Source organism: Flavobacterium sp. Sd200, from assembly GCF_009826935.1.
Lineage (GTDB): Bacteria > Bacteroidota > Bacteroidia > Flavobacteriales > Flavobacteriaceae > Flavobacterium.
This window is the reverse complement of record NZ_WUMN01000003.1, coordinates 57,672-288,357: the sequence shown is the minus strand read 5'-3', so window position 1 is coordinate 288,357 and position 230,686 is coordinate 57,672. Positions and strand designations below refer to the sequence as shown.

182 protein-coding genes and 5 tRNA genes (1 of these 187 running past the window's edge) are annotated in these 230,686 nt (G+C 40.5%); 83 read left to right on the top strand and 104 right to left on the bottom strand.

What is annotated here, in order from left to right; translation table 11 throughout:
* Window positions 1–26 precede the first annotated feature (26 nt).
* The 5 genes from GR160_RS10510 (at window position 27) to GR160_RS10490 (ending at window position 6,078) form a co-directional block, all read left to right on the top strand.
* Complete coding sequence (locus tag GR160_RS10510; protein ID WP_160749825.1) at window positions 27–1,430, top strand: sugar porter family MFS transporter; 1,404 nt, start codon at window positions 27–29, stop codon at window positions 1,428–1,430.
* The gene (locus GR160_RS10505) at window positions 1,339–2,913 is read left to right on the top strand and encodes a glycoside hydrolase family 32 protein (RefSeq protein ID WP_160749824.1); all 1,575 of its coding nucleotides are present in this window, start codon (window positions 1,339–1,341) and stop codon (window positions 2,911–2,913) included. The genes GR160_RS10510 and GR160_RS10505 overlap by 92 nt, the downstream gene beginning before the upstream one ends.
* A 16-nt stretch (window positions 2,914–2,929) precedes the next feature.
* Window positions 2,930–3,811 carry a carbohydrate kinase family protein gene (locus GR160_RS10500; RefSeq protein ID WP_370519213.1) on the top strand — a complete coding sequence of 294 codons (882 nt, stop codon included), beginning with the start codon at window positions 2,930–2,932 and terminating at the stop codon, window positions 3,809–3,811.
* A gap of 645 nt (window positions 3,812–4,456) precedes the next feature.
* Window positions 4,457–5,068: a DUF6088 family protein gene (locus GR160_RS10495; RefSeq protein ID WP_160749822.1), complete on the top strand. Its 612-nt coding sequence runs from the start codon at window positions 4,457–4,459 to the stop codon at window positions 5,066–5,068.
* A gap of 5 nt (window positions 5,069–5,073) precedes the next feature.
* A complete protein-coding gene (locus GR160_RS10490; protein ID WP_160749821.1) occupies window positions 5,074–6,078 on the top strand; it encodes a nucleotidyl transferase AbiEii/AbiGii toxin family protein in 1,005 nt (334 codons plus the stop codon).
* 131 nt (window positions 6,079–6,209) lie between these two features.
* On the opposite strand, the gene GR160_RS10485 is transcribed toward GR160_RS10490, so the two are convergent.
* Window positions 6,210–6,395 (bottom strand): hypothetical protein, encoded by a 186-nt coding sequence (locus GR160_RS10485; RefSeq protein WP_160749820.1) that lies wholly within the window; start codon window positions 6,393–6,395, stop codon window positions 6,210–6,212.
* A gap of 353 nt (window positions 6,396–6,748) precedes the next feature.
* On the opposite strand from GR160_RS10485, the gene GR160_RS10480 reads away from it, so the two are divergent.
* The 3 genes from GR160_RS10480 (at window position 6,749) to GR160_RS10470 (ending at window position 9,822) form a co-directional block, all read left to right on the top strand.
* Window positions 6,749–7,645, top strand: coding sequence for a DUF2971 domain-containing protein (locus GR160_RS10480; protein WP_160749819.1), 897 nt, complete (start codon window positions 6,749–6,751; stop codon window positions 7,643–7,645).
* A gap of 728 nt (window positions 7,646–8,373) precedes the next feature.
* Window positions 8,374–9,114, top strand: a complete 741-nt coding sequence (locus GR160_RS10475) for a DUF3667 domain-containing protein (RefSeq protein WP_160749818.1) — start codon at window positions 8,374–8,376, stop codon at window positions 9,112–9,114.
* Between the two features lie 216 nt (window positions 9,115–9,330).
* Window positions 9,331–9,822 carry a hypothetical protein gene (locus GR160_RS10470; protein WP_160749817.1) on the top strand — a complete coding sequence of 164 codons (492 nt, stop codon included), beginning with the start codon at window positions 9,331–9,333 and terminating at the stop codon, window positions 9,820–9,822.
* 8 nt (window positions 9,823–9,830) lie between these two features.
* Here GR160_RS10470 and GR160_RS10465 read toward each other — a convergent pair whose 3' ends face one another.
* Both GR160_RS10465 and GR160_RS10460 read right to left on the bottom strand, forming a co-directional pair.
* Complete coding sequence (locus tag GR160_RS10465) at window positions 9,831–10,751, bottom strand: AraC family transcriptional regulator (protein WP_160749816.1); 921 nt, start codon at window positions 10,749–10,751, stop codon at window positions 9,831–9,833.
* A 74-nt stretch (window positions 10,752–10,825) separates the two neighbouring features.
* Complete coding sequence (locus GR160_RS10460) at window positions 10,826–11,668, bottom strand: SDR family NAD(P)-dependent oxidoreductase (RefSeq protein ID WP_160749815.1); 843 nt, start codon at window positions 11,666–11,668, stop codon at window positions 10,826–10,828.
* A gap of 243 nt (window positions 11,669–11,911) precedes the next feature.
* Between GR160_RS10460 and GR160_RS10455 the strand changes: the two genes are divergently transcribed.
* Window positions 11,912–12,895: an SDR family NAD(P)-dependent oxidoreductase gene (locus tag GR160_RS10455; protein WP_160749814.1), complete on the top strand. Its 984-nt coding sequence runs from the start codon at window positions 11,912–11,914 to the stop codon at window positions 12,893–12,895.
* Here the strand turns inward: GR160_RS10455 and GR160_RS19570 are convergent.
* From GR160_RS19570 to proS, 5 genes are all read right to left on the bottom strand, one after another.
* Window positions 12,879–13,607, bottom strand: a complete 729-nt coding sequence (locus GR160_RS19570) for a CPBP family intramembrane glutamic endopeptidase (RefSeq protein ID WP_160749813.1) — start codon at window positions 13,605–13,607, stop codon at window positions 12,879–12,881. The genes GR160_RS10455 and GR160_RS19570 overlap by 17 nt on opposite strands.
* A 117-nt stretch (window positions 13,608–13,724) precedes the next feature.
* Complete coding sequence (rpsT, locus tag GR160_RS10445) at window positions 13,725–13,979, bottom strand: 30S ribosomal protein S20 (protein WP_160749812.1); 255 nt, start codon at window positions 13,977–13,979, stop codon at window positions 13,725–13,727.
* 36 nt (window positions 13,980–14,015) lie between these two features.
* A tRNA-Glu gene (locus tag GR160_RS10440) sits at window positions 14,016–14,087 on the bottom strand.
* Window positions 14,088–14,134: 47 nt separating this feature from the next.
* Window positions 14,135–14,206 (bottom strand) — tRNA-Glu (locus tag GR160_RS10435).
* Window positions 14,207–14,295: 89 nt separating this feature from the next.
* A complete protein-coding gene (gene proS / locus GR160_RS10430) occupies window positions 14,296–15,771 on the bottom strand; it encodes a proline--tRNA ligase (RefSeq protein WP_160749811.1) in 1,476 nt (491 codons plus the stop codon).
* Between the two features lie 100 nt (window positions 15,772–15,871).
* Here proS and GR160_RS10425 point away from each other — a divergent pair, with 100 nt between their 5' ends.
* The 4 genes from GR160_RS10425 (at window position 15,872) to GR160_RS10410 (ending at window position 20,552) form a co-directional block, all read left to right on the top strand.
* Window positions 15,872–16,987: a hypothetical protein gene (locus GR160_RS10425; protein WP_160749810.1), complete on the top strand. Its 1,116-nt coding sequence runs from the start codon at window positions 15,872–15,874 to the stop codon at window positions 16,985–16,987.
* Window positions 16,988–17,057: 70 nt separating this feature from the next.
* A complete protein-coding gene (locus GR160_RS10420) occupies window positions 17,058–18,551 on the top strand; it encodes an OmpP1/FadL family transporter (RefSeq protein WP_160749809.1) in 1,494 nt (497 codons plus the stop codon).
* Between the two features lie 202 nt (window positions 18,552–18,753).
* Window positions 18,754–20,082: a 30S ribosomal protein S12 methylthiotransferase RimO gene (gene rimO / locus GR160_RS10415; protein ID WP_160749808.1), complete on the top strand. Its 1,329-nt coding sequence runs from the start codon at window positions 18,754–18,756 to the stop codon at window positions 20,080–20,082.
* A 68-nt stretch (window positions 20,083–20,150) separates the two neighbouring features.
* The gene (locus GR160_RS10410; protein WP_160749807.1) at window positions 20,151–20,552 is read left to right on the top strand and encodes a hypothetical protein; all 402 of its coding nucleotides are present in this window, start codon (window positions 20,151–20,153) and stop codon (window positions 20,550–20,552) included.
* Window positions 20,553–20,640: 88 nt separating this feature from the next.
* Here GR160_RS10410 and GR160_RS10405 read toward each other — a convergent pair whose 3' ends face one another.
* Window positions 20,641–22,920 carry a radical SAM protein gene (locus tag GR160_RS10405; protein ID WP_160749806.1) on the bottom strand — a complete coding sequence of 760 codons (2,280 nt, stop codon included), beginning with the start codon at window positions 22,918–22,920 and terminating at the stop codon, window positions 20,641–20,643.
* 188 nt (window positions 22,921–23,108) lie between these two features.
* Between GR160_RS10405 and GR160_RS10400 the strand changes: the two genes are divergently transcribed.
* The 5 genes from GR160_RS10400 to GR160_RS10385 all read left to right on the top strand — a co-directional run bounded on the left by GR160_RS10400 (window position 23,109) and on the right by GR160_RS10385 (window position 26,516).
* Window positions 23,109–23,549 carry a hypothetical protein gene (locus GR160_RS10400; protein ID WP_202390762.1) on the top strand — a complete coding sequence of 147 codons (441 nt, stop codon included), beginning with the start codon at window positions 23,109–23,111 and terminating at the stop codon, window positions 23,547–23,549.
* Window positions 23,550–23,551: 2 nt separating this feature from the next.
* Window positions 23,552–23,713, top strand: a complete 162-nt coding sequence (locus GR160_RS19315) for a hypothetical protein (RefSeq protein WP_202390761.1) — start codon at window positions 23,552–23,554, stop codon at window positions 23,711–23,713.
* A gap of 79 nt (window positions 23,714–23,792) precedes the next feature.
* Complete coding sequence (gene bshC / locus GR160_RS10395) at window positions 23,793–25,382, top strand: bacillithiol biosynthesis cysteine-adding enzyme BshC (protein WP_160749805.1); 1,590 nt, start codon at window positions 23,793–23,795, stop codon at window positions 25,380–25,382.
* Between the two features lie 96 nt (window positions 25,383–25,478).
* Window positions 25,479–25,898, top strand: coding sequence for a nucleoside-diphosphate kinase (locus tag GR160_RS10390; protein WP_160749804.1), 420 nt, complete (start codon window positions 25,479–25,481; stop codon window positions 25,896–25,898).
* Between the two features lie 141 nt (window positions 25,899–26,039).
* A complete protein-coding gene (locus GR160_RS10385; RefSeq protein WP_160749803.1) occupies window positions 26,040–26,516 on the top strand; it encodes a VOC family protein in 477 nt (158 codons plus the stop codon).
* An 85-nt stretch (window positions 26,517–26,601) separates the two neighbouring features.
* On the opposite strand, the gene GR160_RS10380 is transcribed toward GR160_RS10385, so the two are convergent.
* From GR160_RS10380 to GR160_RS10360, 5 genes are all read right to left on the bottom strand, one after another.
* The gene (locus tag GR160_RS10380) at window positions 26,602–34,626 is read right to left on the bottom strand and encodes a GEVED domain-containing protein (RefSeq protein ID WP_160749802.1); all 8,025 of its coding nucleotides are present in this window, start codon (window positions 34,624–34,626) and stop codon (window positions 26,602–26,604) included.
* 513 nt (window positions 34,627–35,139) lie between these two features.
* Window positions 35,140–44,175 carry a GEVED domain-containing protein gene (locus GR160_RS10375; protein WP_237421206.1) on the bottom strand — a complete coding sequence of 3,012 codons (9,036 nt, stop codon included), beginning with the start codon at window positions 44,173–44,175 and terminating at the stop codon, window positions 35,140–35,142.
* Between the two features lie 370 nt (window positions 44,176–44,545).
* Window positions 44,546–47,758 (bottom strand): T9SS sorting signal type C domain-containing protein, encoded by a 3,213-nt coding sequence (locus tag GR160_RS10370; protein ID WP_160749800.1) that lies wholly within the window; start codon window positions 47,756–47,758, stop codon window positions 44,546–44,548.
* Between the two features lie 231 nt (window positions 47,759–47,989).
* Window positions 47,990–48,481, bottom strand: a complete 492-nt coding sequence (gene ribH, locus GR160_RS10365; protein ID WP_160749799.1) for a 6,7-dimethyl-8-ribityllumazine synthase — start codon at window positions 48,479–48,481, stop codon at window positions 47,990–47,992.
* A complete protein-coding gene (locus tag GR160_RS10360; protein ID WP_160749798.1) occupies window positions 48,481–49,275 on the bottom strand; it encodes a tetratricopeptide repeat protein in 795 nt (264 codons plus the stop codon). The genes ribH and GR160_RS10360 overlap by 1 nt, the downstream gene beginning before the upstream one ends.
* A 142-nt stretch (window positions 49,276–49,417) precedes the next feature.
* Between GR160_RS10360 and GR160_RS10355 the strand changes: the two genes are divergently transcribed.
* The 11 genes from GR160_RS10355 to GR160_RS10305 all read left to right on the top strand — a co-directional run bounded on the left by GR160_RS10355 (window position 49,418) and on the right by GR160_RS10305 (window position 59,636).
* The gene (locus GR160_RS10355) at window positions 49,418–50,497 is read left to right on the top strand and encodes a DNA replication/repair protein RecF (RefSeq protein ID WP_160749797.1); all 1,080 of its coding nucleotides are present in this window, start codon (window positions 49,418–49,420) and stop codon (window positions 50,495–50,497) included.
* Window positions 50,498–50,553: 56 nt separating this feature from the next.
* Window positions 50,554–51,225: a DUF2461 domain-containing protein gene (locus tag GR160_RS10350; protein ID WP_160749796.1), complete on the top strand. Its 672-nt coding sequence runs from the start codon at window positions 50,554–50,556 to the stop codon at window positions 51,223–51,225.
* 44 nt (window positions 51,226–51,269) lie between these two features.
* Window positions 51,270–52,283, top strand: a complete 1,014-nt coding sequence (gene murB / locus GR160_RS10345) for a UDP-N-acetylmuramate dehydrogenase (RefSeq protein WP_160749795.1) — start codon at window positions 51,270–51,272, stop codon at window positions 52,281–52,283.
* A gap of 257 nt (window positions 52,284–52,540) precedes the next feature.
* Entirely contained in the window at window positions 52,541–53,206 is a 666-nt protein-coding gene (locus GR160_RS10340; RefSeq protein WP_160749794.1) for a hypothetical protein, read from the top strand.
* Window positions 53,206–54,669 (top strand): LytTR family transcriptional regulator DNA-binding domain-containing protein, encoded by a 1,464-nt coding sequence (locus GR160_RS10335; RefSeq protein ID WP_160749793.1) that lies wholly within the window; start codon window positions 53,206–53,208, stop codon window positions 54,667–54,669. Before GR160_RS10340 ends, GR160_RS10335 begins: the two co-directional genes overlap by 1 nt.
* 103 nt (window positions 54,670–54,772) lie before the next feature.
* Complete coding sequence (locus GR160_RS19415; protein ID WP_160749792.1) at window positions 54,773–55,876, top strand: glycosyltransferase; 1,104 nt, start codon at window positions 54,773–54,775, stop codon at window positions 55,874–55,876.
* Entirely contained in the window at window positions 55,867–56,430 is a 564-nt protein-coding gene (locus GR160_RS10325; RefSeq protein WP_237421205.1) for an RNA polymerase sigma factor, read from the top strand. Before GR160_RS19415 ends, GR160_RS10325 begins: the two co-directional genes overlap by 10 nt.
* A gap of 210 nt (window positions 56,431–56,640) precedes the next feature.
* Window positions 56,641–57,486, top strand: coding sequence for an energy transducer TonB (locus GR160_RS10320; protein ID WP_160749790.1), 846 nt, complete (start codon window positions 56,641–56,643; stop codon window positions 57,484–57,486).
* A gap of 128 nt (window positions 57,487–57,614) precedes the next feature.
* Complete coding sequence (lipA, locus tag GR160_RS10315; protein WP_160749789.1) at window positions 57,615–58,505, top strand: lipoyl synthase; 891 nt, start codon at window positions 57,615–57,617, stop codon at window positions 58,503–58,505.
* 133 nt (window positions 58,506–58,638) lie between these two features.
* Window positions 58,639–59,085 (top strand): DUF1493 family protein, encoded by a 447-nt coding sequence (locus GR160_RS10310; RefSeq protein WP_160749788.1) that lies wholly within the window; start codon window positions 58,639–58,641, stop codon window positions 59,083–59,085.
* Window positions 59,086–59,093: 8 nt separating this feature from the next.
* On the top strand, window positions 59,094–59,636 hold the full coding sequence (locus GR160_RS10305; RefSeq protein WP_160749787.1) for a GNAT family N-acetyltransferase: 543 nt from the start codon (window positions 59,094–59,096) through the stop codon (window positions 59,634–59,636).
* A gap of 6 nt (window positions 59,637–59,642) precedes the next feature.
* Here GR160_RS10305 and GR160_RS10300 read toward each other — a convergent pair whose 3' ends face one another.
* From GR160_RS10300 to radC, 3 genes are read right to left on the bottom strand one after another with little or no spacing between them, the layout of a single operon-like run.
* A complete protein-coding gene (locus GR160_RS10300; RefSeq protein WP_160749786.1) occupies window positions 59,643–60,602 on the bottom strand; it encodes a S41 family peptidase in 960 nt (319 codons plus the stop codon).
* 11 nt (window positions 60,603–60,613) lie between these two features.
* Window positions 60,614–61,048: a cytochrome c oxidase assembly factor Coa1 family protein gene (locus GR160_RS10295; RefSeq protein ID WP_160749785.1), complete on the bottom strand. Its 435-nt coding sequence runs from the start codon at window positions 61,046–61,048 to the stop codon at window positions 60,614–60,616.
* Between the two features lie 15 nt (window positions 61,049–61,063).
* Entirely contained in the window at window positions 61,064–61,762 is a 699-nt protein-coding gene (gene radC, locus GR160_RS10290) for a DNA repair protein RadC (RefSeq protein ID WP_160749784.1), read from the bottom strand.
* Between the two features lie 96 nt (window positions 61,763–61,858).
* Here radC and GR160_RS10285 point away from each other — a divergent pair, with 96 nt between their 5' ends.
* Window positions 61,859–62,443 carry a DUF1287 domain-containing protein gene (locus GR160_RS10285; RefSeq protein ID WP_160749783.1) on the top strand — a complete coding sequence of 195 codons (585 nt, stop codon included), beginning with the start codon at window positions 61,859–61,861 and terminating at the stop codon, window positions 62,441–62,443.
* Window positions 62,444–62,711: 268 nt separating this feature from the next.
* The gene (locus GR160_RS10280) at window positions 62,712–64,205 is read left to right on the top strand and encodes a T9SS type A sorting domain-containing protein (protein WP_160749782.1); all 1,494 of its coding nucleotides are present in this window, start codon (window positions 62,712–62,714) and stop codon (window positions 64,203–64,205) included.
* 63 nt (window positions 64,206–64,268) lie between these two features.
* Here the strand turns inward: GR160_RS10280 and murC are convergent, their stop codons facing one another.
* Window positions 64,269–65,627, bottom strand: coding sequence for a UDP-N-acetylmuramate--L-alanine ligase (murC, locus tag GR160_RS10275; RefSeq protein WP_160749781.1), 1,359 nt, complete (start codon window positions 65,625–65,627; stop codon window positions 64,269–64,271).
* Between the two features lie 234 nt (window positions 65,628–65,861).
* Here murC and GR160_RS10270 point away from each other — a divergent pair, with 234 nt between their 5' ends.
* Window positions 65,862–72,353, top strand: coding sequence for an MG2 domain-containing protein (locus GR160_RS10270; RefSeq protein WP_160749780.1), 6,492 nt, complete (start codon window positions 65,862–65,864; stop codon window positions 72,351–72,353).
* 18 nt (window positions 72,354–72,371) lie between these two features.
* Here the strand turns inward: GR160_RS10270 and GR160_RS10265 are convergent, their stop codons facing one another.
* The 4 genes from GR160_RS10265 to GR160_RS10245 all read right to left on the bottom strand — a co-directional run bounded on the left by GR160_RS10265 (window position 72,372) and on the right by GR160_RS10245 (window position 77,899).
* Window positions 72,372–74,342, bottom strand: a complete 1,971-nt coding sequence (locus tag GR160_RS10265) for an LTA synthase family protein (protein ID WP_160749779.1) — start codon at window positions 74,340–74,342, stop codon at window positions 72,372–72,374.
* A gap of 233 nt (window positions 74,343–74,575) precedes the next feature.
* On the bottom strand, window positions 74,576–75,862 hold the full coding sequence (hemL, locus tag GR160_RS10260; protein ID WP_160749778.1) for a glutamate-1-semialdehyde 2,1-aminomutase: 1,287 nt from the start codon (window positions 75,860–75,862) through the stop codon (window positions 74,576–74,578).
* A 10-nt stretch (window positions 75,863–75,872) separates the two neighbouring features.
* Window positions 75,873–77,003 (bottom strand): glucosaminidase domain-containing protein, encoded by a 1,131-nt coding sequence (locus tag GR160_RS19410; RefSeq protein WP_237421204.1) that lies wholly within the window; start codon window positions 77,001–77,003, stop codon window positions 75,873–75,875.
* Between the two features lie 2 nt (window positions 77,004–77,005).
* Window positions 77,006–77,899: a 1-aminocyclopropane-1-carboxylate deaminase/D-cysteine desulfhydrase gene (locus GR160_RS10245; protein WP_160749777.1), complete on the bottom strand. Its 894-nt coding sequence runs from the start codon at window positions 77,897–77,899 to the stop codon at window positions 77,006–77,008.
* A gap of 130 nt (window positions 77,900–78,029) precedes the next feature.
* Between GR160_RS10245 and GR160_RS10240 the strand changes: the two genes are divergently transcribed.
* Complete coding sequence (locus GR160_RS10240) at window positions 78,030–80,408, top strand: GAF domain-containing protein (protein WP_237421203.1); 2,379 nt, start codon at window positions 78,030–78,032, stop codon at window positions 80,406–80,408.
* Window positions 80,409–80,471: 63 nt separating this feature from the next.
* On the opposite strand, the gene GR160_RS10235 is transcribed toward GR160_RS10240, so the two are convergent.
* The 36 genes from GR160_RS10235 to rpsL form a co-directional block, all read right to left on the bottom strand.
* Window positions 80,472–82,619, bottom strand: coding sequence for a T9SS type A sorting domain-containing protein (locus tag GR160_RS10235; protein WP_160749776.1), 2,148 nt, complete (start codon window positions 82,617–82,619; stop codon window positions 80,472–80,474).
* 140 nt (window positions 82,620–82,759) lie between these two features.
* Window positions 82,760–84,055, bottom strand: coding sequence for a phosphopyruvate hydratase (gene eno / locus GR160_RS10230; protein ID WP_160749775.1), 1,296 nt, complete (start codon window positions 84,053–84,055; stop codon window positions 82,760–82,762).
* A 30-nt stretch (window positions 84,056–84,085) separates the two neighbouring features.
* Window positions 84,086–85,201 carry a glutamine-hydrolyzing carbamoyl-phosphate synthase small subunit gene (gene carA / locus GR160_RS10225; RefSeq protein WP_160749774.1) on the bottom strand — a complete coding sequence of 372 codons (1,116 nt, stop codon included), beginning with the start codon at window positions 85,199–85,201 and terminating at the stop codon, window positions 84,086–84,088.
* Between the two features lie 174 nt (window positions 85,202–85,375).
* The gene (rplQ, locus tag GR160_RS10220; RefSeq protein ID WP_160749773.1) at window positions 85,376–85,882 is read right to left on the bottom strand and encodes a 50S ribosomal protein L17; all 507 of its coding nucleotides are present in this window, start codon (window positions 85,880–85,882) and stop codon (window positions 85,376–85,378) included.
* A 38-nt stretch (window positions 85,883–85,920) separates the two neighbouring features.
* Window positions 85,921–86,913 (bottom strand): DNA-directed RNA polymerase subunit alpha, encoded by a 993-nt coding sequence (locus tag GR160_RS10215; RefSeq protein ID WP_160750090.1) that lies wholly within the window; start codon window positions 86,911–86,913, stop codon window positions 85,921–85,923.
* A gap of 21 nt (window positions 86,914–86,934) precedes the next feature.
* A complete protein-coding gene (gene rpsD / locus GR160_RS10210) occupies window positions 86,935–87,540 on the bottom strand; it encodes a 30S ribosomal protein S4 (protein WP_160749772.1) in 606 nt (201 codons plus the stop codon).
* 81 nt (window positions 87,541–87,621) lie between these two features.
* Window positions 87,622–88,005, bottom strand: coding sequence for a 30S ribosomal protein S11 (gene rpsK / locus GR160_RS10205; protein ID WP_160749771.1), 384 nt, complete (start codon window positions 88,003–88,005; stop codon window positions 87,622–87,624).
* A gap of 8 nt (window positions 88,006–88,013) precedes the next feature.
* Window positions 88,014–88,388 (bottom strand): 30S ribosomal protein S13, encoded by a 375-nt coding sequence (gene rpsM / locus GR160_RS10200; RefSeq protein WP_160749770.1) that lies wholly within the window; start codon window positions 88,386–88,388, stop codon window positions 88,014–88,016.
* Window positions 88,389–88,390: 2 nt separating this feature from the next.
* A complete protein-coding gene (ykgO, locus tag GR160_RS10195; RefSeq protein ID WP_013305171.1) occupies window positions 88,391–88,507 on the bottom strand; it encodes a type B 50S ribosomal protein L36 in 117 nt (38 codons plus the stop codon).
* 10 nt (window positions 88,508–88,517) lie between these two features.
* On the bottom strand, window positions 88,518–88,733 hold the full coding sequence (infA, locus tag GR160_RS10190; protein ID WP_026714631.1) for a translation initiation factor IF-1: 216 nt from the start codon (window positions 88,731–88,733) through the stop codon (window positions 88,518–88,520).
* A 4-nt stretch (window positions 88,734–88,737) separates the two neighbouring features.
* Window positions 88,738–90,081 carry a preprotein translocase subunit SecY gene (gene secY / locus GR160_RS10185; protein WP_160749769.1) on the bottom strand — a complete coding sequence of 448 codons (1,344 nt, stop codon included), beginning with the start codon at window positions 90,079–90,081 and terminating at the stop codon, window positions 88,738–88,740.
* Window positions 90,082–90,095: 14 nt separating this feature from the next.
* Window positions 90,096–90,548, bottom strand: a complete 453-nt coding sequence (gene rplO / locus GR160_RS10180; RefSeq protein ID WP_160749768.1) for a 50S ribosomal protein L15 — start codon at window positions 90,546–90,548, stop codon at window positions 90,096–90,098.
* A 13-nt stretch (window positions 90,549–90,561) separates the two neighbouring features.
* Entirely contained in the window at window positions 90,562–90,744 is a 183-nt protein-coding gene (gene rpmD, locus GR160_RS10175; protein ID WP_026990854.1) for a 50S ribosomal protein L30, read from the bottom strand.
* Between the two features lie 13 nt (window positions 90,745–90,757).
* Window positions 90,758–91,282 (bottom strand): 30S ribosomal protein S5, encoded by a 525-nt coding sequence (gene rpsE / locus GR160_RS10170; protein ID WP_160749767.1) that lies wholly within the window; start codon window positions 91,280–91,282, stop codon window positions 90,758–90,760.
* A gap of 8 nt (window positions 91,283–91,290) precedes the next feature.
* Window positions 91,291–91,641, bottom strand: coding sequence for a 50S ribosomal protein L18 (gene rplR, locus GR160_RS10165; protein WP_160749766.1), 351 nt, complete (start codon window positions 91,639–91,641; stop codon window positions 91,291–91,293).
* 11 nt (window positions 91,642–91,652) lie between these two features.
* The gene (rplF, locus tag GR160_RS10160; protein WP_160749765.1) at window positions 91,653–92,195 is read right to left on the bottom strand and encodes a 50S ribosomal protein L6; all 543 of its coding nucleotides are present in this window, start codon (window positions 92,193–92,195) and stop codon (window positions 91,653–91,655) included.
* Window positions 92,196–92,211: 16 nt separating this feature from the next.
* Window positions 92,212–92,610, bottom strand: coding sequence for a 30S ribosomal protein S8 (gene rpsH / locus GR160_RS10155; RefSeq protein ID WP_160749764.1), 399 nt, complete (start codon window positions 92,608–92,610; stop codon window positions 92,212–92,214).
* A gap of 21 nt (window positions 92,611–92,631) precedes the next feature.
* Window positions 92,632–92,901, bottom strand: a complete 270-nt coding sequence (rpsN, locus tag GR160_RS10150; protein ID WP_160749763.1) for a 30S ribosomal protein S14 — start codon at window positions 92,899–92,901, stop codon at window positions 92,632–92,634.
* A gap of 3 nt (window positions 92,902–92,904) precedes the next feature.
* A complete protein-coding gene (gene rplE / locus GR160_RS10145; RefSeq protein ID WP_160749762.1) occupies window positions 92,905–93,456 on the bottom strand; it encodes a 50S ribosomal protein L5 in 552 nt (183 codons plus the stop codon).
* Window positions 93,457–93,458: 2 nt separating this feature from the next.
* Window positions 93,459–93,773 carry a 50S ribosomal protein L24 gene (rplX, locus tag GR160_RS10140; protein WP_160749761.1) on the bottom strand — a complete coding sequence of 105 codons (315 nt, stop codon included), beginning with the start codon at window positions 93,771–93,773 and terminating at the stop codon, window positions 93,459–93,461.
* A 12-nt stretch (window positions 93,774–93,785) separates the two neighbouring features.
* A complete protein-coding gene (rplN, locus tag GR160_RS10135) occupies window positions 93,786–94,154 on the bottom strand; it encodes a 50S ribosomal protein L14 (RefSeq protein WP_007803649.1) in 369 nt (122 codons plus the stop codon).
* A gap of 2 nt (window positions 94,155–94,156) precedes the next feature.
* Window positions 94,157–94,414: a 30S ribosomal protein S17 gene (rpsQ, locus tag GR160_RS10130; RefSeq protein WP_160749760.1), complete on the bottom strand. Its 258-nt coding sequence runs from the start codon at window positions 94,412–94,414 to the stop codon at window positions 94,157–94,159.
* Window positions 94,415–94,431: 17 nt separating this feature from the next.
* The gene (gene rpmC / locus GR160_RS10125; RefSeq protein WP_160749759.1) at window positions 94,432–94,623 is read right to left on the bottom strand and encodes a 50S ribosomal protein L29; all 192 of its coding nucleotides are present in this window, start codon (window positions 94,621–94,623) and stop codon (window positions 94,432–94,434) included.
* A 12-nt stretch (window positions 94,624–94,635) separates the two neighbouring features.
* On the bottom strand, window positions 94,636–95,055 hold the full coding sequence (gene rplP, locus GR160_RS10120) for a 50S ribosomal protein L16 (protein WP_054407931.1): 420 nt from the start codon (window positions 95,053–95,055) through the stop codon (window positions 94,636–94,638).
* 19 nt (window positions 95,056–95,074) lie between these two features.
* Window positions 95,075–95,824 carry a 30S ribosomal protein S3 gene (gene rpsC, locus GR160_RS10115; protein ID WP_160749758.1) on the bottom strand — a complete coding sequence of 250 codons (750 nt, stop codon included), beginning with the start codon at window positions 95,822–95,824 and terminating at the stop codon, window positions 95,075–95,077.
* Window positions 95,825–95,830: 6 nt separating this feature from the next.
* Window positions 95,831–96,247: a 50S ribosomal protein L22 gene (gene rplV, locus GR160_RS10110; protein ID WP_160749757.1), complete on the bottom strand. Its 417-nt coding sequence runs from the start codon at window positions 96,245–96,247 to the stop codon at window positions 95,831–95,833.
* Window positions 96,248–96,252: 5 nt separating this feature from the next.
* Entirely contained in the window at window positions 96,253–96,531 is a 279-nt protein-coding gene (rpsS, locus tag GR160_RS10105) for a 30S ribosomal protein S19 (protein WP_020213638.1), read from the bottom strand.
* Between the two features lie 10 nt (window positions 96,532–96,541).
* Window positions 96,542–97,366 carry a 50S ribosomal protein L2 gene (rplB, locus tag GR160_RS10100; protein ID WP_160749756.1) on the bottom strand — a complete coding sequence of 275 codons (825 nt, stop codon included), beginning with the start codon at window positions 97,364–97,366 and terminating at the stop codon, window positions 96,542–96,544.
* Between the two features lie 6 nt (window positions 97,367–97,372).
* Complete coding sequence (gene rplW, locus GR160_RS10095; protein ID WP_160749755.1) at window positions 97,373–97,663, bottom strand: 50S ribosomal protein L23; 291 nt, start codon at window positions 97,661–97,663, stop codon at window positions 97,373–97,375.
* A 7-nt stretch (window positions 97,664–97,670) separates the two neighbouring features.
* Window positions 97,671–98,300 (bottom strand): 50S ribosomal protein L4, encoded by a 630-nt coding sequence (gene rplD, locus GR160_RS10090; RefSeq protein ID WP_160749754.1) that lies wholly within the window; start codon window positions 98,298–98,300, stop codon window positions 97,671–97,673.
* Window positions 98,300–98,917, bottom strand: a complete 618-nt coding sequence (gene rplC, locus GR160_RS10085) for a 50S ribosomal protein L3 (protein ID WP_160749753.1) — start codon at window positions 98,915–98,917, stop codon at window positions 98,300–98,302. Before rplC ends, rplD begins: the two co-directional genes overlap by 1 nt.
* Before the next feature lie 235 nt (window positions 98,918–99,152).
* Window positions 99,153–100,088, bottom strand: a complete 936-nt coding sequence (locus GR160_RS10080) for a hypothetical protein (RefSeq protein WP_160749752.1) — start codon at window positions 100,086–100,088, stop codon at window positions 99,153–99,155.
* Window positions 100,089–100,215: 127 nt separating this feature from the next.
* Window positions 100,216–100,521 (bottom strand): 30S ribosomal protein S10, encoded by a 306-nt coding sequence (gene rpsJ, locus GR160_RS10075; RefSeq protein ID WP_160749751.1) that lies wholly within the window; start codon window positions 100,519–100,521, stop codon window positions 100,216–100,218.
* Window positions 100,522–100,532: 11 nt separating this feature from the next.
* Window positions 100,533–102,668: an elongation factor G gene (gene fusA, locus GR160_RS10070; protein ID WP_160749750.1), complete on the bottom strand. Its 2,136-nt coding sequence runs from the start codon at window positions 102,666–102,668 to the stop codon at window positions 100,533–100,535.
* A gap of 20 nt (window positions 102,669–102,688) precedes the next feature.
* Window positions 102,689–103,165, bottom strand: a complete 477-nt coding sequence (gene rpsG, locus GR160_RS10065; protein ID WP_160749749.1) for a 30S ribosomal protein S7 — start codon at window positions 103,163–103,165, stop codon at window positions 102,689–102,691.
* A 26-nt stretch (window positions 103,166–103,191) separates the two neighbouring features.
* A complete protein-coding gene (rpsL, locus tag GR160_RS10060; protein ID WP_160750089.1) occupies window positions 103,192–103,605 on the bottom strand; it encodes a 30S ribosomal protein S12 in 414 nt (137 codons plus the stop codon).
* A gap of 180 nt (window positions 103,606–103,785) precedes the next feature.
* Here rpsL and GR160_RS10055 point away from each other — a divergent pair, with 180 nt between their 5' ends.
* From GR160_RS10055 to GR160_RS10035, 5 genes are all read left to right on the top strand, one after another.
* A complete protein-coding gene (locus tag GR160_RS10055; RefSeq protein ID WP_202390760.1) occupies window positions 103,786–105,450 on the top strand; it encodes a hypothetical protein in 1,665 nt (554 codons plus the stop codon).
* 135 nt (window positions 105,451–105,585) lie between these two features.
* The gene (locus GR160_RS10050; RefSeq protein ID WP_160749748.1) at window positions 105,586–108,810 is read left to right on the top strand and encodes a SusC/RagA family TonB-linked outer membrane protein; all 3,225 of its coding nucleotides are present in this window, start codon (window positions 105,586–105,588) and stop codon (window positions 108,808–108,810) included.
* Window positions 108,810–110,243, top strand: a complete 1,434-nt coding sequence (locus GR160_RS10045) for a SusD/RagB family nutrient-binding outer membrane lipoprotein (RefSeq protein ID WP_160749747.1) — start codon at window positions 108,810–108,812, stop codon at window positions 110,241–110,243. The genes GR160_RS10050 and GR160_RS10045 overlap by 1 nt, the downstream gene beginning before the upstream one ends.
* Window positions 110,244–110,307: 64 nt before the next feature.
* Window positions 110,308–111,042, top strand: a complete 735-nt coding sequence (gene rlmB, locus GR160_RS10040) for a 23S rRNA (guanosine(2251)-2'-O)-methyltransferase RlmB (RefSeq protein WP_160749746.1) — start codon at window positions 110,308–110,310, stop codon at window positions 111,040–111,042.
* Window positions 111,043–111,137: 95 nt separating this feature from the next.
* The gene (locus GR160_RS10035; RefSeq protein ID WP_160749745.1) at window positions 111,138–112,313 is read left to right on the top strand and encodes an erythromycin esterase family protein; all 1,176 of its coding nucleotides are present in this window, start codon (window positions 111,138–111,140) and stop codon (window positions 112,311–112,313) included.
* 113 nt (window positions 112,314–112,426) lie between these two features.
* Here GR160_RS10035 and GR160_RS10030 read toward each other — a convergent pair whose 3' ends face one another.
* The 3 genes from GR160_RS10030 to GR160_RS10020 all read right to left on the bottom strand — a co-directional run bounded on the left by GR160_RS10030 (window position 112,427) and on the right by GR160_RS10020 (window position 115,090).
* Window positions 112,427–113,242, bottom strand: coding sequence for a purine-nucleoside phosphorylase (locus GR160_RS10030; RefSeq protein ID WP_160749744.1), 816 nt, complete (start codon window positions 113,240–113,242; stop codon window positions 112,427–112,429).
* Between the two features lie 280 nt (window positions 113,243–113,522).
* Window positions 113,523–114,545: a tetraacyldisaccharide 4'-kinase gene (gene lpxK / locus GR160_RS10025; protein ID WP_160749743.1), complete on the bottom strand. Its 1,023-nt coding sequence runs from the start codon at window positions 114,543–114,545 to the stop codon at window positions 113,523–113,525.
* Between the two features lie 110 nt (window positions 114,546–114,655).
* Complete coding sequence (locus GR160_RS10020) at window positions 114,656–115,090, bottom strand: lipocalin family protein (RefSeq protein WP_160749742.1); 435 nt, start codon at window positions 115,088–115,090, stop codon at window positions 114,656–114,658.
* A gap of 370 nt (window positions 115,091–115,460) precedes the next feature.
* Between GR160_RS10020 and GR160_RS10015 the strand changes: the two genes are divergently transcribed.
* The 22 genes from GR160_RS10015 to GR160_RS09910 all read left to right on the top strand — a co-directional run bounded on the left by GR160_RS10015 (window position 115,461) and on the right by GR160_RS09910 (window position 135,268).
* The gene (locus GR160_RS10015; RefSeq protein ID WP_160749741.1) at window positions 115,461–115,922 is read left to right on the top strand and encodes a hypothetical protein; all 462 of its coding nucleotides are present in this window, start codon (window positions 115,461–115,463) and stop codon (window positions 115,920–115,922) included.
* Window positions 115,923–116,003: 81 nt separating this feature from the next.
* The gene (locus GR160_RS10010; RefSeq protein WP_160749740.1) at window positions 116,004–117,098 is read left to right on the top strand and encodes a Nif3-like dinuclear metal center hexameric protein; all 1,095 of its coding nucleotides are present in this window, start codon (window positions 116,004–116,006) and stop codon (window positions 117,096–117,098) included.
* A 128-nt stretch (window positions 117,099–117,226) separates the two neighbouring features.
* A complete protein-coding gene (locus tag GR160_RS10005; protein ID WP_160749739.1) occupies window positions 117,227–118,006 on the top strand; it encodes a zinc ribbon domain-containing protein in 780 nt (259 codons plus the stop codon).
* Between the two features lie 42 nt (window positions 118,007–118,048).
* Entirely contained in the window at window positions 118,049–118,897 is an 849-nt protein-coding gene (locus tag GR160_RS10000) for an alpha/beta hydrolase (protein WP_160749738.1), read from the top strand.
* A gap of 272 nt (window positions 118,898–119,169) precedes the next feature.
* The gene (locus GR160_RS09995; protein ID WP_160749737.1) at window positions 119,170–119,442 is read left to right on the top strand and encodes a DUF2805 domain-containing protein; all 273 of its coding nucleotides are present in this window, start codon (window positions 119,170–119,172) and stop codon (window positions 119,440–119,442) included.
* Window positions 119,443–119,615: 173 nt separating this feature from the next.
* The gene (idi, locus tag GR160_RS09990; RefSeq protein WP_160749736.1) at window positions 119,616–120,143 is read left to right on the top strand and encodes an isopentenyl-diphosphate Delta-isomerase; all 528 of its coding nucleotides are present in this window, start codon (window positions 119,616–119,618) and stop codon (window positions 120,141–120,143) included.
* Between the two features lie 65 nt (window positions 120,144–120,208).
* Window positions 120,209–120,619, top strand: coding sequence for a 6-carboxytetrahydropterin synthase (locus GR160_RS09985; RefSeq protein WP_160749735.1), 411 nt, complete (start codon window positions 120,209–120,211; stop codon window positions 120,617–120,619).
* 14 nt (window positions 120,620–120,633) lie between these two features.
* A complete protein-coding gene (locus GR160_RS09980; protein WP_160749734.1) occupies window positions 120,634–121,602 on the top strand; it encodes a type I phosphomannose isomerase catalytic subunit in 969 nt (322 codons plus the stop codon).
* A gap of 56 nt (window positions 121,603–121,658) precedes the next feature.
* A complete protein-coding gene (locus tag GR160_RS09975; RefSeq protein ID WP_160749733.1) occupies window positions 121,659–121,925 on the top strand; it encodes a hypothetical protein in 267 nt (88 codons plus the stop codon).
* Between the two features lie 81 nt (window positions 121,926–122,006).
* A tRNA-Thr gene (locus GR160_RS09970) sits at window positions 122,007–122,080 on the top strand.
* A 139-nt stretch (window positions 122,081–122,219) separates the two neighbouring features.
* Window positions 122,220–122,293 (top strand) — tRNA-Thr (locus tag GR160_RS09965).
* Between the two features lie 1,044 nt (window positions 122,294–123,337).
* On the top strand, window positions 123,338–123,835 hold the full coding sequence (locus GR160_RS19565) for a Clp protease N-terminal domain-containing protein (protein WP_160749732.1): 498 nt from the start codon (window positions 123,338–123,340) through the stop codon (window positions 123,833–123,835).
* A gap of 128 nt (window positions 123,836–123,963) precedes the next feature.
* Window positions 123,964–124,245 carry a DUF2089 domain-containing protein gene (locus GR160_RS09955; RefSeq protein ID WP_160749731.1) on the top strand — a complete coding sequence of 94 codons (282 nt, stop codon included), beginning with the start codon at window positions 123,964–123,966 and terminating at the stop codon, window positions 124,243–124,245.
* Window positions 124,246–124,256: 11 nt separating this feature from the next.
* The gene (locus tag GR160_RS09950; protein WP_160749730.1) at window positions 124,257–124,829 is read left to right on the top strand and encodes a YIP1 family protein; all 573 of its coding nucleotides are present in this window, start codon (window positions 124,257–124,259) and stop codon (window positions 124,827–124,829) included.
* Window positions 124,830–124,840: 11 nt separating this feature from the next.
* Window positions 124,841–126,235 carry a S9 family peptidase gene (locus GR160_RS09945; protein ID WP_160749729.1) on the top strand — a complete coding sequence of 465 codons (1,395 nt, stop codon included), beginning with the start codon at window positions 124,841–124,843 and terminating at the stop codon, window positions 126,233–126,235.
* Window positions 126,236–126,241: 6 nt separating this feature from the next.
* Window positions 126,242–126,649 (top strand): PH domain-containing protein, encoded by a 408-nt coding sequence (locus GR160_RS09940; protein ID WP_160749728.1) that lies wholly within the window; start codon window positions 126,242–126,244, stop codon window positions 126,647–126,649.
* 6 nt (window positions 126,650–126,655) lie between these two features.
* Entirely contained in the window at window positions 126,656–127,075 is a 420-nt protein-coding gene (locus tag GR160_RS09935) for a PH domain-containing protein (protein WP_160749727.1), read from the top strand.
* 413 nt (window positions 127,076–127,488) lie between these two features.
* The gene (locus GR160_RS09930; RefSeq protein ID WP_160749726.1) at window positions 127,489–129,324 is read left to right on the top strand and encodes a peptidase M61; all 1,836 of its coding nucleotides are present in this window, start codon (window positions 127,489–127,491) and stop codon (window positions 129,322–129,324) included.
* A gap of 146 nt (window positions 129,325–129,470) precedes the next feature.
* Window positions 129,471–131,366 carry a T9SS type A sorting domain-containing protein gene (locus tag GR160_RS09925; RefSeq protein ID WP_160749725.1) on the top strand — a complete coding sequence of 632 codons (1,896 nt, stop codon included), beginning with the start codon at window positions 129,471–129,473 and terminating at the stop codon, window positions 131,364–131,366.
* Window positions 131,367–131,422: 56 nt separating this feature from the next.
* A complete protein-coding gene (locus GR160_RS09920; protein WP_160749724.1) occupies window positions 131,423–133,306 on the top strand; it encodes a T9SS type A sorting domain-containing protein in 1,884 nt (627 codons plus the stop codon).
* Window positions 133,307–133,615: 309 nt separating this feature from the next.
* Window positions 133,616–134,404, top strand: coding sequence for a T9SS type A sorting domain-containing protein (locus GR160_RS19560; protein WP_160749723.1), 789 nt, complete (start codon window positions 133,616–133,618; stop codon window positions 134,402–134,404).
* Between the two features lie 135 nt (window positions 134,405–134,539).
* Window positions 134,540–135,268, top strand: a complete 729-nt coding sequence (locus tag GR160_RS09910) for a DUF4369 domain-containing protein (protein ID WP_160749722.1) — start codon at window positions 134,540–134,542, stop codon at window positions 135,266–135,268.
* A 100-nt stretch (window positions 135,269–135,368) separates the two neighbouring features.
* Here the strand turns inward: GR160_RS09910 and pruA are convergent, their stop codons facing one another.
* From pruA to rsmG, 9 genes are all read right to left on the bottom strand, one after another.
* The gene (pruA, locus tag GR160_RS09905; protein WP_160749721.1) at window positions 135,369–136,994 is read right to left on the bottom strand and encodes an L-glutamate gamma-semialdehyde dehydrogenase; all 1,626 of its coding nucleotides are present in this window, start codon (window positions 136,992–136,994) and stop codon (window positions 135,369–135,371) included.
* An 833-nt stretch (window positions 136,995–137,827) separates the two neighbouring features.
* The gene (locus GR160_RS09900) at window positions 137,828–139,132 is read right to left on the bottom strand and encodes an AarF/ABC1/UbiB kinase family protein (RefSeq protein ID WP_160749720.1); all 1,305 of its coding nucleotides are present in this window, start codon (window positions 139,130–139,132) and stop codon (window positions 137,828–137,830) included.
* Window positions 139,129–139,809 (bottom strand): TetR family transcriptional regulator C-terminal domain-containing protein, encoded by a 681-nt coding sequence (locus GR160_RS09895; RefSeq protein ID WP_160749719.1) that lies wholly within the window; start codon window positions 139,807–139,809, stop codon window positions 139,129–139,131. Before GR160_RS09895 ends, GR160_RS09900 begins: the two co-directional genes overlap by 4 nt.
* A 717-nt stretch (window positions 139,810–140,526) precedes the next feature.
* Complete coding sequence (gene apaG / locus GR160_RS09890; protein ID WP_160749718.1) at window positions 140,527–140,913, bottom strand: Co2+/Mg2+ efflux protein ApaG; 387 nt, start codon at window positions 140,911–140,913, stop codon at window positions 140,527–140,529.
* A gap of 103 nt (window positions 140,914–141,016) precedes the next feature.
* Entirely contained in the window at window positions 141,017–142,279 is a 1,263-nt protein-coding gene (locus GR160_RS09885; RefSeq protein WP_160749717.1) for a DUF5103 domain-containing protein, read from the bottom strand.
* A gap of 147 nt (window positions 142,280–142,426) precedes the next feature.
* Window positions 142,427–143,191 carry a class I SAM-dependent methyltransferase gene (locus GR160_RS09880; RefSeq protein ID WP_160749716.1) on the bottom strand — a complete coding sequence of 255 codons (765 nt, stop codon included), beginning with the start codon at window positions 143,189–143,191 and terminating at the stop codon, window positions 142,427–142,429.
* 54 nt (window positions 143,192–143,245) lie between these two features.
* Window positions 143,246–143,617: a GxxExxY protein gene (locus GR160_RS09875; protein WP_160749715.1), complete on the bottom strand. Its 372-nt coding sequence runs from the start codon at window positions 143,615–143,617 to the stop codon at window positions 143,246–143,248.
* A gap of 81 nt (window positions 143,618–143,698) precedes the next feature.
* Complete coding sequence (gene map / locus GR160_RS09870) at window positions 143,699–144,517, bottom strand: type I methionyl aminopeptidase (protein ID WP_160749714.1); 819 nt, start codon at window positions 144,515–144,517, stop codon at window positions 143,699–143,701.
* Window positions 144,518–144,640: 123 nt separating this feature from the next.
* Entirely contained in the window at window positions 144,641–145,270 is a 630-nt protein-coding gene (gene rsmG, locus GR160_RS09865; RefSeq protein WP_160749713.1) for a 16S rRNA (guanine(527)-N(7))-methyltransferase RsmG, read from the bottom strand.
* A gap of 112 nt (window positions 145,271–145,382) precedes the next feature.
* On the opposite strand from rsmG, the gene GR160_RS09860 reads away from it, so the two are divergent.
* Window positions 145,383–146,480 (top strand): acyl-CoA desaturase, encoded by a 1,098-nt coding sequence (locus tag GR160_RS09860; RefSeq protein WP_160749712.1) that lies wholly within the window; start codon window positions 145,383–145,385, stop codon window positions 146,478–146,480.
* Between the two features lie 985 nt (window positions 146,481–147,465).
* Window positions 147,466–148,653, top strand: coding sequence for a pyridoxal phosphate-dependent aminotransferase (locus tag GR160_RS09855; protein ID WP_160749711.1), 1,188 nt, complete (start codon window positions 147,466–147,468; stop codon window positions 148,651–148,653).
* A gap of 72 nt (window positions 148,654–148,725) precedes the next feature.
* On the opposite strand, the gene GR160_RS09850 is transcribed toward GR160_RS09855, so the two are convergent.
* Together GR160_RS09850 and GR160_RS09845 are read right to left on the bottom strand one after the other, a co-directional pair.
* Window positions 148,726–152,076: a T9SS type B sorting domain-containing protein gene (locus GR160_RS09850; protein ID WP_160749710.1), complete on the bottom strand. Its 3,351-nt coding sequence runs from the start codon at window positions 152,074–152,076 to the stop codon at window positions 148,726–148,728.
* Window positions 152,077–152,108: 32 nt separating this feature from the next.
* Window positions 152,109–153,965: a T9SS type B sorting domain-containing protein gene (locus GR160_RS09845; RefSeq protein WP_160749709.1), complete on the bottom strand. Its 1,857-nt coding sequence runs from the start codon at window positions 153,963–153,965 to the stop codon at window positions 152,109–152,111.
* Window positions 153,966–154,224: 259 nt separating this feature from the next.
* On the opposite strand from GR160_RS09845, the gene GR160_RS09840 reads away from it, so the two are divergent.
* The 3 genes from GR160_RS09840 (at window position 154,225) to GR160_RS09830 (ending at window position 157,556) form a co-directional block, all read left to right on the top strand.
* Window positions 154,225–155,304, top strand: a complete 1,080-nt coding sequence (locus GR160_RS09840) for a sensor histidine kinase (RefSeq protein ID WP_160749708.1) — start codon at window positions 154,225–154,227, stop codon at window positions 155,302–155,304.
* Window positions 155,301–155,981: a LytTR family DNA-binding domain-containing protein gene (locus tag GR160_RS09835; RefSeq protein WP_160749707.1), complete on the top strand. Its 681-nt coding sequence runs from the start codon at window positions 155,301–155,303 to the stop codon at window positions 155,979–155,981. The genes GR160_RS09840 and GR160_RS09835 overlap by 4 nt, the downstream gene beginning before the upstream one ends.
* Before the next feature lie 159 nt (window positions 155,982–156,140).
* On the top strand, window positions 156,141–157,556 hold the full coding sequence (locus GR160_RS09830; RefSeq protein ID WP_160749706.1) for a T9SS type A sorting domain-containing protein: 1,416 nt from the start codon (window positions 156,141–156,143) through the stop codon (window positions 157,554–157,556).
* A gap of 345 nt (window positions 157,557–157,901) precedes the next feature.
* On the opposite strand, the gene GR160_RS09825 is transcribed toward GR160_RS09830, so the two are convergent.
* From GR160_RS09825 to GR160_RS09785, 9 genes are all read right to left on the bottom strand, one after another.
* The gene (locus GR160_RS09825) at window positions 157,902–159,143 is read right to left on the bottom strand and encodes a sulfate adenylyltransferase subunit 1 (RefSeq protein ID WP_160749705.1); all 1,242 of its coding nucleotides are present in this window, start codon (window positions 159,141–159,143) and stop codon (window positions 157,902–157,904) included.
* Between the two features lie 2 nt (window positions 159,144–159,145).
* Window positions 159,146–160,057, bottom strand: a complete 912-nt coding sequence (gene cysD / locus GR160_RS09820) for a sulfate adenylyltransferase subunit CysD (RefSeq protein WP_160749704.1) — start codon at window positions 160,055–160,057, stop codon at window positions 159,146–159,148.
* A 1-nt stretch (window position 160,058) separates the two neighbouring features.
* Complete coding sequence (locus GR160_RS09815; RefSeq protein ID WP_160749703.1) at window positions 160,059–160,775, bottom strand: phosphoadenylyl-sulfate reductase; 717 nt, start codon at window positions 160,773–160,775, stop codon at window positions 160,059–160,061.
* A gap of 483 nt (window positions 160,776–161,258) precedes the next feature.
* The gene (locus GR160_RS09810) at window positions 161,259–161,672 is read right to left on the bottom strand and encodes an Rrf2 family transcriptional regulator (RefSeq protein WP_160749702.1); all 414 of its coding nucleotides are present in this window, start codon (window positions 161,670–161,672) and stop codon (window positions 161,259–161,261) included.
* Window position 161,673: 1 nt separating this feature from the next.
* A complete protein-coding gene (gene ctlX / locus GR160_RS09805) occupies window positions 161,674–162,606 on the bottom strand; it encodes a citrulline utilization hydrolase CtlX (RefSeq protein ID WP_160749701.1) in 933 nt (310 codons plus the stop codon).
* A gap of 18 nt (window positions 162,607–162,624) precedes the next feature.
* Entirely contained in the window at window positions 162,625–163,539 is a 915-nt protein-coding gene (locus tag GR160_RS09800) for a dimethylarginine dimethylaminohydrolase family protein (RefSeq protein ID WP_160749700.1), read from the bottom strand.
* Between the two features lie 70 nt (window positions 163,540–163,609).
* The gene (locus tag GR160_RS09795; protein WP_160749699.1) at window positions 163,610–164,485 is read right to left on the bottom strand and encodes a hypothetical protein; all 876 of its coding nucleotides are present in this window, start codon (window positions 164,483–164,485) and stop codon (window positions 163,610–163,612) included.
* A 125-nt stretch (window positions 164,486–164,610) separates the two neighbouring features.
* Window positions 164,611–166,143 (bottom strand): CocE/NonD family hydrolase, encoded by a 1,533-nt coding sequence (locus GR160_RS09790; RefSeq protein WP_160749698.1) that lies wholly within the window; start codon window positions 166,141–166,143, stop codon window positions 164,611–164,613.
* Window positions 166,144–166,481: 338 nt separating this feature from the next.
* Window positions 166,482–167,765 carry a citrate synthase gene (locus GR160_RS09785; RefSeq protein WP_160749697.1) on the bottom strand — a complete coding sequence of 428 codons (1,284 nt, stop codon included), beginning with the start codon at window positions 167,763–167,765 and terminating at the stop codon, window positions 166,482–166,484.
* Window positions 167,766–168,020: 255 nt separating this feature from the next.
* Between GR160_RS09785 and GR160_RS09780 the strand changes: the two genes are divergently transcribed.
* Both GR160_RS09780 and GR160_RS09775 read left to right on the top strand, forming a co-directional pair.
* Window positions 168,021–168,575, top strand: coding sequence for a CinA family protein (locus GR160_RS09780; protein ID WP_160749696.1), 555 nt, complete (start codon window positions 168,021–168,023; stop codon window positions 168,573–168,575).
* Between the two features lie 114 nt (window positions 168,576–168,689).
* A complete protein-coding gene (locus tag GR160_RS09775; protein WP_160749695.1) occupies window positions 168,690–170,936 on the top strand; it encodes a patatin-like phospholipase family protein in 2,247 nt (748 codons plus the stop codon).
* 150 nt (window positions 170,937–171,086) lie between these two features.
* Here the strand turns inward: GR160_RS09775 and GR160_RS09770 are convergent, their stop codons facing one another.
* The 5 genes from GR160_RS09770 to GR160_RS09750 form a co-directional block, all read right to left on the bottom strand.
* Window positions 171,087–173,057: a glycoside hydrolase family 127 protein gene (locus GR160_RS09770; protein WP_160749694.1), complete on the bottom strand. Its 1,971-nt coding sequence runs from the start codon at window positions 173,055–173,057 to the stop codon at window positions 171,087–171,089.
* A gap of 148 nt (window positions 173,058–173,205) precedes the next feature.
* Window positions 173,206–174,156, bottom strand: a complete 951-nt coding sequence (locus GR160_RS09765; protein ID WP_160749693.1) for an IPT/TIG domain-containing protein — start codon at window positions 174,154–174,156, stop codon at window positions 173,206–173,208.
* 60 nt (window positions 174,157–174,216) lie between these two features.
* Window positions 174,217–175,833, bottom strand: coding sequence for an arabinan endo-1,5-alpha-L-arabinosidase (locus tag GR160_RS09760; RefSeq protein WP_160749692.1), 1,617 nt, complete (start codon window positions 175,831–175,833; stop codon window positions 174,217–174,219).
* Window positions 175,834–176,081: 248 nt separating this feature from the next.
* Window positions 176,082–177,713 (bottom strand): RagB/SusD family nutrient uptake outer membrane protein, encoded by a 1,632-nt coding sequence (locus GR160_RS09755; protein WP_202390759.1) that lies wholly within the window; start codon window positions 177,711–177,713, stop codon window positions 176,082–176,084.
* Window positions 177,714–177,729: 16 nt separating this feature from the next.
* A complete protein-coding gene (locus GR160_RS09750; protein ID WP_202390758.1) occupies window positions 177,730–180,687 on the bottom strand; it encodes a SusC/RagA family TonB-linked outer membrane protein in 2,958 nt (985 codons plus the stop codon).
* A gap of 300 nt (window positions 180,688–180,987) precedes the next feature.
* On the opposite strand from GR160_RS09750, the gene GR160_RS09745 reads away from it, so the two are divergent.
* The 8 genes from GR160_RS09745 (at window position 180,988) to GR160_RS09710 (ending at window position 200,180) form a co-directional block, all read left to right on the top strand.
* Window positions 180,988–184,146, top strand: a complete 3,159-nt coding sequence (locus GR160_RS09745; RefSeq protein ID WP_160749690.1) for a two-component regulator propeller domain-containing protein — start codon at window positions 180,988–180,990, stop codon at window positions 184,144–184,146.
* Between the two features lie 2 nt (window positions 184,147–184,148).
* On the top strand, window positions 184,149–184,907 hold the full coding sequence (locus tag GR160_RS09740) for a DNA-binding response regulator (protein WP_160749689.1): 759 nt from the start codon (window positions 184,149–184,151) through the stop codon (window positions 184,905–184,907).
* A 90-nt stretch (window positions 184,908–184,997) separates the two neighbouring features.
* Window positions 184,998–186,848 carry a cytochrome-c peroxidase gene (locus GR160_RS09735; protein WP_160749688.1) on the top strand — a complete coding sequence of 617 codons (1,851 nt, stop codon included), beginning with the start codon at window positions 184,998–185,000 and terminating at the stop codon, window positions 186,846–186,848.
* Window positions 186,849–186,851: 3 nt separating this feature from the next.
* A complete protein-coding gene (locus tag GR160_RS09730; RefSeq protein ID WP_160749687.1) occupies window positions 186,852–188,804 on the top strand; it encodes a cytochrome-c peroxidase in 1,953 nt (650 codons plus the stop codon).
* A 643-nt stretch (window positions 188,805–189,447) separates the two neighbouring features.
* On the top strand, window positions 189,448–197,571 hold the full coding sequence (locus tag GR160_RS09725; RefSeq protein ID WP_160749686.1) for a LamG-like jellyroll fold domain-containing protein: 8,124 nt from the start codon (window positions 189,448–189,450) through the stop codon (window positions 197,569–197,571).
* A 64-nt stretch (window positions 197,572–197,635) separates the two neighbouring features.
* Window positions 197,636–197,815: a hypothetical protein gene (locus GR160_RS09720; RefSeq protein WP_160749685.1), complete on the top strand. Its 180-nt coding sequence runs from the start codon at window positions 197,636–197,638 to the stop codon at window positions 197,813–197,815.
* A 16-nt stretch (window positions 197,816–197,831) separates the two neighbouring features.
* Complete coding sequence (locus GR160_RS09715) at window positions 197,832–198,734, top strand: leucine-rich repeat domain-containing protein (RefSeq protein ID WP_160749684.1); 903 nt, start codon at window positions 197,832–197,834, stop codon at window positions 198,732–198,734.
* Window positions 198,735–198,836: 102 nt separating this feature from the next.
* Complete coding sequence (locus GR160_RS09710) at window positions 198,837–200,180, top strand: serine hydrolase (RefSeq protein WP_160749683.1); 1,344 nt, start codon at window positions 198,837–198,839, stop codon at window positions 200,178–200,180.
* A gap of 20 nt (window positions 200,181–200,200) precedes the next feature.
* Here the strand turns inward: GR160_RS09710 and GR160_RS09705 are convergent, their stop codons facing one another.
* The 5 genes from GR160_RS09705 to GR160_RS09685 all read right to left on the bottom strand — a co-directional run bounded on the left by GR160_RS09705 (window position 200,201) and on the right by GR160_RS09685 (window position 205,266).
* On the bottom strand, window positions 200,201–201,886 hold the full coding sequence (locus tag GR160_RS09705) for a S41 family peptidase (RefSeq protein WP_160749682.1): 1,686 nt from the start codon (window positions 201,884–201,886) through the stop codon (window positions 200,201–200,203).
* 248 nt (window positions 201,887–202,134) lie between these two features.
* Window positions 202,135–202,222, bottom strand: a tRNA-Ser gene (locus tag GR160_RS09700).
* Window positions 202,223–202,278: 56 nt separating this feature from the next.
* Window positions 202,279–203,304 carry an asparaginase gene (locus tag GR160_RS09695; RefSeq protein ID WP_202390757.1) on the bottom strand — a complete coding sequence of 342 codons (1,026 nt, stop codon included), beginning with the start codon at window positions 203,302–203,304 and terminating at the stop codon, window positions 202,279–202,281.
* Window positions 203,297–204,430, bottom strand: a complete 1,134-nt coding sequence (locus tag GR160_RS09690; protein WP_160749681.1) for a 1-acyl-sn-glycerol-3-phosphate acyltransferase — start codon at window positions 204,428–204,430, stop codon at window positions 203,297–203,299. The genes GR160_RS09695 and GR160_RS09690 overlap by 8 nt, the downstream gene beginning before the upstream one ends.
* A gap of 68 nt (window positions 204,431–204,498) precedes the next feature.
* Window positions 204,499–205,266 carry a TatD family hydrolase gene (locus tag GR160_RS09685; RefSeq protein WP_160749680.1) on the bottom strand — a complete coding sequence of 256 codons (768 nt, stop codon included), beginning with the start codon at window positions 205,264–205,266 and terminating at the stop codon, window positions 204,499–204,501.
* An 85-nt stretch (window positions 205,267–205,351) separates the two neighbouring features.
* Between GR160_RS09685 and GR160_RS09680 the strand changes: the two genes are divergently transcribed.
* A complete protein-coding gene (locus GR160_RS09680) occupies window positions 205,352–205,789 on the top strand; it encodes a retropepsin-like aspartic protease (RefSeq protein WP_160749679.1) in 438 nt (145 codons plus the stop codon).
* A 64-nt stretch (window positions 205,790–205,853) separates the two neighbouring features.
* On the top strand, window positions 205,854–207,248 hold the full coding sequence (locus GR160_RS09675; RefSeq protein WP_160749678.1) for a T9SS type A sorting domain-containing protein: 1,395 nt from the start codon (window positions 205,854–205,856) through the stop codon (window positions 207,246–207,248).
* Window positions 207,249–207,331: 83 nt separating this feature from the next.
* On the opposite strand, the gene GR160_RS09670 is transcribed toward GR160_RS09675, so the two are convergent.
* From GR160_RS09670 to GR160_RS09630, 9 genes are all read right to left on the bottom strand, one after another.
* Window positions 207,332–208,492, bottom strand: coding sequence for a PepSY domain-containing protein (locus GR160_RS09670; RefSeq protein WP_160749677.1), 1,161 nt, complete (start codon window positions 208,490–208,492; stop codon window positions 207,332–207,334).
* A gap of 12 nt (window positions 208,493–208,504) precedes the next feature.
* Entirely contained in the window at window positions 208,505–209,239 is a 735-nt protein-coding gene (locus GR160_RS09665; RefSeq protein ID WP_160749676.1) for a DUF4198 domain-containing protein, read from the bottom strand.
* A 51-nt stretch (window positions 209,240–209,290) separates the two neighbouring features.
* Window positions 209,291–211,735 carry a TonB-dependent receptor gene (locus tag GR160_RS09660; RefSeq protein WP_237421202.1) on the bottom strand — a complete coding sequence of 815 codons (2,445 nt, stop codon included), beginning with the start codon at window positions 211,733–211,735 and terminating at the stop codon, window positions 209,291–209,293.
* A gap of 285 nt (window positions 211,736–212,020) precedes the next feature.
* Window positions 212,021–215,194 carry an efflux RND transporter permease subunit gene (locus GR160_RS09655; RefSeq protein ID WP_160749675.1) on the bottom strand — a complete coding sequence of 1,058 codons (3,174 nt, stop codon included), beginning with the start codon at window positions 215,192–215,194 and terminating at the stop codon, window positions 212,021–212,023.
* Between the two features lie 98 nt (window positions 215,195–215,292).
* Entirely contained in the window at window positions 215,293–216,351 is a 1,059-nt protein-coding gene (locus GR160_RS09650; RefSeq protein WP_160749674.1) for an efflux RND transporter periplasmic adaptor subunit, read from the bottom strand.
* 6 nt (window positions 216,352–216,357) lie between these two features.
* Window positions 216,358–217,680, bottom strand: coding sequence for a TolC family protein (locus GR160_RS09645; RefSeq protein ID WP_160750084.1), 1,323 nt, complete (start codon window positions 217,678–217,680; stop codon window positions 216,358–216,360).
* 87 nt (window positions 217,681–217,767) lie between these two features.
* Window positions 217,768–218,364: a TetR/AcrR family transcriptional regulator gene (locus GR160_RS09640; RefSeq protein ID WP_160749673.1), complete on the bottom strand. Its 597-nt coding sequence runs from the start codon at window positions 218,362–218,364 to the stop codon at window positions 217,768–217,770.
* Between the two features lie 78 nt (window positions 218,365–218,442).
* Complete coding sequence (locus tag GR160_RS09635; RefSeq protein ID WP_160749672.1) at window positions 218,443–219,057, bottom strand: TetR/AcrR family transcriptional regulator; 615 nt, start codon at window positions 219,055–219,057, stop codon at window positions 218,443–218,445.
* Between the two features lie 125 nt (window positions 219,058–219,182).
* The gene (locus GR160_RS09630) at window positions 219,183–220,190 is read right to left on the bottom strand and encodes a family 43 glycosylhydrolase (RefSeq protein ID WP_160749671.1); all 1,008 of its coding nucleotides are present in this window, start codon (window positions 220,188–220,190) and stop codon (window positions 219,183–219,185) included.
* A 156-nt stretch (window positions 220,191–220,346) separates the two neighbouring features.
* On the opposite strand from GR160_RS09630, the gene GR160_RS09625 reads away from it, so the two are divergent.
* The 3 genes from GR160_RS09625 to GR160_RS09615 all read left to right on the top strand — a co-directional run bounded on the left by GR160_RS09625 (window position 220,347) and on the right by GR160_RS09615 (window position 222,275).
* Window positions 220,347–221,321 (top strand): polyprenyl synthetase family protein, encoded by a 975-nt coding sequence (locus GR160_RS09625; RefSeq protein WP_160749670.1) that lies wholly within the window; start codon window positions 220,347–220,349, stop codon window positions 221,319–221,321.
* Window positions 221,321–221,671 carry a hypothetical protein gene (locus GR160_RS09620; RefSeq protein WP_160749669.1) on the top strand — a complete coding sequence of 117 codons (351 nt, stop codon included), beginning with the start codon at window positions 221,321–221,323 and terminating at the stop codon, window positions 221,669–221,671. The genes GR160_RS09625 and GR160_RS09620 overlap by 1 nt, the downstream gene beginning before the upstream one ends.
* A gap of 151 nt (window positions 221,672–221,822) precedes the next feature.
* Window positions 221,823–222,275, top strand: coding sequence for a hypothetical protein (locus tag GR160_RS09615; RefSeq protein WP_160749668.1), 453 nt, complete (start codon window positions 221,823–221,825; stop codon window positions 222,273–222,275).
* Window positions 222,276–222,396: 121 nt separating this feature from the next.
* Here the strand turns inward: GR160_RS09615 and GR160_RS09610 are convergent, their stop codons facing one another.
* Window positions 222,397–222,912 (bottom strand): hypothetical protein, encoded by a 516-nt coding sequence (locus GR160_RS09610; protein ID WP_237421201.1) that lies wholly within the window; start codon window positions 222,910–222,912, stop codon window positions 222,397–222,399.
* A 148-nt stretch (window positions 222,913–223,060) separates the two neighbouring features.
* On the opposite strand from GR160_RS09610, the gene GR160_RS09605 reads away from it, so the two are divergent.
* Both GR160_RS09605 and odhB read left to right on the top strand, forming a co-directional pair.
* Entirely contained in the window at window positions 223,061–225,865 is a 2,805-nt protein-coding gene (locus tag GR160_RS09605) for a 2-oxoglutarate dehydrogenase E1 component (protein ID WP_160749666.1), read from the top strand.
* A 51-nt stretch (window positions 225,866–225,916) separates the two neighbouring features.
* On the top strand, window positions 225,917–227,155 hold the full coding sequence (gene odhB, locus GR160_RS09600; RefSeq protein WP_160749665.1) for a 2-oxoglutarate dehydrogenase complex dihydrolipoyllysine-residue succinyltransferase: 1,239 nt from the start codon (window positions 225,917–225,919) through the stop codon (window positions 227,153–227,155).
* A 91-nt stretch (window positions 227,156–227,246) separates the two neighbouring features.
* Here odhB and GR160_RS09595 read toward each other — a convergent pair whose 3' ends face one another.
* The 3 genes from GR160_RS09595 to GR160_RS09585 form a co-directional block, all read right to left on the bottom strand.
* Window positions 227,247–228,332, bottom strand: a complete 1,086-nt coding sequence (locus GR160_RS09595; protein ID WP_160749664.1) for a type I restriction endonuclease — start codon at window positions 228,330–228,332, stop codon at window positions 227,247–227,249.
* 222 nt (window positions 228,333–228,554) lie between these two features.
* Window positions 228,555–228,902: a toxin-antitoxin system YwqK family antitoxin gene (locus GR160_RS09590; protein ID WP_160749663.1), complete on the bottom strand. Its 348-nt coding sequence runs from the start codon at window positions 228,900–228,902 to the stop codon at window positions 228,555–228,557.
* Between the two features lie 166 nt (window positions 228,903–229,068).
* Entirely contained in the window at window positions 229,069–230,064 is a 996-nt protein-coding gene (locus GR160_RS09585) for a TlpA disulfide reductase family protein (RefSeq protein WP_160749662.1), read from the bottom strand.
* Window positions 230,065–230,254: 190 nt separating this feature from the next.
* On the opposite strand from GR160_RS09585, the gene aspS reads away from it, so the two are divergent.
* On the top strand, window positions 230,255–230,686 hold the start of the coding sequence (aspS, locus tag GR160_RS09580) for an aspartate--tRNA ligase (protein ID WP_160749661.1). Its footprint extends 1,314 nt past the window's final position; only the first 432 of its 1,746 coding nucleotides appear in the window; it begins with the start codon at window positions 230,255–230,257; its stop codon lies beyond the right edge, outside the window.

Here is a 230,686-nt window from a genome sequence, read left to right as displayed (position 1 = left end):
ACTTTAGCGACAATAAATGAACCCAAATGAACAAAATTTTTACATGTTCCCTAATAGCGACTGTGCCGGGCTTCATCTTCGGATTTGATACAATTTTAATTTCCGGGGCTGACCGTCAGTTGCGTGACCTTTGGCAGTCTTCGGCTATAGTACATACCTCTTTGGTGATGTCCACGGCTTTATGGGGGATTGTTGTCGGTGCCCTTTTCGGCAGCCTGCTTTTAAATAGCATAGGCAGGAAGAGAACACTGACATGGATCGGGGTTTTATTTGTACTTTCGGCATTAGGATCTCTTTTATCGAAGGATCCGTATACTTTCAGTCTGTTTAGATTCATAGGTGGCTTAGGGATTGGGGCATCGACCCTTGCCACACCATCCTACATATCTGAAATTGCTCCCGCTCGTATACGTGGACGCAATACCGGCTTATATCAATTGAATATTGTAATCGGAATACTTGCGGCTTTCCTTGTTTCAGCGGTACTTGAAAACAGCGCCCCCGAAACATGGCGCTGGATGCTCGGCATGCAGACGCTAATGGCACTATCCTTTACAGCGGCAACCTTGTTACTCCCTGAAAGTCCTAAGTGGCTTTTCGTGATGCAAAGGGATGCTGAAGCGCAGCAGGCATTGGAATCGTTGCGAAGTAGTGAACTGAGTGAGGAGGCTAACAGTGAACAACTTGAACGCATGGGCAGCTATGAGACCATTTTTATGAAAAAGTACAAATACAGGGTACTGCTTGCCTTCTTTATAGCCTTCTTCAATCAGCTTTCAGGTATTAATGTACTGTTGTATTATGCCGGCGACTTGTTTGAAAGCGCAGGTGTAGGAGAAAACGCAACTTTCCTTAAAGTAGCGATTGGCATCGTAAATCTCATCTTTACAGTGATCGGCTTATTTTTAATCGATAAGGTTGGTCGAAGGCCGCTACTGCTATTGGGCTCAGTAGGTTACATTACAAGTTTTGGATGTGCCGCGGTAGCTTTTTATTCGGGATGGGGGAATGCAGTACTCTATATCTGTCTTGCAGTATTTATGGCATCACATGCTATTGGGCAGGGTCTGGTAATATGGGTATTTATTGCAGAATTGTTTCCCGTAAATGTTCGGGCTTCCGGACTGGCTTTGGGAAGCTCAGTGCACTGGATACTCGCTGCGGTAATTCCTTCAGCGCTTCCGCTAATCGTAAACGGTGTCTCCCCCCAAACCGTGTTGCTGTCTTTTATCGGTATAATGGCCTTTCAGCTCATTTTCGTAATATTTGCAGTGCCGGAGACTAAAGGGAGGACATTCTACAGGGCTAAAACAAACCATAATAATAAACACTTTCAAAATGATAAATATAAAAAAACTGCTACCCCTGGCACTGAGTTGTATCTTCCTTCAGCCGGCAGCACTACAGGCGCAACAGCAACAAAGCGCTGAGGAAATTCAATATAGGCCTAACTTTCACTTTACACCAAAAGCAAACTGGATGAATGACCCAAATGGCCTTTTTTATTCAGAGGGCATTTACCATCTCTATTTTCAGTATTGGCCCTATGGAAATGTTTGGGGGCCTATGCATTGGGGACATGCTACCAGTAAGGACCTTATAAAGTGGGAAGAGCAACCTATAGCATTATATCCTGACCGGTTTGGCTACATATTTTCAGGCAGTGCTACTGTTGACCTTAAAAATACTTCCGGATTTGGGGACGGCAAAACGGCTCCTGTTGTCGCAATATTTACCTATTGTGACCCTAGCTTAGAAAAAGCGGGAAAGGATGCCCAAAGCCAGGGTATAGCATACTCATTGGATAATGGATTTACCTGGTCAAAGTACGATGAGGGTAATCCCGTAATCAAAAGTCCAGGCATTAAAGATTTCAGGGATCCTAAAGTTACCTGGGACAGCGAGCATAACCAATGGGTGTTAGTACTTGCGGCGCAGGATAAGGCGCAATTCTACAGTTCTGATAACCTGAAGGACTGGAAGTACCTCTCTGATTTCGGAGTGGGTATCGGAGCGCACGGTGGTGTATGGGAATGCCCGGACTTGTTTCAGCTTAAAGTAGAAGGCTCTAACGAAACCAAATGGGTACTGTTGCAAAGCCTGAACCCCGGAGGTGCAAACGGCGGTTCAGGGACACAATATTTTATAGGTAATTTTGATGGAAAGACCTTCAGCCTTGACAAATCATTTGAAGATAAGATAATAAACGGAAAGGCAGCCTGGCTGGACTACGGCCGCGATAATTATGCCGGGGTTACCTGGAACAACGTTCCTGACTCAGAGGGCAGGAAGATAATGATTGGCTGGATGAGCAACTGGGATTATGCTACCGTAGTGCCAACTCAGGGATGGCGAAGCAGCATGACAGTGCCCAGAGAATTAAAACTGCAAAAATTTAACGGCAGCTACAGGCTACTCACAGCACCTGTAAAAGCAATTGAGAACTATAGTTCAAATACACTTGTTAAAGAAAAGATTAAGGTAAAGGATATTGTAACCCTTGCTACGGGCGAAACAATAGATTTTACTGCTGTTGATATACAGGCAGAACTTAGAAACCTCAAGTCAGGGATCTACAGTTTTGTACTTTCCAATGCGGCGGGCGAAAAACTTACTTTTGGATTGGACAACAAGGGGCAATTCTTATTTATTGACAGAACAGTAGCGGGGAAAAAATCATTTTCAGAAAAATTTGCCAACACGGTAACCAAAGCTGTCCTGGACAAAGTCCAAAAAGAAGGGAATTTCAGGGTGTTGTTAGATAAGACTTCCATCGAAATTTTTTATAACGACGGTGAAACGGTACTAACTGAAATCTTTTTTACATCCAAACCTTTTGACAAGCTTACCATTACAGGGCCCGGTGGGGAAATAAAAAAAATAAAATTTAACCAATTAAAGTTCAATAAATAAAATGGCTAAAAATATCGTGTGCTTCGGCGAAGTGCTATGGGATCAATTCCCAACTGGAAAAAAAATAGGAGGTGCCCCGCTAAATGTAGCATTACGTTTAAAAACATTAGGTTGTGAGGCATCAATGATTAGCAGTGTTGGCCATGATGCTAACGGAACTGAAATTATCAGCCTTATAAGGAGACTGGGTCTCGACACAAGGAGCATCAGTATCATAGATAATTATCCTACAGGTGTAGTACAGGTTGCCGTCAATGAAAGAGGGTCAGCCAGCTACACTATTGCTTATCCGGCAGCATGGGATAAAATCGAGTTAAATGATTATACAAAAGAACTGGTTGCCAATGCGGACGCACTGATATTTGGAAGCCTTGTGTGCAGGGATGAAGTAAGCCGCCAAGCCTTGAATCAACTTTTAGATTCTGATGTATATAAAGTTTTTGATGTCAATCTAAGGAACCCGCATTACACAACGCCAGTACTTGAAACATTGATGAATAAAGCCGATTTTATAAAATTCAATGATGAAGAGCTTTTGGAAATTTCGGCCAGCCTCGGATCGACCTTTACCACTTTAGAGGAAAATATCAAATTTATTTCTGAAAAAACAGCAACCAATGCCTTGTGTGTAACTAAAGGCAAACATGGGGCCATTTTGCTTTGGGACGGTCAATTGATTTACAGCGGTGGGTATCCGGCTACGGTGGCAGACACTGTAGGTGCAGGTGATTCTTTCTTAGCAGCATTAATTGCCGGGTTGCTTAAAGGTAGTAACCCGCAATATAGCCTCAACTTCGCATGTGCCACTGGTGCATTAGTAGCGGAACAACCGGGTGCAAATCCTGAAATATCCTATGCGAAGGTAGAGCAAATGATAGCCAGTACTAGTAGCATCTAACATTTTGCACAATTTTAAAAAGGCTTCGGGTTATTCTATAACCTGAAGCTTTTTATTTTAAATCATTGTTTACGTATCTGGAAAAGAACAAATTATTCAGTGAACAATAATAATTTTGACAAATAAAGAATCATCAATTATATATAAAATATATAGAGAACTTTTTTAAAAAATATATTTGAAATCTTGTTGATTCCCAGAAAACCTTATATCTAAAACTTTAGTATTTCTATTAAATCTTGTTGTAATATTTCTATTAAATCGTGTTGTAATATTTCTATTAAATCTTGCTTGATAATAATTATAGAGTGTTTTTTTCATCTTAAACGATAGTAAAAATTGAATAGTTTGAAATCCAATAGTCCTGCGTTCATAGATGATTGCTCTTTACTTAAAAATAATTATAACTACAGTAAGGGTCATACGGAAGACTAGTCTTCCGTATGACCCTTACTAGGTTTTAGCCATCGGGCATCCCTTTAAAGGGATGCCCGATGGCATAGTATTGTAACCCTCAAGCGCCGCCTCGCTTGAGCCCTAAGTTACAGTTTTTTAACTAAAAAAGCAAGTAGTGAAAAGAAGAGGGAAATTTTATTTTCTGTCGCAAATATTTACTAAATTTGCGACAAGATTAAAGCTAATAATATGACTGAAAGCATTGAAAATAAGATCTTAGCAAAGATAAAAAAAAACCGAAGAGGCCGGATTTTTTTTGTCGATGACTTCATTGCCGTAGCCATGGCTAAGACCGTTAACAAGACACTGGAACGACTGGCAACTAAAGGAGAGCTTACCCGAATTGCAAGAGGCATCTATACACGTCCGGAAATGAGCAAGCTCTTAGGCCAGCCATTGACCCCTTCAACGGAGGTTATCGCTAAGGCCATTGCCAAAAGGGACAGGGCACGCATCCTTCCCACAGGTACCTACGCCCTTAACATGCTCGGGCTATCAACCCAGGTTCCCATGAACGTAGTATACCTGACCGATGGTGCTGCCCGGAAAATACAACTGGGAAAACGCAGTATCCTGTTTAAGAAAACCACCCCGAAAAACCTCGCTGTGGAAGGGGAACTCACCGGGCTTGCCATACAGGCACTGCGCGTACTGGAAAAAGATAAAGTGACCCCCGAACAGGAAGCAAAAATTATCGAATTCCTCAAAAAAGAAAAACCTGAAGTCCTGGAGCGTGACATCGCATTAGCACCGGAATGGATACGACAGATCATGAGAAAAGCACTTCCTGAAAAACCTTAACCACTATGCAGCACTGGTTACAACTTACCGACAAGGAAAAAGCAGAAGTATATACTGAAATTGCCGCACGCACCGGGATGACACCGCAAGCAGTGGAAAAGGACTGGTGGGTTACCACCACCCTTAACCTGATGTTTTCCAGCACACTCTCGGCGCACCTTGTTTTCAAGGGAGGGACTTCCCTGAGCAAGGCCTGGGACCTGATTGAGCGCTTTTCAGAAGATATAGACCTGGCTCTGGACCGCAAATACTTGGGCTTTGAAGGGCCTATGACTCCAACACAGGTCAAAAAACTACGAAAGGCCTCTTACAAATACATATCTGAGGTATTCTTTCCTGAACTGATATCGATTTTTGAGCAAAACGGCATCCCCGTTGAGCTAAAGCTAAGGGAAAGCAAAGACAGCGATCAGGATCCGCTGGTTATAGAAATATATTATCCCCATGTCTTTGAGTATAATGAGTATATTGAACCCCGCGTGCTTGTTGAGATTGGGAGTCGCTCCCTACGTGAACCTTTTAGCCATCGTAGCATTTCAAGCCTTGTAGCAAAACATTTTCCGGAACTTCCTTTTGCAGACACCCCTTTTGAGATAGCGACCGTAAACCCTGAAAGAACACTTTTAGAGAAAATCTTCCTGCTGCACGAAGAGTTTCAAAAGCCATCAGAGAATATCCGGGTAGAGCGCCTGAGCAGGCATCTCTATGACGTCGACCGGCTAATTACGAACTATGGGCCACACATATTGGAAAACAAGGTACTATATCAGGAAATCGTAGCACACAGGCGCACAATTACGGCGATAAGGGGAATAGATTATGACAGGCATAAACCGGAATTCATTAACTGCATACCGCCCGAGGCGATCATCGCCAAATGGAAAAGAGATTATACCGTGATGCAGGAGCAAATGATATTTGGGGCAAGCCATTCCTTTGAGGACCTGGTACAGAATATCATTAGTTTCCGGGCACAGATAAATGGTCTTGATTGGAATCTGGAAGACTAATATTAAACCGATTATGATCAAAATGCCCTTGCAGGCCGCATTGCCCTAGCAGCGGGATGTCCAAATAATTGAGCCTCACAATTTCTAATTGTGGTGCGAAAAGATAATCTAATGAAATTATCCGGCAAAAATCAAGGCCTCCCATTGGATGGCTTGCTGCCGCTTTTGAAAGCCCTGATTAATTTCCTTATTTCGTCCATAGCATACCTTGTGCGGTCTCTCGGGCAATACATTAATATTAGCAGCAGCAGCAGCATCGGTATAAAAAGTACCAAACCTACAGCAATGATTTTGGGCAGGTTTAAATATTCCAACATAACTTTTAATTTATTCATTTCACTATTAGGCAATATCATTTGATTCCAACTCAACAGTTCTATAATTTCTAATTTTGCAGCAATTAAGAACAGTTACATTTATTTCGGTGTAACATGAAAAAGGGTTACAGCCAGCGAAAATATCTAAGACCTGAAAAATAAAATAGGACAGGTTTTTTGAGATTTTAAAAAATTGATTTACAGATACTTAAACAAAAACCCCTTTCCAATTTAACTTTACCACAAATGAAATGCTATCAGAAATTTATTTTAAGACATGAAAAAATCACAATAAAAAGCACTGTTGCGACACTGAAAGTCATGGTATCTTTACACACCTAAATATTACGTAATTGAAAAATTGGCAGAATAAATATTGGGAAATGATGCTTGTTGAAAACTTTGATGCTGCGATTCCGTTGAAGCTCAAGAATTTTCCGGGATCTTTCTATAAATACAGGGCACTTTCCGAAAGAACTATTGACATCCTGGAAAATAATTATATATGGCTTGCGGAAATTGCAAGCCTTAATGACCCTTTCGAATGCTCAATACAGTTTGACAACAACGAATGTTTAAGGAAATACTACGGTTCCCGAGACTTTCGAGACTTGTTTGTTCAAATCACAGGGAAAAAACTCTCAGAGACGGAAATCAGGCGACTTGCTAAGAGCCAAAGGCCATATGAAGACTACATAGAGATTTGTACCGGCAAGAACATACCCCTAAATCTATCGCCGGAACAACAACTCGCAAAAGTGCAGGACAGATGGTCAGAAATTGTATCAGAAACCAACCGCAAGCTTCGGATTTGCAGCTTTAGCCTAAATAACGATTCGCTACTGTTATGGAGTCATTATGCCCAGGAGCATAAAGGTATATGTATTGAATACGACTTACTGGACAATGATATTGCCAGGACATTTGCCCAGCCTGTCATCTACAGCCCTAAGGTGCCTAAAATTGGGATTTTTGAGGAATATAATACGATGCAGATGATTGCCTCAAGCATGATCAAATCAAAAGAATGGGAATATGAACAAGAATGGCGGATAACGATTTTTAAGCAATCAGAAAATTTTCCGCAAAAATTGCAGGTACCAAAACCGGTTGCCATCTACTTGGGAACACGGTTTGAGGCAAACAGTGAGGATTTGAAGGAGAAATTATATCGATTCGCAGCCATGAACAATGTACCCATGTACCGAATGAAAAAGCACCCGCAGGAATTTAGGCTTACAAAAGGATAACCTGTAGTTATGTGTTGCAGATCTATAGTTGTGCTTGATGGTGATTAATAAGAAAGAGATTACCTCTAATGACCATACGTTAAAATTATCATGTGATTATAATATTGATTACATTTGTATGGAATTATAGTATCGAAAAAGGGTCGTTAAACGACTGTGGTGAATGTCTAAAATAACCGATTTCATCAGTTAAGTGCCGGAAATAAAATGTAGTGCTCACTCTGCGTATAACTGATTGATTTCTTGATGTTTAGTTTTAAATTATCAGACCATTTGCAGCGTTCACGCCTTTCGTGGCACTTTTAAAATTGAAGTTGGAATAGCCAGGTTTTACTGGGCTTTCAGAAATAAGTTCGAATCCCATCGTGGTCACAATAAAAGCAGTAAGTCTGAGAATTAAATTCTCAGACTTTTTTTATGATTTAAAATTTCCATAAGAGTCAATATCAGTAATTAATTCTGTTAGGATTTCCGCAAATACTTTAAATCAGGAAATTTGATTTTAGAAGAATCCACAGCACATACACTCAACTCAGCCCACTTTTTATATATTAAATTTGTAGTAAAAATATTAATTATATATTTGTCTTTAATCTGTAATACAGTAGTGAGAGCCATCCTTATTTGGGCAGACAGCCGCTATTATAAAAACATAAGGCAACGGCCAATACAAATACCGCAAAGGCTCACAAAAGAATATAAATTGACTATACGTTTTTAACTGACTAATGACAACCAACTGTTTAAATTGTAATGAAGTAATTTCTGGGAAATTTTGTAATAATTGCAGCCAGGCAACATCCACACACAGATTTTCGCTATATCATGTTTTTCAACACGATTTTATTCACGGAATTTTTCACTTTGACAAAGGCTTTTTCTACACAATAAAGGAACTATTTACCCGACCTGGACACAGTATCAGAGAATATGTACAAGGAAAAAGAGTAAAACACTTTAATTATTTTTCAACCATAATTCTTTTAATAACAATAGGCTATTTTCTGAGAAAGTGGGCAAAATTTGATGCCTCTGTTTTTTATGAGGATAAAACAGCAATAGAAGGCGTTTTAAAAGTATTAAAACATTATTCAAAAATTACAGTTTTTCTGCACATACCCATTATTTCTCTTGTCAGTTATTTAGTTTTCAAAAAGAGTAAGCAAAATTATACCGAGAACTTAGTCCTTAATTTATACTTGTTGTGCGGAACATTAGCAATCAGTTTTATACTAATAATCTGTATGATTTTTAGTGATAATATAGATTTTCTTTTTTACGTAAACCATTTTCTTACTGCGCTCACCTTTTTGTATGTAATAATTTTCTATTACCAATACTTCTCGGTCTTTGATTTTAAAAAGCACCAACTAATCATCAGGGTTGTTATTGTTTCCATTTTATACTTACTGACAAAACAAATAATAAACAACATTTTAAATATAATTGGACTTAAATACTTCAATTAATAGAAAGCAAAGATGCCACCCTTAATTACTTTCTTAAACATATAATGAGACATAAACTTCTGTTCGATTAAGATTGTTTTTGAGAGAATAGTATCAAAACATAAAAGCTCTGCAATTGCAGAGCTTTTTCTTTATAATTAAGCACTAAGATACACGCATATTCTTTTATATTAGATACAATAATAATAACCCGTCTTATAAACTTATTTTGAAAATATGCATTTAAAAATAGCTGCCAAACCATTTTCGCTATCAGGGAAAAAACTAATTTTTGTTGATGATAAGGAGCTATATTCCGCCATAACAGACAGTATTGCAGGGCAGGAATGTGTAAAATTAATTGATAAAAAAGACAACATCGTCCTGTCAGTAATTATACGCGAATTAACATTATTACAGGACAGCTATAAAGTTCGCTTTTTGAATCGTGAAAATATCCCGATTCATTTTAATCGAATTGAAAGATGGAAACCACATTACAAAGCCAACTATCATGATAACACCTATACAGTAAAAGAAAATGAATATAATATATATATTATTTCAAAAAATGGAACTGAAATAGGACGTTATGCAAAACACCAAAGTACTTTCCTGAGTAACGAAGATATTTTTATAATAGATGACAATATTGCAGACTTAGAACTTGTAGTTTCTCTATGTTTAATAATCCATGAGAAAGAATCTGACAGGAGAAATCCTGATTAAAAAACAACCTAATTAAAACTCTTCCTAAACTCTCCCGGCGAAAGGCTTGTTTTGGTTTTAAACAGCTTACTGAACGACTGCGGGTGTTCAAATCCCAGGCTATAGGCTATTTCGCTAACCGACAAACTTGTTACCGCTAACTGCTCTTTAGCTTTTTCTATCAGCTTGTTGTGTATGTGCTGTTGTGCGTTTTGACCTGTAAGCGAGCGCAGCATATCGCTAAGATAGCTGGGCGATATATGCAATCTGCCTGCAAGATACTGTACAGTAGGTATGCCTGCGTTTAACGATTGTTCATTGCCAAAATATTCGTCTAAAATTTCTTCAAGGTTTTGAAGCAGGTCGTTGCTCACTGCTTTACGCGTAATAAACTGGCGGCGGTAAAAACGGTTGGCATAATTGAGCAGCAATTCTATTTGAGAGATAATAACATCCTGGCTAAAATCGTCAAGGCGACTGTTGAGCTCTTCTTCAATAATACTGAAAATGGAAATTATCGTAGCCTTTTCCTTATCTGATAAGTGCAGTGACTCATTGGCCGAATAGGAGAAAAAGCCATACTGCTTTATTTTTTTTGCCAGCGGATAGGACAATAAAAAATCAGGATGTATAAGCAATGTATATTGCGAACACACACCACCATGGTTTTCATCATTGCCAATTACCTGGCCGGGCGCAGCAAAAAGCAGTCCGCCTTCATCAAAATCATAATAATGCTGCCCATATTTTATACGCCCGCTTAAACGCGGCTTGTAGGATATTTTATAAAAATGGAGCACATGCGACTGCGGAACATAACGCTCTACAACCTGCGTACTTTCGGCACCCAGTATGGTTATAAGCGGATGCACAGGTTCCGGCAACCCAAACGCACGGGCCGCCTCTGTAAGCGATGTAAAATTATGCGGCTGATTTTCTTCTTTTTTCATATCAGGAAAATTTATATAAAGATAACCGATAATCTGCAGACTACCGGCTACCCTATTGCAATTGGTTTAATTTCTTATCCCTGTGCAGCCACAGCAACCGCTTCCCACGCTTCCCACTCAGCCATGCGGCTGGCATATTCGCCTTTTACCCAAGCCAGGTTATTACTGCCCAGCGACAGTCGTAACGGAGGATTTTCGGCATCTACCGCAGCAAACAGCCCTTGTGGGGTTGCATCAGGGTTTCCGCGTTCAAGGTTCTGCAAGCGTTGGAAAAAGTTAGCCTTAAAATCGTTGTAAACATCCATGCCCGGCGCAAACTTAAGCGACTCCTGACTGCCAAACTCGGTAGCATAAGCACCCGGCTCAATTATGGTTACTTTTATACCAAAATCTTTAACCTCTAACGAAAGGCTTTCATGTATAGCTTCAAATGCCCATTTAGATGATGCATAGTAGCCAATAACAGGAAGTGTTACATGCCCCAAATTGCTCGAAGTTCCAAGTATATGGCCATAGCCCTGCTCCCTCAGCAAAGGCAATGCAGCCTGTATTACAGCAAGCGTTCCAAAAACATTCGTATCATACATAGCCTTAACATCATCGGCGCTGGCTTCTTCTATAGTACCTACAAGCGAGTAACCTGCATTGTTCAACACTATATCAAGTCTGCCAAAGTGCGCATGAGCTTTTTCTACAGCTTCTTTTGCCTGGGTGGCGTTAGTAACATCAAGCTCCAAAGTAAGCACACGGTCTCCAAACTGTTCGTTAAGCACCGCTATACTTTCCAGCTTGCGGGCCGTTGCAGCTACTTTATCGCCACGTTTTAAAGCAGCCTCTGCCCATACACGGCCAAACCCGCGCGAAGCTCCTGTTATAAACCAAACTTTTGTACCGTCTGTTGTTTTTTGATCTGACATAATTTATATGTTTTAAATTGATGATACAAAGTTCGGGATGCAATGCGCAGCGCAAGTAGCCTAATTGGGTGGGAACGTAGTCTAATTGAGAAAAAATGCTCTCAGAACATTAAAGCTTAATAAACGAATGTTCAATTGAATAAAGTTTTCTTAAATATAGTATAGCAAAAAGCTTTTCATAGTAATTTGTATGGAAGTTTAGCCTAAAGCCTATGTTAATCATGTTTTTAATATAAAAGAATTATGAAAAATACAGAACAAATTAAGGACAGTTTAAAGGAAAAGACAGTAGTAATTACCGGCGCAAGCAGCGGAGTGGGCCGTGCTGCTGCCGAAGTTTTTGCAGCACAGGGCGCAAATATTGTTGTGGTAGCGAGAGGGCAAAAAGGTATTGATGAAACAGTAGAAGCGTGCAGAAACCTAAATGTTACTGCAATTGGAGTTCCTGCCGATATGTCTTTAGAAGAAGATGTTGAAAGAGTAGCCACAGAGGCGTTGAAAATTAATGGCAGGATTGATATTTGGATAAATAATGCAGGTGTTATGGCCAGTGGTAAATTTGAAGAGATCCCAATGGAAATTCATGAGCAGGTAATTAAAACCAATTTGTTTGGCTACATGCACGGTGCATATAATGCTATCAAAATTTTTAAAGAACAGGACGAGGGAATTTTGATAAACAATGTATCTATTGGTGGTTTTATGCCTGCACCATACAGTGCCGTGTATTCGGCTACAAAATACGGCATAAGAGGAATGATGGAATGTTTGCAGGGAGAGTTATCGAACAGAAAACATATTCATGTATGCAATCTTTATCCGCAGTTGCAAAACTCTACAGGCAATTTGCATTCGGCAAAATACTCCGGGTTTAATATGAGTATTTCAGCAATGGCTTCAGACCCACGCCAAACAGCAGAAAAAATGCTCGAATTGGCCAAACACCCCAAAAAAGACCTGTTCCCGGACCTCAGGTCGGCGGCAATTACAAACCTTTACAGGCTATTTCCTAAACTGATAATAAATACAGCCTCCACAGCGGTAAGGTTAAAAATGAAGCTAAATAAGGAGAAAAAAGATAATCCCGGAAATGTACTTGTAAAGTCTAAGGAGCCTCTTCGCGTGTATGGAAAGTTGCCTGCAGACACGAACCGGAACCTGAGCCTGGCTCTAATAGCGGGATTAGGAATTGGTTTTGCATTGATTGCTGTCAGAAAAAGACAATAACAGCATTATAGAGGTTATGGCAAATTATGCTCGGCACAAGGCTCTGCGATTTTTCTTTAATAAAAACAAATATTAATCCCATCAGAAAACTGCTAAAAAAATAGCCCAAGTTAAAATCGATGCTGTTAGAATAAAAATTAAACGCATGTACCACTCCAAATAATACTGATGTTATTAGAGCTGCCCAACCTAATGGCACGCCAAAAATATTAATTTTTGCGGTATAAACTTTATTCAATAACCCCAGTAACACACCTCTAAACACCAACTCTTCAGCAATACCCGGCATAGTGAACTGAAACAAGAGTGTTTCTGCATCAGGATAAGGCTTTGCGGTGTTTTGAAAATACTGTGTTGCAAAAGTTATGAAAAGGATCACTCCAATAATACCAAACACCATTTTCTTATCCTTAACCTGAAATGTTAGGCCAACTTCTTTAATATTCAACCAGGGCGATTTAAAAACAAGTAATAGCGCTAAGACACATTCGACTGCTTTGCCAACCCAGTTCCATTGTTGGTTATGGAAAAGTGTTACGCTGGCTAAAAAATGCAGTAATAGTTGATCTATAAGTACAACGCCAAAAAATAAGCAAACATATTTTATATTAACCTCTGCCTTTTTACTCCAGCTAATTATAAAAAGCGGAAGCAACAGTGCACAACGCGCTATGGCAAGTATGAAAATATTTTCGGGAGTTAAAGACCGCACTTAAAAACGTTTTAGTAAATACAACTTAAAGTTTTTGGCATTATTTCCAAAAACCTAACTATAACAAAAAAAGCTCCCTATTGGGAGCTCAATATAATATCTGTAACACAAACGTTCTTAGTTAAGAGACGCTACATGTTTTGTAAGTTTAGATTTAAGGTTTGAAGCCTTATTAGCGTGGATGATGTTTTTCTTAGCTAATTTATCTATCATAGAAACAACTGTAGGAAGTTTCTCTGTAGCTTCAGTTTTGTCAGTAGCTAAACGTATAGCTTTAATAGCATTACGTGTAGTCTTGTGCTGATATTTATTCAACACCCTTTTCTTTTCGTTTGTTCTTATCCTTTTTAAAGCTGACTTATGATTTGCCATTTTCTTTATGTCTTAAATTCCTTAATATCTTAATTGTAGTCCGTAGGGGAATCGAACCCCTGTTACCAGGATGAAAACCTGGCGTCCTAACCCCTAGACGAACGGACCGTTGCATTATTAGAAAAAAATAAAGGCTTTTATACCTTTAAATTTTGTAGCCCGTGGGGGAATCGAACCCCCCTTACTAGAATGAAAATCTAGCGTCCTAACCGATAGACGAACGGGCCAGTAATATTTTGTTCCTCTAATGCGGATGCAAAAGTACAACTAATTTTGAGTTATGCAATAGAGGAACAAAAAAAATTTAAAAAAAATTCTAGTAAGCCTTCGCGAACAGCACCCTTCCTGTGCTTGGCGCACCTGTAAGTATGCATGTACCAGCCTCTTCCTTCCTGTTTAGAGGAATACAGCGAATAGTTGCTTTTGTAAGCTCTTTTATCTTTTCTTCTGTCTCGCCTGTGCCATCCCAATGCGCAGATACAAATCCGGTCTTGTTTTCCAGCACATCTTTAAACTCTTCAAAAGTGTATACCTCTGTAATATGGGTATCTCTAAAGCTCAGTGCTTTTGTAAACAGGTTAGCCTGTATCTCCTCCAGCAAATTACTTATGTGATTAACAATATCAATACTTATAACCGTTTCTTTAGTTAATGTATCGCGTCTTGCCACTTCAAAAGTCCCGTTCTCAAGGTCGTTTGGCCCTATAGCAATACGCACAGGCACTCCTTTAAGTTCATATTCAGCAAATTTAAAGCCCGGCTTATGCGTATCCCTGTCGTCATATTTTACAGTAATGCCCAGCTTGCGCAGGCGTGCCATTAACTGCTTCGCCTCGGCAGATATTGCTTCAAACTGCTCATCAGTCCTGTATATAGGCACTATAACTACTTGTATAGGCGCCAGGTTTGGTGGCAATACAAGTCCGTTGTCATCGCTGTGCGTCATTACGAGAGCACCCATCAGTCGGGTACTAACCCCCCACGATGTAGCCCATACAAAATCCTGTTTACCCTCTTTATTAGCAAACTTAACATCGAACGCTTTGGCAAAATTCTGACCCAAAAAGTGCGATGTACCTGCCTGTAATGCTTTACCATCCTGCATAAGCGCCTCGATACAATATGTTTCTACCGCACCCGCAAAACGCTCGTTAGCGGTTTTCACACCTTTTACTACCGGTATTGCCATAAAATTCTCTGCAAAGTCGGCATACACGTTCATCATTTGTTCAGCCTCTGCAATAGCTTCCTGTTGGGTTGCGTGGGCAGTGTGCCCTTCCTGCCATAAAAACTCGGCAGTACGCAAAAACAGGCGTGTGCGCATTTCCCAACGCACAACGTTTGCCCACTGGTTTACCAAAATTGGCAAATCACGGTAGCTTTGTATCCAACCTTTATAGGTATTCCATATAATCGTTTCAGACGTTGGTCTTACTATAAGTTCCTCTTCCAGCTTGGCATCCGGGTCAACCTCAATGGTCTTACCGTCTTCGGCAGTGCGCAGCCTGTAGTGGGTTACTACAGCACACTCTTTTGCGAAGCCGTCTACGTGGCTTGCTTCTTTACTGAAAAAAGACTTAGGTATAAACAGCGGAAAGTATGCATTTTGATGGCCGGTCTCTTTAAACATCCTGTCTAATTCGGCCTGCATTTTTTCCCATATCGCGTAGCCATAAGGCTTGATAACCATACAACCCCTAACCGCAGAATTCTCTGCAAGGTCTGCTTTTACAACCAGTTCATTATACCATTTGGAATAATCTTCTGACCGCTTTGTTAAATTCTTACTCATCGTAAATTAATGGCACAAAAATTGTTTAAATTTATAACATATAATAGTTTAGCAAAACTAACTATTTTTGCAAGTTCAACAATAAAAAAAATGCAGAGATATGAAAACTGAATACTTAAACCTGCGCAGGCTGTCCCTGTTTTCTTTAATGGGGTTCCTGGGCTGGGCTGCAACTTCCTGCAGTTCGTACCAAAATACAAGCAGCGCCGATACCGATGGTATTTATGGCTCTGTACCCCACGATGCTAACAATCAGCCCGTATATAAATACAACGACGGTAATGTAGCCCAATACAGAGATGGCGAGGTTACAGGCCAGAACTCATCGGGCTATGCGACGTATTTCAATTCTCTTAAAGACGAATATCCTGTTTTTACAGATGTAGATAATTACAGCTCTTATGAAAACGACTCTGTTGTAAGCGTACAAAATGACAATGCTGTTAATGCTTATGGCGGCTGGGGCCAGGACACTAACGATGTTACCATAAACTACTACAACAACAATGGTTGGGGTGGTTGGTATGGCGGCGGCTGGGGCTGGGGAGGATATCCTTACTACGGCGGCTGGTATGGCAACGGTTGGGACTGGGGTCTTGGCTACAATGGCTGGTATGGCGGTTGGGGTCTTGGCTATGGCTGGGGTTACGGCGGTTGGGGTGGCTGGGGCTACCCATACTATGGTGGTTGGGGCGGATATTATGGCGGCGGCTACTATGGCAATCATTACCATTATTACGACAACAACTATGGGCGCAGAAGCAGCGCAGCCTACCCGGGCGGACGCTATGTTAACAATGGCAGGTACAGCGCCGGAAGAAGTGCTGGTAACAGCAGATTCAACCCCGGCAGAAGCAATGTATCTAACGGATATTCTGCCGGAAGAAGCAGATCTACAGTAAGCACCAACCGTTTTAATAACGGCAGGAGTAACAGCAGCACCGTTAGACAGGGCAATTCAAGAAATTCTGACCTGCAAAACGGGGGCAGGAACAGTTTTAGCAATTCAGGCAGAGGGAATAACAGTACAAGAACTTATACTCCTTCTACATCTCCATCAAGAAATTATACACCATCTCAACCAAGCCGCAGCAGCAGCCCAACTTATAGTGCACCATCACGCAGTAGCGGAGGAAGCTTTGGCGGCGGACGTTCCGGAGGCGGAGGCGGTGGTGGCTCACGCGGAGGTGGCGGGGGCGGAGGCCGCAGAGGCTAACAATATACACGCCCCATGTTTGTCTGTTAAAGTATAAACATGGGGCTTTTTTTTATTACAAGATCAGGCTATGAAAAACTATATACTTTATGCTGCCGGATTACTGGCAACACTAACCGCATCTGCTCAGCAGGACATGAACACTGCTGCCGATGCCGTTAGATATTCTTTAAACAACCTTACAGGCACAGCACGTTTTCGTGCCATGAGCGGTGCTTTTGGCGCAGTGGGCGGAGACCTTTCGGCAATTGGTGTAAACCCCGCCGGAGCAGCCGTTTTTATGTACAACACAGGAACAGCATCTCTTAGCAGCTACAACCTTAGCAACAGTTCTAACTATTATGGCACGGGGCAAAGGCAAAACGACAATACATTTGACCTTAACCAGCTTGGAGCCGTTTTTGTTTTTAACAACAATAACGAAGGGGCTTTTATGAACAAGTTTACCCTTGGCTTTAATTACGAGAACACCAACAGTTTTGAGAATAGCATTGGCATGCACGGCGTTAGCCCTAATTCTTTAGACCGTTATTTTTTAAGATATGCCAATGGTATTAATGGTGAGGGTGCTTTTGACCTTAGTCTTGCCGATGAATATTTTGACACCCTTAGCTTTTTAGACCAACAGGCCTATCTTGGTTATAAAGGATATATATTTAACCCTAACGAAGCACCAACGGGCGCTCCTTATGTTTCTAACACCGGAGGCAGCGGCAATTATTATCAGGAAAGCTATATAAGCACCACAGGGTTTAACGGAAAAGTTGCCTTAAACTTTGCGACACAGCTAAAAGAACGTTTTTATGTAGGTGCCAACCTCAACATTCATTTTACCGATTATATAAATAATACAAGCCTATACGAAAATACAAACAATCCGTTTTCAGATGGCTTAAGATCATTTAGGTTCGATACTGAACGATATACATATGGCGGTGGTTTTTCGTTAAATCTAGGAGCCATAGCAAAAATAACCGATTCGTTCAGGGCAGGCGTAGCTTATGAATCTCCTACATGGCTAAGATTACAGGATGAAACTACGCAAAGCATAGTCTCTAATGTGGGCGGGAGCACTATTGTTACCAACCCCTATGTTACTTCTATAGGAGACGATTATACTATAAAAACACCCTCTAAATACACCGGAAGCCTTGCTTATATTTTTGGCAGGAGCGGTTTATTAAGCGTTGATTATTCGGTAAGGGATTACAGCAACACAAAATATTCGACAAGCCGCTATGAAGCCCTGAATACCGAACTTGCCAGCACGCTCGACTGGGCAGGCGAACTGCGAATTGGCGGCGAATACCGCATTAAAAACCTTAGTTTGCGTGGAGGTTACCGCTACCAGCAAAGCCCTTATAAAAATGGCCGCAACGTGGGCGACCTGTATGGTGCTACCGGAGGGGTTGGTTTTAATTTGGGCGGATCGAGAATAGACCTGGCCTACTCGTGGTATCAGCGCAAAAGTGAAACACCTTTGTTTACACCCGGCCTGACCGACAATGCGCAGGTTAAAACCACAGGCAACAATGTAACGCTATCTTACACTATAGATCTATAATACAATTAGTTTTCATCTTGCTATTTTTAGTGAAAAGCCATCCGGAACGCAAACCGGGTGGCTTTTTTATTTAAGATTGATGATGGCAGATTCAAGATTGATTCTATAAAATCTATCATCTCAGTACTAACCACAAATTTTAACTGCATTATCTGCTTCGCTGTCAATAAAATGCTTAATTTTGCACTCCAATTTTAAGTACATGAGAACCAAATCGTTAAAGAAGAATAAAATCAATGTAATCACGCTGGGCTGTTCTAAGAACGTTTACGACAGCGAAGTGCTTATGGGTCAGCTGCGTGCCAGCGGCAAAGATGTTGCCCACGAAGCTCCCGCCCATGAGGAAGGTAACATTATTGTTATCAATACCTGCGGATTTATTGACAATGCCAAGGAAGAGTCGGTTAACATGATACTTAATTATGTAGACAAAAAAGAGCAGGGCCTTGTAGACAAGGTTTTTGTTACCGGATGCCTTAGTGAGCGCTACAAACCGGACCTACAGAAGGAGATACCAAATGTAGACCAGTATTTTGGCACTACCGAACTGCCCGGCCTTCTTAAAGCCCTTGGTGCCGATTACAGGCACGAGCTGCTTGGTGAACGCCTTACCACTACCCCAAAAAATTATGCTTATTTAAAAATTGCCGAGGGTTGCGACCGACCTTGCAGTTTTTGTGCCATTCCGCTAATGCGCGGAAAACACGTGAGCCAGCCTATAGAAAAGCTGGTTAAAGAAGCCGAAGGACTTGCTAAAAACGGTGTTAAAGAGCTTATTCTTATTGCTCAGGACCTAACTTATTATGGACTTGACCTGTACAAAAAACGTAACCTTGCAGAGCTTTTGGAAAATCTTGTTAAGGTGGAGGGTATAGAATGGATAAGACTTCACTATGCATTTCCAACAGGGTTTCCTATGGATGTGCTGGAACTGATGAGGCGCGAACCTAAAATTTGTAACTACCTTGATATTCCGCTACAGCATATATCTGATAAAATATTAAAATCGATGCGTCGTGGCACAACACAGGAAAAAACCACTAAACTTTTAAAAGAGTTTCGTGAGGCTGTGCCGGGTATGACCATACGCACCACACTTATTACCGGTTACCCTGGTGAGACGGAAGAGGATTTCCAGATCATGAAAGACTGGGTACAGGAAATGCGCTTTGAGCGTTTGGGCTGCTTTACTTACAGCCACGAAGAGAACACGCATGCCTACCTGCTTGAAGATGATGTTCCTGCCGATGTAAAACAACAGCGTGCCAACGAAATTATGGAGATACAGGGCCAGATATCCTGGGAACTGAACCAAGAAAAAATAGGCAAAACTTTCCGTTGTATCATAGACCGCAAAGAAGGTGCCCATTTTGTAGGCCGTACAGAATTTGATAGCCCCGATGTTGATAACGAAGTACTTATAGATGCAACTGTTGCCTATTTAAAAACAGGCGAGTTTGTAGATATTATTATTACCGATGCTACCGAGTTCGACCTCTATGGGGTTCCGGCAACAGTGGCTGCGAACTAAAAATTTTAAAAGCTAAGGCACGACGCTTTAGCTTTTTTTATTAAGTTTGATAATTAATACTTTGCTTTATGAAACTAAAAACACATTATGCATTTTTACTGCTCTCATTATTTTTATCTACAGCCGCATTTGCCCAATATGGCCGCGGATGGGATACTACAGGAGGCAGCGACCGTTATAGCAGCCGCCAACGTGGCAAAGGAGAGCAAAAAGATTTTGTAGAGCAAACCGTAGAATATTTTACTAAAGAACTTAAGCTGGACGATTTTCAAAAAGCAGCGGTGCGCACTATTATAGAAGAACAACGCGACCCTATAAATGAGTTAATGGCTGCTAAAGACATTACCAACGACGAACGCCGTGACCGCGGAAAAATCATAAACGATCGTATAGAAGAGAAAATGAAACCTATACTTTCACCCGATCAACTCAAGAAATTTACAGAAATACAGGGAAAAAGAAAGTTTTAAATTTCTTTTTTAAGAGATTGCAAGACACAAATTTCACTGATGAACACGAGTTATAATTTGTGTAAATCCGTGAAATTTGTGTCTTTTTTTAAAGCACAAACAGTCCAAATTCACGCAATGTGTTAATAGGTTTGCTGTACCAAAGCAATTCAAAATCATCCAGCCCTGCATCTTCATAACTTTGCTTTAGCTGTGCAAAACCAAGAGCTTTATTAGTTACATCTGCCTTTTGTAAAATATCAGCAAGCCATATCCCCTGCCCTTTTTCTAACTGTATGGTAAAACTTTCCCTTTTATCATGAAAGGTCAGCTGGGCGTTTTCAAAGTTTCTGCCTTTTTTAGTTTTTACAACAAAATCTGTATAGGGCTTGCCCCCTGTCCATACTATTTTAGCGGTAGGTTTTATAGTAAAATTATCGTCTTCCTGTAAAACATTATATATAAAATCAGGCTCAACTTTAGTTTTAGGAACCTTGAACTCAAACCAGTCCTGCAATGGATAGTCAAAACAAATGCCGTGCATAAAATTGAACAGTGATTTTTTGAGCCCAAAACTAAACTTATCATGGTTGGCACCGCTTTTATCTACGTGCACAATATCGTTGTTGGCAAAACTGCCAATAGCATCAGTCTCCTTTAAAACACCAAACTGCTCCGGATACATACCTACTGGGCTGTGCGCTGTCATGGCAAACTGATGCCAAAAACCGCTTTGTAATATGCCCACTTCAAACATTTGACGCACCATTTCCAGACTGTCTATAGTTTCCTGTGCGGTTTGCGTTGGGAAGCCATACATTAGGTAGGCATGCACCATAATACCAGCTTCGGTAAAATTTCGGGTAACGCGGGCAACCTGTGCTACAGTTACCCCTTTCTGAATAAGGTCTAAAAGCCTGTCGCTCGCTACCTCTAAACCACCCGAAACCGCTATACAACCCGATAATTTAAGGAGTCGGCAAAGGTCGGCACTAAAGCTCTTTTCAAAGCGAATGTTTGTCCACCATGTAACCGCAAGGTTGCGTCGTAAAATTTCGAGGGCAACTTCGCGCATTAGTGCAGGCGGAGCAGCCTCATCTACAAAATGAAAACCATTTTGCCCTGTTTGCGCAATAAGCTCTTCCATACGGTCTACCAGCAGGCGGGCGGCCACAGGTTCATACACCTTAATGTAATCAAGCGAAATATCGCAAAACGTACACTTGCCCCAGTAGCAGCCATGCGCCATGGTGAGCTTGTTCCAACGCCCATCGCTCCACATGCGGTGCATCGGGTTTACAATTTCTATAACCGATATATAGCTATCTAATAACAGATCGCTGTAATCGGGCGTACCTACGTCTGCCTGTTTATAATCGCGGCAACCGGAGTTGTCTATATATTTAATGGCTCCATCTACCAATGCAAAGGTGCGCTTTAACTGGTTTACATCGCGCATACCGTCAATATGCTCAATAAGGCATTCCAGCGGGGCCTCTCCATCATCGAGTGTAATAAAATCAAAGAAGTCCATTACACGGGCATCGGTTAGCGAGCGTAGTTCAGTATTAGGAAAACCGCCTCCCATAGCCGTTTTTACACCCGGAAAATGCTTTTTAATATACTGCGCACTCCGGAATGCCGCATATAAATTGCCCGGAAACGGCACCGAAAAGCATGCCAGTTGCGGGTTAACCTCTTCCATCCTCTCATACAATAACCCTATCAAAATCTCATCAATATAAGTAAAGGGTTGTTGCAACATTCCATAGAGCTCGTCGAATGAGTTGGCACTCCTGCCCAAACGTTCGGCGTAGCGGCTAAAGCCAAAATGCGGATCTATACACTCTACTATAAGGTCCGATATATCTTCAAGATAGAGCGTGGCAAGGTGCTTTGCTTTGTCCTGAACCCCCATGGTTCCAAAAGCCCAGTCGAGTTCTTCAAGTTGTGCAAAGCGTGAAGCTTCTGGTAAAAAATTCTCGCTGCAAATAAGATGGCTCAGTGTGGGATTTTTGCCCTGCAGGAACAGGATTACGGCATCTATGGTTTTAAGATACTCATTTTTAAGGGCGAGGATGCGCTGGGAATTGGTTGAAAGAGCCTCACCCCCGGCCCCTCTCCAAAGGAGAGGGGGGATAGCTTCACTCGGATCGTCAAAGCTGGCTGTTAAGTGTTGGTTATTGATTGTTAGGTTACTTTCAATGCGGTTAAACAGGTTGGTTAGACCCTGTTTGGAGAATAGCTTGAGTATTACCTCGATGCCCAGGTCGGCCTGAACAGAAGTGATGCCTTTTGTATTAAGAAAACCCTTTATATATGCCGTAGCCGGATAGGGCGTGTTAAGCTGTGTAAAGGGAGGTGTTATTATAAATACTTTGGCACTCAAAACTATGGGGATTTAAGGGTGCAAAAATACGGGATATTTTTTAAATATGGGATGAGGGGATTTTGGGTATATCCCCATTAACAACACGTTAAATACAGACTGGTACTATCAACGGCTTTTTTGCTTAATTTTACAAAAATTAAATTACAATGCCATCAGACTGTATTTCAAACCAATAAACCTGAGTCTTGAATTTATCAAAATATCAATTAAAAGCAGAAAATTCATTAATTTTATTTGAGTTTACAAGTGAAGGAGTAAAAGGAAAAATTCCTAAACTGATTAAATTTAGTGAAACTCATTTAAAAGATTTTTATAACCTTGGTTTTGGGGATAAGGATATTGCCACAGGAGACATAGACGATTTGGCTATATCTAACAACGGAGACAGCGAAAAAGTGTTAGCTACTGTTGTTTCGGCTGTATATGCTTTTACTGATAGATACCGTGATGCTTGGGTATATGCTGTTGGCAGTACACCGGTAAGAACGAGATTATACAGAATGGGTATAACAAAATACTATGAGGAAGCTATTATACATTTCGATATTTACGGATTGCTAAACAACACATGGGTTGTTTTTGAAAAAGGTATAGAATTTGATGCTTTTCTAATAAAACGAAAATAATTATGAAAACTATAGACGAACTTAATGAAAGGCAAACCCCGATTGTAACTATAGACAATAGTTTGAAAGCCTTTAAAAACAAGCCTCTTTTTCAGGCAAAAGTTGATAAAGCTAACGAAACGCTTAAAAACGTTGGCCTGCCAAAACTTAAAAAAGTGCTTTAGTCAGGCATTAACAACACGTTAAATGCTTACAGATACTATCAACGGCTTTTTTGCTTAATTTTACAAAAATTAAATTACAATGCCATCAGACTGTATCAGCTATCAGAGTTCAGGATATTTCACCCCGCTTATTACCGATTACCTAAACCAGCACGATAGCCTGAAGCCGCTGTACCACCGCTTTCCTACCCTGCAAAATTTTAAATTGCAGCTTGAGGAAAAACAGCAAAACTACAGTACTGAAAATCGCAGCATACTTACAAAAGCATTGCAGGAACAGTATAAAGGCATTGAAGTATCGGCTGCCACGCAGGCCAATATCGACCTTTTAAAGTCTGAAAAAACGTTTACCATTACTACTGGCCACCAACTTAACCTATTTACAGGCCCATTGTATTTTTTATATAAAATAGTTTCGGCTATTAATCTGGCTAAAGAGCTTAAACAGGAATATCCGGATCATGATTTTGTACCGGTGTACTGGATGGCTACCGAAGATCATGATTTTGAAGAGATAAACTACTTTAATTTTAAGGATAAAAAAATTAAATGGACGCGCGAAAGCAGTGGGCCTGTAGGACGACTGTCTACCAATGGTCTTGAGGCCGTGGCAAATGTATTTTGTAAAGAGCTTGGTCCTGGCACTAACGCCAAATGGCTTAAAGAACTGTTTGAACAAGCCTATATTAAACATGATAATTTAACCGAAGCCACCCGCTACCTTGCCAACGAATTATTTAAAGACAAAGGATTGGTAATTGTAGATGGCGATAACCGTGAACTTAAAAAATTGTTTATTCCTTATGTAAAAGAAGAGTTGCTTAGTCAAACCTCCCATCAAAAAGTGGCTGAGACTTCCGAGTTTTTAAAGAACTACAACATACAGGTTAATCCGCGCGAAATAAACCTTTTTTATATAGAGCATAATCTTAGGGAGCGCATTATTCTTGAAGAGGGTAAATATTACGTTAACAACACCGAGCTTGTTTTTACTGAAATTGAATTGCTTACTGAATTAGAAAATAATCCTGAAAAATTTAGCCCGAACGTTATTATGCGTCCGCTATACCAGGAGGTTATTTTACCCAACCTATGCTATATTGGCGGTGGTGGCGAACTGGCCTATTGGCTGGAACTCAAATCGTTCTTTGAAGCATCAAGAGTAACTTTCCCCATACTCCTACTCAGGAATTCGGTAGTATTGGCAACACAAAAACAGGCTGAAAAGCTTGACAGACTACATCTTAGCTGGACCGATGTTTTTGAAAAACAACAAAACTTAGTAAACAGAAAAGTACAGGAATTCTCGGCTTTTCAACTCGATCTTATAGAACAAAAAGAGGCCTTAAAGCTGCAATTCGAAAAGTTAGAACAAATAGCTGCACAAACCGATGCTTCTTTTATCGGGGCAGTAAAAGCACAGCAAACCAAACAGCTAAAAGGACTCGAAAACCTTGAAAAAAAGTTACTCCGCTCAGAAAAACGCAGCCACTCAGAAAAACTGGAGCGTATTACACAGTTGCAGGATGAGCTTTTTCCGGGCAGGTCGTTACAGGAACGCAAGGCTAATTTCTCTCAATTTTATCTTGACCACGATGGCAAATTAATGGATGAGCTTTACAGGCAACTTAAACCTTTGGCACAGGAGTTTAACTGTATCGTTTTGTAGCGCTTTATCTATTTTAAAAAAATCCCGGAAAGAAACTCCCTAAATTTTAACAATTAATACAAAACCCGTATTTTTGCCGTAAAATCTTAAAACACTATGGCTACAAACAGAACTTTTACTATGATCAAGCCGGATGCCGTTAGAAACGGGCACATTGGCGGTATATTATCTATGATTACCGAAGCAGGCTACAAAATAGTTTCTTTAAAATTAACCCAGCTTACCGTTGCCGATGCTCAGGCTTTTTATGCCGTGCATAGCGAAAGGCCATTTTACAACGGCCTTGTAGAATTTATGTCGGGTGGGTCTATTGTGGCTGCTATTCTTGAAAAAGAAAATGCCGTAGAAGATTTCCGTAAACTTATTGGTGCTACCAATCCGGCTGATGCTGCCGAGGGTACTATCCGTAAAAAATATGCAACATCTGTAGGCGAGAACGCCGTTCATGGTTCTGACAGCGATGAAAATGCAGCAATAGAAAGTGCTTTCCACTTTGCAGGCAGAGAGCAGTTTTAATCCTGTTTATATACATTATATTGAGAAGCAGTCGTAACCCGGCTGCTTTTTTTATGGCCTGTACTCCCCTTTTTATTGTCGGTTTTGCACAGCGTTATTTATAGTTTGTTTCAGTAATTTTAATTATCAAACAATACAGCTATGCAAAAAATAACACCCTGCCTTTGGTTTAGCGGACGCATAAACGAGGCACTCGATCTGTACACACGTGTATTTAGAAACTCTAAAGTTAAAGTTATTTCTTATTACCCTAAAGAAAGCCCTATTTTGCCGGGCGAAATACTGACGGCTGTTTTTGAAATAGAAAATCAGGAATTTATGCTGCTCAATGGCACACCTGAGTTTCCGTTTACACAGGCTGTATCTTTTACAGTAAATTGCGAAACAAAGGAGGAGATAGATCACTATTGGAACAGTCTTACTGCCAATGGTGGAAAAGAAATACAATGTGGCTGGCTTGAAGACCCTTTTGGCCTATCGTGGCAGATAACACCCATTATTCTTGATAAATACATTACGGATAGCAACCCCAAAAAGGCTCTAAATGTTTTTGAAGCCATGTCTAAAATGATAAAACTTGATATCGCCCAAATAGAAGAAGCTTATAATAAAGAGTAGAATTAATTATACGAGATAAAAACAAAATCCCCACGCGCTGCGTGGGGATTTAAGTTTTGGATGCTTGTTTAAAGCAACCGGGGGATTAGAAAATTATGCGTTTGCTGACTTTTCCTTTTACAGTGTCAACCTCTACAATAAGTACCTGCTGTTCTACCTGTAGGCCACTTACAACTGTCTCTGTTGCATTGATGCCTGATTTGGTGAATAGCTGACGGCCGCGTATGTCGTAGATCGTTACGCTGTTCATTGAAGCAGTGCCTGTGTTGATGGCTATGCCATTGCCTTGCTTGAATACCATAACACTGTTGGCATTTAAGGTATGGTCGTCGTCTCCCAATGATGGGCTGGCTGCATACACCACCTCAAACCTGCCGTTAAACGTACCGGCCTCGCTGGTAAAGGTGTAAGCCTCTTCAAGGCTGGTTACCGTACCCAGAAGGTTGTCTTTAAGGTAGATCTCCTGGCCTTCGTCAAACAGGCCGTCTTTGCGGTCTATGGCAATGCTGTACTGGCCTGATGCCAAGGCTGTAAAGCCCATAGGAACAACATCGGTTGCTGCAAATGCACTCCTTGCCTGTATGCTAAGGTTCGTAGCTTCAGCTACAGAGTATAAGGCTACCCTGCCGCCATCGTTCAGCATCTTACCGTCATAGCCATAGTCTAAGCCCATAGTGGTGTTTTCGCTGTAGGCAACAAGTGCCTGGCTAAAGCCTCCCTGGGTATCGGTAAGGTTCAACCAGTAGCGTGACATGACAGGGGCTCCGGTCCTGAAGAATGACTGCTGACCATTGGTTGGCGCTGCCCTCCTCATGCTGTTTGTAAAGGTAATATGCGTGGCTGTTGGCGCTGATTTGGTTTGAACAAAGAAGCCCTGACCCTGTGATATGATCCAGCCTAAGTTATAATCCTGACCACTGTTAGGATAGAAGCCTGACTGTCCCTGTCCTCCTGTACCGTCTGCCGACTGGCTTTGGTTGGCTGTAAAGCCTGTAAGGTTCAATGAGGCATAAGACGAGGTAGCCGAGTTGTTCTTCTTCCTCCAGAAGTACAGCGAAGAGGTAGCGTCTATAACACCACTGTTACCACTAAAGAAGTCTACAACGCTTATTGGCGATGGATAAGGATTACCTACTGCGGTGTAGCGGTCGCCTGCCGTAGAGGCAAGGATGCTTACATTACCGTTGTTCGGTGTACCCACAAAACTTCCAATATAGCTGTATGAGGTGCTGCCTGCATTGTAACCCGGAACCGAAAGGTTGCCGTTTGGCATACGGATAAGGTAGCCCTTAGCCGCTGTAAAGGTGGTGGTTGAGGGAACGATCAGATATTGCTCCACTCCTGCATCAATACCATACTCATAGAAACGGCCTACCGTGGTTTGTGGTGAGAACTCTCCAAGGGTTTGTGTGCCACTTACCGGTGATGACCACAAAGTATAGTCTAACCTGAATAATGGGTTGCTGTTTTTGATTACAGTAACATTACCTGTATTGCTATTCGTAGTAGCTGCTGTGCTTTGTAAAAGAGCAGCGTTGTTTTGAACAGTCAATGTACCATTGGTAGTTAGCGCATTACTTACACTTAAAGTAGCTCCAGTACTTACAGTAAGTGAGGCACCTGTATTAACTGTAAGACTGTTTACAGCTACGGTTGTACCTGCTGCAATTACAGGGGCGTTTGTAGCACTGGCAATAATTACATCATTTGCCACTCCCGGCACAATGCCCTCGCACCAGTTGCCCGGCACAGTCCATACAGAACTCACAGTACCTGTCCAGCTAAAGCAGCTGGCTTCTTTTACAGTTACATCATCAATAACATTTGAGCGTCCATAATTATTAATACCCTCAAAAGCAATTTGATATGTCGCAGATGGATTAGGTAAAAGTATATTTTGAACATGGGTCCATGAAGCAATACTTTCAGTATAATGAGCAAGTTCTACCCATGGTGCCGAAAGGCTGGTCCTGTAATATACTTTAAGTTCATTTTGGTCGCCTGACCAATCCTGCTGAGCATACCAAAAATCAAGTATTGGGTTGGTCACAGCCGAAAGGTTTAGCATTGGTGTAATCAGTTTTGTTATAGGAGACTCTGTTCCAGACTGGCTCACAAACCTTGCATTAGTCGTACCGCCGTGTGCAGCTGTTACAGTTCCGCCTCCGGCTCCTGTAGCATACGTCCAGCTTGCAGTTCCATCTACCTGAACCTGAGACCAACATGACCTTGAAGTACTTGCTGTTTCAAAAGTTTCAGTAAAAGGGAATGTCGCTAAAGCATCACATGGTGTTGTAAACGTAGCCGGTCCTGCCCAAGCAGATTTATCGGTACCGCCACAATCAGACCTTACCCATACATAATAAGTAGTACTAGGGCTTAGACTACTAACATTTGCAGTCAATACTCCTGCTCCTACACTGCCGTTTATAGTTGCTCCGGCCGAAGGTGTGGCATTAGTCGTACTATAATAATACTCATAACCTGTTGGCGTTCCTGTTGCAGGTGCTACCCAGTTTACAGTTGCCGTTGTTACAGAAGTAACCGATGCTGTAACTGATGTAGGAACATTACAGGTAGGTGCTTCTGTTACATTTATTGTGTAATCTTCAAACACACCATAGGTACCTGAATAACAAGGAGTATCTGGCCCTGAATCAAGGTCTGTGCCACCAATCCTTATACGGTGGTATCCTAAAGAAGCTGTCAGAGGAATTGTAAACGACCCTGTTAAAGTTGTAGGGTTTGCAGCTGTAGAAAGTCCTGTATATACAAGTTCTCCTGCATCTGTAAAATCAAGATCGTTATTCCAGTCAATCCATATTTTTGTACCATATGTAAATCCTGTTGCGTAGGTAATACTGAAGTTAACAGAGGTACTTCTGGCAGTATCTGTAATCTGGCTGCTGTAATTACCATAATAGCCAGGTTCAGATCCGGTAGTATTATTAATAGTACCCATTGTTACATTCGTTATACCTAAACCATCTACAGACTGAGGTGATGGTATACAATATCCCTGATAAAATGATATTGTAGTCCAATCACTGTAATTTGTTCCGCAATTTGTTCTTACGTGCAAATAATAGTAAGCGTTGATCGTTAAACTTTCCGCTGTTGCAGTGGTAGCTGTAGTCTCAGTACCTGATGCCGGAGGAGTTATCGAATTCGTTACAGCATATTCATAACCAACTGGAGTAGTTCCTGCTGTAGGCGCTGTCCAACTGAAGGCAGCCGCAGTAAAAGAAGTAGGCGTTGCTGTAGCCCCTGTTGGTATGTAACATGACGGAGGTGTAACCACATTAACAGTGTAATCTTCGGTTTGACCTTCATAATACAAACTACATGCTGTTCCGGCAGTATCTTCAAATGCATCACCGGAGCGAACCCTCATTTTATAACTGCCAAGTGCTGTACCTGCCGGCACGGTTATAGTCCCGGTAAAGGTAGTTGCACCAAAGCCATAGCCATTATGTGTTGCAACTTTTTCACCCGGGTCATCAAAATCAAAATCGTTATTCCAATCAACCCAGATGGCTGCCACAGTATAAGCAGGTACAACAATACTATAATTAAATGTATTACCTGCAGACTGGCTAACTGCCATAGTAGGATAATTTATATAAAGCGTTGTATCTGTACCTGTGTTATTAGCAATGTTAGCATAACCATTTGTAGTAGAGAAATCTGAAATGTAAACTGTTCCTATATACTCAGCAGCCGGAAAACAGTATGGCACAGAGAAATAAGCTCCTGTCCATGGGCTGTAATTGCCAGTGCTACAAACCGAGCGCACATATACCTCCAGATAAGTATTTGATGGCAGGCCTGTAAGGCTTAATGAAGTTCCGGTAACGATTCCACTTGCTACAAGACCTGTTGCACCACTACCAACAGCGCCTGATGAACGCACTTCATATTCATATGAAGTTGGTGCACTTGCAGATGCTGTCCAGTTTACTGTAGCTGCAGTGGTAGATGTAGCTGCAACAGTTATTGAAGTAGGTATAAGACAAGGAACTTTTACCAATAAAGAAAAATCTCCTCTTGCTCCGGTTGTAGTAGAAAAAGCTCTTAAATAATAAACCGTATTGGCAGTTAATGTAATATTCGCAGCAACACCTGTATTACTACATCCTATCTGAGTTAGGGTTCCGGCACATGTACCTGAATAAACCGCATAGCCTACAGTTGCTGTAGTTGTTGCTGTAGCTGATACTTCTAAAACAGTATTAGAACCGGAATTAAAAGTATACCATGTATCATAATAAGAAGCAAACTGGCTTGGTCCACATGTTGGATAAGATTGTGAACTTGCAGAAGCACAAGTATTATTTGTAGCTAAAGCAGTACCAACCGTTAAAGTTGTTGCGTTAGCACACTCATCGTTAGTTGCCACTGGTGTACAAAGAGCTGAACATGTAATATTTAATGTAAAACTACCGGTAGCAGTCATAAAACTTCTTACCATAATATAGTAAGTAGTAGTTCCATCTGAATTAAATATAACTTCAGATTGTATAGAGTTTGCCCCACATGCTGTGCTATCATCATTACCAGCAATATAAGTAAGGTTACCAGGGGTTCCTGTGGCTATTAAAATTGCAGTATCAAAAGATGAGCCACATAAACTTGCAGTAATTTGCTGTGGAGTACCAGTACCAGTATATGTGTACCAAACGTTAGGGCTTGCAGTATTATTAACTCCAAATACCGCAGGGTTTGGTTGGTCATTAGTAGCATTTGCTGTAGAACCTGTATACGTTTGCCCACAACTAACAGCAATGGCATCAGCAATAGCGTCATTAAGATAAGTAGTAGTAAACGCTCTTTGTGTCCATGTACTGTATGTATCACTTCCACAATCAGAACGAACATATAGGGTATAAGCTGTACTCGATGAAAGACTTGTAAAAGTATGCGATGTTCCTGTTTCTGTACCTGTAGTAACAAGGCCTGTAGCGCCGCTTCCCGCTGCACCTGATGTCCTTAGCTCATAAACATATCCGCCAGACGGAGGAGTTGTTGGAGCTGTCCAGCCAATAGTGGCAGTCGTAGACGTTACTGTAGACGTTAAAGCAGTAGGCACCGCACATAAAGCAGGAGTTGTAAACGCCCTGTTTGTCCATGCACTGTAATCTCCGCCACCACAACTGCTCCTTACGTGAAGGTAATATGAGGTTGAAGGTGAAACAGAAATTCCGGTTACAGAAGTTGCACTTGTAAATGTTCCTGATGCAGGAGCAGTTGCAGATGTTGTTACGGCATACTCATAGCCCGCTGGTATAACTCCTGCAGCAGGAGGTGTCCAGCTTACATCTACAGTTGTAGCATATGCTGTGGTTGTAAGAGCTGTAGGCGCTACACATGAAGCTGTGGTTGTTATTGTAGCCTGAGCCCATGAGCTGTAATCACCTGTACCACAAACTGATCTTACATATGCTGTGTAAGTTGTTTGAGGAGTTAATCCGCTAACATTGAATGTAGATGATGCCGTACCAGATGCCACTAAACCTGTAGCACCACTACCAGCTGCTCCGCTACTGCGAACTTCATACTCATACCCTCCAGACGGTGCACTTGTAGATGCCGTCCAGGAAACTGTAGCAAAATTGTGAGATGGTGCTACCGTTAAACCTGTAGGAGCAAAACACGGTGCTTTTACTAACAAGGTAAAATTACCCCTGTTAGCAGCTGAGTTAGAAATAGCCCTAACATAGTATGTAGTATTTGCTGTTACAGTAACAATAGATGATGTGCCTGTAAGCGTACAGGCAACTGATGTTAATGAACCACATGTACCTGAATATAAAGCATAACCTACAACTACAGGAGATAACGTTGTTGTAGATATTTCTAAAGAAGTATTAGAACCTGAATTAAAAGTATACCAGGTATCATAATATGTTCCAAACTGATTGCCACAAGTAGGATATGTATTGGCACTTGGTGTTGAACATGTATTATTTGTGTTCAACGCAGTCCCTACTGTAAGAGCGCTTGCAGTAGCACACTCATCGTTACCGGTAGCCGGTGTACATGGTGCTACACAATTTACATTTAGGATAAAGTTAATAGGATTGGTTCCCGGACTAAATGTAAATGAATAAACCAATACATAATAAGTGGTTCCTGATGTTGTACTTACCAATACTTCTGATGATAATGTGTTACCACTACAGCTATTATTATCATCATTCCCTGCTACGCACGTCAATGCACCGCATGTGCCTGTATATACAGCAATTCTGGAGTCTCCGGAAGTAGTAGAACAAGTAGTAAATGTTACATCACTACCGTCACTTACATATTTATACCACACTCCGGGAGTATTTTGTAAGGTCACACCTGAAATACCACAAACTGTCATATTTTCGTTTGTAGCCCCGACTGTTGTACCTGATGTAGAGCTACCACAAGTAACCGCAATAGCATCAGTACATGCATCATTGGCAAGTAACGTAGTTGCACTAACAGATACCCATGAGCTGTAATCACCGCTACCGCAATCAGACCTTAAATAAACAAAATAATTGGTTGAACCCGAAAGACTTGTGAATGTGTGTGTAGTACCGGTTTCAGTACCGCTGGTAATAAGGCCTGTTGCCCCACTTCCTGCAGCTCCTGATGTTCTTATTTCGTATTGGTAACCACCACTTGGAGTACTGGTGGAGGCCGTCCAGGAAGCTGTTACACTACTGCTTGTAGCAGTAGCCGTTACACCTGTAGGGGCTGTACAGCTTGGTGGTAATGTAACATTTAGAGTATAGTCTTCAAAAGCACCATATGTACCTGTATAACAAGGTGTATCAGGACCAGAATCAGTATCTGTTCCTCCTATCCTCAGTCGGTGGTTGCCCAACGCAGCAGTTAACGGCACAGTAAAACTGGCAGCTAACGTAGTAGGATTTGCATCTGTAGAAAGACCTGTATATACAAGTTCTCCTGAGTCTGTAAAATCAAAATCATCATTCCAGTCTACCCAAATTTTTGTTCCATAGGTATAACCAGTCCTGTAAGTAATATTTACTGATTGTGTGACACCCTGACCAACAGAAACTATCATACTCGAATAATTACCATAATTACCCGTTTCTGCTCCTGTAGTATTATTTATAGTGCCCATAGTAACATTCGTTATCCCTGTTCCATCTACAGATATAGGTGCAGGCGTACAATAGCCTACATAGAATGAATAAGTAGTCCAGGCACTATACCCATTTGTAGCACAATTAGAACGCACATGAAGATAATTTGTATTCGCAACCACAGCAACCCCACTTACTGATGTACTTGTAGTAGAAGTACCGCTTGCCGGTGGTGTAGATGATGTGGTTACCGCGTATTCGTAGCCACTTGTTGCAGAAGCTACTGTGTTCCAGCTAACATTAGCAGTAGTAGCCGAAGTAAGTGTCGCTGCAAGCCCAGTAGGTGCAACGCAGGCCGGAGTTACATTAAGGCTGAAATCATCTACTGATAAGTACCAGGGGTTACCATTAGCCGTACAACGTATTGCTAAATAATAATTTCCGGTAGTGCCTACTGTAAAAGCACCCGTTAGAGTTGCATAATTTGCGTTTACAATATCCGCAGCAACAGATGCAATTGTGTTGGTCTGTGTGCCTGCTGCTGCGGTAGTACCATAAGTTAAAGCCAATGGTCCAAAGCCCGTTAATCCGTCCGCCTTATACAAACAACTCGCCGTATATGAAGTACCTGTTGAAAGAGCAAAAGGTCCAACAAAATAATATCTGGTACTGTTATCATACCTGAACGCAATAAATCTTGTGTCGCCATTGCCACTCCTGTTATAAGTAGCCTGATTAGCAATGTAAGTAGGTTGATTAGCAGTAGTTCCGGATCTTGTCCACGCCCCTCCTGCAACCGTAGGAAGGCCATTAGCTGCCGCAATCGTTGAGAAATTCTCCGTGTAAGGCAAGCCTATTTGAGACCAGGACGCCATGCTTGTTAATAACATCAATGCCGTCCACAGCACCGAATGCCTTTTCATAAATGTAACACACCAGTTGGGAATGGTTGTGCTACTGCTCCCCCTCGGCAGCGATTGCTCGCTCATAACTCGCGGGAACAAGTTGTAGTTTTTTTCCATTGTATAAATATTTTAAAATATCTCTAAATTTAACATTATTAATAATGATTTAACATTCACCTCAAATAATTATTAAATAATTTACGAAATCGATTTCGTTATTTTGCTATTTGATTTCTACCTTATGAGTTAACACGATAAATTAACATATTTGTATTTTTTAGTGAAATTTAATTATAAAAAAACCTGTTATAATTATGAAAACACAGAAAGTAATTAACTAAAAATTACATAAATACAGACTAAAAGCAAAAATAACCGACAAAAAAGCACCATATGATAGATGAACCTAGTAGTGAAAATCATTAACAAAAATTATTTTACCTTAAGAATTTGAATTTAACTTTTTACGTTTTAAAAATTAAAATACAACTATTAACACAATTAAAATTTTTAACACTTTTAAAACAAAAACACCAAAAGCATTAACACAACAAATTACTATAAAAACAAAATCCCCACGCGCTGCGTGGGGATTTAAGTTTTGGATGCTTGTTTAAAGCAACCGGGGGATTAGAAAATTATGCGTTTGCTGACTTTTCCTTTTACAGTGTCAACCTCTACAATAAGCACCTGCTGTTCTACCTGCAGGCCGCTTACAATTGTCTCTGTTGCATTGATGCCTGACCTTGTGAATAGCTGACGGCCGCGTATGTCGTAGATCGTTACGCTGTTCATTGCAGCTGAGCCTGTGTTGATGGCTATGCCATTGCCTTGCTTGAATACCATAACACTGTTGGCATTTAAGATATGGTCGTCGTCTCCCAATGATGGGCTGGCTGCATACACCACCTCAAACCTGCCGTTAAACGTACCGGCCTCGCTGGTAAAGGTGTAAGCCTCTTCAAGGCTGGTCACCGTGCCCAGAAGGTTGTCTTTTAGGTAGATTTCCTGACCCTCGTCAAACAGCCCGTCTTTGCGGTCTATGGCAATGCTGTACTGCCCTGCTGCCAAGGCTGTAAAGCCCATAGGAACAACATCGCTCACTACAAATGCACTCCTTGCCTGTATGCTAAGGTTGGTAGCTTCAGCTACAGAGTATAAAGCTACCCTGCCGCCATCGTTCAGTATCTTACCGTCATAACCATAGTCTAAGCCCATAGTGGTGTTTTCGCTGTAGGCAACAAGTGCCTGGCTAAAGCCTCCCTGGGTATCGGTAAGGTTCAACCAGTAGCGTGACATGACAGGGGCTCCGGTCCTGAAGAATGACTGCTGACCATTGGTTGGCGCTGCCCTCCTCATGCTGTTTGTAAAGGTAATATGCGTGGCTGTTGGCGCTGATTTGGTTTGAACAAAGAAGCCCTGACCCTGTGATATGATCCAGCCTAAGTTATAATCCTGACCACTGTTAGGATAGAAGCCTGACTGTCCCTGTCCTCCTGTACCGTCTACCGACTGGCTTTGGTTGGCAGTAAAGCCTGTAAGGTTCAATGAGGCATAAGACGAGGTAGCCGAGTTGTTCTTCTTCCTCCAGAAGTACAGCGAAGAGGTAGCATCTATAACACCACTGTTGCCGTTAAAGAAGTCTACAACGCTTATTGGCGATGGGTAAGGGTTACCTACTGCGGTGTAGCGGTCGCCTGCCGTAGAGGCAAGGATGCTTACATTACCGTTGTTCGGTGTACCCACAAAGCTTCCTATGTAGCTGTATGAGCCACTGCCTGCATTATAACCCGGAACCGAAAGGTTGCCGTTCGGCATACGGATAAGGTAGCCCTTAGCCGATGTAAAGGTAGTGGTTGGAGGAACGATTAGATATTGCTCCACTCCTGCATCTATACCATACTCATAGAAACGGCCTACCGTGGTTTGTGGTGAGAACTCTCCAAGGGTTTGGGTGCCGCTTACAGGTGATGACCACAAAGTATAGTCTAACCTGAATAATGCATTACTGTTTTTTATAACGGTAACATTACCTGTATTGCTATTCGTAGTAGCTGCTGTGCTTTGTAAAAGAGCAGCGTTATTCAATACAGCTAAAATACCGTTATTGGTCACCTTGTTTTCTACACTAAGTGTAGCGCCAGTATTAACCGTAACGGTAGCACCTGAGGCAACAGTAAGGTTCTTTGTAAGTGCTGTTCCTGTAGAAACAGTCACGCTTTTTCCTGTTGGGATGCTTACACAATCTGCAGAGGTAGGAACACCTGTCGGGAACCAGTTAGCAGGAGTTGTCCAACTTGTATTAGCACCTACATAACGCTTAACATAGTTTTCTACAGTAGCTGTGGCAGTTTTAGTACATCCGTTAGAATTTGTAGCGGTAGCTGTGTAAAGCTGAGATCCACTTGGAGCAGCATAAACCGTTGTTGCATTAGTACCTGTATAAGGCGTATTAAGCGCAGCATCTGTATAAAGTCCTGTAAAAGGAGACCATGTAACAGGTAAATTCTGACTTCCCATTACCTGAACATTATCAAGTCCAATATTTGTACTTCCATAATCAGAAGTACCCTCAAACTTAAGTTTTACAGAAGTAAATCCTGCACCTGTAAAGGACGCTAAATCAATTGTAATCTGAGTCCAACTGGTATATACTCCATATGAAGTAGTATTTAACTGAGTATAAGCCCCCGTTCCATTTTTGGCATATACTTTCAATACATCTGTACCATCACCGTTAAATATATAAAACTTTAATTGTGCAGATGTATATCCACTAAGATCAATGGCTGGTGATTCCATACCACCCGAAGCACCTGCGCTTATTAGATAAGTATAGAAATAAACTGCATAACCTGTACCGCCATATCCTGCTGGTGCAGAAGGCCACGTATTACCTCCTGAAGTAGTATTTGAACTTATGAAGGCATTATATGTGCCTACCATCTCAGTAGTCCAACCTGTAGGCAATGTTGTAGTATTAAAGTTTTGTGTTAGTATCTCAACATCATTTACAACATTTCCATTTGCTGAAAGCTGCATATACTCAAGACTACAACTATCTGCTCCTGTTGGGGTGGTCGCAGATGTTATTGTAATAGCATTTGGAGCAGATAGAGCTGTTACAGCAACAGTAACAATTTTAGCACATCCAGACACTGTATTGGTAGCAGTTAGAGTATAAGTCGTAGTAGCTGACGGAGCAAATGTCCACCCCGACGTATTGTTACCAGACACACCCACAGATGGCGACCATACATATGAATCATAATCTGAACTTCCGCTTGCAATAGTTACCGTAGAAGAAGCAGAACCCGAACATGCACTGATAGCTGAAGCACTTAAAGCAAATGCAGGAGCAGCCGTAACAGTAGCAGCAACTGCTACACGAGGTGTAGATGTACAGCTTGCTATACTTGCTGATACATAATAAGTAGTTGTAGCAGATAAAACCGGAGTGGTAAAATTCTCACCGGTAAATAGTGCCGTGCCTCCTGTAGATGCAGCATACCAGTTTAATGTGGTTCCCGCAGATCCTGTAGCAGACAACGTTACCGTACCATCTCCACATCTTGTAGCCGGGGTAGTAGCAGTAACCTGCGGTGTGTTAACAGTAACAGTAACAGGAGCTGTTTGAGAGTAAAGACCTGTTTCTGTACAAGTAACTCTTAAAACATACGTTTCTGTAGCCGTTAATGTTGGCGTAGTGTATGTTGCATTTGTAGCACCCGATATAGCTCCTGCTGAATTATACCACTGAAGCTGTATTCCTGCGAAACCTGTTGTAAAGCCTGAAGCCGTAAGTACAGATGTTCCCGAATTACAAATTGTAGAAACCGATGCACTAACAGTACCCGCAACAGGTGTTCCTGTACAAGCAGGTTGTGCAGTTACTGTTATAGTATAATCTTCTGCTTCACCGTTGTAAGCAGTATAACAAGGATTAGACGGTGCAGTATTATTGAAATGCGCCAATATTCTCATGCGGTGATTGCCTACAGACGCAGTTAGAGGTACAATAAAGCTATTTGTTACAGAACTTACATATCCTGATGTAACGAACATCTGCTCTCCTGAATCTGCAAAATCAAGGTCATTATTCCAGTCTACCCACACTGAGAAACCAAAAGTTCCACCTGTAAATGAAGATGTGAAATTAACGGTTCCTCCCTGTTGCTGGGTTACTGCCTGTGATCGGTTATCAGCATAACCGCCTGCAGTATAACCAGAAGCATTGTTTGTAATATTACTGGTTCCGCCAGTTGTGGCAAAATTGTTAATATAATAAGACGTAGAAGATGACGAAGAAATACAGTATCCTGTATTGAAACTTCCGCCACTTACCCATATTCCAGGTGTTCCGTCTTCACACACAGCACGTACCCACCAATAATGCACGGTTTCTGCCGATAAACTTGTAAGGTTTGCAGTCAATACTCCGGCAGCTGTACTACCCGCTATTGTTACTGCAGTATTATTAGGATTTAAAGCACTATTTGTTGTATAGTAATATTCATATCCGTTAGGTGCAGCAGGAGATGAAGCTCCCCATGTTATTGTAGCACCCGATAATGTAATTGCAGATGATGCAAAAGTACCTGCTGGTTCAAGCAAACAAGAAGGTATAGGCTCATAAACAACACTATCAACGTAAACACCTCTGTAAGTACCCCCTAAACCATGACGGAAACCAAAATAATCATTTGTTCCGGCAGGAATATTAAAGGAATATCTTGTGTGAGTAGTTGTTAATGTGATCGTTTGCAGAAGAGTAAATGTAGCTGCATTTGTTTTGTCGCTCAAAGTACCAAATTGTAATGCATAGCCATTAGTACTTGATCTTGCATAAAAAGTTACCCTATATGTGCCATTACCAAGATCTACAGTTTGCGGAGACACCAATATATAATTACCTGCATTATCATCATTATTATATATATAGAAATTGTTTGGTGCAGAGTTAGGTGTTGTGGCAGATGTGTAACCATAGCCTGTACCGCCGTCTATAAAACTCCAACAATCAGGCAGGCTTGGATTTGTTGTACCACCAACAGCAACACTGTCAAAATTTTGTGTAAATCCTGTTGTAAAAGTATTACACTCTGTTTTAAATGTATAAGCAGCAGTCCAAGCACTGTAATCAGATCCTCCACAGAATGAACGCACATATACAGTGTAGCTTGTATTAGAAACTAAACCTGTTGTAACGTTTACTGTAGCAGCAGTTGGGTTACCGCTTGCCGCAAGGCCGGTAGCACCACTTCCTGCAACACCAGATGAACGCACTTCATACTCGTATGAAACCGGCGTTACCTGTGTAGGAGCAGTCCAGCTTAAAGTAACAGAGTTTGTTGTCACCGCCGAAGCAGTTACTGCTGTAGGAGGGTAACATGTTGGAGTTACAATAACCGAAATATCATCTACATACAGCCAAGCTCTATCTGCTATAGAATAGACATTGAAACCAAAATAGAATACACCCGTAGAAGGAGCTGTAAATATAACCTGATTAGATAATGCCGCACCTCCGGTAAGCACACCGGCATGAGTAGCAAGTACAGTTGTCATTGCTGTATTTACTGCAGTTGTACCATATGCAACTCTTAAGTTTTCTGCATAGGTAGTTGCTGCACTGGTACCATATTTATATGAAATTGTATAAGAAGTACCACCTGTTAAACTAATGCCATTTGTATAAAACCATGCGTTTGCAGCATTAGTAGAATGATATGCATAGGTAAGATTTTTACTTGTAAATCCTGTTGTTGCAGGGCTTGATGTTGTCCAGTTATTACCAGACCCCGCATTTTGCATAGAGGTACATGATGGTATAGCAGGTGTAGTTACCGACTCAAAATCCTCAAGATAAGGCAGCGGAGATGGGTTACATGTTGTTGTAAATGTTGTTGCTACTGTCCATGCGCTATTTTCAGAACCACAATTACTGCGAATATAGAGGCTATATGCTGTACTTGGAGCTAAACCTGTAGCTGTAGCAGAAGTTGTTGCCGATGTACCAGATGTTGTCAATCCAGTAACACCACTACCTGCCGCACCAGATGTCCTTATTTCATATTCATAACCGTTACTCGGTGCAACACCGGGTGCTGTCCATGATAAGGCCGCGGTAATATTAGAAGGCGTAACCAGTACGCTAGATGGCAAATCACAAGCAGGAGCAGGAGCTATACTAAAATTATCAAAACCTAAATAATAGTCTCCACTTGTCCAATTTCCTGTAATACGGATTTTGACAACTTGGCCAGCATAAGATGCTAAAGGATATCCTTTAGTCTGCCAACCACCGTTTGTATTATTCGGTACGGTTTCAAGAGTTACCCATGTAGTACCATAATCAGTCGAAACTTGAACTACAAAATTACCTGTTCCTGTTCCAGGGGCAGCAAAAGGTGTACTATAATTTGCATGCTTATAGTCAAAAGTAAGTTTGTCATTAGCACCAAGAGGACCAACGTTTATGGTAGAGAAGTTTGCTGTAGTTAAACCGTAATAAAATCCATCCCAATCTTCTTCCCAGTAGAAATTTGCATAAATAGAGTTACCTGTAGTATTACCTATAGCAGTACTTGTACTGTTTACTATCCAGTCCGTTGTAGATCGTGTCCAGCCTGTTGGCAAGGTAGTCGCAGCAGCAAATGGTTCTGTCCATACTACAGGAGTTAAGTTTTGTGTAGTAAAAGATGATGAAGCTGCCCAGGTACTAAAGGTATCTCCACAGTTACCCCTTACATAAACTGTATAGGCAGTAGCCGGGGCTAACCCTGTTACAGATGCCGTTGTAATACCCGCACCTGTATTTCCACTTACAGCAAGGCCTGTTGCACCACTACCTGCAGCCCCAGATGACCTTACTTCGTACTGATAACCTGCCGATGGAGCCGTTGACGGCGCCGTCCATGCAGCAGTGAAAGTTGTAGCACCAACCGCAGATGATGTTACACCAGTAGGCTGAAAACATGAAGGCGGAGCCACAACATTTAGCGTGTAATCCTCAAACTCACCATTTGCAGCAGGTCCGCAGGAAGAAGTAATTGCACCAGACCAACTATTAGCCACCCTTACCCTGTAAGTACCTACAGCTGTACCGGCTGGTATTGTATATGAACCTGAGTATGATGCCGAATATCCTGTTGTTCCTACAATAGCCTCACCAGAATCAGCAAAATCAAGGTCATTATTCCAATCTATCCATATATAATATAAATTTGTTCCAACAGATGGTGTAATAGAGAAATTTACAACACCTGTAGCATATTGTGAGAAAGACAGCGCAGAATAGTTTCCGTAGCCTCCTGTACTTGCTGTGGTTGTATTGTTTATATTCGTACTACCACCTGTAGTCGTAAAATTAGTTATATAATATGTAGTACCACCAGTTGGTAAGCAATAACCCGTATAAAATGTCGAACCTGTCCAAACTGATTTATTTACGTTATCGCAGTTTGACCTTACCCAAAAATAATAGGTTGTATTAGCAGCTAAACTACCAATATTAGCGCTTAATACTCCTGCGCCAACACTACCTGAAGGAGTTGTCGATGCTGTTGGAGCAGTATTAGTATCACTATAATAATATTCATAGCCATTGGCTGGCGCAGAAGTAGATGCTCCCCAGTTTATAGTTGCTGTTGTACTGGTTATAGCACTTGTAGTTAAAGCCGTAGCAGGCTCACAGTTAGGTATAGCCTCTACTACAAAATTATCTACATAGAAATTATAATCCGGCGCATCATCAACAGTACCGTCTGAAGCATAAACAGCAAACACAGTATTGGCACTGTTATATGACGTTAAATTATAAAGATACTGATTAGAGGTATTAGATATAGTACTGTTAGGAGATGTCCAGGTTTGTAAACTTGTCCATGTAGCTCCTCCATCTGTAGAGATAAGAAACTGTACAACATCATCAGTTGTAGTTGTTGCAGGAGCTGCTGTTCCTGTATATGCAGTAACACCATAATCAAACTTAACCCTGTAAGGTCCACCCGACGATAAATTTAGCGGTATTGACCTTAGCCAACTTGCTCTGTTATTTGTATATAAATTTATTCTTGCTGCTCCGGTTTCAGTATTGTTAAGAAAACCATCTGCTACCCAGTTAGCAGTCGTTGCAGTAGGTCCCGTAGCCGGAGTACCGCCCGATAATGCCGCAGTCCAACAAGTGCCGGGAAATGTACTGAAATTGTTCGTATATGACGGAACAACCGCTGGACAGGCTGTAACGAAAGTTCCTACACTACTATAATATGTACCTCCTGCATTAGTAGCGAAAGTTCTGTAATAGTAGGTTGTACTACCTTGAAGACCCGAAATTGAAGCAGTAAAAGTGCCACCTGCAGCACCGCCAAAGCCTGTTCCGGCTACCGGAGTACCCGCGCCTCCTGTAAAAGTAGCTGTACTGTATTCCAAACCGTAAGCAGTAACATTACTACAACCTAAAGCACTTATAGTAGCATTAATAGCAGCACTTGTAGAAGTTACCATTGCAGTACCCAATGTAGAGGTAGCCTGAGTATTTACTCCCGCCCCGGTAACAGCTATATTGGTTGTACCCGTAGTACCGCCGCCTGTAACAGGAATATTACCACTGTAAGACTGTACAGCAGTTGGAGTAAGCTTAACATATACTGTTTGAGAAAGACTTCCTGAAACAGGAGACAATGTTAACGTAGAAGTGTAACTGCCGCCAGAAGTTGTAGAATAAGTATAGCCAGCTAACGCACCTACAGTAACATCGCCGGTAAGGTTACCTCCTGCAAGAGTAAAGTTCCTGTCTGCAGAAGTCGTATTTATACAATTATTTCCAAAAGCCGAACTTATTGCACCAGGAGTTAAATAAGGCGTTGTAGGAGGTTCCCATGTATATGTTTGCCCCGAAGCCGGAAATGAAGTCGTAGACCATGTCATTGTAGAACTGTTTGCAGTTCCAGCAGTCGTTGAAGCCCAGTTTGTAGTAGTAGTCCTGTTACTGTAATTAGTTGTTACAGCCCCTACTATACCTACTTGTCCTGTATATGTTGTAGCCCTTGCAGAGGTACCATATATAATTTGAGCAACATTGGTAGTTTCGTATAATTTAACCTGAACATCAACAGTATTAGTTGAGCTGTTATATTGAGGCCTATATCCGGGATATTGAATTGTAAGCACCCTGTTTGGAGCAGTTCCAGAAAGCTGGTATGTTACAGGATCAGTAGCTCCGGTAATAGCATCTCTCGAAAAGAAAGCTATTGCAGGCCCATTATCTGAACTACTTATAGGGGTGGTAGTAAAACTACTTGCTACCGTTCCCCCTAACCTTATCCATCCATTAGAACTTGCAGAAAATTGGGTATAATCAACTCCGCTTAGTTTAAATGTAAAACCAATATTGGTTACCGGTGAAGCACCGGAATCAACCCCGGTTGCTATTAGTGTAGTTCCACCTGTTATTGCATTATACGCTCCACTACTTTGTGTAAAAGTATATTGGGAAAGATTTTGCGCCATGGCAGGCAACATACCTATAATAAATAATAATGCTGTTAACAGCATAGACCGATTTGCAATTACAGACTTCTCCCCGGGAAGATGCAAGCTGTAATTACCCTTTGTTCGCCATGGCCGCAAGCCACTTAAGAACAGCGTGTAATTGTGTCCCATAATTTTTCTTTTCGTTTTGAACAAACAAAAATAAATATTTAACAACTACTTAACACATTGTTAAATTAATTTGAAAAATTATCTTACGAAAACGTTTTAGTTGATGCATTATAATCAAAAAAGCAATTGTTAAAACCTTAAATTTTATATAATTATCAAAATATTTAACAAAAATAAAAAAAACTATTTAGGGTTAATTCAATTTACACACCTATTTTACTGCTTAAAACCAATACATTATAGATGTATTGTTACAAAATATCGACAACCTACATATTAACATATTTATATAACAAACATTTATTTAACAACAAAAGCCTACTGTATAAACAGCAGGCTTTTGTTTTAACCATAATTTAACAAATAAAGATTAAAATATGATCTTTTTACTTACTTTACCTTTGTTAGTATTTATCTCGACGATCAACACTTCTGTGCTTACCTGTAGACCCGTTATTGACACTTCAGATGCATTTACATTATCTTTGTTGTAAAGCTTCCTTCCACGAATATCATATACGTTTACATCTGTCATTTCCGCTATACCCGTATTAATATCTATTTGGTTGCCGTTTTTGTAAACAATTACACTGTTAGCATCCAGGTGCGGTGTATTAGCATTTAAAGTCCTTGCAGCATATACCACTTCAAACCTGTCATTAAAAGTTCCTGCCTCTGTAGTAAAAGTATAACCTGTGTGGGTTATGTTGTTCACAGTATTGGCCACATTATCTTTTATAAAAATTTCCTGGCCTTCAGCAAATACCCCCTCTACATTATCAAGTGATATAGTATATTGTCCTGACTGGGCAGCATTATATCCCAATGCAACAACATCTGTAGTTGTAAACTCCGGTCTTGCCTGTATTGCAAGATTTGTTTCCTGAGCAATAGAGTATATCGAAAGCCCACCATCGCTTAGTTGCTGACCATCATAACCATAATCTAAATCAGTAGTAGCTTCTTCCATATAAGCTATAGCTGCCTGGCTAAAACCATTTTCTGCACCTGTAAGGTTTAGCCAAAGACGTGATGGTGCAGATTGTGCTGTCCTGAAGAACGATTGATTGCCGCTTACAGGAGCATTTCGACGCATACTGTTTGTAAACAATATATTAGTTCTTGTTGGTGAAGCAGCAGTTTTTACAATAAACCCCTGCCCCTGTGCCAATGTCCAGTTAACGTTACTGCCTGTATAATATACTCCCTGCTCAGATCCGCCGCCCGTAGCTGAGTTTTTGGTAAAGGCTGCAAGAGTAATAGTAGCATAGGAAGAAACCTGAGCGTTATTTCTTTTTCTCCACAAATAAATTGCTGAGTTGGCCTGCAGAACGCCTGAATTTTGATCGAAAAAATCTTTAACACTTATAGGCGATGCATACGGGTTGCCCACAGCTGTATAGCGATTGCCTTGTGTAGATGCCGGCACACTAACATCGGCATTGTTTGGCACACCCGTAAAAGTACCGTCTATAGTTATCGAAGCGGTTCCTGCATTATAGCCCGTTGCACTGTTGCTATTTGGCATGCGTATAAGGTAGCTTTTACCCGGTACAAAATTATTAACGGTTGGATCTACGATAAAATACTGCTCAAGGTATGCATTAGCCGTAGCATCAAAATCATACTTATATTCATAAAAACGACCTACTGTTGTTTGAGGTGAAAAAGCCAAGAGGTTTTGTCCTGTAACCGGGGCACTCCACATTGTATAATCAAGTCTGTAAAGCGGGTTGCTGTTTTTATGAACAACTATAGACCCCTCGTCCTGCACTTTCTCGATTTGCACTAAGGCACCATTGTTTTCTACAATAACATTTCCTGTCGCCTCTACAGTAAGCTTGTTTTTAACCGTAAGTGTTTTTCCTGTAGGCACCGTTAGCGTTACATTTGGTTTTACCTGACAAGAGCATACCTCAAGATTTTGTGGCAACGCAAGGTTACTTCTTATTTCTACCGCCGTATTGATATCAGGGGTACCATTCCATCCGTTATTATACACTAAAGGAGCAGGAACTGTTACCGCTTTTGTTGCAGCTGTAGTATATGCGCCACAAGCCGATTTTATCCTAACCCAATATGTTGTTGTAGTTGTAGTAACTACAGTAAGTGTAGCTCCTGTTTGACCTGCTATTATATTAGAACCAACAGCCCCTGTACCCCACTCATATTGCGCGCCCTGAGCCAAAGTACCCCCGGTTGCTGTAAGTGTAATAAGTGCATTTTGGCAGCACGATGCCACACCCGATATTGAAGACGGTGCAGTAGATACATTTAAAGGAGTTATAACCAGTTTTGCATTTGCGTCTCCACCATTCTCTTCTACCCTTAACTCTATTGTTGAATTAGCATCAAGATCAAAAGTACCAATGTTTTGTACCGGCTGTCCTCCGCTGTATCCTACAAAGTTCCAAACCTGCACACCGTTTATATACAGGCGGCTGTCGTCGTCCCAGTTTTCCATTTGTATCCTATAGCTTCCGCAGGTAAAACCTTTACGTTTGTGCACAAAAGTAAAATTCTCTATAGGAAGCTCACAACCTGTATAGCCATTAGTGCTGGCATAAAAAGATGGCGAAGAGTTTTTGTTCCATGAAGTTTGTGTATCAAAGCCCAGTGTAGACACACTGTAATATCCGGCATATTCTGTAGTCGTAACATTAAAGTCAAGATCTCTGCCCCTGTAGCCATATACATTCCACTTGTTGTCTCCGTAGGCAGAAGGGTCGCCTGGAGCCGGTGTAGCTACTGTAACGGTTCTTGTAATACCCTCTGTAGTTGTAGAACATGGTGCAGCACTTACACGCCTAACCCAATATGTTTTTGTAGTATATGGTTGTACTGTTATAGATACACCCGTTTGGCCTGCTATAATATTTTCGCCAACCACGCTGCCCACACCCCATTGATAAGTACAGTTTGCACCGGCAAGACCACCTGTTGCAGTTAGTGTTGTACCAGCAGAGCAGCTTGAGGTAGCCGTACCAGAAATAAACGTAGGGGCTGTAGACGTACAAGATGCCAAAGCATAATCGAATTTTATTCTTGATGCACCACCGTGCTCAAAATACTCTAACACCATATTAATAACACCACCTACATGATAATATGTAGCCGTTTTAGACTGAAAACCGTGGTCAGCCCAGTCGCTCATATTAGTCGGGAAATTAGCCCCACCATCTAAACTTAACCTGTAACCGTCATCTCCGCCAATAGTATAGGTGTACCAACCTGCAGCAAGATTAGCCTGCATTTTATAACGGATGATAAAGTTTTGATTGTAAGTACCGCTACATAGTGTAGACTCAGATGGCAAAGCACCGTCTCCTATGTTCTGGTCAAAGTTTGCTGTGCGTGTAACGTAGCCTTTATAGTTTGCCGATGCAAAAGCTGTAGCAGTTGGCGTGCCGCTTGCTGATATAGGGCTGTATACATAACCTCTCCATTCGCCCTGTCCGTAAGACGTTTGGTCGCCAACAGGAGTACACGTTTGTGCATTTGCCTGTAAGCCAAATAAGCATAGCATTACAAAAGCTGAAAAGCTAAAAATGCTGAAATTAGTTTTTGGGGTAATTTGTGCCATTTTGTAAAGTTTTGTTTCAGTGATTTTCTTGTACAAAGGTATTTTAACACTCATCCTTAATCTGTGGTTTTTAGATGAGTGCAGTTTTTGTTGCGACGAACGGTAAAAAAATCCGTTCAAACTGCAAAAACCAGCAACACTTATTGCTTCTAAATAAATCAATGAAATTAACAGGCACAAAAAAACCTTTCGTTTGCGGAAAGGTTTAATATTATAAGTAAGGAGTTTCCCTTAACTTGTCTGTCTTCTAAGATTAGCCATTTTTATGGCAACAATAGCCGCCTCAGTACCTTTGTTACCATGAATACCACCGCTTCGGTCTATAGCCTGCTGCATGGTATTATCAGTAAGTACACAAAATATTACCGGCACATCTGTAAGTACATTAAGGTCTTTAATGCCTTGGGATACTGCTTCGCAAACAAAATCAAAATGTTTTGTCTCACCCTGTATAACACTGCCTATTGCTATAACAGCATCTACACTTTGAGTTTCTATCATTCGCTTGCTGCCATATACCAGCTCAAAACTTCCCGGCACATCCCAAGACACGATATCATCCTGAGCCACGCCGTTTTCAAGCAAAGCCTCAACAGCACCTTTATAAAGGCCTGATGTTATATTTTCATTCCACTCAGAAACAACTATCCCAAACCGAAAGCCTTTCGTGTTTGGGATAGCGTTTTTATCGTATTCGGATAAATTTTTATTTATTGTAGCCATTATTCAAGCTCAGCTATATAAGCGTCTATCATAGCGCCCTCTGTAGATGCGCTGTATTTTTCTTTAATTTCTTTGAAGTATTTAAGAGCATCGTCTTTTTTCTTTTGCTCTAAAGATACCTGTGCTGCTTTAAAAAGGAAACGCGGTGTAAGCACATCGTTATCGCTAACTTTAGCAGCATCAAGATAATATTTTAAACCTTCGTCAAGAGTACCAAGTTGTACAAAAGCATCGCCCGTTGCACCAAGAGCAGTAGCTTTTAGTATCTCGTCTTTAGTTTTAAAATCTTCAAGGTGCTCTACAGCATCTTTATATTTACCTGTGTTAAGGTAAGCAGTACCTGCAAAATAATGTGCAAGGTTAGCTGCGTCTGTACCACTGTATTTATCTATAATAGCAAGGAAACCAAATTTACCTTCGCCACCGTTAAGTGCAAGGTTGTATAGAGAGTCCTGAGATTTTTGTGCATTTACAGCCTGTGTAAAATACTGCTCTGCCTGAAACATTTCGTTAGCAGCCTCTTCTTCTTTAGGGCCATCAACAAATTTATCAAACAGCAAATAGCCAATAGTTATAAGAGCTACAACACCTACTACAACAAAGATAGATTTTTGGTTTTTTTGTACCCACTCCTCAGTTTTAGAAGCTCCTTCGTCAAGCGAATTAAAAACCTCAGCCGTAGTACTGTTTCCATCATAGGCTACAGTTTCCTCTACCGGAACTGCTTCAACTACATCATCTTCAGGTTTCTCAGGCTTGGGTGCTTTATAGCCTCTTTTATTATATGTTGCCATTTATTTTATTTTAGTGAGCGCAAAAATAAAATTTTTATTGAAATCTGAAAGACCTTTTTATGGATATTTTTCAATAATTTGCGGGCTCTGTAAAAAAGCAGTGCTTTTTGCACAAAGTTTTCATAGCCAGCATCCATTGCAAATGCATTTACAAAATTTATCACTCCTTAATTATAAGAACATCGCTGAGGCAAATTATGAATTTGACCCCAAAATAAATTGCTTTACCGGAAAGAACGGTGTTGGCAAGACCAATGTACTCGATGCCATATACCATCTTGCTTACGGAAAAAGCTACTTCAATCCGCTTGCAGTGCAGAATATTAAACATGGCGAAGATTTTTTTGTAATAGACGGCACTTTTATAAAAGAAGACAGAAAGGAACAAATTATATGCAGCCTGAAAAAAGGACTTAAAAAGGTTTTAAAACGCAACGGTAAGGCATACGACAAGTTTAGCGAGCATGTGGGGCTTATTCCTCTGGTAATTATATCGCCGTCTGACAACGATCTTATAACCGAAGGCAGCGAAACAAGGCGTAAGTTTTTAGACAGCGTTATATCTCAGCTTGACAGTTCCTATTTACAGGAGCTCATCAATTATCAAAAAGTGGTAGCACAGCGCAATGCACTGCTTAAATATTTTGCCCTTAACCACACTTTTGATAATGACACGCTTTTGGTTTACAACGACCAGCTTAACACCATGGGGCAAATTATATTTGAAAAGCGACGTAATTTTTTGGCTGATTTTGTCCCCATTTTTAATAAACACCACGAAACCATTACTGGCAGTGCAGATAATGTAGATCTTGTTTATGACAGCCAGCTAAAAGAGAAATCCCTTGCTGAGTTATTTACCGAAAACCTGCAGCGCGACCGTGTACTGCAATACACCAGTGTTGGCATACATAAAGACGACCTGTTGTTTGAAATTGAAGGGCATCCTATAAAAAAATTCGGGTCGCAGGGGCAGCAAAAATCGTTTTTAATCGCCCTTAAACTTGCGCAGTTCGAGTTTATTAAAAAACAGGGAGGCGTTTTGCCCATTTTATTGTTTGACGATGTTTTTGACAAACTCGACGAAAGCCGGGTGGAAAAAATAGTACAAATGATAAACGATAAAGTTTTCGGCCAAATATTCATCAGCGATACCCATGCCGAACGCACCGAGAGCATTATTAAAACTACCCACCAGAGTTATAGTATTTTCAGGATGTAGTAATTTGAACTATAAAACCGCTTTGAAACCCCACAACAAATTCCTACTTTTATGTCATGATAACACCCAATACATTAAAATTTCAGGACGACTTAAAAAAGAACAACAATCGCGACTGGTTTCAGGCAAACCAAGACAGGTACGAAAACTATAAAAAAGACTACAAAGACACTGTTGAGAAGTTCTTGGAAGAAATTAAACCTTTAGACGACAGGCTTGAACAACTTGAGTTTAAAGATTGCTCTTACCGCATTAACCGCGACATCCGCTTTAGTAAAGACAAGACTCCTTATAAAACTCACTTAGGCATTTGGATGTGCGAAGGCAAAAAGAACACCAATCTTGCGGGATATTATGTACACATTGAAAAAGGCGCATCGTTTCTTGCCGGAGGGCTATATTTTCCTGACGCTGCCGACCTTAAAAAAGTGCGTCGCGAAATAGACGGTTTTTATGAAGAGCTTGAAGAAATTATAGCTGCCGAAGATTTTAAAAAGGTATTTGGTAAATTGGAAAGTAATGAGGGCAATACCCTTAAAACATCGCCTAAAGATTTCGACAAAGATCATCCGGCAATAGAATTCCTCAAGCTAAAAAGCTTTTTGGCCTCTGCCCCTATCAGCGATAAAGAACTTACCGATAAAAACTTTGTAAAAAAAACTGCGAAAAAACTTATAGTACTAAAACCACTTGTAGAATTTTTAAACCGTGCGCTCACTACAGAGTAGCTTTTAGATGTACCTTTGCCGTTGTAAAAACAAACCGTCCTGAAATGGAAATCAAAACCAACTACCCTCTTAAAAACCATAACACCTTTGGTATTGCTGCTAACGCGAAAGAATTTGCTTCAGTACAGTCTGTTGCAGAGCTGGCAGAAGTATTAAAAGAAAACAAAGGCAAGAAATTGTTTATACTGGGCGGCGGCAGCAACATGCTCCTTACTCAGAATATTGATGCCCTTGTAATACACGTAAATCTTAAGGGCAAAGAGGTGGTTTGGCAGGATGACAACACGGTGCATATTAAAGCCATGGCCGGAGAAAACTGGCATGAGTTTGTGCTATATTGTATAGATCAGGGTTATGGCGGTATCGAGAACCTGTCACTTATTCCCGGAAACGTTGGCACGACCCCCATTCAGAATATAGGTGCTTATGGTAAAGAGATCAAAGATACCATGGTAAGCTGCGAAGCCATAGACCGCGAAACGCAGCAATTGGTAACGTTTACTAATAAAGATTGCGAGTTTGGCTATCGCGAGAGTGTTTTTAAAGGCAGGCTTAAAGACAAATACATTATAACATCGGTAACGTTCGGGCTTACAAAGACCAACCACGTTATAAACACCTCTTATGGCGACATTGCCGCCGAGCTTGCCAGCCATAATATAGTATCGCCTACCATTAAAGAGGTTAGCAATGCTATAACAACAATACGTCAAAGCAAACTGCCCGACCCTAAAGAACTGGGCAATAGCGGCAGTTTTTTTAAAAACCCTGTTATTACCATAGAACAGTTTGAGCGCATTTACCTACAACATCCCACTATGCCACACTATACTTTAGACGATAGTTTTGTAAAAGTGCCGGCAGGCTGGCTCATTGAGCAATGCGGTTTTAAGGGCAAACGTTTTGGCGATGCAGGCGTGCATGCAAAACAGGCCTTGGTATTAGTAAATTATGGCACCGCCACAGGTCAGGAACTACTTAACCTTTCTAAAAACATACAGCAAACCGTTTTAGACACCTTTGGCATTAGCATAGAGGCAGAGGTAAATGTGATATAAAGCACTCTTAAAACATCTAAAAAAATCCGCGATTCAGAGTTTTGAATCGCGGATTTTTTGCTTTCAGGCTGTACTTAAAGCGAAGCATTTTTCCTACAATGCATTTGGCGCTATTTTCTGTGCATTTCACGACATTTATTTTTGCAACCCACTGGTTTGTTGTTGTTTTGGAGTGTATTAAATTTTCATCAAGGACGCGTACTTGTTAAAATTTCACTAAATTTATAAACCAATTATTATCTTAAACCAATCACATTATGGAACCAAAACCAACTGCAGAAGAAGTTCAAACTGCAACAATCGCAAACACTGAAACAGAAATTATTGTTTTAGAAACTACTGCTACTACCACACTTCCTCCTCCGTCGAACTCTAATGAATGGACAGAGTACCAATTTATAAAAGCAGTATTAAAAAAAACTAATAACAATAGGATCGATGTGTTTATTGAACTCATGGTAAAAAATCATTTTGGAAATGATAATAAAAAATATGCGTTTGCAGGACCACCGCTCTTAATTAAATATGATGGGCATTATGCACTTGTCTTTAGATACAATAACATTGACAATCTTCGTGATGCCGCCGCAGAGATACCAATGAGTGTATCATTTAACCTTGAAAATAGGTATGAATGGGATGTAGACCAAAAGGTTAGAATAATGGCTATTAATGAAAAATCAGCTAACACTTTTTTGTCTCTAACACCTTATTATGTTTATAGAATAGAAAAAAATCCTGACAATCATATATCTTCAGATTCACTTACGGCACTTAACCAGCAATGGAACAAATATAATTCTGAAATAATCATAGACCCATACACATACACACCTGAAAATGAAGAATGTGAATCATTCGGCAAAAAAGGAATATTGACCCCAAAACTCGCCAAAGGCGACCTTATTTTAAAAGTTAAATAATGAGGTATATCACTTTATTTCTATTCCTGCTGGCATGGGCTTGCAATGGGCAAAACCTACAGGCTTTTATACCTAAAGAGGCTACATCTAACCCTCAGGAATATTTACATAAAGCTAAAAAAAACAAGCCGGCTACCGCTAAAGAAGTAGCCGGCAATTATTATGCTGTGGGAAAATGTTATGAATATTTAAACCACGAAGATATTGCCCTTAAATATTATATGCTCGCCAAACAGCGTTTCGAAAAACTCAGGCTCACAGAATTTTCTAAAGAGATGGCCTTTGAAATTCATAAACTAATTTCGTCTCAGGAAAATTACACCAAATACGGCAACAGTTTTTTTAAAGAATACTACAACTACGCCAAAGAAACCGACAACGATCAAAAACTCGCTAAATGTTACAGTCTTTTAGGCACCAAAGCGGTCGATTATTATGACCTTACTGACAATGCAGAAATGCTCGACACCGCTAAAGTATATTATAACAAAGGCTTAAAACATGCCGACGGCAACATACAAGCCTTTGCAGATCTTAACCACAATTTGGCCGTAGTAGAGACCAAGCTTGGAAATTTTAAAACGTCACGTTCCTATCTCGATAAAAGCCGCAAATATTTGGACTTGGGCGCAGGCAATGATTTTGATCTTTGCTGCAACTATTGTGTGTATGGAGTTTGCTATTTTTTCGAACAAAACTACCCTGAAGCCATTAAGTGGCTAAAAAAGGCGGAGGCAATACAAATACCTAAATACAAAGCTAAGACCACTCGTCTTATATACAAAAAACTCATGGAAAGCTATGATGCCGTGAACGACCAGCCTAATCGTCGCAAATATCAAAAGCTGTATCTTGACCTTGAAAAACAAATAAATGATGAGGAACAAAATATTGCCATACACGATATAGACGTGAAATATGAGGTTAAGCAAAAAGACAGGCAAATATCATTGCTCAGTGGTATAAAAGAAAGGTTTGAACGCCACAGGATAATATTCAGCACATTGTTGTTTTTGGTGTTTTTACTGGCTCTTTATTCCTTTATACGTTGGAAAAAAGTAGATTATAACAAGAAAAAACTAGAAGCCGAAAAGCAAACCGTACAGGCCGAAAAAGCTCAGATAGAAGAGCAGCACACTAAAACCGTAGAAGAGCTCGAAAAGGTAAAAAACATTGTGATACAGGACTATATTACGCTAAAAGACAAGACCAAAATTTACCTCAACGACCTTATGTATGTTAAAGCCGAAGACCACTACCTGCATGCCTTTAGCAAAGATGGCAAAAAGCATTTTGTGCGCGGCAAACTGAGCCAGCTAAGCAGCGAGCTTCCTCCCAACTTTGTAAAATGCCACCGCTCATACATTGTAAATACCAACTACATTCAGGCAACCAACAGCAGCACAGTAATACTTAAAAACAAAGAAGAGATACCGGTTTCGAGAGGTTTTAAATGGAATTAAAAACTGCCCGCTAAGCCACTTGCAAAAAAATAAAGCAGATGTTAAAATTTATAACTGCTACTTAAGGCGTTTTACTTAATTTTGCCCAAAATTATAAGCCTGTATGCTCAACATTATTTTTTATGTTTTTGTTGCCGTTGCGGTAGTACAACTTGTTTATTACCTTGGTATTTTTGGCAAATTCTCATTTGCCAAACCACAGGCTATTACCCCAAAAAGACTGTCGGTATCGGTAGTGGTGTGCGCAAAGAACGATGCCGAAAAGGTAAAAGAGCTTATACCTGTTCTTGCCACACAAAACTATCCTGATTTTGAACTGGTGCTTATAGACAACGCTTCGAGCGATGAAACCCTGGATGTTTTTGAAGAGTTTGAAAAGCAGTATGCTAACATCCGCCTTGTAAAAGTGGAGAACAATGAGGCCTTTTGGGGCAACAAAAAATATGCGCTTACCCTGGGCATTAAAGCTGCCCGAAAAGACTACCTGCTTTTTACAGACGCCCACTGCTACCCCACTTCGCCCGACTGGATACTGAGCATGACCTCTCAGTTTACGCTAAACAAAACTATTATTTTGGGCTACAGTGCCTACGAAAAAACAAAATCGTTCCTAAACAAGATCATCCGTTTTAATGCTATTATAACCGCAACCCAGCAGTTTGCATGGGCCAAGCTGGGCAAACCTTTTACAGGAGACGGACGCAACCTTGCCTACAAAAAAGACGAGTTCTTTAAACGTAATGGCTACATAAACCACATGAGCATACCCACAGGTGCCGATGCGCTTTTTGTAAACGATGCCGCAACCAAAAAAAACACTGCTGTTTGCTATGCTCCGGAGAGTTTTACCTACAGTAAAGCCCAAAAAACCTTTGCCGAGTTTATAAAAGAAAAACGCAGGGCAGCCTTTACGGCATCATTTTTTAAACCTTTAGACAGATTTGTAGTAAAACTGTTTACATTCTTTCAGGTGGCCTTTTTTGTGTTGGCAATAGTTTTACTGGCATTGCAATACAACTGGATGTTTATTGTACCTGTAATAGCCATTCGCTACATTGCCGCATGGATAACCGTTGCGCAGAGTGCTGCCAGGCTAAACGAAAAAGATGCGGCCTATTGGTTTCCGGTTATGGAAATTATCCTTATCTTCACACAGCTATATGTTTATATAGCCAACCTTACCTCAAAACCGGTACATTGGAAATAACCCCCAAGCTTATACTTGACAACATAGAAAAGGCCAAAACAGGCGATCAGGTTGCCTTTACCTTTTTACTGCATCATTACTGGAACGAAGTATATGGTTTTATGCTGAAACGCACTCAAAATGAAACCGACACCGAAGACATTGTAATAGAAACCTTTAGTAAGGCTTTTGACAGGATTGCCACCTACAACCCGGATTATGCCTTTAATACCTGGCTTATTGCAATTGCTAAGAATGTGCACATTGATTTGCTTCGCAAGAAAAAATCATCGCTGTTTGTAGAGATCACTGATGAAGAAGATGAAGACGCCTACAATATTGCTGACACATCGCCATCTGCAGAAGACAAACTGATCATAGAACAAAACCTTTCGCACCTTTTATCGTGCATAAAGCATTTAAAACCGCAGTATCAGGAAGTAATACAGCTTCGATATTTTCAGGAGATGAGTTATCAGGAAATAGCAAACCAGCTTGGCGAACCGTTAAATAATGTTAAAGTTAAGCTTCTTCGAGCTAAAAAACTGCTGTTAGAAATATTGACAAAAAAATAGTGTTTCAGTCAAAACACGTTTGTTTTAGCAATACAATAAGTACTCAATGCTTCATTTACCAACAATAACGCAACGTTTTCTTTTAGCCCATCATATAAACTACACGTTCTAAAGAATTTATCGTGATTTTTTATGGTAAACAATATACTATGCGCTCATACTATATCGTTATAGTTATAAATAGTTCAAACCATAAAAAATCAATCTATTATGTCAAAAGTAAGCGTTTTCGACCCAGCGTGGATCGATCTTGTATTTGAAGGCCGCAACAAAAAATACGGTGCCTACCAACTGCGCCGTGAAGATTCTAAAACAACAGGACTTGCCCTTTTACTGGGCATTGGTCTTATGGTAAGTTTAGTCGGTATACCTGCCGCTGCAAATTATTTAAGCCCTACGGAAGCTGTAGTAACAGAAAAAACCACTCGCGAAATTATAATTCATGATATTGAGCCTCCTGTTTTTAAAGAAAAAGAACCTGAGAAGCCTAAACCCGAGCCTGTATTTGAAGAACCTGCTCCAAAAGCAGCAGCCCCGGCAGCCTCTGCCCCTACTACACGTTTTAAACCACTTGCCCCCACATCTGAACCTGTAGAGACACCGCCAACTATAAACGATGTACATACTAGCAATCCAGGCAGCGTTACTACACCGGGTACTGAGGGAGGCATAAGTACAACATCAACAACAGCTGGTGTACCGGGAGGTACCGGAGAAAATGATGAAGGCGAAGGGACAGAAATTATAACCACGGCCGCTGTAGATGTTATGCCTTTCTTTCCAGGCGGGATGAAAGAATTTTATGAGCAGGTGGGCAAAAAATTCAGGACACCCGACATAGCCAGCAATTCGGTACTAAAAGTATATGTATCATTCATCGTAGAAAAAGACGGAAGTATGAGCAACATAAAAGTAGCCAGAGATCCGGGCAACGGAATGGCAAAAGAAGCTATAAGGGTACTACAGTCTATAAAAACCAAATGGGAACCCGGCAAAAAGAATGGCAAGCCCGTTAGAACGGCCTATAGTTTGCCCATAGTGGTAAACATGAAATAATATTAAAGCTCCGAAAGGAGCTTTTTTTGTAGCCTGACCTTTGGTAAACTTTCATAACATTTAACCTCTTTGGTGTTGTGCGGTGGTATTTAAATATACCTTATCTTTGTGGCCTAAAGTTTACGCTAATGGAAACTATTTTAGACACTGCCCGCCCCGTGGCTTCTAACGGGCTCTTAACACAAAAACCAAAATGGCTAAGGGTAAAACTGCCTACAGGCCAAAAATATACAGAATTGCGTGGGCTTGTAGACAAATACAAGCTTAATACTATATGCACATCGGGCAGTTGCCCCAATATGGGCGAATGCTGGGGCGAAGGCACGGCTACATTTATGATCTTGGGTAATGTTTGTACCCGCTCTTGTGGCTTTTGCGGTGTTAAAACCGGAAGACCCGAAACAGTTGATTGGGACGAACCTGAAAAAGTGGCCCGCTCTATAAAAATAATGAACATTAAACATGCCGTTATTACCAGTGTAGACCGCGACGACCTTAAAGACATGGGATCTATTATTTGGGCAGAAACGGTTAAGGCCGTTCGCAGGATGAACCCAAAAACTACACTTGAAACCCTTATCCCCGATTTTCAGGGTGTAGAGCGCATATTAGACCGTATAGTTCAGGTATCGCCCGAAGTGGTTAGCCACAATATGGAAACCGTAAAGCGTCTTACCCGCGAGGTGCGCATACAGGCAAAATATGAGCGTAGCCTTGAGGTATTGCGTTACCTGAAAGCAAGTGGTATTAACAGGACAAAATCGGGTATAATGCTTGGCCTTGGCGAAACCGAGGAAGAAGTACTACAAACTATGGCCGACCTGCGTGCCGTGAATCTTGATGTGCTTACCATTGGCCAGTACCTGCAACCAAGCAAAAAGCATCTTCCGGTTAAAGAATTCATTACTCCTGAGCAGTTTAAAAAATATGAAACTATAGGTCTTGAAATGGGCTTTAGGCATGTAGAAAGCGGTGCATTGGTGCGCTCTTCATACAAAGCGCAAAAGCATATTCTTTAAATTTTGTTTCGGGTTTCAGGTTTAAAGTTTTTTTGAAAGTTGTGTGTAAATAAGAAGTTACTTAGAGCACTCGATTGTGGCTCCAAAAGTCGTTACTCATTAATATTTTAAATTCCATAAATAATTTATCCCTATGGAACGTCAAAGTTTTACAGCAGACTATGTAACTCTAAAGAGTGCCTATTTGGAAGTTAAAACTTTTTTGGAAAAAGAAAGTTTTGATAAAGTTGACAATCTTTCTACAAAAATTGAAAACGACTTAGGAATGGCAGGTGATGATAATTATGAACTGCTTGAAAAGTTTGTTAAGAAATATGATTTGGGACACCACGATTTTGATTACTCCAAACATTTCCTTTCAGAAGGAGAATTATTTAGTCCTTTTACAACTTTATACTATATTTTAATATCACCTTTTTGGTTTATAAAAATAATAAGTTACGGTAAAATAAACTTATTGCCACCTAAAGGATATTGGCAAAGAGAGACACTCGACTTAACTTTCGGAGATATGGTAGCATGGTATCTGCATAAAAATTTTAAACTTCGTTCTGAGATAAATATCAAATTATCTACATAAAAAAACCTTTGACCATCCCTGAAATCCATACCGAACGGCTCACCCTTAAAACCGTAAATCCTGAAGTTTTGGATCATGTTTATGCGCACTTTTCAGATTGGGAGATCATGGACTTTTTAGGCCTGCCAACCATTGACGCCTTAACTAAAGAGAAAAACAAATACAACAAAGGGCTTACAACCTTCAATAAATCGTTCCTGTATTTTACAATCACTGATAACGCCACCGGTAAAGTCATTGGCTGGTGTGGTTACCACACCTGGTACACACAGCACAATCGGGCAGAGATTGGCTATGGCCTGTATTGTAGTGATTACATGCAAAAGGGTATTATGAGCGAAGCAGTAAAAGCAGTTCTTGATTATGGTTTTAATAATATGAACCTACACCGTGTGGAGGCCATGACTGCCACTTACAACACCGCAAGCATTAAAACATTAGCAAAGTTTGGTTTTATACAGGAAGGCGTGCTTCGCCAGCATTATTTGGTAGAGGGCATTATGGAAGACTCACTTATGTTCTCGCTTTTAAAGCACGAATATTTACATTAAAACAATTTAATGACTTTGCAGCCATACAATGGCTTGGTTTACAGCATCGGAGGGATTGCATTCTACATCGGGCAAAACAGACTTACCGTAACTTTTTTTATCCCTGTCGGCAAAAATCGCCTGTGTCAGGTTTATCCTCGATCCATCCGACAGTGTGTAGCTTTGATTAGCAGTAGAAACTCCATAGGTTTTGAATCCGAAACTTTTTGTTTTAGGCCGTCCTTTAAACGCCACTGCCATTGCCTCGCCAGAGCTTGCCGTAAGGGTATCTGTAAGCACGGCAACATACGGATGGCTTATTTTTAGGTGGTACACCTCTTTGTACTGCTCCATAGCAACATCATTGGCATACGATTTTCCATCGGCATATTTCCAGCTTTCAGCTTTACCATTAGCATCAATAAAATAACCAACTGTCCCATTACCAAGTATCGGGCCAACTGCTACTATCATGGGCCACATATTGCCTCCAAAATTGCCCCGCAAATCAACAATCCAGCCTTTAAGGTTAGCCTTATCCCTCTCAGATATTTGCTTTAATATACTGCCAATATAACTTTGTGTTTGCTGTTCGTTGCCAATACAAAAAGGCAACCTGATATAACCTATATCTTGGGGTACTGCCTCATCCTCATATACGGGAAGTTCTTTTTTTTCTGCATCTTCGGCTATAGCAATATTCGGAGCAAAATAACTATGGTGGTCGCCAAGTTCGGCCACAGCAAAGGCCACGGCATCATAAGTGTCTGCAACTGTTTTAGCATTCTTGGCCCGTTCAGTAACTTTAGCTGTAAAGTTATCCCAATCGATAGTATTCCTGTTTACAGAACTCGTTTTCAAAAGCGTAATCACTTCTTCAAGATAGGCCTGCGCCCCGGCAGACATATCAGGCTGCGAAGATCTGCAACCCAAGATCAAAGCGAACACCGCAAGTATAAAAATGATTGACTTAGAATAATATGACATAATAATTATGGTTAGTCCTCTAAAACCACAATTTCGCGTTTAGGGTCTTTAAGCCTTATTTTAATGGCATTATACTGCCATGCGTTATTAACTTTTGTAGCGGCTACATCCATGCGGCCTTTGGCTTTGCTGCCTTTTATCCTTACCGATAAGTTTACTGCATTATTATTATCAGAATAATTTACGTCACTCTCTATAATTGCCATTTGGTCTACAGGTTCCAGGTTGCCAAGCACACTAGTAACCTCATCATTATCTTGGGCTTGTTTCACAGCATTGTTATATAACGCTTCATCTGCCAGGGCATTGGCAAAACCACCAAGCTGCGCGTCTGACACCGATGAAAACATTACACTGCCCAACAGTAAAAGCAACACCAGCACCGGGGCAAACCATTTAATATTGCGTTGCATCCAGCTTTTATGTTGTACAAGTTCGTTATCCATAATTTGTTTAGTTGTTTATAAAATCCCGCCGTCAGCAAAACTAAAATAGTCTCTTTCGGTTACAATAACATGGTCGAGCACCTGTATGTCAAGCGACTGCCCTGCCGTCTTTAACTGCCGTGTTACCTGCTTATCGGCCTCACTGGCATTTAGTGTGCCCGACGGATGGTTATGCACCAAAATTATAGCCACCGCATTATGCTCTAACGCAGTTTTATATGCAATTCGTACATCAACCATTGTTCCTGTCAATCCGCCTTTACTCAACTGGGTTTTATAAATCACTTTATTGGAGTTATTAAGATAGATTATCCAGAACTCTTCATGGGGCAATTCGCCTATAATGGGTTGCATAATTTCAAACACTGCCCTGCTCGATGTTATTTGTTTAAGGCTAAGTGCATCTTCATCGCGGCGACGACGCCCCAGTTCCATAGCAGCGGCAATACTTATGGCTTTGGCCTCTCCTATGCCTTTAAAATTCATAAGCTGTTGTAGCGACTGTTTGCCCAAGGCGTTCAGGTTGTTGTCTACACTGGCCAGTATGCGCTTGCTAAGCTGTACCGCACTTTCGTTACGGCTGCCCGAACCTATAAGTATGGCAATAAGCTCGGCATCGCTAAGGGCTGCCTTGCCTTTAAGCATCAGCTTTTCGCGGGGCTGGTCGTCTTCTGCCCAATATTTTATTGAGAAATTGCCATGAGTATCTTCCATAAAGCAAAGTGATTTACACGAATTTAAACAAATTATAACAGCAATTGCCATACTACCCAATAATATTGCTCCGTTGTAATAGCAAACCAGCTAACCATGAGAACACTCATTATTTTACTATTATTAGGCTTTACCACCGCCCTGCCTGATACTGCCACACAAAATGACTTTTATGAAAGGTTGTCTAACGCTGCGATATCAATTACTAACGATAAGGTGGAGTATGATCCTGCCTATTTTAAAATAAAATATCCCAACGGCGATGTGCCTAAAGACCGTGGAGTATGCACCGATGTGGTTATTCGTGCTTACCGAAAACTGGACATCGACCTGCAACAGCTTGTTCATGAAGACATGGCTACTAACTTTGGTAAATATCCAAAATCGTGGGGATTAAAAGCTCCCGACACTAATATAGACCATCGTCGAGTGCCCAACCTACAGGTATTTTTTAGCCGTAAGGGCGAAGTTAAAACCGTCACTAATAATACAACAGATTACAAGCCCGGCGATATTGTTACCTGGATGCTACCCTCTAACCGCCCGCATATTGGCATTGTTGTAAATAAAAAAGGGACAGGCGGCCGTTATAAAATGGTTCATAATATTGGCAGCGGACAGGTTATGGAAGATTGCCTTTTTGAGTATAAAATCACAGGGCATTACAGGTATAAAAAATGAGGCGCAAATTTATATCTATTGTATGTATTGCTTTAGTGTAAACCAATATCTATTCTTGTAAATTTTATAATTACAATCTTCACTGAACAATCTGCTTAAAAGGATACATCGCGTATCATACAAACATCAAAATAATAATTTAATGCATTGAATAAAATTTCTAAGAAATAAATCGACTGCTGATTTCTTGATTTTTAGTTAATTGTTTTTTATTGTGTACTTAAAAAAGTTATATTAGTTTGAAAGTCTGAAAACTAATATAATAGCCATGAAAAAAATAATTACTTTTACCATACTTCTTACTGCACTTAGTGCTAATTCGCAACAAAATGTTGAATTAGACCCAGACTTTGGTACTTTGGGAGTGTCGGGTTTTAACGACTTTTTTTATTCCTCCTCAATGGCGGTTCAGGCCGACAATAAGATTATAATTGCAGGAGGCACAAGTGGCTTCGGGATTTCCCGAATGTTAGTTGATGGAGGTATTGATACGTCTTTTGGAACGAATGGCCTGACGACAATTACGTTTATAGAGCCGGGACCACAAACTGCCGATACTTATGTTTATGATATTGCAATCCAGTCCGACGGAAAAATACTTGTAGGCGGATACTGTAATAACAATGTAAATCAAACTGATTTTGCTTTGGTTCGTTTAAACACAGACGGTTCGCTTGATACGACTTTCAATAACACGGGAATTCTGCTATTCGGATTTGGAAGCCAGGAAGATCGCGGTTATGATATTGCCCTTCAACCGGATGGGAAAATTCTCATGACCGGAGACTCGTTTACAGGTTCTACCCGGGATATTGCACTTGCGAGAATAAATTCGGACGGAACGTTTGATACCACATTTAGTGAAGATGGCAAACTAACTCTTGAAATTGCCGGCGACAATGATCAGGCAAGAGCCGTGGCTGTACAGCAGGACGGCAAGATTGTAGTAAGCGGTTATACTTATCAGCCAGGTATATTATATTCTAAATTTTTAACCGTGCGGTTTACTTCAACAGGTGAAATTGATAGTACATTTGGAACTAACGGAATAGTAACAGTTGATATTGCCTCTCACAACGATATGGCGTATGACATGATTATACAGCCCGATGGCAAGATTGTTGTTGCAGGTGAAAGTAACGGTTCAAACGACGATTTTTCTATTGTAAGACTAACGACTAACGGAGTATTGGATACTTCTTTCAGTGGCGACGGAAAACTGTTGATTCCTTTCGGGATTAGTTCTGACTATGGTCGTTCAATAGCGCTACAGCCCGATGGTAAAATTTTATTTGGCGGATCAACACAAATGGGATCTTATCAGGATATAGCTATCGCAAGGATTAATACAGATGGCACTCTCGACACCAGTTTCAGTTCCGACGGGAAAATAAATATACCTATTCTAAATGGTGTATATATAAACGATATCGCACTTCAGTCGACCGGAAAAATTTTAGCATCCGGATACAGCAGTACTTACCATATTATGGTTGCCCGAATAATGGGAGCTAATCCGCTATCAGCAACTGATTTTGAGGCCTCTGAATTTGCGTTCTTTCCTAATCCTGCAAAGAGCACCGTTACATTTACACAAAGTATAACAACGCTATCAATTTATTCACTTGATGGCAAATTAATCAGCGAAAAATCTAATTTCGGAACTATCGCAGATGTTTCAAACCTATCTAAGGGGGTTTATTTCATGAAGGCAATCACTGAAACTGGTCGATACCATACAGCAAAGTTGATTGTTAATTAGCTTTCAACTTTAATATCCTTTTTATGTAAAGACATCTGGCAGTGTGTTAGCAACTAAACTCTACTATATCAACTCCTTTACCTCATCAAAATTAAGTCCACCATAGTTGCCGGAACTCATAAGTAAAAGAGCAGTTCCCTTGGCATCATGCTTAAGGGTATACAGATAGTTTTTAAAATCGGCCGGGTTGGTATAAATAATAAGGTCTTCGCGGTTAAAAGCTTTTGCAATCTGGTCGTAAGTAACCTCTTCAAGCCTTTTTATTTTAACGGCATCGGGGCTGTAAAACACCACGGCAACATCGGCTGCATCAAGCGCACCCTCATATTGCTTTAAAAATTCGGCATTAAGGCTGCTGTAAGTGTGTAACTCCAGACAGGCCACAAGTGTGCGGTCCGGGTATTGTTCTTTAACTGCCTTAGTAGTTGCGCTTACCTTGCTTGGCGAATGCGCAAAATCTTTATAGGCCACATTATTGCCTTTCTCAGCAATCTTTTCAAGGCGTTTGCTCGCTCCTTTAAAGGTGGCTATAGCCTCATAAAAATCGGCTTCGTCTATACCCATGTTCTGACAAATCCATTTAGCACCGGCAAGGTTGTTAAGGTTGTGCGCGCCAAACACCTCTATAGGCATAGGGCCTTCAGGCGTTTCCAGTAGGGTAACACCGTCTTTCACACTATACTCAGGCGTGCTGTAAGCCAGCTTGCGGATAGGATTGGTAGCACCCTCGGCTACTTTTTTAACCTCGGGGTCGTTCTCGTTGTACACTAAAATACCGCCATTGGTAATTTTAGACACAAATATTTCAAACTGCTCTACATAATTCTCAAACGTAGGGAACACATTAATATGGTCCCAGGCTATGCCACTTATCAATGCAATATTGGGTTGGTATAAATGAAATTTCGGACGTAAATCCATAGGAGACGACAGGTACTCATCGCCTTCCAGCACAATAAAATCATTCTCTTCAGTAAGGTGCACCATAGTATCAAAACCCTCAAGCTGTGCACCTACCATATAATCAACCGCTACATTATGATAGTTCATTACATGCAGTATCATACTGGTAATAGTAGTCTTGCCGTGGCTGCCACCTATTACTACACGGGTTTTATCTTTGCTCTGCTCATACAAAAATTCAGGGTAACTGTATATTTTCAGTCCAAGCTCCTGTGCTTTAAGCAGCTCCGGGTTATCGGCCTTGGCGTGCATACCCAATATCACGGCATTGATATCGGCAGTTATTTTTTCAGGAAACCACCCCATCTCTTCGGGCAGCAGTCCGCGCTTTTCAAGACGGGTGCGGCTGGGCTCAAAAATGGCATCGTCGCTCCCGGTAATTTTGTATCCTTTTTGGTGCAGGGCAAGAGCCAGGTTGTGCATGGCGCTGCCACCTATAGCTATAAAATGTGTACGCATTTATATCGTGGTTTTAACGGAAGAAAATACGGTTTTCTTCGGCAAACCAAAAGTAATAAAATGATTGGAGGTATTAAAAATACAAACAAAAATAGTAGCAGATTTTTTGATCGGAATGTTAAAATTATTAGCTACATTAGGCAGTAATTAGCAGGTATTTTTTTACATCTGTTCCCAACCATTTAGTTATAAAAACCCTCTTTATAAATAAGCACACTAAAGTGCATTATAACCATGAAGCACACCCTACTTTTTATAGCACTACTTTTCAGCACATTGGTAACCGCCCAAGACTATGATAAAATGTGGGAAAGGGTTATTGCCCTCGAAGTAAATGGACTAACAAAACCGGCAGCACAAATTGTTGACAGCGTTTATACAATAGCAAAGAAGAAAAAAAATGAACCTCAAATTATAAAGGCATTCTTTTTCAGGTCTAAGTACCTGCAAACACTTGATGAAGAAGCACAGATAAAAATAACAAGCACATTGCAACAGGAAATCAAGGCAGCCTCTGCCCCTACCCGTGCCATACTTGAAAGTATTTATGCAGAGGTATTGAGCGATGTTTACATAAAAACCAATCATAAAATAGAAAGCCGCACTAACCTTGATGCCCCCGCCGATAAAGACATGCTAACGTGGTCCGGAAAAAATTTTAGGGATGAAATTGCCGCAGCCTATGCCCGCAGCCTGGCTAACCCGGAGATACTTTATAAAAAGCCCCTTAAAGATTATGAGGCTATTATCAACTTTAACCCCGTACTGGCTTTTACTAACCGCTCTTTATATGATTTTTTAGCCGAACGTTACCTTAACGGGAATAAAGTAAGCCATTACGAATCAGATTATATCGACCTGGATAGGCTTAAACCGCAACTTGAAAAACTATACGGCACATCCAATGAGTTTTTACAATTTAAAATGCCCGACAGCCTTCCTCCCGGATTTGTTAAAAAGATAAGCCTGATGCAAAGCATGGAGAAGCTTTACAACAGCAAAAAAGACAGCTACAGCATGCAACGCGCCTTAATTAGAAGGCTTAATTATTTGCAAAGCAAAGATCAGCATTCTGAAACAAAGCAACTCCTTACTGCTACATTGCAAAAATGTGCAGACGAGTGGGGCAAAAACCCGTTTGCCTACAGAGCAAAACTTATGCTTGCAACTGTACTGTCGGGCAGTGCAGATAAAATAACCGCGCCTGATAATTATAAAAAAGCAATGGCTCTTTATGACGACATTGTTGCTAATACAGCTATTAACGATGCCGCTGCCGAGGCTCTTAACAGCCGTTCTGCCATAACTGCTGTAAAGCTAAACCTGCGCATACAAAAATATGCATCTCCAAACAACCCAATATTAGCACAGTTTAGATTTAAAAATACCCCTGAAGCTACTGTAAACATTTATAAAACAGACTACAAAACAGCGTCTAAAGGAAATTACAGCGGCGATGTAATAAACTGGCAGAGAACCCATAAGCCCTATATAAGCAAAACATACAGCCTACCCGAAAAAAATGATCATTTTGAATATACCACAGAAATAGTTTTACCGCCATTGCCCAAAGGCTATTATATTATTAGCGCGATGGCACCGGGATTGGAATTGGAAGCAGACCGCGGCTCATTTGACATCTTACAGGTTACAGCACTTGCCCTGACACATCAAGACGCAGACAACCATATAAGCTATCAAATTGTAAATAGCCTTAGCGGCCAGCCAATAAAAAATGTAAAGGCTGTAGCTAATAACGTTACTTACACTACCGACAAAAACGGTCGTTTTGATATTGAAAATGACGGCAGTAACAAACAAAATGATGTATTTATAACACACGAAGGCGACACGCTTAACACTTCTTTTTATTTGTATAGGGGCTACAACGACGATAGCGGGTTTAGTGCTACCGCCTCTGTCTTTACCGACAGGGCTATATACCGCCCGGGGCAAACAGTTTACTTTAAAGTTATTGCTACACAAAATAAGCAGGGGGTTTACAGCGTTGTGCCTAATACTTTTTTTAAGGTTGTTGTAAATGACCCTCACTGGAAAGAACTAAAAGAGTTTAGATTAAAAACCAATGCTTTTGGTTCTTTTTCGGGAGAATATACATTACCTAAAAACGGTGTTACAGGAAACTTTAGCATTGAAGTTGAAGAAGATGATGAGTATGAAGACGATGACCCATTTTGGGACGAAGTAGATTTTAAATCTGAAGAAATAAACTTTAGTGTTGAAGAGTATAAAAGGCCTACGTTTGAAGTAGTCTTTAACCCCATAACTAACGATATTCACCTTAACAAGAAGGCTACGGTTAGCGGCATTGCAAAATCATTTAGCGGTGCCCCCATAAGCAATGCAGAGGTTGAATACACAGTTACACGCCATGCCCGCATGAGCCTTTACAGATATTATAGCGGAGGCGGAAGCACTACAATTGCAAAAGGCGAAGTGACTACAGATGCGAACGGGAAATTCAACATAGAATTTGATGCCCTGCCCGACTTGGAATTTAAGCGCGATGGCCTGCCTGTATTTACTTATACCGTTACTGCCACTGTTACCGATGCTAACGACGAAACCCACGAAGCCCAAAAAGCAGTTTTTGGCGGATATCATTCATTACTTTTAGATGTAAGTGTGCCCAATGTTGTAAACAGCAGTAAAGAGGCAGAAGTTAGTCTTGACTCTAAAAATCTTAATAGTAATTTCAGGGCGGTGCAGGGCGAAATTATTGTTTATAAAGTGGCCGACGAAAAACGTGTTACTACGCATCGCCCATGGCAGCAGCCGGAAATACAAACCATGACCCAGGAAGAGTTTGAAAAACTTTTTCCTTACATACCTTATAAAAACACAGTAAAAGATACCGTTATACGTCTAAACGCAGTGTACAGACAAGGCATTAATACCACTACAGATAAAAAAGTACTTTTAAAGCAACTGCAGCAATGGGAAGCCGGAAGATATCAGGTAGTGTTCTCAGCAAAAGACTCGCTTAATACCCCAGTAGAGAGTACAGCCTTATTTACGCTTACTAAAGATAATGAAACACAAATGCCCGGCGGAGAACCTTTTGTTTACGAGATTAAAAACAGCGATTACAAAAAAGATGGCCATATTTTGTTAGAACTAAGGTCGCCATTACCCGCCCTGTATGTAAATGTAGAATCTGCAACTGCAAACTATAAACTTTATAACGAAGTGGCGATTATTAAAAATGGGCGTGCTACAGTAAAAATACCTATAGGCAAAAAAATTAATGGTGCGGTGGCCTTAAAACTCGACTTTATTTGGCAAAATAATTATTATGAGCAAAACACTACAGTTATAGTGGCTGACGAACTTGAAAAACTGCAAATAGAAACCCAAACCATTACCAATAAACTATTGCCCGGCAGCAGCCAAAACTGGTCTTTTATAATTAAAGATAATAGTAAAGCCACAGCCGAAGTACTGGCCTCTATGTATGACACCTCTTTAGACCAGTTTACTACAGCTGACTGGAACAGTTCTTTAGGATGCGATAATTATAACTATTACAGATTACCCCAAAAAGAATTTAAAAACTTTGGCTTTAGCGACCTCTACCTGCAACAAAGCAATAAAAATTATTTAGAGCCTAATAATATCGAATCACTCTATACCTTTGGGTTTAGCATGAATAATCATAGTGCTGCATACTGGGCAGAAAGACCAAAAAATCAAATTCCGGGAAGCAGGGCTTTAAAGATAACAGGCATTGTTACAGATGAGCAGGGTATGCCTATTCCTGGAGTTTGGGTAAGCATTCAAGGAACAGTAGAGGGCACCATTACCGATTTTGACGGCAACTACGTTCTCTATGCTAACAAAGAAGACAAAATTTTATACAGTTTTTTTGGTATGGCAACTGTGGATATTATTGCGCAAAGGGCAGGCGGCCTGAACATAACACTTAAAGGTGATGCGAAAATGCTTGAAGAAGTAGTGGTTGTGGGCTATGGTACTGTAACAAAAGAAGCCTATACAGGAATTGCAACAAAAATAACACCAGCTAAAGGATATGGAAAAGAATTTAACAGCGTTGCTCAGGCACTGAAGGGAGAAACAGCCGGCGTATATATTACAAATAGTAATGGGGTACCGGGAAGTGGAGAGAACATACGTATTAGAGGATTTGGCTCTGTAACCGGAGAGGCAAAACCCCTTTATGTGGTAGATGGCACACCTTTATCTGAAGACGAATTTCGCAATTTGAATACTAACGACATTGCCAACATAATAGTGCTTAAAGATGCATCGGCCACTACTATCTATGGCAGCCGTGGTGCTAACGGGGTTATCATTATCAGTACAAAATCGGGGCAGGAAGAACTCAAAGCACTGCAACAGGTAGGAGCACGCAAAAACTTTAACGAAACTGCCTTCTTCTATCCTCACCTTACTACCGACAGGAAGGGCAAAATAGCTTTTACCTTTACTACTCCCGAAGCCCTGACCGAGTGGAAACTGCGCCTGTTAGCACACAACAAAAAAGCTGCCTCGGGTTATTTAGAGAATACTTTTGTTACCCAAAAAGATCTTATGGTAGTGCCTAACATGCCACGCTTTTTACGCGAAAAAGATACTGTAGTTATTAAGGCTAAAATAACGAACCTTACTACAGACACAAAAAACGGATCTGCATTGCTACAACTCTATGATGCCGTAACCATGCAGCCTGCCGATGCACAAATGCTTAACCTGCAAAATGTAAAACCGTTTAATATTGCAGCAAAAGGCAATACTACTGTGAGCTGGAAAATTGCCGTACCAGCCGGCATGCAGGGAATACAATACAGAATAGTGGCAAAGGCCGGAGATTTTTCGGATGGTGAAGAGAACATACTGCCCGTACTTACAAACAGCATGCTGGTTACAGAGAGCCTTCCGGTATGGGTAAAGCCAAACACATCTAAAACCTACACCTTTAATAACCTTAAAAACAATACTTCCACCACCCTGCGCAATCAGGGCATAACGCTCGAATATACAAGTAACCCTGCTTGGGTGGCATTACAATCGCTGCCTTATTTAACAGAGTATGAACACGAGTGCAGCGAACAGCTTTTTTCCCGCTTTTATGCCAATGCCATAGCCACACACATTATAAACAGCAACCCTAAAATTGCCGAAGTGTTTGCTGCATGGCGGGCATCGGGCAAACCTCTTTCTAAACTGGAACAAAACGAAGAACTTAAAAGCATACTTATTGCCGAAACCCCATGGTTGCGCGATGCCGAAAGCGATGAAGAACGCAAAAACAGGCTGGCACTAACCTTTGACCTTGACAAAATGAAAGCCGGACTCGAAACGGCCTTTGCTAAACTTGACGATAAGCAACTTAGTTCAGGTGGATTTCCATGGTTTGGCGGCACCCAGGCCAGTAGTTATATTACGCGCCATATACTGGCCGGTTTTGGACATCTCAATAAACTGAATATAACCCTGCCTAACAGTAATGATGTAAAAGCATTAACCAATGCTGCTATTAAATATGTAGATGAAGAATTTATTAAAGAATATAAAACCTCAAGACCAGTAAAAAACAATAAAAAGTGGATGCCAGCCACCAATACTGCAAACCTGCATTACCTGTACATGCGCAGCTTCTACCTTACACAAAACCCCGTTAAAGATTCACTCGCAACAATCATAAACATGCATATTGCCAGAGTAAAAGAGAACTGGCTTAACTATTCATTATATGATAAAGGTATGGCAGCTCTTACACTGCATCGCTTTGGTGACACGCTAACAGCAAAGAAAATAATCACCGCTCTTAAAGACAGTAGTGCGCTGAACGAAGAACACGGCATGCACTGGATAAACAATAACTCCGGTTGGTACTGGTATCAGGCTCCTATAGAAACACAGGCATTATTGATAGAAGCCTTTACTGAAGTAGCAAACGATACGGCATCGGCCGATGCTATGAAGGTGTGGCTTATAAAACAAAAACAGAATAAAAACTGGCCTACCACAAAATCGACTTCTGAGGCCGTATATGCACTACTCATGCAGGGCAGCAACTGGCTATCGGTAAAAGAGGATACTACTATTAAACTGGGTGATGAAAAACTGCTTGCTAAAAAAATGGGCGAAACCGTTCAGGAAGCGGGCACAGGATATTTGAAACTAAACTGGAAACCCGAAGAAATCACTAAAGATATGGCTACACTTACTGTAGAGAACAAATCGGCAGTACCGGGCTATGGCGGGTTTTACTGGCAGTATTTTGAGGAGCTTGATAAAATTAAGCCTGCCCAGGAAAGCATTATGAATATAAACAAAGAACTTTACCTGAAAGTAAATACTTCTGCCGGACAGGAACTGCAAAAAATCACACCTGCCCAACCATTAAAAACAGGTAATCTGGTTACTGTGCGCCTTATACTTACGATTGAAGAAGATGCAGAGTTCGTACATTTAAAAGACCTGCGTGCTGCCGCCTTCGAACCTGTAGATGTGCTATCAGGCTATAAGTATAAAGACGGCCTTGGATATTATCGCAGTAGCCGCGATGTGGCTACACATTTCTTTTTTGACCGTATTAACCGCGGAACCTATGTTTTAGAATATGATGTTAGGGTAAACAATGCCGGCGAATATAGCAACGGCATTAGTACTATACAGAGCATGTATGCACCAGAATTTAGCGGGCACACTACCGGGATGAGAGTTAAAACAGTGGAGTAATGCAATTAAAATAAACCCCTACCTCACTGCCATGTGCGCTTTTTGTTCGCCTACGGTTTTGTAAATACGTTTGTTTACGTGCAGATAGTATTCCTGTAAAAAAGCCTTGAATTTTTTTATCATGGCTTCATCTTCGCCAGTAAGCGATCGTACCATATTATTTTTGCATAAGGGATCTTTGCGGTAGTCAAATTTGCTTACCACTACTTTTTCATTAAACAGGTAGCAATACTTATCGGTAACAAAATTAAAAGCCCCGTTGCTAAAACTTACAGCAAAATGACCTTTGGCCTGAGATTCATCAAAATGATCTTTACCAAAAGCAAAATACTGCTTGTCATAATCAAGCATGCCCAGCAACGTTGGCATTACGTCTATATGTTGTATAACTCTGTCGTCTTTACCCCTAAAATTGCTGTTGGGCTTAAAGAACAACAGCGGTATAGCATATTCGTTAGGCTGTTTGCTGTATTTTTCGTTATCGGCACCACTGCCATGGTCGGCAGTAATAATAAAGAGCGTGTTGTTATACCAAGGCTCGTTTTTTATACTCTCAAAAAACTGCTTCAGGGCATAATCAGTATATTTAATAGTGCGGTGTATAGGCAGTGTACCATCCGTAAACTTCCCGGCAAACTTATCGGGAATACTGTATGGGTGATGTGAAGACAGCGTGAACAGCGTGGCAAAGAAAGGACTTTTAAACCCATTGATCTTTTTATGCACATAAGGCAAAAATTTATGATCCCAGATGCCCCACTTGCCGTCAAAATCGTCATCTCCCATTTCGGCTTCATACTCTTCACGAGAAAAGAATTGCTTTATTCCGGCAGTTTTTCCAAACGACACGAAACTCATAGACTCGCGCACACCACCATGAAAAAATGCAGTCTGGTAACCCATTTCGTTCATGCACTCCGGAAGTGCATGATATGACGATACCGAATTGGGCAAAGATAAAAAGTGTTCTTTAAACGATGGTATAGATGCCCAAATGGCAGGCATAGCATCTATAGAACGCAAGCCACTTTGGTAGGCATTAGTAAACACATAGCTTTGCCCTACGAGCGAATCAAGGAAGGGTGTATAGGTTTCCTGACCGGGTTTAAACTGGTCTGACAGGCTTTTTATATGCGCCTCGCCAAAACTTTCGAGCACTATTAAAAAAACATTGGTTTTTCGGTCTATATCAAAATCTTCTCCCGGTGCTATGCGGTGCGTTGTAGGTGCAAGGGCTTGTGCCAGCGAGGCATCTAAATAATTAAGGCTGGGTACTGTTTTAGATTTGCCTATGGTGCGCAGCAGGCAAAACGGGTTGCTTAGCATTACTGAGGTATGCGTAGGATTCTCGGTGTACAAAAAGGCATCGTTCATGCTTATAGGAAAAGATGCCATTGCAAAAGTAGCCCCCCTTATAAAAAACACTGTTACAACAGCCATGAGGCCTAAATAGCCAAAATGCAGACCAAAGTATCGTCTTTGGGTCATGGCGTTGGTTTGCTGCTGTTTTATGTTTTTGTAACCGTACCATAATGCCGCAAGAAGCAAAAAATAAAACGCAACACCATACCAATAATCTGCAATAAAGTCAAAAATCAATGCGCCGCCCTCTTTAAGCAATATAAAATCGCCCAGCACTATACGTGCCTGCTTAAAAGGGTAATAAAAAATATCGGCAATATTAACCATCAGACCCAATGCATTGCCTATCATAAAAATTGCAAAAGTTATTTTTTGCCATGACGTTTTTTCGGCAAAGCGAAAAGGCATCAACGACAAAAAAATAAACGGAATGTTTATATAGAGAATAGATACTGTATCAAACATCAGGCTGCCTTTAATAAGGTTCCAGCCACCTGTTTTCTGAAGTGGGTCTATGAGCGGATCATTACAAAAATAAAACATCAAACGGCATAGAGCGAAAGCCACATAAACCATTAAAAGTCTCAACAAAAGCACAGCCAATCTGTTCTTAAACTGTAACTTCATATTTTTTAAGAGGTTAATTTAAAGAATTACTAAAAATATCCGTCAGTATTAACGGTTACAAAAGTAATTTATTTTAAAACATCCTTAACAAATTCTTAACCTTTTATTAGCTTACCTAAACCATAGCGTATATTTAAAACTAAAATACTTAAAGACTATTTTTTAAACTTTTTAGAAACAAAAAACGCATGACACCTACTAAGTGCCATGCGCTTTTAAATATGTGTTATTTACTAAAGTGTTACCGCTACTTTCTCAATTGCATTAAGCGTAAAATCAAGGTCTTCATACGACAGCGCATCAGTAATAAACCAGGTTTCATAGGCCGATGGAGCAATATAAACACCCTCGCTCAACAAACCATGAAAGAATTTTTTAAATGATTCGTTGTCGCCGTTGGCAGCTGTTTTAAGATTCGTTACCGGGTTCGCATCAAAATGTACAGATATCATACTGCCCGTGCGGTTAATGGTATGGGCAATGTTGTTAGCCTCTAATATTTTCCTGATACCGCTTTCAAGATAAGCCGTCTTTTCTTCAAGCCTTGTAAATATAGCATTGTCGCTGTTAAGGGCTTTGAGCATTTCAAATCCGGCAGCCATTGCCAGCGGATTGCCTGACAGGGTACCTGCCTGATAAACGGGCCCCACAGGCGCAAGGTAATCCATAATTTCATTACGTGCAGCAAATGCCCCTACCGGAAGGCCGCCCCCAATAACTTTACCAAAAGCAACAATATCAGCCTTAATGCCAAACAGTTGCTGGGCACCGCCTTTTGCAAGTCGGAATCCTGTCATTACCTCGTCAAAAATAAGCAGTGTTCCGTTAGCATCGCACAATTCGCGCAGTGCCTGCAAAAAGCCTTTTGCAGGAGGTATGCAGCCCATGTTTCCTGCAACAGGTTCTATAATAATAGCAGCTATTTCGCCTTTATTTGCTTCAAAAAGGTCTTTTACATTTTGCAGGTCGTTGTAGGTTGCCAGCAAAGTATCTTTAGCAGTACCCTGAGTTACACCCGGGCTATTGGGCACGCCAAAAGTTGCTGCGCCACTCCCTGCCTGTATCAGGAACGAGTCGCTATGGCCATGATAACAGCCTGCAAATTTTATTATTTTCTCACGATTAGTAAACCCACGTGCCAGTCTTACTGCACTCATGCAGGCCTCTGTACCGCTGTTTACAAAACGAATCTTATCTATATTTGGCACCATAGAAACTGCTAAAGCGGCAATCTCGGTTTCGAGTGCTGTAGGCGTTCCAAAAGATGTGCCTTTCTTAGCCTTTTCTATAACAGCATTTACAACAGGGTCATAGGCATGCCCAAGTATCATCGGGCCCCATGAGTTAATATAGTCTATATAACGGTTTCCGTCTTCATCAAACAAATACGGGCCTTTAGCCTCTTTTACAAAAATTGGAGTTCCGCCCACACCCTTAAAGGCGCGCACAGGAGAGTTTACACCACCCGGAATTACCAAAGAGGCTTCGGCAAACAGGCGGCTGCTACGCTGGTATAACATAATTGCGTGATTATTTTAATTTAAGTACCTGCCCAATAGATATTGCATTGCCCGAAAGGCCGTTTAGCTGTATCAGCGCATCTACAGTGGTATTATTTTTTTTAGATATAGAGTATAGCGTATCGCCTTTTATTACGGTATAGCTGTCTGCTGCTGGTGCATTTACTGCCTGCTCTATGCTTGGTGCAGGAGTTACTACTGTTGTGGCTGTAGTAGTTGTAGCTACCGGAGCAGGGGTTGTTACTACGGTTGTAGCCACCGGAGTGGTTACAGGGGTCGTAGTGGTAACAACAGTATCGGCTACAGGGGTAGATACCGGAGTGGTTGTAGTTACTGTTACCGGAGCGGTGGTTGTTGCAGCAGGTGCAGTAGTGGTTACTACAGCTACTGGAGCAGGTGTTGTTGTAACCGTTGTAGTTTGTGTTTGTACCGGGGCAGACGTAGTTGCTACTGCTGCAGGAACAGATGTTTGCACAGGCGCAGGCACATCTTTAACAGGTTTATAATTTCCGCCTAAAACTTCAGAATCATATTGTGCAAGGTTAAAACGCTCAATAAGGCCGATAAGCTTGTCCGGATATTTCGGGTCGGTGGCATATCCTGCTGCTTTAAGTCCTTTTGCCCAGCCTTCGTAGTCGTCTTGTTCAAGTTTGAAAAGGTTGGCATACCTGCTCCTTCCTGTAAGGAACAGCGAATGGTCGTTAAACGATTCTGATGCATCGTTGTATTTCCTGAAACACTCCTGGGCAGCATCGTCATCATGATAAATTTTATCGCCGTCCCATCCGGTGTGGCATTTAATACCAAAGTGGTTGTTTGCTGTAACCGCAAGCTTGCCCCTGCCCGCACCCGACTCTAATATGCCCTGAGCCAATGTTATACTGGCAGGCACACCGTGGTTTTTCATGTTTTGTTGGGCTATATCTTTAAACTGATTTACATACTCGCTTACCTGCTCGCTGTAAACTGTGGTCTTAGAGGTGCTTTCGAGCGTTTCTGTTTTTCTTGTGGTAGTTTGTGCACCTGCAGTGCTTTGAGATTTATTGCTTACACCCGCTTTGGTGGTTACAATTTTAGGTTTAGTAGTGCTACAGCTAACAATGCTGCCTAATAATACAAACGCCAGAATTTTTTTTAACATGCTCATGAAGTTTTAATTATGGGTAGTTTTTTACGCATCAGCTCTTTGTTCATCCCTGCAATACCCTGCAAACCGCCTGTATGAATGAGCAGTATGCGCGCATTTTCAGGAAAATATCCTTTATGGATAAGGTCTGTAACGCCAAAAAACATCTTCCCAGTATAAACAGGGTCTAAAAGTATGCCTGCAGTATCAAAAAAATCGTTCATAAAAGTTATAAGGGTCTCACTTACCTTACCGTAACCTCCAAAATGATAGTCTTCTACAAGCTCCCAACAGCCCTTTCGGGCAAATTTACAAATATCGTCCGATAATCCTGCACCTTTTAACGCAGGAAACCCAATTACTTTTTGCTCCGCCTTTGCCGAATTGATAATGCCCGACAGGGTTCCGCCAGTGCCCACAGCACAGCAAACATGTGTAAAAACAGCGTCGGCCTCATCGAGGATCTCCTCACAGCCTTTAACTGCAAGAGCATTAGTACCGCCTTCAGGCAGCAGATAAAAATCACCAAATTCCTGCCTTAAGCTTTCAATAAAAGTTTCATCGGTTTTATTACGGTATGCCTCGCGCGATATAAACTTAAACCGCATGCCGCATTTTCGGGCAAATGCAAGTGTGGGGTTCTCATCTATTTTACTTTTAAGTTCCTCACCTCTTATAACGCCAATAGTTTCAAACCCATATTCTTTTCCTGCAGCAGCCGATGCTGCAATATGGTTGCTAAACGCGCCTCCAAAAGTTAGCAGGCATTCCCTGCCTTCCTGTTTTGCCTGCAAAATATTGTACTTCAGCTTCCGGAATTTATTGCCCGATATGTGTGGGTGCAATAGATCTTCACGCTTTACCGTAAGGGTTATATTGCCGGGATATGTGATTGAAACAGATTGGTTCATGCTGCAAAGTAACTACAAAATAGAGATGTTGCAAAAACAGAACTTACTAAAAGGATAGTAATTTTAGCGAACTTTAAATTATCATTAAGATTTCTAATTTTTGTATCTTTGCAACACGAATATCCCTACAATGATGATGGAAGATGAACAACACACAGCCAGCCCTTTAATTGCCAAAATATCTTTTCATAAGGTATTGGAAATTTTAGAGGATATAGCATTATCTGACGTTGATTATCGCGCCGATTATGCAAAGGCTCTCCTGCGCCATGCTGCGCCCTACCCCGAACTTAGAGACGGTATAGATGATATTGCCCTGCTCGAAAAACATAAAGGTTTAATTAAAAACCTGCTTGCCGATCTTTTCCCTACGGCACTAACGCACAACGAAATTAAAGCTGCCGGTATTCCTTTTTTTAATGTTACGTTTAACCATACCGAACGTTTTAATAAAATACTTAAAAATGCCGGACAGGATTTTGGCATTAACATTCGCAACCTGGACGAACACCAATTCTATGTTTTTTGCTGCTGTCTAATATTAAACGACTATTACGGACAGAATTTAGATTTCAGCAAACCGCTGTTTTATGACATTCCGGATGAGAACGGGGTAATGAAACACTACCGAATACTATACAACGGCGACTTTTTAGAACTACTTCCTACCGAAAAAGCAGTTAAGCTTACGCCCGAAGATATAGACCAACTGCTTAGCAATTATGACAATCTTGAGCTATGGAGAGAGAAATTTCCTGAAGGAAGCTGGATATGCAAAGGCTTTGGCATAGTATCGTTATTTGATGCCACTACCGAGAGCGCCATATCTAACCTAAAAACCAACCTACTGGTTAACGACGGCACCAAGAAAGAGAAAAAAGAAAATTTTGAAGGCATTTTCAGGAGTATTTTTAAAATAGAAGACCTGCGCATTGGCTTTACCGAAATTAACCTGGAAGACAATGTATTTAAGCTTGCGCCTTTTAAGGATATTAAAAGCTATATACTTAGTGGCTCTAAAGAGATGGACTGCAACAACATGTTTTGCAGCGAGTCATTAAAAAAGATACTGGACGAAAGGCAGTATTTTGTTTTGAGCGATGTAGAAAAATTCAGGGATGAAAACCCGGTAGAAGCCCGCTTTTTAAACCACCTGCTGGATCAGGATATAAAAAGCTGTATACTTGCCCCAATCATCAAGAACGAAAAGTTCTACGGTTTTATCGAGTTGGTTTCGGCAAGGGCTAAAGAGCTTAACAGCATTAATGCCAACAAGCTTGGCTATGTGTTGCCATTCCTTACCGACACTATAGAGCGCTACTACTCTGAACTGCAAAATGAGGTAGACGCTATTATACAAAACGAATATACTGCCATACACCACAGTGTGTACTGGAAATTCAGGGAAGAGGCATTGCTGCACGTTCAGGCTAAAAACAATAGTCAGGCTTATAAAGAGATCGTTTTTAAAGAGGTATATCCTCTCTATGGCCAAATAGACGTTAAAGGATCGTCTACCGCCAGGAACGAATCTACCGAGAAAGACCTTATACTGCAAATAGGCAAACTTATAGATGTGTTCAGGTTTATTTTCAAACAGGAAAAACTACCGCTTATTGAGCAGCACCTCTATGAACTTGAGAATATTGAAGAACAACTTGGCAAAGAGCTTAAAGCTGATACCGAGTCTACCATTCAAAACTATATCATAAGTGAAGTTCACCCAGTGTTACAACATTTTGAATCGGCCAACAGCGATATCCATCAAAGGATAGAGAATTATTTTGGTACGCTTGATTCTAAAGTAAAAATGGTTTATGACAGCCGTAAGGACTTTGACGATACGCTAAGCATCATCAACAAGCAAATGGCTGCCGTGCTCGACGAAAAACAAAAAGAGGCACAGTCGTTCTTTCCACACTATTATGAGCGCTTTAAAACCGATGGTGTAGAGCACAACCTTTATATTGGGGCCTCGATTTCGCCAAAACATCCTTACAATCCACTATACTTAAACAATTTAAGGTTGTGGCAATTGCAGGCCATGTGCGAAATGGAAAACGAGTATTACAAGCTAAGGCCATCTTTGCGTTATGAGCTTGACGTTACTTCGTTAATACTGGTTTTCAGTACACCTATATCGATACGTTTCCGTATGGACGAAAAGCGTTTTGATGTAGACGGCACTTACAACGCCCGCTATGAAGTGGTTAAGAAGCGTATAGACAAGAGCAACATTAAAGGCACTAAGGAGCGCATTACACAAAAAGGCAAAATAACCATTGTGTACACCCAAAAGAAGGAAGAGATAGAATACAGGCGATACATACAGTTTTTACAGCACCGTAACATGCTGGGCAATGTTATAGAAACTTTTGATGTAGAAGACCTACAGGGCGTTACCGGACTTAAAGCCATGCGTGTTACCATAAACTACAATACTAACGAAAAGGCCGATGGTACTTACAGCTATGAAGACCTTTTAAAAGAACTCGAACATAAGGGATAAAACATTACTATTATAAACAATCAGGGCTGTCGAATGGCAGCCCTGATTGTTTAAATATAAAACTTAGTTCTTAATTACTTTTTTCGTAACTGTACCTCTATCAGATATAACTTTCAAAAGATAAATACCTTTTGGTTTAGATGATATATCTACAACACCATCAGTGCCATTAACAACATTTGTTTGTAGCAGCCTGCCCTGAACATCATACAGTTCGGTTTTATTAACCGTAAGCTTAGATTGTATTTTTAGCAGACCTGTGGTTGGGTTAGGGTAAATGTTAAGGGTGTCTGCACCAAAATCATCCCTCCCTAAAACTGCAAATGCTGTAATGGCTTCGTTAGTAATTAACGGTTCGTTTTCATCAAAGACTATGCTGGCCTGATTTGTCACAACGTCGTTAGCAGTAAGTGTTTCGAGGGTTTTTATTTTATAGGTTACATAACCAAGCGCAAAAGGAGCCAGGTAAATATTGGCAAACCTGAACGTCAATACATTCCCTGTAAGGGTGGCAACCATTGTGTTAGAACTATTTAATATCTGTAATGATTGCAAATTATACTTAGTATCATCAAGTTCATTCGTTATAACCACAAAACCTGCTGCTGCAGTGCCAATATTTTCAAAGTTAATAGTGTAGTGCAGATACTCCCCTATCTTGTCTACTGACACAGTTTCACCTTCAAGGCACACAATATTGTTAGGATCCTGAGAGTATCGTACTGTCTGATAAAAATCGACACGGTTATTTTCAGGTGTTTCATCTTGCTGATTATTATTCCCTGTAACAGAAAAACTAAGTACATCGCCAATGTTTACGGGAAAAGGACTCGTGGGAGTATTTACACGCAAGGTTACTGCAATAGTACGTGTCTCGAAAGGTTGCAGATTTGTAAAATTACAGGTTAACAAACCGGGCACATTGGTGGTATAATTAGGAGAAACATTTGTAAGCGTTAATGCATCACCATTATACTCCAGCATAATATTTCCGCTCAATATCTGGTTTCCTTTATTTTTATAAGTCAAATAATACCTTTGATTACTGCCCGCAGTAATACCATTATTCGCACTAGCTGTAACTTCCAAATCCGGGTGTATGCCATCGGCAGTAATACAAAAATCTCTTGTTACAATTGTACCATCTAACTCATTAAAAGTTATTACCGGAGATTCAGAAGTGGTAAAATAAGGCGCATCTGTCAATTCAGGCGAAATGGCATAATTTCCTGTTTGGGCAATAAAACTATAGTATCCTGTATCTGTGGTCCATATTGAACTTGTGTTTCCTTCATGGACAGAATTTACCTTAACAAAAGGACGTATAGGATCAGCATAATCACATCCATTACCATCAAAATCAAAACGCGCTATTCCTGTTATCATGTTATCATGATCTCCGGTTTCTCCACAGGTGGTACTAAATTCGATATTTTCAATATTCCAATTTGGATACCATGAATTTATAATTATAATTGAATTGTAAACTACATCATACTCATCGGCATCAAGGCAAATTGACGTTAAATTAGTGCAGCCGCCGAACTCCTCACTATTAAAATATTGTACTCTGCCATTCTTTAAATTAACAGTTGTAAGATTAATATTGTCATACAAACTAAAGCCAACCAAATTTGTTTGTGTAGAGAAATCCATAGTAGTAAATAAATTATCACTACCATTGAAACCAATCAGGTTTACCGGGGTCAAATCAATAGCCGTTAATCTGTTGTTACGGCAAGCAAGATATCTTAATCTACCTAAACCAGTAAGATCAATAGTTGTTAAATTATTTTCATAACAATTCAAATTAGTTAAACTACTACAACCATTAAGGACTAAGGATGTAAGCGAATTATCGTAAACGTTTAAAGTAACCAGATTACTAAGCCCTGATACATTAAGAGTAGTAAGGTTATTACCATAACAACTAAGGTAAGTAAGGTTTAAAAAAGACGAGATCCCTTGTAAATTTGAAATTGAGCCAGTATTAATATTGAGCCAGTACACCGCTAATGCTTCCGTTTCCTGTATTTCTCCATCAGCGTTCGCATCAATTGCAAAATAATTGCCATTAATGTCTTTAGCACTATGACTGGTTGCAGATGATCTTAGAAGTCTGCTTTTAAAATTTACATCCGGAATATTCACTATTTGAGCGCTGGTAAATGCACTAATAAACAGTAAAATAACAAGTAGTTTTTGTTTCATAAAGGCGTTTTCATTAAAAGGTTAGTTACATATATAACAACATTAACAATTTAACAGGAAAACACCCTACGTTAAGAAATTTACTTTTTAAATAAAAAAACCTGCCGATTGGCAGGTTTAATATTTAGTGCTTGTAAAACTTAAGCTTTTACTTTGAATGCTTTTTCACCAGGGAAGTAAGCAACTTCACCAAGTTCTTCTTCTATGCGAAGTAGTTGGTTGTATTTAGCCATACGGTCTGAACGTGAAGCAGAACCTGTTTTGATCTGGCCACAGTTAAGAGCCACAGCAAGGTCGGCAATAGTGTTATCTTCAGTTTCGCCCGAACGGTGAGACATTACAGATGTATAACCGGCATTGTGAGCCATGTTTACAGCAGCAATAGTTTCTGTAAGGGTACCAATTTGGTTAACTTTAACAAGGATAGAGTTAGCAATACCTTTTTCTATACCTGTAGAAAGACGCTCTACGTTAGTAACAAATAAATCGTCGCCTACAAGCTGAACTTTATCTCCTACAAGCTCCGTAAGGTATTTCCAACCGTCCCAGTCGTTTTCCTGCATACCATCTTCAATAGAGATGATAGGGTATTTAGCCGCAAGATCTGCAAGATATTCTGCCTGTTCTTTAGACGAACGTTTTTTACCTGTTTCTCCTTCAAATTTAGTGTAATCATACTGTCCGTTTACATAAAACTCAGAAGCAGCACAGTCAAGAGCGATTTTCACATCACCTCCAAAAGTATAGCCAGCTTTTTCAACAGCAAGTTTTATTGTATCTAGAGCATCTTCTGTACCGCCGGCAAGGTTAGGTGCAAAACCACCCTCATCGCCCACTGCAGTGCTAAGGCCACGGTCATGAAGTACTTTTTTAAGGTTATGGAAAACCTCTGTACCTATTTGCATAGCGTGTGTAAAGCTTGTTGCTTTTACAGGGAAGATCATAAACTCCTGGAACGCGATAGGCGCATCCGAGTGCGAACCACCGTTAATAATGTTCATCATTGGCACAGGCAGAGTATTGCCCGATACACCACCTACGTAGCGGTAAAGCGGCAGGCCAAGCTCGTTAGCAGCTGCTTTAGCAACAGCAAGAGAAACACCAAGTATAGCGTTAGCACCAAGTTTAGATTTATTAGGAGTTCCATCAAGCTCGATCATAGCTTTATCGATAGCATTTTGCTCAAATACCGACAGGCCAACAATTTCCTGTGCAATTGTAGTGTTTACATTCTCAACAGCTTTAAGAACACCTTTGCCCATGTAAGCTTTACCACCATCGCGAAGCTCTACTGCCTCATGCTCTCCTGTAGAAGCTCCAGACGGAACTGCTGCTCTTCCAAGAACACCGTTCTCTGTAATTACATCAACTTCTACTGTAGGATTTCCACGAGAATCCAGTATTTGCCTTGCGTGTACTTTAATAATAATGCTCATAATTTGTTTTTTGGTTGTTTTAAATTCCTTTTAATTATTGTGTTTACCTTTTTCAATGTTTGCAATAAACTGGTCAAAAAGATATGTTGCATCGTGTGGGCCCGGGCTTGCTTCAGGATGGTATTGAACAGAGAAGCAGTTTTTGCTTTTCATTCGCATACCTGCCACAGTACCGTCGTTAATATGCTCGTGCGTAATTTCAAAATCAGGATGACTTTCTAAAGCCTCCCTTTGCACTGCAAAACCGTGGTTTTGCGATGTTATTTCGCCTTCGCCTGTTAACAGGTTTTTAACCGGGTGGTTAATTCCCCTGTGGCCGTTAAACATTTTATAGGTTGGTATGCCGTTTGCCAGTGCCAAAACCTGATGCCCAAGACAAATGCCAAATACAGGCTCGTTATCATTTAAAATATTACGGGCTGTTTCCTGCGCATCAAACAACGGATCCGGGTCGCCGGGACCGTTAGATAAAAAGTAACCGTCAGGGCCAAAGGTTTTCATTTCCTCATAGGTTGCGTTATATGGAAATACTTTAATATAACAGTCTCTTTTGGCAAGATTGCGCAATATGTTTTTCTTGATACCAAGATCTAGTGCAGATATTTTATACTTAGCATCAGGGCTGCCCACAAAATAAGGCTCTTTTGTAGAAACCTTAGACGAAAGTTCAAGTCCTTTCATATCAGGCACAGCAGCAAGACGTTTTTTAAGGTCTTCAATATCGCAGTCTTCTGTACATATAGCAGCGTTCATCGCCCCGTTCTCCCTAATATAGCTAACCAGTGCCCTTGTATCTACGTCTGATATTGCCACAAGGTTTTGATCTTCAAAATAGCTTTTTAGATTCTCGGTAGAATTTACACGCGAGTGATTAAAGCTAAAGTTTTTACACACAAGACCTGATATCATAATTTTATCGGCCTCAACCTCTTCTTCATTAGTGCCGTAGTTACCAATATGGGCATTAGATGCCACCATGATCTGACCAAAATAAGACGGATCAGTAAAAATTTCCTGATATCCTGTCATACCTGTATTAAAACATACTTCGCCAAAAACGGTACCTTCTATACCAATAGATTTTCCGTAAAAAATGGTGCCGTCTGCAAGTAGCAATATGGCTTTTTCCCTGTTAGTGTATTTCATTAAGTTGTTAGTGTTGTTGTGCTGTTTGCAAATTTACTTTAAAATTTCGGTATAGTAAAAAGCATATTTAATTTTTCAATATCCCTTAGCCTAAAACGATTAAGCGTTGCAAAAAAAAAGGATAAACTATTAAGTTTATCCTTTTTATAATATAGAAAAATCAGTATTGCATGATTATTCTGTAGCTTCTTTGTTCTCTTCTGTATCAACAGCAGGAGCCTCAGTAGCTGCAGGAGCTTCAGCCACAACTGCATCAGCTTTTTTAGCAGTACGGCTACGACGTGTAGTTTTCTTAGCTTCTTTTTTAGTAGCGTTGTACAGTTCGTTAAAGTCAACAAGTTCTATCATAGCCATATCAGCGTTGTCACCAAGACGGTTACCAAGCTTAATGATACGGGTATAACCTCCAGGACGGTCGCCCACTTTAGCAGCTACCTCCCTGAAAAGCTCAGTAACAGCATACTTGTTACGAAGACTTGCAAATACAACACGTCTGTTATGAGTAGTATCTGCTTTAGATTTTGTTACAAGAGGCTCAATATATAATTTAAGCGCTTTAGCCTTAGCAACAGTAGTGTTGATGCGCTTGTGCTCTATAAGAGAGCAGGCCATATTGGCAAGCATCAGCTTTCTGTGGCCTGACTGCCTGCTTAAGTGATTTATTTTCTTTCCGTGTCTCATTACTGAATTAATTTAAACCTAAACCTATACGGTACAGATTATTCTTTATCTAATTTGTATTTGGTTAAATCCATTCCGAAATGCAGATTTTTTGAGGCAACAAGCTCATCAAGCTCTGTTAATGATTTTTTACCAAAATTGCGGAATTTCATTAAGTCGTTTTTGTTAAACGATACCAGATCTCCTAATGTATCAACTTCAGCCGCTTTTAAACAATTTAATGCCCTTACAGAAAGATCCATATCTACCAGTTTGGTTTTTAGGAGTTGTCTCATGTGAAGAGATTCTTCATCATAAGATTCTGTTTGTGCAATTTCGTCGGCCTCAAGTGTTATCCTTTCGTCAGAGAACAGCATAAAGTGATGTATCAGCGTTTTTGCTGCCTCAGTAAGCGCTTCTTTAGGATGAATAGAGCCATCTGTAATGATTTCAAAAACCAGTTTTTCGTAATCTGTTTTTTGCTCAACACGGAAGTTTTCTATTGTATATTTTACATTCTTTACCGGAGTAAAGATAGAATCTGTAAATATAGTACCTATAGCGGCGTTTTGCTTTTTGTTCTCTTCTGCCGGAACATAACCCCTGCCCTTTTCAATAGTAAGTTCAAGGTTTACGTTGATTTTGCTGTCCATGTTAAAGATAACAAGATCAGGATTAAGCACCTGGAAACCTGAAATAAATTTCTGGAAGTCTCCTGCTGTAAGCTGGTCTTTTCCTGTAAAAGATACAGAAACAGATTCGTTGTCTATATCTTCTATCTGGCGTTTAAAACGAACCTGTTTCAGGTTCAGGATTATTTCTGTAACATCTTCAACAACTCCCGGTATTGTAGAGAATTCGTGGTCTACTCCTTCAATGCGAACTGAAGTGATTGCATAACCTTCAAGCGAAGAAAGCAAAACTCTTCTAAGTGCGTTACCAACGGTCAATCCGTAACCAGGCTCCAAGGGACGGAACTCAAATTTCCCCTGAAAATCGGTTGAATCGATCATGATAACTTTATCGGGCTTCTGAAAATTAAATATTGCCATATTGTCGACTAATGTCAATTATTATTTGTTATACAACTCAACGATAAGTTGTTCTTTAATGTTTTCAGGGATCTGAAGTCTTGCAGGTACAGATACAAAAGTACCTTCAAGAGTATCGTTGTTCCAGGTAATCCACTCATATACATGAGCAGAGTTAGATAAAGATGCAGTAATTACTTCAAGCGATTTAGATTTTTCGCGAACGGCAACTTTATCACCAGGCTTTAAGTGGTAAGAAGGTATGTTAACCACCTCGCCATTTACAGTAATATGCCTGTGAGAAACTATTTGCCTTGCACCCCTTCTTGAAGGAGCGATACCCATCCTGTAAACAACGTTATCAAGGCGTGATTCGCAAAGTTGTAAAAGAACTTCACCGGTTACACCTTTAGTTGCAGCAGCTTTTTCATACAGGTTCCTGAATTGTTTTTCAAGGATACCGTAAGAGTACTTAGCTTTTTGCTTTTCCATTAGCTGTACAGCATATTCAGATTTTTTACCTCTCCTTTTAGCTAAACCATGTTGCCCTGGAGGGTAATTTCTTTTTTCGAAGGCTTTATCGTCTCCGAAGATCGCCTCACCAAATTTACGGGCGATTTTTGTTTGTGGACCAGTATATCTTGCCATTTTAAAAATTTAGGAGAACAGGGGTTATGAATTCAGGTCTCATCCTCCGATAACCTTTGTCCTGTTCGATTATACTATTAATTAAACTCTTCTTCTTTTTGGAGGGCGGCAACCGTTGTGCGGTAGCGGCGTAACGTCGATTATCTCAGTAACCTCGATACCTCCATTATGTAAAGACCTGATTGCAGATTCCCTGCCGTTACCCGGTCCTTTAACGTAAACTTTAACCTTTTTAAGGCCAGCCTCAAGAGCTACTTTGCTGCAATCTTCGGCAGCCATCTGTGCTGCATAAGGAGTGTTCTTTTTAGAACCCCTAAAGCCCATTTTACCGGCAGATGACCAAGATATAACTTCACCTTTCTTGTTTGTTAAAGAAATGATGATGTTATTAAAAGTTGCGCTAATATGAGCCTCACCTGTAGATTCTATAACTACTTTACGTTTTTTGGTACTTGCTTTAGCCATATTACTTATTATTTAGTTGCTTTTTTCTTGTTAGCAACAGTTTTTCTCTTACCTTTTCTTGTTCTTGAGTTGTTTTTAGTGCGTTGGCCACGTAGTGGTAAACCAGCTCTGTGACGGATGCCCCTGTAACAACCAATATCCATTAAACGTTTAATGTTTAAAGATATTTCAGAACGCAATTCTCCTTCAATTTTAAAGTAAGATACGGCCTCACGGATTGCGCTGATATCATCGTCATTCCAATCCTGAACTTTTTTATCCTCGCTTACCTGAGCTTTAGCCAAAATTTCTTTAGCCCTGCTGTTACCAATACCAAATATATAGGTTAAAGCAATAACTCCTCTTTTGTTTTTAGGTATGTCTACCCCTGCAATTCTTGCCATAATTATCCTTGTCTTTGTTTAAATCTAGGATTCTTTTTGTTAATAACATATAACCTGCCTTTTCTGCGAACAATTTTGCAGTCGGCACTTCTTTTCTTAACTGACGCTCTTACTTTCATTTTAATAGCTTTAGTATCTATAAGTAATTCTTGCTTTAGACAAGTCGTAAGGGCTCATTTCAAGTTTTACTTTATCGCCGGGCAATAATTTAATGTAATGCATACGCATCTTTCCTGAAATATGAGCAATTACAACGTGCCCGTTTTCTAATTCAACACGGAACATAGCGTTTGATAACGCCTCAATAATAGATCCGTCCTGTTCTATTGCTGATTGTTTTGCCATAAATTTAAGCTACTGCTTTTCTATTTTTGCTACTTTTCATCAACCCGTCATAATGCCTGTTCAACAAGTAAGAGTTTATTTGCTGAATAGTATCGATTGCAACCCCAACCATAATTAACAGTGATGTACCACCATAGAACAATGCCCACTGAGACTGAACCCCGAAACTTACCACAACTGCCGGGAACACGGCAATAAGTGCTAAGAATAACGAACCGGGGAACGTTATTAACGACATGATCTTATCAAGATAATCGCCGGTCTCTACACCTGGTCTTACACCCGGTATAAATCCGCCGCTCCTTTTAAGGTCATCTGCCATTTTGTTAGTAGGTACCGTAATCGCGGTGTAAAAGTACGTAAAAATTATAATTAATAACGCAAAAACAACATTGTAAGCCAAACCAAACACATTTTGAAAACTTGTAGTGATGGTTTGTGCCGCATCAGACTTAGAAAGTCCTGCCAATGCAGCAGGTATAAACATAATAGCCTGGGCAAATATAATTGGCATAACACCCGAAGCATTAAGCTTTAAAGGTATCCATTGCCTGTTTGCGTCAAGCATATCCTGTTCAAAATCGCCCCCGGCAGTGCGTCTTGCATACTGTACTGGTATTTTTCTTACTGCCATGATCATTAAAATACAGGCAATAATAATAACAAGCCATACAACAACCTCAAGAAGCAATTTTAGTGGGCCACCATTATTCTCTGTTACTACAGAAGTAAACTCCTGAACAAAAGCTTGCGGCATCCTTGCTATAATACCTACAAGTATTAGTAGCGATATACCATTACCTATACCTTTATCTGTAATCTTTTCACCAAGCCACATTGCAAAAATGGTGCCTGTTGTAAGTATTACTACAGATGAGAAAAGGAATGGAAAAGAGTCAGACGGTAACAGGAACGCTTCGCTTGGAAGTGTCCTATAAAGGTTATAAATATAACCAGGTCCCTGTACCAAAGTAATAGCGATGGTTAACCAACGCGTAATCTGGTTTAGGGTTTTCCTTCCGCTCTCTCCTTCTTTTTGCAGCTTTTGCAGGTAAGGAACAGCAATACCCATTAGCTGCACCACGATAGATGCAGAAATGTATGGCATGATACCCAATGCAAATACAGATGCCTGCGAAAACGCACCACCTGTAAATACATCGATTAACCACCCAATACCACCCTGGGTTTGTTTAGATAAGTTTGTAAGCCCTGTAGCATCTATACCAGGCAGGGTTACGTGTGCACCAAAACGGTACACAAGCAACAATCCTAAAGTAACTAAAATTCTATTTTTTAGTTCTTCTATTTTCCATACATTGGCAAATGCTTCAAAAAATTTTTTCATAAGGCTTTCTTAGATTATAAACTTACTACTTCTCCACCAGCAGCTTCAATAGCAGCTTTAGCGGTAGCTGTAAATTTGTGTCCACTTATTTTTAATTTTGCTTTTAGCTCGCCTCTTCCTAAAATCTTTACCTTTTCATTTTTAGTAGCTAACCTTGTAGCAACAAGTACTGCAAAATCAACAGTATCTGTAACTACTCCGTTATCTACAAGAGCCTGTAGCGTATCAAGGTTGATACCTGCATATTCCTTACGGTTGATGTTTTTAAAACCAAATTTAGGAACACGTCTTTGTAGTGGCATCTGTCCACCTTCAAAACCAATTTTCTTAGAATAACCAGAACGTGATTTAGCACCTTTATGACCACGTGCGGCAGTACCGCCTTTGCCAGAGCCTTCACCTCTACCTACCCTTTTGTTTTTATTGTGAACCGAACCTTCTGCAGGTTGTAAGTTACTTAAATCCATTTCGTGTAATTTGTTAGTTAGCTTCTTCTACAGAAACTAAGTGTTTAACTTTGTTTACCATTCCAAGGATAGCAGGAGTTGCATCGTGCTCAACAACCTGACCAAGTTTGCGTAGGCCCAGAGATTCAAGAGTAAGCTTCTGCGTTTGAGGGCAGTTAATTTTACTCTTTACTTGTTTTACTTTAATTTTTCCCATGATTTCCTTTGGATTAACCTTTAAATACTTTTTCTAAAGAAACGCCTCTTTGTTTTGCAACAGTTACAGCACTCCTCATTTGAAGAAGAGCATCAAAAGTAGCTTTAACAACATTGTGAGGGTTAGATGAACCCTGAGATTTTGATAATACATCGTGTATACCAACACTCTCAAGTACGGCACGAACTGCACCACCGGCAATAACTCCGGTACCGTGAGAAGCCGGCATTAAGAATACACGTGCACCACCAAATTTACCTTTTTGCTCGTGCGGAACAGACTGTCCTGAAAGTGGAATCCTTACAAGGCTCTTTTTTGCATCCTCAACAGCTTTGGCAATTGCCTCAGACACGTCTTTAGATTTTCCAAGGCCGTGGCCTACCACACCATTCTCGTCTCCTACAACTACTATAGCGCTAAAGCCAAATGCCCTACCACCTTTAGTAACTTTAGTTACACGGTTAACAGCTACAAGGCGGTCTTTAAGTTCAAGACCGCTTGGTTTTACTAGTTCTACGTTTTTATAATTATGATACATAATTTGTCTTAGAATTTAAGCCCGGCTTCTCTTGCGCCTTCAGCTAATGATTTAACACGTCCGTGGTAAAGGTAACCGCCCCTGTCAAAAGAGATGGTATCGATACCCGCTTTTAAAGCTCTTTCAGCAATAAGTTTACCTACAGCTGCAGCAGTTTCTATGTTAGTACCTTTAGTGATTTCTGCTTCTCTTGAAGAGGCAGCGGCCAAAGTTACACCGTTTACATCGTCTATGATTTGTGCATAGATCTCTTTATTGCTCCTAAAAACAGAAAGTCTTGGCTGGGCAGCAGTTCCGCTTACAATCTTTCTGATTCTGAACTTAATTCTTTGTCTTCTTTCAGATTTGTTTAATGACATAGTCTTAATTTTTAAGCTGATTTACCTGCTTTTCTTCTTAATACCTCACCTACAAACTTCACACCTTTTCCTTTGTAAGGCTCTGGTTTGCGGAAACCTCTGATTTTCGCAGCCACCTGGCCTAAAAGTTGCTTATCGTGAGAAGAAAGTTTGATGATTGGATTTTTACCCTTTTCTGTAACTGTTTCTACAGTAACTTCAGGAACTACTTCAAGAACAATGTTGTGTGAAAAGCCAAGAGCGATATCCAGTTTTTGTCCCTGGTTAGAAGCTCTGTAACCTACACCCACAAGCTCAAGGTCTTTAGTAAACCCTTCAGATACACCAACAACCATATTGCTGATTAGTGCTCTGTACAAACCGTGTTTAGATCTTTCGTTTTTATGGTCAGATGATCTTTCCACTATTACCTGGCCATCCTCAACTTTAACAGACACGTCTGAAAATTCCTGAGTAAGCTGGCCTTTTTTTCCTTTTACTGTAACAACATTTCCGTTAACTTCTACAGTTACTCCGGCTGGTATTACTACTGGATTTTTACCTATTCTTGACATCGTATAAGTCTTTTTATTAGTATACGTAGCAAATTACCTCTCCACCAACGTTTAGTTGTTTTGCCTGTTTTCCAGTCATCAAACCTTTTGATGTAGAAACGATAGCAATACCTAATCCGTTAAGAATTCTTGGTAGGTTAGAAGCACCTGCATATTTACGTAAACCCGGTTTACTAATTCTCTGGATATCTTTAATTACACTCTCTTTAGTATCTTTATCATACTTAAGAGCTATTTTGATAGTGCCTTGAACGCCACTTTCATCAAATTTGTAGCTTAAAATATATCCCTGGTCGAATAAAATCTTTGTGATTTCTTTTTTAAGGTTTGAAGCAGGAACCTCTACCACTTTGTGGTTAGCCCTTACTGCATTTCTAACCCTTGTCAAAAAATCTGCGATAGGATCTGTATACATTTTTTTTCCTTTTAAACTTAATTACCAACTTGCTTTTTTAACTCCCGGTATCAATCCATTGTTAGCCATTTCGCGGAAAGTTACACGCGAAATACCGAACTGACGCATATAGCCTCTTGGTCTTCCTGTTAGTTTACAACGGTTGTGTAAACGAACCGGAGAAGCATTTTTTGGTAATTTTTGAAGACCTTCATAATCTCCGGCTTCTAATAAAGCCTTCCTTTTTGCAGCATATTTTGCTACCAGTGCTTCTCTTTTTACCTCACGGGCTTTCATTGATTCTTTAGCCATATCTTAATTCTTTTTAAAAGGTAATCCTAATTCTGCTAATAATGACTTTGCTTCTTTATCTGTTTGAGCAGTAGTTACAAAGGTAATATCCATACCTGCAATTTTGTTTACTTTGTCAATATCAATTTCAGGGAAAATGATTTGCTCAGTAACACCCAGGTTGTAGTTACCCCTACCGTCAAAACCAGTAGCTTTAATACCGTTAAAGTCTCTTACACGTGGAAGTGCAGATGTTACAAGCCTGTCTAAAAACTCATACATCTTTTCGCCACGTAAAGTTACTTTAGCACCAATTGGCATACCTTTTCTAAGTTTAAACGTAGCAACGTCTTTTTTAGAAATAGTAGATACCGCTTTTTGGCCGGTAATTTTTGTTAGCTCTTCAACAGCATGATCGATTAATTTCTTATCCGATACTGCTGCTCCTACGCCACGGCTTAAAACGATTTTTTCAAGTTTAGGAACCTGCATTACGTTTTTATAGCCAAATTCTTCTGTAAGAGCAGAAATAACCCTGCTCTTATATTCTTCTTTAAGTCTTGGTATATAAGCCATAACTATAGTACTTGATTAGATTTTTTTGAAAATCTCACGTTCTTATCTCCTTCTTTCCTTACACCTGTTTTTGTAGTCTCTTTTGTTTTAGGGTCTACAAGGGCAAGGTTAGAGATATGGATAGGAGCCTCTTTTTTAACGATACCACCCTGTGGGTTTTTAGCGCTTGGCTTTGTGTGTTTAGACACAAGGTTAGCACCTTCTACGATCGCTTTATTTTTTTCACGAAGAACACGAAGTACTTTACCTTCTGTACCTTTATGGTCGCCGGCAATTACCCTTACAGTGTCTCCTGATTTTATTTTTAGCTTTATCATCTTTAAAATCAATTAAAGCACTTCTGGTGCCAGTGATACAATTTTCATGAATTGTTTTTCACGAAGTTCTCTTGCTACAGGACCAAAAACGCGAGTACCTCTCATTTCACCAGCAGCATTTAACAACACACATGCGTTATCGTCAAACCTGATGTATGAACCGTCGGCTCTTCTCACTTCTTTTTTGGTACGTACAACAACTGCGGTAGATACTGCACCTTTTTTTACGTTTCCGTTTGGTGTTGCATCTTTTATAGATACCACAATTTTATCTCCAACAGAGGCATAACGACGTTTCGTTCCTCCTAATACACGGATAGTTAAAACTTCTTTAGCTCCCGTGTTATCTGCTACTTTTAGTCTCGATTCCTGTTGTACCATAATTACTTCGCTCTTTCAATGATTTCAACTAATCTCCAACATTTAGTTTTACTTAAAGGTCGTGTTTCCATGATCTTTACTGTATCTCCAATGTTACAGTCATTTTTTTCGTCGTGTGCTACAAACTTTTTAGTTTTTAGTACGAACTTACCATATAATGGGTGTTTTACCTTTGTTGTTTGCGCAACTACAATAGATTTATCCATTTTGTTGCTGGTAACTACACCTATACGCTCTTTTCTTAAATTTCTTTTTTCCATCTTTCAGCAGACTACAATTATTGTAACTCTCTTTTGCTTAGCTCAGTGGCTACTCTTGCAATAGACCTCCTTACAGTTCTTAACTGTAGTGGATTCTCTATAGGAGAGATAGCATGGGCTGATTTTAGGTCGGCATATGTTTTCTGTAACTCACCAAGTTTACCTTGTAACTCAGCTGCAGATAGATCTTTAATGTCTGATTGTTTCATAATAATTTTGGATTATGCTTCGAAATCTCTCGCAACAATAAACTTAGTTTTTACAGGTAGTTTTTGAGCCGCAAGGCGTAGTGCCTCTTTTGCTACAGATAGTGGCACGCCACCTACCTCAAACATAATTCTTCCCGGTTTAACAACGGCTGCCCAATATTCAACAGCACCTTTACCTTTACCCATACGTACCTCAAGAGGCTTTTTGGTGATAGGCTTATCCGGGAATATTTTAATCCATAACTGACCTTCCCTTTTCATAAAACGGGTTGCCGCGATACGGGCAGCCTCGATTTGGCGGGAAGTAATGAAAGACGAATCTAAAGATTTAATACCAAACATACCATTTGAAAGTTCGTGACCTCTTTGAGACACCCCTTTCATCTTACCTTTCTGTACCTTACGGTATTTTGTTCTTTTAGGCTGTAACATTTTTCTTTAGTTTAAAAAATTACTTTCTTTTGCGTTGGTTTGGTCTGTCGCCGCCCGGCCTTCCGCCCTGACGTTCGCGGTCCTGAGATCCTGAAGGTTTAGACTGTTTTTTGTCCATACCTGCTAACGGAGAAAGATCTCTTTTTCCATAAACTTCACCTTTCATGATCCACACTTTAATACCCATCCTACCATAAGCAGTGTGAGCTTCAGCAAGTGCATAATCAATGTCCGCCCTGAAAGTCGACAAAGGAATCCTTCCTTCTTTGAACATTTCAGAACGTGCCATTTCGGCACCGTTCAAACGACCTGAGATCATTACCTTAATACCCTCTGCATTCATACGCATTGCAGCAGCGATAGCCATTTTGATAGCCCTTCTGTAAGAAATACGGCTCTCAATCTGACGGGCAATACTTGTACCTACTAAGTAAGCATCAAGCTCCGGCCTTTTAATTTCAAAGATGTTGATTTGAACTTCTTTGTCAGTAATTTTCTTAAGTTCCTCTTTTAGCTTGTCTACCTCCTGGCCACCTTTACCGATAATGATACCGGGACGGGCAGTGGTGATAGTAACGGTTACAAGTTTAAGAGTCCTCTCGATGATTACTTTAGACACACTTGCTTTAGATAAACGGGCATGGATATATTTCCTGATTTTATGATCTTCGGCAAGTTTGTCACCGTAATCATTTCCACCATACCAGTTAGAATCCCAACCCCTGATGATACCAAGGCGATTTCCTATTGGATTTGTCTTTTGTCCCATAACTGTTTATGAATTGCTTTGTGTGTTATTATTAGTAGCTCCAAGCACGATAGTTACGTGGTTTGAGCGTTTTCTTATTCTATGAGCACGACCCTGTGGTGCTGGCCTAAGCCTTTTTAGCATTGCGCCACCGTCTACCCTTATTTCTTTTACAAAAAGACCAGCTTCTTCAAGGCTTTCTTCGCTGTTTTTTTGCTGCCAGTTGTTGATAGCAGAAAGTAACAGTTTCTCTAAGTTACGAGAAGCGTCTTTTGCATTAAACTTTAATATATTAAGCGCTAACTCTACCTTTTGGCCCCTTACAAGGTCTGCAACGATGCGCATTTTGCGGGGTGAAGTTGGGCAGTTATTTAGCTTAGCAAAAGCGATAGACTTGTTAGCCTCTTTTCTTGCCTCTGCAGTTTCTCTTTTACGAACTCCCATTGCTATTATTTTTTACCTTTATTTTTAGCACCAGCGTGACCCCTGAAAGAGCGCGTTGGCGAAAATTCTCCTAATTTATGACCTACCATGTTCTCTGTTACGTAAACCGGAACGAATTGACGTCCGTTGTGTACTGCAATAGTCTGCCCAACAAAATCCGGAGTAATCATAGAAGCGCGAGACCATGTCTTAACAACCCCTTTATTACCTTTCTCGATATTTTCCTGAACTTTCTTTTCTAATTTATAGTGAACGAAAGGTCCTTTCTTTAATGAACGTGCCATATCTTACTTATTATTTCTTTCTACGTTCTACGATATACTTATTACTCGGGTTAACTTTAGAACGAGTTCTATAACCTTTAGCAGGAAGACCTTTTCTTGAACGTGGGTGACCACCAGAAGAACGTCCTTCACCACCACCCATCGGGTGATCTACAGGGTTCATCGCTACCGGTCTTGTTCTTGGCCTTCTGCCTAACCAACGAGACCTACCCGCTTTACCAGAAACGATAAGCTGGTGATCTGAATTAGAAACAGCTCCAATTGTTGCAGTACAGGTTAAAAGGATCAACCTTGTCTCACCTGAAGGCATCTTGATTGTAGCATATTTTCCATCTCTTGCCATTAGCTGAGCAAATGTACCTGCGCTACGCGCAATTACAGCACCCTGACCAGGACGTAGTTCGATACAAGATATAACAGTACCTAGAGGAATTTTACTTAACGGTAAAGCATTACCAATTTCCGGAGCAGCATTTTCGCCCGAAGAAATTGTTTGACCAACCTGAAGTCCGTTCTGAGCAATGATATATGTTTTCTCACCATCTGCATAGAATAGTAGAGATATAAATGCTGAACGGTTTGGATCGTACTCAATAGTTTTAACTACAGCAGGAACTCCGGCTTTAGCTCTTTTGAAATCGATTATACGATACCTTTGTTTGTGACCACCGCCTGTATAACGCATGGTCATTTTTCCTTGACTATTTCTACCGCCTGAGTTTTTTTTCGGTGCGATCAAAGAACGCTCCGGCTTATCAGTTGTAATAGTGTCAAAGCTATTAACAACTCTAAAACGCTGACCCGGGGTAATAGGTTTTAATTTTCTAACTGACATGTCTTATTAGATATTGTTGTAAAAATCTATTGTTTCTCCTTCTTTTACCTGAACAATTGCTTTTTTGTAAGCATTTGTTTTTCCTTGGATTAAACCACTCTTAGTGTATTTAACCGATCTATCAGCCCTGTAGTTCATTGTGTTTACCTCTACAACCGAAACCCCATAAGCAGCCTCAACAGCATTCTTAACCTGGATTTTGTTTGCTTTTTTATCAACAATGAAACCAAAACGGTTGAAAACCTCACCGTCTTTAGTTATTTTTTCAGTAATGATAGGTTTAATTATGATACCCATTGCCCTATTATTTGCTTAAATTTTCTTCAATTCCTTCTAAAGAGCCTTCAAAAAGAACCAAACTATTAGCGTTAACTATCGCGTAAGTATTTAATTCTGAGGCAGTTACCACGTTAGTAGCCTTTAAATTGCGTGATGACAAATATACATTTTTATTTGTATCACCCAACACTACTAAAGATTTTTTATTATCTAACCCTAAAGCTTTCAAAAAGTTAACAAATCCTTTTGTGCTTGGAGCTTCAAAATCGAAGTTCTCTACAACCACTAAATTAGACTCTTTTGCTTTTAAAGCGAAGGCAGATTTTCTTGCTAAACGCTTAAGGCCTTTGTTAAGCTTGAAAGAGTAGCTTCTTGGCCTTGGCCCGAAAACTGTACCCCCACCCTTAAACAAAGGGTTCTTAACACTACCGGCACGTGCAGTACCTGTACCTTTTTGTTTTTTAATTTTACGGGTACTACCTGTCACTTCAGCTCTTTCTTTTGCTTTGTGAGTACCTTGTCTTTGGTTTGCAAGATATTGCTTTACATCTAAGTATACAGCATGCTTATTAGGCTCAATTGCAAATACTGAATCAGAAAGGGTAACCGTCCTGCCAGTTTCTTTTCCGTTGATATCTAATACTTTTACTTCCATTACTTCTGAATGATTACGTAAGAGTTTTTGTGTCCCGGTATAGCTCCTTTTACTACAAGAAGGTTCTTATCGGCAACCACTTTTAAAACTCTAAGGTTTTGAACTGTTACATTTTCTCCTCCGGTTCTACCTGCCATGCGCATTCCTTTAAATACACGTGAAGGATATGACGATGCTCCCACAGAACCCGGCGCTCTTAAACGGTTATGCTGACCGTGAGTAGCCTGACCCACACCACCAAAACCATGACGTTTAACAACACCCTGGAAACCTTTACCTTTAGACACACCCTGAACATCTACAAATTCGCCTTCAGCGAAAAGATCTACAGAGATAACATCTCCTAATTTGTACTCTGTTACAAAATCCTGGAATTCAACGACTTTTTTCTTAGCAACAGTTCCCGCTTTTTTAAAGTGGCCTGCAGCCGCTTTAGTAGCATGTTTTTCTGTTTTGTCATCGAAACCAAGTTGCAACGCTTCATACCCGTCAACCTCGTTGGTTCTGACTTGGGTAACAACGCATGGTCCAGCTTCGATTACTGTACACGGAATGTTTTTTCCGTTTTCATCGAAAATACTGGTCATGCCGATTTTTTTACCAATTAACCCAGACATAATTTTTTGTTATTAATTATTAACTCCCTTCAATTTGAAGTAACCATACACTCCAAACAGGGGTGCAAAAGTAGTTATTCTATTTAGAAAATCAAACAGTTACATAAAAATAAATTACAAAAACCACAAAAAATTTATTTACACACCTAAAAACACCCCTGCTTGCTCATATTCAGGCATAAAAAAAACCTCTGCTGCACATGGCTAACAGAGGTTTCGTTACTTCAAACTTAAACTACTCATAAACCCGGCTGCCATAAAGCAAGATGGCCGGAGCCACAAGATCGCTTTTGTGCGGCTTGGTAAAAAATTGATGCGCAAAATCATAATTGATTATCCGATTCTCATTGATTAACTCTTCAAAATACTGCTTCGTTAAAACATCATACCTTTTAGAATAATAATTTAATTGCTCAGATATCTGAAACTTCAACCTTGTTGCATCATCCAGATCAGGATCAATCACGTTACCATCCTTATCATAATACTCCACAAGCTCTACCCAAACAAACAGGGGCTTATCAGGAAACAAATATAATAATGGGGGCAACTCAACCTCTGCTTTTTTATCTTTAGGGTTTAGGTACAAAACATCTGTAGAATAAAAACTATTATTTGGCATTGCAAATTGATACCCTTTTATAGTTAAGGATTCATGGACATCTAAAAAATGTATCTTGTAGGCAGTTTTAAACTGAACCTTGTCTACATAAAATGTCAACCTTTTTAATTGTAGTTTATTCACAAGATTGTTTCTATAAAGAATGCCATATTTCAGCTCCTTAATTAATGGCCTTGACCGTCTTTTTACAAATCTGTTGGTTTCACCTAAAACAATTTCTTTATTGTTTTGAGAACTTATAACAACCTCGTCAAGATGGATTACATCTTTAGTCAAAAACACCAAAGTATCTAAATCCTTTTTGGCAAGCCCCAGTGTTTTATAATCAACCTGGGAAAAACTCACAGAATCAAAAACAACACTATTAGGAAGCGTTGTTGCTTTATCTGATAACACCACACCTTTCCCCACAAGCTGTCGGTTGTTATACAACGCATAGCCTACACCATCTAACACCTCAAATGTATCGTTATCTACCACCACAACTACCTGACTAAAGCAAAGCGAAGGCAGCAACAGCAAACACACTCCTATTATACATCTAAACATAGCACAACAATTAAATTGAGACAATAATACACCCTAACAACAAACATAAATAAAATAATCATGGGCTGCACCAAAACAAAAAAGCCCCAGCAAAATTGCCGGGGCTTTTGTATATAAAGCGGTTTTATCACACTTTTATTTCAACTTCTACACCACTTGGAAGCTCTAATTTCATTAGGGCATCGATAGTTTTAGAAGAAGAGCTGTAAATGTCAAGTAGCCTTTTGTAAGAGCTAACTTCGAACTGCTCCCTTGATTTTTTGTTTACGTGCGGAGAACGCAGTACTGTAAAAATCTTTTTGTGGGTAGGTAAAGGAATAGGACCTGTTACAACAGCACCTGTACTCTTTACAGTTTTAACGATCTTCTCTGCAGATTTATCTACAAGTGCATGATCGTATGATTTTAATTTTATTCTGATTTTCTGACTCATTTCTTTGTAAATTAAGCGTTTCCTTTTGCTTTTTTGATTACTTCATCTGCAATGTTAGATGGTGTTTCAGCGTAGTGAGAGAACTCCATTGTAGAAGTTGCACGTCCTGAAGAAAGTGTTCTTAATGTAGTTACATAACCAAACATTTCTGATAGAGGCACACTCGCTTTAATAACCTTAGAACCTGCTCTGTCGTCCATGTTGTTTATCTGGCCACGACGACGGTTAAGGTCACCTACTATATCACCCATGTTCTCTTCAGGTGTAAGCACCTCAAGTTTCATGATAGGCTCAAGGATAACAGCTCCGGCAGCTTTAGCAGCCTCTTTGTAACCCATTTTAGCAGCAAGTTCAAACGAAAGCGCATCAGAATCCACAGGGTGGAATGAACCGTCGATAAGTGTAACTTTCATACTGTCCATTTCATAACCGGCAAGAGGTCCCTGCTTCATAGCTTCTTTGAAACCTTTCTCAATTGCAGGGATGAATTCCCTTGGAATGTTACCACCTTTAACCTCGTTAACAAACTGAAGTCCCATTGGCACTTTTCCGTCAACTTCGTCAGCAGGCTCAAGTCTAAATACGATATCACCAAATTTACCACGACCACCAGACTGTTTCTTGTATGTTTCCCTGTGGTTAGCAGTACGTGTAATAGCCTCTTTGTACTCTACCTGTGGCTCACCCTGGTTAACCTCTACTTTAAACTCACGTTTAAGACGATCTACAAGGATGTCAAGGTGAAGCTCACCCATACCAGAGATAATAGTTTGTCCTGAAGCATGGTCTGTCCTTACAGTAAACGTAGGGTCTTCCTCAGCAAGTTTTGCAAGAGCCATACCCATTTTATCTACGTCGGCCTTAGTTTTAGGCTCAACAGCGATACCGATTACCGGATCAGGGAAGTTCATACTTTCAAGAACGATTGGGTGTTTTTCATCACAAAGTGTATCACCCGTTTTAATATCTTTAAAACCTACTGCTGCACCAATATCACCAGCCTCGATAAAATCGATTGGGTTTTGTTTGTTGGCGTGCATCTGGTAGATACGAGAGATACGCTCTTTGCTTTCGCTACGTGCATTGAACACATAAGAACCAGCATCAAGACGACCAGAGTATGCACGGAAGAACGCAAGACGACCTACATAAGGGTCTGTAGCGATCTTAAATGCAAGAGCTGAGAACGGCTCAGAAGCAGATGGCTTACGCGAAATAGGCTCGTCAGTATTAGGATCTGTACCTTCGATAGCTTCTTTATCAAGAGGCGAAGGAAGGAACTTACATACTGAATCCAGCATGAACTGAACACCTTTATTTTTGAATGAAGAACCACAAAGCATTGGAATGATAGCCATATCAATAGTAGCTTTCCTTAATGCCTCGTTTATTTCGTCTTCTGTAATTGAATTTTCATCTTCCATGAATTTTTCAAGAAGGTTCTCATCATAAGCAGCCACCTCTTCGATAAGTTGTGACCTGTATTGATGAACCTCTTCTTTCATATCTTCAGGAATAGGCACGATGTCAAAAGTAGCACCCTGAGTTTCGTCATGCCATACAATAGCCTGATTTTTGATAAGGTCTACAACACCTTTAAAATCTGCCTCTTCACCAATTGGCAATACCAACGGCACAGCGTTAGATTTTAGCATGTCTTTAACCTGCTGGCATACTGCAAGGAAATTAGAACCCTGACGGTCCATTTTGTTAACAAAGCCCATACGCGGAACCCTGTAGTTATCCGCAAGCCTCCAGTTAGTTTCTGATTGTGGCTCAACACCATCAACAGCACTAAAAAGGAACACAAGACCATCAAGAACCCTAAGAGAACGGTTTACCTCAACAGTAAAGTCAACGTGTCCCGGGGTATCGATAATGTTAAAGTGGTAAGGCTGTGTTTCAGGAAGTGCTTTACCTTGCTCAGTCGGGAAGCTCCATGTACATGTTGTAGCAGCCGAAGTAATGGTAATACCCCTCTCCTGCTCCTGTGCCATCCAGTCCATAGTAGCTGCACCATCGTGCACCTCGCCTATTTTATGCGACTTACCAGTGTAAAAAAGGATACGCTCTGTTGTTGTTGTTTTACCAGCATCAATGTGAGCAGCAATACCTATATTTCTTGTATATTTTAAATCTCTTGCCATTTCTATTTTTTCTTTATGGATTAAAACCTGAAGTGAGAGAATGCTTTATTAGCTTCCGCCATTTTATGAGTATCCATTCTCTTTTTAACAGCAGCACCTTCTTCTTTAGCAGCAGCTAAGATTTCAGAAGCAAGCTTTTGAGCCATAGATTTTTCATTTCTTCTCCTTGCATACAGTATCATCCATTTCATCGCCATAGATATCTTCCTGTCCGGACGAATTTGCATTGGTATCTGGAATGTAGCACCACCTACCCTGCGGCTTCTAACTTCTACGTGAGGCATAACGTTAGTTAATGCATCTTTCCAAGTTTCTAATGCTGATTTTTCAGCATCCTGCTTTTTAGTTTCTACAATTGCAATAGCATCATAAAATACTTTAAAAGCTGTTGATTTTTTACCGTCCCACATTAGGTTATTCACAAAACGTGTAACTAACTGATCATTAAATTGAGGATCTGGTAAAAGAGGTCTTTTTTTGGCCTGTCTTTTTCTCATGTCTTTTGTTTAAAAGCTTTTAATAATTACTTTTTCTTACCTTTTGCAGGTGCCGCTGCCGGTTGACCCGGTTTTGGACGTTTTGCACCGTATTTAGACCTGCGCTGCGTTCTACCCGCAACACCAGCCGTATCCAGAGCACCACGAACAATGTGATACCTTACACCAGGTAAATCTTTTACCCTACCGCCTCTAACTAATACTATCGAGTGCTCTTGTAAATTGTGTCCTTCTCCAGGAATGTAAGCATTCACTTCATTACCATTTGTTAAACGCACCCTTGCAACTTTACGCATTGCAGAGTTTGGTTTTTTAGGTGTAGTAGTGTAAACACGCGTACAAACTCCCCTTCTTTGAGGACAAGAATCCAAAGCAGCCGATTTACTCTTCTTAGTTATCTGGGCTCTCCCTGTTCTTACTAATTGTTGAATTGTTGGCATAATTAATACTAAAAATTTCTTATGTTTTATAAACCCGCTTTTTACGGGCTGCAAATGTAGCAATTATAATTTACAAAACAAATCATAATTCATTAATTTTCAAACAACTCAAACCGCTTTGCCTGCGGTTATATTTTTTTTGCGTTTTTTACGTTATTTGCACTGTTAAGCTTTTGGCGTTTGAAACAACACTTATACATACTTATAGCACTACTTACAACCCTTTTTGCAAAAGGGCAAAACCTGCACCTTAAAGCCGAAGGCCGCAATGCTGCCGAAACCAAAATAATAGATTCTGTTTCATACATCAAAAAGCACCCTAATGCAAAATCAATTCAGGACGAAACACAACTGCTGTCAAAAAAACTGTATCAGGCCGGCTATCTTGAAAACCGCGAACTTGCCCACCTAAAAACAAACGACTCTACTTTTATTTATTCCTTTATTATAGGTGCACAAACAAAATACATACATATATATACCGGCAAACTGAGCAACACCCAAAAAACACTCCTTAATATAGATAAAGACACTCTTGTAATGCCGCTGGGCAATGTCGAAACTTTTATGAACGGCAACATTGCCCTTCTCGAACAAAAAGGATACTCACTAAGCAGCCTGCAATTGGCAGGATACAGCAAAAACAAGCAAAACCTCGTAGCAAACCTTATTGCCTCTACCGAAAAGCTGCGCACCCTTGACGATATTGTTTTGGAAGGCTACGCAAAATTTCCCGAAGGCATTCGCCGAAACATTGCACGGCAGTATAAAGGCAAAACCTTTAATCAGGAAATATTGCAGCGCATACACAACGATTTTAATGCACTGCGCTTTGTGAGCCAGCCCCGCTACCCCGAAATACTTTTTAAAACAGATACCACTAAAGTATATGTCTACCTGCAAAAGGCAAAACCCAATGCTTTTGACGGCTTTATTGGCTTTAGCAACGACAACCAAAGCAAACTGAGCCTTAACGGATATGTAGACCTACTTTTAAACAACGTGCTTAACAGCGGAGAAAAATTTAACCTGTACTGGAAAAGCGACGGCAACAAGCAAACCACCTTTAACACATCATTAGAGTTGCCCTATATTTTTAAAAGCCCCGTAGGTATAAAGGCCGGGCTGAAAATTTTTAAGCAGGACAGTATTTTCCAAAATACCGCTACCGATTTGAACCTGGGCTACTACTTTAGCTATAACTCAAAGCTTTTTGCCGGATACCAGCAAACCACATCGGTAGATATACAAAACACCAACAACGCATCGCTTACCGACTATTCTAATAAATTTTATACCGCCACATACGAGTATGCCGCCTTTAATGCCAACGATTTTATATTTCCGCAAAAAACAGCATTGCAACTAAAGACCGGTACCGGAAGCCGAGATGGTAAAACAGGCAGCAGCAGCCAGTATTTTGCACAGTTTAGCCTTTCACACAATCTTTACTTAAACCCCACCAACATTATAAACCTTAAAAACCACACCTATTATTTAAAGAGTGACACCTATATTATTAACGAGTTGTATCGCTTTGGCGGAATAAACTCGGTGCGGGGGTTTAACGAAAACAGCCTGCAGGCAAACCTATACTCTGCCCTCATGACCGAATACCGCTACATGGCTGCACCAAACCTCTATGTACACTCCATTACAGATTATGGCTACTACCAGGACGAGACCACAAACACCAATCAAAACATCCTGGGACTTGGCTTTGGACTTGGTTTACTTACCAATACAGGACTTTTTAATATAATTTATGCCAACGGATCTACAAAAGGGCAAACCATAAAACTCTCAAATTCAATAGTTCATATCAGCTTCAAAGCTAATTTTTAACATTTTCAATGTTTTAACAAATTATTTAAATTAAATTTAACAAGTAGCTAATTTTATCTGAAAATTATCATAAAGGTTTTGTTATCGTTAAGTTATTGTTAGAGATTTGGTTTCGACTAACTCAATTAATACTAAATGAAAACAAGACTAAACGTTGTATTAACGCTGTTTTTTGCGTTAATAGTGCAAATCTCGTTTGCACAGGAAAGAGCAGTAACAGGGACAGTTACTGACGAGAGTGGTTTTCCTATACCGGGTGTAAACGTGGTAGTAAAAGGAACAACCAACAGCACCCAAACCGACATTGACGGTAAGTTTACCATCCAGGCCGCTTCAACACAGGTACTGGTTTTTACTTTTGTAGGCATGCAAACCCAACAGGTATCGGCAGGGAATGCTTCTGTAGCCATTATACTTAAGGACCAGGCAACAGAACTGGAAGGCGTTGTGGTAACCGCACTGGGCATTTCGAGAGACAAGAAATCCCTTGGGTATTCATCGCAAAAATTAGACGGTAACTCGGTAAACGTAACACCCACAAACAACTTTGTAAACAGCCTCTCCGGAAAGGTAGCAGGTCTTGAGGTTAGAAACAACTCCAATTTTGGTGGGTCGAGCAACATTGTGCTGCGCGGAACAAAGAGTATCTCGGGCAACAACCAGGCACTTATAGTACTCGACGGGGTAGCTATTGCTAACACCAACCTCAACACCACATCGGCAATGAACTCAAGGGTAGGTTTTGACTTTGGTAACTCTACATCAGACATAGACCCAAACAACATTGAGTCTATAACGGTACTGAAAGGCGCCGCCGCAACAGCCCTTTACGGCAGCCAGGCTTCTAACGGTGCGATTATGATAACTACCAAAAAGGGCAAAACCAACAGCGGATTAGGCGTAAGTTTCAGCACCACTACATCTGTAGGCCGTTACAACAAAGACACTTTTGTAAAGTATCAGAAAAAATATGGGGCAAACGGCTACAGCGGCGCTAACGACAGTTTTTATTCCGGCGATGCTAACGGAGACGGAATAGACGACCTTATTGTAGACACTACTGCCGACTCATCTTTTGGTAATGCGTTTGACCAAAGCCTGATGGTTTATCAATGGAATGCATTTGCACCCGGAAACCCTAATTATGGACAGGCCACACCCTGGGCTGCAGCAAAAAACGACCCGGGAAGTTTTTTTCAGGATTCATTCGGGTTGCAAAACAGCGTTAATGTAAACGGTGGCGACGACAAATCGACCTATAATTTTGGCTTTACAAACAATTATGAAACCGGTATAATGCCCAACAGCCGCCTGAATAAAAACAGTGTAAACGGTAATTTTAGCCGCAGCCTTTCCAGCAAAGTAAAAGTTACGGCATTTACTAATTTTACAGACCAAACCACCCAGGGCAGGAACAGCGTGGGCTATGGCGACAATATTTTAGGTGGTTTCAGGCAATGGTGGCAAACCAATGTTGACATTAAAGAACTGAGGCAGGAATACTTTAGAAACAACCAAAATGTTACCTGGAACATGGTTAGCCCGCTTGATGGCGACTTTAGCCCCGCTTACTGGAACAACCCTTACTGGGACCGTTATAAAAACTATCAAAGCGATGACCACACGCGCATACTTACAGGTGGTAATATTAGCTATGACGTGACCGATAACTGGAACATTTTAGGGCGTGTAACAGCCGATTACTCTAACGACAGGCTGGAGTGGAGAAAAGAGATAGGCAGCCACGCAGAAGAGTTTGGCATACAGGCCCTGGACGAAACATCGGGCTACAGGCTCTATACACGTACTTTTTTACAAACCACTTACGACCTGATTACAACATACGACTTCCAGTTGGGTAGTTTTGGAGGTAAGGCACTCTTAGGCACAACCTTTATTAAAACAAAAGTAGATGCCTATGACGGTTCTACCACCGGTGGCCTTGCCGCACCGGGATTGTTCTCGCTTTCAAACTCCAACACCTTTGTTGCGCCAATAGAAAGCGAACTTAATTACGAAAAACAAGGACTTTACGGCCAACTGTCTGTAGACTATAAAAAAACGCTGTATGTAGAAGGATCTTACCGATATGATGTTTCTACAGCACTCCCCCTTAGCAACAATTCTTATGATTACTATTCTATAGGCGGTAGTTTTATAGCATCTGAACTGATAAAAGCCGACTGGCTGTCTATGCTAAAACTAAGGGCCAGTTATGCAGTGGTGGGTAATGACCCCGCTTATGGAACCTTGGGAGCAAAAGATAACAAAGGGCTTTTAAACGGAAACCTGTTAATGGGCAATAGCACAACTTTTGTTGATTTTGAAGCCCTTAAACCCGAAAAACAAAAATCTACAGAACTTGGTATTGAGGCAAGCCTTTTTGAGAGCAGGTTAGCTTTTGATGTATCTGTTTACAAGAATAATACAGAGAATCAAATATTCAGTGTGCCGCAATCGGCATCTACAGGATATAGTTTTTCCTACATCAATGCCGGGGAAATACAAAATAAAGGTATAGAAGTAGCCTTAAGCGGCACACCCATTAAAAGCAATGATTTTTCCTGGGACGTGCGCCTAAACTGGTCTAAGAACAAAAACAAAGTACTTTCTTTAAATCAGGGGCGCGACAACCTTGTACTTGCTTCTTTTCAGGATGGTATAACGCTTAATGCCGCTGTTGGCGATTCATACGGCGCATTGAGGGGAACCGGATATACTTATGACGAGAACGGCAACAAACTTGTAGATGAGAACGGATACTACATTCCGTCTTCCAACCAGATCATCGGTAACATTCAGGCAGATTGGTTTGGTGGGGTTTACAACAAGTTTACCTATAAAGACGTGTCGTTAAGCGCGTTGATAGATATAAAACACGGTGGAGATGTATTTTCTTTAGACCAGTCTTACGGGCAATATACAGGACTATATCCCAACACTGCAGGAAATAACGAGCTTGGCAACCCGGTTAGAAATGCCGTTGCAGATGGCGGCGGGGTTTTAAACCAGGGCGTTCATGAAGACGGAACACCAAACACAACAAGGGTAGAAGCCAACTATGTAGGAGGAGCATTTGGTACAGATGCCAACCCGTCTCAGGCTTTTGTTTATGATGCTTCTTATGTAAAACTGAGAGAGGTAGCCTTAACCTACAGTTTCCCTTCTAAAATGCTTGAAAGAACATTTATTAAAAATATGTCTTTAAGCTTTTTAGGGAACAATTTATGGATTATCCATAAAAACCTGCCCTATGCAGACCCCGAGGCAGGTGCTTCATCCGGCAACATCCAGGGATTCCAGTCGGGTGTAATGCCGTCGATCAAAACATACTCGTTTAATTTAAAAGTAAGCTTCTAATGAAAAAGATAATATATACAGCATCAGTACTACTGTTGGTAATGGCTTCCTGCACGAGCGACGACAGTTCTTTTAACGATGATAAAGATAAACCTTATGTAGTGCCTGCCGAAACTCTGTTTGCCAACGCGCAGCGCGAACTCACAGACCAATCGGTTACACCCGAAGTAAACCTTAACCCTTTCAGGTTTTACACACAATACTGGGCATCTACGCAATATCCTGCCGAATCGCGCTACAATATTATTTCGAGAACCATTGCCGACAACCTTTGGGACAACCTATACAGGGATGTTTTGGGCAACCTTGAAAGCGCCCGGTTATTGATACAGGACGATGCCGAAAAAGATGCCGGAACAAAGCAAAATGAAATAGCTATAATAGAGATCATAAAGGTCTATACCTTTCAGTTAATTATAGACACTTTTGGAGATGCACCTTATTCTGAATCTTTAGATCCTTATAATGTATTGCCTGTTTATGATGATGATGCCGAAATTTACCCTCTGCTCATAACAAGACTGGATGCCGCATTAGATGATCTTGACGAGAATGAAGGCACATTTACATCGGGCGATATTATTTATGGCGGCGATATTGCCAAGTGGAAACTTTTTGGCAACTCCTTAAAAGTAAAACTGGGCATTGCCATTGCAGATGTAAACACTACCCTTGCACGGTCTGCCATACAAAGTGCAGTGACCGACGGGGTAATAACAACCAACACCGATAACGCAGTGTTTAACTACCCCGGTGCAGCGCCATTTTATAACCCTATTTATGCTCAAATTGTAAACAGCAACAGGAATGATTATGTAGTTTCTGAAAGCATAGTAAACACTATGAACACATTGAGCGATCCAAGGAGAGCCGTTTACTTTGAATCCATTGACGGGCAGTATTTGGGCGGTGTTAATGGAGCCGGAAACAATTATTTTAGCTTCTCGGCTGTTGGCACTACGCTAACCGAATCTAATTTTCCCGGTATATTATTTGAGGCCGCAGAAGTTAATTTTTATCTTGCAGAAGCTGCAGCCAGAGGCTATAGCGTTAACGGATCAGAGGAAGATTATTATAATGCCGCGATAAGGGCATCGTTTGATTTTTGGGGTGTTAGCGGCGCAGATGCTTATTTGGCAACCCCGGCGGTAGCATATGCCACAGCAAGCGGCACATGGCAGGAAAAAATTGGCACACAGGCATGGATTGCCTTTTACAACAGGCCTTTTGAGTCCTGGAACGAGTGGCGAAGGCTGGATTATCCGGTGCTTACCCCGGCTGTAAATGCTGTTCCGGCATCAGAAGGGCAGATACCTGTTAGGTTTACCTACCCTATAGATGAGCAAACGGTAAACACCGCTAACTGGACATCTGCATCCGGAGCTATTGGCGGAGACAAACTTACTACAAAGATTTTTTGGGATATAAACTAAATCCACAACAACACACCATAAAACCACCAGTAAAACGCTGGTGGTTTTTTTATACCTTTGTGCCATGGAAAAAGAACATCAGATATTTGGCATACGCGCCATTATAGAAGCCATACAGGCCGGCAAGGAAATAGACAAGGTTTTTATACAAAAGGATGCCCAGGGCGACCTGATGCGCGACCTGATGAAGGTAATGAAGCAAAAGAGCATTAACTTTAGCTATGTTCCCGTAGAAAAACTTAACCGCCTTACACCCAACAACCACCAGGGTGCTGTAGCCAGTATTGCCCCTATTAGCTTTTACAATTTAGAAGAAATGGTAGAAACGGTTTTGGAAAGCGGGAAAACACCATTGTTCCTTATACTGGATCAACTGTCTGATGCGCGAAATTTTGGTGCAATTATCCGTACGGCAGAATGCACCGGAGTTAGCGGCATTATTATACAAAAACAAGGATCGGCACCGGTAAACGGCGATACCGTAAAAACATCTGCCGGAGCAGTGTTCAATGTACCTATTTGTAAAGTAGAGCATATTAAAGATGCTATTTTCCACCTTCAGGGATCGGGTATAAAAACGGTTGCTGCAACTGAAAAAACTGAAAGTTCTTTGTATGACCTAAACCTAAACGAACCCGTAGCCATTATTATGGGCAGTGAAGACCGCGGAATAAACCCAAGCGTACTTAAAATTGTAGACGAAAAAGCCAAGTTGCCAATGTTTGGCACTATTGGATCGCTAAACGTATCTGTAGCCTGCGGTGCATTTTTATATGAAGCTGTAAGGCAAAGAGCATAATCAGTCAATTTGATAATTTGATAATGAACTGATTTAAACTTTTTTGATTGAAGCGAAAAAGTTTAAACCACTTCATTATTTTCAAGATACAAAAAATGAAAAAATCATTTTTATTACTGGTTATACTCTTTATTTATCAAACGCTCTATTCTCAAATGGAGAACAATACTTATGAACTAAATTCATTAGATCATAATTTTTTAACGGAAGATGTCAAGAAAATCATTGACCAGAATATAGAAGGAAAACAAACCGTTTTCCTCGGAGAATCAGTACATTCGAGTGGTTCGGATTTTCTTGCCAAAACAGAGTTTGTAAAGTACCTGGTAACAGAATACGGCTATAAAGATATTGTGTTTGAGGCGGATTTTATTAGCTTATTGTTTATTCATAATAAAAGAAATCTGCCTAACATTTGGAAAGAATCTGAACAATGTAAAGAATTGATGGCCTTTTTGAAAGATAATAATGTTACCATTTGGGGATTTGATATTCAAATGGGAGGGGATGCCCATTTCGTTTTTCCAAAAAAGATTAAGGAATTTTTGAGTACAAATGATATAGAGGTAGACGAAAAGTTTTTAAATCTTACCAATACATTTTTATTGAACACCTCAAAAGCCCGCAAAGTATTGTCAAAATCGGATATTGATTTTCTTAATAGTTATATAACAGCATTGCTACAAAACGAAAAAGTTAAAACTGAAAAACAATGGACACGTATATTAGAAAGTTACAAAGCGGATATTAAACTAAAGTACACAGACAGAGGTCAGTCTGTCCCACGACTAAATCCTACAAGAGATACAGAAATGGCTAAAAATCTTGATTTTATTGTAAAACAAAACCCTGATAAAAAGTTTATTGTGTGGCTTGCCAATGCCCATATGTCAAAATGCAATTATGAATACATGAAGGGATTAACAATGGGACATCAATTTAGAGAATTAAATCCAAATACCTCCTATCATATTGCGTTTGGTTCAGTTAACAGGTATAGTCGAGATGTAAAAGAAAAGACAATAGTAACGGCATCAAAAAACAATAATAACATTTTATATTATTTACCGTCAATACATAAAAACCATTTTCTTGACTCAAAGAGTGTTTTATCAGAATTTAGAAATAAAGGGTATGATGATTCATCTATTTTTAATTTGTATAACATATATTCCAAGAAGACAGATGTAAGCGAAAGAGATTTATTAAACCTTTTTGATGCTTTGGTTTTTATCGGAGAAGATTGGATAGAAGTGTCTTATGAAAAATAACATTGAACTGATTTAAACTTTTTTCAATTCTAAAATAAAAATGGATTTTGAGTCGGCTCAAAATCCATTTTTATTTTAAATCTGTAAACTTTATGACCTTATGACTTTTGACTTTACGACTCTATAATAAGTTGTTTTATAAGGTTTCGCACTTTAGGCTCGGCACTACGGGCAGCTTCGAGCACTTCTTCATGGCTAACCGTCGCAAGGTTATCGGGTGTATCACCCATATCGGTAATAACCGAAAGCCCAAAACATTCTACATCCATGTGGCGTGCCACAATAACTTCAGGAACGGTACTCATGCCCACACAATCGGCACCCAAAATTTTCACCATCCTGTATTCAGCAAGGGTCTCAAAGGTAGGCCCCTGTAAACCGAGGTACACACCGTCTTTAACCTCTATCTGTTCCCGTATTGCTATTTCTTTAGCCAGGCGTATAAGCGAACGATTGTAAGGCTCGCTCATATTTACAAACCTTGGCCCAAAACGCTCGTCGTTAGCTCCGCGCAGCGGATGCTCAGGCATTAAGTTTATGTGGTCGTTAATAATAACCACATCGCCCACCTTATAACCGGGGTTTACCCCACCCGATGCATTACTTACAATTAGCTTTTGCACGCCAAGCTGTTTCATTACCCGAACAGGAAATGTTACCTGCTGCATGCTGTAGCCCTCATAAAAATGAAACCTGCCCTGCATAGCTACCACTTTTTTAGAGCCAATAGTGCCAAATATAAGCCTACCACCATGCCCGGCAACGGTTGTTACAGGGAAATTAGGAAGATCGGTGTAAGGAATTGAAAACTCTATTGCAATATCATCTACAAAATTACCAAGGCCGGAGCCAAGTATAATACCATCCTGAGGCGTAAAGTTGGTTATGCTAAATATATAATTGGCCGTTTGTTCTACTTTTTCCCACATAATTTTAAACATTTATAAGCTGCAAAAAGGAGCAGCTACTACATCAAAGGTACGCAAAACTGTAGTTTTTTACCTTCATTTTGGGTTAATCTTTCCTCCCTTAAAAATACCTAACAGTAGGTATTTTTTAATTGAAAACGATATAGTATGTTTGTAACCTAAATTACTTATTTCCAATAAATAGTAATAGTGCAGTGTATAGATAGTTTTCCTTTCGTAGAAAAGCCGGCATATAATTTCCGGCTTTTTTTATGCAGTACAGCTTGGGCAAAAAAAGGGTTTATGCAAATATGTTAGCTTCAACATAATGAAGTACAGAACGGTCAAACTCGTCTCCATCATTTAAAAAAACAGTTTTAATGGACAGGAAAAACAATTTATCTGTTGGCAATTTTCCTTTTAGCCTTACATAATCTTTCTCGGTGGTAACAATAATTTTGTCTTTGCTAAGCGCTATCAGCTCGGCTACCTCTGCATCCGTAAAATCATGATGGTCGGGGTATGCCCTGCAAACATCAGTAGCATTAGCAACATGATCAAAAAAAGGTTTTGGCCTTGCAATGCCTGCAATTACAACTTTTGGTTTATCTTTAAGCTGCTGCATTGATATTTTTCCCGTTTCAGAAAAAACATGATCATCATAGCCTATGGCAGTAAAATAAACACTCTGCCCCTTTTTAGGTTTTAGCTTATTTACAACGGCCTTCTGTTGAGTCTCTGATAAGTTTGGGGGGCACTTTGTAACCACAATAACCGCAGCCCTTGCAGCCCCACTCCTACCCTCGCGAAGGTTTCCCGCCGGAAGCACATAATCATTAGCATATAGATCATTATAAGGAGTAAGCAAAATATAAAATCCGGCTTTAACACGGCGGTGCTGATAGGCATCGTCAAGTAAAACAACCTGCAGCCCGGGCACCAACCTTTGCAACTGTTCTATACCGTTTTTACGGTTGGCATCTACTGCTACAGTTATATGAGGGAATTTAGAATAAAACTGATAGGGCTCATCTCCTAAAATATCAGCAGTAACATTGGCCTCTGCCAAAACAAAACCTTCGCTTTTGCGCTTGTAACCACGGCTAAGTGTTGCCGTTTTGTATCTATCCGATAGCAGCCGTATTAAATATTCGGTTTGAGGGGTTTTGCCCGTACCACCTGTACTAAGGTTGCCCACAGCTATAACAGGCAGTTTAAATGTATAGGATTTAAAGACACCAGTATTGTACAACAGGTTTCGCACCAGCATTACAAGCCAGTAGAGCAACGAAAAAGGCAAAAGAAATTTTCTTAAGAAGCGCATGCTGCAAAAATAAGGGTTTATTGCGCACACTTATTACACTGAGCAAAAAACATCATATAAAACAAAAATGCCCCGGAAAAACCGGAGCATTTTAAAAAAAATATCACCACTTATTGTCTCGTATAAACAGAAACAAATTGAGCACCTGGCATTTCTTCATCAGTAGAAGTAATTTTCAATGTTGAATTATCCAACACCACAATTGTAGCTATTTCTGCATTTGCGCCTGTACCAATTGTTATTGTATTTCCCGACCTTGTCCACGTAGAGGCATCATTAGTAAATGCACATTCAGATGTGTAATAATCTACATCATTAAAAACTCCACCCGCAACAAACTCTACATAGTCTTTACTACAACCCGATTGATGTTCATCATAATCCAAAAGCACTTCCTGTCCTGATGCAGCTATCCCAGATTTAGAATAGAACCACTTACCCTCTAGAGGTGCGCTTGTTGAAGAGCCTGCATCGTCGTCTCCTGAACATGAAGAAAAAATTGCTGCAGCCGCGAATAAACCTAATAATAATTTTGCGTTTTTCATTTGTTAGTTATTAATTGTTATTTTCGCAAACATATAATTAAATTGTAAATAAAAAAATTAATTTTAAGATTTTTTGTTTAAGTATTTATACTTAATTAACTTTTTTAATTGCAATTATTAAATAAATTTAACATTGAAATTAAATTTTATAACCTTGAAATAACGACAATAAACCATGGCGACTTTATGATAATTTTTTCACAATAACACAACTTTGCACCTGCTAAACAACCTCTAACCCGTATAGCCACTATTATTAAGTATCAATAAAACGATTTTGACAAAAAACAAAACTTTTAACGGAAAGATTTGGAATTGACGTGTGTTTTTCATTTTTTTGCTGTGTCACAAAAAATAACAATTGCTTATTATGAAAAAGCTTATTCTTTCTGTAGCCCTACTGGCCGGAATAACGTTTATAGCCTGTTCTGATGAAGATAACGTAATACCTGTAGTTGCTTACAGCGGCTGCCAAGCGTGCGAGATTGCAGCAGATTCGCTTTCTAACCTTCCTAACGAAAACTATGATGTTTGTGTAGGAGCATCCGATACTATTGTATATGTAAACGGTGCTTACACGGGTATAAGACCGGAACGCTACTTCTCTCTTTTTTGTGACAATGCCTATGGAGAAGTTACAGAGCCAACAAACCCGGGCAACAACGTAAACTGCGTTACATGCCAGTCTTATGTTAACTCGGCCGGTGAAACCATAGCTGCAAGCGAAGTTTGCCGTGCTGCCGATGGAAGAGCTATTGTTGCCGGAGACACACTTGCCGCAAATTATGACACCTATATTGCCACGCAGCTTACACTTACAACCTGCCAGTAATTATAAAAAATATACTATATTTAAACTGCCCTTTAAGGGCAGTTTTTTATTTTACCCCTTAGCATTCTATCAATACGAAAAATGAAGATAAAAGATATAATTTCTGTTCTCGAAACCATGGCACCCATTGCCTATGCCGAAGATTTTGATAATGTTGGCCTACTTACAGGAAATGCCGAAACGAATGTTACCGGAGTACTGGTATGCCACGATGCTTTAGAGACAGTTATAAATGAAGCCATACAGCAACAATGCAACCTTGTGGTGTGCTTTCACCCCATACTTTTTAGCGGATTAAAAAAAATTACAGGAAAAAACTATGTAGAGCGAGCCATTATTAAAGCCATTAAAAACGACGTGGCCATCTATGCCGTTCACACTGCATTAGACAACCACAAGCAGGGTGTAAACAAAATATTTTGCGATGCTCTTGGCCTTAGCAACACCAAAATACTATTACCAAAAGAAGGTTTTATTAAAAAGCTGGTTACCTATACCGTTCCTGAAAATCACGAAAAACTGCGCAATGCACTTTTTGCAGCCGGAGCAGGCAGTATTGGCAACTACAACAATTGCAGTTTTAACAGCCATGGAACCGGCACTTACAAGGGCAACAGCGAAAGTAATCCGCAGGTGGGTGTTCGCGGAGAATTTACCGAAACACCGGAAATTAAAATAGAGGTAACCTTTGAAAAACATCTTGAAAACAGGATACTAAAATCTTTGTTTACTAACCATATTTATGAAGAAGTTGCCTATGAGGTGTACAGCCTGAGCAACAGCCATCAAAATATTGGTATGGGAATGACAGGCGACCTGGCCCAGCCCATGGAAGAAAAGGAGTTTTTGCATTTTGTAAAAGAAAAAATGGTTGCTAACGGCATTAGACACAGCGCATTTACAGGCAAAAAAATTAGCAAAGTAGCTGTTTTGGGCGGATCTGGAAGTTTTGCCATTAAGGCAGCCATTGCAGCCGGAGCAGATGCTTTTTTGACCGCCGACCTTAAATACCACCAGTTTTATGAAGCCGAGGGGCAACTGCTGCTTGCCGATATTGGTCATTTTGAAAGCGAGCGTTATACTGCAAAATATATGGCAGACTATTTAAGAAGCAATATTGCCGATATTGCGGTCTTAGAAACTGCAGTTGATACAAACCCGGTAAACTACCTGTAAGTTTTTCAGGCTCAAAACAAGCAATTTACACAAAATTTTATATCCTTGTTTATGTTAGAAAAAAAATCATTAATTTTGCAAACATTTTATTGGGAATAGAATACAAATCCAGTTAAGTACACACATATATGGCGAACATCAAGGAACTAAGTGTTGAAGAAAAGCTAAGAACACTTTATGATTTACAGTTAATTGATTCAAGAATTGATGAAATAAGGAATGTAAGAGGCGAATTACCTCTTGAAGTAGACGACCTTGAAGATGAAGTGGCAGGCTTAACAACAAGGCTTGAAAAACTTAAAACCGACCTTGAGTCTATAGAAGAGCAGATTAAAGAAAAGAAAAATGCTATAGACGACCACAAAGCAGCCATAAAAAAATATACTGAGCAGCAAAAAAATGTGCGCAACAACAGGGAATTCAACTCTTTAACTAAAGAAGTTGAATACCAGGAACTGGAGATACAGCTTGCTGAAAAACACATTAAGGAGCTTAAGGCATCTATTGAGTTTAAAAAAGACTCTATTGCACAATCTCAGGAAAAACTTGACGCAAAAAGCAGTCACCTTAACCACAAAAAATCTGAGCTTGATGCCATTATGGGTGAAACTCAAAAAGAGGAAGCTTTTTTAAGTGAGAAATCAGCCGAATATGAATCGCAAATAGAAGACAGGCTTCTTGCTGCCTACAAAAGGATACGTGGCAGCGTAAGGAACGGTCTTGCAGTAGTGAGTATAGAAAGAGGTGCATCGGCAGGTTCATTCTTTACCATTCCGCCACAAACGCAAATGGAAATTGCCTCTCGTAAAAAGATCATTACAGACGAGCACAGCGGCAGAATACTGGTAGACAGCCTTCTTGCAGAAGAAGAAAAAGAAAAAATGGAGCAATTGTTTGCTAAAATATAATACTGAAAGCTTCGCACACCGCGAAGCTTTTTTCTTTTCGCCATGCAGAAACTTTTTAAAACCATTATTGCCAAGCTGCTTGGCTTTTATATAAACCTGCTTAGCTGCCTTACTCCAAAAAAGGCACAAAAGCTGGCTTACCGTTTTTTTAGCGAACCCCAAAGCGGCAGGCTTTTTAAAGACAGCCTCCCATCGGTGCTACAGGAAGCAGAAACCGAAACGGTTACTTACAAAGACATGCTTTTTCAAACCTATGTTTGGAAAGGAAATGCCTGTAAAGTATTGCTAATACACGGTTGGGAGAGCAATGCAGCCCGCTGGAAGCTTTTTATAACCTATCTTAAAAAGGCAGGATGCACTATTATTGCCATAGATGGACCAGCACATGGGCTGTCGTCAGGTACGGAATTTACCATACCACGCTATGCCGAATTTATGGATATTATTGTGCAGCAATACCAGCCTCAATATTTGGTGGGACACTCATTAGGCGGCAGCACCATACTTTACTATCAAAGCCATTACAATAGCAACAGCATACAAAAAATGGTAGTTATGGGTGCCCCATGCGATTTTACCATGATCCTGAGCAATTACATAAAAACACTCAGCCTGAGCAAAAAATCGGCTCAACTGCTAAACAATCATTTTATTGAAGAGCTTGGCATAAACACCGAAGAATTTTCGTGCGGGCTGTTCGCTTCGAAAATTACTGCACAAGGACTAGTGGTTCATGACGTAGATGACACTACCGTGCCATTTAAAGAGGGCAGAAAAATTGCCGAATCGTGGCCAAATGCACAATTTTTGCGCACCAAAGGCCAGGGACACAGTATGCACAGCGACGCAATGTATTCTAAGATCTATTCTTTTTTGTTTGACGTGCAGTAATAAACACCACTCAAATTTATACAACTAAATCTGTAGCCGCTACCTTACAGTATTACATCTGCCTACCCTACTCTTTCTTAAAAAAGAGACCTAAATTAAATTATTTTAAAGATTTTGTAACCGAAAGCTAAATTTGCCTGCCGGGCAAACGACTGTTTTTACTAATTCAACAAAAAAACACCCAACCGTTACATCTAATTGTTTTTTTTAGTAATATTGGTAAACAATCTTAAACATTTAATTGAATTACCTGATTTTAATTTTTTCATGTGATGAAAAAGAGTAGCCGTGCCGAACTTGATAAGGAAGCATTAGACAAAATTGTAACGCTTGCCCAGGAAGAAAAAAAACCTTTTGACGAGATACGATCACAATATGGACTATCTGAAAAGGAAGTAACAGAGATCATGAAGAAAAAGTTATCACCCGATAATTTTGAACTTTGGAAGAAAAAAACGGCCGCTAAAAAACCAAAGCCTAAACCGCTTAGCAGCCTGGAAGACGATGAGTTAGACTCTAAATATTATTTTAAGAATAAATTTTAAACCGTAAAAAAGCCGCAGGATAGTATATGTTTTGCGGCTTTTTTATGGCAAATATTTTCTAAATACGGCAGCAGTAAACCTGTAGACATAAACTAATCTAAACCATTGCTAACATTAAGTTAATAGCCTGTTTTTCGCAAAGTTTTTCTTATTTTTGAAAGCTATTTGCAATTATGGAAGAAGAACAAGTAATATTGGTTAATGAGCGTGATGAGCCTATAGGGCTGATGCCAAAAATGGAAGCCCACGAAAAAGCATTGCTTCACCGTGCATTCTCGGTGTTTGTGCTTAATGATAAAAATGAGATAATGCTCCAGCAGCGCGCGGCAGATAAATATCATTCGCCCCTACTATGGACCAACACTACATGCAGCCACCAGCGCGAGGGCGAAACCAACCTACAGGCAGGTACCCGTCGTTTGCATGAAGAAATGGGTTTTACCACCCCACTTAAAGAGCTGTTTTGGTTTATTTACAAGGCCCCTTTTGACAACGGTCTTACAGAGCATGAGCTCGACCATGTAATGATTGGCCACTACAACGAAGCCCCGCACATAAATCCTGAAGAGGCCGAAAGCTGGAAATGGATGGCTATTGAAGATGTAAAAACAGACATGCAGGCACACCCTGAACTATATACCGTTTGGTTCAGGATAATATTCGACGAGTTTTACCATTATTTAGAAGAACATACAATTTAGTTTTTTAGTCGCAGTCACAGTTTGCAGGCTTTGAGCAACAACAAACAACAAACCATAAACCTAAAGTGAAAGTTACCGTAAACAGGAGTGCCCATTTTAATGCTGCCCACCGCCTTCATCGCAAAGATTGGACGGAGGAGCAAAACAACGCTGTTTTTGGTAAATGCAATAACCCTAATTTTCATGGGCATAACTACGAACTGATTGTAGGTGTTACCGGAGAAATAGACCCGCAAACCGGCTATGTTATTGATATAAAAATTTTAAAGGACATTATTACCGAAGAAGTAGAAAATCCTTTTGACCATAAAAACCTTAACCTTGACGTGCCGGAATTTGCTAACCTGAACCCCACTGCCGAGAATATAGTGGTGGTAATATGGAACAGGATAAAAAAACGCATTAACCCTGAGCACGAACTTGAGGTAACCCTATATGAAACACCAAGAAATTTTGTAACCTATAAAGGACTTTAACCAATCATTTATTTATGAGCATACAATTGTACCCACTGGTATTTGAACCCATACTGCAGGACAGGATTTGGGGAGGCACTAAACTTGAAACCGATCTTGGAAAGAAAATACCTACCCCAACAACCGGCGAAAGCTGGGAGCTTAGTGCTGTACAGGGCAATGTTAGCGTGGTTAAAGAGGGCGAATATGCCGGAAAACCCCTTACATATCTTTTAGAAGAATATCCTGCCGAAGTGCTGGGCACAAAGGTTTATGAGCAATTTGGAAAGCAGTTTCCGCTATTGTTTAAATTTCTTGATGCACGCGAAGACCTTTCTATACAGGTACACCCTAACGATGCACTGGCTAAAGAACGCCACAACTCTTTTGGAAAAACCGAAATGTGGTATGTAATGCAGGCCGACCCCGGATCGCGCATTATTGTGGGCTTTAAACAAAAATCGAGTGCAGAGGAATATGTACAGAAACTTGAAGAGAAAAAACTGTTAGATATCCTTAATCAGGTAGAAACCAAAAAGGGCGATGTGTTTTTTTTGGAAACAGGTACTATACACGCCATTGGGGCAGGCATTGTGATTGCTGAGATACAGCAAACAAGCGACATTACGTATCGTATTTATGACTGGGACAGGGTAGACGCCAACGGCAATGCACGCCAACTACATGTGGAAGAAGCACTGGACGCTATGAACTACAACCCTACCGATACTCAAAAAACATACAACCAGGAAACCAACACAAGCAACACCATGGTAGACTGCCCGTATTTTACCACTAACTTTTTACCATTGAAGGGATCTGCAGAGGTTAGTAAAAACGGCAACAGTTTTACAGTTTATATTTGTACTGAAGGCGACTACACTGTAAATTTTGACGGTAGCGACTATAGCTTTAAAAAGGGAGATACAGTATTGTTACCTGCTGCTTTAAAAAACTATACCATAACAGGTACAGCTACCCTGTTAGAAATATATATTTCTTAACAAATTAGTGGCAGATAAATTGTAATTTTGCAGCTTAAACTAAAATCATTAGAAAAATGGCGAGTGTTAGAAACCTAAAAAAAGACATCAACTACGTATTAGGCGATATTATTGAGGCAGTTTATATTACAGAGCTTGCTGCAGGCGGACAGGGTTCAGATAAAGCTGAAGCTCTTATAGATGAGGCTATTGCAGTTTTTGACACACTTATGAAAGAAGTGAACGCTAAAGAAGTTGAAAATAAAAAAACACACTTTAAGCAAATCAACAAAAAACTTGAGGAGTCTGCAAACCAGCTTATTGACAAGCTAAAAGCACTTTAATCAAAAAAATATCAGTAAAAGTGCCAATATGGTTTTGGAAATTTAAAAAACCAACATTATATTTGCACTGTTATTGAGAACGCCGGTGTAGCTCAGCTGGCTAGAGCAGCTGATTTGTAATCAGCAGGTCGTGGGTTCGAGTCCCTCTATCGGCTCAATAAATAAACCGCTTCAGGAAACTGAGGCGGTTTTGTTTTTTTAGTAATTATCGCTTCAAAAAATATTTTTGCCTAAAATGGCATTTATGTTTTGAATATTAAAAAACCTTTTTATATTTGCACCCGAATTGAGAACGCCGGTGTAGCTCAGCTGGCTAGAGCAGCTGATTTGTAATCAGCAGGTCGTGGGTTCGAGTCCCTCTATCGGCTCAATTAAAAAACCGCTTCAGGAAACTGAGGCGGTTTTTGCATTTATACAAATCAGCATCAGTAAAAATCACTATCGATTTGATTATACTCCTCTATCATTTCGATAACTACTGTCTCATTTATCAAAAGCTCCAACCTCATATCACACTGATAATCTAACATTTAACAACAATAAACATTTGCGGTATGTTATTTGTTTGTTATCAGAATACAAATGCAGTTTCTGCAGAAAAAGGATAACTTAAAATATTATAACAGTGAAGGCTTTAAAAGCAATAAAATATATATTGGTTGCCATTGCAGCCGTTGCAGGATTTATAAGTATGTGCATTACTGTATTTTTTGGAATAGTGAGACTACTACCTAACTAAGAACCTATTTAAATTTAATTTTGAGAATACATATAATTATTTCTTGCTATCATACTTATTTTCACGCCAAGGCGCAAAGACGCAAAGTTAAAAAACTTTAAAGCACTCCTAGCGACTGTAAGTCGCAAAGCTTTGCGACTTACAGTCGCTTAAACATGCACTCTATCAGCTCCCCAACTTTGCGTCTTTGCGCCTTGGCGTGACAAAATATTTAAGCTAAAACATATTAATAATTAGTAAAACTTCCTTTTTCGCGAAGCACAGCAAATTCTCTACGAAATTTAAAACCGCACCTAAATAATTACTACAAAAAATAAAGGTTAATATGAAAAACCATAAACGATTTGGTCAAAATTTCTTCAGCATAGTAAAACATGCCAGGAAATCGCAGAAAGAAAAGAACAAAATAATAGTGATCATACAAATAATTGCCCTAGCCATAATAACAGTTATGATGCTACAGGTTATCATGGGATCCTGAAAACAATTTTTTTTTACCAACAATAGGCCACAATTATTTTTTCAAGAAAGAAGCCGTCTCAAAACTGAGGCAGTTTTGTTGTTTAATAAAATTTATTAACTACTTTTCCCTAATCATTCAGGTTTACTAAATGCTTTAGCATTAATACATTTTACACTCAATCACCTGTTTAATATGTTGTTAAACAAAGACGTGCAGGAAATAATAAAGCATAGCAGAGAGATTGCTATAGGTTTAGGCGAAGATTTCATATCGTCGTATCATTTTTTATTGGCAGTTTTGGATTTTAAAAATGTACCTCATTTTATTTTTCTTGATAAGCAATTAAATTTTGAACATTTAAAGCAGGAACTTCAAAAAGAAAAATTAGAAACGGTCCCAGATAAATTATACGTAACTGTAGAGCTTGAAAGATCATTAATAATGTCAGGATATTATTCCCTGATTTTTTATGAAAAAGTAATTAAGCCTGAGCATGTTATTTTAGCGATGTTAGCAGATAAAAGGAGTCATGCGGGAAGTTACTTAAGAGCTATTGGTATGACATATACCGATTTTGAATCGGAACTTAAACCTGTAAAAAAGAAGAAATTATTAGGTATAATAGGTGGGAATTCTTTTTTGGTGCAGATAGGTTTTGTGAAATTTGTATATGATATGATCATTAGGTTTTTTTCTAATCATTTATAATATTCTTTTTATAAGTTATAATATCGTTACACTAAATTTTTTAGGTTTCATATAAGTAAAATTATATTTAACTTTATTAAATAATACTTTAATTTTATTTACATTTGTAATGCAAAAATTAAAGTTGTATGCAACAATATAAACTTCCGGTTACTTGCCCCAGCTGCAATAGCGGGCTTAATGTAACCCAGCTAACATGCCCGTCGTGCAGCACACAGGTTTCGGGGGTGTTCTCCCTGCCTGCATTGGTTCGCCTGCCCCAGGAAGAGCAGGAATTTATACTCCAGTTTTTTTTAACCAGTGGCAGCCTTAAAGAAATGGCATCGCAACTGGGCATTAGCTACCCCACCGTGCGCAATCGCCTGGACGACCTTATAGCTAAACTTAAAACCATTATACCACAAGAATAAAACCTGCAACAATGAGTAAAACTATCTTTAATCCGTTCGAGAAATTTTCAGAAAACCAACTCCTCACAGCCGGACTTGTATTTACAGTATTTGGCAGCTTGCTGGGCTATTTTTTTAATATGCAGTTTGATGGTGTCCTGGACGCGCACCCTCATGCTAATATTGAGATCGCAAGACCGTTTATAAATAATACAGTAAACACCTTTGCACTGTGCCTTGCGCTTTTTGCTTTAGGCCGATACATTAATAAAAAAACCCGCTTTATAGACGTTTTAAACACCGCTCTCATATCGCGCAGCCCATTTTATTTACTGGCGTTGGGCAATGCCAACGATTTTTTTACACGTCTCGACGCACAGGCTAAATCAGGCAATATGCTGGCAATACGTTTTAGTGGGTGGGAGCTTGCCTTAATGGGAGTGTTCAGCATTTTCACCATAGCATTCTTAGTGTGGTTTGTAATATTGCTTTATAACGGCTTTAAAACCGCAACCAACCTAAAATCTACAGGGCACAAAGTAGCCTTTGCCTTTGCTGTTATTGTAGCCGAGATCATTTCTAAAACAATCATGTACTTTATATAACGTTTCAAACCATGAAAAAAATATTCGCTTTAGCACTACTCCTCTTCTGCACCATTACAAATGCTCAGGACATTATCGGTGCATGGCACGGGCAACTTGCCTTTACGGGAGGCCAACTACGCTTAGACCTCAACATTACTAAAACCGAAAGTGGCTACACTGCCACTATGGACAGCCCTGACCAAAAGGCTATGGGCATACCCGTTACTACCATAACTTTTGAGAGCAACACCCTAAACTTTGCCATCCCTAAAGGGAATTTGTCATATAAAGGCCAGCTTTTAGACAATGCTTTTAAAGGCACTTTTACGCAAAACGGCATGGATATTCCGCTTACACTTAGCCGTAACGAAGTAACCATTACTAAACCCAAACGCCCACAGGAACCTGCAAAACCTTACCCTTATTATGAAGAAGAGGTTACTTTTAAAAACGAAAAAGCGGGCATTACCCTTGCCGGAACGCTTAGCCTGCCTAAAAAAGAAGGCAGCTATCCGGCAGTAATATTAGTAAGCGGCAGCGGTGCACAAAACCGCGATGAGGAGCTGCTGGGACACAAACCGTTTTTAGTTTTAGCCGACTACCTGACCAGACACGGCATTGCTGTTTTGCGTTATGACGACAGAGGAACGGCTGCTTCGACAGGAGAATATCAAAACGCTACCACCCAAGATTTTGCCACCGATGCCAATGCGGCTTTTAACTACCTGCTTAGCCGCAAAGAAATAAACAAAAATAAAATTGGTATTGCAGGCCACAGCGAGGGCGGTGTTGTAGCTCCAATGGTTGCTGCATCGAACCCTAAAGTAGCCTTTATTGTGCTTATGGCAGGCACCGGAATTCCGGGAGATGAGCTTTTACTGCTGCAAAACTTTTTGATCAATAAAGCCGAAGGCATGCCCGAAGAAGAACTAAACAAAATGGGAGCTATACTTAAAAATGCTTATGATATTATAAAACAGGAAAACAATGCCACTGCCGCCCATATAAAAGTAAAGGCGGTATTTAATGAGCAGCTAAGGCCATTGTTCTTATCTAAAGGCATACCTGTAGATCAGGTAAACCAGCTAATAGAAGCACAATCGGCAGATCTTACATCGGCGTGGTATTGGAACTTTATCCGCTACAACCCTGCCACGGCATTAGAAAAAGTAAAGTGCCCAATACTGGCCATTAACGGCAGCAACGACCTGCAGGTTCCTGCACGCGCTAACCTCGATGCCATTAAACGCGCTACCGATAAAGGCGGCAACAAAAAAGTTACCATTAAAGAACTACCGGGGCTTAACCACCTGTTTCAAACAAGTGCCAAAGGAGCTCCGTCGGAATATTCTGAAATAGAAGAAACTTTTTCGCCAACAGCTTTAAAAGAAATTGCAGACTGGATAATTAAACAAACCAAATAACAGCGCATGAAGGTGTACAGGTCTAAAATAGGCAAAGGAATGGTAAGCGTACTGCTATTGGTTTACATTGGATGCTCGGTCCTGATGCTCTTGGATGGAGCCTGGCCCGGAATATTTTTTATAACTCCTGTATTTGCATTAATAGGCTACACACTGGCAACCACTTATTACACTATAAAAGATGAAACCTTAAAGGTAAGATCCGGTTTTTTTTACAACAAAAGCTTCGATATAAAATCGTTCAGAAAAATTATCAAAACCAACAGCCTTATTACAGCACCTGCCGCATCTAACAACCGTATTGAGATCTTTTTTAACGGATATGACAGTGTGGTAATCTCGCCAAAAGAAAAGGAAGCCTTTATAGCTCATTTAAAAAGTATTAATCCTGATATTATCTATACAAACATTTAATGTGTTATGAAAAAAGTGTACAGGTCTAAAATAGGTATAGAGCTCGTAGTGCTGATTGGAGCGGCGCTGATTCCGCCTTTAATTGTTATGGTAAAAGAAAAGCAGTATGACGGGCTTGCGCTGCATTGCCTTATACTAACCTTTGTGATCTATTTGTTTGCCACTACAAAATATACTGTAGCCGATACTGTATTGAGGATACAAAGCGGTTTTTTAGTCAACAGAAAAGTAGATATTTTAACCATTACCAATATAAAGGAAACGTATAACCCTATAAGCTCTCCTGCAACATCTATAGACAGGCTGCAGGTGTATTATGACAATGGCAGCAGTGTGATAATATCGCCCAAAGATAAAAAGGGATTTATAGCACATTTACAGCAAATAAACCCGGGCATTACTTTTACGCCGAGAAAATTTAGGTAAGTTCAGATATTTTTTACACGAATTGCACCAATTTACACGAATAGATTTGTGTAAATTGGTGCAATTCGTGTCTTGTAACTTATTATGCAGATATTTTTTCACGCAAAGGCGCAGTATTGCCAATCAGAATTTCTTCAAAGCGACGTAAGTCGCAAAGCTTTGCGACTTACGTCGCTTAAACATGTAATTTATCAACTTCCCAACTTTGCGCCTCCGCGCCTTTGCGTGAAATTTTAAACACTTAGAAAGTCAGGAATTGAAAACAGCAATGATCAGGCAAGTCAAATCATACTATTCCATGTAAATTCGTGCAATTCGTGGCCTATATCTCAAGTATTCAGATATTTTTTTACCTTTAGCCTGTAACAAATATATCAGCATGCCGACTTACAGGCAATCAAGAAACATAAATTATGAAAAAAGTAATCTGTACGCTGGCTTTGGCGTTAACTATGGGAACACTTGCCCATGCCCAAAAAAGCAAAGATGTTAAGGTATCTATAGACCTTAAAGATGTAAAGGATGATAAAGTAATGGTTACGGTTTTTCCGCAACCCATTAAAGAAGCCACTACAACATATTACATTCCTAAAACCGTTCCGGGAACATACAGCGTAGACAACTACGGAACCTTTGTAGAAGGTTTTAAAGCCTACGACAAAAAGGGTAAAGAGCTAACCGTTACTAAAGCCGACGAAAACTCATGGACCATTGCCGATGCCAAAAAACTGGTTAAGATAACCTACCTTGTTAACGACAGTTATGATAATGAGGCGGGCAAAGAAGATCCTATCTTTTCGCCATCGGGTACAAATATTTTAGCAGGTACAAACTTCGTACTTAACACACACGGTTTTGTGGGCTACTTTAAAAGCCAGTTAGAAATCCCGTATGAAGTTACCATTACGCACCCATCAACATTGTGGGGCGCAACATCTATGGTAGACACGAACCCTGCCGAAGATGTTGATGTATTTGCCGCTACGCGCTATGCCGATCTTGTAGACCACCCTATAATGTATTCTAAACCGGACTACACTACGTTTACTGCCGATGGCATGGAGATACTTATCAGCGTTTATTCGCCAACAGGAAAAGTAACGGCTAAAGACCTTACCCCATATATGGAAACGATGATGAGGGCACAGAAAAAATTCCTGGGTGCCATCAACTCTACCAAAAAATATGCGGTACAGATATACCTTTCAACCTCTGCAGAAGATGACGCACAGGGCTATGGTGCATTAGAGCACACTACCTCTACAACAGTTGTAATGCCGGAACAAATGCCGTTAGACCAGCTTGCAGAGTCGCTGAAAGATGTGGTATCGCACGAATTCTTCCATATAGTAACACCGCTTAGCGTACACTCTAAAGAAATACAGTTCTTTGATTTTAACGACCCTAAAATGAGCGAGCACCTTTGGATGTATGAGGGTGTTACCGAATATTTTGCCAACCTTTTCCAGGTTAACCAGGGACTTATAGACGAAGATGCCTTTTACAAGCGTATGGCTGAGAAAATTGCTACATCAAAAAGGTTTGACGACACTATGCCGTTTACAAAAATGAGCAGCAATGTATTACAGGAGCCTTACAAAGCGGCCTACGTAAACGTATATCAAAAAGGTGCACTTATTGCCATGTGCTTAGACATACAGCTTCGCGAAAGCAGCAACGGGCAACGCGGCATACTTAGCCTTATGCGCGACCTGAGCAAAGAATATGGTAACAACAAACCGTTTAACGACAGCGAGCTGTTCGATAAAATCACTTCGATAACCTACCCTGCCGTGGGCGAGTTCCTTAAAACCTATGTGGCTGGTACAACGCCTATACCTTATGAAACTTATTTTTCCAAAATGGGTGTTACAAAAACAACCATAAGCAGAACAGGAAATCCGTTTATTAAAGGTGAACAGGAGCCATATATTACAGTAAACCAGCAAAAAGAAATATTCTTAAGGCCGGATATTGAGCCTAACCAGTTCTTTGCAACGCTTGGAGCGAAAAAAGGCGATATCTTACTGGCTGTAAACGACACCAACTACAATGTAGAAAATATTTATGACCTTATTACGGCAAGTATGGGCTGGAAAGACGGCGATGCCATTAGCCTGAAAATTAAGCGCGACGGCAAAGAGCAGGTGCTTAAAGGAAAAGTAAAACTGCCAACCGAAGAACTTGAAGGCTGGAAAGCTACCGATACCTCTAAAGCAAAAATAAGAGAAGCATGGCTTAAAGGATAGTTTTTGTTAAAAAAATTTATCTAAATCCCCGTTTGAATATTCAAACGGGGATTTTTTTTGAGAAATAAATAAAAAACCGCGGTTGGGAGAACACATGTTAATATTATTTTAAAAATCTGTAAATTAGCGTACAAACCAATTTTGCTATGAAAAAAGTATTACTCATCCTGATTTTATTTGGGCAGTTTTGCTATGCCCAAGACACAGCCAGCAGTTGCGAAAATGCCTACTCGCTTTGTGGGTCTATCGGCACGCCATTTATGAATACCATAAATAATCCTCCGGCAGCTACCCCCCAAGACCCTACTTTTGGATGTTTAGTAACTACACCAAACCCTTCCTGGTTTTATCTTCCGGTAAGCCAGTCAGGAAATCTTGAATTTTTAATAGAGCAGGACATGGATCTTGACTTTAGTACTACCAGAAGTATTGATGTTGATTTTATATGTTGGGGGCCTTTTGACAGCACAACAAATATTTGTGGGCCGCAAAACTTGAATTCGGGTGCGATTGTAGATTGCAGTTATTCTCCCATGTGGTCAGAAACTGTAAATATACCCAATGCCACTGCCGGAAGTTATTATCTGCTAATGGTTACTAACTTTAGTAATCTTTCAGGATATATCCGTATAACAGACATGAGCCCAGCCGGCCAGGGTGCATTAAGCTGTTCCGGCTTAAAAATGCAGGCTTTTTTAGATAGTAACAGTAATGGCGTTCAGGATGAAGGGGAAATAGATTTTTTATACGGTAATTTTGTGTATGAAACTAACAACAGCGGCAACCCGCACAGTGTAACTTCTTTAAGCGGAATACATACCATTTATGACGAAAATCTTGCAAACAGCTACGACCTGAGCTATGCAATACCTCAACAATATGCTGAATATTACAGCAGTGCCACAACCTATCAAGACATTAACCCACAGCCCGCAGGAAGCGTAGAAACTTTTCAGTTCCCTATAACTATAGAACAGTCTTTTACAGATCTCAGGGTAAATATCATACCCGGAACTCCTCCTGTTCCGGGATTTGAATATACCATATATGTTGCTTACACCAATTTAGGAACATTAAATATACCTACTGGCACCATTAACTATACAAATCAATCCGGTTTCCAGGTGTCTTATGTATCTGAAAGCGGTGCACTAATATCGGGTTCAGGCTTTAGTTATACATTTGCAGATCTTGCTCCTTTTGAAACAAGAATAATAACTGTAAACATTCAGGTTCCTGTTATCCCTGATATTGCTCTTGGTGACGAAGTTATAAACACTGTAACAGGAACGGTCGAGAACGACAGTGTTCCTGAAAACAACACCTATGAAATTACCGAGATAGTTGTAGGCTCTTATGACCCTAATGACATTACCGAATCGAGAGGCAGGGAAATCATGATCAATGATTTTAATGACAGCGATTATCTTTATTATACCATCCGTTTCCAAAATACAGGTACGGCCCCGGCAATTAATGCAAGAATAGAAAACCTGTTAGGCAATGATTTTGACTACAGCACCGTTGAAATGCTGCACTCCAGCCACGATTTTATTTTAGACCGCAACAACAATCAGCTAACCTGGAATTTTAGCCAGATATTGCTTCCGGCAGAGCAGGACAATGAACCTGCCAGCCATGGCTATGTTTATTTTAGGGTTAAACCACTCCCGGGTTATGAGGCGGGCGATATTATTCCTAACACCGCAGAAATTTACTTTGACTTTAACCCTGCTATTGTTACCAATACTTTTGAATCTGAATTTGTGGATAATGTGGCAGGCAATAAACCATTTGCAGTTACAGGTTTCAGCCTCTACCCTAACCCGGCTAAAAGCAATGTAAATATTCTGCCGCAGGGCAATAATGCTATTGCAACGGTAAAAATATCCGACCTTACAGGCAAAACAATCTACACACTTAAAAATACTACCACAGGTGTGCTGACAATAAACACTACCGGATTTGCATCAGGAACTTATTTTGTAGAAATAACAGGAAGCAACGGTATTACAACCGTTAAGAAACTTTTTGTGGAGTAATAAAACGGTTTATTACAGTACTTTAATCTTATACAATACTCTGTTAAAACATATTAATGAAAAAATTATTATTAGCCTTACTGTTTTTATTAACTCAATTTGGTTACTCTCAAAACACAGGCAGCAGTTGCGAAAATGCCTACTCGCTTTGCGGGGCATTTGGTTTCCCTTTTTCAAGTACTGTAGGTGGACCAACGATAACCCCACAGGATCCTGCTTTCGGATGCTTGTTTACAAGAGTTAATCCTACTTACTTTTACTTACCCGTAAATCAGTCCGGCGATCTGCAATTTTCATTGGAACTACGCACTATTTCTAACAATATGACAGTAGATACTGATTTTATATGTTGGGGGCCATTTGAAAATACAGCGGCAATTTGTGGGCCTGAAAATATAAATGAGAATAATATAGTAGACTGTGGCTATAACGTTGAAGCTGTAGAAACATTAAATATTCCTAATGCTACTGCAGGCACTTTTTATGTACTGATGACGACTAATTTTTCTAATCGCCCGGCAAACATGCGTGTAACCGAGCTGAACCCCAACGAGCAGGCAGCTCAGGCATGTTCGGGCATAAACATGAGGGCGTTTTTAGACAATAATGCTAACGGTGTTATGGATGCAGGAGAAGAGAATTTTCCTTATGGCAATTTTGTGTATCAAGTAAATAATGCCGGAGTTTCGCGAAGCATAAGCTCTTTTAATGGCAGATATTTTATACCTGATGATACTGTTGCAAACAGTTATACTCTGAATTACACAATACCTTCGAGGTATTCAAACAATTACACAAGCACCACCTCTTATCAAAACATAAACCCTCAGCCACGGGGAAGCATGGAAACCTTTTATTTTCCGGTAACGGTAGAGGAACCCTTTACAGACGTTCGCATAAATATTATACCAACCCAGGCTCCTCAGCCCGGTTTTACGTTAAGACAGAAAATCATTTATACCAATATAGGATTAACAGTACAGCATGGCAGCATAAATTTTACCGCCCATCCAGGCTTTACAGTAACCGAAACTACAAGCAGCGATGCTGTTATTACTCCATCGGGCTTTAATCTTGATTTTACTGATTTGGCACCATTTGAAACAAGGACTCTGTTTGTAAATATGACGGTGCCGGTTATTCCTGATGTTTCGCTTGGAGACCTTGTAAGTTTTACTGCTGAAATTACTATAGACGGCGACATAACTCCTGAAGATAATACAAGTACAGCTACTCAAACCATTATAGGCTCTTATGATCCTAACGATATTACTGAGTCGAGAGGACCGGAAATTATGATCGATGATTTTGATGACAGCGATTATTTGTACTACACCATACGTTTCCAAAATACAGGTACTGCACCAGCCAGGAATGCAAGGATAGAAAGTTTGCTCAATAACTTTTTTGACTACGGTAGTGTAGAAATGCTGCACTCAAGCCACAATTTTGTTTTTGAAAGGCAAAACAATCTTTTAAAATGGCATTTTAATCAAATACAATTACCTGCCGAACAAGACGATGAACCCGCCAGCCATGGCTATGTTTACTTTAGGATTAAGCCAATGCCCGGTTATGAGGTGGGCGATATTATTCCTAACAGAGCCTCTATTTACTTTGACTTTAACCCTGCTATTGTTACCAATACTTTCCGGTCAGAATTTGTAGACAATGTAGCCAGCAATAAACCATTTGAAGCTATAGGTTTCAGCCTCTACCCCAATCCGGCTAAAGGCAGTGTAAATATTCTGTCGCAGGGGAATACGGCTATTGCAACGGTAAAAATATCCGACCTTACAGGCAAAACAATCTACACGCTTAAAAATACTACCACAGGTGTGCTGACAATAAACACTGCAGGGTTTGCATCAGGAACTTATTTTGTAGAAATAGCAGGAATCAACGGCATTAAAACCGTAAAGAAACTTTTGGTGGAGTAAAGCAGCATAGTTTACAAACTTTATACAACAAAATATTAGGGTATTTATAAATACAAATGTTAATGTATTATACCATTTATTGATGTAAAACAGTCTGATTAAATTGTCTCGCAAAGGCGCAGAGACGCAAAGTTCAGCGGTGACATTCTAATTCCGAGCGGCTGTTAAGCCGCTAAGCTTAGCGGCTTAACAGCCGCTTAAAAACCTAAAAAAACTTACAGCTTTGCGCCTCTGCGCCTTTGCGAGAAATTAAATATCAGCCTAAAATATAAACATATTTGGTATTATATAATTTAAACCCCATACGCTGTGAAAAAACTATTACTTTTAACCCTTGCTTTTGCAGGGCAATGCCTTAATGCACAAAATGTTGCGGCACGGTGCGAAAATGCTTATTCGTTATGTAACTCTGTAGGAGTTCCGTTTGCAAATACTTATAACGGCGGCGCGGTTAGTACAGGAATGGGAGTAGCCTGTTTGATTTTATTACCCAACCCTACGTGGTTTACACTGCCTGTAAACCAAAACGGAACGCTTAGCTATTCCATTGCACAAATAGACCCCAGTGGTAATGCCATCGGCACGAATTATGCTGTATGGGGACCTTTTGATGGAAACGGCACTTATTGTGATGATCAATTAAATCCTTCTACATTGGTAACATGCGATAATAGTACAAATCCATTTCCGCCAGCATTTAGCCTGCCCAATGCCACAGCCGGAACCAGTTATGTAGTAATGGTTCTAAATCCTTCTAACCGTTCCTGCGACATTACCTTTACAGCCGAAAACGAAATTAGCACCACTGCTCTTAACCATAACAACTGTGCACAGCTTAGTGCCAAAAATTTTGCAGAAAACAATTTCAGCCTCTACCCCAATCCGGCTAAAGGCAGTGTAAACCTTCTGCCGCAGGGTAATAACGTTATTGCAACGGTAAAAATATCCGACCTTACAGGCAAAACAATCTACACGCTTAAAAACACTGCTAAGGGTGCGCTGACAATAAACACTACCGGATTTGCATCAGGAACTTATTTTATAGAAATAACAGGAAGCAACAGTATTACAACCATAAAGAAACTTTTGGTAGAGTAACAAAATTTTAAAGATATACAGGCGGTAGGGGTTAAAACAACTACCGCTTTTGTTGTTTACATAATTTTATATATCGAAATAGTTGCTAAACATAATTTTTAGTACTTTGCAGCGATTTTAACGCAAACACATTTCATGAAAAATACGTTTCTTGCCCTTGTGGCCTTACTCTTTATAGTTGCCTGTGGCAAAGAAGAAAACCATGGCGATGCCAATGTGCACATTACCGGAAACATTAAAGGTTTTAAAAAGGGCAGGCTTTTTATAAAAAAATATGCCGACACGGCTTTTGTTAACATAGACACTATTAACATTGATGGAAAATCGGAGTTTGAAAGCCATTTAAAGCTTGATTCTCCGCAAATGCTGTATTTGGTTATCGACAGGGTAAGCAGCGAATCTATAGACCAGGAACTGCCATTTTTTGCAGAGCCGGGTAACATAACCATCAACACCTCTAAAGACGCGTTTTTTGCAAAGGCAAAAATTACAGGTTCTAAAAACCAAAAGGTTTATGAAGAGTTTACGGCACTAAGGCAAAAATTTGTAAACGATAAAATGGAACTTACAAAACTTACCATAGAGGCAGGCAAAGACGTTAAAAAACTGGACAGCATAGACAGCCAACTGGAAAAGCTTATAAAAAGGCAATACCTGCACACGGCAAACTTTGCACTTAACCACGCCAATATGGAGGTTGGTCCTTATGTTGCGCTATCTGAAGTGGCAGGCGACATCAATATCAAATATCTTGATACCATTCAAAAAAGCATGACTCCACAGGTAGCAAAGTCTATGTATGGCACAATGCTCACTAAGCTTATTGCCGAACGTAAAAAAGCCGAGGCAGCTCCCGTGCAATAAATATTTATGAGACTAAAATAAACAAAGGCTTCCTGTTTTGGAAGCCTTTGTTATATATTACAAATATTACCAGACGCTTGCGATGCGCCTTTACAGAAGATTATCCTAAAAACGGATACCTGTAATCTGTTGGTGGTACAAAAGTTTCTTTAATAGTGCGTGGCGATACCCAACGCAACAGGTTCAATACAGACCCTGCCTTATCGTTAGTTCCGCTGGCACGTGCGCCACCAAATGGCTGCTGGCCTACAACAGCACCTGTTGGCTTGTCGTTTATATAGAAGTTTCCTGCACAGTTCTCTAATGCTTTCGTAGCTTCTTCTATAGCATATCGATCCTGGCTGAATACAGCACCTGTAAGCGCATAAGGCGATGTGCTGTCTACCAGCTTAAGGGTTTCTGCCCACTGGTCGTCTTCATAAACAAATATGGTAAGTACCGGACCAAAAAGTTCTGTGCTCAGGGTTTCATAGTTGGGGTTAGTGGTAACAATAACCGTTGGCTCTACAAACCATCCTGTAGATTTATCATAACCACCGCCAGCAATAATTTCTGCATCATTTGCCGCTTTGGCCTGGTCTATATATTTGGCAAGCTTATCAAAAGAAGCCTCGTGTATAACCGCCGATATAAAGTTAGAAGGATCTTCGGGCGAACCTGTTTTGAACGATTTGATGTCGTTTACCAAATGCTCTTTAACCGCAGGCCATATCGATCTTGCAATATATGCCCTTGATGCAGCTGAGCATTTTTGTCCCTGATATTCAAAAGCACCACGGCTAAGGCCTGTAGCCACCGCGGCAGGAAGTGCCGATGGGTGAGCCACCACAAAATCTTTACCTCCTGTTTCGCCCACAATGCGCGGATAGGTTTTGTATTTGCTTATATTTTGGCCAATTTTAGCCCATATATCGTTAAACACGTGTGTAGAACCTGTGTAGTGAATACCCGCAAAATCAGGGCTTGCAAGAACAGTGTCGGTAATCATTACCGGGTCGCCGTGCACCATATTTATTACACCCGCAGGTAATCCTGCAAGCTTAAATACTTCCATAATAACATTGGCACTGTAAGTTTGCGATGCACTTGGTTTCCAAACCACTACGTTGCCCATTAGTGCGGCAGATGCCGGAAGGTTACCCGCAATAGCAGTAAAGTTAAATGGTGTAATGGCATATACGAAACCTTCCAACGGACGGTGCTCAAGACGGTTCCAGATACCTTCAGACGATACCGGCTGCTCTGCATATATTTGCGACATAAACTCTACGTTAAAACGTAAAAAGTCGATAAACTCGCATGCAGAATCGATCTCGGCCTGATGTACCGTTTTAGCCTGGCCTATCATGGTAGCGGCGTTTATTTTAGCACGGAAAGGGCCTGCCAAAAGATCGGCAGCCTTTAAAAATATTGAGGCTCTTTGTTCCCATGCCATAGCAGCCCATTTTTTGCGTGCTTCAAGAGCCACAGCTATGGCTTTCTCTACATGCTCTTTGTTGGCCTCATGGTAGGTGCCCACAACTTTTTTATGGTCAAAAGGCGGGTTTATGGTTTTTGTATTTCCGGTTCTTATCTCTTCTGTACCTATATAGTTTGGTACATCAACCGTAGTATTGTAAAGCTCTTTAAATGTGGCAAGTACCTGTTCCCTTTCTTTAGTTCCGGGGGCATAGCTTTTAACGGGTTCGTTAACGGCTTTGGGCACATTGAAAATTCCTTTTGGCATAGTTGTTATTGTTTAAAGGATTAAAGTTTTTTGCGCTGCAAAGGTACGAAGAAATTTGCGAATATGCTTGGGAGGGTTTTAGCCACTGATTGCAAAAATTTTCACGAATTTCAAAGTGTTATTTTTTAGTGGACTAACAATGTATTTTCAATATACAGCTCCGGAGGAGCGATATGTTTATAGAGAAAAGAATTGTATTGTTTAAGAGCTTCGTAGAAGCGGTATGTAAAAATAATACATCACCCCTCCATGACTAAGCAGGATAAAGCAGTTATTACAAGAACCTTAATAAATATAGTCAAATCTATAAAAAATGTCATAATTTAAAAGACACACCCCAACCCCTCTCAAGACTATCGTGTGGACACATCTTTTTTGTCCCCACCCAACCCTCCCCGAAGGGGAGGGAGGAGCTTCACTCATACATGTTGATAACGATCCAGCAATAATATGGCGGTGTTTTTTTTGCCGTACTGTACCCGTCCGTTGGCTCCCCTCTCCTTCGGAGAGGGGTTGGGGGAGAGGACTTTTGGCAGAATTAATCAACTTAATATGTGTGTTCACACGATAGCTCTCAAGAGGGGAATAGCTTCACTCTTGCTGATAAAAGCGACTATCTTTAAAGATCTGAGTAAGTACATCTGAGTGTTCCGTTCTTGAGAGGGGTTAGAGTGTGTTCTGTAGAATGATTATGACAAATAGAAATGATTCAACTACATATGCCGGATCTCTTGCAAAAAAATCAGACACCTAAAAACAGATTTGGTATAATTCATGTCCTGCCATTTCCAAATCAACAAATCTTCAAATAACCGAATCAACAAATTACCAAATTACCCTATCCTCTCATAATCGTTTATTTTTATCATGCTGCCCAAATCTGCCAGCAGGCTGTACAGGCCAAAAAACATGCGGTTTACATAGATAAAATGTTTAGAGCCACGATTGCCGTTCATTTTGCGCAGGGTTTTGTCGTTGGCAAATTTTTCGCTCAGGGCAGCAATGGCATCGGTAAAGCTTTTATCGCTAAAATCAAAAGTTTCGCTTTGGTATGGCCTTGTAAACACCTGCAACAGTTCGCGGAAAAGCCCCGCAAAAAAGTCGGCATCAGCAGGGCTGTCATCTGCCTTGAGCACTTCGAGCTCGGTTAGTTTTTGCCTGAACAATGCTTCGTTCTCTAATGTGCCTTTGGCTATCAGCTCAAAATAAGGCGTGTAAAACGAATCAGGTATTTTTTTCATGCAGCCAAAGTCTATAGCAATAAGGTTGCCCCGGTCGTCTACAAGGAAATTTCCGGGATGCGGATCAGCATGAAAAAATTTAAGCTTGTGTATCTGGAACATATAAAAGTTAAAGAGTGCCTGCCCAATGCAGTTACGCTCTTCCTGGCTGTGGGACTGCTTACAATATTCCGATAGGTGTATGCCTTCCATCCAATCCATGGTAATGATCTTTTCGCATGATAGCTTAGGGTAATACTGTGGAAAGCGGATGTTGGGTATCTGTGCGCAGGCCTTGCGAACAAACTCGCTTTGTTCAAGTTCTAATGTATAATCGGTCTCTTCTGTTAGCTTGTCTTCTATTTCCTGAAAGTACTCATCACTCGTGCCCTGCAAATTAAACATACGTATGGCTATGGGTTTTACGATGGCGATATCGGTACTAATGCTGTCGCGCACCCCCGGATACTGTATTTTTACAGCCAGTGGCTTGCCGTCTTTAGCTGCTTTGTGCACCTGTCCAATGCTGGCCGCATTTATAGAATCGGGGCTAAACTCGTCGAACAGCACATGAGGATCGGCACCAAAATATTTACGGAATGTTTTGAGCACTAATGGTGCCGACAGCGGCGGTACAGAGAACTGGCTGAGCGAAAACTTTTCTACATAGCTTTGCGGCAGCAGATTTTTTTCCATGCTGAGCATTTGCGCCACTTTGAGCGCGCTGCCTTTAAGTTCTTTAAGTCCGTCATAAATATCGGCAGCATTTTCCTGATGCAGGGTGTCTTTGGTCAGCTCCGGATTAACCATTTTGCTGCCATAATATTTAAGGTAGTTGCCCCCAACCTTTACACCTGTGGTAACCAGTTTGGCTACCCTGTCAATCTTATTTGTGGGGATAGAATCTAATCGTTTCATACAGAGAATTTTTCTTTCCAGATAAATTTGCCAAGGTCAAAGAGGCTTTGCAACGGGGTGTTGTATACAAGGTCTGCCGATGCCTTGACTGATTTTTCGATAAATACATCGGTCTTTTCAAATCCGGGTGAAGTGTCCTGAATCCAGAATTTAAAGATGGATAAAAACTGCAGCCATGCTCCTTCTTTAAGACTGTCCTGTTGGAATTTATCGGCACGCGGACTCTGCTGTAAATTAAAAGGCTTGTCTAAAACGGCCTGTGTAAAAGCCGTAAACTCTTTGCGAAGCTCCTTAAGCTTTAGCAGATTTTTGGGCAGCGATCCGCCCGCGTTCATGGTGTACAGCACAAAGCTTCGGTTGGCTGTGGCTATTTCAAAAAAGGTAAAGTAAAATGCCGACAGTTTTTCTACACCGCCAAAGTCGTTATAGGCTGGCGAGGCTTCAAGGGTTTCGAGGGCGTGGGCAAACATCTCTGTAAAATAAAAACGCTCAAGGCTGTCAAAAGAGGTAAAGTGTTTGTAAAACTCTGCCTCTTCAAAACCATTGTCTTTGGCAAATTTATATACCGTTGCGGGCTTGTGCCCGTTCATGAGGCAATAGTCTGTATACTTATCTATAATGGTTGCCTTGGTTAGCTCTATGGGTTGTACGGGTGGGATTATTTTTTTTGAAGGCATAATTAGTTTCAGATTTATGATTGAAGATTTCAGATTTTCTGAATCTTAAAATGATTAATTGTATAACAAATTTAATACCCAAATAAATACGAACCCTTTGATAACGTGTTAATAATCGTTCAAAAAAAATGAAAGTTGGGAAGGGATTTTTGTTTGTATCAATAATTAATATACTCGAGCCTAAAAGTTTTTCACGCAAAGGCGCAGAGGCGCAAAGCTGTTTTTCGGTTAGAATTCTCTTAAGCGACGTAAGTCGCAAAGTTTTGCGACTTACGTCGCTTAAAAATATGTACTTATTTGTCGTAAACTTTGCGACTCTGCGACTTTGCGTGAAAAAAAATAGTAAAGATGGTCTTAGTAGAGAAGTACCTCTATGTGCGGAAAACTGCCTGCAATTTTCTTTACCTGTAAAAATAGCATGGCTTTTACACCAAAATTAAAAACCGGATTTTTACTGAAGCAATTCGTTCACTAAAGCAACTGTAAAGTGATATACACGGCATTTTTTAAAAAATTGGGCATTTTTGAGCAAATGCGTTCAAAACCAATTAAACCTGATTTTTTTTGATTTAAAGATATCCCTAAATTGCTTTTTAATGCCTGAAAATAATCGCTTAAAAAAATGCTAATTTGATATACATTGAGCTTAGAGAATTATTTTCTGTAATATAAAAGCTACAAATTGTTATGGCGAAAAATTAAAAAAAGGAAAGTGATCTAATTTAGTGCAAAGGGTGCGCTCAACCTAAAAGTGGGTACTGCAACTTTAAAAGTGCGAGTGGTGGTAAAGTTAACCATGCTGTAATATCCTCGCATGGCCCCGAATGGAGACGACAGTAAACATCCTGAGCTGTATGTGTGTTTTTCGCCCGGTTTTAACACTGGCTTTTTACCTATAACACCCTCTCCGTCAACAATTTCAATATCGTTTAAAGAATCGTAAATTTCCCAATGGCGGGTATTTAACTGTACAGAATCTTTGCTTTGATTTTCTATAGTTATCTCGTAGCTAAAAGCAAACTGTATGCGGTAGTTTTTAAAGTAAGTGCCTTCAAAACTGGTAGATACAGATATTTTAATGCCTCTTGTTATTTGAGATACCATAACATTTTCTCTTTGTTAACGTTTCAAAAATACAAAATTATTGTATTCGGCAACCACCCTTCAATATTAAATTAAACCAAAATAAAATTTAAACCTTTGGTTATTAGTTAATAATATCTTCAGAGTTTGCTGTTCCCCTGCCAATAACCCTGTCATATCGCTCGTTGTTTTGCCTGTAATATACAAAAATATCGTAGGTGTCTTCGGTTTGAAAGAAGTTGCCGTCTACTGCATTTTCGCCGTCTACCTTGCCGTTTTTATCGGCAGTAATGTACATAAAATTATTAAAGCCCTGCTTCATCATTATGGCTTTGTTGTATGTAGCAGTCTTTTCGTCATAGTCAAGTTTATACTCGTCGGTCTTGGCATAGTTGTTAAACATACCACCCACATAAATATCGTTCTTGCCATAGTATGCAGGCGCACTTAGCCTGAAAAACACCCATGTATAGTCGCTTTCCAGGTTTTGGTTGGTAACGCTAAGGTTTATGTTCTTAACCATAAAGTTTCCATTAATGTCCGGGAAAAAAGTGTAAGGCTTGTTGGCACGTGCCTCGTTGGTGTACAATATGGTTTCATAAATATCCTTGGCATTAATGCGCAAAATATTGTTTACAGCATTGCGCACATCTTTATTATCAAAATATAAATACTCGTTACCGGCCCAAAACTGGGTTTCTTTATTGTATTTGTATATCAAGTCGTTACCAATAGTATATTGTGGTTTTACATTATAAATGGCATTATCAAAACGTCCGTTTTGGAACAACGCCACCTTTACATTTTGCAGCGGATTCTGGAAGTTAAAAGCACTGGTTTTAATAGCAAAATCCATGTTGTGTTTTTGCTGGATGTACTCCATATCACGGGCTCTTTTTACCTGTAATGGCACACTAACCTGCTCTTCATATACAATAAACCTGCGTGTAAAAACCACTTCCCTGTCTTCGTTTAGAATATTAAGCATATAATTACCTGTCAGCAATATACGTGTAAATTTATTAGGGAAGGTAAGGGTGTACCTCGAATAGATCTGCAAGGTATTAAACGAATTTTCATAAACCTGAATACGCTGATTGTCAAACCCCTGCAAATAATCATTTACCGTTAGCTGAGACGAAGGCGTCCAGTCGTAACCACAATGCGTTAGCGTGTAATAATAATTAGCCTCATTGCCAAAAAGGTCGTCAAAGGCAAGTGTAAACGACTCATTCAGTTTGAAGTACGGAAATGAATTTTCGCCATTTTTTATAAAAGACACTGTTTTTATATTGTAAGGAGGTATAACCTCCTGCAGTTGCTGTGCGAAAATCCCAAAGGGTAACAATAGTAATAAGGCCAGGACAATGCTACGTGGCTGTATCATTTTTTGTGAGTGTTTTATTCGTAAACCGTAAATATACTAAATATATTATAACACGCATATTTAGTGCCAAAATAGCTTATAATGAGATTTTTGCCGAACCTTTATTTGAATATTCAGTAATTTTCTAATTCAACGATCAAAATTCTGCTACTTAAAGCAAACCGGTATTATCTCCCCTTTTGCAAGGCAAAAACGCTCTACATCGGCAGCAGGTATCTTATTGGTATAGTCTTCTTCCACTACCCTGAAACCTATGCTGCGCAACTTATCAAAATAATCACGACCATAAACACGCACGTGGTCGTACTGCCCAAAAATACGGGCACGCTCTTTTGGGTCGGTAATGGTATCATCCTCAAAAGTAGTTTCGCGCTTTAAATCCTGCGGAATTTGCAATATAGCCATGCCGCCCGGCTTAAGTACGCGATACAGTTCCTGCATGGCTTTAGTATCATCAGGAATGTGCTCTAATACGTGGTTGCACAATATCAGGTCATACTCATTATCCTTAAACGGCAGGTTACATATATCGGCCTTAACATCAGCCAGTGGTGAGTAGAGGTCGGTAGTAGTATAGTCCAAATTCTTCTGATTACGGAACAGTTTGTAAAATGCCTGTTCCGGCGCAAAATGCAGTACTTTTTTTGGTGCTGAGAAAAAGTCAGTCTCATTTTTTAGGTACAGCCACAACAGGCGGTGTCTTTCTAAACTCAACGTACTGGGCGACAATACATTGTTGCGCTGATGCCCGTAACCATAAGGCAAAAAGTTTTTAAAACTGCGCCCGTCTATTGGGTCGGTATAAGTGCTGCCCTTTAAGGCAAAAGCAAGCACGGGGCGCGCCACATAACTAAGACGTATTAGTAGTGGGCGTGGTATGGTATTGAGTATAAGTTTAAAGAGTTTCTTCATGGCAAATTTCACGGAGATTCGCAGAGCAGACACAGAGATCCACAGAGTTTATTTTTAATTAGCGAAACGTTTTATTCCGTCTTTCAGAATTTTAGTATGAAAATTAATTAAAAGGCCTACCAGGTAATTTCCCAGTTTTAAATAAGTAAGTATTTGCGCATAATGTACGTCGGTAAAACATTCAACGGTTTTTAACTCAAGCACAAGCATATTTTCAACTAAAAGATCAATTCTGTATCCATGGTCGAGTTTTATATTTTTATAAATTATAGGCAATGCTTTTTGTCTTTCAACATATAAGCCATTACTGTGTATTTCATAAGCAAGGCACTCACAGTAAGCAGATTCGAGCAAACCAGGTCCTAAACTCCTGTGTACTTCCATTGCCAAACCAATAATTTTCCCTGTCAAATCATTTATTTCCATTAGCTCTGTGTATCTCTGTGCCTGCTCTGCGAATCTCTGTGAAATTAGTGTCTTTGTGTCTTTGTGTTACAGCTTAAAAACTTAAACCACCAACGGCTCCCTCCTAAACTCATCCTCCTCATTACTCACAATACCAAGGGCTTTATATACATAAGCAAAGGTACTCAGCAGTTCGGGTTTACCGTCTATAAGGGCAACATCGTGTTCAAAGTGTGCACTTGGTTTACCATCGCGGGTAACAATCGTCCAGCCATCTTTAAGGGTACGAATATTTTTTGTACCCATGTTTATCATCGGTTCAATGGCGATAACCATCCCCTCTACAAACAATTTGCCACGCCCACGTTTGCCATAGTTGGGCACATTAGGCTCTTCGTGCATTTTTTTACCAAGGCCGTGCCCCACAAGCTCGCGCACCACACCATAGCCTTCGGCTTCAGTAAAACGCTGAATAGCGCTGCCAATATCCTCTACGCGGTTTCCGGCCTTAAACTCGCGGATGCCCACATAAAGCGATTCTTTAGTTATCTGTAAAAGTTTTTTGGTTTCGGGGGCAACGTCGCCCACCTCAAAAGTATAGGCATGGTCGCCATAATATTCGTTTTTAAGCGCACCACAGTCTACCGATACTACATCACCCTCTTCAATTGGGCGGTTGGTAGGCAGGCCGTGCACCACCTGGTCGTTCACGCTGGTAAGCAGTGTAGACGGACAGCCATACAAGCCTTTAAAGCCGGGAACGGCACCATGGTCGCGAATAAACTCTTCGGCAATACGGTCAAGTTCAAGGGTAGTAACCCCGGGTTTTATTTCGGTGGCAAGCATGCCAAGTGTTTTGCTGACTATCAATGCACTTTCGCGCATCAGTTCTATCTGTTCTCTTGTTTTTTGAATAATCATTACCTAATTTTTTCAGGCTACAAAAGTACAACAATATACTGATTTGAAAGCGACAAAGTTGTAAGTTTTAGAGTTCCGGGCTACCACATAACCAAATCTGCAAATCACCAAATTTCTAATCTATTAAGGCTTGTATTTCATAGCCAGGTGTACCACCTTTTTAGTCTCAAAAAACTCGTCTTTAAAATAATCAGACAGTTCATAAAGCGTTACTTTCTGGAACACGCTCAACTCCTCCGAAAGGTCGCCTCCTTTAAGATATAAGATACCGTTTGGTAAATCGTGCTTCTGGTCTTTTTTTACCTTGCCCCTCACCCACTTTACAAAATCAGGCATATTGGTAACCGCACGGCTCACAATAAAGTCAAATTCCTCATCTACCAGTTCGGCACGTTTTTGTTCGGCACGCACATTTTTAAGCCCAAGCGCATTGGCAACCTCCTGAACTACTTTTATTTTTTTGGCAATAACATCTATAAGATAAAAATTAGTCTCCGGAAACATAATTGCCAACGGAATACCCGGAAATCCGCCACCTGTGCCCACATCAAGAATGCTTGTTCCCGGCTCAAAAGGCTGCACCTTTGCTATTCCCAAAGAGTGCAATACATGGCGTGTGTAAAGCTCATCTATATCTTTTCGGCTAATAACATTTATCTTGGCATTCCAATCGGTATACAGGTCTTTTAAGGCTGCAAACTGCTGCAATTGCTTTTCGGTAAGGTTTGGAAAATGAGCGGTTATTTCGTGCATGGGTAGAAGTAAATTTTGACAAAAGTAATCATTTGCCCGATATTTTACAGTATTAACAACCAAGGCTGCATTTTAATACTTATCTTTGAAATCGTTTGATACACTTTACAATATGAGCATTAACACCCCAGTTTTTTCTAAAACCGATTCGGTAAAATTTTTCAGGACGCTAACCAAACGCGTTAATGACTATTTTAAAGACAATAATATAAAAAAGACCGGCAACTGGAAACTGCACCTAAAAACCGCAGTAATGTTCTCGCTATATCTTGCCCCTTATTTTGTGCTGCTAACGCTGCACCTGCCATGGTGGGCACAATTACTGCTAACCATTGTTATGGGTGTGGGCATGGCAGGCATTGGCATGAATGTTATGCACGATGCCAACCACGGCTCTTACAGCAGCAAAACATGGCTTAACAAAATTATGGGCAGCAGTATGTATTTGCTTGCCGGCAATGTAAACAACTGGCAAATTCAGCACAATGTTTTGCACCACACCTATACCAACATACACGGGCACGACGAAGACCTCGAAGCCGGACGCATTATACGTTTTAGCCAATCGGCCAAGTGGCACAGATTTCATAAATTTCAGCACTATTACTCTATTTTCCTTTACGGGCTGCTTACGTTTAACTGGGCACTTACTACCGACATAAGGCAAATGAGGCGTTATATAAAACGCGGATTATCCTATGGCGAGTTCCAGAGCCCTGTAAAGCAATGGACAATTTTAGTGGTAACCAAAATGATATATGTTGCCGTATGGATCGTGCTGCCTATGGTTATAGGCGGAATTGCCTGGTGGAAGGTACTTTTAGGCTTTACAGTAATGCACTATGTGGCCGGGCTTATATTGAGCGTTGTTTTCCAATTGGCGCACATTGTAGAGGAAACCGACAACCCTGAGCCCAACGAACTGGGCGAAATGGAAAACACCTGGGCCATACACCAACTGTACACCACCGCTAACTTTGCACCTAAAAACCGTTTTGTAAACTGGTTTACAGGCGGGTTAAACCACCAGATAGAGCACCATATTTTCCCGAACATCAGCCACGTTCATTACCGCAAGATAGCAGCCATAGTAAAACAAACGGCGCAGGAGCACGACCTGCCCTACCATGAGTTTAAAACCATGCGCGGTGCCATTGCCGCCCACTTTAAGCATTTAAAAGAGCTGGGTATGGAGCCTGTAGTGGCTTAAAAGATATGGCTAAAAGTGTAAAAGAAGTAATTTGGTTTGCAGCTACTTTGGTAGTTGCCTACCTAATTTTTGACCCTGCACTGAGCATTTTTAACCCAGCCGTAAGCTTTAATGTCATCGAATCTACAATAGATATAAACATACACGACACGTATTTTGTTATCGAAAGTTTACATGTTTTACTACTTACTTGTATAACAGTATTTTTTTATAGTTTACCTTGGAAGGGTAATCATTTACAGGTTTAAAAATTTAACGGTTAATATCCTCTTTTCTATCGTAAACCTTTTGATGATTTTTTGCCTTTACGGAGCTATCCAACTGTTAAAATGGTTCATCGAAATGGCAGGAACCACAGTATATCCGCCACTTTCCACACCATCCCAAGCACATGCTAATGACCAATTTACCCCTTTCTATAATACTTTGCTGTTTATCGAGGTTATCTTAATTATTTTTGAACTGTTTGTAGTTTATAAAACTATAATTCTTTATAAAAGAAAAAACAATAATTAGTAAATACCCTAAACTAATATTAGATTTAGCCTAAGCATAGGTGTTCGGAAGACGATGACATCATCATTTTCTTTTTGTGTCATCAGCAAAGTCCCGGAGGGACGATATGTTTATAGCTAATAAATCAGGCTATTCATTAAGCCCCGGAGGGGCGTCATAATGATTTTTCACATGCCGCTTCTCCGAAGCTCATTAACAAAACCTTCATTTTTTGCTATAGAGATGTCGCTCCTACCGGAGCTAAACCACCTCTAATTTATCTCCCAAACAGTTATGTTTAGCCTAAGCCATAATTATAACAGCCATAAGTTTTGTTGTGATGACATATATCAAAACGAACAGAAATGATATAAAAGTACTCTAATGAAGTACTTTATACCCTTTTAGTTTATTTACTGCACAATTTTAGTGTAAATTTGTGCCATTCGTATCAAAAACAGCTACTAAATAACACATAATTAATCACGAAATGAGCGCGCTTTCAGACAGGATCAATAACTTATCTACATCGCAAACACTCGCCATGGCCGCAAAAGCCAGGGAGCTTAAGGCACAGGGCAAAGACATTATAAGCCTTAGCCTGGGCGAACCGGACTTTAATACACCCGATTTTATTAAAGAGGCTGCCATACAGGCCATACACGACAACTACAGCACTTACTCTCCGGTAGACGGTTATGCCGAGCTTAAAGACGCTATTTGCCGCAAGTTTAAAAGAGATAACAACCTTGACTATAAACCGGCTAACATTGTAGTATCTACAGGTGCTAAGCAATCGCTTTACAACCTATGCCAGGTGTTGCTAAACCCGGGCGACGAGTGTATCTTGCCTGCTCCATATTGGGTAAGCTATGCCGAAATGGTTAAAATGGCCGAGGCTACCCCGGTAGAAGTACCTACAAGTGTAGAGAGCGATTTTAAAATTACGCCTGAACAGCTTGAAGCTGCTATTACGCCTAAAACCAAGCTTATCATGTTCAGCTCTCCGTGTAACCCAAGCGGGTCTGTTTATAACGAAGCCGAACTTACCGCCCTTGCACGCGTGTTAGACAACTACCCACACATTTATGTGGTGAGCGACGAAATATATGAGCATATTAATTTTTCCGGCAACTTTTGCAGCATAGCTACCATTCCGGGAATGTTCGAAAAAACCATTACCGTAAACGGTGTGGCCAAGGCTTTTGCCATGACAGGATGGAGAATTGGCTACATTGGCGCACCTGAGTTTATTGCCAAAGCATGTACTAAAATGCAGGGACAGGTTACCAGCGGAGCCAACAGTGTTGCACAGCGTGCTACCATTACTGCTGTAGATGCCGATCCTGCCGTGCTTAAAGATATGGTAGGCGCATTCCACAGCCGCAGGGATTTAGTTGTAGGACTGCTTAAAGACATACCGGGTGTAAAAATAAACGTTCCTGAAGGTGCATTTTATGTTTTCCCTGATGTGTCGTTCTTCTTTGGAAAAACACTTAGGGGCGTTGAAATTAAAAATGCCGATGACCTGAGCATGTATCTTTTAGAGCACGCCAATGTTGCTACTGTTACCGGCGATGCGTTTGGTAATGCAAACTGTATCAGGTTCTCTTATGCTACCAGCGAAGAAATACTTAAAGAAGCACTTAAGCGAATTAAAGAAGCTTTAGCTTTATAAAAATAGTATTTTACAAAATCAAAAGCGGCTGTCTAAAATTTAGGCAGCCGCTTTTTGCTATATATCTGTATCTTATCTTAGCAATGAAAAATGTCCTTTTACTACCCGTCCCTCGGGCAGTGTAAGCACATACCAGTAATCGGTAGCGGGCAGCGGATGCCCATTTAGTGTACCATCCCAACCAAGGCCATTGCGGTCTACCGAGGTTATGATCTTACCGTAGCGGTCATAAATATACAACGAGCTATTAAAATAGGCCGTGCCGTTAAGACCAGCAATGCGCCAATAGTCGTTAGACAGGTCGCCGTTTGGTGTAAAGAACTTAGGAATGGAAAGTACTGCAACCTGCTGCCTTACCACTCCGCAACCGTTAGCATCATACACATATACTGTGTGTATTCCTGCCGAAACATCATCAAAAAATGGTTCGGACTGCCATGGGCCATTAGGGCGGTCAAGGCTATACAGGTAGGTTGTGCTAACATTGCCTGTAGGGGTTGCCACTATAGTAACAGTGTTATTATCTCTAAGGTCTTCTACTACTATATCCTGTATGGTAGCCACATTGCCGGGCACCACAGTAACGGTTCTAACTTTACCACATGGCACAGAAGGCTGGCTCACATCGGTCACCGTAACCGTATATACCCCCGGCTGGTTTACACTTATGGTTCGTGTAGTATCCCCATTGCTCCATAAATACCTAAAGTTAGCGTTGGGGTTACCGGCATCTATAGTAATAAAATTATGGGTATTAAGACACACAATATCAGTATCGGCAATTTCAATATAGGGTAACGGGTGTACTTTTAATATAATTTGCTGTAAGGCAGTACAGGCATTGTTTGCCTCTATTCGCGCATATATGGTTTGTGTATTTACAACCGTGTTGGTATAAATACTACCCAAAGCCCCCTGCTCCATCAGTGCATCATTTTCAGATGCATAATAAGCTACTTCATTCCCCGGAGCTTCTAACCCAAGGGTGGTTAGGTCAAATTCTGCAAGGCCGTCTTCAGTACCGTCGTCATCACAGCGTTCTAATGTAAGTGGTGCTACCACGTTAGTACTTACTGATAATTCCAGTGGCAAAATGCGGTAGCATCCGGTAACAGTGTTGCTTACTCTTGCACTTATTTGCTGTGGATTAATTGTGTTTGTAAAGGCTCCGGTAATAACATTAACCTCGTTTTGGGCATCGGTAGTATTCCTGTAATAGGTTACCAAAATATCGGCATTACCGTTGGCAAACACGGCATCGGCCTCTGTAAGGTTAAAATTTGTAAATCCATCCGGACTGCTGCCCGTATCGCACTGTGTGAGTACTGCATTTTGCACATTGGCAGGCAATGGATTTACTTTAAGCGTAACAGGCTGAACACTAAAACACGCCGGAACAAGGTTATTTACTATTCGGGCATAAACTACCTGCTCGTTAGGCGTGGTGTTATAAAAATTTTGCGATAATGTTCCTGTTGTATTTCCTGCCTGGGCAGCGGGTTCTGTAGCATAATAACTAATAGTATAGCCCGCAGGATTTGGAACCAACTGCGCAGTCACGTCGGCAAGGTTAAAAGTAACCTGTCCATTGGCATCATTGCCATCAGCAGCATCGTCGCATATATCAAAAGTAGTATTACCCAACGTAGGTAGGCTTCCTACCCTAACCTCAAAAGAAGTTGTAGCATAGCAGGTGGCATTGCTGTTGCTTTGCACACGCGCATATACCGTTTGCGGATTTGAAGTATTTATAAATGCAGTAGTGTTGAGTGCCCTTACGGCATCGGTAGCATCTTCTAAGCTGGCATAATAGCGTACTGAAAAGTTTGTTGTGCTTTGCGATCCCAATATAACGGCACTGGTAGCAGTAAGATCGAACATAGTAGAACCATTGTCATCTGTTTCGCACTCTGTAACGGCAGATGCCGGGTTGGCTACTGCCGGGTTGGTTATAGTTACAACCTGCGATACTATTTCGGCTTCGGCGTTCCTGGTTACAGTGGCAATAACGGTATAATCGCCCGGATTGGCATACAGGTGTTGCGGCTCTGTAACGGTAGAGGTGGGCGATCCGTCGCCAAAATCCCAAACTACACTGTCAAAAGTTCTGTTTACCTGGAGGTTAAACGTTGTGGGAGTGCCCAAACAGGTGCCATTAGCAGTAATATTTGCCGAAAATAATGAGGTAATAAACGGAGGAAGCCCAAATATAGAGGTCATCCCTACCGATAATCGCACGGCACCCGCCTGATAATCGCACAGCGAGCCATCTTCTTCAGGGCTATTAATAACATCCAGTGCGCTGCCGCCATTTATAGCACGGTATATTTTTCCGTCGGGTCCGAGTTGTAGTGTTGTAGATCCGGAATTTGCAGCAACCTGTATTCCTGATGATGCAATATCAGCACTAAGCATATCGTATTGCCAAACCACTCCCCTGTTACCTGTATCGGCAGATACATAAAGTTTTTTTACCTCGGGAGAAAATTCTATGCCATACGGATTTATATTATTAACCACTAATGTTGCATTAGACAGTCTGCCTGTAGCACTATCAAAATCATATAAATATACCACCCCGTTGTTCTCAGACTCTCCTGTTACAGTACCAAGCTGCTGGTGTGCAATGGCTATATATTTGCCATCCGGCGATGCCTTAATACACCCAATGGCATTGCGGCGGTAACCGCTTACAGGCACTATAGGTGCAATACGGGTAACAACCGGCGTTTCTGTAACGCCATCCTGATTTACTAAAAAAGCATAGAATTTATCTATAAATTGGGTTACTACCCAAAAACCACTGCCATCGCTGTTTTTAACAGCGGTTATTTTTTCTGAGCATTTGTATTTTGCCTCGTCAATATTGTTAGGGTCGTACGTATAGAGTTGTATGTTTTTGGTCGTAACATCACCAATACTGCCGTTGGTTCCGGTAACCGAAAGATCTACTATCGAATAGTTAAGTCCGTTGTTGTAACCATCATCATCACCGGGTATTGTTTGTTCTGTTCCGCTGTAGCGTTCAGGATAGAAGGCAGCGTTTAAATGTTGCGGCTCATCTACAGTAAAAACATAATATATATCGGGGTTATTTTTTTTTGGGACTATAATTCCCGATTGTGTGCTCGAAGGGTCTCCCAATAACCCTCTGTTAAACAAGTAGGCTGCATTAGGCATTATAAGGTGGTTACGGTCCCAAACACTGCGCCCATCGGTATAGAACAACAGGTTTCCGTTACTGTCAGACATTGAACTGCATCCCTCATTAGTACTCATCCGGCTGCCCGCAAGCGGCACTACAGTTCCATCATCTAAAAACTTTATACCGGCACTATAGCCAAAAAACCAGTTACTGGCCTCTTTTTGTGCAAACAAAGGCAATGCAAATAACACTAATATTACAAAAAGATAATTTTTCATTTAAAACGTAAATCATCAAAATTAATGTTTTTTTACCTTAAAAGAGAAAAATGCCCACGTATAATTCTTCCTGTAGGAAACTCAAGTTTAAACCAGTAATCAGTTGCAGGGAGGTTCCTTCCATGAAAAGTTCCGTCCCAACCGGCCTCGTCGCCACGGTAGCTTTTTATCAGCTTACCATAAAGGTCAAAAATATAAACCACCGCATCTTTAAAAAAATTCAGGTAATACACATTCCATAATTCGTTAGTACCATCGTGGTTCGGGGTAAAAAACTTAGGATAATTTAAAATAGCTACCTCCCGGCTCACGACTTTACATTTATCTTTAGACCTAATATATACAGTATATATGCCCGGTTTAAGCCTGCTATAAAACATGTTGTCAGAATAATCTGCACCATTTAAAGAAAACTCATAGCCTTTAGCAAAATCGCTATCCATTTGTATGGTTATAGAGTTACTGCCCGGAGTAAAGTCTTTTACTACAATATCATACACTATTTCGGGCAATGGCTCTACTGTAACTGTAAAAGGCATAATGTTATAGCCGTAGCAACCGTTAGTATATTCCACTCTTGCCCACATAGTTTGCGGGCCATAAGGAATAATATTTCTATAGGGTTCAGTTATGGCATCATGACTGTTTCGGGCAGCATTTTCTGACCTGTAATAGGAAACAGTCATATCCGGATCGCCCTGTGTAGCGATTGTATTATTATAGGAAAGGTCAAACAGTCTGTATCCGTTTTCGTCAAGGTCGCAAAGCGTCATATTCTCTGGCAGACCTATGGGAATAAAAGTATCTATGGAAACAGTAAAAGATGTAAGACCATAGCCAAAACACCCAGTTATGTTTTCCATGCGTGCCCAAATAGTCTCGGCAGCATAAGGAACACTGTTTTGATACAGTGCAGGTAGCGGATTTTGTTTATTGCGGGCATCACTTTCGCTTTTATAGTAAACAACAGTGGTATTAGTATCGCCCATATTTACCAAAGAGTCGTTTTGTGCCAGGTTAAACTCGCGCACGCCATTACCCATATCGCAAAGTACAAAATTGTTAGCGGTACCTGTAACCAAAGTAGTGTCAATAGCTATATCAAACCAGTTCGTGTCAAAACATCCTGTTACAGGATTAGTCATTCTTAAATACACCCTTTGCGGATTAGTAATATTTTTATAAGCTGCCGGATTAGCCAAAGGGCGCTCACCTGTAGTCATATCGTTAATATCTCTATGATAAGTAATGGCAACATCAGTCTGGTTACCTATAAACATAGTTTCATAAATGGTAAGGTCAAACGTATCAGACTGGTCGTCTACACCATCGTCATCACATTGAACCATATCCAGCGGAATATTATCGGGATTATAAAACACAGGTACTTCATGAAAAGTTGCAGTACCCGTCCATTCTATAGAAAAATTACTGGCACCATGCGGCCTGTCTATAACAATATAATAAGTATCATCGTCATTTACATCCATCCATTTTATAAAAGCATTACCATCTTCATTTGGTCCTTCGGCTACATCTGTCTCCACGTCATTCATACCTGTAGTATTATACGTTAATCCGGCAGCAAGTGGGTTTGTTGTCGAGCAACGTATGGCAGTACCCTTATTACTACAATTAACGTTAGGACCATATATCCAAAAGTCAAAATCTACCACTAAGTCGTCTATCTCTTCTGGCGTAAGTATAAACCCAAGTGTCCCTCCATTTTTAATAAGTATTTTAAGCCATAGCGTATTATGTTCCTCGCTATGGCATGCATTAGACCAGTTTATTTCCTGTATATTACCCACACCTGTAGCATTAAGGTTGCTAAAGTTATTATTGCCACATACAATTATAGCATCAGGACAGTCGCTCTGGGCCACCATAACAAAAGGACAAACAATTAAAAATAAAAATGATATGTAAAAATATTTGAAACTCACAGATGTGTTAAATTTTAATAAATATATATCATTATTTTTAACTCAGCACACTCAATGTAGTATTAAAGCCAAAAAGCAATATTATTTAAAAATATTTTTAATAATACAGCTTTTAATTTTTACCGCACTTGTAATGTGTTTTACCTCATTGGTTTATATACTGCCTTATTTCTGCTTACTTTTGACTTATTATTAGCAACAAATGGCAAACAAAACGCAAAATTATATACTGCATTTATTGGGCAGCCTGCTCTTTATCAGCATCCCCATACTCTCTTCGCCAGATCTCGACTCTAAACGAGAGCTGTTCGAACTGGCCCCTTTTCGCAGTAATTTTTTAGCCTATGCACTGCTGCTTGTGTTTTTCTATTTTAACTACCTGTATCTTATTCCGCGGTTTTATTTTACCAAAAAATACAGGCTGTTTTTTTTATACCTCATAATATGTTTTGCCATTGTAGCCCTGTTGCCCAACATGCTCATGGTGCACAATCGGGGCTTTGTGCCTAACATGACCGATATGCCCATGCCTCCGCGCATGGACGAAATGCCACGCGAGTTTAGAGGCATACATCCGTCTGCAACAACACGTTTTTTCTTCCTGCCATCTATGCATGGTGGTTCGCTGCTGCAGTTTTTGCTGGTGTTCTCGCTCTCATTCCTGTTGCGCACCAGCCAAAGGCTTGAATACATACAGAACGAAAAACTAAAAACAGAAGTATCTTATTTAAGGGCACAGATAAATCCGCATTTTTTGTTCAACACCCTGAACAGCCTGTATGCACTGGCATTAGAAAAATCAGATGCAGCACCCGAGGCCATCCTTAAACTATCAGCCATGATGCGCTATGTGGTAACCGAAAGCGGGCGCGACCGCGTTGCCCTGGAAAACGAAATAAACTATATTAAAAACTACATAAGCCTGCAACAGCTGCGCATGGATGGCAGCACTCCGCTTAGCTTTATTGTTACGGGCAGCACCATTGGCAAAACCATATCGCCTTTGCTGCTTATACCATTTATAGAGAACGCCTTTAAATATGGGTTAAACCCGGAAGAAAATTCTGCTATAGATATAAATATTGATATTGCCGAAGATACACTGGAAATGCGGGTAAAGAACAACAAGGTAAACACCAACCTGCCACCCGAAGAAACAAGTGGCCACGGACTTACAAACACACGCCAAAGGCTGGAATTTTTATATCCTGAAAAACATAGTTTAACTATATTTGATACTAACCGGCATTTTGAGGTGCAACTAAAACTTACTTTAGTATGATAAAAGCCATTGCCATAGACGACGAGCCGCTGGCTCTTAAAATTATTACACATTTTTGCAGCCAGGTAAACTATATCGACCTCGAAAAAACGTTTACCAAAACCGATGAGGCTTTAAAGTATCTTGAAAAGTTTCCGGCACAGCTGCTGTTTTTAGATATACAGATGCCGGGCAAAAACGGCCTTGATTTTTATAAGATGCTGCCGCCCGACACTATGGTTATTTTTACTACTGCCTACAGCGAATATGCCGTAGAGGGTTTTAATGTTAATGCTATAGATTACTTGCTTAAACCTTTTTCGTTTGAGCGTTTTTTAACGGCGGTAGAAAAGGCATCTAAAGAACAACGCTCGAGGCAAACAAAACCGGAGCACAGCCATTTGCTTGTGCGTGCCGACTATAAACTGCACCGCCTGGAGCTTGATGACATACTGCTTATAGAAGGATTGGACGACTACATTCGCATACACCTTAGAAGCAAAAGCCCAATTACGGCAAGACTATCTATGAAAGGTATTTTAGAAAAACTGCCCTCACCTGATTTTTTGCGTGTGCACCGCTCCTATATCATTCCGGTTAAAAAAGTGAAGAGCATATACAACAAGACCATACAGATAGAAGACTTTGTAATTCCTATAGGTGAAACATATAAGGATGTGGTAAATACTTATTTTTAATGGTTTACCGATATTTAAATTACTTACACCTACTTTGTTTTAAATGTGTTGATAGTTGTTTGTAAGTTTATCCGTCTTTAAATTTAACTCAAAATATTTTTTACTTTGAACTGAATTTGAATAACTTGCGAAGCTTTTTTAATAAAATTACCCCTTGCTATGAAAAAAAATACACTTTACAAATTTGCCCTGTCTGCATTTTTATTGTGGGCACCGTTGAGCCTTAGTGCACAAGAGCCCAAAGCCTTTGGAAAACCCGTTAGCGCAAACCCCGAAAACGGACTTATTCGTTGTGCAACTACACAATATGAAACCTATTTGCAGGAACAAAACCCTAAAAGGGAGACCCGTGAACATTTTGAAGAATGGCTTGCCCAAAAAATACAGCAAAAAAGAACACAGCGCACTGCTGCCGACATTACAGGGGTAATAAGAATCCCGGTTGTGGTACACGTTATTCATAACGGAGATGCTGTTGGGAGTGGGGAAAATATTAGCGATGCACAGATACTCTCGCAAATAACAGTACTAAACCAGGATTACAGGCGCATGGCCGGAACGCCCGGACATAACACCATAGCCGTGGGCGCCGATATGGAAATAGAATTTGTTATGGCACAAACCGACCCTAACGGAAACCTGACCAACGGTATAGACAGGCGCAATTTAGGGCGTGAGAGCTGGACCACCTATAACAGTATGGAAGCTACGCTTAAGCCCCAAACGTCTTGGGATCCTACAAAATATTTTAATATATGGGTATGCCGCTTTGGCGCAAACACCAGCGATGAAACTTACGATCTTTTAGGGTATGCACAATTCCCCACATCGTCTACGTTAGGTGGCATTGATGATGATATTGACGGAGGCCCGGACAATACAGACGGTGTGCTTATAGGCTTTGAATATTTTGGATCGGCTACATTAGCACCTAACGGCAATTATGGCGATTCCGATAACGTTTACCGTTATGGACGTACTGCCACCCACGAAATTGGTCACTGTTTGGGACTGCTTCACATTAGCGGCGACGATTTCAGCTTTTCATCATGCACTGTAAATGCGCAGGACTCAACTAAAGACTACTGCCCCGATACCCCGGCAACAAGGCGCTACAACTACGGCTGTACACCGGGCAACTCCTGTACGGCATCACCGGGCAACGACATGATAGAAAATTATATGGAATACACTGACGATAGCTGCATGAACGTTTTTACGCAGGATCAAAAAAACCGTATGCGCACCGTAATGGAAAACTCTCCTAACAGGGTAGACCTTTTAACCTCTACCGTAATGAACCCACCATCGGCATCTGTTGCAAAGTTCTCTATACTTAACGGATTGCATCTTTATCCAAACCCTGTGCAAAATGTGCTTAACATAAACGTGAGCACCAACGCCCTGCCAGACAGCTACACTGTTTACAACAGCATAGGCCAGGCCGTTGGAAGTGCGAAAATAACTTCTGAAGCAAACCTTACCCTTGATACATCAAACTACAGCAACGGTGTTTATTTTATAAAAGTTGATGCCGGCAAGCAAAGCAGGACGCTTAAATTTGTAAAGAACTAAATTTAGTTATTTATTTATATTCAGGAAATTGAAAACGGCTGCCTAAAATATTCAGACAGCCGTTTTTTTTATAGATTATCAATATATATAATATCTTTTCACGCAAAGGCGCTGAGGCGCAAAGCTGCATCCTGATTATAGAGCCTTTGAAGCACGCGACATAAGTCGCAAAGCTTCGCAACTTACGTCGCTTCTATAAATTCGTTTCTTTCCCTGTTCTCAACTTTGCGCCTCTGCGACTTTGCGAGACAATAGAAATCAATCCGACTGTGAAAATATACATATTGAAAACGGCTGCCCAAAATGTTTAGACAGCCGTTTTTTATTAGTAAGCCTGATTTGAATCTAAGCAGTAAAACCTACTGCAACAGTATTGTTGGTTTGGGTGTCTATTAAAATAAACACACCGTTAAGACGGTTTTTATCAAACGGGTCAAGAAATGCAGGAGCAGCAGTTTTTATCTGCACCTTTGCAATGTCGTTTAGCTTTAAAGATGAAGCCTCGTGTGTAGCCTCCGGGTTTTCAGGCGGGATGACCTCAACAATGGTTTGCAGTTTGCTCACCACCCTGCGCGACCCGGCCTGCAATAAATATTTGCCTCCAGATGCAGCCTGTTTCTCATCCATCCACACTATGGTAGCGTTAATGTCTTTTTCAAGCAGGCTGTCAGTATGACCTTTAACCAACATCATACCACGGCTAATATCAATGTCATTTTTCAGTCGAATTTGTATCGACTCTCCCGCCTGCGCATGACTTGGTGTGTTGGTAAACTTACGTATCTCTACCACCTCACTGCTAATGCCCGATGGCAGTACCGTAACAGCATCGCCCACACTTAGCCCGCCGCTAATAATATGACCTGCGTAGGCACGGTAATCGGTAAATTCTTTGTTCTGCACATGCAGTACCTGCTGTACATCAAACCTGAAATCATCCGTATCGGCAACATTCGGCTCTATTTTATGCAGTATGCCCGACAGGGTTTCACCCGTGTACCAAGGCGTATTTTTAGACGAATACACCACATTATCGCCTTTAAGCGAACTTATGGGCAACACATAAATATCGGGCTTGTGGCTAAACTGTGCTGTCATTTTATTAACGTCGGCTGCAATGCTTAAAAACACATCTTCACTGTAATCAGTAAGATCCATTTTATTGATACAGAAAACAACCGTTTTAAGGCGCAGCAACGTGCTTATAAAATAGTGCCTGTGCGTTTGCTCCAGCAACCCTTTACGCGCATCGATAAGTATTATGGAAACCTCAGAGTTTGACGCTCCCGTAACCATGTTGCGTGTATATTCCACGTGACCCGGGCTATCGGCAATAATAAATTTTCTGTTCTCGGTACTGAAATATATGTGCGCCACATCAATGGTAATACCCTGCTCCCTTTCGGCAATAAGGCCATCGGTAATAACCGAAAAATCAAGGTCTTCAAGGCCTTTCTCTTTGGTTTTGCGCGCAATAAGTTCTTCCTGTTCTATAGTAAGGGCGTGGCTGTCGTTTAAAAAGCGGCCTATAAGGGTGCTTTTACCATCATCTACGCTGCCTGCCGTGTTTATTCTAAGTAAATCCATAATTAAAAATAACCTCCTTTTTTACGTTGCTCCAATGCTGCTTCACTTCGCTTGTCGTCTATGCGCGCGCCCCTTTCGGACGATTTGGAGGATTTGTTTTCATACATAATATCTTCTATTGCCGATGCTTCCGACACAAACGCAGCCGTACAGGTCATATCGCCCACAGTACGGAAACGCACCACGCCGTCTACAATCTCATCGGTATCTACAATGTTAAGATATTCCGACCATGCCAGGTAGGCACCGTCCCTTTTAACCAGTTTACGCGTATGAGAAAAATAAATGGTAGGCAGGCCTATGCCTTCCTGTTTAATATACGTCCACACATCTTCTTCGGTCCAGTTGCTTATAGGGAACGCCCTAACGTTCTCTCCAAAGTTAATCTTCCCGTTAAGGATATTGAACAGCTCCGGGCGTTGCTTCTTGGCATCCCACTGGCCAAAATCGTCGCGTACAGAGAAAATGCGCTCCTTAGCCCTTGATTTTTCCTCATCGCGGCGTGCACCACCAAGGCAGGCATCAAAGCCAAATTCTTCAATGGCGTCAAGCAGCGTTACGGTTTGCAGCGCATTGCGGCTGGCATGCTTGCCGGTTTCTTCCTGAACTTTGTTCTGGTCTATGCTGTCCTGAACGTAGCGTACAATAAGCTCTACGCCAAGCTCTTCAACAAGCTGGTCTCGAAACTCTATTGTTTCCGGAAAATTATGCCCTGTATCGATGTGCAGGAACGGAAACGGAATTTTGGCAGGGTAAAACGCCTTTTGCGCCAGCCTTGCCATGGTAATAGAATCTTTACCGCCCGAGAAAAGCAGCACCGGCTTTTGAAACTGTGCCGCTACCTCCCTGATGATGTAAATGCTTTCATCTTCCAGGGTTTGCAGGTGCGATGGTATTGTTATATGTTGTGCCATATTAATAGTTTTTATCGGTATGTATGTGCAGTCCGCATTCTTTTTTGCCGTCTTCCCACCACCAGCGTCCGGCGCGGAAGGGTTCGCCCTCCATAAGCGCGCGTGTACAGGGTGCGCAGCCTATGCTCAGGTAGCCTTTTTTATACAGGCTGTTTAGCGGAATGTTGTATGTATTTATTAACGCCTCTACCTCTTTTAAAGTATAATGCAGCAGCGGGTTGAATTTTACCAGTTGGTTGGCCTCATCCCACTCTAAAAAATGCAGGCTTTCGCGGTTGTCCGACTGTTCTGCGCGCAGGCCGGTAATCCACAGGTCGGCGCCCTTAATAGCCTTTTGCAGCGGAACCACTTTACGGATGCGGCAACACTCTTTGCGGTTTTCCACACTGTTGTAAAAACCGTTAATGCCCTGCTTTTTTACATAGTTGTCTATATCTTCCTGCTCAGGAAAATACGTATCTATAATAAGGTTGGGGTATTTGTTTTGGGTGCGCTGCCAAACCTCGTAGGTTTCAGAAAACTGGCGGCCAGTATCAAGCGTAAATACCGATACAAGTTCGCCATAAGGGGCAATGTAATGGGTGAGTAACTGGTCTTCTATACCAAACGAGGTAGAAAAAACCTTTTTGCCTTCAAAACTTTTCAGCACCAGCGGAATGGCCTCTTCGAGCGGTAGCCCTTTAAGCGCATTGTTAAGGTATTCTAATTTCTCCTTCATTATCTTCTCTTGTGCGTAAACTGTAATAAATCACAAAGATACTATTACTCTATAGAAGTTGTAGGCTTATTTAATATTTTTTTTCAGATTGGAACGCGATGACACGGATTTTATATCGCAAAGACACGCAAAGAAGACACAAAGCCTCACGAAGTTAAGATACTAATGGCACTAAGTTTCGATATTCCGAGAACAGGTTATTACACAGAGGTGCGCTGAGGTTTCACAGAGACACACAGAGAAAGGTACCGGACGATTTTCAAATTGCCTTTTTCACACACGTCATGGCGAGGAACGAAGCCATCTGTTATTTTATTTACGTAGTGAGGTGACGGTTGTTAAAAAATCCGTGTGCATCCGCCTAATCCGTGTCATCCGCGTTCCATAGCAAAATAGTTAGATTGCTTCGTCGTGCCTCCCCGTAAAGACGGCACGCGAAGAAAATCCGAATAATCTGCGTTCTATAGCATAGAAATGGAAAAACTACGCCACCGTTAAATCATACAGCGTTTTTTGCTGCAACAGGTTTAAGGTATTATCGCGAACGGTAATAAGAAAATGGTTTAGCGAACATGTTTCCTCATGTGGGCAGTCGTCGCACTTTTCATAAAAGTTGTGGCTGGCGCAGGGCAGCATGGCTATAGGGCCGTCTAACACACGGATTAGTGTGGCGGCCGTAACCGTTTTAGGATCTTTTAGCAGGTAGTAGCCCCCGCCCTTGCCTTTTTTAGAGCCCAGTATGCCAAACTTTTTCAGATCGAGCAAAATAGCCTCAAGGAACTTTTTAGGTATTTGTTCCTTTTCCGAAATATCAGATATAAGCACTGGCACCGCCGGATCCTGGCGGGCAATGTAAATGAGTGCTTTTAGTCCGTACTTGGTTTTTTTTGAGAGCATACTATTTTTTTGGTGAAAAAATTTCGGCCATCATGCAGCGTGCGCTTCCGCCGCCGCAGGCTTCTATGGTATCAAGGTTTGCCGTTAAAATTTCGGCATGTTTTTCAATTTTCGCTATCTGGTCTTTAGTAAGCACACCGTGTGCAGCATTGCTCATTACAAGATAGCTTTTATCTGCACCCTGCACCTGCAACATGTTGCCTGCAAAGTGGTTTAGCTGTGCTTCGGTTAGCAAAATAATTTCTTTACTATCGCTGCGCAAGTTGTCGAGCACCATTTTGCGCTCTTTTTTATCGTCTATACAATCGGCACATATAACCGCAAAGGTAGTGCCAATGCACATCATTACATTGGTGTGATATATTTGCTTACGCTCACCGTCTACGGTCTGGAACGCTTCAAAAATAACAGGCGTATATTCAAAATCCTCACAAAACTCTATCATCAGCTCCTCATCGGCACGTGGCGAAAGGGCACAATAGGCCTTTTGGTTTTCCCTGTCGAGTACCAGGCTGCCGGTACCTTCCAGAAATATACCATCCTCTTCGGCCGATGTATAGTCCATTATCTCGTTAATGCTGTAACCGGCATCTTCAATAACATCCAGCAACTCTTCGCGGCGTTCACCACGACGGTTCTCAGCAAACATGGGATATAACGCCACATCGCCATTTTCGTGAAACGATATCCAGTTGTTAGGAAAAACCGAATCAGGGGTATCTGGCGTTACCGTATCGTCTACCACAATAACTTTTACGCCCACAGCGCGCAGCTTGTCTACAAAAGCATCAAACTCTGCCTGTGCTTTGGCATTAACTGTTGCAGGCAGCAGGCTGTCTACCACCTTTTGGTAATAATTATTTACAGCCGTTTGCTCGTTCATACGGAAAGCAACAGGGCGAATCATCAGTATAGTATCGGTAATCTGTGTCATTTTTTCTCTCAAAAATAATTAATCCCTTTGCAAAGGTAAGGTAGAACAACGTAAAAGCCCCTCCTGTTTTGCAATTTCGGCATAAGGCACTTCTTCTACGGTAAATCCGTTATCGAGCAGCCAGCCTTTAAGGCGCGTAAAGCCTTTTTCTATAACCACTACATTCGTGTCTATCGAAAAAAAGTTAGACGTCATGTTATACATCTCTTCCCTATCAATATGAAAAAGGTTTTCCATACCAAACAGGTTTACAAGATACAGATAATCTGCCTCTTCTCTAAATCCGCTCTTATAAATTACGCCTTTATTTTTTCCTATGGGCTGAAAACAGCAGTCCAGGTGCAGGGCATTATCACGGGCTTCTATGCGTGATTTTACAAGGTCGAACTCTTTTACAATCTTATCAGGAAACAGCCCTTTAATAAAATTTACACCCTCCATATTGGTGCGGGCCGTAATATAATCTTTATAATCGCTGCCTTTGTAGGTGCCAATAAATATATGGTCGTCCCACAAAATAACATCACCGCCTTCTATATGCACTTCTTCAGGTGGTGTTACTACTTTCGCTGGGTCTATTCTGTCAATAATATATTGTATAGCCTCCTGTTCGCGCTCTCTGTCGGGCAATATGTTTGCCTTTACAAAAGTATCGTTTATTACAAAGCCAATATCGCGGCTAAAAATCTGATTATAGTCGGCTATAAGTTCAGGGCGATACACTGTAACACCATATTTTTCGAAAACGGCGTTTAAAGCTGCCATTTCAGTTACCATATCTGCCTCTACGGGATAGGTGCCTGCTTTTATATGCTCTGCCGATTTTGGGTCGTAAGCCTCATGCAGTGCCGGAGTTGGACCGTTGCTTATGGCAGTACCCAATATTACCGACCGCAGTCTTGATGTTTCGTTATTTACATTTAATGGCAACATGGCTTATATTTTGCACAAATATAAAAAAAGCCCTTCAAAAAGATGCTTTCATTACACATTTGAAGCACTTTTACGGATTATATAACAAATCAGGATCTATAGTTCGGGAATAGTACCCGGCTTCGTGTTCAAAATAATTATCATAATAAAACTTCCTGTTTGTGTTTTGCAGTTCGTAAGTAGCCATAAACATTAGCTGGTTGCTGTCAACATATATCCATCTGTTAAGCTCTTTCATAAACTTAGAAGTATTGCTTAGCGATGCCAGCGGTTTATTTAAATAGGCGTTAAATACATTAAAATCGTTTTGCTGGTAAAGGTGTATAATTTCGTGGGAAATAACGTTATTAAATCCGCTCACTCCTTTCATATATACAATTAGACCCGGGCATGCAAAGGCAACAATAGTATTGCTGTGCCAGTCTTCGGGCTTTACAGAGAACATAAACTGCCCCGTCTGCAACGTTTTGCCCAACTCTATTTTAGATTGTACACCCAACGCAACGGTATAAGCAAACGCTATAGGCATAAATTTATATTGTACAGAAAGGCTATCTTTTACACTGATCTCTAAACGGTTAAAACCATAGTTTATGTGCCATTTTTCCCAAAAATCGCGGTTTGCCGCAGCATTCTCTATAATAGACACCCCTGCTGCATTTACAATTTTAGAAGGCCACGAAAAACCAAGTTCGTTTTTTTGATAGATGAGCCTTGTAAGGCGTTTGCTTTCAAAAACAGCATAACCTCCTAAAGCTCCCTGCCACAGGCCTTTTACAAAAACACGTCCAAGTTTTTCGCCCGGCTTTTTATTTATCATGGCACCTATGCCCCCGGTAACAGAGCCTAAACCTATATTATAGAGCCCCGCCTGAGTGTCGTTGCGTTGCGCAAAAACAGCATTGGCAAAAGCCATTAGCAAGAAGGTGAACAGTATTTTTTTCATAAAAAAAGCTCCGCTGGTGCGGAGCTTCAAATATATAATTTTAATCTGTTGAGACAGAATTATCTTGCATTAATAGGCGCAAAAACACTTAGCGCATGTCCTGTATAAATTTGACGCAGACGGCCTTATTCCTGAAGTTGTTTTAGCCGGTCAATGGCATTTTGATTTTGAGAATTCAATGCTAAAGATTTTTTAAAATTCTCAATAGCCTTTTCTTTATTATTAATAAATAAATATCCCTCTGCAAGACTATCAAACAGGTTAGATGAATTTGGGTATATCTGTACTGCTAACAGGAAAATATTTATTCCTTGTTGGGAAGTTGATGGATTAAAAATAAGTTGCAGCCCGAGGTTATTAAAATTTTCTTCTACTATTTGCAGAGAAGATTCCTTTTTCAGGATCGAATCATATAGTTCTTTTAGATTCTCATAATTTTGCTTTGATGCTAACTCGTTAAAATCCTGAAAGGTAAATGGCCTGTTTTTTGGATTCTTTGTGTGTAGCAGAGTTATTAGTCCCTTTTTAATTCCATTTTGCTCGGGTGGGTTTTCCAAAAAAGTCAGTTCATTTGTTTTGTTCATTAAAAAAGCATCTAAAAATTTCAATGTGTAAACCGAAACCCATCTGTATGATTCCATAATTTCTACGTCGGTTTTGTCTTGTCTTTTATCTCTTTCCTGAAAAAGAACCCCTAAAGTGCTAAAATGAGGATGCGTAAGATGTTGGAATTTTAGTTGATATGCTTTGCTGTGGATAAGGCTATCATAAAATTCAAAATCACTATTCAAAGTTGAGTCTATGTTGTCTTCTTTTAAAACCTGTTCAGGTATGTTTTTTTGCGCCATATGTATAAATGGAACATCGACGTTTTTAATATTAAAAAAGGGTGATTTCTTCAGTGTATTGTATTTATATTTTACACTTCCGTCGAGGCTTACAATGGCTTTTATATTTTTGTTTCTCATTTGGGAAAGAACATTGGATAGCCCCCCAAAGCTAAATCCCATTGTTGCAATATTCTCAATGTCTGCACTGGGAAATTTGGCTATTTCTTTGATTAAAAATTCTATATCCCGGGCTTGTGTTTCCATATCTTTTTCAGTGCCACCTTCCAAAAATCTATTTTCTGTTCCCCTACTTGGACTCGAAATCACAATATAGCCGTGGCTGGACAAATATTCGCAAAGTGCAAAATTCTCTATTGATGAAGCCTGATAGCTCGGAGCATAAATGATGACGGGAAATTTACCTGTTTCAGGTTCAACCCCATTGTATGCAGTAGTTTGTGCTTTTAAATGATTTTGATTGGCAGAGGTATTGGCATAATAAAACCAATTTAATATTTGTGCATTTGGCAAATGCTCCCATTCTTCTTCATCTTTTAGTATCTCCATATAATTAAGAACATTCATTGGTTTAATGTTCTTCCTGTTTTTACCGGATGGATACCAAATACTAACAGGAATCGGTCTTGGAATACTTGTATTGCTCCAATCAAATATTCTTTTGTACGTTCTTGTACTGTCGGATGTCAGGTAATGATTAAAACCAACGGTATGACTTCCGTTCTTAAGATTAATTTCTTTTAGGGAAGTTTGTCCAAAAGTCAGGTTGATTCCGAATAATGTTAAGATTATAAATAGGCTTATTTTCATTTGTAAGGATGTTCAGTTTTAGGCTTACCACTACTATTTCCAGGCGCTGCGCATAGGTAGAAAGTTGAAGTGCAAACTTTCGATTTTACACTACAGTGTCACACATCATTTTCTGTTTGTCAAATTACAAAAAAAGAGCTAAGTAACACAAAGCGAACACATATAACTGATTGAAGATGACGTACCTGCTGATAGAATTAATAATATTGAATTTTACATTCTACCATTATTACAAGTATTCAAAAACATCAAATCTTAATCCGGCAGTATTTTTTTCATAAAAAAAGCTCCGCATCAGCGGAGCTTCAAATATATAATTTTAATCTGTTGAGACAGAATTATCTTGCATTAATAGGAGCAAAATCTCTAAGCGCATGTCCTGTATAAATTTGACGCGGACGGCCTATTGGCTCTTTGTTTACACGCATTTCTTTCCATTGTGCGATCCATCCCGGAAGGCGGCCAATAGCAAACAATACAGTAAACATTTCTGTAGGGATGCCCAGTGCCCTGTAGATAATTCCTGAATAGAAATCTACGTTAGGATACAGGTTACGTGATTTAAAGTATTCGTCTTCAAGAGCAGCTTCTTCAAGTTTTTTAGCAATTAGAAGGATCGGATCGTCTACACCCAGTGCATTAAGCACATCATCTGCAGCTTTTTTAATGATCTTAGCCCTTGGATCGAAGTTTTTGTAAACCCTGTGACCAAAGCCCATAAGACGGAACGGATCGTTCTTATCTTTTGCTTTGGCAAGATATTTATCGGCATCGCCACCGTTTGCCTGTATCTCTTCAAGCATTTCAAGCACTGCCTGGTTAGCACCACCGTGAAGCGGGCCCCAAAGTGCCGATACACCTGCCGAAATAGAAGCAAATAAACCTGCGTGAGACGAACCAACGATTCTTACTGTAGATGTAGAACAGTTTTGCTCGTGGTCTGCATGCAGTATGAACAGTTTATCAAGCGCATTGATAATTGTTGGGTTAAGCTCATAAGGCCCTGTAGGAAGCTCGAACATAAGCCTCATAAAGTTTTCTACATAGCCTTTGGTGTTGTCGTAATAGTTTAATGGATAGCCCATGTTTTTACGGAACGTCCAGGTTGCAATAACCAAAAATTTAGCCATTGTTTTGCACACTGCATCATAAAGATCTTCTTCAGATGCCACATTAACCGACTGAGGGTTAAAAGCAGTAAGCGCACTGGTTAAAGAAGCAAGGATGCCCATTGGGTGGGCGTTTTTAGGAAAACCGTCGATGATGTTTTTCATCTCCTCGTTTACAAGGGTGTATTTCCTTATATCGGTCTCAAATTTTTTAATCTGCTCCTCGGTTGGGAGTTCGCCAAATATCAGCAGGTATGATACTTCAAGAAAGTTGGATTTTTCTGCAAGCTGCTCTATCGAATAACCCCTGTAGCGCAGGATGCCCTCTTCGCCGTCAAGAAATGTTATTTCGCTTTTGCACGAACCTGAGTTCTTAAATCCAGGATCAAGAGTAACCGCGCCGGTCTCACTGCGCAGTTTGTCGATATCGATAGCTACTTCATTCTCAGTTCCGGTAATAAGAGGAAACTCATATTTTTTGCCATCAATCTCTAATATTGCAATATTTGACATGATATATTATTACTTTTTATTTGTTTTAGAAATATTATTCCTGCGAATTTAGTGAATTACAATTTATCTGTAAAGAAAAAACGATATAATAATCGCTAATTAAGTATATATAAAACTGGCATAACATACCCTAACCAAGGTTAAAAGCGTCTTAAAAACCCATAAAGCAGTTAATCAAGCGTTAATATACTCCCCTGCCATTGCAATGCTGCCTATCTTTATAGAATGGCTTTTCTTAACCAAACCGTATAGACCATGGTTTCAGAAAATATTACATTGTGCAGCAGGCGCATTGCCGAGAGGAATCTTAAAATAGCATTTGTAGAAAGTGCCACATCGGGGCGGCTGGCATCAGAGTTTGCACTTACACCTTTTTCCGGGCAGATACTGCTGGGCGGCATTGTATGCTATGATGCGTGCACCAAACAGGAACTTTTTGATATTCCGGAAGAGATAATAAAATCGTTTACACCCGAATCGGCAGAGGTAACACGGTTACTTGCCGAAAGGCTTATAAAATTCTTTAAATGTGATATTGCCGTTGCCGTTACAGGGCTAACCACCGAAGGTGGCAGCGAAACCGACGACAAGCCTGTTGGCACTATGTTTATTCACATAAAACTACCTGAGGACAAATACATATCGCACCGTGAGGTTTTTGAAGGGCTGGCACCAGATATTATAAAACAAACCATTGAACGTGCCGGAGAACTGCTTAGTGAGATCATGGAAAAACAGGAGGTTGAGCCTGTAGATGAGCCTGAATATTATGAACCTTCCCCTATTACTGACGTCAATTTACCCTCCTGAAATAAGAGTATTTTTAAACCGTAAATTAGTACAAAAACCTAAAATACCGTTAAAAGAAATACCTCCGTTGCATAAACCCTTTATCTTTTTAACTTTACGTACAAAAAGATAAAAATGCTCAAGGTTTTTAAGATAACTACCTCAATTATCCTGTGTTTGCTTTGCCTGCAAACGGCTGTTGCCCAAAAAAAACAGCGCCCAAAAATAGGGCTTACACTTAGCGGTGGCGGGGCTAAAGGTATTGCGCATTTGGGACTGCTAAAAGCAATCGATTCGGTGGGCCTGCAGGTAGATTATGTTACCGGAACAAGCGTGGGCTCTATTGTAGGCGGACTTTATGCCGCGGGTTATACGGGTAACGAAATTGCCGAAATATCCAAAACCTTAAAATGGAACGACCTGCTCTCTAACGCAGCCCCAAGAAGCTCTTATTCCTTAAAAGAAAAAGAAGATTACGGCCACTATATAGAACTGCCCCTAAACCGAGGTAAAATTGCATTAAAACGTGGTATTATAGACTCTAATGAGCTTTGGCTTAAACTGTCCGAAATTTTCTTCCCGTATTATGAAATAACCGATTTTAGCAAATACCACAGGGGCTTTCAATGCATTGCCACCGATCTGGGCACCGGAAAGATCGTTGTGTTAAAAAAAGGCGATATTGTTAGTGCCATTCGTGCCAGTATGGCAATTCCCTCTGTTTTTACCCCGGTAGAAATAGACGGCAAAGTGCTTGTAGATGGCGGTGTGGCAAGAAACTTTCCTGTTTCTAACGTAAAGCAGATGGGTGCCAACATAGTTATAGGCAGCGATGTTTCGGGCAGGCTGGCCGGTATAGACGAGGTAAAATCGCCTTTAGATATTATTGGAAGGCTTCCTTTTTATAATGCCGTTACCGACCTTGAAGAACAAAAAAAGCTGGCAGATATTTATGTAGACTATCCTTTGGATGGCTACAGTACAGGCAGCTTTTCGGCTTCAGAAGAGATCATGAAGATAGGGCTGCAACGTGCCAAAGAAATATACCCCATCTTAAAAAGACTAAAAGACTCGCTCGACGGCATATATGGCCCTCAAAAAGTGGTGCCTTACCTAAAAAAACACAGTTCGGTCATTATATCGGAAGCCGAAGTGCATGGAATCCCTGCCTTAGAGATTCCGTTTTTTTTAGACCTCGTTAGCTTTAAGCACGATACCGAATATACTGCCGAAGAACTTACAGAAGCTATACGCAAAGCCTTTTCGCTGCGCATTTACAGCAAAATAAACCACAGGCTCGTGCCGGGCAGGCCGGGCACAGCAAAAATTATTTTTGATGTAGAAAAGCCGCCCACAACCATTGCCCGTTTTGGATTAAACTATAATTCGGCAACAGGTTTTGGATTAAAGACAGGGCTGGAACAAAAAGGCTTTTTAAACCCTTTCTCGTCTGCAACACTAATGTTTTCCATAGGACCAAACCCTCGGGGAAAAGCCTCTATAATGTATTATTTTAATAAAAGAAAAAAGCTGATGCTTTTTGCCGAAACCAATTTTGAAATAATCGACCTTACTACCTACAACAAAGATTATAACGAATCGGGCTTTTATAATCAGGCCAGCCAAAACTGTGATTTCGAGTTGCTTTGGCATACCAGCAATAACTGGACCTTGGGTGTTGGCAGCACTTTGGGCAATGTATCTTACAGCCCCAAAATAGCTTCTGACGTACAGGCAAAAGGCAGCACCATGTATTTAAATACCTACCTGCTGCTTCAGCACAATTCTTTAAACACGCCTCTTTACCCTAACCGTGGAAGGCGGATATATGTTAAAGGAGGTGTCGTATACAACCAGAGGCCTGACTTTGATATTTATATGGCCGATGCAATTATTGCTACCGAAGATTCTCCTTTTTTCAGCACCAAACCTTTTACACAGTTTAAAATAGCTTTAGACCAGTACATACCAATACAAAAACATGCATTTTTGTTTCAGGTACAATCGGGGCTAAACTTCAATTACAGGCAAATACTCATGAACGATTTTATGATTGGAGGCCTGAGCAACACCGTGAGAAACCAGGTTACTTTTGCAGGCTTGCAGGAGGCATCGATATTCTCGTCGAGCGTAATCAGCGCAAAAATAGGATACCAGCATTGTCTTGCCGAAAACTTATATGTTATAGCTAAAGTAAACGGCCTGTATTATGATTTTATAAAGAGCAACTATCGCATGCATGGCGAGTCTAATGGCATCGGATTTTCGTTAACGGGAGCATACCGCACTTTTTTAGGCCCTGTAGAAGCCAGTCTTATGTACAGCGATATTAATAACAAATTGTTGCCTTACTTTAATATAGGTTATATACTCAGTATATAAGATTTAAAATACAGGCAAAAAATAACCTGTCTGCTAACCAAAACAGACAGGTTTTTTGTGTGTAAAAAGTACTAACCAAATTTTAATGTTTCATAGGCAAAAGGTTTTTAATGATTTTAAATTTATTGTGAGCTTTATAGCTTTATAGCTTTATTTTTTAGGTATCCATACCTTCATTTTGCCAATTCCCCTGTTGCTCCAGGTATAATACGGTATGGCAGTAAATTTTGCTGTTCCGGTTGTTCCTTCTATAGTATAGATGCCGTTTAAAAGATTAGGTTGCGCTTTGGTTGTCAAAGATGTTTTGCTGCTTACTGCAATAGCATCTACATTAGCGTTGTCTGCCTCTTCTACAGTATATACAAGCGGGCCATATTCTAAAGAAACCTTGTTTTGGTCTTCGGCAATTTTCTCGCTTGCCACCACTTCTCTAATTTCCATCGGGAAGTTAACCTCAACTACATCGCCTTTTTTCCATTTGCGGTTTAGGATGAAATAACCGTCTGCAATTTTAGCATCCTGCATTTTTCCGTTAATGCTAAGCGTTGGCACTGCCGAAGATTTTGTTACATAATTATATAAACCACCCGGCATAACCTCGTTTCTTGCCCAGCCAGGAACACGCATTTTTACAGTAAAAGTACCCGCTTTTTGAGGGCTAACGGTTAGTTTTACTTTTCCGTCCCATGGGTAATTGGTTTCCTGAGCCACTTTCATGGCAGTGCCGTTAAGGTTTACATTTGCCGTATTGCTCATGTATAGATTAACGAACAATGTTTGGTTTTCCTGAGCATAAATAAGCCCCGGTATTGCCGGAATAAAACGTATAAGGTTTGTAGGACAGCAGGAACAGTCAAACCATGCCGAACGGGTGCACGCCCCCATATTAAATTTATATACCCCATCGCTCTCCATAGGGTTAGGATAGAAAAACTCTGTGCCCTTTAAAGACATACCCGATATAACAGCGTTATACATGGTGCGTTCCAGCAAATCGTTATATTTTACATTTCCGGTCAGGTTAAAAAGACGGTTGTTCCAGTAAACACTGCCAATAGCGGCACAGGTTTCGTTATAGGCTGAAAGGTTAGGCAATTCGTAGTTTGCACCAAAAGCTTCGCCTTCGTGTTTGGCACCAATGCCTCCGGTTACATATATTTTTTTCTCTACCATATTATCCCAAAGCTTGTCTACAGCCTCACGATAGCTTTTATCTTTATATATGGCAGCAATATCGGTCATGCCTGCATACATGTACACTGCACGAACGGCATGCCCTACTACCTCATCCTGATCGGTTACGTGCTTATGATCCTGAGAATATTCGCCGTAATTTTCTTTTTTGGCAGGGTCTCCCCTATGGTCTAAAAAGAATTTGGCAAGCTTTAGATAGTCTTCCTTACCAGTAATCTCATACAGTTTTATAAGCCCCGTTTCAATGATCTGGTGGCCAGGAACAGCTAATATTTTATCGTTGCCCTCGCCAAAAGTTTTTACAAACAGGTCGGCATTTTTTAGGGCAATGTCTAAAAAGTTACGCTTGCCTGTAGCCTTAAAGTGCACGGCTGCTGCCTCATACATGTGACCCGCATTGTACTCTTCGTGGCTCATATTCATATATTCCCAACGCACACCTTTTTCTACCTTAACCCATTTGGCAGGCGGCTTTGCAGGGTTTATGGTACGCCAGGTGGTTAGGTAACCATCTTTTTCCTGACCTATTTTTATGATGCCTATAAGCGAATCCAGCAATACCTCAAGCTTAGGATCAGGCGAACTGATGAGTGAGTTAGAAGCGCCTTCAATAATTTTATAAACGTCGCTGTCATCAAAAGGCATCTGGCCTCTGGTCTCTCCTTTTTTTACCCCACCGGCAACTAAAAAGTTATCAAAGCGGCCTTCTTCAGTACATTTTTGTATGGCATACTCTATTGTTTTTTCCTGAACCCTTTTAATAATTGGCAGCCAAAAATTATCGGTAACCTTTACATCGGCAATAGGCACGGCCTGTATGGGGTAGCCAATGGCCTTTTCGGGCACTTTTACATCTTTAGACTGAGCAAAACCTGCGGTTGCCACAAGGCTAAATAACAGCAGGCCTGTTTTTTTTAGTTTTTTCATTCTTCTTTTATTTATTCTTGCGCCACTTTAGTGGCAAATGGTTTCAGTATAAAAGGCTTTAAATGTTTTTTGTTTACAGCAGCACTACCATTACAGTGCTGCCATAAACAAAAAGTAAAAACCCCGGACTAACCCAATTAATTGCAATTTATCTTCCTAAATAGTACAGGTGAAAGTTATCTACTTTAAACCAGCCACTGCCCGGCTGCATTGCCGAAAAATTAAATCCGGCTGCGTTGCCTGTACCATTAGTGCGTATTCCAAAAGTTAACGAGCCATTGGTAACCTCAACATCAGTAACTACAACTTCTACAAAAGGCCCAGTATCTGATACGGTTTGTGTCAAGCCTGCAAAAGAAACCTGCTCGCCCAACGACTCTAATATGGCAAGGTTGGCTCCGGAATAGTTAGACTGTGCCCCGAACAGTGTTGATTTGTTTGCGGCAAAAAGCCTTTGCGTTGTTAAACGCGACCCCACCGCATTTGCACCCACAAACAGGTTGCACGTTACACGATACCTGCCATTGTCTAACCCGTCTATAGATTGCGATAACTGATAGTCGGGTATGCCCGGATGCCAAATACCTGTAATGTTGGCTCCGGTTTTTGTAGCATCACCATCTGTATTAACGGTTTGCCACGCCATTCCTGTATGGCTCACATACCACGATGCGGGCAACGCATCTATATTTTCTTCAAAACTTGGATTGAGTATTTTAGCAGTAACGTCTATCTCGTTTACATACGTAAAATTGTTAGTAAAACTTTGCGTTTTGTCTCCCACAATTACCGATATGGTTCCTGTTGCAGCAGCTGGTGCTTCAACAATAATACGGGTGGCAGAAAAATAAACAATGTTTGCAGCCACAACGTTATTAAACTTAACGGTTACTTTGCTTTGGTCGTCTCCAAATCCTGTGCCTGTAATCTCTATATTACTGCCGGCCACACCGGTCGCGGGGCTAAAAGCCGTAAGCGCTAAATTAACCGTTGGCTGCTGTGTTTTATCATCGTCAGATCCGCTGCACGATATTGTAACAGTACTAAGCGAAATAAGCGCAAGCATACCTAAACAAGGCATTATATATTTTATTTTCATGATTTTAAATAATTAAAGATGATACATATTTTAAATAAAATTGAAAATCTAAATTCCGGATCAATCTACCTTTTTACCCCAAACAGGCTTACCATCGGCCGTTAAGCCCGATATTGTTATGGTTGCCTTTCTTGGCGATGCTTCCCAGTCCCATCCGTTAGACACCTTGCATTCTATACCGTTAATAAATAACGATCGTGCCGTACTGTCATAATACCACGACCCTGTCATACCTCCGCTAACTGAACCGTCTTCTTTAAGGGTTACATTTGACGAACGTTGTATTGTCCTGTAGGCATAGTTCATGTTAATGATCTGCCATGTACCATCAAGGTCTTTAGCAGCAATGTCTATTTGCGGAACACCTGCATAACGCTCCGGCGATACAACAGGCCATCCATCTGCCGTCCATTGTATTTCCCTAACCTGGCCCATCATTACCGCATTAGGCACATTTATGCCTGGCACATCTTCCGGCAATCTTCCCTGCGAAGAAAAATACCATTTATTTGCTGCCTCGTCCTGTATTATGCTACAGTGCGATATGCCTACCCATCCGGTATGCGTTCCAAAAGCATAAGGATGTGTAAGCATAGGCCAGCACTCTGCCCCAGCCGATACGTTCTGTCCGCCCTTGCCATAGTATGGCCCCGTAATATTGCGGGAACGTGCCACACGGGTATTGTAGGCCACAGAAAGTTCGTCGTAGGCCATAAATAGATAGTAGTATTGAGTTTGCGGATTGTAAATAATCTCAGCTCCCTCAAGTGCCTGCCAGCGGTTAGTGTTTATATCACCACGGCCTGCAATGCGAATACCATAATCGTTTATTGTATTTAGCTGAGAAGGCTTACCTGTTGCAGCGTCTACCTGCACTGCTGCAATGCCCGTCATCCATGAGCCATAAATTAGCCAGTGCTCTCCGTTAGGAGTAACAATATAGCTTGGGTCTATGCCATTAAATTTATAGTAAGAGTTCCAGTCGTTTCCATTATCCCTAATATAATCTACAACACCATCGGGTTCAGAGCATATTACCATACCTTTATCTTCCCACTGGTTAGAAGCAAGGCTGGTAGTCTCACGCAGCCCTATATATGGACGTTCTCCCCACGACCTGTTACCGTCTGTTCCGGTAATAAGCTCGTTTACCACAATACTGTAATACATCCTGAAAACGTTGCCAACTTTCCTTACGCACGGTGCCCAATAAGACAGGCTCGGGTTGTTAATGGCAGGCAGGCCCATAGCAGCCCTTTTCGCGTTCATGGTAGGCACTACCCAGGCAGGGGCAGCATCCATAGAAGAACCTATGTATTCCCAGGTTACAAGATCTCTTGAGCGCCTGCAATGAAAATGTCCATGACCATCGTGTGCATTGCCATAAGAAGCATCTGTTTGGTACATGTACCAATAATCGCCGTCTTTTACTATTGTAGGATCGTGCACGTTGGCAAGGTTCCACTGGCTTCGCATATCCCAGCTGCCAATTGGTGTGTAATTGTCAGGATAGGTAGGCCCGTTGAACACCTGCAAAGGCCCATCATCATCAGTAGTGGTAACGGGAGCACTGTCGTCGTTCTTAGAACAGCCAATGCCAATGGCGCAAACTGCCAGAACGGTCAGAACCCGTTTAGCATATTTTACTGCCGTTTGTTTATAATATATTTTTTTCATGTTAGGCTTTTGTATGTACCATCAGTTTCATATCCGTCAGCAAAAGTTGGGATTTTCCGGACAAATATGTTGGTTCTAAATGAGTGTATTATGGTTAAAAATATGCATAGAAAGACCTGCACGCCTAAAAGCAAAGCAAAGGCCTGAATATAATTTGATAAAAACTTTACTGCTGATTTTTTAGCAGAATACCACAATAAAAGAGATAATAGCAGGCCTTAAAAAAGGCCCGCTATTAGAGATATTTATTAGTAACCCGTGTTTTGTGTAAGGTTGCCATTGGTTAACAAGGCTGTCATTGGTATTGGGTAAATTTGCCTGTAAGCAGCACTGGCATTGTGCGAGAACCACGATTTTGTAGCAAACACACCAAAACGTATCATATCCTGCCTTCTTCTGCCTTCCTGGTTAAATTCCCATGCAAGTTCATCAAGAAAACGACCATACTGTATATTAGCGCCACCTTCGTTAGTGGTTTGGTTTATATCCCTGCGGCCATAATCGTAAACACTGCCTCCTGCAAGCTGTGCTCCTGTTACCGCAGCTTTAGAAGGGTTGCGTGTAAACGCCCTTGTCCTTACCTGGGTAACAATAGAAGCTGCATCATCGGCACGGCCGGTTCTAAGCAAACATTCTGCTTTCATCATCAGGATATCAGTATAACGGAACAGAGGGAAATCATTACTCAAAATGTTATTGGCTCCCATGGCTATTTCAAATTTGCCAAAACGGTATCCGTGAATTTCTTCTGATGTATCGATACTTGGCACTGTGTTTACATAGCTAAGCGGTTGCCCGTTTAAAGCACCCATTGTACAGTTTAACGGCTGTCCTGATGCGCTAAATTGCTGCCCATAGATAAAGTTTTCTATCAAACGGCTGTCTTCAGGATCAAAAGTGCTTATAAACTGTGGTGTAGCACACATGCCACCCCATGGAGTAATCTGTAAATTATAGGTAGATTGGTTAGAAGGCTGCAGTGTTTGCATGTGTATATCAAACTGATTCCATTCAGTAGTATACACATCATCTATAGGAATACCAAAAATAATTTCGCTTGATCCCTGATTCTCGGTTACAAAAACACTTTTCTGGCTTGCTTCCAACGAATATTTATTAGAATCTATAACCCTTTGACAGGCAGCAAGACACTCAGTCCAGCGTGCTGTACCGGTGTACACCTGGGCATTAAGATATACCTTAGCAAGCAGTGTATAACCAGCCCATTTGTTAAACCTGCCGTAGTAAGCACCACCGTTGGTTTCATCAAGCAGGTCTACATTTTGTGTAATCTCGCTAATCACAAAATCGTAAACTTCCTGCCTTGTAGCCTGTGGCGGAAGATATCCTTCCGGCACATCAAATTGTGTACTCATGGCTACATTGCCGTAAAGGTCCATAAGAACATAGTAATATGAAGCCCTAAGCACTTTCAACTCGGCAAGTGTTTTTACTTTTTCTTCAGCAGACAGAGGAATTATATCCTTTTCTATCTGGTTAATAATATTGTTACAGTCGGCTATACCTCTGTAAGTCCTGTTCCAGCCCTGTAGTACAATATCATCTTCAGGAAACCAGGTGTGCTGGTGCATCCTTTTAAATATACCACCGTCTACCCAGCCGTTTGGCCTTCCTGGTATAATAATTTCATCGCCTGTTGCTTCCTGGCTTCTCCAAATGCCGTTCCACAATAAAAAAGTGTTTCTCCAGCCTGTATAACCTGTACCCAAAAGCGCGGCTACGTCATCCGGTGTTGGTCTAAGGTCGTCTGCAACAATAGTGCTGTAATTTCTGTCTTCCAGCTCAGTACAACCTGCAAGGGAAAAAACAAGGGCTAACATAAAGCCTTTTCCCAATCCTCTATATATATTTCTTTTCATTGTAATTTTATTTTAATTAAAACGTTACATCAATACCAAAGTTAAATGTACGGGCAGTAGGATATTTATCCCTGTAGTCGTTGCCCGGTGCAAGTCCTGATGTATCTACCTCAGGATCGATACCTTTATAACCGGTAATGATAAATGCATTTAATACCGAAGTGTATACCCTGGCTGAACTGATGTATTTGCCAAGTTTATTAAAGTTGTAACCCAGTGTAATATTATCAACTTTCCAGTAGTCGCCATTTTCTATGTAGTAACTGTTAAACTGAAGTTCAGGATCTGTAAGTTGCGTTTTGCCAAATACTGCATCCTTAGATGACTCTAGTCTGTTGTAGTTTAATATGGTTGGGTTTTCAAGATACATACGGTCAAAATTTAGTATCTGATAATCAAAAGCCCCCCTCATGGTTATGCTTAAATCCCAGTTTTTATACCTGAAGTTATTGTTCCAGCCTGCATAATACTTAGGCAAACCATTGCCAAGCACCTGTTTGTTCTCATCATTTTTAGTAAACTCGGCACTTGTTTGTCTTTCTCCACTTGGTGTTTCATATATCCAACGGCCATTATCGTCAATATCAACAACTTTAAAACCGTAGAAGTTACCTACAGGGCCACCTACCTGCAATTTGTGTGTAAATGTTTGTATAGGCTCGCCTGTTGCTCCTGCATATAAAAAGTCTGTACTTGATTGATACAGGTCGTTAGAAAGACTTACCAATTTACTTGTATTGGTAGAGAAGTTAACACTGCTCGTCCAGTCAAAATCTTTACTTCTAACCGCGTTTATATTAAGCAATATCTCCACACCTTTATTTTCCAGCTCTGCAACGTTAGCCCTTGTTGTGTTTACAAAATTGGGTGGTACCGGCACAGTGTAATCATATAAAAGGTCTTTTATATTACGTTTGTAGTAATCAACGTTACCGGTAATGAAATCGTTGAAGATACCAAAGTCCATACCTATGTTGGTCTCGTGTTTTTCTTCCCATTTAAGGTAAGGATTGGCATTTTGGCTTGGCGCCAGAGTTCTTATCCATTGTCCGTCATAAAAGAACGGTGCTCCATATCCAAGAAGTGCAGGTGCACCAAAACCTCCGGCATTTGGCGAGCCAGTTACACCATAGCCTGCCCTTATTTTAAGCTCGTTGATGAACTTAACATTTTGCATAAATTTTTCCTGAGAGATCCTCCAACCGGCAGATACTGAAGGGAACGAACCCCATGGTTTATCTGTCATGTATAACTGGCTGGCAGCCTCGTGCCTTAAACTAACCTGTAGCAAATATTTGTCGTTAAAGGCATAATTGATCCTGCCAAAGAAACTAATAAGGTTTGTTTCTGCTGTTGAACCTCCTATGTTGGCAAAAGTGCTTCCGTCTTTAATACCTAAACCTATACCTATATTGTGGTAATCAAAAATATCGGTCTGGAAATCATTATTTGTCATCCAGTAATTGCGCGAAAAATAATCCTGGTAACTGTAACCACCCAGCACTGTAAAGTCGTGTTTACCAAATTTCTTGGCATATTGGGCAGTAAGTTCCATTAGCCTGTCTTGGCTTTCGCCTGTACCGTTAGTTACATAACCGTTTAGACCGTTCCTTGTATTTGAAATATGTTTTTTACTTTCAGAATACCCTCGTGTTTCGTTCCATCTTGAGTAAGAGAACAATGCCGATAATTTTAATCCGTCTATTGGCAAATAATCTACCTTACCGTTAAGACGGCTAAAGTTGTTCCTGTTTTGCCCCTCAGACTCTTCCAGCCTGCCAACAGGGTTATCATAGTTAAAGTTACCTATGTCTCCTGGAGAATCCCAAGCCCCATCAGGATACTGTACTGGCGAAGTAGGGTTTCTTAGCAGTGCCTGACGGTAAACATAGCCATTAAAACTGGCCGCATCTCCGGTGGTAGTAAAATTGCCGCTCCTGTTTAAAAGGCCTAAGTTAATACGAACTTTATCATCAAACATAGAGTGGTTAATATCTACACGGCCAGTATAGATATTATTGTCTGATTTTTGAAAAATACCTTCAAGCTTCCTAACGTTTAACGAAGCAAGGTAATTGGTTTTATAATCACCTCCCCTAAAAGTAAGGTTGTGCGTATGGCTAATAGGTGTTTGCGTAATTGCATCAAGCCAGTCTGTATTATAACCCTGGTTGTCTGTTGCAGGCCTTAACCCTGAAGCAACCTGGTTTCTGTAATCCTGAGCTGTAAGCATATCAAGATTTCTGCTTATTTCCTGAGTGGTAACAATAGCAGAATAATTTACTGAGCTTTTAAACGATCCATTAGCCCTTTTGGTAGTTATAAGGATAACACCGTTAGTACCCCTTGTACCATACATAGCCGCAGCCGAACCATCTTTAAGTACGCTTATCGACTCTATATCCTGTGGGGCAACCGTATTAAAATCTCCTGGTACACCATCTACCAATATAAGAGGGTTTGTTGTAGAGCCATATATAGTACTCCTACCCCTTAGCGAAACCTGAGTGCCCGCTACCGGGTCTCCGCTTGGCATAGTAATATTAAGACCTGCAACCTTACCCTGAATAAGCCTACCGGCATCGTTAACACTGCCCGTATTAAAGTCTTTGGCAGTAACTACAGCCACTGAGCTGGTTACCTGCTCTCTTTTTTGTGTACCGTAGCCCACAACAATAACCTCTTCCATTTCGGTAGCGGCAGATGCAAGCGAGGCATTAATAACGGTTTGCGAACCTACAGTAACTTCTTTATTGGTAAAACCAATGTAAGAAAACACTAATACATCGTTTGCGCTTGCAGAGATAGTATAATTTCCGTCAAGATCTGTAGATACACCGTTGCTCGTTCCTTTTACAAGCACATTAGCCATAGGCAGCGTAGTACCATCGGCTGCAGAAGTAACTGTACCTGTAACAGTTACTTTATCCTGTGCAAAAGCACTAACAGAAAATAAGAGTAATAATAATGCCAAAAAGGGGTTAAACCTTCCGGACCTTTTTAGATAAATGTAATGGTTTATCATATATACAAAAGTTAATTTGGTTACAATTCCTATTTTTAGCAGTCTAATATTTCGGTATTGAAAAAAAAACCACTAAAAAAATGTTAATTTTGGAAATGTAAAATTGTACAGTTTAACGAAAACGTTTTCTACAAAACGTCCCAAAACTTCTACATATAGTCCCACTTGAACCCATTAGCGCATTCAGGATAAAAAAAAGCAGTACATTCGGGTTACTGATTTTAAGAAAACATTAAGAATCATACGGCTTTGGCAACTAAAAAGAACATACTGTTTTTGGCTATACTACTGATTGTAAGCATACATGCTTATTGCCAAACCTATGGTTTCCGGCATTATGAGGTAGAAGCAGGACTCTCTAACAACGCTGTTATATGTACCACGCAGGATAAAGCCGGGTTTATGTGGTTTGGTACACGCGATGGCCTGAACCGATTTGACGGCCATAGTTTTAAAGTGTACCGTTTTCCTGAAAACAATTTTATACATGCCCTACACGTAGACCCTTCGGGCAATTTGCTGGTGGGCACCGAAAAAAATATATTTAAATACAATGCAGGTCAGGATTCTTTTACATTAGTAGCATCTACAAAAAATTATCCTATAGACGAAATTAAATGCGATGCCGATGGTAACATTTGGTTTAATGCCGGAACAGTACTGTCGTGTTATTCTCAAAAAACCAAAAAACTAAAAACATACCCTGCCAAAGATTATTTTTGGGCAACAGGCATTTCTATAGACAGTAATGGATTTTTGTGGGTATCTACACCCGATGGATTTTTAAAAAAATATGACAAAGGCACTGATACCTTTACAGGATATGATATGTTCTCTCATAACATTCCGGGCGAGTGGCGTTTTATAAGCAATATTAAGTGCATATCTAACAGTAAGATATTAATAGGTACCACAAAAGCCAACCTTAAAATATTCGACTCGGCAACCAACACCTATGAGGATATTATATTGTGTTGCGAAAAAATGGAAAACCTGTTCGTTCACAGCTTTTTACAAGTTAACCCAAATGAAGTGTGGATTGGTACCGAGACAGGCATTTTTAGCTACAACATGCAAACCGGGGTATCGTTTAAAATTAAAAAGAACAGTAGCGATGAGTTTGCTGTTTCAGATAATGTAACTTATTCACTGTTTAAAGACCGCGAGGGCGGTATATGGGTAGGCACCTATTTTGGTGGAATAAATTACTTTCCAAAACAATACACCCCTTTTCAGAGAATGTACCAAAACTCATCTGAAAACTCTATTAGCGGCAATATTGTTCGCGAGATCACCAAAGACGATTTTGGCAACTTGTGGATTATTATTGAAGATGGCGGCCTCAATAAACTCGAAGCAAAAACCAACAAAATGGTGCACTTTAAGCCCGATGGCACCCGCAACAGTATATCTTATATAGGAGTACATAGCCTTCTTGCTGTAAACAACGAACTTTGGGTGGGTACTTTTGAGCATGGGCTCGACATACTCGATATAAAGACAGGAAAGGTAATAAGGCATTATGACTCTTTTTCTCCTAATGGTTTTGGATCTAACTTTCCGTTCTGTTTTCATAAAACTAACGATGGGCAGGTGCTGTTGGGGTCTTTTCCGGGAATTTTTAGCTATGATAAAAATAACGACAAATTTATACCACTGCCCGGCTTTCCGCCACAGGGCAATTATCGCTGTATATTAAAAGACTCTTATGGCACTATATGGGCAGGTGTGCCCGGCAAAGGTGTTTTTTATGCTAACTCAAAAACAGGCAGAAAGGGCAATTTTGCTTACAGTACTAAAAACGAATTGGGCATTTGCAACGATATGGTTAATGCCATTTTTGAAGACAGCCATAAAAACCTTTGGTTTGCTACCGAAAACGGACTGTGCAAACTAAACAGGAGCAAAAATAATTTTACACGCTATGGGGTGCAAAACGGTTTTCCGAGCAATTTTATATTAAGCATGCTCGAAGACGAAAACGGCAGGCTTTGGATAAGCACCACTAAAGGACTTGTGTGTTTTGATGTTTTAAAAAACAAAACCGTTGTATACACTACCGCAAACGGTTTGCTTAGCGACCAGTTTAACTTTAGCTCGGCGTTTAAAGACATCGACAATAAAATGTATTTTGGCAGTGCAAAAGGCCTGGTAAGTTTTTATCCCAAAGACTTTACACAGGACACTTTTATTCCGCCGGTATATCTAACAGGGTTGCAAATAGACAATAAAGAGGTTGCCATTGCGCCAAAAGATTCGCCCTTAAAACAATCTATAAGCCACACCGAAAAAATTACACTAAGGTACAACCAGTCTACCTTTAGCCTCAACTTTGCTGCCTTGGGCTATACTGCCCCACAGGATTTGCTGTATGCCTATCAACTGGAGGGCCTATCAGACAAATGGACGTATGTAAAAAGAAACCGCAAAGTAAATTTTACAAAGCTAAGTCCGGGCAATTATATTTTTAGGGTTAAGGCTGCAAGCAGCAGTGGCATTTGGGGCAGCAAACAAACCACCCTCGAAATAGAGATACTCCCCCCGTGGTGGGCCAGTGGTTGGGCTTTTTTGGCCTATGCAATTATAGTGATTGCAGCAATTTATTTTGCCCTGCAATACTATCACCAGCGGGTGGAAGAAAAAAACAGGCGCAAAATTGAGCGGCTTGAAATTGCTAAAGAGAAAGAACTGATGCAGATCGAGATCGCCAAAGAGAAAGAAATGCTCGAATCTAAAATAGAGTTTTATACACAGGTAGCACACGAAATAAGGACTCCGCTCACTTTAATAAAAATACCGTTAGGAAAAGTTATAAGAAAGACCACAAATATACCCGAAATAGAGAATAGCCTGCGCATAATTGGCGGAAACACTGACCGTCTTATAGAGCTTAGCAACCAACTGCTCGACTTTAGGCAAACCGAAATAAAAGCCTACAGCCTTTCGCTCGAAAAGGCAAACATTTGTGTGCTGCTAACCAATGCCCACACCAATTTTATTACGCTTGCAGAACAGGCTAATATTGATTTGATATTGAACCTGCCTCCACGGGAACTCTATGCAGATATAGATGTGGACGCTTTTACCAAAATAATTTACAACCTGCTGAGCAATGCCATTAAATATGCCGAAAGCACCGTAACCATAACACTGCTGCTTTTTTATAAAGATAAAAGCTCGTTTACCATTCAGGTAAAGAACGACGGGCATTTAATACCTCAGCACTTAAAGGAAAAAATATTTGAACCCTTTTTCAGGATAAAAGATTCTGAGGCAAAAACAGGGTCGGGCATTGGCCTGGCACTGGCGCGCTCGCTTGCCATGATACACAACGGCAGCCTGAGCGTAGAAGATACTGATCCAGACAACAACACATTTTCTCTTACATTACCTATTTACAGCTCTTAATAATGAAGCATACCATACTTTTAGTTGACGATAACCCGGAATTATTAGAGGTTTTAAGCGATGAACTTTGCGACGTTTATGATATTGTAACGGCCACTAACGGACAGGAAGCCTTTGATATTTTAAAACAGGTAGAGATACAAATGGTTATTTGCGATGTTATGATGCCTGTTATGGATGGCTTTGAGTTTTGCCGCATTGTAAAATCAGATATAGAGTACAGCCATTTTCCGGTAATACTGCTAACGGCAAAAAACACATTGCAATCGCGCATTGAAGGGCTGGATGTAGGTGCCGATGCCTATATAGAAAAGCCTTTTAACGTAGAGCACCTCATGGCTCAAATGACCAACCTTATTTCTAACCGAAATAAGCTGCGCACCTATTTTGCCCAGTCTCCGCTGGCAAATATAAAAAGCATGGCGCACACCAAATCTGACGAGAACTTTCTGGAAAAATTAAACGAAGTAATATTAAGCAATATAGACGATCAGTTCTTAGACGTGGACAAGCTCTCAAAATTAATGAATACCAGCCGCACAGGCCTGTTCAGGAAGATCAGGGCATTGTCTGACCTAACACCAAACGAACTGATAAATATTACCCGTCTTAAAAGGGCTGCGCAACTTTTGGTGGAAACCGACCACAAAATATTTGAAATTGCCTATATGTTGGGCTTTAACTCGCAAACCAGCTTTGGGCGCAGCTTTTTTAAACAGTTTGGCATGGCTCCTACCGAGTATCAAAAACAAAAAAGATAAGCTTGTTTTGGCCATAAGCCCGCGTTAATTCATTATTTCTTAACCCTGGGATAATGTGCATCAGCACCCGCATTTTTTAAGTTTGCGGGCATGAAATATTTTTGTGCCATCCGTCCTTATATAAATTTTGCTTTTCCTCTTGTTGCTCTGTGTTCAGCTCTCATATTGTGGTCTTTTTCCCCCACTCCTGATTACACCACACCAGAAATAATAAAGTTATACACTACTGAACTCAACGAAAAAATAATCGCTTTCGATAAAGCCGCTACCGATTTTGAGCACGGCAAAATTACACAGCAACAATTACAGCAACTGCTGTCAGAAACCCGTATCAGTTACAAGCGTGTAGAGTTTTTTCTTGCATTTCATTATCCCGAATATTGTAAAGAGCATTTAAACGGTGCACCATTGCTGCAAATAGAAAAAGAAGGCACACTGCCTAAAGTAATACAACCCGAAGGATTTCAGGTTTTAGACGAGCTAGTATTTTCTAACGAAGCCAAAGAAGAGAAATATGAAATAACGGCACTGTCTAAAAAACTGGTTTCTAACTATGGGCTTTTGCTGAATGGCCTTGCCGAAAACAAACAGGCCAACAGCTATGGCATTACCGCCATGCGCCTGCAATTAGTGCGCATCACCAGTTTGGGCATAACAGGGTTTGACACCCCCGGCTCATTAAACGCATTGCCCGAAGCCATAGCATCGTTAGAGGCTATGAAAGTTTTTTTTGAGCAGAATTTTAAACAGGGAGGACTTAATAATGATATAATAGTCGCCTTTAATGGTGCTGTTGCACAGCTTAAAAACACAAGATCATTTGACAGTCTGGATCGTTTCGACCTTATTAAAAACCACATAGACGTTTTATACAACAAACTGGGCAGGCTCGACAGCACACAACCCGATTTCCTGAAACACACCAGTGGCTGGAACACACAAAGCAGTTCCATATTCGGGGCGAATTTTTTAGACCCTTACTATTTTTCGGTATTAAAGCAGGACGAAGACAGCCCCGAACTAAGGGCATTGGGTAAAACATTGTTTTATGACCCGGCACTGAGCAACGACTCTAAATTTAGCTGTGCCTCGTGCCACAATCCTCAAAAAGCATTTACCGATGGTGTTGCAAAATCGGCCAGCAACGTGCAGGGCAAAACTGTTTTGCGCAATGCCCCCACCCTGCTTAACGCCGTGTATGCAGACCGTTACTTTTATGACCTGCGTGCCTTTACCTTAGAACAGCAGGCCGAACACGTAATTTTTAACCGCAACGAGTTTAACACTGCCTATAGCGCAATCATAAAAAAACTACAGGGTACAGATGCTTATGCCACGCAGTTTAAAAAGGTGTTTGGCAAAAACAGCATTAACCGCGAGAACCTTTCTAAAGCTTTAGCATCATATGTATTATCGCTACAGTCTTTCAACAGCGATTTTGACAAATATATAAGGGGGGAACAAAACAATATCCCGCAACACATAAAAAGAGGCTTTAACCTGTTTATGGGCAAGGCAAATTGCGCCACCTGCCACTTTGCCCCTACGTTTGCAGGCTTGGTTCCGCCACTGTATAATGAAAACGAAAGCGAAATACTGGGTGTGCTTGAAGACCCCAACGCCAAGAGTCCGAAACTTGACACAGACAGCGGAAGGTTTGATAATCGCGTAGATACCGAAAAGGCATGGATTTACGAAAAATCGTTTAAGACCACTACCGTGCGCAATGCAGGGCTTACTGCACCCTATTTCCACAATGGGGCATACAAAACGCTCGAAGAGGTGGTAGACTTTTACAACAATGGCGGTGGTGGAGGCCTCGGATTAAATGTGGTGAACCAAACACTGGCTGCCGACCCGCTGAACCTTACACAAAGCGAGAAGAACGATCTTATTGCCTTTATAAAATCGCTTAACGATACATCGGCAGCAAAATACTAAACCATGAACTTTAAATTTGTATTGCCCGTTGTTGCTTTTGTCGTTCTTTGTTTTGCACCTAAAATGCAAACTGCAAAAAGCGAATATTATCAGGACGAATTTAAACCTGTTATTGTTTCGGGAATAAAAGCGTTCAATACAGAAGCTAATAAACTTAATGCTACTGCAGCGGCTTTTGCCAAAGGAGAAACAACCTTAAAACAACTGCGCCAACAGCTTGCACAAACCCGTAAAGTCTACAAGCTTAGCGAAACCTGGTTAGAATATTACTACCCAAAGCACAGCAAGGCCTACCTAAATGGCGCGCCTTTAAAACACTTAGACCCCTACCCGGTTAAGGAAGAATATAGTAATAACAACTATTATGGTGTAACACCACAGGAATACAGCAAAGATATTCCATTGGATTATTTGGATACGGAACATTACCGTGGCGAACAACGTGTTATAGACCCTGTAGGCCTTCAGGCTCTGGACGAAATGATATTTTCGGATGAGGCAGAAGCATCTAAAGATGCTATACTGGAACTGACTAAAAAATTAACCCTTGCCATTCCTGCTGTAGAGGCATCGGTTAACCAACGCAACTTTTTTTATGACTTTGAAATTATAGAAGCCGCACGCCTCGAACTGGTGCGCATTTTTACTATGGGTGTTACGGGTTTTGATACACCCGGCTCACTAAATGCATTGCCCGAAGCGGTATCATCTATAAAAGGAATAGAAGTAATTATTGCACCGTTAATACAAAAAGCTCCGGCTGCTACAAATCAAAAAGTTAACCTGTTGTTTAAAAATGCAAAAGCATACCTTACTACTAACAACAGCTTTGACAATTTTGACAGGCTGGAGTTTTTAACGGCACACATAAATCCGCTATACAAAGAATTAGGCAAAGTACAACAAAGTTTAAAGCTGCCATCGTCGGCACAGCGATGGACAAAAGTACCGTCGTGGAATGCTGAAAGTGATAATATCTTTTCAGAAGATTTTTTAAACCCGTACTACTACAGCCTGCTGAAAAAAGAAAACGACAGCGACAGCCTTCGCCAATTAGGCAAAAAATTATTCTATGATGCATCATTAAGCAAACGCGGCAACATGAGCTGTGCCAGCTGCCACAAACCGGAACTTGCTTTTACCGACGGGCAAAAAACATCTCTTGCCAGTGTAGATGGTAAAAGGGTGTTGCGCAATTCGCCTACTTTAATAAACTCGGTTTTTGCCGATAAATACTTTTACGACCTGCGTGCTGTAGACCTCGAAGATCAGGCAGAACACGTTATTGCCAACCACCTTGAGTTTAATACCAGTTTTAAAAGTATAGAAGACAAACTGAACAACAATGCGCAATACAGCAAACAATTTGGTCTGCTTTTTAAAACTAAAAATGTTTCCCGACACCAGTTTGCCGCGGCATTATCATCTTATGTACTATCGCTTCGTTCATTTAACAGTGCTTTCGACAGGTTTGTACAGGGCAAAACAAAAACCATATCGGCACAGATAAGGCAGGGCTTTAACCTCTTTACCGGAAAGGCAGCCTGTGCCACCTGCCATTATACCCCTACGTTTAGTGGGCTTGTGCCTCCGCTGTATCAGGAAAACGAAAGCGAGGTTTTGGGTGTGTTTACAAATTCTAATAACACCACTAAAGATAACGACCCCGGGCGCATGCTTAGCGGTCTTGCCGAAGATAAAGAAGAGATATACCGCTCGTCGTTTAAAACCGTAACAGTTCGCAATGCTAAACTTACGGCGCCCTACTTTCATAACGGCGGGTATGCCACTTTAGAAGAGGTATTAGATTTTTACAATCGTGGCGGTGCAGCGGGCATGGGCTTTGAATATGAAGTACCCAACCAAACGCTGGCACCCGATGCGCTCAACCTCAGCAAAAAAGAGATCGATGCCATTATTGCTTTTATAGAATCGCTGACTGATAATCCGTACTAGCAAGTCGGAAATTTTAAAGTCCTAAAGTCAAAAGCCGCAGTTCAATCAAACATTAATTGAACTATAAATTTTACGCAAAGTCGCAGAAACGCAAAGACAATCCTTACGTCGCTATGGTAAGACAAAAAGACAAGATAGCTTCGCGCCTCTGCGACTTTGCGAGAGAAAAAATCCGCTGGTATTGACCAACGGATTTTTTTTGCTAAATCTAAAACAACACACTTATCGCTTCAAAAAGAAGCCATTAATTATCAATTCTTCAATACGAAACGTTAAAAAATATTTTTAGCAAATATTTTCTGCATAATTGTTAAGTCGCTTTTAACGGTGTTTTAATAAGTAGTCTCATGTAAACTGTAGGTTAAATCGTATTTTTTAGCTTTTAGCAAACAATAATATATTGCATTATGTTAATTAAGTAAAAATACTAAATCACTACAACGATATACCAAAACACATTCATCATACTGTGATTTTTGTAACACTTTTTTTGTAACAAAAGTGTCAGTATGCCGGATTTTTATAACCTCAATTGATGTTTACTTAAACTAAACTTAAGTTTTTGTACGGGTAGCCCCCAACCCCAAAAAGGTAAGTTTGCCGCTAATATTTCAATCACTAACTTTTTTCAACAACACAACTCATGAAAAAGAATTTACTCTTTTTAGGCTTGTTGGTATCTTTAGGTTTGAGTCAGGGTGCAAGTGCCCAGTCCATTCCGGGAGATTCCATCGTACATGGCCCCATGATGAGCCCCGTCTACAACAACAAGGTGCGGGTATGGGTGCTAACCAAGAACAACACGGGTTCCGGCAGTGAGCTAAACATCTCGTTAACAGGCAGCGATGCTCCGGGAGTTTCGCTTACCGGTACTGTACACAACCAGGACGACCGCCTGGGGTACAGCCTACGTTCGTTTGAGTACACAGGCCTTACGGAAGGCACCACTTACACCGCAAATGTAATGGTAGACGGAGCGCCAAGCGGGCGCACTGCACATGTTGTTAATGGGCAAAACACCCTTAGCGACTTTGAATTTTTATCGGGCGGATGTGCTAGGATCTATGACCTAAGCCGCTGTATTGACACTCCGGAATCGGCTTTCCACATTAATGGCGACCCGGAGATCTTTAATGTAATGGCACGCGAACAAAGCGACATGATGGTGTGGCTTGGCGATGCCGTTTACTTATTAGGCCTTGAACACGCCATGGGCCAGTGCCCTGATGGTGTAGACGACTGGGCTAACAAAGACATGGCTTTTGACCGTTACCTGTTTTACAGGCAGTATCATGACCAGCTAATTTCGGCAATGCCGCAAATAGCTATTACAGACAACCATGATACAGGACCAAACGAGTTTAACAAAAACATGCCTACGCTTGGCGAAATGCGTGAGATATTTAAAGACTGGTGGCCAAACCCGGAGTATCTTGATACTCCTGAAGGACCGGGGCTTTACTCTTCTTATGTGTACAAAGACGTTGAGTATTTTATACTGGACAACCGCAGCTACCGCGATGGCACACAGCAGCATTTAGGCCCGGACCAGCTTGCATGGTTAAAATCAGGCCTGCTAAACTCTACTGCTACATTTAAAGTGCTTGTAAACGGAACACCGTCTTTTGAGCGCAACTGTGGTGGCCGTAATTTTTGTAACACGGCTCAGGGTAACGAAATTATACAGTATATAAGAGATAACAACGTAAATGGTGTTATATCGCTTAGTGCAGACATTCATGAGCAAAAATTCATGATACGTGAGGGCGATACTAAGTATCCTTTATATGATGTACTTTCGGGCAACCTTAACTCTGACGTGGGTACAGGAAACGGACGCTACAACATTAATTATGGCAGCGATTACATTCTTACAGGTGTAAAACAAACCTACCTAAGGGTTAATGTTTTTGGTGAAGAAGGCGACCGCAGGATGAAAGTAGAATATGTTGGCCTTGACGGGCAGCCATATTTTGAAGAAATCATTCACCAGGATATGCTTACAAGCCAAAACAGCGATGCGCTTAAACTTTCTTTAGGCATTGAGAACTCGCTTACAGATGCTTCTGAACACAACCATGCTTTTTCTGCTACAGGTGTAACTTTTGGTGCAGACAGGAACGATGTAGCAAACAGCGCAGCACAGTTCTCTGCAACATCAGATGTACATACAGCATCGGTTAATGCATTAGATTTCCACGACAGGCCATTTAGCCTTGTAATGTGGATAAACCCAAGCCAGATACCATCTAACGGTGCTACATTTATATCTAATGGTGCAGCAGGAATGGGTATGAGCCTTGGTATGGACAATGCAGGCAAACTAACGTTTACAAACCATGCTAACAATACAGTTTATACCAGTAACTATAGCGTGCTTCCAAACGCATGGAGCCATGTAGCATGGAAATATGACAACGTAAGAAGAAAACTGTCTCTTTATTTTAACGGTTTCCTTATCCAGTCTTGGGCTAACGTTGTTTCGCCAACGGCTTCTACAGCGAATGTTACTATAGGTAATAACTTCCAGAACAGGAGGTTTATTGGTAGCTTAGACGAGTTTATGCTTTACGGCAGGATCATTTCTGACGAAGAGATCATGAACGATGCAGAGGTAGAATCTACACGTGGCGGCGTTTTAAAAATGAGTGGCGGACAAAACATGGGCCTTACAGGCGATGCTACCAATGCTGCACTTGACCAGGATTTTACTATAGAATTTTGGGGCAAGCTAAACAGCGACCCGGGCACTAACTACAAGCTTGTTGCCAGCAACGGTCGTGTAAACAACAACAGTACAGGTATATCTTTCGAGTTCCCGGACAGTAACAAACTAAATATTGTTGTAGGTAACAACGGAAGCGGATGGACTACTATATCTGAGCAGGGTGCTGCATGGACAATAGGCGAATGGAACCACGTGGCGCTTACAGCTACACGCAATGGCCAAATGAAATATTATGTAAACGGTGTGCTTATTGCTCAGGGCAACTTTGGCCAGTACATTCCTAACAACTGGGGTCTTGGTTTTGGTAAGAGCCCTCAGTACTCTGGTGGTATCGATGCTGATCTTGATGAGTTCCGCATCTGGACAACTGCACTTACACAGGAAGAAATTGCTGCCCGTATGCACTACTCGCTTACAGGCGCAGAAGAAAACCTTGCCCACTACTTTACATTTAACAGCGATGAAGAAGCAGTTACTGTAGTAGACGACCTTGGATCTGCCAATACAGACATAGCTATTACAGGTGCACTTCTTGCCCCTGCAACTTCTCCGGTTAGTATTATTGCAGAGGAGTATCGCGATGTGGTTACCGGCAAATGGAGCCGTAACAACAACATTAACAACGCAGGTTTAACATTGCCGGATGCTATTACAAACTACAGCAGCAACATCATTATTGGTAAAAACAATGAAGATACAACTGCAGCAGTTCCGGGTCATGACGGCATGACATATGCTACAGGCGGATGGCATATAGACCCTGTAAACAGCCCTTTTGCAACCGTAAGGATTAACCTTAACGAGGCAGTGCCAAACTTTAGCACTGTAGCTCCGGGTGCTGGTCATTACTACCTGCTTAAACAGGAAAGCGAAACTGAATTTACTGAGGTTGCCGAAGGCAGCTTTGACGGACAGAATGCTACTTTCTACAATGCTAACCTTGCACAGGGTAGTTACTTTGTAGCCTGGGCCGAAGGCCAGTTTACAGCAGGTCGTGGTGGCGCATTATCGTTAACAGGCAACCATCAGGTACAAATACCACGTGCTGATATTAACCCTGTATTGAGCGGTAACTTTACGGTAGAGTTCTGGGTTAACCTAACGTCTGACCCTGGTAACAACACACCACTTGTATCAAGCCACGGAAGGGTAAACAATAACACTACAGGCTTTACTATCGAAATACCTGATAACAATTCGGTATCAGCAACATTTGGTAACGGTACAGGTAGTGGCTGGAACAGTATCAACTCAGGCCAGTCTCTTGTAATTGGCGAGTGGAACCACGTTGCAGTAACAGCAGTTCCGGGCGAAACAATCAAGCTTTATGTAAACGGCGAGCTTAAAAACTCTGCCCCTTATGCAGCTTTTGTACCTAACGACAACTGGAACTTTGCACTTGGAAGAAGCTTAAACTACAACAGCCAGACATCATCTATCATGGATGAGTTCCGTGTGTGGAACAAAGCAAAAACCCAGGAAGAGATACTTGCACAGTTACATGCTAACTTAGATGCTACCGATAACAACCTTGTGTACAACTTTACGTTTGACCAGGAAGACAACGGTACATTAGAGAACAACGGTATTAATACCAATCCAATTGCTTACACAAATGCCCAGATCATAGATGCTACAAGCCCTGTGGCCGATGTTAACACATCGTTCCCGGATGATATGACTGGTAACTGGAGTTTTACTAACGAAACAGCAAACGGTTTATATCTTACTACAGATATTACAAGTTTTACTGAGAACGTAGTAATCAGCCGTAACGACAACAATACAATTGCTGCCCTTGGAAACGAAGAAGATACATCTTATGTAACCGGAGGATGGCATTTAAATGCTCAGGGAATTGCAACAGCAAACCTACAGGTAAACCTTGAAGAGGTATTTGCTAACCCTGCGCAAACCAACGCAACAGTGCGTGAGTACAGACTTATAAAAGGCGACCCTAACAGTGTTTATGAAACTGTTGCTACAGGTACTGCCGAAGGTTTACTTGTAAACTTTGACAACATTGCTCTAAACATGGGCAACTACTACCTTGCCTTTACTACAGATGTAGATGCTGTTATTGCAGAGCAGGGTGGTGCGCTTCATCTTGCAGGTGGACACGAGGTATATGTACCAAGGGAAGGTGTTAACCAAGCCCTTTCTGGTGAGTTTACCATAGAAATGTGGGGCCGTTTAACACAGCCTGCAGGTGGTAATACTAAACTTGTAGGCTTTACAAGCTTAACAGCAGGTAACCACGGCTGGGAAATGGAGTTCCTTAGCAACCAGACACTGCAAACCATTACCGGTAGGGGTGCTCAGGGAGGCTGGAATTCACTTAACTCAACTCACGTATGGAGGGTTAACGAATGGAACCACGTTGCGGTAACTTTTGTACCAAACGGTGAATTTAAATTTTATGTAAACGGCGAGCTTGCAAGCAGCACAACGGTAGGCACATTTGCTCCTTGTTCTAACAACCTTGCCTTTGGTAAAAATGTTGCAAACAACGCACCTACTAACAGTGATATAGACGAGTTCCGTATCTGGACGGTGGCTAAAACCCAGGAAGAAATTAAGCGCGATATGCACTTAACAATGCCAGCAGAAACGGCTAACCTTTCTTACAACTATACTTTTAACCAGGACAACAGCGGTTTCCTTGTAAACAGCGGATCTGTAAACGTAGAGGTTCCTTACACCAACGCAAGCATTATTCCTGCTACAGATCCTGTAAGGGATATGGAGGCAGCTTACCGTAATAAAGTTTCGGGTAACTGGAGCTTAAGGAACGATAACAGGAACGGTCTTTATCTTGCCGATGCCGTAGCTACAATGGACAACAACGTAGTTATAGGTACAGAAGCAGGTACTGAAATACTTGACCTACCCGGCACAGAAACAGGAAGAAAATACCTTAACAGCCGTTGGAAGGTAGAATCGTTATTTATTGAAAGCGGCAGTCTTAAGGTAGACCTTAGACAGGTATTTGAAAACCTTAATGACGTTAACGTACTTGCAAACAACTATATGCTTTTAACAGGCAACCCTGCCGGAGAGTATACAGTAATTGCACAAGGTACTAAAGAAAACAACATTGTTACGTTCTCATCTATAACTTTCAGCGATGAGCCTGTGTATCTTGCATGGATAAGCGATACAGAATATCCTGTAGGTTCTTTCCCTGTAACCCAGCAAAGCCTTTGGAAGTATAACGACACAGGTGTAGATCTTGGTACAGCATGGACAAGTACTGACTATGACGATGCTTCATGGCATTTTGGTAACGGTATCCTTGGTTATGGCGATGGCAACGAGAGCACAACGCTAAGCTTTGGCCCTGACAGCCAAAACAAATATCCTACTTACTACTTCAGGCATATCTTTAATGTTGAAGACGCTTCTCAATTCGGGTCGCTTGTATTCAGCACACTTAAAGACGATGGTGTGGTAGTGTATGTAAACGGTACAGAAGCTTTCCGCAGCAACATGCCGGAAGGAGATATTACTTACAACACTTTTGCAAGTTCTACCATTGGCGGTGCCGATGAGACTACTTACTTTAACAACACCGTATCTAACCTACTTGTAGATGGTGAGAACGTTATTGCAGTAGAGCTTCACCAGGCAACAGCCAACAGTTCAGACCTTAGCTTTGACATGAGCGTAGTAGCCCTGCCTCCTGCCCTTGATGCAGCAAACTACCCGCTGCCTAAAGACAGCCAGTGGCATTACCTTGACAACGGCACAAGCCTTGACGATGTAGAATGGGGTGTTACAACCTACCAAGAAGGCTGGGCCAGCGGGAATGCTCCGTTTGGTTATGGCGACCCGGTAAACACTAACATTTCTTACGGGCCTAACTCGGCAGATAAATATGTTACCAGCTATTTCTACAGAGACATCAACATCAACCTTGCTGATGTTGCCGATATGGTAGAGTTTGGTGTTAAACGTGATGACGGTGCCGTTATCTATGTAAACGGTGTGGAAGCATTCAGGCAAAACATGCCGGAGGGTGTTATTACTTACCGTACATTCTCGGCAGAAACTATTGACGGTGCCGATGAGAACAGGTACTTTACACAACAACTTCCTAAATCTATATTTAACGATGGTGTTAACCGTATAGCGGTAGAAGTTCACAACCGTTCTGCAAGCAGCTCAGACATTAAGTTTGATATGTATGTAAAAGATGCGGAAGATCTTTCTCTTACTTGCGATGAAGAGCATATTTCATGCTTTGTGTCAATCAACCCAACAGGTATGACCCCTAATATGATTATTCCTGGCGAGCACCGCTTCCAGCTGATCCATAAAGAAGGTACTACTTACACTGAGGGTGGAGGAAACGTTCCGGGTAACCACGACTATACTGCTTATGTGCCAATTGATGGCAGCAGCACAACAGGTCACCTTTCGGTTAACCACGAAAACAACCCTGGAGGTGTATCAATGATAAACCTGCATTTAGACACAGAAAACGCCTTGTGGTCTATAGACCGCTCTATGGCTGTAGACTTCTACAATAGCAACCTTGTAACTACTAACAGAAACTGTAGTGGTGGTACTACACCTTGGGGTACTGTAGTAACTGCTGAAGAAGCTACAGATGCCGGAGACGTAAACGGAGACGGTTACCAGGATGTGGGCTGGTTAGTAGAAATAGACCCGGCAACAGGTTTAGTAAAACAATATGGCAACGGCATACAGGAAAAACTGTGGGCTATGGGCCGTATGAACCACGAAAACGTAGTGGTTAAAGCAGATGGTACTGCTGCTTATTATGGTGAAGACGGTGGTACGCACTGTGTGTACAAATTTGTACCAACAACACCGGGCAACCTTTACTCTGGTAGGGTTTATGTACTTAAGCTTGACCTTGCACTATCGTCTGACGAGCCAAGTTCATCTACAGCTACATGGGTAGAAGTACCTAATGCCACTCAGCCCGACAGGAACAACCTTAACATTAATGCTGCTGCCCTTGGAGGTACTAACTTTAATGGTGTTGAAGACTGTGAGATCAATCCGTATAACGGCATGGTTTACTTTACTTCTAAAGGTAAAAACCGTATCTACCGCTTTAAAGATAATGGTGAAACAATATCTGACTTTGAAGTATTTGCAGGTGGAAGGGATTACCCTATAGAAACTGCAGGTGGTGTAGTTAACGAGCCTTGGGGCGACGGTAACGACAACCTTGTGTTTGACGACAGGGGTAACCTATGGGTATGCCAGGATGGTGGCCGTAACTACATTTGGGTTATTGCTCCGGATCACAAACAGGATATTCCTAACATTAAGATCTTTGGTTCTATGCCAAACGGTTCTGAGCCAACAGGTTTAACCTTTACACCAGACTACAAATACGGATTCTTCTCTGTACAGCACCCAAGTGGCGCAAACACAGAGCAAATGGATGCTACTTTCGGTCAGGTGAGGTTTAATGCCTCGGCTACGGTGGTATTCTCACTAAGCCAGTATCTTGGCGCTCAGGCTCCGATAACAGATTTCGTTGCCAACCAGGTTACGGTTACAGAAGGCCAAACGGTAACATTTACCGATATGTCTACAAACAACCCAACCTCTTGGTCGTGGACGTTTGAAGGCGGTACTCCTGCTACTTCTACAGAACAGAATCCAACAGTTACTTACAACACTGCGGGTACTTATGATGTAACGCTTGTAACACAAAACGTTGCAGGTACAGACGAAGAAGTTAAAACAGAGTACATACTTGTAGATGAAGAAATGGGCCATAACAACCCTATAAAAGGTACAGTGGCACTTTATCCTAACCCTACAAGCGGTAAAGTTACTATAGAGCTTAACCAAAGGTCTATTGGTGAGAATGTTTCAGTTGAAGTTTATGACCTTACAGGCCGTAAAGTGACTGACAAGCAAAACATTAAAACCATTAGTGGTAGCCAGAAAATTGAGCTTGATCTTTCTAACTATGCAGGCGAGCAGGTATTTATTATCAAACTAAACGTTGGTAATACTACCGGAACCTACAAACTTTTAAAGGTTAAATAATTAATCTCTTAAGTGGGGCGGCATGTGCCGCCCCACTTTTTTTATTTTCTTAACACACAACATCATGAAAAAAAGCATAGCATCCTTACTTTTATTCTTTATAGCCTGGAGCGTGGTCATGGCACTTACTGCCAATGTGCCCTTGTTAAAAAAGGACTCTAAAGAACAAAATCTTTATACCGGTTTAAAACACAAACCCGGCAAAAAAAGCATTACAAAAAATACTGCCACAGCGCAGCAATAATTCAACGATTGTTATCATGTACAAGTTTCTATTCAGTACGCTATTGTTCAGCTTTGTGTGCCACGCGCAAAACCCAAGCCCTATTAAAGACAGGGTTTACCAAAGCGTGCATCAGGCAATGGCCGATAAGAACAACGCACACCAGCTAAACTTTAGGGACAAAGGCCTTTTTCATGCCCCCGAGGGTATCGAAGCACTGCAGCAACTGACTTTTTTAAACCTTATGGGCAACAACCTTGAGCAGGTAGAAGCTCCAATACTATCGTTAAAAAAACTTGAGGTACTGAACCTTAAACTCAACTCGCTTAAATTTTTGCCTGATAATATAGGGCAACTGAAAAAACTGGTAAGGCTCGACGTATCTGATAATGCACTGACCTCTCTCCCATCTTCTCTACAAAAACTAAAGCAACTAAAGTTTTTGCACCTGTCATCCAATAACCTTACGGCATTGCCGGTTACTATTGGCAACTGCAAAAGCCTTGAGGCTTTACAGTTAGAAAACAACCAGCTTAGCTACCTGCCACAGCAAATAACGCAGCTAAACAAGCTAAAGCTGTTACAACTGGGGCACAACCAATTTTATGAGTTTGATGCCGACTGGGCAAAGCTTTCCGGTCTTGAAGAACTGAACCTGGAGTTTAATTACCTGCGCAGTTTTCCGGAATCGATACAGCAGCTTACCCGTTTAAAAAACCTTATTGTTAATAATAACGAACTGAGCTTACTTCCAGAAGGCATTACTACGCTAAAAAACCTGGAATCGCTGTCGTTGTCTAACAACAACATTAAACAGTTTCCGCAAAACATTGGCAATCTTACCAATTTAAAAACACTTATACTAAATGGCAACCCTATATCTGCCAAAGAAAAACAACGCATAAAAGAGGTGCTGCCCAATTGCAGTATCTATTATTAGTTGCACGGGTACTGTTACGTTAATTATTAACGTTTTACACCCCCTGTACTTATCAATATATTTTGTTAATTTGTTTACCACAACATGCAAAATATTATAAAAATGAAAACACTGGGGCTACTTTTTACATTTTTAATAAGCATACACCTCTACAGTCAAAATTCTCAAATTGAAAAAGAGCTTGATGCGCTTTTTGAAAAAGATTTTTCAGAGAAAACACCCGGCTGCTCTGTACTCATATCGCAAAACGGTAATACTGTTTACAACAAAGCTTTCGGCAGCGCAAATTTAGAGTTAGATGTTCCCCTCAAAACAACATCTGTTTTTAGCATTGCTTCAATAACTAAGCAGTTTACAGCTATCGCCATATTACAATTGGTTGAAAAAGGAAAAATCAGGTTAGATGATAATTTAGATAAATACATCGATGGTTTTGAAGGAAAAGGTATTGAAATACAGCATCTTTTATCGCACACTTCTGGTCTTAAAGACTATTTACAGGTAGATACAGGTCAGAAATTTGGAGAAAGGATGGACTATACTCCTTTAGAACTGATTGATATCTTTAAAAAAATCCCTTTGGAATTTGTACCCGGAACGGCTTACAAATACTGTAATTCCGACTACATACTTTTAGGATACATTATCGAAAAAGTAAGTGGCAGAAAATATGCCGACTATTTAAAAGACAACATTTTTATACCGTTAAAAATGGATCACACCTTTTATGACAGCAATGAAGCTATAATTCCAAACCGTGTTTCGGGATACTTTAAAGATGGCAGCATTTACAAAAAAGCAGAATTTTGGAGCGCAACCGTGGGTTATTCGGCAGGTGGATTGCTCTCAAACACTTCTGATTTAGAAAAATGGAACAATGGATTATTGTCTTACAGTATACTGAACAAAGAATTGTTAGACAAGGCCTTTACACCATACAAACTTAATGATGGAACAATTACAAACTACGGTCTTGGCTGGAATGTTGCTGATGTTAACGGCATAAAAAAGATCGACCATGGCGGGAACAAAAATGGTTTTATATCTTATGAAGGATATTTCCCTGAAAAACAACTGTATATTGTTTTATTGTTCAATTCTGAAAATGCCGAAAGAGATAAACTGGCTATCAGGGTATCTGAAATAATGATTGGTAAATCGCTACAAAACAAAGTGACGTTAACCGATGAAATTTTACAAAAATATACAGGTAAATATCAGTTGGTCTCAGATGCTAAAAGGACTATGACAATTATAAAAGAAAAATCCGGGTTGGTGGCTGATATTTCTGGGCAAGGTAAATTTCCATTAATTTTTCAATCCCAAACCCAATTTCAGTTGTCAAATTTATTGGACATTAAATGTGAATTTAAACTTGTCAACGGAAATCCGGAAAGCATCATCGTTAGTCAGAACGGAGCATACGAATGGAAAAAAATACGTTGACCGTTCATTAATAGTAGTTTTTATTTTCCTGTTTCAGCAAATTCTATTGCTCTTTTCAAAATTGGGTCTTTATCCTCTACAAAATCCTGAACAGTATAATTTACGGGAATATCTATAGGTATTCCAACACGTTGTGCTTCGTCTCCATTTGCCTGATAAATACCCAAACCAGAAAATGATATTTTGTATCCCCCAGGAAAGACTATTCTTGTAACATTTCCGTCAGCACCTGCTGTTTGGTTTCCTACAACAATTGTATTTTTATAGGTTTTTAAAATAAGGCAATCAAATTCAGGTAAACTCTGTGTCCTGTAGTCTACAAGTAAGATCAGTTTGCCTGTATATGGGCTTGGGTTTTCTTCTCCAACTTTTTCGTACCATTTTCCGGCATTGGTGTTTTCATAGATCAATAATCCTGGGTAGCGGAAATCATTTCTTGTACATGTGCTGTAAACAGTAGGATTGTCAAGAAAATAATTAGGAATCGTGTAAGAAGGCATCGTTCTTGGATAATTTCTCAAATCCAGTATAATAGCCTTGGTTTGCATTAGTGGCAAAAAGATACTGTCTCTATTTTTAGAGGTAACATTAGAGGCATAAACATAAGCAACTTCAGGAGCAATTATCTTAGAGATTGTTGGACTCGAAAACCCGTGAAAACTATCAAAATTTTGAATATAACTGCTCTCAACAAGTTTTATTTCAGAGGAGAATTTGCTTCCGTCAGAATTGTAACCCGTGTAAATTGCCAATGGTTCTCTACTGTTCAAAATAAGCTTATGCAGATCTCTGTATTTTCCTGCTGCATTTCCTGCCGGAACATACTCCCACAACTCCTTTGCCTTTGCCTTTAGCGAAACGTCATTTATTTTTTCAATAACGCTACCCTCTTTAAGGTTGGCTTTTTTGGCTGCCTGCTCATCAAGAATTTTAGTTACTACAGCCTTGTTATCTGTCAATTTAAAATAAAATGGCGGACTGTATTTCCCTACAACTTCAAGATCAATAAAAGGATAGACTCCTCCATGCCCGTCATCTATAGAAGCTGCCATTCTTAGAATAGCCTTATGGTAGGCACTTGTATTATTAGCATTTACAAATTCAGGAATCAAATCAATTAACACCTTATCCCATTTTTTATCTGTTGCATATTTATAGGGATAATAGTAGTTAATCACGTTCCAAAAACGAAAAAGGCCAAGAAGCCTGTAATTTACATCCGGCATTTTCATTTCAGGATACGGATTTTCATTTGGCATCCAGATGTTACCATCGTCATCAGGGTTATTTTGGGCATAAAAATTCTGTACCTGATAAGGATGTGAATAATTATACCTTAATAAACTTTTTTGATTTTTGGTGAGATTCTTGCTTCGTTCTACCCATGAATGGTCAATGTTCCGATAAGTGTACGGATGTGCTGAGTAATCAATCTCAAATTCAGGAGAATTATTGCTGCCTGCAATTTGCAGGAGTTTATCTATTTCATTCTGAAAAATGCTTTTATTGCCTGAACTTAAGATCTGGTTTGCAGATACAACCAAAATTGAATCCCAATTATGTCTTCCTGCCGCTATTTCCGGATGAAAATATTTTAAATTTCCCCAAACATTGCATAGATCGGAAAGTTGAGATACCTGCTTTTTTGTTTGCGCATTCAAACCTATTGCACAAGCAATTAGTATAACAAAAATTAATCTTTTCATATCCGGCCAAGCGTTGTTTTTTGTTACTCTTACCTTTAATGCTAAGAAATGATATAGTAAGAGATTTTAGCAATAAATTTCAATCAAAGAACTGAATTTGAAGTTTTCACGCTTCAAATTACAGAAAGTAACCGGAGCATCTGTATCCAAATTCTAAAGGTTAATTAATCAACGTTCCCAAAAGATTATTTATTATACACCGTTCCAAAAGAATAACATGAACCAGATATGTGACCTATGAAATTTTGCAGAGGGGAAGGGATTCGAACCCTCGATGCCCTTTTGGAGCATACACACTTTCCAGGCGTGCGCCTTCGACCACTCGGCCACCCCTCTAAAAATCTAATTTCGGCAGCAAAAATAGAATTAAATAATTAATTACCGCTAAAATATTAAGACAATTCTCCGCACAGCGAAGTTTCAAAAAGTTCTTTAAAATTGCTATGTGGCACATTTTGACCCAACAGGTACATCATTTTTGTAATAGCAGCCTCTGTAGTAATATCAGCACCGGATATTACCCCGATTTTCTTAAGCATAGTGCTGGTTTCATACTGCCCCATGTTTACCCTTCCGCCCCAGCACTGGGTTACGTTTACCACATGCAGGCCACGCTCTATGGCTTTTTGCAGTATGCCTATAAACCAGTCGCCCGATGGTGCATTGCCCGCCCCATAGGTTTCGAGCACTATACCTTTAAGGTTAGGCACATTGAGCAATGCCGAAAGCACCTTTGCATTAATGCCCGGAAACATTTTTACAATGGCCACATTGTCGTCAAAATCAAAACTTACCTGTAACGGCTTATATTGTGTGGCCGGCAGGAAATATTCTTTATGGAATTTTAAGTGCACACCGCTTTCTGCCAATGCCGGATAATTGGGCGATGTAAAGGCATTAAAATGTTCGGCACTTATTTTTGTGGTACGGTTGCCACGATAAAGTTTGTATTCAAAATACAGCGATACTTCGCGCACTGCAGGCTGACCGTCCTGAGTTAACGATGCTATTTGTATGGCAGTAATAAGGTTTTCTTTGGCATCGGTGCGCAAATCGCCAATAGGAAGCTGAGATCCTGTAAACACAACAGGCTTGTTTAAGTTTTGCAGCATAAAGCTCAGTGCCGATGCTGAATAGGCCATAGTATCTGACCCGTGCAAAATTACAAACCCGTCGAAACCATCATAATTATCGTTTATAATGGTTGCCATTTTTGCCCATTGCAATGTATCCATATCAGATGAATCGATAGGCATCTCAAAAGACAGGGTCTCTATATCACAATCAAGCTGTTTAAGCTCTGGTATATTTTGTAAAAGTTTTTTAAAGTTGAAAACTTTGAGCGCACCCGTTTCAAAATTTTTCACCATGCCTATGGTGCCACCTGTATAAAGCAATAAAATGCGTGGCTTAGGCATTATGATATTTCATTTTGTTAACCACAGGGTTTGCATACATGGCAAGGAAACCGTCTCGTAAAATTTTGTTTTCAATATCTATACGCATTTCAAGACGCCTTTCAAATACCTGTTTTTCCTTCTCAGTATATTTATCGGCAAACTGCGTGGTGTTATTCAGCAGGTCATACGCAATATAATTGGTAGGCCACAGCCTGTATGAATTCAGTATAGAATCATCAATAGCCTGCCCTAACGCCTGTAGTTGTTTGTTTGCACTGTCGTTATTGGCGGCAATAGCATCAAGCTCTGTATCAAGAACATCGCCCACATGCAGGTGTATGCGTTTTTTCTGGCCCATAATTCCGCTTATCAGTGTAGTAAAATCTTCATTTTTTTCCTTTACATACACCTCATCGTTAGCCTTCGCCAAAAGCTGTGGCATTTTAAGCGCATCGGTAGGGTCATACTCATACGATATTGATACCGGAACAATTTTCATGTTCTTAAAATATTCCATTAGCGGAGTTCCGTCGGCAGCCATAGCAAGCATTTTAAGCACGCCCTGTTGTGTGGCATCGTTACCGTCTTTAGTACGTCCTTCGCGCTGGGCTATCCATACCGAACGGTTTTCGCGCGTTAGCATGTGGTATATAAACTCCGACATTAGTTTAGAGCTTTGCAGCAATTCACGAGGAGACAAACTTCTTTGTACAATAAAACTGCGGTTAAGCCTTGACAATGTGCGCAGGAACGATTTTTTAACCAAATTATCGCCAATGGCCGAAGCCGTCATGATAAGGCCATGGTCTAACAACGCTACATTAAGCAACGACGTATCCATTATAATATCGCGGTGGTTGGAAATATACAGGTATGGTGTGTGCTTATCCAGTTTTTCGAAGCCCGATGTGGTAAAACCTTCAGAGCTGCGTTTTAGAACCTGATGAATAGCGTTATATATAAAATTAGCCTGAAAATCGCGCTTAGAGTGAGTTCTTTTAAGCTGTTCTATCCAAACCTCATCTTCAACATCCGGAAATGTAAAGCTCATTAAAGCTTTCATCATGGGGTGGTAAACAATATTTCGCAGAGCCTCGTTTACTTCACTGTCATATAAAGGCCGGATATGATCGTATTTGGACATGTACTTATGTAAGGTTAAAACTAACTGCAAATGAACAAAATTTTATTGAATTTTTGCCCAATTCTTTGTTAAATGCCGTAAACATTTTTAGAATTTGCCGTTGTAATGCTCGCTATTTCTTCTAAAGAAACATTGTAAATATCGGCTAGTTTTTGAGCGATTACAGGTATATAGGCACTCTCGTTGCGCTTGCCCCTGTAAGGCACTGGTGCAAGGTAGGGAGCATCGGTTTCGAGCACTATATGCTGCAGGTCTATTTCGTTTAAAAACTGGTCAATTTTGCCGTTCTTAAAAGTTGCCACACCTCCAATACCCAGCTTCATACCATAGCTAATGGCTCGCTGTACCTGCTCAAAATCACCACTAAAACAATGGAATATTCCAAACAACCCCTCCCCTTTTTCGTCTTCCAGCACTTCGAATGTTTCATCAAAAGCATCACGGCAGTGTATGTTTATGGGCAGTTTGTATTTTTTTGCAAGTTGTATTTGGTGTTTAAAGGCCTTCTGCTGTTGCTTTAAATAGGTTTTATCCCAATACAGGTCTACCCCTATTTCGCCCACGGCATAAAATTTATGCGTGGCAAGCTGCTGTTCTACATGTTCAAGCTCTTGTTTATAATTCTCTTTGACGTATGTAGGATGCAGTCCCATCATTAGAAAAACATTTTCAGGATACTGTTTTTCTAAAGCATACATAGCCGCTGTACTGCTGCTATCTATAGACGGAACAAAAAGTCGTGTAACCCCGGCATTAAAGGCACGTTGCATCATGGCATCGCTGTCGGCAGCAAATTCTTCGCTGTATATATGGGTGTGGGTATCGGTAAATATCATTGTAACTGACTAAACGGCAAAAATACAAACTTGGCATCTCTTTTGAAGGCTATTGTTGTATTTTTGATAATTCAATAACAAACTAATGAAAGACCTGTACAGTGCCCTGAAAGAAAAGGGGTATAAACGCATAAAATTTAAACTCTCTAAAACACAGCACCTTTTGGTAAAAGCTAAAATAAATGGCGTACAGGGCAATTTTATTTTAGATACAGGAGCCTCTAACAGTTGTGTAGACTTTGCCGGAATAACCCACTTTGAGCTGGCTGCAAACGACAGTGAAACCAAAGCAGCAGGCGCAGGCGGAACAGGCATGCTAACACAAACATCTGTAAAAAACCATCTTAAAATGGGTCGCTGGACCACAAAGAACTTCAACCTTGTGGTGTTCGACATGAGTCATGTAAACGAGGCTCTTAGCAACTATAAAGCCAAACCTGTTCATGGCATTATTGGTGCCGATGTGCTCCTTAAAGGAAAAGCCATTATAGACTACCATAATTTTTGTCTTTATTTGAAGTAATAATCATATAACACATTAATTGTAAGGAGGTTTTTATATTTTTGGCAAATACAAAAACACCATCATGAAAAAACACCTTTACATTTTAATTGTATCGTTATTTGCCTTTAATGCAACCGCTCAAATACAAGTTGGTCCGGTAGAGCCCTACAGCATTTGCCAGACACCTTATACAGGTATTGCAACGTTCGACCTGCAAGAATATAAAGCACAGGTTTTAGGCAGCCTCGACCCTACATTGTACAGCGTTAATTATTACTTTCTGGATCCGCGACTTGTTGCTCCCGGAACTGCAAACCCGGCACTCCCGGCACTGTTTACTAATACTGTAAACCCGTTAACTGTTTTTGCACGGGTTAGTGAGAATGCAAATCCCAACAATTTTGCCACCACAATAGTAAATCTCTTTGTTGAGCCCCAAAGCACTGCTCTACCCGCAGAATATTCATCTTGCGACACTGATGCTGTTAACGACGGATTCATGGTTATTAACCTCACATCTCTTAGCCCGGCAATTATTGGCTCACAAGTCCCTGCATCAAATTTTAATGTCAGATATTTTTTTAACGAAGCAGATGCTTTGAATAATGAAAATGCAATTGTAAATGCCGATGAATTCTATGCATCTTCTGAAACTTTATGGGCAAGAGTCAGTAATGATCAATTCCCTAACGGATGTCCTGCAATTGCTCCGATAACAATCTCTATATCACAACTACCGCAACCTATAATTATTAGCCTTGACGGAAGCTTTACCAGTTGTGTTGATTACTCTAATCCTACAATAATTTATCGCGCTGTAAATCTATTTTCAGGATATGATAACACACACACTTTTATATGGTATAAAGATGGTGAAGTAATAGAAAACGCAATTTTACCTAATTATTATGCTTACGAATCTGGAGATTATACCGTTATGGTTATTAGCCCCAACCCTTTAAATTGCGTATCAGCTATATCACCTGTCTTTCATGTAAATAAATCAGGGCCGGCATCAATCATAGGAAACGGTTATAGTATAGATGAAAATAGTATAATTGTGAATGCCGAAGGTTTCGGAACATATCAATACAGCCTTGATACCAATGGTCCATGGCAGGATTCTAATATCTTTATGAATCCGCCTCAAGGTAATCTTACTATTTATATAAGAGACATTACTGATCCTCTAAACAATTGCGATATAGTAACAATTGAAAATGTACTTAGCACACCTGCAACAAAAATGCAATCATTAACACATTACCCCAACCCTGTTGCTTCTACATTACATCTAAAAAATGATACCGCCATAGACGCTGTTAAAATTCATAATGCGTTTGGGCAATTGATAGTGACTAAAACATTTAACGACACCGAAGCTAAACTAGACATGTCAGGATTTACGAAAGGTGTATATTTTGTAAATGTGAATAGCAACAATGCATTTAAAACACTAAAAATTGTAAAGGAATAAGACAAATATATCTGTAAAAAAGTAAAACCGCCCGTTGATCAATATCTCAACGGGCGGCTTGTTTTTAGATAGCTTTTTAAGAGCTACTTCTTTTTATAAGTACGGCCATACCATATAATAAAACCCGTTACAGGTAACATAGCACTTATAAAGCTGGCAATAAACGCCAGTATTTTTCCGGGTATTCCCAATATTGCCCCTACATGAATATCATAATTGGCTGTTATTAGCTGTTCGCCAAAATTCTTATCGCTGTGATTGCGCTCGGCCAGAAAAGCACCTGTGTACTGATCAAACTGCATTTGATGGCTTTTATAATAAGTCCCTTCGTTTTGCCCAATATAAATATCAATTGGGGCAAGGCTGTCTGCGGGTCTACCTAACCTTATATTGTCGGCATCTTTATGCTTAGCAAAAGCACTAATACAGGCTTTATTAAAAGCTGCATCTTTATCATTCTCAGTAATTACCGATTTAGAAACTAAATATTCCGGTGGGGTAACACTCATTGCGCCCGCTGCATAAACTAGATTCTGGAACCATGTAAACGCCCAAACCATACCTGTAAATGCAAGTATAACCGCTACAGTGGCTACATAAAACCCAAGAATATTGTGCAGGTCGTAGTTTTTGCGGCGCCATTTTGTGGAATCTTTCCATTGAAACCAAAGTCTTTGCTTACGCGCGGCCTTATTTTTAGGCCACCATAAAATAATACCTGTAATAAGCATTATTACAAATATAAGCGTTGCCCAACCCGTAATGGTTTGGCCTATGGCATCGTTTAAAAGCAAACTCCAGTGCAGGGCTTTTATAAAAACAAAAAAATCAAGCTCTTCATCATAAACACCAAGCACTTTACCCGTGTATTGATCTACATAAACCGATATATATTCATCTATATTATCATAGTAATACAAATGGCCTTCGCCAAACTTATAGCAATGAAAAACCGTGCTTTTTTGAGGATCGTTATAAATACTGATATTTGTAATGGTTCCTGTTTTGCCTATAGCCTGCTGTGTGGTTTGCCAAAGCTGTGTGGGAGGTATAGCCTGAGCTTTAACCTCTTTTACATACATTACATCGTTGCGCAGCCAGTTTGTAATTTCCTGGTTAAACACAAAGATGCATCCGGTAACTCCCAGCAATAAAACAATAAGCCCGGACGCAAGTCCGAGCCATAAGTGGGCTTTGCCAACCCAGTGTTTAAAATCTTTTTTCTTCTTCTTTTTGGTCGTCATCGGCCGTTTTCTTTATTTACCCAAAGGCAGTGTATAGGTTGCACAATGGTATATAAACTGATAGTCTTTACCGTTATACTTTCCCGGAACTTCTTCTTTTTTGCTAACCTCAACTACATATTTTGTATTCCACGGCAGTACAAATTTTACAGTACCATTCTCATCTGTAGTAAGTTTTTTGCTCCACTGGTCTGCCACAAATATAGTAACTTCGGTTTCTTTTGCAGGCTGCCCTTTATAAAATACAGTAAGCGTTGTTTCTCCTTTTTCGGAAGATAGTTTTTTCGTGGCATCTACAACGGCAAGCCCGTCAGGGTTAACCGACGCACTGTTCCCGGCATTCCCACCCACAACTACTTTTGCCGTGCTATGGTAATGCGTTTTAAAAATACCAAAATCATATTGAGTATAGTCTATAACATCAATTTTATTGTTGTTAAGCACAATAGTATAAGTGCCGTTAGCTTTTGGCATAAAGTAGCCACTGTAAAACAATTCGCCCGGCTGCATTTGTATGGCTGTTTTTTCTCCGCTTGGAGATACAGCCCATACCTCAAAATTCTTCATTTTTTCAAAAGACTCTCCATTTACTTTTTCCTGAAGCCCATAAGTATATTCGCCAAAGAAAACTTTTACTTCCTGTTTTTTGTTTAAAGTTCCTACAGGATTGGTCTCTACCCACATAAAATGTGCAAACACGGGAGCCGATGAGATAAAGGCTAATAGCAGTAAAATATATTTTTTCATGATAAAAAGGTAAAAACCCCTGCCGGTAAAGGCAGAGGTATTATTGTTGGTTTAGAATTTATATGTTATGCCTAACCTCACGTTGCGGGGAGGTTCGCTTTGCCAGTAATAAATACTTGTTCCGTCAAGATTAGTACCATATGATGATCCGCTATACAGGTATTTATTAAGTATATTGAACATATTGGCAGTAAACTTAACTTTCCCTCTTTCATAAGAAAGACCACCGTCAAGCTTAAAGTAATCAGGAAGCCTTTCTGCACCCGGGCTCCATGTGTCTGTTTCCCTGTCTCCAAGGAAAGTAAATCCGGCCGATGCACCAAGACCTTTTAGTTTGCCATTCTGTATGGCATAAGTAAGCCATGCATTAGCAGTATGCTTTGCATATCCCGGAACTATATCGCCTACATTGATACCTAAATCAGGATTATTAACTTTAGTAACGGTAGATTCTGTAAAGGCGTAGTTAGCTATAAGGTTAAGGCCCGGTATAATTTCGCCTCTTGCATCAAACTCAATACCCTCTGCTCTTCTCTCACCAAACACTATAACAAACTGTGTAGGGTTGTTAGGATCAGACATGGTTTCATTTTTCTTCAAAATACTGTAAGCAGAAAGTGTAGTGCTCCATTTTCCGTCAAACCAATCTCTCTTAACACCAATTTCACGGTTATTACCTGTAAGTGGTTTTGGCGCGCTGCCATTGCTCATTACACCACCCTGCGGCGTAAATGCCTGATCGTATAAAGCATAAGCAGAAGTATGCTCATCTATAGTATAGCTTAAACCAACACGCGGTGTTATATGTTTATCTGATATTGGAGCTCCACCCCAGCTTGCCTGACTTACATAAGTATAGCGGCCTGCAAGTGTAAGGCGCAGTTTATTTTCAAAAAATCCTAATTCATCCTGTAGGTAGCCTGCGCTGTAACGGGAATTCATAAGTCCGCCAATTGCCGCTGCTCTTTCTGCAAGAGGCCTGCTGCGGTCAAAAACAGGATAGCCATTTACAGGCGCACCATAGGTTGGGTTAAACACATTGAAAGGATTGTCCGGTGTGTCAAGATCGTGGCTTTGCCCCCAGTCTGCCATATAGTCTTTGCTTCCAAGGTCAAGACCGGCAAGTATTTTATGGCTAACAGGTCCTGTCTGGAATTTACCATTTACAAAAGCCTGGCCAAGTTTCATGGTGCTTTCTGCATCCCATACGCCAACATTACGAATAATCTCTCCATTACCTAAAGTAAAATCAGCAGCACCATCCCAGTTAACATCTACAGGGCCCGGTCCTACGGCAGTAGGCCAAGAGCTGTAACCTTCCTGCAGGTATTTAAAATAAGAAGCCTGTGCAGTTACTTTCCAGTTATCATCTATATTATGCTCAAACATGGCATAAAAACTGTGGTCGTTTATTTTTGTATCAGGAATTCCAGGTTGTGTAAGGGTAAAATCCCTGCTTAATGAGGCATAGTGCGGCCCATAAACATAATATGAACCTACCTCGGTCATATTGGCACGCTGGTAATTGTATTCAAAAGTAAGTTTAGTCCTGTCGTCAAACTGATATGACACTACCGGAGCAATAACATAACGGTCGTTATGTTCATAAGGACGGTGCGAACCTTTATTTTGAGCCGATACATTAAGGCGGTATAACAGTTTACCGTCTTCGCTTAGCTTACCGTCAAGGTCAAGTGTAGTACGGAAAAGGTCGAAGCTGCCCAAAGTCATGCTGGCTTCTCCTTTAGTTTGGCCTGTAGGTTTTTTAGTAACCACATTATATAAACCCGATGGGTCGCCACTGCTAATCATAAATCCTGCCGGACCTTTTACAAACTCTATATGGTCTACAAAACTCATGTCTTCGGTTAACGGACCCCAGAATGATGAAACCACATTGAAACCGTTACGGAAAGCCTGTATTTGCGATCCTCTCATAGTGATATTTGCATACAGGTCGCCCCAGTGCTCAAGGCGAACAGCACCACTAACGTTGCGGATAAGGCCATCGCTCATGCTGATTATTTGCTGATCCTGTAGTGTTTGATTGCTAACAATTTGAATGTTTTGCGGTATTTCTAAAACAGGAGCATCTAAACGTAGTGTAGTAGAGGGCTTGTCTGTTTTATACTTATTCTTGTTTCCATTAATAACCACCTCGTTTAGCTGTTCCTGATTTTCAGATAACGTAACGTTTTTAGTAGCTTTTTCTCCGGAAGCAAGTGTAATTTGCTCTTCAACCGTTTTAATGCCTACAGCAGTAATGCGCAATACATAAGAGCCCGGCTTAATATTTTTAATCTCAAAATTACCCTGTGTATTGGTAACAGCACCATAATTAGTGCCTTTTAACGCTACCGATATGTTTTCGGCAGCAGTGTTATCACTAAGGGTAACCGTACCGCTAAGCGATGCACGTTCCTGAGCCCAAAGGGTTGCTCCAAACAGAAGCATTAAGCTCAGTAACAGTTTTTTAAATGTAGTTGTACTCATCATGTTTGTTTTTGGATTTTCGGCTACAAATGTAATGCACGCATAACTCCTGAACAAACTTATTTTTATTTATTCTAAATAAACCAATATTTCTATATTTACCGTACATTAAAACATTGTTTTTAGATTTTAATTTTAAGATTAAAAATTTTAATTCACAAATAATAAAAATACTTCAAACAATAAGGGTTTTTATGTGTAAGATTTTTATAACAAAACGTGATTATTTTGAAAAATAAAAGCCCTGATGCATTGCATCAGGGCTTTTAAAGTACAAACAATTAATATTTAGTGCTTTGCGGTAAAGCCATCATCACTAAGTTCGCGGTGCTCATAATCGGCAACCATTTCTGCTGCATAATCAATTTTCTCTTTCTTAGAGAAACGTGCAATAAGGCTGTCAAATATGGAGTACACCACCGGAACTATAATAAGGGTAAGGAAAAGCGAACTTAGCAGTCCACCAATAATTACCCATGCAAGACCATTGTTCATTTGCGCTGCACCACCTTTGGCAAGTGCAATAGGGATCATACCAAATACCATCGCAATGGTTGTCATCAATATAGGGCGAAGACGGGCGTGGTTGGCCTGTACCAGTGCATTAAAAGTACTTTCTCCTTCTGATTTACGGTGGTTTGTAAAGTCAACAAGTAATATCGCATTTTTACACACAAGACCAATAAGCATGATGATACCCAATATGGTAAAGATGTTTAATGAATTATTGGTTAACGCCAGTGCCAACAGCGCCCCGATGAACGACAGCGGTACAGAGAACAATACCACGAACGGATATACAAAGCTGTCATACAGTGCCACCATTACAAGATATACCAATATAATAGCTGCAAGCAAAGCAACTCCAAGCGTACCAAAACCTTCGCTTTGGTTTTCCATGTCGCCCCCCCAAATATAATTTACACCTGCAGGGCGATCCATTTTACTAAAAATAGCTTCCCACTCTGTAGCTACAGTACCTACCGGGCGGCCAATTGCCTGTCCCTGTATAGTAACCGATGTACTTTTATCGCGCCTTTCCAGCAAACTTGGGCCCGAACCTTCGGTAATATCGGCAAACTGGCTTAGTTTTACTTCAAGCCCCGCAGAGTTTATAAACGTCATGTTGCGCACGTCGTCTATGTTCATACGGTTGTACTCGCCAAAACGTATATTGATATCATATTCATACTGACCTGCACGGAATTTACCATCGGTATTACCGTTAAATGCCGTTTGCATGGTCATACCCACCGTTTGCAGATCTAAGCCAAGCGATGACATTTTATCACGGTCCACCTTAACGTCTACCTCCGGCGATCCCGATTCTGATGTTAGTTTTATCTCTGTAGCTCCCGGTATTTTTGCAAGTTCGGCAGCAGCTTTTTCTGCAAAAGCCGAAGCACTTTCAAAATCATTTCCGGTTACGGTAAGTGCAATTGGTGCTTCATCTGCACCACCCATTATACTTACCGGCACAGTTTTAATCTTAGCCCCTACAAGCTCTTTTTGAAGTTCGCGTTTGGTTTTTGCAGCATACACAAACGAGTTGTCTGCACGTTGTTCTGCATCTACAAGCGTTACTGTAATCTCGGCTTTATAAGCGGTACTTTGAGATCCTGCCATACCTTCACTGGTTTGACCCACAGTTGTTACTAACGATTTTACCTCTTTTTTAGAAGCAAGATAATCCTCGGCTTTCTGCATTAGCAGGTTGGTTTGCTCAAGCGATGCATCTTTTGGCAACTCCATCTGTACCATGAACTGGCCCCTGTCTAATTTAGGGAAGAACTCGCCACCAATAAAATTACCGGCTATCATTAACGAGCCAAAGAATAATCCTACCGCTACTAAAAGGCTGATGATTTTGCGCCACCTTGAGGCAAGCGACCATTTAAGGATATCCGTAACCCAGTGGGTAAAACTGTCCAGACCTTTTTCGAAACCAAGAATAATGCGTCCAAAAATATTTTTGCCTGTTATGTGCTCCAGCTTACCAAAGCGGGAAGATAACCATGGAATAAGTGTAAACGATGACAGCAACGATAGCATTGTTGCAATTACCACCACTACACAGAATTGCTTGATGATATCACTCACAAGGCCGGTACTCAATGCAATTGGAAGGAATACCACCACAATTACCAATGTAATTGCCGATACTGTAAAGCCAATTTCGGCAGTACCGTCATAGGCAGCACGAATTCGGCTTTTGCCCATTTCCATGTGGCGGTAAATATTTTCGAGTACCACAATGGCGTCATCCACAAGAATACCTACCACGAGCGATAGACCAAGTAAGCTCATCAGGTTAAGCGTATAGCCCATTAATGAGATACCAATAAATGTAGCAATAAGCGATGCCGGGATAGACACCATTACTATAAGAGCGTTCCTTAGCGAGTGCAGGAAGAACAACATTACAAACGCCACAAGGAATACCGCAAGGAATAAATCGTGTATTACACCTTCGGCTGCAACAAGGGTAAATTCAGAAGTATCGTTAGCCACTTCAAGCTTAAGCCCTTCTTTAGCATAATCCTTTTCAATTTTAGATATAATGGCATGTATATCTTCACTTACCTGTACCGCATTGGCATCAGTTTGTTTTGTAATTTGTATTGCAATAGCACTTTTACGGTTCACGCGGGCTATTTTCTCAGCTTCTTTCTGGCTATCCTGTACATCGGCCACCTGACCCAAACGCACCTGTATGCCATTTTTAGAAGACACTACAAGGTTACGCATTTCTTCTACATCGCGGTATTTACCTGCAAGGCGCACAAGCATACTGTTCTCACGGGTTTTTACACTACCTGTAGGAAAGTCAAGGTTACTGCCCAATACCGCCTGTTGTACCTGTGGTATGCTAAGACCGTAGCCTTTTAATTTGTCTTTGTCAAGGTTTACCTGTATTTCGCGCTCTTCGCCACCTACAAGGGTTACCTGTGCCACACCGCTTACGCGGGCAAGTATGGGTTCGATCTTTTTATCCAAAAGATCATAAAAAGCAACCTCATCCATTTTACCGGTAGCACCAAGGGTTACTACAGGAAGGTCGCTCAATGAGAATTTTACAAGTGATGGCGGATCGGCATCTTCAGGAAGGTCTTTTTCAATGGCGTTGATTTTTCGCTGCGCATCATTAAGCGAGTAATCGGCATCGGCTTCAGGCTGAAGCGTTACCATAACTACCGAAAGGCTTTCGTAAGACTTAGACTCAACTTTTTTTACTAATTCGAGCGATGACACCGCATCTTCCACCTTCTTGGTCAGTGTATTCTCTACTTCACCTGGCGATGCACCCGGATATACCGTACTGATGGTTATAACGTTTACTTCAAACTTAGGGATCAGCTCGTAGCTAAGGCTGCTGTAGCTGTAAATACCGCCCAAAGTAAGTATCGTGAACAACACTATAATAAGCGTTGGCCGTTTTATTGATATTTCTGCTATTTTCATTTTTTATAGTTTAAAGTTTAAAGTTTCAGGTTTCAGGTTGCCCTGCCTGATGTTTAAACAATAGCCTTACTCCCCCTTTGGGGGTTGGGGGGCTTTTTTTATTTTATAACACTTACTTTACTGCCGTCGGCAAGATTTATCTGTCCGCTGGTTACTACAACCTCGCCTTCATTAATGCCTTTAAGCACCTCTACCTCTTCGCCAAATATGCGCCCTGCAGTAACTTTAGTAAGTTTTGCCACGCTGTCTTTAACCACAAATATCTGGTTGTTACCCACACCGCCCACAAAAGCCGTGCGTGGCACAGTTAGTACTGATGGCTGTTTAGAAGATGTTCCAAACACAGCCGAACCATACATACCTGCCTTAAGCTCGTTGTTAGGGTTATTGGCTATAGTAATTTCTACCGGGAAGTTTAAAGATCCGTCTGCCTTAGGGGCAATAAAAGTTATTTTTCCGCTAAACTCTTTATCAGGATAAACACTTGCGGTAGCTTTTACGGTGTTGCCAACTTTAAGAGATGCTACCTGGCTTTCAGGAACATTTACTTTTAGTTTTAGTGTGCTAACGTTTACAAGTTCAAACAACACTGTACCCGGAGACACTACGCTGCCCGGCTCTATATTGCGTTTGTTAACTATACCATTAATGCTCGATTTAATGCTGGCATCGCCAAGGCTAATTTTTGTTTGGTCGTACTGAGCCTTTGCGTTAGTAAGTGCCAATTTTGCCTGATCAAGCTGCTGCTGGGTTACACCGCCTGTTTTAAAGGCATTTTCATAACGCTGCGCATCGCTCTTAGCATTTTCATAAGCTGCTTTTGCATTGCTTAGCTGTATGTTTAGCTGATCGCCTTTTATAACAGCAAGCACCTGCCCTACTCTAACGGCATCACCTTCATCTACCAATACTTTAGTAACACGACCGTTATTTTCGGCAGGGAACTCCAGTTGCTGAGAAGCCTCAAAAGTTCCGTTTGCTGTATATGAAAGATCCGGAGCTTCGTTTTTAGCTGTTGCCACACGCACCGCTACCGAGCTGTTTTGCTGGGCTACAATTGCCGTTTCTTCTTCGTTCTTGGCTTTATTTTTATTAAGTATCAAATAGCCTCCGCCAATTACTGCCGCTATTACTACTATATAAACTATCTTTTTCATTGGTTGTTAATTTTTAAGGGTTTGTAATTCGCCTTTAGCTTTTATAAGTTGAATTTCGGCCAGTTTAAAATCAAGCAGTGCCGATGTATAATTGTTTTGTGCCTCTATATATGAGTTCTCTGAATCAAGAAGGTCTGTCAAAGATGCTAATCCCTGTTGGTAGTTGTTTTGTGTATTGTCTAACACTTCCTGGGCAAGCTGCACATTTTCTTTTTGATTTTTAATCGTAATAAGGCTGTTGTTTATCTGTGTTTTGGCGTTTTCAAAAGCCAGGTCGAGAGACAGTTTGGTGTCTTTAATATCTTCCTCCGTCTTTTTGATGTCTATATTAGCCTGCCTTACCTTTGATCTTGTTGCAAAACCGTTAAATATTGGCACCGATAAATTAGCCCCGATAGTCGAGAAATCTGACCAATACACATTGTCTGACGGTTTTTTAAACCATGGCATTTCCGGTCCCTGTCCTATATAGTTATAGCCTGCCGTTAAAGACAACTTAGGATAATAATCTGCCTGCATGGCTTTTTTATTAAATACATACAGCTGTTCCTGTTTTTTCAGCAACTGATATTCTGTCCTGTTCTCCACATTAGGCTTGTCGTTAAGGTTGAGTGGCGTAACCGAAAACTCTTTTTGAGGTATAACGATCTTGGTCTCTATAGGCATCCCCATATAAAACTTAAGGGTGTTTTCCTGTAGTTGTACAGCATTAACAACCTGCTGACGCTGGGTTTGAATGTTATTAAGGTTTACATTCATGCGATCAAGGTCTATCTTACGGGCAAGACCGTTATCGAACTGACCTTTAATAATATTCCTTACCTCAGTAGTATTCTTAAAAGTACTGTCTAAAACCTTAAGTTTTTCACGCTGCACATACACCTGGTAGTAATTGTTTGCCACACGCTCTATAACCTGCTCCTCTGTAAGCTGGGCGTTTATCTGATAAAACTCACGTGTGGTTTTAGCTGCCTTTAAGCCTGTAAACACTGTTTGGTCAAAAATATTCTGAGTAAGGTTTACCCCTCCTATAGAACTCCACTTTTGTCCTAACGGCGCAAGAATAACCGTTCCGGCAGGAGCGCCAAAAAACTCTCCGGGAAGTGCATTTAATTGTAATATAGGATTATAGGTAAGACTACCATTTGCCGTAATAGTTGGCAATGCACGGGCTCTCACCTCTTCTATCTTGTATTCGCTGTTCTCTACGTCCAGCTTTGCCTTTTTAGCATCGGCCTTATTTTGCAACGCATAATTAACGGCATCTTTTAGCGTAAGCTCTTTGCCAAGCTCCTGTGCCATTAGCGATGGCGCAGCCAAAAGAACCATAATTGCCGCGAGCCTGTTAAGGTAGCCGAACGGGGTTTTAATTAGGGTTTTCATGTAATAACTGTTATTGAATTTTAATTGATGGTTTTATTTAATAAATAAAATATTCATTATAATTTCTTTGCGCTCCTGCAACAATGCATTAAAGCCTTCTTCTGTAAAGCCCATGGTTTCCTGTAACAGTGTGCGCATTGATGAAGGGAAAGACATTAAAGACACAAAATTTAACACAAACTGCTCCGGCCTCATTTTTTGTATGGTGCCTTTTTCCATTTCCAATGCTATTTCAAGGTAAAATTTATCGAGCAACACATTCATTTTATCTTTGTCTTTATAGCAGGTCCCCTGGTTCATCTGCGTTACCATGTAAGCTTCAAGAAATGGATACTCCTTGCTTTGCTCGAAAAAAATATCCAGATGACGGCTCACTTTTTCTTTAAATGGCATATCGCTGAATACTATCTTCTCCATCATTTCATGCTCCTGCCTTTGGGCATCGTCAAAAACAATATCGAAAAGATTGTTGCGCGACCTGAAATAATAGTTTATAAGTGTCCTGTTTACTCCCGCGGCATCTGCAATTTCCTGGGTGGTGGCCTTAAAGCGACCCTCGGCAAAAAACACACGTTTTGCCGTTTCCTTTATCAACTGCTCAGTATCCTGATCAACTATTTTTACTGACATTACCGTTTAACTATTTTGTTTGACATTTTTGTCAACGCAAAAGTATTGACAATTTTGTTAAACACAATTTAAAAATGATTATTTTTTTTTGACAGCGTTTGTCTTTATGATTTTCGCAAGAACCTGCAAGCCTTTTTCAGTTACAATGGCACGCAAATGGTACTCTAAAAATTGCCTCATAAGGTCGCTTGCGTTGTACATTGCCGGCGGAAATATATCTTCCTCTTTTGTTGCATTAAGCCCTGAAAAATAGATTCGGCTAATGAAATCATTATCAATATCCTGCCTGTACAATCCTGCACTAATACCACGTTTAAGGTTTTCAGACATTGTTTTGTACATTTTTTCAAACTTAAGAGAATGCAGTCCTGCCGATACCTCCGGGAAAAATTTATGCAACTGATAAAAAGGAGAAGCACTTTCATTGTTTAGCTTGACAGACAAAAAATCGCGCACCACAAAAAATTCTTCAATTGGGTTATGATTTTCTGAAACAATAATATCTACTCCATCAGAAATTTCATGAAATAATTTTGTTGTACTCGCCTGTACCAACTCGTGCTTGTTGGCGTAATGCTGATAAATAGTTTTTTTAGATATACCTAAAGCCACAGCAATATCATCCATGGTAACACTCTTAAAACCAATGGATAAAAACATTTCGTTAGCCTTATCTAATATCTGATCTTTCATATTCAGCATTAAAATTCTGCGGCAAATATACAAAGGAAACTTTATAAACCAAAAAAGTTTCCAAAGTTTTTACAAAATTGTCAAACAAAATTTACACTGAAAAACAGACACTTAAAAAAACATATTTATTTTAAAGGAATAAGATCGATAAAACAAGCCTCATCTCTATCGCATGATAGTTTACCATCTTTATAATAAAGTTCCGTAACCTGAATTACACTGCGTCGCTTTTCGAATTCGGTTGTACCGGGAGCCGTTTTATTACGTCCAGGATGGGTAAAATAAAAAAGATAAGCCCTGTTATTACTAACAATCACATCGGCATGCCCACCAATCGACTGGTCATCTTTACCTTTTCCGGGCAGTTCAACAAGCCTTTCTTCCTGTCTTTTCCAGTCCAAAAGATTTTCACTGCTGTAAACACCAAGCCCTTTCCAGTTGTCTACTATCATCCAGTATTTGTCATTCCACTTAAACACAACAGGACCTTCACCGGGCATATCTGTAATAGCCTTGCCCTTATCTGTCCAACTATAAAGATCTTTACTGTCTGCATAATAAACCGCTTTGCCATCAGGCTCATTATTATACCACATCCTGAAAGTACCATCGGGCAACTTATAAACACAGGCATCAATAACTTTATCGGTAACCAGTTTAACTACCGATTCAAATTTCCAGTCCAAAAGATTTTTACTCGTCAGGTGAATAATGTTCCTTGGATGCTTCCAATCGGCAAAAATTCCGGGGACATACGTAAGATACATGTGATACAACCCTTTGTTTTCTACAATAGCCGGAGCCCAATAGGTATATTCTTTAGTGGGTTTGTAGTTAATGTTTGCAATACCTTTATAGCTCCACTTAACACCATCTGCCGATTCTGCAATACCTATATCAGTGCCATGAACCCAGGTAACTCCTGTGGCAGTGCTGTCGCCCGCACGGCGGTTGGTATAAAACATCCACCACTTCTTAGCTTTTTTATTCCACACAATAGTCGGGTCTGCCGCGCCATGATAAACAGGATCGTCAAAAAGGGGTTTGGGCGCAGGGGTTTTAACACCTTCGCTTTGCGCAATAATAAACCCAGGGATAAACAGAAATAATATGATATATTGTATGCTTTTCATGATGCTGGTTTTGAATCAAACACCTCAACACAAAGAGGGTTTGTTATTTAGTCCTGAAATTTAGCATATATAGTCTTATAGTACATCATGCACTGTCCTGCCTCAAGTGTTTTGATACAATTGCGGAATGCTTTACTTTAGCAAAAAAAAACAGTAATGCAACCCATAGCACATTACCAGCAAATAATTGCTGATTATTTTGAGTCGGCAACCATCTCTAAAGAACCCTCAAACCTTTATGCTCCTGTAAACTACATATTGTCACTTGGCGGCAAACGCATGCGACCGGTGCTAACACTAATGACAGCAGAAGTGTTTGATACTGATTGCAAAGAGGCATTACCTGCAGCGGTAGCGGTAGAGATATTTCATAATTTTTCTTTGGTACATGACGACATTATGGATGACGCCCCCCTGCGCCGGGGCAACCAAACCGTGCACGAAAAATGGGATCTTAATACCGCAATACTCTCGGGCGATGCCATGCTGATAATGGCTTACCAGTATTTTGAACAATACGAACCCCAAATATTTCAGGCTTTGGCAAAGCTGTTCAGTAAAACCGCTTTAGAGGTATGTGAAGGCCAGCAATGGGATGTGGACTTTGAAAACCGAACCGATGTTACCATACCGCAGTACCTTAAAATGATAGAATATAAAACAGCAGTATTGGTAGGTGCAGCCATGCAAATGGGGGCTATTGTAGCGAAAACTTCTACTCAAAACTGTAAAGATATATACAACTTTGGCCTTAATCTTGGCATTGCTTTTCAATTACAGGACGACTATCTTGATGCCTTTGGCGATCCGGAGACTTTTGGAAAACAGGTGGGCGGAGATATTATAGAAAACAAAAAAACCTACCTTTATCTTAAAGCGAAAGAATTTGCCACCGTTGCACAGGCGGAGCAATTGTCTGATTATTTTACATCGCATCCCGAAGACAGTACCCAAAAGATAGCAACTGTAAAAGAATTGTTCAATGCAACCGGAGCTTCCGCAGCAACACAAAAAGCGATAGAAGAATATACTTTAAAAGCTTTTGAGACACTGGAAACCATGGATATTGCTACCGACAAAAAAGAAGCCCTTAAGGCCTTTGGCGAAAAGTTAATGAAACGCAACGTATAATGTTTACAGCCCCCCAAACTACCGACCTATTGCTTGCCGAAGCCGAAAGCGAAGATCTATATCTTAAACTTATTGAGCAGATCAATAAAGATTTCAATTTAGCTAACGAGTCAGTTAATTTCCATAAAAGCACCACACCCGCAGAGCTTAAAATACAACTGCACGAAAAAATATACCGCCTTATACAACACAAGTTTGCCGAATATTTAAACCTGCTCTACATTATAGATGTATCAGAAGAGCAAGTACGCAGCCTTGATGGGTCTGACCTTGTGCAGCTATCGGAAGATGTAGCATTCCTTATATTAAAGAGAGAATGGCAAAAAGTGTGGTTTAGGAATAGGTATTAGTTTTTGTTGATGCGGTTATTTGTGATTTGGTTATTTGAGAGGATGGAACGCGGATGACACGGATTTGACGGATTGGCGCGGATTTTTTAATACACTATACTGGGCATAAGTGGTCATTGCGAGGCACGAAGCAATCTAAATTAAAATTGTTATGAGGATATTTTACTGCATTTTAAACATTTTGCTTTTTATTCATTTTGTTTCTGCGCAAAATGTGAATGTCATACTTCAGGTAAACGGTGTAACTCTTAAACATGGTGAGGTTGCTAATCTCTATATAAAGTTTAAAGATGAAATTCATCGACCAAATTATTATCCGGGAGATCTCATATTAGATAAGGAAGTGTTTGAGTTGATTAAGACTGATTCAATAGGTGAATTTACATTACACTTTGATTACTATAGCTATAAAAAAAGTAAACAGGAAATAGCTAATTTTGATATAAAGCTAAACAAGAAACTAATAATGGGTCCTTATTTAATGATCGATGTGTTTGATTTCAGAGATAAAAAATACAAACATTGGTACCAGTACTTAACAAAAGAAGACTATCTCGTTCAGTTAATTTACCCTCAGTGTGGTATTTATGTACGAATGAAATAACTTAGATTGCTTCGTGCTTCGCAAAGACCACTCAGTCTTGAAAGAAGTGTAAATCTGACAAATCCGTGTCATCCGCATTCCGTTCTTTCAAATAACCAAATTACCACATTAACAAATCAACCTAAAAATACACCCTTATAAATGGCATCAACGCATCGCTATACACCATATCTTTTTTATTGTAGAGCACATTATAGCGAAGGCCAATAGTAACGTTTTGCATTTGGTAACCCGCACCTACAAACAGGGCGGTGTTCCAAAAATCACGGTCGCGAAAATTAAGGTAAGGATAACGATCTTCGAAGCGTTCATCTACATTCAGGTTTACACGCAACTGCTCCAACTCGGCAGAAAGCTGTACCTGCGGTATGGGGTTTAATAACACAATGGCCGACCCTCCATACATAAAAGACTCATAATAATCGCGCTGGCGCACATAACTTCCCTGAACACCAAGCCCTAAAGCCACATAATTATTAAATTGATATATAGCTCCGGGTGCTATAGCTACATCGGTGTAGCCACTGCCAAACGCCGCACCTATACCACCTCCAAATCGCACCTTATCCCAAAAATTAACGCTGTCCTGCGCATTAGCGTTCACAAACTGTAAACAGATTGCGAATAATAGCGACATTCTTGTTAATAAATTGAAAAAGCGTAGCTGCATTACTGGAGTGGTGTATATTTATTGAGCATAAATATATAAAAAACGTTGAGAGATTATTATAATTAGTGTACTTTTGCATAAAATTTATTAAAACAAGTTCACAAAGACATAAAGTATGGACAGGTTTTCCTTTTTAAATGCAGCACACACTGCCTTTTTTGCAGATTTATACGATCAATATATTGAAAATCCCGACAGTGTAGAACCAAGCTGGAGAAGCTTCTTTCAGGGATTTGATTTTGCAGCTTCCGATTACGGATCAGGCGCTACAGAAGTTGTAGCCGCTGCACCACAACAGCAAACCGCTGCTGCTGCACCGCAGGCTCCGGTTTCTGACTACACCGGTATACCGGAAAAACTCCAAAAAGAATTTAAGGTATTAAACCTTATTGAAGGCTACCGCACAAGAGGCCACCTGTTTACAAAAACAAACCCTGTGCGCGACCGCAGAACCTACAGCCCTACACTAGACATTGAAAACTATGGTCTTAGCAATGCTGACCTTGACACCGTATTTGATGCGGCTAAAGAAGTTGGACTGCCATCGTCTACGCTAAAACAAATTGTTGAGCATCTTGAAAAAGTGTACTGTGGGCATATAGGTATTGAATATATGTACATTCGCGACCCTAAAACAAGGCAGTGGATACAAAACAGGCTATCGGTAAACAACAACCAGCCTGATTTTTCGGCAGAGCAAAAAAAGGACATCCTTTTCAAGCTTAACGAAGCCGTTTCTTTCGAAAATTTCCTTCATACTAAATATGTAGGTCAAAAACGTTTCTCTCTTGAAGGAGGCGAATCGCTTATCCCTGCGCTTGATGCCATAATTGAAGCTGCTGCCAATAAAGGCGTGGAGCAATTTGTAATGGGTATGCCGCACAGGGGCCGCCTTAGTGTATTGGCTAATGTGTTTGGCAAAAACACCGCCGATATATTCAGCGAGTTTGACGGTAAAGATTATGATGACGATGCTCTTTTTGATGGCGACGTAAAATACCACCTTGGCCTTACCTCTGAGAAGGTGAGCAAAGAAGGTAAAAAAATAAACATTAACCTTGCACCAAACCCAAGCCACCTTGAAACCGTGGGTGCGGTTATAGAAGGTATAGCCAGGGCTAAACAGGACAAATATTTTCCGGACGATTTTAGCAAAGTACTACCTATTGCACTGCATGGCGATGCTGCTGTTGCAGGTCAGGGTATAGTGTATGAAATTGTACAGATGTCTAAGCTTGACGGCTATAAAACAGGCGGTACCATTCACGTAGTGGTAAACAACCAGGTAGGTTTTACAACCAACTACCTTGATGCCCGTTCGTCTACTTATTGTACCGATGTAGCTAAGGTTACCCTTTCGCCTGTATTGCACGTAAATGCCGATGATGCCGAGGCTGTAGTACATGCTGCCCTTTTTGCCTTAGACTACCGCATGGAGTTTGGCACAGACGTATTTATAGACCTTTTAGGTTACCGTAAATATGGGCATAACGAAGGTGATGAGCCACGTTTCACCCAGCCAAAACTTTACAAGCTTATTGCCAAACAAAAAAATCCACGCGACCTGTATGCTGAAAAACTATTAGCAGCAGGCGTTATAGACGGCAGTTATGTGAGCGGCCTTGAAAAAGAATATAAAGCCAAGCTTGAAGAAAACCTTGAGGCTTCGCGCAAAAAAGACCTTACGGTTATTACTCCTTTCATGCAAAATGAGTGGGACGGTTTTGCTCAGGCAGATGCCGACACTATGCTGCAAAAAGTAAACACTGCTTTCTCTAAAGAGATACTTACCGATATTGCCAAAGTGGTTACAGAACTTCCTTCTGATAAAAAGTTCATCAGCAAAATACAAAAACTGGTAAACGACAGGAAGAACATGTATTTTGAAACCGATAAGCTTGACTGGGCGATGGCTGAGCTTCTTGCTTACGGATCGTTACTTACAGAAGGCTATGATGTTCGTATATCAGGCCAGGATGTAGAGAGGGGAACCTTCTCTCACCGCCATGCCGTTGTTAAGGTAGAAGACAGCGAAGAAGAGTATATAGCACTTAACAACCTTAAAGATGCCAAAGGTAAATTCAACATCTTTAACTCATTGCTTTCAGAATATGCCGTTGTAGGTTTTGATTATGGCTATGCCCTTGCAAACCCTAACGCGCTTACTATATGGGAAGCCCAGTTTGGAGATTTCTCTAACGGTGCCCAGATAATGATCGACCAGTACATTAGTGCTGCCGAAGACAAATGGAACAACCAGAATGGTCTTGTAATGTTGTTGCCACACGGCTATGAAGGCCAGGGTGCAGAACACAGCAGCGCCCGTATGGAGCGCTACCTGCAGCTTTGTGCCAACCACAATATGTATGTGGCCGACTGTACAACACCTGCAAACTTTTTCCACCTGCTAAGGAGGCAAATGAAAACCACGTTCCGCAAGCCGCTTGTGGTGTTTACACCTAAGAGTTTGCTTCGCCACCCTCTTGTTGTGAGCAGCGCAGACGAATTTGCAAACGGAACATTCCAAGAAGTGCTGGACGATCCTGCAGCAGATGCCGCCAAAGTAAAAACTTTGGTATTTGTTACCGGTAAATTCTACTACGACCTTGTTGCAGAAAGGGAAAACCTTAATCGCGATGATGTTGCTTTTGTAAGAATAGAGCAATTGTTCCCGCTACCCGTAGAACAACTTAAAGAAATAATAGCCAAATATCCTAATGCCGACGATTATGTATGGGCACAGGAAGAGCCGCGCAACATGGGTGCTTACAGCTACATGCTTATGAACTTTACAGAGGTGAAGCTTCGTGTGGCATCGCTTAAAGCATACAGCGCACCGGCAGCAGGTAGCTATACCCGTTCTAAAAAACGCCATGCCGCTGCTATTGCAATGGTTTTTGATAAAGATTTATTTAATTAATTGTATTTTTGATTTTCAATAATATAGCAACACCAATAAAATTATACTGATATGATTTTAGAAATGAAAGTTCCTTCACCGGGGGAATCTATTACAGAAGTGGAAATAGCAACATGGCTGGTTAAGGACGGAGATTATGTAGAGAAAGACCAGGCTATTGCCGAAGTAGACTCGGACAAAGCAACCCTTGAGCTTCCTGCCGAAGTAGCGGGTATTATTACATTAAAGGCAGAAGAAGGCGATGCTGTAAAAGTAGGACAGGTTGTTTGTCTTATTGATACTGACGGCGCAAAACCGGATGGTGCTGCACCTGCAAAAGAAGAGAAAAAAGAAGAAGCCCCTAAGGCTGAAGAGAAAAAAGAGGCTCCAAAAGCTGAAGCTCCAAAAGAAGCCCCGGCTGAAAAAAGCTATGCAAGCGGTACACCATCGCCGGCAGCTAAAAAAATACTTGACGAAAAAAGCATTGACCCTGCAACCGTTAGCGGCACAGGCAAAGGCGGACGCATTACTAAAGACGACGCTGTAAATGCTAAAGCTTCTATGGGCACGCCAACAGGCGGCAACCGTGGCAGCGAGCGCACTAAACTTTCTATGCTTCGCCGCAAAGTGGCAGAGCGTTTGGTTGCTGCTAAAAACGAAACAGCCATGCTTACTACATTCAACGAAGTAAACATGACCCCAATAAACAACATCCGTAACGAATATAAAGATGCCTTTAAAGCAAAACACAATGGTTTAGGTTTAGGCTACATGTCATTTTTTACAAAAGCAGTTGTAAGGGCTTTACAATTGTTCCCGGATGTTAACTCAATGATCGATGGCGATTTTAAAACAAGCTACGATTTTGCTGATATTTCTATTGCAGTATCTGGTCCTAAAGGATTAATGGTACCTGTTGTAAGGAATGCCGAAACCCTTTCTTTCCGTGGTATTGAGGCAGAAATAAAACGTCTTGCTCTACGTGCCCGCGACGGACAGATTACTGTAGATGATATGACCGGTGGTACATTTACCATTACTAACGGAGGTGTATTTGGAAGTATGCTTTCTACACCAATTATCAACCCTCCGCAGTCTGGTATCCTTGGTATGCACAACATTATTGAGCGCCCAATTGCTGTTAAAGGCAAGGTAGAGATACACCCAATGATGTATGTGGCACTTTCTTATGACCACAGGATAATCGATGGCCGTGAGTCGGTTGGTTTCCTTGTAGCGGTTAAAGAAGCCCTTGAAAATCCGGCTGAACTACTTATGGATAACAATCCTAAAAAAGCATTGGAGCTTTAATATAAAGTATTCAATCAAACATAACAAACCCCATTTAGCATTGCTAAACGGGGTTTTTAATTCGCGTTCTATTGTGTGGTGTTGGTAATCTTCAGGCTGTTTCTTTTGCTTTTTCGTAGCTGTCAATAACTTTAAATAATACATCTGAAAAATTAAAGAGGTCGTCGAGAGATGCTATTTCGTTTCGCACTTCTTTACGTTGCTCATCGAGTGTAACAAAATATTTTTTAGCGCCGTTAAAGTACAGCCTGCAAATGGTTTTACGGTTATTATCATCAAGCAGTATGGCAAAATAAGACTGGGCATCTCGATAAGCAATCCTGCCTATCGGTATTTTTTGCCTCAATATCGTCTTTATTATCATAAAGCCTTCCAACTCTTCATTAGTAGTAACTATCTGACTGTTATTAGAACTCTCTGTAGCCTCTATCAAAGCCGCATCCTGCTCCTGTATTACAGCATTCTCTTTAGTCAGTGCCAATTTTAATCGCTCAGTAATAATATCGCTTACATACTGTTGCAGTGAATTTTTAGTAAGGCTGGTAAATTGCTCTAAAACTTTTGCTGTAATAACGCTTGGATAAACCTGTTTGGCAAAATGTTTTACAAAATCTACTCCGGGGTTGGTAAATTCCGAATGTATCAGTTTTTTAAGCTCACTTGTATATTTAAGGTTGCTTGCCGTATTTACAATATTTTCAAAATCATAATGGGCTTTATGAAACTTCTTTAACTCTTCAATCTGGTTATCTTTAATATCGGTAATGTCGAATGAAAAAAATGGTTTTTCATCCATTTTGTTAGGCTCAATAAGGTCGGTATAAAACCTGTACTCTATACCATTTGTAAGAATAGAGAACTTCGCTTTAGTGGTATGAAAATACCTGAATAATTGGGAAGCATTGTTTACGTTAAGCGGTGCAGCATGATGTTTACATTCTATCAATATGATAGGTTCTCCATTTTGCATAATGGCATAATCAATTTTTTCTCCCTGCTTTATCCCAATGTCGGCAACAAGCTCCGGTGTAACTTCAAAAGGGTTAAAAACATCATATCCAAGTTCTTTAATAAATGGCATTATAAAAGCATTTTTAGTAGCCTCCTCTGTATTTACCTGAGCCTTGAGTTTTTCAACCCTATCGCCAAGTGCCTTAATTTGATTTTTAAAGTCCATTATATTGCTGTTTTATTGTTACTTACTATATGCAAACTCCTAACAACTATCACCACAGACCCCAAACTTACACCGCATCAAACTTTTAAAAATAAGGGAAACCTTATTTTGAGTAAATAATTTAAATATTTCTCAAGAAGGCATAAAACAAAAATCCCGGACAGCAATTGCTGTCCGGGATACGTAAGCCATAAAATATGGCTAATTTGAAACCAATAATAATTATTTGTTTACTGCAACTGCGTTGGCAGACCATTTTTTAATATCGGCCACCCTGCTGTTACTGTAATCTACCTCGTTTAATACAGAGCCCGTCCAGAAAAACCATTTACCGGTTTTTTGTCCGTTCTCATATTCGCCCATACTTTGTTTAGTGCCGTCTTCATTATATGAAACCCAAGCACCATGGAGCTTACCATCTTTATAAAAACCACTTTGTTTTACAGCACCATTATCATAATAATAGGTACTCTTTACTAATTGATCTGTTATTTCGTGTTTAGGTTTTATATTTTGGGCAGATAATACACCTGCAGTTAGCATAAGTCCGGCTACAAAAATCTTTTTCATATCTCTTTACTGTTTAACGTTATACATGTTCTCTATACAAATGTAAATAATTAATTTACACAAAAAACACATTTTGGTAACAATTTGGTAACATTGAGAAAAACTTAACATTGGAACAATAAAAAAGCCCTGCAAAAAGCAGAGCTACAACACTTTAAGTGTTTTATTACTTAAGCAGTTTGTCAAGTTGCGCCTGTAGTTCCGGATCAGACGGACGTTTTGCATCGGCATCAACCACATTGCCTTTAGGATCGATCAATATAAAGCGTGGAATAGAATTAATACCATAAGCCTGTATAAAATCAGATTTCCAGTCTTTATCCGCAAAAAGCTGAACACCGCCTAAACTTTGGCTTTCAACCATTTTTTTCCATTTATCATGATCTTTTGCAGTATCTACAGATATACTCGTAAACACTATGTTCTTTCCATGATATTTTTCTTCCACTTTTTTAAGGTGCGGAATTTCCTGACGGCAAGGCCCACACCATGTTGCCCAAACATCAATATACACATACTTGCCTTTAAACTCTTCAAGCTTAGTAGCTCCGCCTTTCGCATTTTCATAAGCAAAAGATGGCGACGGTTTGCCCACAAGTTTTTTTGCAGCAAGAGCCTGCTGTACCATAGCGGTAAGTTGTTGTTTTTCTCCCGATGCCTGTGCTTTAAGCAAATTCCTGAACGGCTCATCATAAGCAGCATCATTTGCTACAGACTCAGCAGATTTTACACGCTCGTCGATAAGCTTGTTAAGTGCATCTGTATTGCCTTCCTCCAAATATTTATTAAGGTTTGTACCAAAAGCCTCTTCGCCCAACGTGCGCTGTGCTAAATAATTGTTCTCCTTCTCGCCCGCACCTTTAAATTTAATGGTCTCATCAAATTGTTTGGCATCCATGGTCATGTCAAGGTCAAAACCATTTTTAAGGTAAAGCGTAGCATATTCAGACCCATCAAAAAGCTGATACACCCCTGTTACCACACTAAAGCTATCTGCAAAATTACCTTTGGCATCGGCCTTTAATGTTTTTGTAAAAGTGCGCGAACGTATAACCAGCGAATCGCTGTTGCGGTTTTGTATGGCAGCTTTAAATTTTACTGCATCTGCCTGTGCAAAAACACCTGTGGCAGCAAAAAGCAATCCTAAAAATATCTTTTTCATTAACGTGTTATTAAATTGTTCTGTAAAAATAAGAACACGTTTTAATATATACACCGCTATCAATAAATATTTATACGTAAGTTAATTGTTTTAACATTATTGACTGCACATGTTATGCATACAAAAAATGATGATTGTACTATACATAAGAACATAATATAATTAAATTTGCAGCAAAATTTTAAACATAATGTACAGAAGCCATAATTGTGGGCAGCTTAATGCCTCTCATATCAACCAGGAAGTAACATTAGCCGGATGGGTACAAAAAACCCGTAACAAAGGATTCCTTATATGGGCCGACCTTAGAGACCGATATGGCATAACCCAATTGATATTTGACGAAAGCCGCACCGACAAGGCCGTTTTTGAACTTGCTGCCACGCTTGGGCGTGAGTTTGTTGTACAGGTAAAAGGAACGGTTATAGAGCGCGAAAGCAAAAACGCCAACATGGCAACCGGAGAAATAGAAATACTGGTTAAAGAATTAACCATTCTTAATGCCGCACAGGTGCCTCCTTTTACTATTGAAGACGAAACAGATGGAGGTGAAGACATCCGTATGAAATACCGTTACCTCGACATTCGCCGTAACCCGGTTAAAAACAGCCTGCTGTTTAGA

Bases quoted from the DNA above. Each gene is read 5' to 3' on its own strand.
- GR160_RS10510 (WP_160749825.1), top strand. From the start codon at position 27: ATGAACAAAATTTTTACATGTTCCCTAATAGCGACTGTGCCGGGCTTC.
- GR160_RS10505 (WP_160749824.1), top strand. From the start codon at position 1,339: ATGATAAATATAAAAAAACTGCTACCCCTGGCACTGAGTTGTATCTTC.
- GR160_RS10495 (WP_160749822.1), top strand. From the start codon at position 4,457: ATGACTGAAAGCATTGAAAATAAGATCTTAGCAAAGATAAAAAAAAAC.
- GR160_RS10490 (WP_160749821.1), top strand. From the start codon at position 5,074: ATGCAGCACTGGTTACAACTTACCGACAAGGAAAAAGCAGAAGTATAT.
- GR160_RS10485 (WP_160749820.1), bottom strand. From the start codon at position 6,395: ATGTTGGAATATTTAAACCTGCCCAAAATCATTGCTGTAGGTTTGGTA.
- GR160_RS10475 (WP_160749818.1), top strand. From the start codon at position 8,374: ATGACAACCAACTGTTTAAATTGTAATGAAGTAATTTCTGGGAAATTT.
- GR160_RS10470 (WP_160749817.1), top strand. From the start codon at position 9,331: ATGCATTTAAAAATAGCTGCCAAACCATTTTCGCTATCAGGGAAAAAA.
- GR160_RS10465 (WP_160749816.1), bottom strand. From the start codon at position 10,751: ATGAAAAAAGAAGAAAATCAGCCGCATAATTTTACATCGCTTACAGAG.
- GR160_RS10460 (WP_160749815.1), bottom strand. From the start codon at position 11,668: ATGTCAGATCAAAAAACAACAGACGGTACAAAAGTTTGGTTTATAACA.
- GR160_RS10455 (WP_160749814.1), top strand. From the start codon at position 11,912: ATGAAAAATACAGAACAAATTAAGGACAGTTTAAAGGAAAAGACAGTA.
- rpsT (WP_160749812.1), bottom strand. From the start codon at position 13,979: ATGGCAAATCATAAGTCAGCTTTAAAAAGGATAAGAACAAACGAAAAG.
- proS (WP_160749811.1), bottom strand. From the start codon at position 15,771: ATGAGTAAGAATTTAACAAAGCGGTCAGAAGATTATTCCAAATGGTAT.
- GR160_RS10425 (WP_160749810.1), top strand. From the start codon at position 15,872: ATGAAAACTGAATACTTAAACCTGCGCAGGCTGTCCCTGTTTTCTTTA.
- GR160_RS10420 (WP_160749809.1), top strand. From the start codon at position 17,058: ATGAAAAACTATATACTTTATGCTGCCGGATTACTGGCAACACTAACC.
- rimO (WP_160749808.1), top strand. From the start codon at position 18,754: ATGAGAACCAAATCGTTAAAGAAGAATAAAATCAATGTAATCACGCTG.
- GR160_RS10410 (WP_160749807.1), top strand. From the start codon at position 20,151: ATGAAACTAAAAACACATTATGCATTTTTACTGCTCTCATTATTTTTA.
- GR160_RS19315 (WP_202390761.1), top strand. From the start codon at position 23,552: ATGAAAACTATAGACGAACTTAATGAAAGGCAAACCCCGATTGTAACT.
- bshC (WP_160749805.1), top strand. From the start codon at position 23,793: ATGCCATCAGACTGTATCAGCTATCAGAGTTCAGGATATTTCACCCCG.
- GR160_RS10390 (WP_160749804.1), top strand. From the start codon at position 25,479: ATGGCTACAAACAGAACTTTTACTATGATCAAGCCGGATGCCGTTAGA.
- GR160_RS10385 (WP_160749803.1), top strand. From the start codon at position 26,040: ATGCAAAAAATAACACCCTGCCTTTGGTTTAGCGGACGCATAAACGAG.
- GR160_RS10380 (WP_160749802.1), bottom strand. From the start codon at position 34,626: ATGGAAAAAAACTACAACTTGTTCCCGCGAGTTATGAGCGAGCAATCG.
- GR160_RS10375 (WP_237421206.1), bottom strand. From the start codon at position 44,175: ATGGGACACAATTACACGCTGTTCTTAAGTGGCTTGCGGCCATGGCGA.
- GR160_RS10370 (WP_160749800.1), bottom strand. From the start codon at position 47,758: ATGGCACAAATTACCCCAAAAACTAATTTCAGCATTTTTAGCTTTTCA.
- ribH (WP_160749799.1), bottom strand. From the start codon at position 48,481: ATGGCTACAATAAATAAAAATTTATCCGAATACGATAAAAACGCTATC.
- GR160_RS10360 (WP_160749798.1), bottom strand. From the start codon at position 49,275: ATGGCAACATATAATAAAAGAGGCTATAAAGCACCCAAGCCTGAGAAA.
- GR160_RS10355 (WP_160749797.1), top strand. From the start codon at position 49,418: ATGCATTTACAAAATTTATCACTCCTTAATTATAAGAACATCGCTGAG.
- GR160_RS10350 (WP_160749796.1), top strand. From the start codon at position 50,554: ATGATAACACCCAATACATTAAAATTTCAGGACGACTTAAAAAAGAAC.
- murB (WP_160749795.1), top strand. From the start codon at position 51,270: ATGGAAATCAAAACCAACTACCCTCTTAAAAACCATAACACCTTTGGT.
- GR160_RS10340 (WP_160749794.1), top strand. From the start codon at position 52,541: ATGGAACCAAAACCAACTGCAGAAGAAGTTCAAACTGCAACAATCGCA.
- GR160_RS10335 (WP_160749793.1), top strand. From the start codon at position 53,206: ATGAGGTATATCACTTTATTTCTATTCCTGCTGGCATGGGCTTGCAAT.
- GR160_RS19415 (WP_160749792.1), top strand. From the start codon at position 54,773: ATGCTCAACATTATTTTTTATGTTTTTGTTGCCGTTGCGGTAGTACAA.
- GR160_RS10320 (WP_160749790.1), top strand. From the start codon at position 56,641: ATGTCAAAAGTAAGCGTTTTCGACCCAGCGTGGATCGATCTTGTATTT.
- lipA (WP_160749789.1), top strand. From the start codon at position 57,615: ATGGAAACTATTTTAGACACTGCCCGCCCCGTGGCTTCTAACGGGCTC.
- GR160_RS10310 (WP_160749788.1), top strand. From the start codon at position 58,639: ATGGAACGTCAAAGTTTTACAGCAGACTATGTAACTCTAAAGAGTGCC.
- GR160_RS10300 (WP_160749786.1), bottom strand. From the start codon at position 60,602: ATGTCATATTATTCTAAGTCAATCATTTTTATACTTGCGGTGTTCGCT.
- GR160_RS10295 (WP_160749785.1), bottom strand. From the start codon at position 61,048: ATGGATAACGAACTTGTACAACATAAAAGCTGGATGCAACGCAATATT.
- radC (WP_160749784.1), bottom strand. From the start codon at position 61,762: ATGGAAGATACTCATGGCAATTTCTCAATAAAATATTGGGCAGAAGAC.
- GR160_RS10285 (WP_160749783.1), top strand. From the start codon at position 61,859: ATGAGAACACTCATTATTTTACTATTATTAGGCTTTACCACCGCCCTG.
- GR160_RS10280 (WP_160749782.1), top strand. From the start codon at position 62,712: ATGAAAAAAATAATTACTTTTACCATACTTCTTACTGCACTTAGTGCT.
- murC (WP_160749781.1), bottom strand. From the start codon at position 65,627: ATGCGTACACATTTTATAGCTATAGGTGGCAGCGCCATGCACAACCTG.
- GR160_RS10270 (WP_160749780.1), top strand. From the start codon at position 65,862: ATGAAGCACACCCTACTTTTTATAGCACTACTTTTCAGCACATTGGTA.
- GR160_RS10265 (WP_160749779.1), bottom strand. From the start codon at position 74,342: ATGAAGTTACAGTTTAAGAACAGATTGGCTGTGCTTTTGTTGAGACTT.
- hemL (WP_160749778.1), bottom strand. From the start codon at position 75,862: ATGTTATACCAGCGTAGCAGCCGCCTGTTTGCCGAAGCCTCTTTGGTA.
- GR160_RS19410 (WP_237421204.1), bottom strand. From the start codon at position 77,003: ATGTTAAAAAAAATTCTGGCGTTTGTATTATTAGGCAGCATTGTTAGC.
- GR160_RS10245 (WP_160749777.1), bottom strand. From the start codon at position 77,899: ATGAACCAATCTGTTTCAATCACATATCCCGGCAATATAACCCTTACG.
- GR160_RS10240 (WP_237421203.1), top strand. From the start codon at position 78,030: ATGATGATGGAAGATGAACAACACACAGCCAGCCCTTTAATTGCCAAA.
- GR160_RS10235 (WP_160749776.1), bottom strand. From the start codon at position 82,619: ATGAAACAAAAACTACTTGTTATTTTACTGTTTATTAGTGCATTTACC.
- eno (WP_160749775.1), bottom strand. From the start codon at position 84,055: ATGAGCATTATTATTAAAGTACACGCAAGGCAAATACTGGATTCTCGT.
- carA (WP_160749774.1), bottom strand. From the start codon at position 85,201: ATGAAATACACTAACAGGGAAAAAGCCATATTGCTACTTGCAGACGGC.
- rplQ (WP_160749773.1), bottom strand. From the start codon at position 85,882: ATGAGACACGGAAAGAAAATAAATCACTTAAGCAGGCAGTCAGGCCAC.
- GR160_RS10215 (WP_160750090.1), bottom strand. From the start codon at position 86,913: ATGGCAATATTTAATTTTCAGAAGCCCGATAAAGTTATCATGATCGAT.
- rpsD (WP_160749772.1), bottom strand. From the start codon at position 87,540: ATGGCAAGATATACTGGTCCACAAACAAAAATCGCCCGTAAATTTGGT.
- rpsK (WP_160749771.1), bottom strand. From the start codon at position 88,005: ATGGCTAAAGCAAGTACCAAAAAACGTAAAGTAGTTATAGAATCTACA.
- rpsM (WP_160749770.1), bottom strand. From the start codon at position 88,388: ATGGCAAGAATTGCAGGGGTAGACATACCTAAAAACAAAAGAGGAGTT.
- ykgO (WP_013305171.1), bottom strand. From the start codon at position 88,507: ATGAAAGTAAGAGCGTCAGTTAAGAAAAGAAGTGCCGACTGCAAAATT.
- infA (WP_026714631.1), bottom strand. From the start codon at position 88,733: ATGGCAAAACAATCAGCAATAGAACAGGACGGATCTATTATTGAGGCG.
- secY (WP_160749769.1), bottom strand. From the start codon at position 90,081: ATGAAAAAATTTTTTGAAGCATTTGCCAATGTATGGAAAATAGAAGAA.
- rplO (WP_160749768.1), bottom strand. From the start codon at position 90,548: ATGGATTTAAGTAACTTACAACCTGCAGAAGGTTCGGTTCACAATAAA.
- rpmD (WP_026990854.1), bottom strand. From the start codon at position 90,744: ATGGGAAAAATTAAAGTAAAACAAGTAAAGAGTAAAATTAACTGCCCT.
- rpsE (WP_160749767.1), bottom strand. From the start codon at position 91,282: ATGTATCATAATTATAAAAACGTAGAACTAGTAAAACCAAGCGGTCTT.
- rplR (WP_160749766.1), bottom strand. From the start codon at position 91,641: ATGTCATTAAACAAATCTGAAAGAAGACAAAGAATTAAGTTCAGAATC.
- rplF (WP_160749765.1), bottom strand. From the start codon at position 92,195: ATGTCAAGAATAGGTAAAAATCCAGTAGTAATACCAGCCGGAGTAACT.
- rpsH (WP_160749764.1), bottom strand. From the start codon at position 92,610: ATGTATACAGATCCTATCGCAGATTTTTTGACAAGGGTTAGAAATGCA.
- rpsN (WP_160749763.1), bottom strand. From the start codon at position 92,901: ATGGCTAAAGAATCAATGAAAGCCCGTGAGGTAAAAAGAGAAGCACTG.
- rplE (WP_160749762.1), bottom strand. From the start codon at position 93,456: ATGGCTTATATACCAAGACTTAAAGAAGAATATAAGAGCAGGGTTATT.
- rplX (WP_160749761.1), bottom strand. From the start codon at position 93,773: ATGATAAAGCTAAAAATAAAATCAGGAGACACTGTAAGGGTAATTGCC.
- rplN (WP_007803649.1), bottom strand. From the start codon at position 94,154: ATGGTACAACAGGAATCGAGACTAAAAGTAGCAGATAACACGGGAGCT.
- rpsQ (WP_160749760.1), bottom strand. From the start codon at position 94,414: ATGGAAAAAAGAAATTTAAGAAAAGAGCGTATAGGTGTAGTTACCAGC.
- rpmC (WP_160749759.1), bottom strand. From the start codon at position 94,623: ATGAAACAATCAGACATTAAAGATCTATCTGCAGCTGAGTTACAAGGT.
- rplP (WP_054407931.1), bottom strand. From the start codon at position 95,055: ATGTTACAGCCTAAAAGAACAAAATACCGTAAGGTACAGAAAGGTAAG.
- rpsC (WP_160749758.1), bottom strand. From the start codon at position 95,824: ATGGGACAAAAGACAAATCCAATAGGAAATCGCCTTGGTATCATCAGG.
- rplV (WP_160749757.1), bottom strand. From the start codon at position 96,247: ATGGGAGTTCGTAAAAGAGAAACTGCAGAGGCAAGAAAAGAGGCTAAC.
- rpsS (WP_020213638.1), bottom strand. From the start codon at position 96,531: ATGGCACGTTCATTAAAGAAAGGACCTTTCGTTCACTATAAATTAGAA.
- rplB (WP_160749756.1), bottom strand. From the start codon at position 97,366: ATGTCAGTTAGAAAATTAAAACCTATTACCCCGGGTCAGCGTTTTAGA.
- rplW (WP_160749755.1), bottom strand. From the start codon at position 97,663: ATGGGTATCATAATTAAACCTATCATTACTGAAAAAATAACTAAAGAC.
- rplD (WP_160749754.1), bottom strand. From the start codon at position 98,300: ATGGAAGTAAAAGTATTAGATATCAACGGAAAAGAAACTGGCAGGACG.
- rplC (WP_160749753.1), bottom strand. From the start codon at position 98,917: ATGTCTGGGTTAATTGGTAAAAAAATCGGCATGACCAGTATTTTCGAT.
- GR160_RS10080 (WP_160749752.1), bottom strand. From the start codon at position 100,088: ATGTTTAGATGTATAATAGGAGTGTGTTTGCTGTTGCTGCCTTCGCTT.
- rpsJ (WP_160749751.1), bottom strand. From the start codon at position 100,521: ATGAGTCAGAAAATCAGAATAAAATTAAAATCATACGATCATGCACTT.
- fusA (WP_160749750.1), bottom strand. From the start codon at position 102,668: ATGGCAAGAGATTTAAAATATACAAGAAATATAGGTATTGCTGCTCAC.
- rpsG (WP_160749749.1), bottom strand. From the start codon at position 103,165: ATGAGAAAAAGACAGGCCAAAAAAAGACCTCTTTTACCAGATCCTCAA.
- rpsL (WP_160750089.1), bottom strand. From the start codon at position 103,605: ATGCCAACAATTCAACAATTAGTAAGAACAGGGAGAGCCCAGATAACT.
- GR160_RS10050 (WP_160749748.1), top strand. From the start codon at position 105,586: ATGAAAACAAGACTAAACGTTGTATTAACGCTGTTTTTTGCGTTAATA.
- GR160_RS10045 (WP_160749747.1), top strand. From the start codon at position 108,810: ATGAAAAAGATAATATATACAGCATCAGTACTACTGTTGGTAATGGCT.
- rlmB (WP_160749746.1), top strand. From the start codon at position 110,308: ATGGAAAAAGAACATCAGATATTTGGCATACGCGCCATTATAGAAGCC.
- GR160_RS10035 (WP_160749745.1), top strand. From the start codon at position 111,138: ATGAAAAAATCATTTTTATTACTGGTTATACTCTTTATTTATCAAACG.
- GR160_RS10030 (WP_160749744.1), bottom strand. From the start codon at position 113,242: ATGTGGGAAAAAGTAGAACAAACGGCCAATTATATATTTAGCATAACC.
- lpxK (WP_160749743.1), bottom strand. From the start codon at position 114,545: ATGCGCTTCTTAAGAAAATTTCTTTTGCCTTTTTCGTTGCTCTACTGG.
- GR160_RS10020 (WP_160749742.1), bottom strand. From the start codon at position 115,090: ATGAAAAACGCAAAATTATTATTAGGTTTATTCGCGGCTGCAGCAATT.
- GR160_RS10015 (WP_160749741.1), top strand. From the start codon at position 115,461: ATGAAAAAGCTTATTCTTTCTGTAGCCCTACTGGCCGGAATAACGTTT.
- GR160_RS10010 (WP_160749740.1), top strand. From the start codon at position 116,004: ATGAAGATAAAAGATATAATTTCTGTTCTCGAAACCATGGCACCCATT.
- GR160_RS10005 (WP_160749739.1), top strand. From the start codon at position 117,227: ATGGCGAACATCAAGGAACTAAGTGTTGAAGAAAAGCTAAGAACACTT.
- GR160_RS10000 (WP_160749738.1), top strand. From the start codon at position 118,049: ATGCAGAAACTTTTTAAAACCATTATTGCCAAGCTGCTTGGCTTTTAT.
- GR160_RS09995 (WP_160749737.1), top strand. From the start codon at position 119,170: ATGAAAAAGAGTAGCCGTGCCGAACTTGATAAGGAAGCATTAGACAAA.
- idi (WP_160749736.1), top strand. From the start codon at position 119,616: ATGGAAGAAGAACAAGTAATATTGGTTAATGAGCGTGATGAGCCTATA.
- GR160_RS09980 (WP_160749734.1), top strand. From the start codon at position 120,634: ATGAGCATACAATTGTACCCACTGGTATTTGAACCCATACTGCAGGAC.
- GR160_RS09975 (WP_160749733.1), top strand. From the start codon at position 121,659: ATGGCGAGTGTTAGAAACCTAAAAAAAGACATCAACTACGTATTAGGC.
- GR160_RS09955 (WP_160749731.1), top strand. From the start codon at position 123,964: ATGCAACAATATAAACTTCCGGTTACTTGCCCCAGCTGCAATAGCGGG.
- GR160_RS09950 (WP_160749730.1), top strand. From the start codon at position 124,257: ATGAGTAAAACTATCTTTAATCCGTTCGAGAAATTTTCAGAAAACCAA.
- GR160_RS09945 (WP_160749729.1), top strand. From the start codon at position 124,841: ATGAAAAAAATATTCGCTTTAGCACTACTCCTCTTCTGCACCATTACA.
- GR160_RS09940 (WP_160749728.1), top strand. From the start codon at position 126,242: ATGAAGGTGTACAGGTCTAAAATAGGCAAAGGAATGGTAAGCGTACTG.
- GR160_RS09935 (WP_160749727.1), top strand. From the start codon at position 126,656: ATGAAAAAAGTGTACAGGTCTAAAATAGGTATAGAGCTCGTAGTGCTG.
- GR160_RS09930 (WP_160749726.1), top strand. From the start codon at position 127,489: ATGAAAAAAGTAATCTGTACGCTGGCTTTGGCGTTAACTATGGGAACA.
- GR160_RS09925 (WP_160749725.1), top strand. From the start codon at position 129,471: ATGAAAAAAGTATTACTCATCCTGATTTTATTTGGGCAGTTTTGCTAT.
- GR160_RS09920 (WP_160749724.1), top strand. From the start codon at position 131,423: ATGAAAAAATTATTATTAGCCTTACTGTTTTTATTAACTCAATTTGGT.
- GR160_RS09910 (WP_160749722.1), top strand. From the start codon at position 134,540: ATGAAAAATACGTTTCTTGCCCTTGTGGCCTTACTCTTTATAGTTGCC.
- pruA (WP_160749721.1), bottom strand. From the start codon at position 136,994: ATGCCAAAAGGAATTTTCAATGTGCCCAAAGCCGTTAACGAACCCGTT.
- GR160_RS09900 (WP_160749720.1), bottom strand. From the start codon at position 139,132: ATGAAACGATTAGATTCTATCCCCACAAATAAGATTGACAGGGTAGCC.
- GR160_RS09895 (WP_160749719.1), bottom strand. From the start codon at position 139,809: ATGCCTTCAAAAAAAATAATCCCACCCGTACAACCCATAGAGCTAACC.
- apaG (WP_160749718.1), bottom strand. From the start codon at position 140,913: ATGGTATCTCAAATAACAAGAGGCATTAAAATATCTGTATCTACCAGT.
- GR160_RS09885 (WP_160749717.1), bottom strand. From the start codon at position 142,279: ATGATACAGCCACGTAGCATTGTCCTGGCCTTATTACTATTGTTACCC.
- GR160_RS09880 (WP_160749716.1), bottom strand. From the start codon at position 143,191: ATGAAGAAACTCTTTAAACTTATACTCAATACCATACCACGCCCACTA.
- GR160_RS09875 (WP_160749715.1), bottom strand. From the start codon at position 143,617: ATGGAAATAAATGATTTGACAGGGAAAATTATTGGTTTGGCAATGGAA.
- map (WP_160749714.1), bottom strand. From the start codon at position 144,517: ATGATTATTCAAAAAACAAGAGAACAGATAGAACTGATGCGCGAAAGT.
- rsmG (WP_160749713.1), bottom strand. From the start codon at position 145,270: ATGCACGAAATAACCGCTCATTTTCCAAACCTTACCGAAAAGCAATTG.
- GR160_RS09860 (WP_160749712.1), top strand. From the start codon at position 145,383: ATGAGCATTAACACCCCAGTTTTTTCTAAAACCGATTCGGTAAAATTT.
- GR160_RS09855 (WP_160749711.1), top strand. From the start codon at position 147,466: ATGAGCGCGCTTTCAGACAGGATCAATAACTTATCTACATCGCAAACA.
- GR160_RS09850 (WP_160749710.1), bottom strand. From the start codon at position 152,076: ATGAAAAATTATCTTTTTGTAATATTAGTGTTATTTGCATTGCCTTTG.
- GR160_RS09845 (WP_160749709.1), bottom strand. From the start codon at position 153,965: ATGGTGGCCCAGAGCGACTGTCCTGATGCTATAATTGTATGTGGCAAT.
- GR160_RS09840 (WP_160749708.1), top strand. From the start codon at position 154,225: ATGGCAAACAAAACGCAAAATTATATACTGCATTTATTGGGCAGCCTG.
- GR160_RS09835 (WP_160749707.1), top strand. From the start codon at position 155,301: ATGATAAAAGCCATTGCCATAGACGACGAGCCGCTGGCTCTTAAAATT.
- GR160_RS09830 (WP_160749706.1), top strand. From the start codon at position 156,141: ATGAAAAAAAATACACTTTACAAATTTGCCCTGTCTGCATTTTTATTG.
- GR160_RS09825 (WP_160749705.1), bottom strand. From the start codon at position 159,143: ATGGATTTACTTAGAATAAACACGGCAGGCAGCGTAGATGATGGTAAA.
- cysD (WP_160749704.1), bottom strand. From the start codon at position 160,057: ATGGCACAACATATAACAATACCATCGCACCTGCAAACCCTGGAAGAT.
- GR160_RS09815 (WP_160749703.1), bottom strand. From the start codon at position 160,775: ATGAAGGAGAAATTAGAATACCTTAACAATGCGCTTAAAGGGCTACCG.
- GR160_RS09810 (WP_160749702.1), bottom strand. From the start codon at position 161,672: ATGCTCTCAAAAAAAACCAAGTACGGACTAAAAGCACTCATTTACATT.
- ctlX (WP_160749701.1), bottom strand. From the start codon at position 162,606: ATGACACAGATTACCGATACTATACTGATGATTCGCCCTGTTGCTTTC.
- GR160_RS09800 (WP_160749700.1), bottom strand. From the start codon at position 163,539: ATGTTGCCATTAAATGTAAATAACGAAACATCAAGACTGCGGTCGGTA.
- GR160_RS09795 (WP_160749699.1), bottom strand. From the start codon at position 164,485: ATGAAAAAAATACTGTTCACCTTCTTGCTAATGGCTTTTGCCAATGCT.
- GR160_RS09790 (WP_160749698.1), bottom strand. From the start codon at position 166,143: ATGAAAATAAGCCTATTTATAATCTTAACATTATTCGGAATCAACCTG.
- GR160_RS09785 (WP_160749697.1), bottom strand. From the start codon at position 167,765: ATGTCAAATATTGCAATATTAGAGATTGATGGCAAAAAATATGAGTTT.
- GR160_RS09780 (WP_160749696.1), top strand. From the start codon at position 168,021: ATGGTTTCAGAAAATATTACATTGTGCAGCAGGCGCATTGCCGAGAGG.
- GR160_RS09775 (WP_160749695.1), top strand. From the start codon at position 168,690: ATGCTCAAGGTTTTTAAGATAACTACCTCAATTATCCTGTGTTTGCTT.
- GR160_RS09770 (WP_160749694.1), bottom strand. From the start codon at position 173,057: ATGAAAAAACTAAAAAAAACAGGCCTGCTGTTATTTAGCCTTGTGGCA.
- GR160_RS09765 (WP_160749693.1), bottom strand. From the start codon at position 174,156: ATGAAAATAAAATATATAATGCCTTGTTTAGGTATGCTTGCGCTTATT.
- GR160_RS09760 (WP_160749692.1), bottom strand. From the start codon at position 175,833: ATGAAAAAAATATATTATAAACAAACGGCAGTAAAATATGCTAAACGG.
- GR160_RS09755 (WP_202390759.1), bottom strand. From the start codon at position 177,713: ATGAAAAGAAATATATATAGAGGATTGGGAAAAGGCTTTATGTTAGCC.
- GR160_RS09740 (WP_160749689.1), top strand. From the start codon at position 184,149: ATGAAGCATACCATACTTTTAGTTGACGATAACCCGGAATTATTAGAG.
- GR160_RS09735 (WP_160749688.1), top strand. From the start codon at position 184,998: ATGAAATATTTTTGTGCCATCCGTCCTTATATAAATTTTGCTTTTCCT.
- GR160_RS09730 (WP_160749687.1), top strand. From the start codon at position 186,852: ATGAACTTTAAATTTGTATTGCCCGTTGTTGCTTTTGTCGTTCTTTGT.
- GR160_RS09725 (WP_160749686.1), top strand. From the start codon at position 189,448: ATGAAAAAGAATTTACTCTTTTTAGGCTTGTTGGTATCTTTAGGTTTG.
- GR160_RS09720 (WP_160749685.1), top strand. From the start codon at position 197,636: ATGAAAAAAAGCATAGCATCCTTACTTTTATTCTTTATAGCCTGGAGC.
- GR160_RS09715 (WP_160749684.1), top strand. From the start codon at position 197,832: ATGTACAAGTTTCTATTCAGTACGCTATTGTTCAGCTTTGTGTGCCAC.
- GR160_RS09710 (WP_160749683.1), top strand. From the start codon at position 198,837: ATGAAAACACTGGGGCTACTTTTTACATTTTTAATAAGCATACACCTC.
- GR160_RS09705 (WP_160749682.1), bottom strand. From the start codon at position 201,886: ATGAAAAGATTAATTTTTGTTATACTAATTGCTTGTGCAATAGGTTTG.
- GR160_RS09695 (WP_202390757.1), bottom strand. From the start codon at position 203,304: ATGCCTAAGCCACGCATTTTATTGCTTTATACAGGTGGCACCATAGGC.
- GR160_RS09690 (WP_160749681.1), bottom strand. From the start codon at position 204,430: ATGTCCAAATACGATCATATCCGGCCTTTATATGACAGTGAAGTAAAC.
- GR160_RS09685 (WP_160749680.1), bottom strand. From the start codon at position 205,266: ATGATATTTACCGATACCCACACCCATATATACAGCGAAGAATTTGCT.
- GR160_RS09680 (WP_160749679.1), top strand. From the start codon at position 205,352: ATGAAAGACCTGTACAGTGCCCTGAAAGAAAAGGGGTATAAACGCATA.
- GR160_RS09675 (WP_160749678.1), top strand. From the start codon at position 205,854: ATGAAAAAACACCTTTACATTTTAATTGTATCGTTATTTGCCTTTAAT.
- GR160_RS09670 (WP_160749677.1), bottom strand. From the start codon at position 208,492: ATGACGACCAAAAAGAAGAAGAAAAAAGATTTTAAACACTGGGTTGGC.
- GR160_RS09665 (WP_160749676.1), bottom strand. From the start codon at position 209,239: ATGAAAAAATATATTTTACTGCTATTAGCCTTTATCTCATCGGCTCCC.
- GR160_RS09660 (WP_237421202.1), bottom strand. From the start codon at position 211,735: ATGATGAGTACAACTACATTTAAAAAACTGTTACTGAGCTTAATGCTT.
- GR160_RS09655 (WP_160749675.1), bottom strand. From the start codon at position 215,194: ATGAAAATAGCAGAAATATCAATAAAACGGCCAACGCTTATTATAGTG.
- GR160_RS09650 (WP_160749674.1), bottom strand. From the start codon at position 216,351: ATGAAAAAGATAGTTTATATAGTAGTAATAGCGGCAGTAATTGGCGGA.
- GR160_RS09645 (WP_160750084.1), bottom strand. From the start codon at position 217,680: ATGGTTCTTTTGGCTGCGCCATCGCTAATGGCACAGGAGCTTGGCAAA.
- GR160_RS09640 (WP_160749673.1), bottom strand. From the start codon at position 218,364: ATGTCAGTAAAAATAGTTGATCAGGATACTGAGCAGTTGATAAAGGAA.
- GR160_RS09635 (WP_160749672.1), bottom strand. From the start codon at position 219,057: ATGAAAGATCAGATATTAGATAAGGCTAACGAAATGTTTTTATCCATT.
- GR160_RS09630 (WP_160749671.1), bottom strand. From the start codon at position 220,190: ATGAAAAGCATACAATATATCATATTATTTCTGTTTATCCCTGGGTTT.
- GR160_RS09625 (WP_160749670.1), top strand. From the start codon at position 220,347: ATGCAACCCATAGCACATTACCAGCAAATAATTGCTGATTATTTTGAG.
- GR160_RS09620 (WP_160749669.1), top strand. From the start codon at position 221,321: ATGTTTACAGCCCCCCAAACTACCGACCTATTGCTTGCCGAAGCCGAA.
- GR160_RS09615 (WP_160749668.1), top strand. From the start codon at position 221,823: ATGAGGATATTTTACTGCATTTTAAACATTTTGCTTTTTATTCATTTT.
- GR160_RS09610 (WP_237421201.1), bottom strand. From the start codon at position 222,912: ATGTCGCTATTATTCGCAATCTGTTTACAGTTTGTGAACGCTAATGCG.
- GR160_RS09605 (WP_160749666.1), top strand. From the start codon at position 223,061: ATGGACAGGTTTTCCTTTTTAAATGCAGCACACACTGCCTTTTTTGCA.
- odhB (WP_160749665.1), top strand. From the start codon at position 225,917: ATGATTTTAGAAATGAAAGTTCCTTCACCGGGGGAATCTATTACAGAA.
- GR160_RS09595 (WP_160749664.1), bottom strand. From the start codon at position 228,332: ATGGACTTTAAAAATCAAATTAAGGCACTTGGCGATAGGGTTGAAAAA.
- GR160_RS09590 (WP_160749663.1), bottom strand. From the start codon at position 228,902: ATGAAAAAGATTTTTGTAGCCGGACTTATGCTAACTGCAGGTGTATTA.
- GR160_RS09585 (WP_160749662.1), bottom strand. From the start codon at position 230,064: ATGAAAAAGATATTTTTAGGATTGCTTTTTGCTGCCACAGGTGTTTTT.